The organism is Dyadobacter sp. CY356, from assembly GCF_021440195.1.
In the GTDB taxonomy this organism is placed as follows: Bacteria; Bacteroidota; Bacteroidia; order Cytophagales; family Spirosomataceae; genus Dyadobacter.
Genome location: NZ_JAJTSZ010000004.1, coordinates 115,343 through 346,028 on the forward strand (window position 1 = coordinate 115,343; position 230,686 = coordinate 346,028).

The following is a 230,686-nucleotide window of genomic DNA, read 5'->3' on the forward strand; positions in this document are numbered from 1 at the left end:
TTCACCAAATTCATCAGATTCAGGACCGCCAAAATGCGTAAGTCCGCAGGTTGTCAACAGGCCCCCGCCGAAAGTTTTTAACCAATTGATACCCTGATCAGAAAACGGCTGCGGATAAGTAATTCCCCCATGACTAAGCCAGGCCAGACTATGCTGATTATAAAAAGCATCCGCAATATCCATAGCACGATCTATCACGACTTTGAAGCGCAGACCGGTCCCGGTATTGATCCAGGCAATTCTTGTCCCTCGCCCTGCACCGTTGTCTATCACCGAAGTTTCGATCCCGCCGATCTGCGCATGATTGGATATTTTATCCTTCCAGTCCTGATTTATTTCAACGGTATCCTTCATTTACTTTTATTAATTAAAAATATTATCCTAATTGAAAATAAACATAATAAACCTTTATTATTCCAATTTTTAATGTCTGGTTTAACTTAATTATCTAATAGCCAGTTTCTGACCCTTGGATTGAAATCGGCAGTATTTTCAAAATGGAATGCGTGACCAAGATTTTCATATAGAAAAAGTTCGGCACCCGGAATGCCATTGGCGACTTCCTCAGCCATCCAGACTGGCGTGAAAATATCCTGTCGGCCTCCTATCACCAAAGTCGGTTTATCAATTTTACCCAAATCTGCCAGCGCATTATGGTTGATACAAGCTGCCGCCTGCCCTTCCAGTCCGTGAAGTGGTTGTGGAAATGAATTGACACCGTCCTGCTTCCGTCCGATTTCCAGCTCTTCATGTTTTTCCGGATTATCCCAGGTTGATTTGGAGAAAATAAGCAGCTGGATGTATAAGCTAAATTCTTCCGGCCGGAAACGTGCTTTGGAATTCATAATATGCTGAAACAACGATTTCGCATAATTGTCGCAACGCGCCCAGGGACACATCAATACCAAAGATTGCACTTTGTCCGGATGACGAATGGCGAGTTGCTGCGCAATCGTACTTCCCATTGAACAACCTACCACTTTTACTTTATCAATTTGAATCGCGTCCAGCATACCAGCATAATCATCTGCCATTTGCTCAGAAGAGTATGGACCAGACGGTTTATCGGAAAGGCCTACACCACGATTGTCGCCAATAATACATCTGAAATGATACTGCCAATCCGCCAGATGAACGTTCCAGACGGAACCGGGTGCTGTAATGCCCATGATCAGCAATAAAGGCGTTTCGTCCGGAGAAACTCCTGAACCGCGCTCTTCATAATGAAGCTGTATTCCGTTTGTTTTTATTAAAGGCATTTGTTAGCTTTTCGCGGTTAGCAATTCTAATTCGAACTTTTTAATTGGTCAGATATTTTTTCCAGCGATAGCTAACAGCTATGTAAGTTGAGGAATCAAATCTTCCTGAATCCATTTTCCGTCATGTAATGTTACGAAATCGGGGTCTTCAAGGGCCTCTGAACCTTCGTCTTCACAGATAATCCAGCCCTTATAATTGATATCTTTTAACCATTGTGTTACACTCAGAAGGTCAACTTTTCCTTTACCCATCAATGCAAATTCCGGATTTCCATCCCAGTCTTTGAAATGAACATGATTGATCAGGGATTGATATTCCTTCATTTTTTCCAAAGGATCCATACCTCCGTTGATGATATGACCAACGTCAGGAGTCCATCCTGTTACGGTTGTATCCAAAGATTCCAGTACAATTTTGTAATCTTCTTCGGTGCGAATAATGGAACTATGCGGAGAATTAGGATGATAACTGCAAGGCACACCTTTTTCTGCTGCTCTGGCGGAAACCCGGTTTACAATATTCACCATACTTTTCTGACGTTCAGCCAGGTTATGGCGGCCCGTTGGTATTTGAACTGTATTTAAGATTGCACCCGGAAATTTTTGTAAAACGCTGATAGCATGATCGGCCACTTCTCTTTCACGTTCCGTTTCTTCGGCTTCATTCCAGTCCAGAGCCAATGCAAGCGCAGCCAGCTCTATTCCCTGTTCTTTAAGTTTTTCTTCCAAAAGTGAAGGGTCAATCAAATCGCCCATCCAGGTAAAAATAGGTTGTATTCCGCTAAAACCTGCTTTGGCAATTACCTCGATCATATGTCCCAAACGGCCCTGATGCGTCTGGCCATTGTTACTCATAAACCATGTATAAACCTCAGAACCGAAACGAAATGGAAGTTTTTGTGACATTTATTTTTTAGCTATTAGATTCTAAATAATTCACGAAATCCCGGGGGCGATGTCCCGGGCTAAAATATGTAAGTCCGTTTGACTTTAGATTTTTGGATTATAGATTATGTTTATGGCTCATTTCTTTAATGAAACTATATCCTTTTTCTGCAATGTCCCATGGATCAGAAAATTCTCTCCAGACACCGATGGCGTTGGCAAAATCAGGATCGTTTCTGGAAAAAGCTTCGATGGTAAGCCAGCCCTGGTAATTTATTTTAGCTAATGAGGAGAATGCGTTATCCCATAAAACCTGTCCTTCTCCGGGCGTCCCCCGATCATTTTCGCTGATATGTACATGCGCTAATACCGGAGCAATCGTATCAAGTGCTGATGCGTAACTTTTCTCTTCAATGTTGGAATGATGCGTATCAAACATCGCTCTTACATTGGGATGATCAGCTGCTTTTACCAGTTTTAGTAATTGCTCCATCGTATTACACAAATAACATTCGAAGCGATTCAAGGCTTCAAGTGCAAAAACGATATTAGCCTGAGCCGCATATTCCGCAGCGGCATTCAGTACTTCACCGGCAAGGGCATATTCCTGTTCAAGCGCGGGGCGATTTACAAAAACGGTATGTGCAGAATGAAAAGGACCGCAAATAATCTTTGCATTCAATTCATGCGCCCTGTCAACACCCCATTTCATTTTGTCCAACGCCTTTTGACGAATTTCAACAGAATCACTGATAGGATTATCATCCTTGCCCATCGTCATCACCGTTGTTGTTTCCAGACCAACATCACGGGTATAATCGCCCATTCTTTTGTATGCGGCTGTATCCTGAGAGCCCAGATAAAATTCTACGCCGTCGTAACCGATATTTTTCAACCTGTCAATAATGGGGAACAGATCATCAGACACAGTTGCCGTCCAGGCAAGCACATTAAATCCTATTTTATTCATAATCAAATAGCTATTGGCATTTAGCGGTTAGCAATAAGCTGCTTCGCTATTTTAGATCAAAACCGTTATTGTTTAATACGGATGTCTCTGTATTCAACTTTCATCGGCGGTCCAACATGAACCTGTACACCTAAAAGGCCTTTTGATTTCCCGTTTACTGTGTCTTTATCGGTAACATCGCTCATCAATACACCATTAATATAATGCTGCAAACGATTTCCTTTCACAACCAGATGGAATTCATTCCAATCCTCACTCTTAATTTTGGTTTTTAATTCATCCGTTGTTCCCAGAGAGCCTGTCACGGTTCTGCCCAGCCATGCATTGTTTTTTAGATTTGCTTTAAAAGCCTCTTCCGACTTATCCGTTGGCTCATTAACCGTAACAATTTCACCTCTGTAAGCCAATGTAGTACGTTTTCTTTCTTCGTAATTCTGGCCTGTGTAACGGTTTGCTCCGTCAATATCTGCCTGGTATCCCCTTAAAGCGTTAGGTACATCGGCAACTTTATCGCTGCGGTAGTTTATTCCTGAGTTACCTTTTTCAGTAATTTTAAATGAACCCTTTAACTCGAAATCGCCCGGTTCGCCGTCTTTCCATATAATAAAAGAGTTTGTTTTCAAAAGCGTTTCAGGTGTGATTTCACCAACCAGATTCCCATTTTCTACGCGCCAGTATTTGGTATCACCTTCCCAGCCTTTTAAACTTTTGCCATCAAAAATCTGTACGAATCCTTTTTCCTTTTTTTGGGCCATTACCGGGTTTTGAATTAAAAGGAATTGGGTAACTAAGGTAACCACGAGGGTTAACCCAACGGTGAATCTAAATCTGGATCTCATTTTGAATAGCATTTTGTACGATTTTGACTTTTGAATGATTAAATACCTTTATAATTCTTATCTAACAAGACATAATTTATATCTCTTACTCTTTAAAAAGAGGAAATTAATATCCAAAAATTCCTAAAATAATCGACCGTACTATCCTGTACTAACCTGCTTGGACAGATTTTCAGGTTTAAAGACTGTAATTGTCCTCAATCATCTCATGATTTAAAAATGCCCCGGCGACTGTTCCTGCCGCTACGGCAGACGACACTGATCGTAATCTGGATGTATTATCACCGGCGGCATAGACTCCGGGAATCCCTGTTTTACCAAACTCATCAGCCTGTATATGACCCATTTTATTAATTTCACATCCCAGCTTTTCCGGAATATTGGTGTGCTGGACAAAAGGAACCCGCGCATATAAGGCATCAATCTTCCGGACAGATCCGTCTTTAAAGATAATTTCTTTCAGATAGCCATTTTCATGAACCAGCTCAGCCACCTCCTGTTCCACGATTTGGAATCCCGGAATTAGAATTTTATCAAATGGTTTTTTGTCAAAAATTGCTTTTCCGTTTGTAAATAATGTCAATTCCTGCGTCCAGTTACCAATGAGTTTTACGAAGTCAATTGCATGATCATCGTTTGCCAGAATACCGGTTGTTTGTCCCTTATATTCATAACCGTGGCAGTATGGACAATGTATTACAGAAATTCCCCAGCACTCTGTAAAACCCGGAATTTGCGGTAAAATATCTTTTATACCCGTTGAGAAAAGGATTTTCCTGGTTTTGAAAGTTTTACCCGCCATAGTTTTTACTAAGAAATTATTATCAGTACCTGAAATATCAATAACAAAATCACTTTCAAACTGCACCGTTGGGTATGTAAGAACCTGACTTCTGGCAATCGCTGAAATTTCTGCCGGTGTGCTTCCGTCCTGTGTCAAAAAATTGTGAGAGTGTGGCGTTTGTCTGTTGCAGGGCTCGCCTGCATCTATGACGAGCACACTTCTGATTGCGCGGCCCAATGCCATAGCAGCCGATAATCCGGAAAAACTTCCACCCACAATGATTACATCAAAATTTATATTTTCCATTTTGTTATTAAAAGTTTGTCCTAAATAATTAATTTATGTCTCAAATTTGAGACATAAAAAAGCAAATTTTTTAAACCAAAATTCCCTTGCTTAAAGAAAACCAGGCAAATTTTTTAATATTAACTTTTGCCACATTTCCCGATTTTTCAGAGTTGATCGCTGCTGTAACAATCCCGGTACAAAGCATTTCAACCCATTCAACAGACAATTCCGTTGTAATAAGATTTTTTCTTTGCAGTTCTTCAATCGTCATTCTAAACTTATTAAAGGTCACATCGTATTTTGAGCAATTCTCATCTTTGGCCGTATGGTTATGATGATCGTTATTATGCATTCTGTGCAGGAAAGAGAATTTCACTCCGCAGTCAATTGCTGCGTACAGCATATTTTCAAACCGCTCCAACGGCTCCGGAAAACTTGTGTAAACAACGTCAATCGCTTTCCTGCAACTTTCTTGCATAGCGGCATGACAGGCTAAAACAAGATCCTGACGGTCTGTAAAATAACGGTGTAATGTTCGTCTGGTAACTTCCGCTTTTTCTGCAACAATTTCCAGAGGGGCGGACAGATCCTCATTAAAAATCTCAATTGCTGCATCCGTTATTTTTTGTCGGGTATTTTTCATTTCCATTGTTTTATTTACAATAATATGACTTATTTCTCAAAAGTGTGACATTTTAAATTAAATAAAATGCTATTGTGCTTATATCGCAGAACTGTCGTAACACTTAATACTATTTTTTTGCCAGTCTATCCAGATAATAATTGACTTCATCGGAATCGTGAGAAGCAATATAGAGTGGAGACTTACTTTTATATCAATCAAAAAAAATGAAAACAGATCTTTCAGTCTATAACATCAAAACCTCATATAAAATGGAAACCTCACGCAACGAATTTCTTTGGAGAAAAGCCAGAAAAAGAGCGGCTTTTAAAAGACATTTACAAAATTATCTGATCGTAAATGCCGGGCTCTGGGTAATTTACGCACTGACGCTTTTCCAACCCTGGGGTAATCAACATCAAATATATCCCTGGCCTGTTTGGCCGATGCTTGGCTGGGGAATAGGCTTGGTTTCGCACTATTTATCAGCTTATGGAAATTCCGACGAGCGCAGATCAACAGAAATTGAATACGAAAAATTGATTCGTGACCAAAGATAATGTTTGCTTTAAATGTCTAAAACCTGATATCCAATGTCAGGTTTTCTTTTTGTGTCATGACTAAACAAAAAAATTTAAACTGATTTTAATTTCAGGTATTTAAAACCTGGGTATGTTGCAACCAGGATTTGCTTTAAAGGGAACAATCAGATTTTAAAAATAAATGAAAAGAATAATTTTATTCCTCTTTCTAATCTCTGGAACCAGCAGTTTTGCTCAAATAAAACTTGCGCGACTTTTTTCAGATCATGTGGTATTGCAACGTCAAAAACCGATTCCGGTATGGGGATGGGCGAAACCGAAGGAAAGTGTAACAGTAACACTGGCAGGACAAACCATCAAAGCCAAAGCGGACACTTCCGGGAAATGGATTGTGCGTTTTGCACCACTTGAAGCTAGTGGCCCATACCAGATGACTGCCGTTGCAAAATCGGGAAAAGCTTCGGTTCAGGATATTTTGATTGGTGAGGTATGGCTATGCTCCGGGCAGTCGAATATGGAATTTAAAGTGCAGCAGGCGGATCATTATGACGAGGAAAAAAAGAATGCCGACTTCCCCAAAATCCGTCATTTCGCAGTGGATCGTGAAGTTACCATGCTTCCGCAAAAAGATTTAAAGAGTGGGTCCTGGGAAATTGCATCCTCTGAAACGGTTGGAAATTTCACAGCGGTGGGCTTTTTCTTTGCAAGAGAATTATATCAAAAACTAAATATCCCCATCGGTATTCTGCATTCTTCCTGGGGAGGTTCGCAGGTTGAAGGCTGGATAAGTAAAGAGGGAATGCTTGGCAGCGATGTCCTGAAAGACTATGCACAAAAGATGCCGACAACCTGGGAAGAAGCGGATAAACAAATTGATGCTAAACTAAGAAATCAATTATTTAAGGACCCCAAAATTAATCCAACGGCTGCTGACGAAGCGAAATATACAGAAGTAGGTTACGACTTTTCAAAATGGCATAAAACAGATAGTCCAATTGGCCAATGGGACTGGAAAGGAATCTGGGCTTTTCGGGGTAATGGTTTTATGGCTCGAATTATTTCGATTCCAACTGATATCGTTTCACAAAAAACGATTCTGGCTTTGGCAGAAAATGATAGTCAGAATGCCATTTATATCAATGGAAAACAGGTGAGCAGCGGAATAATAAAAGGTGTCAGAAAAATTGAAATACCTGCCAATACCTGGAAGGCCGGTGATAATAGTCTGGTAATAAAATTCGGGAATTTGATCGCATCGCCCTGGTATGGGCTTGGCCTTCAAGGTTCTCCCGACGACCTGTATGTTGGTACTGAAAAGCAAAAAATCAGTATTGCAAAAGATTGGTTTTTAATGACTTCTTTTGCTGACCAGCATAGTTACATGCATTCGAGCAACAATGTGGGAACAACCATTTATAACGGGATGATAGCGCCGCTGATCCCTTTTGCAACGAGAGGAACCTTGTGGTACCAGGGAGAATCGAACGCCGGAAGAGCTTATCAATACCGCGAAAGTTTCCCCTTACTAATTAATGACTGGCGTCAAAAATGGTCAGTTAACGGAAAGCCGGGCGACGAATCTTTTTATTTTGTACAACTTTCCAGTTTCGGTAATGACCAAAGCAGCAACAAAGGCAGTGGCTGGGCGGAACTCCGTGAAGCGCAGACAATGACTTTAAAATTGCCAAAAACCGGAATGGCCGTGACCATCGATGTTGGAAATGCAAAGGATATACATCCAACCAACAAACAGGATGTTGCCCACCGGCTTGCAAGCAATGCACTGAAACTGGATTATGGCCAGAATATCGAGTATAGTTCCCCCATGTTTGATACGGTAACTTTCAGCGAAGGAAAAGCAACCGTGAGCTTTAAATTTGCCGGCAGCGGATTGATAGTTAAAGATAAATACGGCTATCTGAAAGGATTTGAAATTGCCGGAGAAGACAAGGTTTTCTATTATGCGAAGGCTGAAATATTGGGAAACACCGTCATCATTTATCATCCAAAAGGAGTAAAACCTGTTTCTGTTCGTTACGCCTGGTCAGATGCGCCTGTGGAAGCAAATTTGTACAACTCAGAAGGTTTTCCGGCAAATCCGTTCCGGACAGATTCATGGCCTGGAATAACAGAGGGAAAGAAATTTGAATAGAATTTATTTATCATGTTTTGTCCGGCGACTGTTTTTTTAGGCACCGGACAAAAAATGTTATTCCATTTGTCTTTTGAAAAACTTCCAGGACTCTTCAAAAACATCAATATCGGTCAGCCATTGATGTTTTCCATTGATCACTTTTAGCAAAGTGACCTCCGGCTTTCCCTTTTTTTGGTAAGTATACTTTTCAATTGTGATGTCATTGCTCGTATCGGCATCCTGAACAATGGTTTTTACAGGATCTCCCTTGTAGCCGTCAAGTGCAGCCCAGTACTGAAATGACTGTTCCGTAGCGCGCACGGTTCCCAGCGATACCCCCGGAGTTTTCACCTCTCCGCCATTATATGGATTTGTCTGGTCCGCAGTACCGTTTGTAATCATAACCGCAAGCGGCTTTTTTGATTCTACACAATCCATGTTTTCGGGCGTCGGAAGATTGGCTACAACTGCTGAAATAGCCTTTATTTTGTCAGGCATTGTTATTCCCAACGAATAGGACATATGCCCTCCACCAGAAAAACCTGTTGCAAAAACTTGTTTTTCATTGATTCTAAACCTCTCGTTAAAATATTTGATCATCCCTGAAAAGAATGCAGGTTCATTGATATTCTCAACGTTTGCAGCCGCCGTAGAAGCCTTCCGGCATTCATTCCAATAATGTTTATAACCGGCCGGGTAAGCTATTATAAAATTGTCGGCCACAGCCCTCTTTTCCAGCGTCACCGCTTTTTCAACCATATCCTGAGGTTTCCCTCCGGATCCATGCATGGCAAAAATAAGACTTGCACCAGTTTGTGTGGGTTGCGGTTTGTTGTAATAAAAAACGCGGTAGTGGTTGTCGATTAACAGAGAATCAGCAACGAGTTGGGCTCTTACGAGAGAGCATTGTAATAAGATGATGGTAATGAAGAGGTTTTTGAGCATTGGGAAAGTATGTTTTTAGTTGTTTGACAGAGAAAGCGGTTTCGCTCTAAAAAACTACTTGGTGCCAGACATTCGTCATCTCAATAATTAAGATTCCGCAATCACAGATAAAATATTACCCGCCGGATCCTTAAACCATGCGATTTCCGGGCCGCCTCCACGGAAAACATGATCGGGATCGGTTTTAAAGTCAGGCAAATTATAACTTTCAAATTCAATTCCGAGTGCTTTCAATTTTTCCATAGTACCGGTCACATCCTTAACCGGAAAGTTTAAAATTGTAAAGGTCGCCGGCTCATGATTTGGTTTTTCATACACGACAATATTATGTCCACCTGAAATATGAAGATGTAGAATCGCCATTTCATCAACCTCCGTGATTTCTATCCCTAAAACATCACCGTAAAACTGAATGGCTTTTTCCAGATTATCTACTGAAAAGCCGCTGAATGCCTTTATTTCTTTGAACATGGTAATTATGTTTAATGGATGAAAACTGATCTCAATTCAGTGTAAAATAGAATTTTCGCTTGAACAGAAACCTTTGTAACGCCGGACACAATACAAAGTTATCTATTTAATTATCAGTGAAGAAGGCAATAAAAGACATTTAGAGGGGGCAGCTGTGACATTATACTTCGATAAACGTTAAGCATTAAATTGATATTACCAGAAAAGATCAACGCCTCAGTTCTGCACAATTTTCATAAAAGCGCCAGAATATATTCGATAGTGATCTTTTAGTATAGGAAACGATATTGATCCGCCTGTCTATGGCACTACAATTTTTGAGATAGTCATACAACTGGGCCTTATAGGTTTGATTGGAGATATAGGTTGCATCAACACCCTGAACATTCCCCCCTTTATAAAACTGATAAATAAGCCATTCCATTTGTCCGTCTTTAAATATGTAAAAATGGTCTTTACCCTTGCTATCTTTCAGATAATATAAACTTTTTACTCCCGGCACCAATTCCAGCAGAAATACGGTATCCTCCAAAATAGGATGAAAAGGAAATTCGGGTGATACTTTTATGGCTTTACCTGACTCATCCGCCAGAACACCTGCCTTGACATACTTTTTTTCATGAACGTAAAATGTGGAAATATCCTTTGGCGAATATTTTTTTACCTCACTTTCCATTTTTGATTTAAAGAAAATCTCCTTAGGATTTTCCGGCCATTCCTGATATTCAATATAACCTGATAAAGTGTCCTTCTGCGTATCAACGATGTATCCGGGCTCGAATTTATTCTGCGCCAAAACAGTATAAGTGGTTAGAGAAAAATAAAACAACAGTAAAGCGGATTGATGCCTCATGGAATTAATAGGTTGAACTTTTCAGAATACTTATTATTTAATGCAATCGTAAGATAGATTTTCTGTTCAAAGTGTCAAAACAGTTAACAGATCATAATAGAAATCTTTGTATTTCCTGCTTACCTGAATTTTATATTTCTGACGACAACTATTTCATTTCCAATCAATAATTAATTATCTCTTCTTATGATTTTCCTGTTTACTTTGTAAATTATAAATCAATGTTTTCCGGAAGTTTCTGTATGGAAAGGGCATTTAAAATATTTATCGTATTTGGCTCCCTGGCCTGTATCTTCATGACTGCCTCTTTTCGAAAAAAAAAAGAAACCGGTATACCAAAGGTTTTACAGCAATTCCGGACGGATTCTAAATCATTTGCTGCCAGCATTTCCACGTTGGACTCAGCTTTGCAAGAAATTAATTCGGCAAGACCTCAAACAATTACGAGTGCAAAAAAAGCGCTGATCCGCAGTCGAGTTGCTTATAAACGAGTAGAATATTTTCTGGAATATTTTTTCTACACCTCTTCCCGGATTTACAACCGCGCACCGAAAAATGAAATTGAAGAACCTTATCTGGAATACCAGGAATTGGCCGGACTTCAATATATTGAAACGATGCTTTTTGATAGCTTACCCGAAGGGCACAAGTCTGAATTTACAGAACAAACTAAACTAATAAGCTTGTCTGCGAATGATTTAAACGCCTTGTTGCATGAATTTGGAGGAACCGATACACAGATTCTGGAAGCCGTAAGAACTGAATTTGTACGCGTTGCAACGCTTGGAATAACAGGATTTGATGCGCCGATGCTGAAATCAGGAATAGAAGAATCTCTATCAGCCCTGGAATCTTCGCGAAAGATTTTAATTCCTTATCTTGAAAAATATAACTCCGACGTATCAGACTTAAAGTTATACCTGGATCGATCCATTCTTTACCTGAAACAAAATCCTGATTTCGATACATTTGACCGCCTCGAATTTCTGACAACTTGTTTGTTTCCTTTGCAAAATCGATTTGAAAAATGGATTAAAACCGCAGGATTAGAACCTGATAAAAAGGGTGTTCTAAATTATAAAGCTGAAAATATTTTCAGCAGAAATGCATTGAATGAAGAGGCATTTATGACTGAAAAACACAACACTTCCCGGGCTAAAATTACACTTGGGAAAAAATTATTTTCCGAAACATTACTTTCCGGAAACGCTCAGAAAAGCTGCGCCTCATGTCACAATCCACAGAATTATTTTATGGACGGGCTGTTAAAAAGCATTGGATTAACCTCTGAAAGATTTGCAAAAAGAAATGCTCCTTCCCTGCTCTATTCAAAATATCAGCACAGCCAGTTTTGGGATGGGCGTGTAAAAAGTCTTGAAGATCAGATTGAAAATGTTATTCAGGACACTTTGGAAATGAATGGAAATATTGAGGCAATTTTAACGAAACTAAATGCTGAAAAACAATACAGAAAATCTTTTCAAAAAGCGTTTTTTAAAAAACAGGATGATATAATTACAGACAAGGAACTGTATCGCACGATAGCTTCGTATGTCAGAACTTTGAATCCTTACAATTCGCCATTTGACCAATATATGCGGGGAAACCGAAATGCCCTGACCGAAAATCAGATTTCCGGATTTAATCTTTTTATGGGTAAGGCGCAATGTGCAACCTGTCATTTCGCACCGCTTTTTAATGGATTAATTCCACCGCTATACAAATTAACAGAATTTGAAATATTAGGAACAACAAAAACCGATAATCTGGAAAAACCGGAAAACGATCCGGATGAAGGGCGTTTCAACTTTCGTCCGATTAAATTTTACAAAGGCGCTTTCAAAACACCGACCGTAAGAAACGCGGCAAAAACGGCTCCTTACATGCACAACGGAGCCTTTCAGTCTTTGGAAACGCTGATAGAATTTTACAATCAGGGCGGTGGTGCCGGTATGGGATTATCGGTACCTTCGCAAACTCTTTCTTCGGCTAAATTAAATCTGTCTGAAAAAGAGAAAAATGACATCATTGCATTTTTAAACGCACTAACCGATGATTTAAGCGACATTTGAATCATCCACAAAATAAAACTTACATACTCCTGACATTTAATATTTTATGAGAAAAAATTTACTTTTTATAATCTTCACCTTCCTGATTTACCCGGTTTATGCGCAGGTTATCCGTGGCCCATATTTGCAGGCAATGGCATCAACAAGCGTTGTGATCAGGTGGAGAACAGACGTGGCCACAAATTCACGGGTACAATTTGGCAGTTCATCTTCAACATTAACCCAAAAAGTTGAAGACGAAAAACTGGTAACAGATCATGAAATCAAGATCATGGGCTTGAATCCGGCAAGTAAATATTATTACTCCATCGGTTCCACTTCCACGGTTTATCTGGGCGACGAAAGCACTTTCTTTCAAACTGCACCTGTTCCGGGTACTATAAACAAGTACCGCTTTGGCGTTCTTGGCGACTGTGGGACTAATTCTGCTTTCCAGGGAAATGTACGGGATCAGCTTTCTGCCTATCTGGGAAATAATTATATGAATGCCTTGATTTTGTTGGGTGATAATGCCTATTCTCTGGGAACCGATCCGGAATACCAATCCAATTTTTTCAATCATTATAAAGAAACATCTCTACGAAAATTCCCGGTTTTCCCTACACCTGGAAATCATGATTATAACAACGATAATCCCGACAGACAAAAAGATCATAAAGTACCTTATTTTGATATTTTCTCGCCTCCTGCCAACGGAGAAGCGGGCGGTTTTCCATCAGGAACCAAGGCATTTTATTCTTATGATTACGGAAATGTCCATTTTCTTTCGCTTGACTCCTATGGTCGCGAAGATCAGGAAACGCGCTTGTATGATACCCTGGGCAAACAGGTACAATGGATAAAAGCAGACCTGGCGGCTAATAAAAACAAAGGCTGGGTGGTTGCTTACTGGCATCATCCGCCATTTTCACAAGGTTCCAGAAATTCGGAAACGGAGCTGGATATGATAAAGATCCGCGAGAATTTTATACGGATACTGGAACGAAACGGCGTTGATCTCATACTCTGCGGCCATAGCCATGTCTATGAAAGAACCAGGTTAATCAACGGTTTTTATGATTATTCCGGGAAGTTCAACAATGCTGTCCACAACGTAAGCCAGTCTTCCGGTAAGTATGACCTTTCGGATAATTCATGTCCTTATATTAAAAAGTCATCCGAAAATAAAGGAACCGTTTATGTCGTTTCCGGTTCGGCCGGCCAGCTCGGATCGCCTGCTGCCGGTTTTCCGCATAAAGCCATGTATTATTCCAATGCAGATCACGGCGGATCGATGATTCTGGAGGTAGAAGGAAACCGGCTGGATGCCAAATGGATTGGTATTGACGGCCTGATCAGGGATCAGTTTACGATGGAAAAGGATGTTAACCAGGTAAAAACGATCAATCTTGATGCCGGCAAAAGTGTCAAACTGGAAGCATCTTTTATTGGCAAATATGTCTGGAATAACGGTGAAACTTCCAGATCCATAACCGTTTCTCCAACCGTTGATACAGAGTACAGCGTAAAAGATGCTGAAAATTGTATCGTTGATGTATTTAAAATTAACGTGGCTTCTCCATTGCCGGTAAAGCTGATATCGTTTTCGGCTGCTGCGGATGCAAGTAATGTTGTAATGCTTAAATGGTCAACTGAATTTGAAAACCAATTTGCATTTTTTCAGGTTGAAAGATCTGTCAATGCAAAAGATTTTACAGATATAGGCCATGTAAAAGGGAGTGAAAATTCATCTCAAACCAAATCATACGAATTTTCAGATCCGACAGGAAAAACAGTCTTCACGGCTGATTCCATCTATTACCGCTTAAAAATGGTTGATCTTTCCGGGAAATTCGAATATTCCAGAGTTGCTGCTGTTAAACTTAAAGAAATTATACTGGCAACAGAACCAAACGTCCCGTTCGATATTGAAATAGTCCCAAACCCATCCGTTCAGGAAGATATCCAGGTCCGTTTAACCGGACAAGAAAGAGGTTCTGCACTTATTTCTGTTATTGATATTTCAGGTAAAGTTATCCTGACCAAAACCGTCTTACTATCAAAAAACCTCACCCATATTTTACCAAAAGGAATTTCCAAAGGCGTTTATTTTTTAAAAGCCGTCATAGGCAATAGAACGGTAACCAAAAAATTTATGATTTTGTGAAAAAACAAAAAAAGTGAGCTAAAAAGCTCACTTTTTAAAATCCAAAACCACTTTACATCACTACAAAATATAAAACTTTTCAGGCTCATAGGCCAAAGGAACATGCTTGTCGTGCATCATTTGTTTCAGGTCACGCTCAATATTTCTCGAAATAGATAAAACCGGCGTATCCGTTGGCTTATTTTCAAACGGATCCTGCAAATGAATGGCCATTTTTTCAATTAAAAAGAAACAGGCCGTTAACACGATCAGAACCGGAACCATTAAAAATCCAAACAAATCAACCATACCAAATGGAAGGAGGATGATGAAAAAGTGCAATGCTATGTGGATATACAGGCTATACGTAGCAGGAAAAACGGTATTTTTTATTCTTTCACATTTACCCATAGCATCGCACAAACGAGTGATAGTGCTGTCAATCTGAATTTGCTGATATGGATTTACCCAACCTTGTTTCAATGCATTATTTAGGTCCCGGGCATGTAACTGTATCAATCCAACATGCTTGTTGTCGTATCCACGAAGATCGTCAGCCTCTTCCTCAGAAATAAAATTTCGCACGGCCGGCATAGGATCATCCTTCCGAAGTCCATGGCCCAGTGCATAACACCAGGCGATCTGTCTCTGAATAAAACGATTTTTAAATGCTTCAATATTTTCCGGTTGATACGGATCATCAATCAAAAAAAGCACCTGACGTGCAAGGGTCCGCGAATCATTTACAATAGCACCCCAAATGATCCGCGCCTCCCACCATCTGTCGTAGGCCTGATTGGAACGAAATGCCAGCAAGAGCGAAATAATTGTACCCAAAACCGTTGGGACAGTCATTGGAATACTGATGTTGGTGATATGAAAATTCTGGTATATGACTTCGATCGTAAGACCATAAATTGTTACAAACAGAATTTCATATTTTATTTTCCCAAAAATATATCGGACAGGAATATTCTTTTTAAGTAGCATATGCAGAATTTATAATTTACTTGGTGTCAGTCTGATAGTTTATCTTTCATTGTTAGAATCAATAAATTCAGGTGAAAGGATTTTATCTGTATTGATGAGTGGAATGCCTGCTTTACGGATTACCGGTAAAGCATCGATACTACTTTTTGCTAATTTCGGAATACCATAACTTTCGGAGAATGCAATGAAATCGGCGCGGTTGTAGTCGAGGAAATTCTTGAAAAGCGCAAGTCTGCTTCCGTAAAAAAATTCTACCTCAACACTTTTCAAAATATCAGGAAAATCAGATTTCAACAGCTCACAAGCCTGATAAAATGATTCTGATACAAATTCATATTCTTTTTTACGGTAATTTGAAAACAGCAGATCCTGGATATCGTCTGCGATATGAAAAAGGTGAGTAAAAAGAACCCGAAGTGGCTCTGTCGAATTGCTAACGATTTTTTCGGCCACCTGAAAAGATTCCCTGCTAAAATCACTCACTATTATTACCGTTTTCATAATCCTATCGTTTTGTAAAACAAGGTATTTGATCAATAATTTGATGATACAATGTTACATCCGGCGTATTAGCACCAGTTAAAAACGAGGTTATAATCCGCTAAGTGAGTTATTAAAATCCTGTAAGAATATTAGAATACGGTGAGGAAGTTAAATTTCTGTGGGCAGATAAATGATAAAGCGTGTCCCTACGCCTACTTCACTATCCACCACGATATTTCCCTGGTGCAGTTTGATAATATTATTTGCCAAAGGAAGGCCGATGCCATAACCTTTATATTTCCCGGTATTGGATGCCCTGAAAAACGGCACAAAAATCTGGCTCATTTCTCTGTCCGGAATACCAATTCCCTGATCGGTTATTTCGACAATAACGTATTTTTCATCAGCACTGATTTTGATCAGAACTGGTTTGTTATCAGAATATTTACAACTGTTAAGTACGATATTAGAAAAAGCTGCTTTTAATAACGTTTCATTTCCGCTGATAATCAGTTTTTGTTCATTCTCAGGCAGTTCGTCTAGGTTAATTTCAACGCTGTTCCCCGGCATTATTTTGTCAGAAGTTTCTTTCACCGCAAACATCAGTTCATCGACCCGAATAGCTTCCCACTTTTCCTTTTTTCCATCAAAACCAGTTTGCGCCAAACTTAACATACTGTCAGTCAGGTGCTCCATTTTTTCAGATTCGCGAAAAATCGTTTTAAAAGATTCCCTTACCGGCTCCGAAATACCTGAATCAAAAAGATTAAGCTGTGATTCGCCACTGATTATGGTAAGCGGCGTTTTGAACTCATGAGATGCATTACTGACGAAATTATTCTGGATATCGAAAGTTATTTCCAGTCTGTCGAGCATGTCGTTGAATGTGGCGGCAAGATCCGATATCTCGTCTTTATTGGAATCTACTGCCAAACGCTGATTAAGATTATGCGCGCTGATACCCTTCACATTACGGATGATACGTCTTATGGGACTAAAAATCTGAATGGAAAATAGTTTACCAAAGGTGAAGACAAATAATAGTGAAATCAGAAATCCGGTAGTAAGCAGATTTTTCAGATTTTCCATTTCCTCCAATCCATAAAGATCAACGGCCGAAGATAATACGATGATATTTTCACCTGACTGGGTAATGTTCATTCCTACGTAGGAAGTATCACCCTTAAAGAATCTGGCAGGCTGTTTTCTGATAATTGCATCGTAGAACGTCTGCGGCATGGGTAGCTTTTTCCTTAAACTATCCGCCTTTTTCAGGTCCTCTTTCCAAATTATATGATGTTGTTCAAAGGGAAGATCGCCCAAATGATTTTCCTTGATGTCATAATAAATTGAAGTATGGGATTTATTCTTCTGCAACGCGGCATGACCAACTATTTTTGCGCGGACTTCCAGCCGGTGGTAAAAACTGGCAGCAATGCTTCCTGATGTGAAAATGTATAGGAAAATACTGAGCGACAAGATGATTCCCGCTGTGAGTACTGTGAAGATAAGTACAATTCTATTTTGGATCTTCATAAGTCTGGCGCATCACATATCCCATTCCAAAAACGGTATGAATCAATTTTACCGAACTGTTTTTATCAATTTTTTTGCGAAGATAATTGATATAAACATCAACGACATTTGTCCCGAGATTGAAGTTAATATCCCAGACATTTTCCAGGATTTCCATCCGGTTAAGTACACGATTTTGATTGGATAGCAAAAATTCCAACAGTCGGAATTCTGTCGCGGTGACTGTGATCGGTTGACCGTTGCGGGTTACAGTTTTGGTAATTTTATCCAAAACCAAGTCGCCCATTTTTAAAAAATCAGTACTGGATACTTTTTCAGGCTCCTTAGTGCGTCTTGTCAAGGTTCGTATCCTTGCTTCAAGTTCGGCCAGTTTGAATGGTTTTGTCATGTAATCGTCGGCACCGGCATCTAGTCCCGAAACTATATTTTCAGTGGTACCCAATGCAGTCAACATCAAAACCGGAGTTGAAGAATTTGCGTTTCTGATGTTTCTGCAAACTTCCATTCCATTCATTACTGGCAACATTAAATCCAGAATAATCAGGTCAAACTGGTGTTTCAGTGCCATTTCCAAACCCGATTTCCCATCCATGGCAACCGTGATTTCATGACCCGCCGCGGATAAGCTTCGTTGAATAAGTGATATTACGCTCGGTTCATCTTCTATGAGCAAAAGCTTCATGTATGTTTTGCTTTGTTAGGTGATTCTGGCAAAAATAACCCGTTTTTAGAATAAATAATTTCTTTGACAAGTTATATTTTTTCCAGGCCACTTTTTAAATTCCTGTTTATAGCAAAACACCAGCTTCTTAAAACACCCAGCTCCGTCAGAACTTCCTTTCTTATTCAGGAAGTTCTGACGGAGCTGTGATTAACTAACCCGATCTGTCATTTTGCCTGATTTTTTCAGATAACGGACATAGCCATATACAATACCGAGCGATACGAATATTGATAAAAATATTCCGACCCGGATATCCTGATCAGGAACAAGATGTTCGTATTCAAACAGAATAATCGCTGCGATACCAACCAGCCATATGAAAAGCGTATTGTATTCCTTGATCAGCCATCTCTTATAGTTGAATTTCATTTCGGAAAAGGTTGTCTCAATTCCCTTGAAATTAATAACCCAACGGTTTACACGCTGACAATAATTTGTAAAATCAAACCCGAATTTATTTTGAAGAAAATTTTCTTCTGCCATCACGATCGACTGATAGATGAACAGGAAAACCGGAAACACAATGCCCAAATAAATCCAGGAATTTGAAAGGATACCAACACCCAGCAGCATCAATATATTTCCCACATAAAGCGGATTGCGACAGTGTTTAAAAATTCCCTCGGTAACAAGATTTTCGGCATGGACTTTTTTATCCTTACCACCACGAATGATGTAGGCCAATCCGATTGTGGCACCACGGATGGCTTCTCCCAAAATCGTGACAAGCAAACCGATAACGATGGGCCAGATATGATAATTTTCTCCAAAACGCGCCTTTGTAAAAATATCCGGCGATGGTAAAAAAAGCAGCAGATAGAGAAAAATAAACAAAATGTTTCTAAACCTGAAAAAGAAATTCCCTATTGTGATCATTTTTTATGAGCTATAATTCCGGCAAAATTGTACCATTTAAAAAAGGTTTCGCAGTGGGCAAATCCCACATCTTCAAGCATAAAAATGTTTTCTGAAAGTTTGTAAGGGATCAGGACGTTTTCCAGTGCCTCTCTTTTTTGTGATATTTCCAGATCGCTGTAATTGTTACGACGTTTGTAATCGTAATAATATTTAATAAAATCACGATTGAACATACTATCTTCTGCCAGAATTTTTTCTACCAGGATTAAAGTTCCGCCAGGATTCAGGCCCTTGTAAATGTTTTCCAGACATCTTTTACGATAGATGGGACGAAGAAACTGAAGTGTTAAGCAAAGAATCACTACCGATGCATTTTCAATATTAAGATCGCCATGAAGGTCTGCGGCGCGTAATTCGTATGGACGGGAGAATTCAGATTCACGGAGTTTGGCATCGCATTTCACAAGCATTTCATCCGATTCATCTATGCCTACAAAAGAAATATCCTCAGGAACCAATGTATTTAACCCGATCAGGGTAGTACCGGTAGAACAGCCCAAATCATAAACCAACGTCCCTATTTTTGCATGATCGGCAGCGAGTTCCGCGACCATCCTTTGAATTTCTCCATAATGTGGCACCGAACGGTTCACCATATCATCGAAAACTTTAACCACCTTACTCCCGAACTTAAAGTCGGAAGCTTCGGAAATCTCTTCCCGAAAGACATTATCTCTTTCTAAATTTTCCATAACGATTATTAAATATGCAACCCTAAACGCTAAAAAGCCTTTTTATCCCACACAAATTTGCATGCAATCAGGCATTTCTATTCATATACAATTCACACAAACTTTAAAAATTCTATCTGCTATGACGAATTTAAAAATTTGGATGAAGTTTTATTTTACCAAATAAACAAAGTTTAAAAACGGACTTTATAGAAATTAATTATCTAACATACATCAGTTCCTGGAATTAATTAGATAAAATAATTATACCTAACTTCAAAGAAAATCAAACAATCGAATTCTGACAACTATAAAAGTATACGTTACAATTGATTTGTTTGTGGCATTCATTGAAATTATAGAATTACAATTCTATAAAATTCAACATTACAGGCAGCAGTTTGAAATTTTTTGAAAGGGATAATAAAAGAGAGGGAATTGAGAATATTCCTGAAGCAATTTATTTTGCAGTCCAGCCGCCGTCAACCGTTAAAATGGAACCTACCATATAACTTGCTGCATCACTGGCAAGGAAAATAGCAGCTCCCTGAATTTCATGTAATTCGGCCCAACGGCCTAATGCAGTAGCACCCAACACTGTTTTAATAGCATCTTCGCTATCCTTAATCGGAATATTCATGGCTGTCAGAAACGGACCGGGACAAATGGCGTTGACCATAATATTGAATGGCGCAAGTTCAATCGCAAGTGCTCTGGTCATATTCACCACGGCACCTTTGCTGGCCGTGTATGGCGTGCGGTTTGCCAGGCCGATAAGGCCCAAAGTACTGGCCAGATTTATAATCCGGCCGCTTCCATTTTTTTTCATAAAAGGCGTAACCGCTCGGGCGCTAAGCCAGGTTCCGTTTACGTTCACATTCATCACCTTCGTGAAATCCTCATAGGACAATTCATCGATAGCACCGCGAATATTAATCCCGGCGCTGTTGATCAGAATATCAATTTTACCAAAAGTATTAAATGCAGCTTCCGCCATTAAACCGGCTTCCGATTCGATGGTGATGTCTGCGGAATAGGAAACCACTTTGGTGCCAAAGTCCGCTTCCAGTTGCTGAGCTGCAATTTTACCTTCTTCGGCATTCCTGTTCACGAGCATCAGGTTTGCACCGGCGGAGGCCAGTCCGGCTGCCATAGCATAACCAAGTCCGCGCGAACCACCGGTAATTATTGCACATTTACCTGTCAGATCAAATTGTTTGATCCCCGGAAGAATTTCATGACTCATGGAATAAATAATTCAGAACGGTTGTCTGTTTAATACTGATGAAAACCCTGAGAGACAAATTCCAGCACGGTTGGCAGTGCATCACGCCAGTATGTCCAGTTGTGCGCGCCATCCCGGATACGGAATTCATGAGGTATCTCCTTTTTTCTTAAAGCAATGTGTGCCAGACTATTACCCTCGAACAAAAAATCGTCGTCGCCACAATCGATATACCAGCGTACAGCTTTCTTTTGCGTATCAGGGATTTTGTCAATCAGAGCCAAAGCATTATGACGATTGTAATAATTTTGTATCGTAGAATCCTGTAAGTTAGGATTTGTTTTTAACATATTTTTTCTGGCATCTTCCAGCGTGATCGGACCGGTATATGCGCTTAGCGGACAGGCAGATGAGAAAAGTTCAGGGTGATGCAGGGCATACATAAAACTTCCACCGCCACCCATCGACAGACCTGCCACGGCACGGAAACGCTTTTCAGTTTTTATTCTGAATTTCTTTTCAACCGCGGGCATTAGCTCCTGAAAGAAAAAATCTTCATAAGCCCAATCCCCTTTCACATCATTAAAGTATCCCCTTCTCCCGGTATCAGCATCGGGCATTACGATGATCATTGGCGTTGCCAAACCATCCCTGATGGCCATGTCGGTAATATTTAAAACTTCTCCAAATTGTACCCAACCCGTATGGTTATCACCGGCACCATGAAGCAAGTACAAAACGGGATAACTTCTTTCGGAGGTTGCATAATCCGGAGGAAGATAAATTGCATATTTTCTTTCTGATTTCAGAAGCTTGCTGGGCAGCGATAAATTGTCATAGACTTTTCCGGATTGTGCGAAAGTCAAAGTAGTGATCAATAAAAAAAGAAAGGTAAAATTTACAATTTTCATATTTCAGTCTGATATTTGGATTGTTCGTTTTCTGAAAAGCAGCAGTTCAGGTTTACTTAGGTAAGATCGGAGCGTATGGTTTATACCCGGTAAAACACATCAAATATTTTTTACTGATTAGAGATAATATTTACTTGCAGCTTTGTTGAATACAAGTCACAAAAAAAGTCCGGATTTTCCGGACTTTCTAATACGCAGACTAGTAAACAATATACTAATTAATTCTTTGGTGCCAGTTTGGCTTCGTCATCAGCGATTTTGCTTCTTAAAGATTCAATATCTTTTTTCAGACCTTCTAAATTATCAGATGCTTTACGGGCACGCTTTGCATCTCTTTCGGCTTCATTAGCACTTTGACGTGCTCTTTTTGCCAGTTTTCTATCCTGTGCATCATTGGCAAGATTTGCTGCCTGTTTGCCATTTTCATCAGCAGACTTCTGAGCTTGCTCCGCTGTCTTTGATACTTCATTGGTTGCCTCAGCCAGCTGATTTTCCAATTTTGCCAGTTCTATTTTTCTTTCATTAAGCTTTTTGCTTATTTCAAGCGACTCCTTTTGCTGCTGTAAAGTATTTAGGGAATCCTTTGAAACCACTTGTGCGGACAACGATAGGGATATAAGCATTATACCCAGCGTGTTAACAATCCATTGCATTTTCATATTCTTGTTTTTTTACTTAAAAGAGAATTACAATTGACTATTCGCAATTATCGTGCCAGTAATTTCAACTTACTGTTGTTACTGTTTGTTTTAAACACTTCTTATCTAAACTTCATTAAATTCAGCGGCAGCTTCATCAGAATTTGCCGCTGCCGGCCCGTTTGATAATTCGGATTCACTTTCAAAACCTTTTTTCTCCTGAAGATTATTTCCTTTGGGAAGAAAATGATTGGCAACCTGCATGAGCGAATTAATACTTCCGGGTAAAAGTCCCTGCAAACCTACCGCAACTTTTCCCAATTGTGTCAATATGAGTTCATTTTCACCCTGTTCAAGTGCTTTCACAATTTGTTTGGCCGCACTTTCTGCTTTTTGTGATAACAAGGATGAGGAATCTGCCAGTTTAAACCAGGCATACTCGGATTCATGATCACCTTTTACTGTAACATTCCTTGGACTGCCAGTCTGCATCAGATTAGGAATCACAGTTGTTACATGAATATTATCTTTCTTTAATTCTGCATTTAAGCCTTCCGAAAGGCCCACCAGGGCAAATTTACTTACACTATAAGGCAAGAGATGAGGCACAGCAACCTTTCCGCCAATTGATGCAATATTTACAATCCGGCCTTCACCTTGTTGTAAAAATATGGGCAACGCAGCTTTGATGGAATAAAGCGCAGACCAGAAATTTGTGTCCATTACCTTTTTATAATCCTGAATCTCCATCACATTTTCCGGGCCGACCGTGATAATTCCTGCATTGTTTATCAACACATCGAGCTGTCCATAATGCTCATACACTGCCTTGATCATCCTCTGCACTTCAATTTGATCACTCACATCCATACGGATCGTAATCACTTCTGCTCCCAGTTCTTCCAGTTCTATCCGTGCGGTTTCCAGCTGACTTGCGGTTCGGGCGCAAATGGCGAGTTTGGCTCCTTTCGACGCCAATACTCTGGCCATTGCAAGACCCAAACCTCTTGAACCTCCGGTGATGACCACTACCTTGTTTTTAATATCAAATTTATTGATCTCCTTATAAATTGTTTTTGCCAGGGCAAATATCCCTGCTCCCACCGTAACCATTAAGGCAGTTTTTGCCGAGATTATTGATTCTTTCTGGTTTGTATTTGTCATAACAAAAGGTTCGATAAAATTAGAAATGGCTTATAGGAAGCTGCTTTGACAAAAACCATTCCATTTTCTAAATTTTATAGCTGACGGGTAACAGAATCCTGAATAACGTTCCTTCATCTTTATTACTTTCGATGGAGAGTTTTGCGCCTAATAATTCACACAAACGCTTCACTATGAACAATCCGATCCCTTCACCCGTTGCAGAAGCAGAACTTTGTCCCATGACTTGCCTGACCTCTTCGGATACATCCGTTAGTTTGGATAAAAGTGAACCAGGCATACCTAAACCTGTATCTTCTATATCCATAAACCATTGCTGTTCATCAAAACCATTTACCATTTCCGTATTTTCCGGTTTGCCCCACTTGATGCTGACTCCACCATTTTTTGTATATCTGATTGCATTTAAAACCAGATTTTGAACAATTCTTCTGATTTTCACCAGATCACCATCGATGATCAACTGATCAGTTCCGTCAATTTTTAACCACAAATTTTTGTCCTTTGCCAGCGGGATCATACTTTCACTAAGCTCGTTCAAAACATCTGAAACATCGAAAGTTGAAATTTCAAGTCTCTCCTGGCCTGCTTCCAACCGTGAATAATCCAGTAGCTGATTCATCATGTAGGTAACCTGACGAAGGTTTCGCTGTATCATTTCCAGTGATCGCGCGCGCTGCTCCTCCGTATCCATTAAATTTAAAAGTGCCGTAGCACCGGTGATAATTCCAAAACTACCCCGCAGATCATGAGAAGTTGCCCGTAGAAATTCGCCACGATGACTGATATACTGACGCATTTTTTCAAGAGACTGAATCATTCCGTTCGATTCTTCCAGTTGCTGCATCCATTTCATCTGCTGCTGTTCGGCATCTTTTAAAGAAGTGATATTCATCCCGGCAATGACCACTCCACGGTTGTGCCTGATAATAGACATACCCGACCATTTTTTATCCTCAGGAAAATAGATTTCTTCGTAAAAATATTCTCCCGTGATCAGCACATTTTTCATTTTGGCAATCGCATCAGGAGGGTATAATTCTGTGGCGCGACTATCCACAAGTTCGCTAAGCGGTTTATGAAATTCACTGGCGAATTTCTGATTGCTCACAACCAGAATAAAATCTTCAACCTCCTGATTTTCATTATAAAAGGGTTTTAGATAACTAATCGATCCCGGAGAACAATCAAGCACAGCCTGCAAACTTTCCAGACTCTTGATAAGTTTTTTATCTGCGATTTTCCGTTCAGATATATCAAGAATGGTGACAACCACACCGTCTTTATCAATTTGGCGCGTTATAAAAAAAGCATGAAAACTGTTGTTCCCCGGAAAAATATCGGCAATTTCCTTGTATACCGGCTCACCGGTTTTTAGTACCTGAATATATAAATTAAGAAGCTCCGGCGTTTTTAATTTTGGTTTATTTTCTACAAACGAATTTCTGTGAATATTTTCTTCGGTGTAACCAGTCAGATCCAGCACCTGTTTGTTATATACAGAGATCGAAAAATCAACAGCCTCCCCCGTTTTTTCGTCCCTGATTACTTCCATCAAAGTAATGGCTGCTGGCACGCCGTTTAAAACACTGAGTAACCTGTCGGCCGTTTTGGTAAGTTCTTTATTGGATGTATGTAGCTCAGCATTGGTATCTCTCAATTCCTGTGTTCTCTGCTGCACGTGCAGATTTAGCTGCTCGGAAAGGGTTTTCTGAAGGTGTATCTCCGTACCGTTTCCTATATATCCTGTAAATTTCCCATCAGGAGAAAACATTGGTTTTGCCGTTTCCAGCACCCACCTGTAAGTACCGTCATTTCTTTTCAGACGATACTCAATGCTGAATATTTGTTTGTCCAGGAAATTTTTAGTGCAGGCTGCCAGATATGGCTCGCGGTCGTCTTCATGGATATAACTTGTGAAATCGTAGCCTGAAGTCGTCACATCGTGACCCGTAAATTCCAGTAATGCCTTGTTTAAAAAATTAATCCGGCTGTCCTGGCCGGTTACCCAAACCAGAGCAGGCGCATAATCAATCATATCATGAAACCATGCCTGGCGTTCTTCCAGCATACGCTGCACACGACGGTGTTCGGTAATATCTTCAATGACAAGAAGAATTGCCTCTTTTCGCTCATGCTGAACTACTTTCCTTGCATGCAGCAACATGGTTTTTTCTCCAAGTCCCTGAAAATTCAGACAAACTTCATATGATTTTATGTGTGCATTGTTGGTTATAACCTCTTCCAGCAACTGACGAAGCTGCGCGATATCCCACTGGCGTTTGTCCAGCTCATAAAACATTCGCCCTTCGATATGTTCTTCCTGTACATGGAATATCTTATAAAAAGCTTTGTTTGCACTTTTGACTGTAAGGTCTTTGTCCAAAACGAGCGTTGCCTCTCCAATCGTACTGAATATTGCTTCGGCATATCCATAAGCCTCCGTCAGCTGATCATTACGGGTTATAAGCTCCTGATTGATCGTCAGTAATTCCTCATTGGTTGATTCAATTTCTTCCTTACTGGTTTCTAGCTCTTCGTTGATGCTTTGCAGTTCTTCGTTACTGCTTACAATCTCTTCATTGGCTGACTGCAGTTCTTCATTGCTTTTTTCCTGCTCCTCAATGATCGAATGCATATCTTTCCGCAAAGACGACAGCTCCATTTCAAGTTGTTTGATACGGTCGTCCCTGAAATTGGCAACTTTGTCTTCCAGTAAGACACCCGGCATAACCTCTTCAAATAACACCAGAAAAAGTGACTGGTCGGGAGTATTTCTTATTGGTACAACTTCAATTTCAACATAATGCGTCCGGTCATTAACGATCATTTCCAGACCGGTTTTCCGGGAAATCTCTCCTGATTTCCTGCTTTTATGGATCGTATTTCTTAATTCAAAAACCAGGGACGGACGAGCCATTTTCAGTAAATTGAAGCTGGCCTTTCCGGGAGAATGTTCAAGAAAAAGCCCGGTAGATCCCCGGAATTGCAGAATTTCCAGATCCTGGTCAACGATGACACTGGCCGGAACGTATTTTGTCAACAACAAAGCATCCACCTCCTTATCCAGATCTTTGACAGGTGCCGGAAGTTCAGATATTTTGGACTGAATACTTCCACTTCCGACATGTCCCAGACGGGCGGCCACGCGCCAGCGTAAATTCATATCAAAAGTTGCCTTACTTGCATCCCTGCTTTTGCGAATAAATATCTTCTGCCTTTTGTCAATCTGAGAGAAAAGTGACACCGCACTTCCGACGGCTTCTGAATTTCCTAAAAGAAGAAAACCTTCCGGATTCAAAGCATAATGGAATGTTCCCATTACTTTTTGCTGGTAAACCGTATCAAGATAAATCATCAGATTACGGCAGCTGATCAGGTCAAGTCGTGAAAACGGAGGATCCTTCAAAACGTTATGCGGCGCAAAAACACATAAATCCCTGATTGACTTTTTGACCTGGAACTGGTCATCTTTATTAATAAAAAACCTTGTCAGACGGGTTGCTGAAACGTCGACAATCTCGCTTTTTGAATAAAGTCCGTGCCTGGCCCTCGCAATAGCGGGATCACTCAAATCACTGGCAAATATTTGTATGGATATTCCCGATGTTTCACCCAATAATTCTATCAGCATCATGGCAATAGAATATGCCTCCTGCCCCGTTGAACACGCCGGAATCCAGATACGTATCGTGTCACCAGCGGCTTTTGTTTTGATGATCTGCGGAAATAATTTCTTTTTGAGATAATCCATCGTTTCGGTATCCCGAAAGAAATTGGTCACGTTGATCAGCAGATCATTGTAAAGTGTGCTGGCTTCATTGGGATGTTGTTTTAAATAAACCGCATAGTCGTTCAGCGTGTCCAGTTTATAAAGAAGCATTCTCCTTACAATCCTTCTCCTGATCGTTGACATTTTATAATGGTCAAAATCTACACCAACCGCACGTTTAACGAATTGCAGAATTCTCTTCAAATCCTCATCATTTGATTCTTCTTCCAAATCCTCCTGCGAGGTAGCCGTTAGTTTAAAAACAGCCGTTTGCCCGCTCAGACGTTCCAGTTCTCTGGCTATTTCCACTGGCGAAAGCACAAGATCTACAACGCCTTCGGTAATTGCAGATTTTGGCATACTCTGTTGTCTGGCACTTTCATCCTGGGCAATGGTGATACCGCCGGCCACCTTTATCGCTTTCAGACCCAGCGTTCCATCATTCGCCATGCCTGACAAAATGATTCCCACCGCTCCATCTTTTTGCCGTTCCGCCAAAGAAATGAAAAATCTGTCAATTGGCAGATGGACGAAGGGATGCGGTTTACGCTGAATTAAAGTCAAAGCTCCATCCAGGATTTCCATATCTCTATCCGGAGGAATTATATAGATATGATTAGGCTCAATCTGCATCTGATGGGTAGCCTCGTGCACCTTCATGGCAGTAAGCCTGGCAAGAATATCTGTTAGATGACTTTCGTAAGTCGGAGATAAATGCTGGATATATACGTATGCCATCCCGGTTACGGGCGACAAATTTTCGAGAATTCTTGAAATCGCCTCCAAACCACCCGCTGATGCACCAATCGCTACAATCGGTACATGTTTTTCTTCTTTTTTACTATTTTCTTGGGTTGGTAAGTTTTCTGACATGGGTTTTGTAATATACCTGGCAATATTTAAACCATTAATCTTGAAATATGTTCGGCTGTCCTACACTTTATTAAAACCGCCGAACCTATACAATATTAAAAATATACAGGCAAAAACCTAAACTACGGGATAAATGGTAACTAATTCAACAAAAATCCGTTATGAATATTGATATAAAAATTTGATAACAAGTAAGTTATATCAATATAATCATTTAGAATTATTCGATCATAAAAAAAAGGCTCTGAAAACGATATTACTATCCCCATCAGAAACCTGTTCCTTATTTCAAATTTATCAGTGAAAAGCTCAGAATTTATCTGAATTTTCAAGGTATGATATGATCGACGCGATACCATTTGTAGCCGTAGCCATCCAGTGAAACTGAAAACTTTCCACCATCTGCCTTCTTATCAAGATTCTCTTCGATAAGATCATAAAGAACTTTCATATTTTCCGATTGAATGGAGGCTTGACGGGATTGAGGATTGAAATTATGTAAGATTATCAGCGACTTTCCATCATAATCATAACGAATTGCCAGAATGTCCGGAGAACCGGAATCGATTAAAGAATACGTTCCCAAACCAATTTCGGGACAAGATTTCCTGAGTTTGATAATACGTGAAGTCCAGCTTAAAAGTGAATTCGGATCTCTGAATTGTCTGGCAACATTAATCTGCTGATATCCATAATCTCCTTTGCTGATAACAGGACGAAAAGCGGTATCGGCGGAGGTGAATCCACCATTTTTCTCATCTGTCCATTGCATCGGTGTACGAACAGACAAGCGTTCTTTCAAACTTAGATCATCACCCATTCCAAGTTCTTCTCCGTAACGCAACACAGGTGCTCCCGGCAACGAAAAAAGTAAACTGTAAGCCAGTTCCATGTGTTTCCTATTGTTGCCGAGCATGGGTGCAAGACGGCGGCGGATTCCCCGTTCATAAAGCTGCATCGTTGTATCAGGGCCAAATTTTGCATATACTGCATTGCGCTGTTTATCGGTCAATCTGCCCAGATCAATTTCGTCATGATTTCTTAAAAAATGAGCCCATTGCGATGCTTCCGGAATCTTCTTTGTTTGTTCAATGGCTTGCGCAAAAGGTTTCAGGTCGCCGGTTGCCAAAGCATAAAACAGATATTGATTTGCAAAGAAGTTGAACATCATCTGAATGCCTTCCCCGTTTTTACCAAAATAATTCTGGTTTTCTTCCGGCATCACATTGGCCTCTCCGAGAATGGCGGCGTCAGATTTTCTGGATTGGGCAAATTGTCGCATATCATTTAAAAAATCGAAATCAAGTTTAGGTTTTTCACTACCTGATTTGGGGACTTCAATGATAAACGGTACCGCGTCCAGCCGGAATCCTGCAATTCCCTGATTTAGCCAATAGCCGATTATCCGCTGACTTTCCAGCATAACCTCCGGATTGGAATAATTTAAGTCAGGTTGAAATTTATAGAACCGATGATAAAAATATTCCCCGGTTTTTTCATCCAAACTCCACACTTCTTTCTGCACACCGGGGAATACCATGCCTTTATTCCAATCTTTCGGTTTTTCTTTTGACCAGACATACCAGTCACGATATTTTGAATCTTTGCTTTCACGAGACTTCTGAAACCAGGGATGCTGGTCGGAAGTATGGTTCAATACCAGATCCATAATGACCCGAATTCCTCTCTTCCGGGCCTGAAAAAGAAATTCAGTAAAATCTCCACTCGTGCCAAACTTTTCATCAACCCCATAAAAATCTGCAACATCATATCCGTCGTCCTGGCCAGGTGAAGGCTGAAAAGGCGCCAGCCATATGGCGTCTATACCGATGGCTTTCAGGTAATCCAGTTTTTGGATCAGTCCGTTAAAATCACCCCTCCCGTCACCATTGCTGTCTTTGAAAACTCCAACTTCAAGATTGTAAATCACACTGTTTTTATACCAGAAATTTTCCTTCACTTTCAAGGGCGCCACTTTGGTCTGCGCGTTTGAAAAAAGTGATTGCAGCAGAATGAAAATCAGGATTACAGTGAGGTTGAATTTTTTCATTTATTTGGTAATTAGATGCGTAGTATTCAAATTGAATTCTTTGCCGGTTTGAGATTTTCATAACCCGTCCGACGGCGAAAAAACCGTCGGACGGGTGGCTCGTTAAAATTTTCTTGCTGCGGCTAATCTTTTGACCGGAAACCTGGAAAACCTTGCGGGGCTACGTTAAAACTATGCCATCTGTAAAAACGGTTTTATTTCTTTCGTTGGTTTTGAGTCTCAGAAACCTGTTAATTCTCAGATCGCTATAATTCTCAAATGTTGCTTTCATACTGAAATTCACTGCTGATCTTTGTGCGCTTCATAAATGTCATCATCTCTTACGGATCCAGCGGAAATGTAATCATCATTTTACTTTTAGATTAGCCAGTTATTCACACTTTTTACACAGATGCGACAGGGATACGGGATGTATAGACTGGCGTGGATGAGGTAAATCATCCACATATCAGGATATGATAAAATGAAGAAGCGAGGCAATCATAATTCTATAATTAGATCACAATCAAAACTTAAAATTCTAAATTAAAAACAGATGTAAAAGCAGGGAAGTTGTGGCATGAGATTTGTAGAACTAAGTTTACAATTATAGCAGTAACGAATTTAGTAAAATCATGGAAAATTTATCTTTATCCTCCACCATAGCAAAACTCTGGAACACCCACCGTCAACGCGAAAATTTGTATAAACAAACGATGACTTTGGATAATCTGGGTTCAATAAGAAAGTTTTGCAGCCAGGGATATATGGTTTCTCTCTTGTTCAAAAAAGAGATCAGCTGGATTTATGATCAGATTAAATGCACATTAAGCGAAGGCGATATCAGCGGTGGAATTGAAAATTATAATTTACCAAATCTGGTCATTTCATCCGATAACCAGTTTTCAGTCATAAAAATGTTGATGGAACAAGAAGATAAAACCATCAAAATGTACAAATCATTATTGGCTGATAAGGACATAAGTTACGATGCCAAATTAACATTCACCGAACACATAGACAGGCTGAATGACATTTATCTGTTTCTTAAAAACGAAGTAACAAAAAGTCAGGTTACAGTGCCACTTTTAAGAAAAGCAGTGGCGTAAATAAAATCCCCGGATTAGAAAATATTCCCGGGGATTATTTATTCCGAAATTGATTCTACGGCTTTCACCCAATCAATAAATCCACAGGAATCGCATTCCTCTTCTCCCAGATACTTCTCCTTAATATGTCCGCAGTGATTGCAGGCCAATTCATTGGAATCTTTGCTTATTCTCATTTTAAATTCACAATCCCAGGTCGGAATAATCGATAAACCCGCAACCGGTTTAGTATTTTCAATAAATGTAAATTTGCCGTTAGCTTCCAGATATAGCCGTTTGACTTCGCCCAGGTGATTAACTTCCTTAAAACGAAGCTGCCCGAAAACCCGCTCCCTTGTTATTCTGGTAGCCTCCATAATGGCCAGATTTAAACGCCCGTCTTCTACCAGTGCTCCAATATTATCCTGGGTAATTTCTTCAAATTTCTCACTTTCCATAGACTTTTTGGCTATGAAATGCTGTGTCAAAACAACAACCACCGCTATGATTAATGCCGGCAATAAACCGCGATCCGGAGATTGGAGCGGAATACCGATTGCGGCAGCAAGTGATACCATAGAGATCATCTCATTTCGTCCGAGAGCGGCCTCCATACGTTTCCCCATTAACCGCATGGAAACCATCAGAATCATATAAACGATTAAAGTCCTGAAAATTACCTCAATAAAAAAACTGCCGGGAACGTCTCCCAGAAGTATTCTCTGCCAGTCGCTAAGCTGGATATCTTCTGATTTCATATCTGATCTTCAATTAATTTGCTACTGTAGAAACTCTTGCGTTCTGCCACTTTTCTGCACTGCAAACCGGACAAGGTTTTACCTTAACCTCCACCCGATCCACATTTCCACAGCTCGTACAAACAAGCTGGTGATATTTATCTGTACCTGAAAAAGCTTTGATTTCTTCATCATCGGGCGGGAAAATATCAAGACCGGCTTTTGAATCTTTGGATTTGTATATACTGAAAATCCCAAAAGATTCCAGATATACCCTGTCGACCTGACCAAGATTCTGAATTCCTTCTGTCCGCAAAGCCGCAAACAATTGCTGCCGGGAAAGTTTGATGTGTTTCATTTCATCAAGCATCATGATGCCGTCTTTTACGATCATCACAATTTCCCCATGGTTTAACTTTTCCAGTTTTCTGCTTTTAAATTCAAAAAAGTTAAGTCCGCGCTGAAAAGAAAAAGCCAGGAATAAAATAAACGCACCCTGCAAAAGTCCAACGCCCGGCGACTGCATGGCGGGCGAAACGATGGCTCCCAGAGTCAACATAACTGCTATTTCAGAAATGGTCAGCTGTCCACTCATTCGCTTGCCCATCAACCGGACTGCTACAAGTAATAAGCTATAAATGAAAACTGTCCGGATAAAAACCTCGATCATAAAAACATGAGGAGCTTCTCCAAAAACTATTCTATTAATATCCCAAAGATGTACGTCTTCTTTTTTCATCAGTACCTTAAAAAATTATCTAACTCAATCTCCACCCACAACTTCACTTCACTAACTAATCATCAATACAGAACCACAGAACATATACGCAACGAAGATTTTTTGATCCTTCTCAGGCATCACTACAATTTCAACTGTCCTGATAAATCGCTTCAAATTCATTATTCAAAAAGTACAAATAGAAGAGATTACTTTTCCCTATCCTAATCACTGTTTTTCAACCGCTTGTTAAAATCCCATACCACCAACGGCTCTTCCCGTTTATTATTTTTTTTATATTGATATCCACAGCTCATTGGTTTATTGCAATTATGACGGCCAATTTCATTGCAGAAATATGACGGACATTGGCGTCTGCCTCTTTGAATCTTACATTATTCTTAGGGTTAATAATCGCGGACATTTTATCGGTAGAAACTTTCCCACCGTAACCGAAAATTTAACGATAACCTTAATGCCGGATTTAAAATTTGGAATGGTAGCAGGTGGCAAAGTTTTTGATAAGGAATACGTCAAATTAAATCAACATAACTAAGACAGACATCATGAAAAATTCAAAATCAATTATTACAGCTTTCGCATTTTCGACGCTCCTGTTTTTCACTTCGTGCAATAACGGAACACAAAATTCCAATGATAGCACCGGATCCGGAAGTGCAACGCAGACAACTCCTAACGACAGCAGTGGTGCTGACAGCCGTTCAGCAATTGGAATTGATGGTGATAATCAGAAAAAAGAACCTGGTTATCCAAGTAATCAGTCCAATTTAAATTCTGACTCCACAAGCCAGAAACATGATATGGATACTTTAAAAAACAAACAATAATACGCAGCGCAATTAACCTTCACAGCTCATCTTAAGGACATGAAAAATAAAATTCTGATTTTGATAATCCTTTCCAGTCTTCTGTCCTGTGATTTTATTTGTCCGCCGGAAGAAGACAAATTGAAAAATGACACTTCCGATTCTACGACTGTCAAAGCCGTTCAGATTAAAGATGTACGCAAGTAGGTTACTAAAATCAGAGGCCGGAAAATTGATTTCCGGCCTCTGATTTTATAATTCTGGAATTCTTGACGGGAAAAACGATTTCCTTTTTCCATCGAAAAAAATCCGCTCAGATAATATCGCTGTTCTGGAAAGTGTGTGAACTCGATTCATAAATGATGATTTAAGCAAAATCATTTAACCCCATTTATTGGCATAGAAGTTTTGATATTGAATCTATTATTTGATCTCAAAACCCGAAATTATGGACTCGAATACAGGAATAAACGGTAGAGTGGCCGGCATTTTTTTAACCATGGCTGACGCTGACGGCGCCTATGAAGCATTATTGAATAAAGGATATACCCGGGAAAATATTTCTGTTGTCATGTCTGAGGCAACACATACTGGGCATTCCAATAGCATCAAAGAAGAAAGTATAGAAACGTCACATACGCTGGAAGATGCCGGGCGGGGAGCTTTGCTGGGCGGAACTGCCGGTGCCATCGTGAGTGCTATCGCTGCCATAGGATCAAGTCTGGCCTTACCCGGCTTTGGTTTAATACTGGTTGGGCCGTTGTTAGCAGGACTTACCGGAGCAGCAGCAGGTAGTATTGCAGGTGGAACAATTGGTGCTGTTATGGGTGCCGGGCATCCGGCGGAGCACAAGGAATATTACGAAACCTCCATTCAGGAAGGTGGTGTGATGATTAGTGTCAGCCCTAAAAATGCGCTGGACAAAGTTGAGATTATTGAGGCATTTGAAAAAAATAATGGCCAGCGGATTTTCTCCGGTGACCATAGCGCAGTCTAGTAGATTTAGAACCGGAGGTTACATAAACCTCTGGTTTATTTCAGATTTCTGTGTAACCGTCATCTCCAAGAATATCCTTACCATTGTTTTCTCTAAAATTCATGACAATGGCTTTTTTCTCCTGCGCGTTTTTTGGATCCACACTGATAATAATCCCACCCTCTTTCATACGATCGCCGTAAGAATCCATATGTTCCTCCGGAACACTGGCCCCCAAAATACCCCCAACCGTTTTTTCAGATGTATCTTCCGAAGTCAGGTTATAAATTTTTTTTAACAGTGTATTGGAGATTGCAATGCCCAAACCGGGAATTGAAATCATAGAGGTTATAGAAATTAACGCACTGGCAATAATACCTTTTGGCCTTTCTTTGTGCGCGTTATTGTCCAGTATCTGTTCTTCGGATGTTACAAATTCTTCTGCATCATCCCGATGTGGTCTTTCATATTTATTTAATGTCTCATCTGACATCAGAACTGAAATATCATCGTCCGTATGGCCTAACTTTAAAAGTGCATGATAAGCCATATCAGCATCCTTTTTGGTAAAAAAAACACCGGAAACTGTACCCGGCAAGTTATTTGTGATTCCAGAATTAATCATTGAAATAAAAATAAGTTTTAGGAAATTCTGATTTCCACATTGAAATCCAGTTTTATACAGTTTCCGGTGTCTTAATAATATTACATTTTAGTTGAATCCATACTGGTCGAATCCATCATCATCGTGGAGTCTGCTGGTGCAGAACCCATATTTCCGTCAGGTGTAGTACCCATAGAAGCAGTGTCGCTGCTTGTAGTCTCGCTTTTCTTGCTGTTACAAGCAGTCACGCCCAAAAGCAGACATAAGCCAGCCATAGAAATTGTTTTAAGGATCGTTTTCATTTTTTGTGATTTAAGTTATGTGAATTATTTACACAACTACCCATCAAAAAATCATACCTGAAAACAGCAACTTGCAAATTTACAACGACTTACATTAAATCAATTGTTTCAATGACGGCGAGCGGTTAAAATCCAGCCAATATTGACAAGTAGTTTTAAGCAAGTCACGAAGCTCTTCGACCAATAATGGCTTGGTCAAAAATGAATTAGCACCAGCCTGGTAACACTGGTTGATTTGAAAAGGGGCTTCTTCACTGCTCATCATAACCACTGGCAAACTTTTCCATTGCGTTTTTTCATTATCCGGTGTCTGGCGCAGCAATTTCAGCAACTCATACCCATTAATGAACGGCATTTTCAAGTCCAGTATGATCAATCCAGGCTCTTTACCTTTGTAATCCGGAGCAGACTGCTGTATCAGAAAATGATAGAATTCCTGCGCTCCCTCAAAAAAGCGGACAGGATATTGAGGTAAAAATTTAGAAAAAATATTCTCCAGAAGAAAACGGTGGTCCGCGGAGTCATCAACTATATACAATTCTTTTTTATCGGTCATATTAAATTTTTTAAAATAAAAATGAGTCCAATAAACGAGCGTATTCTAAACGTCTCTCAGAGAATCATCAAACAAAAAATAAATTTATGTTTAAAAATCCACAAGCACTAATTATCATCCAAAGAGATCAGATCCGCTTCGGGAAATTCCCCTTCCACGTCATGACCTTCTTCATCAGCATATTTACAAATAACATTTTCAGAATCGGAACCTTCTGAAACATAACGAACGACCGTCATACCTTTTGTTCCTGTTTTTTCTTTAACCCACGCACCTGCGTCAAATTTTTGATTACTCATAATTTCCCGGTTTTATTTATTTTTATCTTTCTCCTTTTTATTCTTCTCTTTTTTCTTCTCGTCCTTCTTTTTATCCTTGTTGTTTTTGTCTTTGTCGTCCTTTGAAAAGATTTTTTGTAAAAACGTTTTCTTGTCATCCCCCTTCACCTTGACCGAACCTATGCTGATGTCGTTGTCAATTGAGGGCTGAAGGGCATGTATAAACGCATTTTGCAGAACATTAGCCAAAGCATACCAAACGTTTGTCCGCGGACTATCAAGATCTCCCTGAAATGGTATTTTTGTCGCAATCTGATCCTTACGCTGGTTTTTTAAAATTACACCGGCAGTTCCGACTACTCCTTCCCACATTTTCTGCAACAAATTGTCTTTCCTGTCTTCTTTGCCTAAAACATCAAGATCCTTTAAAAAGGGTTTTACATAACCGGCAAACTTTCTATCCTTCGCAGCCACCTCAGAGTATAATCCAAATGACCCTTTATTCACGTCAATTTTGGCATAGGCCTGAAAAAAATCATTGAGTTTTACAAGATTTGTATTTTTCAATTCGGCACTCATATCAAAGGTCGGACTATCGGCCATGGGATTTGCTTTGGCATTAAAGGTCAGTTTACCTTCATAAATTGTTGCGTCAGCATCCACCGAAGCCGGTAAAACCACAGTGGAATCGTAGCTGTTCCGCAGGTTTTCGGCCAAAATATGGACATCAGTCATCTGAAGATCCACGGCCGGTTTCGAACTCGGATCAATATAAATTATTCTGCCTTGTTTAATTTCACATCGGTTGATTTGCAAAGGCATGAAATCATCAAGAAGTTTCTTCAAAGCAGACGAATCGCGGGCTACATCTTTTGGCTCAACCTTGTCTTTTGTAAATCTTACCATTGGATTATCCAAAACGACTTCGCCAACGATTGATCCATGAATCAGAGATTTCCATTCTACCGCAAGATGTATTGCGGACGCAGCAAAAAAGGGAGTTTGTTTTAATGTTACCGTATCTTTTTTGTCGAGATAAATGCTGTCGATCTTGTAAGCTCCACGAATAATGGCAAGATCAATATCCTTAACCTGACCATAGTATCCCTTCATAGTCGCCAGGTTTTTGTTGACCAGATGAAGCACTACATATGGGAGGATCAGCCTTATAACAATAATCAGCAATAAAAATCCTCCAAAATACCATGCTGCTTTTTTCTTTCGGTGGTGCGTACGTTTAACTTCCATATTATGACAGGGTGGTCACTAGTATATTACAGGTTAATACTTTATAGTTTGGCTGCTAATCCCAAAAAAACCGTACCATCTGACTTAGGTTTTCAAGCATAACTTGCTCATTCAGAAAAAGGACATCCTCATCAATAAAATCTGTATCATCACATTTTGAGATACGCCCGATCTGATTGTAGGGGATTCTGATCGTAAAACGATCATCTGCTTTTTCGTTATGGAAAAAGAATTTACAGCTCAAACCATCCTCGGTTAATTGTATTTCTTCAATAGATTCATCGTTAAAATAAACTGGTGCAAAATTGGTGAGCTCGTCATAATGAAACGAATAATTAGCAATCACCAGGTAATGCTGTGTAGGGTCGGAATAGTCAGAAATAATGCGGTTGATCACTGACAACAGATTTAAGTCTACCCTTTCCATTTTCATGATGTCAAAACTGTGAGAAATAATTAGTAAAAGAGCCTATGAAAAAAGGCCGGTGTTGATTCATATTTTTTCAACACCGGCCTCTACAAAAAAACTATTCCTGAATGCTATTTTCTCTTCTTACAGTCATAAATTTTCAACTCCTATTATACAAAGCTGTCCAGTGTTTTAATTTCGTTTCGGCCATACGGCTCAACTGTCCTGGTAAAAGTCGCCATACCCAGTTATTTTCATCAGATCCCGGACTATTCATTTTTGAATTTTCATCCAGATTTAAAACATCCTGAATGGGAAGAATTGCTGTTTTAGCAACGGATCCAAAGGCAAGTCTGATCATCGCCTCGCAGACGTTATTTTCATTTATTGGATATCCAACATAATCGTTAAGCCGGGCTTTGGTTTGCTCATCAATATTTTTTCTGAACCAGCCCAGGGTTGTATTGTTGTCATGCGTTCCGGTATAGACGATAAAATTCCGGGTATAGTTGTGTGGAATAAAATCCGAGCCGGCCATATTATCCTCAAAAGCAAAATGCAAAACCTTCATTCCAGGAAGCTCAAATTCGTCACGCAACCTGAAAACTGCCGGGCTGCTTTTACCCAAATCTTCTGCGACAAAAGGCAAACTTCCCAAGGCAGTTTTGATAGTATTGAAAAAATCAGCATCCGGACCCATTTTCCAGGAACCATTCACAGCCGTTGTTTCACCTCCCGGCACTTCCCAATAATCTGCAAATGCGCGGAAATGATCCAGACGAACCAAGTCATAAAGCTCCGTATTTTTCCGGAGACGTTCGACCCACCATTGATATTTCTGTTCTTTTAAAGTTTCCCAATTGAATACAGGCATGCCCCAAAGTTGTCCATCACTTGAAAAAGAGTCAGGAGGGACACCGGCAATCCCGGTTATTTTTCCATCATCATCCAAAAGAAAAAGATCACGATGTGCCCACACATCTGAGGAATTATAACTTACATAAAAAGGCAAATCGCCCATGAGTTTGATATCCCGCTCGTTACAATACTGACGCAATGCTTTCCATTGTTTGTCAAAAATGTATTGAACCCATTTTACAAATCTGATCTGACCTGCTTCCAATTCCTTCAACTTTTGTAATTTTTCAGGTTCGCGCAGTTTGTAAGACTCATCCCAATCTATCCAGGGTTTTCCATCATGCTGCTTGCGAAGGACCATATACAACGCGAAATCTTCGAGCCATTCCGCATTTTCCTCACAAAATATATCAAAATCTGCTGTTGGAAAAGTATCCTTTTGCGTATCAAAAACGGTGAAAGCTTTTTCCAGAATTTCAAGTTTAAGCTTTTCTGCTTTATCGTAATCTGTTTTTCCATCCTGAGGAAGTTCGTAAGCCGAGAGGTCAATATTTGCCAGTAGTCCCTCTGCCTTCAAAACTTCCGGACTGATCAATGCAGGATTTCCTGCCCGGCTCGACAGCGCACTGTAAGGCGAATTTCCCTGCGCAGCTTCCGTAGGATTTAACGGTAGCAGCTGCCAGAATCGCTGATTAGTACGGCTCAAAAAATCGGCAAAAGCAAAAGCTTCCTTACCCAGATCGCCAATGCCAAAAGGTGAAGCCAGAGAGCTGATATGCATCAAAACTCCTGCGCTACGTTCATTCCTGACTTTCTCACCTTTTAAGATACAAACCGGGAAACTTTTGAACAAATCAGAAACAGGTATCTGGTCCTGATATTCTGTTTTTGTTGTAGTAAACAAATTTTCCCATTCAGAATTAACACCGGATGGAAGTTTGATAACGGTATCTTTCCAATCGAGCTCGAATAATTCCTTCATTTGTTCTTCACAAATAATTGCGGTGTGCAAAGGAACAATCGTGATCAGAACAGTTTGTTTATATATCCTGGCAAAGGCCAGAACATGGTTTTTGTAAGTGCCTTCAACATCGAGATTCACATAGGTTCCTTCTGCAAAAAGTGCCGGATTTTCTTTCCTTAATTGAAATAACTGATTGGTGAGCCAAAGTTTTATCTGGGCATTATGACGGTTTTCCCAAAGTTTTTCCAGCAGCCGGGGCTGGTCATCATAGTTTTCAAGATCGGTTAAAAATTCCTGTCGTTTTTGGAAATCAACCGGCCTTCTGTTATCCGGGTCAACCAGACTAAAATCCCATAATTCGCATCCCTGATAAACGTCCGGAATACCAGGACAAGTAAATTTCAACAAAACCTGAGCGAGTGAATTTACGATACCGGCGTTGGCAGTTTTGTGATGAAATAAAGAAAATTTATCCCAGAACGGACCATCTTTTTTCAACAATTCCTGAGCGAATTTTTTGACGCCCTCTTCGTATGCTTCATTAGGTTCTGCGTATGTGGTATGGGTTTTAGCTTCTCTTAGCGCTTTTTGCAGATATTTTGACAGACGCTCAGGAAAATCATCCTCATCTTCACCCGGCATAGGAAATGCCCCGAGCAGGGTTTGATAAATTAAATATTCATCATTTGAATCCGGTGCGGAAAACTTTTCACGAAGCGGCGCATTCAGTTCCTGCCATTCCTTTACATGTTCAAACCATGGCTTTGGAAGATCTGTCAGAACATTCAGCCGCGCCCTTACATCCTCTCCCCTTTTGGTATCGTGCGTAGACGTAGTATTCATGGAAAGCGGCCAATAGGCTTTCCGTTGCTTCATTTTCTGGTGAAAATCCTCAATCGATATTCCGAAATTTTCTGAGGAATCGCCTACATCATTATGGCCAATAAAACGGTTATAAGTGTACATCAACGTGTCCTCACCACCTTTTGCCATTAACGGACCAGTGAATTGCATACAACGCTGATAGAATTCAAGAGCGCGGATTTTGTATTCCTCATCCGCATCTTTCGGTTTCTCCAAAAGTATTTCTTCCAATAAAGAAACAGCTGAAACTAACTGCGGATGAACGGATCTAACTTCATCTAATACGTTTTGAACGGCCGCAGTTTCATTCTCATCGAGAGGCAAAGCGTTGCCATAATAACGATAAACGGGACAATGAATCAGAAATTCGGCAATCGTATTTTTAATCTTATCCTTACCAATTTCACTTATCCTTTCAGGATCTGTCAGATTTAGTTCTACAAAAAGCTGATAAAGATTTTCAAGCTCACCTGCCATTGAATCATACAAAATGTGTGATTTTTTGACGCGAAGCTGGTTTAATGGCGGTACTTTGTCATTCGTCAGATCCTCATAAAAATCAGTAAAAGCCTTTTCGCTTGATTGATTGGTCAGCAGATTATTTACAAATGACAAAAATTCATAACCCGTTGTACCTTCAACAGGCCAGGATTTTGGCATATTTTCACCATTTTCCAGAATTTTTTCAACCACAATGTAAGTATCATCACCAGCCAGTTCACGAAGTTGGTCCAGATATCCGGAAGGATTGTAAAGGCCGTCAATATGATCAATTCTGATACCCTGAAATACACCTTCGGCGAGCAGTGTTTTTATCAGTTTGTGATATTCGTCAAAAACATTTTCATTCTGGATGTTCAGACAAATCAATCCGTTGACTGTAAAAAACCGTCGGAAATTGATTTGTTCATCCGTTCTTTTCCAATTACATAAAGCATAGGTTTGACGATCCACAATGCCTTTAAGTTTTTCTTTATCGTCATTTATATCCTTTAATGCTCTTTCGATCAGACTTTTAATCTGCTCATTTTCCGACAAAGAAGTTAGCTGCAAGATCAGTTCATTCCATCTTTCAGAAAAAACCCTTGGCTCTTCAATGTCAGTAATATCTTTTATTTGTGATAAAATCTGTTGTAAAGATTGGTTCGGTGCCTCTTCATTACTTCCCAAAATCGCTGCATAGGATGATGGATTAAGCGGATAAACATTATCAGAATATTGCAGTACGAAACGACCGGATACAAATTCGATCGTAACTTTACCATCTTCCAAAACCTGTTCCAAATCAGATTCGAGAAAAGGAACCATCAGTTTTCCATGAAAAAGACGGCTGTTCCAGGCAATGTCAAAAAATGTGGCATAAACAGATTGTGTACCTTTTTCCAAAACGTCCATCAGCCATGAATTTCCTGAATGAAAGGCCATGTGATTGGGAACGATATCCTGCAACCAGCTGATATTGGTTTCTTTTAAGCGCTTACAAAGTTGCTTCAAATGCTCTTCAGTGCCTATTTCGGGATCAATTTCATTCGGATCGATACCATCATATCCATGCGTACTTCCCGGTGTTGATTTGAATATTGGTGATGCGTAAATGGTACTTACGCCCAGTTTCTGAAGATATGGAATGACCTCTTCAAAATCGTTCAGATTAAATTCTTTCTGAAATTGTAAACGATATGTAGCAATCGGATTATTCATACTGATTGGTGTAAATTGTAAAAGATTGAGGTGGTAAAACCAGCGTTATTTCGCCGCTTATTGTTTCTGGTAAATCAGTAGATCCATTCCATAAAACATCCGAAGAAGCAATTAATTTGTGCCACGCAGGCGAAAAAACTGCAACATGAACCTCCTGTGACTTATTTGAAAAATTCATCAAACTGATGACGTCCTGAATTTTATGCTGACGCTGTAAGACGATAACTTCCTTATCTTCAAAACATTCCACCTGAACATCTTTCCTGTTCAGAACGCTCAATGCCGACTGATTTTTACGAATTTCTATCAGTCTTTTGTAGTAAGCATGCATCGTTTTATGCGGATGCTGATCAATCAAATCCCATTGCAGCTTCGAACCTTCGAATGCTTCCACGCTCATGGGATCCGGTGCTTCTCCTTCCATATGAAACGCCTGAAATTCCTTTTTCCTGCCTTTCCTGACAGCTTCTGCCAATTCAGGATCGGTATGACTTACAAAATACTGAAAACGACCGGGTTCGCTGTATTCTTCTCCCATAAACAACATAGGCAGATACGGACTTGCCAAAACCGCCCCTGCCAGCAGCTTTTGCATATCAAAACTAAGAAGTTCGCTCGTCCGCTCGCCAAGCATTCGATTTCCTACTTGATCGTGATTTTGAGAAAAAACAACAAATTGCTCTCCGCCATTTTCCTTAGCCTTAACACCGAACTTTTTCTTTCGGTGATCCGAATACGTGCCATCGTATACGTAAGCATCCTGATAGGCCTTGGCCAAAGACTTGATGCCGTTAAAGTCGGAGTAATAACCAGACTTTTCCTGACCAGAACTGACGCGTAATGCATGATGAAATTCGTCAATCCACTGTGCGTTCATTCCGTATCCACCTTTGTCAACCCGGTTTATAAATCTTGTATCATTCAAATCGAGCTCTACAATGAGGTAATGACAACCGCCCGTTTGATGTTCCAGAAAATCCAACTGCTCCTTAATTTCCTGCAAAATGTGTACAGGACTGAAATCCTTGATCGCATGCACGGCATCCATTCTCAGCGCATCAATATGAAAATCACGGAACCACATCAATGCATTTTCAATAAAAAAAAGTCGGACACCGTCGCACCAGGCGTCATCAAAATTTATGGCGTTCCCCCATGGCGTGTTGTATTTATCTGTAAAATAAGGTGCAAATTCTTCCAGATGGTTTCCTTCCGGGCCAATATGATTATACACAACATCCAGAATAACAGCCAGTCCTTTCTGATGACAAGTATTTACCAGATGCTGCAAGGCTTCCGCTCCGCCATAGGAATTTTGAACGCAAAATGGAAATACGCCATCATAACCCCAGTTTCTTTCACCCGAAAATTGTGAAACAGGCATGATCTCAATGGCCGTAATCCCAAGATCCACCAGATAATCCAGTTTCTCTTCCATGGAAGCAAATGTCCCATCCGGCGTAAAAGTCCCCGTATGTAATTCGTAAGTGATGTATTCCTTTAAAGGTATATTTTTCCAGTTGGTATCAGTCCATGCAAAGGTTTTGAGATTAACTGCCTTCGACGGACCATGAACACCTTCGGGCTGAGACAGCGATGCAGGATCAGGAAGCTGTTTATCTCCGTTGATAATAAACTTATACTGATCTCCCGGCAAAATAATATCGGTTTCCAGAGTCCAGTAACCATATTCTTCGCTGATCAATGGTATTTTTATATTGCTCGAAAAAAGTAAAATCTCGACACGATCTGCTTCCGGAGCCCACAAAACTACATTAGCCAGCCCCTTATTATTAAAATTTATACCCAGCGTTCTGGTTCTAGTATTTACTGCATTCATATCTACAAACCGGAATTTGAGTGATTTTCCAGCTAGATGACTTGCTGATAAATACTGTGCCAGTCAGCGGAGATTATTCCATTATCATTTTTATAACATTTTCCATTTCAATCCGACAATCACGGATGATTTTCAAGCATTTTTTGTAAATATAAAATACTGAAAACTAATGTTGGCATAGATATTTATTCTGCGCAGGGTCATATTACCTACCGCTATTAAATATTACTTGTCATGGATCAACATCTCGAAAATGAACTCATAAAATCACCTGAAAAGTCAGAAATAAGTGTTTGTCCCGGAAGCCCTTATCCTTTGGGAGCAACCTATGATGGTGAAGGTGTTAACTTCTCCATATTCTCAGAAAATGCTATGCACGTAGAACTTTGCCTGTTTGACTCTGCTGATGATGAATTTGAAAATATAAAAATAAAGATTGAAGAAGTAACACATAATGTATGGCATGTTCACGTACCTGGTTTAAAACCCGGCCAACTTTATGGCTACCGTGTATATGGCCCGTATCAGCCCCATAACGGGCACCGGTTTAATCCTGCCAAACTTTTGTCTGACCCCTATGCAAAAGCCATAGCCGGTGACATGAAATGGGACGACGCGCTTTTTGGTTATGAAATTGGAAATGGTGAGCAGGATCTCAGTCTTAGCGAAACCAATAGTGCCCCTTTCATGCCAAAATCGATCGTCATTGACGGAAGTTATGACTGGGAAGGCGATAAACAATTGAAAATTCCCTATCATGATACCATCATATACGAAGCGCATGTTAAGGGTTTTACAAAGTTGCATCCTGAAATTCCAGAAGAGATCAGAGGTACTTATGCTGCACTTGCCCATCCCGTAACGATCAACTATCTAAAAGATCTTGGGATCACAACACTGGAATTAATGCCCGTCCATCATTTTGTATCTGACTGGCATTTGCTTGAACAGGGCTTATCAAATTATTGGGGATATAATACCTTGGGTTTTTTCGCACCGGATTCCCGTTATTCCAGCTCGGGTATCATGGGAGAGCAGGTGAATGAATTCAAAGATATGGTGAAGGAACTGCATAAAGCGGGCATTGAGGTGATACTCGACGTGGTTTATAACCATACGGCGGAAGGAAATCATATGGGCCCGACGTTCTCCTTTAAAGGAATTGATAACCGTTCATATTATCGTTTGACAAAGGAGGATCAACGTTTTTATAAGGATTATACAGGAACCGGAAATACAATGAATGTGCCGCTGCCTTTTGTGCTCGGTTTAATTATGGACAGTCTGCGTTATTGGGTCACGGAAATGCATGTGGACGGATTTAGATTTGATCTTGCGTCCACGCTGGCGCGTACGCTCCATGAAACCGATATTTTGAGTTCTTTCTTTTCCATCATCCATCAGGACCCGATTATATCTCAGGTGAAACTGATCGCTGAACCCTGGGATACCGGCGAAGAAGGTTATCTGGTTGGGAAATTCCCGCCCGGATGGGCTGAATGGAATGATAAATACAGGGATTGTCTGCGTGACTACTGGCGCGGCGCAGAAAGTCAGTTACAGGAATTTGCGTTGCGTTTTACAGGAAGTCCTGACCTATACAAAGGTGATTCACGGCGGCCAACGGCCAGTGTTAACTTCATCACGGCGCATGATGGTTTTACGTTGCACGATCTTGTTTCGTATAATAAAAAACATAATGAAGGTAATGGCGAAAACAATGAGGATGGTGAAAAAGAAAACAATTCCTGGAATTGCGGTGTAGAAGGCCCAACAGATGATCCGAAGATTATAGCATTAAGAAATCAGCAAAAACGTAATTTCCTGACAACTTTATTTCTATCGCAGGGCGTTCCTATGCTCATCGCCGGCGATGAATTTGGGAAAACACAGCATGGAAATAATAATGCTTACTGTCAGGACAACGAGATTTCGTGGCTCAACTGGGAGAATGCTGATCATGAACTTAGAGAATTTACCCGAAAAGTAATTCATATCTGTAAAGACCACCCCACTTTCCGCAGACGCCGGTGGTTTCAGGGTTTGCCAATTAAAGGCTCTGGCATGGATGACGTCATGTGGTATCTACCAAACGGAACGGAAATGCCGGAGGAAAGCTGGAATCATGATTTCGCCAAATCTTTGGGTGTTTATTTCAATGGCAACGGAATCCGCTGCGTTGATTACAGTGGAAACAGAATTAAGGACGATAGTTTTTATATCATTTTCAACGCGCATCATGAATCATTACAATATTCCCTCCCGTCTGAACAGTGCGGCGATGGCTGGAAAAAAATAATAGATACCAGCAATGGTTTTATAGGCGAAGAAGAAGAGCTTTTTGATCCGGGAAGTTCAATTGATGTACAGGCACGATCGGTAATGGTATTGAAATGCCCTGTAAATTAACACATTCTCAGGAGCCAGGTAGTTGCAAAATTTAACGCCGCTACCTGGCTTTTTACTTTTAGGTGCGGTAAAGGTCACTTACTTTATCACTTTGCCAGAATTCCTTAGTCGCTATATCCATAACCGTTAATTTTCCATCTTTTCCCGCACCAGTATCAACATTCCAAAGATTTCCGCCATACATCGGAACATCAACATTATACTTTGTGGTCGGTGTATGTCCTATAAAAATTTCTGTAAAAAGTGCCAGCCTTTTGGGATAGAAGACAGAATCAGGCGATAAATCTTTATCCATGGCCAATGCTGTTTCCAAAAGCGTGCGGTCGTTGTTGAAGTTATATGGAAATATTTCTTCAAGCGGACCTTTTAAAGAAGTAAAACCTGCGTGGACAAACAGTCTATTACTTTCATCGATGTAATAATCTACAAGATTTAAAAAAAAGCCGGCATGATTTAATCTTTTTGTCTGGTCAAAATCCCGATAGCTTAAAATCGTTGACATACCTCTGTTTTCCAGCCAGGATTTGTCCGGATCATTTCCTGCCAGCCATGTGCCACACCAGATATCATGATTTCCTTTTATAAAAATGCACGAATATTTATTGTAAAGTACAATCAAATGTTCAACCACCAAAGCCGATTCAGGCCAGCCATCAACAAAATCACCAAGGAAAATAAGCCTGTCATTCTCCCGGAGCTGCACTTTGTCCAATACTTGAAGCAAAGCTTTATACGCTCCGTGAATATCGCCGATTACCAGTGTTCTTGCAGTCATACGTTACATCATTTTCTTCAAAGAAAATGAATTATCAGTTTTAAATAATGTACAATCTTATCATTTTTTCAATAGTAATAATATACTATAAATATTTGAATTGTATAATAATTGAAAATAATTATATTTCAAAAATTTACACGTGTTTCAATATGTCTCTAATTTTTACAAAAACTTTATCAGACTAATTTAATAGTACAAAGAATAGTCAATTTATTTACAAACAGATATTTATGATAATTAATCTATTTTATATTAGCCAGTCATGCCCCATCTTAAAATATCAAAAAGGAATCACGATGGATTTATAAACAAATTTTATTTCAAAATAATTATTTGAATTTTATAATTTTTTATTTGAAAACAATAGACATTTCTATTGATGTGAAAGGTAATTTTGTATAATTATTAAATGCAGAAATTCTTAAACCATCTTTAATTATGTCAAAGTCAAATATCTTAACCCCGGCAATCTTTTCGTTCCTGTTCCTAACAGCTGTTTCAGGTACACAAGCGCAAACAATAACCGATCCTGGCTTTTCTACACACAATTACAAAATGCCAAACCAAGCCGCCAAAGCAAAAATGGAGGAGACTGGACACTTTTCTGTTGTGATGAATTCTCTTCCCGAAAACCAGGCTGGCAGTTTGTCTAAATATGCTTTACGCCCCGCTTCTATTGTTGTGGCCATGGATGATAAAAAAGTACCCATGAGCATTAACCCGCTCTCCTCTGTATCCAATTATAAAACCCAGCCTGTTTCAAAGATGCAGTCGGCGCATGATGAATACTCTGCATCCCTGAATTAAATTTATTTTAATATACAGTCTGGCAGATTTTCAATTTTCTTCCCACCTATTCACCTTCATAATCTTTCGTAGAAGATACCTGACATTCCGGTCAGTAATTCCACATAAAAATTGAGGCATATATTTTTTGTAGGGACCCTGAAATTTTTCATCAGCAAACAAATCATCAGATATGAACAATTCAGGAAAATATGCATTGATTACAGGAGCCACAAGTGGTATCGGGTATGAACTTGCCAAACTTTTTGCGGCAGATCAATATAACCTGATCATCGTTGCACGTAATGAGAACGATCTGGAATCGACTGCCACAGAGCTCCGACAAAATCATATAGAAGTGGTTACTTTTTCAAAAGATCTGTTCAACCGGGATGAAGCTTTTTCTTTATATGAGGAGGTGAAACAGAGAGGAATTCAGGTTGATGTGCTGGTAAATGATGCAGGACAGGGCGTGTACGGACTTTTTAAGGATACAGATATTGAACAGGAAATTGATATCATTAACCTAAATATTTCGTCGCTGGTTATTCTTACAAAGTGTTTTTTACAGGATATGACAACACGCGGCTCGGGGAAAATCCTTAACCTGGCCTCGATCGCAAGTAAAATTCCCGGTCCATGGCAGGCGGTTTATCACGGCACAAAAGCATTTGTTCTTTCTTTCAGTGAAGCAATCCGGGAGGAATTGAAAGATACAGATATCACGATTACAGCATTGATGCCCGGCCCAACAGATACAGACTTTTTCAACAAAGCTGATATGGAGGATAGCAAGGCTGTTCAGGATAAAAGCTCCTTGGCAGACGCCGCCGATGTGGCCAAAGATGGTTATGAAGCGTTAATGGCCGGCAAGGATAAGGTGGTCTCTGGATTTAAAAATAAAGTGCAGGTTGCCATGGGGACTGTCACGCCGGATAGTATAGTGGCGCATCAGGTATTTGAACAGCAGAAACCAGCTGAAAACAAATAAATTCGTTGCGTTTAAAACAAAAGCATTGTCCGGAGATGAGACAATGCTTTTGTTTTATACAATATTTTCTACCCAATCTCAGGAATATATTTCCATTCCTTTATGTCTTCCATATTGTGGGTAGCAGGCTCCAAAGCGTATATTTCAATGAACAAATGATTTTCACCATCATATTCTCCCTCTCGCCATTCATCTTCATCAATTCTTAGAAACTTAACTGATGCTCCATTTTCAGGTATATCCGACTGTGTCATATCGCAATATTTTAAATCTGATATAAAAAAGCCTGGATTTCTGTTACAAAATCCAGGCACAATTTCAATTTACTAATCATTCTTTTTACCTAAGCTGGAATGCTGCTTCTGGTTATTTGTCAGATTATCACCTTTAACGGTTTCCTCTTCTTTATGTCTGCTATCAAGGTTATCCTTATTTTCCGTATGCGCTTTACCTTGACTCTGGCTTTGGCTCTGATTCCCGCCGTTGGAACTTTGTGATTGTTTCATGATATTTAATTTGTTGATTATGATAACAGATACTAAAAAATTATACCAATATCTTCCTCAATTCATGAACTTCAAATTTTGATACAGCTAAATTGGGTCAATTTATCACGGTGGTGGATAGGCACGATTTTATATATCACCCAGCGCTTTTAGGAATATATCCCTGGATAACATACAGGAGTAAAAGCAGAAAATGATAATACACTTCACATAAATTATATCAGCAATGGAAGAAAAAAATTATTCAGGCACTATACCGGCACAGGAAGACGGAAGTAAAATTAATGTTGAAAGCAGTGTGGATGTCAATAGCGAAGAACAGGCAAAAGCTCTTTTTCAGACTGCCAAAAGCCGGTTGCTTGATGTTAATAACTGGCATGATATCACCGGAAAAATGCTGGCCGAATTTCAGTTAACAGATTCCTCTGGCAATCAGACAACAACATTACAGGAAGGGACTTATTTTAAAATTGACATTCCTGGTCCTGGTTCAAATGCCGGCGATGGATTTGATTGGGTAAAAGTTGAAAAAATTGACGCTTACACTACGCCTGATATCGACAGCATAGGCATCAGGGTCAGGCCTGCGTCAAATCCGTTAAGTACGAATACGGATATTGCTCATTTTTATTCTCAGGATTCTACCAGTACATTCACCATAACCCGGGAAGCTACAAAAGTGACTGCCGGTGTTTATGACAGAAATACCAAGACAAATAAAGACAGTGAACAACTCCCGGATCAATTAAGGAATGCTGTTGTGGGAATTGGCGGCATCATCACCTTTTCCCGCATTCAATGGAAAAGTCTGACAGATGCAATAATAAAACAAGCTGACTAACAGCTTGTTTTATTATTTTGAAGTAAAATTTTGGTGATATTGCTACACACCAATAACGTTTAATATCAAGAGAGAGTAAAGCAAGTACCTAATGGTTTTTTTGAAAAAGTTTTAGTGCATTCTCAATGCGGATCCTTGTCTCGGAATCATTGCATTCGACCCTGAAACGCAAATTTGATTTTGTATCCCCAAAGAAATGTACTGTTACCGGTTTCTGGTAAAAGTTGTAGGTAGAAGCCAGTTTCTCCATCTGCCTGATAGTCTCCTTGATCTCATTGTCCCGCATTCTTACAGCGGAATTACTTTCTTTTTCCTGGGATGTAAATTGGAAAATGTTAACCACTCTTATCTCGTCCATATTGTAAATTTGTTTAGCATTTTAAGTGATTTTGTACGCTTAAAACCCACGCTGGTAAATTTTCATACCAAGGATAAATAAGGTTGTGCAAATCGCATGCCCGGAACGAAAAACTCTGATAATCAATTATTTATTCCCCAATTTTACATTTACTTTTAATAATTATTACAAAAAAAATGAGATACCGAAGTATCTCATTTGCTAAATAGTTATCCCTGGATACTAAGTTGCCAGAGGTGGCCCGGAAGGAATGAAAATCTTTTCACGTTTGGCCTTGAATTTATGTCTTTTGGCTGTGAAAGTGGCAGTCATATATTCGCCCATATAAATAGAGCCCGTCATGGCATCATCTTTGGCTGTACCAGAAAACGAAAAAGTGATATTATCCCCAATCTGACGATCTGAACTTCTCATTTTCACCTCATTTCCTTCAACTGTCCCCTGCAATTCTCGCACAGAAAATTCGCCTTTATGAGAACCTTCAAGCCAGTTTCCATCCTGCTCAATGATCAGCGATTGTTTGCTGATCGAAGAGAAAAATTTAACTTCAAGATCCCAGTGGCCTTTCAGCGCAACCGTCGCAGGTTTCATATCAGTTTTTTGAGGCACTCGCTTTTCAGATATTACAGAAACAAAGCGGTCGGCCACAACTTTATCGTCGCCCGGCTGCATTTGCCCTGTTGTAATTGAAATAAAAGTAGAACCTTCTTTGCTCCCGCCTCCCAGAGCAATCCGCGGTTTTGTTCTGCCAAATAATTCAGCAATTTCTTCCCCGGTTATGTTAAATTTGGCCGGATCCCAGGAAATCCTTAACTGTGGCGTACGGTTAGAAAGCTCGTCTTTTGGTTCAATAACCGTTGTTTTAACGCCATCAATTGCGGTTACTGTTTTAGAAATATTGTCAAGCCACGAAAGCCATCTTTTCCATTCACCTGCATGATCACGTTTTGTCCAGGCTTCCACTGCTGCAATCATACCCATGGTTTCTTCGCGGCCGACCTTATTATCACGGCCCGGACCGTGATGCGGTGCACTTGCCTGCCAGGCAGACATCAGTAAATCTTTTTGTCCTAAAACCAGGCCGGCGCACTGAGGTCCGCAAAGTGCTTTTCCACCACTGTAAATGACAACCGTAGCACCCATTTTCAAATGAACATTGGGAATCGTCAAATCCTCGGCCGCTGCATCAACCATCACCGGAACATTTTTCGGCTTGGCAATTTTTGAAATAGCTTCCAAAGACATCGGGCCTTTCATGGATTCATCACCAGCCATCAGATAAATCAGGGCGGTGCGGGAACTGATCGCATTGGTCAATTCCTCGATAGAATCTACTGTGACCAAAGTTACCCCGACATTTCTCAGGGCGTGATCATACACGTTGCGGGAATATCTTGGAATGATAACTTCCGTTTTATCAAATCCCGCAAGATTCGGCACACGGATCAGTTTTTCAGGATTACCGCCTGTGACACAGGCCACTGTAACGTGTTTCATACCAGCAGCACATCCGGCAGATACCATGCCCCATTCTGCACCGGTTAGTTCGGCAAGGCGTTTTCCTGCGCCGAACGCCAGTTCGTCATATTGTACAAAGACCTGGGCTGCTGCGTCCATTGCGGTTCTTACTTCAGGCCTTTCGATGGAACCGCCAATGATGGTGAATGTTCCGCGGCAGTTGATAATTGGTTCAACACCAATGGCCTGATAGATTTCTTTACTGGCTGCAACCTGGGCCTGACTAACTGCTTTTTCAGAAGCAGAAGTCTTTGGAAGCGCCATACCTGCGGCCAGCGGAATCATGGATAAATCTTTAATTGCGTCTCTGCGATTCATTTGAAATAATTAAGTGTTTTAGGAATTTTGGCGAATTACTAAATTAAATTATAGGTGTTTTGAGCTTAAAAATTCGGGCTTAAATTGATCCGGAAATTGAAAACGAAGTTAAAATATAATATTTCGTATGTTATTTTTTACAGATCATTATTTTGCCTTTATCATAAATGGCGGGACGAGTTTAACACATAATGTATTCTTAACCAAATGAAGTTTCAATATACGGTTACGTTCCCGACTGTCATTATATTCTTTCTTCTATTTATAATATTGTCCGCATCTTATTTGCCTGTTATGATGATCATTTTTGACCAAAACAAAAACAGCCGGCGATCAGGCCGGCTGTTTTGTTGAAATACATTATCAGGCAAATCTAAACTAACATCAATTAAAGCAACGAATCAAAATGGATTGGAAACTGATTGATTCTTTTTCCGGTTGCATGGAAAATAGCGTTGGCAATTGCGGGAGGCATAGCACACAGGCCAATTTCTCCGACGCCTTTACTACCAAGTTCATTGACGATCTCATCTTTTTCATCAACGAAAATCACGTCCAGTTCATGAATATCCGCGTGTACCGGAATATGATATTCACCCAGATTTGTGTTCATATACTTTCCAAAATTATGGTCGGTAATCGTTTCTTCCCGGAGCGCCTTACTTATACCCCAGACCATTCCACCTAAAATCTGGCTTCTGGCTGTTTTTGGATTGATTATTTTTCCCGCAGCAACGGCAGTAACCGCTCTTGTCACATTAACGATTCCCAATTCTTCATCAACCTCCACTTCCACAAAAGCAGCACTGTGTGCAGCACGGGAATATTTTTTGAGTTTTAGGACATTGGGAACTGAGAAATTGATCGTCTTGATTTCCTTTCCTTTATTACCGGCGACAATATCCACGAAAGAAATAAAAACAGATGGATCTTGTTTTGAAACAATATTTCCATTTTCAAAGATAACATCCTCAACTTCAATATTTTTGAAAGGCGAATGAGACATCCCGGCTGCCTTTTTAAGCAATTTCTTCTTTAAAGCTTTACCCGCCGCTTTTATCGCCGAACCGACCGTTGAAACCGTAAATGATCCGCCCTGAATAGGTGCAAAAGGCATTTTACTATCACCATATGAAAACGTTACGTCATCCATGGTCAGCCCAAGTTCATCAGCGGCAATCTGTGTCATGACCGTTAATGTTCCGGTTCCAATATCCGTGACTGCACTACTTACCAACAGTTTTCCTTCTTTTGTAATAATAGCTTCTGCCCGTGCAGGAATCGTCATCGACTCCCAGATTCCGGTTGCCATACCGTAACCAACGAGTTTATTCCCTTTTCGCATACTGCGCGGTTCAGGGTTACGGTTATCCCACCCAAATTTTTCAGCACCCTGCAAATAACATTGTCGTAACTCTTTACTCGAATAAGGACGATCCATGCTTACGTCATCAACACTGTAATTGATCAGGCGCAGTTGAAGCGGATCAATTTTCAGTTTGTAGGCCAAATCGTCCATTGTACTTTCAATAGCATGGATTCCCGTACTTCCGCCGGGCGCGCGCATATCCAAAGGACTGAAAACATCCAATGGAACCATGTCATATTTAAAAAGCGTATTCTGAGCAGGATAAAGCATATTTGCCCAGTTTACCACAACCTCCGTATAATCCTCAAAATGAGAAGTCTGCCCGAATGCTTCATGATTTAATGCAGTCACATGTCCATCCGAATCTGCACCAAAACGTGTCTTCTGAATTGTCGGAGGACGATATCCAAACGAAAACATCTGGCTTCGGTCCAACGTTACCCTTACATTTCTTTTCAATTCCAAAGCTGCCATTACTGACATAAATAATTGATATTGAGGGCGTAAACCTGCACCAAATGCACCACCCACATATGGCGAAATTACTCTTACATCCTTAAAATGCAGACCAAAAACATTTCCTACATACAACTGGCAATTGACAGTTCCCTGCGTTTTATCATAAATTGTCAGCTTGCCATCTCCTTCATATACTGTTGTGGTGGTGAATAATTCCAATGGATTATGATGCTCCGTTCCATGAAAAAATTCACCGGATGCCTGCGCAGCTGAACTATTATAAGCAGCATCAAAATCGCCCTTCGGCTTGGGTGGTGGTGGTTTCAAAGCCATTGCAATCCCAGCCTTCGGTGCTCTTGCCTTATCAAGATTGGTATGAATATCTGTTGAAAAGGTCTCCTCCTCATAAGTCACCGAAACTATCGAAGCTGCATATCTGGCCAATTCAAAAGTCTCTGCCACTACCAGGGCAATCGGCTGACCATAATATTTTATTTCTTTGTCGTACAAAGGACGAAATGGCGAACCCGGCGGCGCATCCATATCGGAATATTGCATATTAAACCAGGCCAGTGAAGGACGGTTTTCATGCGTAAAAATTTCGATGACACCAGGTAATGCTCTGGCCTCTGCCGTATTAATGCTTGTGATTTCACCTCTCACGATGGTACTGTTCACAACATATCCGTGCAGCAAACCGGGCATATTATATTCTCCCGAATATTTTGCCGAACCGGTTACTTTCATCGGGCCTTCCAACCGGCTGATTGGTTGCCCTATCGATGGTCTGTTTGACATAAATTTCCTGGTTAGTTTAGGCTGATGGCTGCGCTCCCGGCAATTGCGTTTCAGGATTAAGCGCCATAATACAATTTCGAACAATTGCTCTTTTGGTCAATTCCACTTTAAAGCTGTTGTATTCATAGGCAACTGCGTCTTTTATGATAATCTCCGCAGCTGTTTCAAAGTTTTCGCGGGAAGCCATGTTATCCCTCAAAAATTCCTCTGCCTGCTTTACACGCCAGGGTTTGTGGGCAACACCGCCCAGGGCAATTCTGGCATCTTTAATTACATCACCATCCAGCTCAAAAGCAGTTGCCACAGAAACCAGTGCAAAAGCATACGAATTTCGGTCCCGCAGTTTGAGATAAGAGTAATTTTTAGAAAATCCTTTTTCAGGAAGATCGATGCTGGTAATTATTTCATCAGGATTCAGATTATTGTCCAAATGGGGTGTATCACCCGGCAATCGATGAAAATCGGCAAAAGGTAAACTGCGCTCGCCTCCCGGGCCGCTTACATTTACAACCGCATCAAGGGCTGCCAGGGCAATACACATGTCTGATGGGAAAACCGCAATGCAGTTTTCACTCGTACCAAAAATGGCCATGATACGGTTATATCCTTTAATCGCTGAACAGCCGCTTCCAGGTTCCCGTTTGTTGCAGGGAACGGTTGAATCATAAAAATAATAACAGCGGGTTCTTTGCAGAAGGTTACCACCGTTGGTTGCCATATTGCGGATTTGCGCGGAAGCACCAGCCAGAATCGCTCTGGACAATAACGGATATCTGTTTTCTATGATGGGATGATATGCCGTTTCCGCATTCTTAGCAAAAGCACCCAAACGGACGCCTCCGTCACTTTTCTCTTCAATCAAATGATATCCTTCAATTGCATTCACATCAACCAATGCACCGAAATGTGTAAGATTGTATTTCCACAAATCAATCAGATTGGTACCGCCTGCAACAAATTTTGTATCCGCATCAGCACTTACTTTCTGAACCGCCTCAATGACATTCTGAGCCCGGGTATAGCTGAAATTATTCATGGTTCCCTCCTTCCTTAACTTCCATGATCGCGTCGATAATATTGGTATTTGCGCCGCAGCGACAAAGGTTGCCACTCATCAGTTCCTTCACATCGGCTCTTGAACTGGCTTTGTTTTCGTTTAGCATACCAATGGCACTGCAAATCTGACCGGGTGTACAATATCCGCACTGAAATGCGTCATGTTCGATAAACGCTTTTTGCAATGGATGTAATTCGCCATCTTTTGCAATCCCTTCTATGGTCGTTATTTCCGATCCTTCCTGCATCACCGCCAGTGTGAGGCAGCTCAGAATCCGGTCACCATTGCACAAGACAGTACATGCGCCGCACTGCCCGTGATCACATCCCTTTTTGGTTCCTGTCAGATCTGCATATTCTCTCAATGCATCCAGCAGACTTACCCATGGCTGCAATTTTAGTTCATACGCTTCACCATTGATCCTAAGATTGACGTCGGTGACGCCCGGCATCCAGGCCGCAGTTTCATGTTTTTGCTCCAATACTGCTATTTCATTTTTCATATTTTTATTTAATATCGAGTTTGTTGATAAAAATGAAAGACATTTTATGAGCAGGTATTATTGCCCGGATTTTTTTTGACTGGAGGGAATTACAATTGACGCACAGGGGATAAAAAACTATTCCCGGACGCCTTTTTATCAGTTGCATAGCATTAGCCACATTTTATGAGAATTTAATACACAAAATTTCCCCTAAAATTTACATAGAATCTCGCTTTGAAATAAGAGAATCAACAAATCAAATTCCGTCCTATCTCCTAAATCACTACTTTTATAGCTGTAAGAAAAAATACAAATATGGATTTGCTTTCGTCATTTATCAGCCCTTTTGAGGTTCAACTTTCTTTTTACCAAATTTTTGAAAATCTGGAAAAAATCGCTGCCGATCCTGAGAATGAAAATGCGGCCAGCGCTTCCAAACTACTTCATGATGCCCTGCCCTTTCCTGAGCTTAGAAATGGGTTAACGGATATTGCCCAGATTGAGAAAAATGAAGGTTTGATCAAACGTCTGCTGGCTGATTATTTCCCGGAAGTGCTTACCTATAATGAGATCAAAGCCGTTACATTTCCATATTCTTCTGTTCTTTTTAATCACTCTGAAAGGTTTAAAAATATAATTAAAGGCGCAGGAACTGAACTGAACCTGAATATCAGAGATTTTAACCAGCAGCAATTTTATATTTTCAGCTGTTGTCTGATACTTAACCAGTTTTATGGAACTGCTCTGGATTTCAGCCAACCGCTTTTTTTTGAAATTCCTACGGCCAGCGGTATCACCAAATATTACCGGATTATGTATAATGCGGATTTTCTGGAAATTGTGACCACGGACAAATCGCCGACTTTAACCCAGGATGAAGTGGATAATCTGGTCAATAATTATGAAGACCTGGATTTGTGGAAACGCAAAATTCCACCGGGAACATTTGTGCTAAAAGGTTTTTCCATCATAACATTATTCGATTCAACCGTAGAAAATGTTGTATCGATTCTTAAAGAAAAATTGCTTAGCTATCATTCTTTCGGTTTCAAAAATAGCATTGAATCTATCTTTCGCTCCATTTACAGAGTTCCTGATATCAGGGTCGGCTTTACGTCTTATGACAAAGAAGAAGACTTGTTGAGTCTTGACAGATTTGGACAGCAGCTACCAAGTTATATTTTACAGGATGGGAAAAGCGAATCAGCCGGTAAATTGTTTTGTGCCAAATCGTATTATAACCTGATTGAACTGAATACAAGTTTTTCTATCAACAATACGATTGAATATCAAACGGACAACCCTGACAGTTACCTGGCTGATAACTTTACCGGAAAGAATATCTGCAGCTTTATTCTAGCTCCGCTGATAAAAAATAAGCATATGTACGGTATTCTGGAACTGGTTTCGCCAAGGCCAAAAGTTCTGAACAGTATCAATGCCAATCTGCTGGAAATTGTCATGCCTTTTCTGATTGATACGATCGAAAGAATTGTAGGTGAATTTGAAAATCAGATCCAGGCTGTGATCCAGAATCAATATACCACCATTCACAAAAGTGTCTACTGGAAATTTTACGCCGAGGCGCAGCGTTTGATTCTGGCGCATCAGATTGGGGAAGAATATTCGTTGAAGGAAATTGTGTTTCCAACGGTCCACCCCTTGTATGGGCAAATTGACATCAAGGGTTCATCGGAGGCGAGGAACGAAAGTGTTCAGAAAGATCTGAAAAAACAGCTTAAATGTCTGTTGCCGATTTTAGAAGAAATTAATAAGGAAACCCAGAACGCGCTGGAAAAAGAGGAAAGTCAGATAAGTCAGTATTTGATTGATATATACCAACCTTTAAAAGCCGGGACAGAGCATTATATAAGCCAGTATCTGGACAATACCGTTCATGAACATCTGAGAAAAATCAAGGATCCGGATCTTCTTAAAGATATTCAGGGATATTTTGTTGAAACCGACAAAAACACCGGGGAATTTCACCGGTATCGTAAAAAATATGAAACGACTATTCAATTAATAAATGAAAAAGTAGCGAGCGTTCTCGATAAAAGCCAGATCAAGGCACAGGCCATTTTCCCGCATTATTATGAAAGGTTCAAAACGGATGGCATTGAACATAATTTATACATCGGTTCGTCCATAGCGCCAAAACTGGAATTTGATTTACTAAAACTGTATCAATTAAGATTATGGCAGCTTCGGACTTTATGTAAAATGGAAGCGGCTCATCATGAGTTAAAACCACAGCTCCCCTATGCGCTGGAAGTCACCACGCTCATTCTGGTGTATCACGCCACGATTGATATCCGTTTTCGTATGGATGAAAAGCGGTTTGATATTGATGGAAGTTATAACGCCCGTTATGAGATCGTAAAAAAAAGGATTGATAAAGCCTACATTCAGGGAACCACGGAACGGATTACCAAAACCGGATTTATCACCATTGTTTATCTCAACGAGACAGAAGAAAAAGAATACCTGGAGTATTTAAGAATTCTTCAGGCCGAATATATTCTTGAAAAAACAATTGAGAAACTTGATGTTGAGGATTTACAGGGAATCGCTGGTTTAAAAGCTTTGAGAGTGGGGATTGTGCATTGAAAATTTGCCGGATTTTCATATCAAACTATCTCTAAATAAATCAAAAACGAATCAACATTACGCAGAAAACTCAAAGTTTTAAAAACCCGTCGGATGGCAAAAAGCCATCCGACGGGCAACCTCCGTCCGACGGCTTTTTCTGCCGTCGGACGGATATTAAAACTATATTCACCCAAAAAACCTGACAGAACAAAAAACCTGATTAATCCAAAGCAGGCATTAAATTAGTCGCGATGCCAATTCTGTTCCAGGCATTTATAGTAATTGCAGCTAAAATGACCTGAGCCACATACTGATCGCCCAGAAGGGTTATAGCATTGTTGTAAGTCTGATCCGAAACGTGATTTTGGATCAATGTAACTTCCTCTGAAATAGCCAGAACGGCACGCTCTTCTTCCGTAAAAAACGGCGTTTCACGCCACGCGTTTAATGCGTAAATACGCTGTTCCGTTTCTCCGGCTGCGCGCGCTTCTTTTGTATGCATGTCAATACAATATGCACAGCCATTGATCTGAGAAGCACGGATTTTGATAAGATTTTTATGAATCCGGGTCAGGCCGGTACTTTCGATATATTTTTCCAGACCCAGTATTGCTTTATAACCGGCAGGTTCTGTAACAGGGATTGTGATTCTCTTTTCCATGATTATTTTTTGATTTATGATGCTACAAATTTCCGGCTTCACAATCTTAAAAAACTTAATCACGGTTAAGAAAATCAGGAGTCCGCAATTTTTGCTCTGATTTTACTTAAAAATTCGGGTGTAAAACCAAGGTAAGAAGCCAGCATATATTGTGGAACGCGCTGAATGAAAGCGGGAAAATTGTCGTTGAAATGGTGAAAACGTTCTTCCGGTGACAGGTTGAACATATACTGCAAGCGCATTAGTGAAGCTGCAAATGATTTTTGAAGGATAAGCCGGAAGTAACGTTCCAGCTGCGGAAGCCGGACGAATAACTCCTCCGCGGTCCTGTCGTCAATACTGATCAATTCACAATCCTCAACGGTCTGAATAAAAAGCTGCGATGGTTTTTTATTTTCAAAACTGAAATAATCCGTGAGCCACCAATTTTCAATTGCAAACTGGACCATCTGCTTGTTTCCGTTTTCTTTAAGCGTATAACTCCTGAGACAACCTTTAACAATAAACCAGTTGGCGTGACATACCTGTCCTTCCTCTAACAGAAATTGCTTCTTCTTAACACTTTCTATTTTCACATATGACTTCAATATAATTTGTTCCTCCGCATTTAGAGCAACAAATTTTTGTATGTGCCGGACGAGATTATCAAACATATTTCCTTGCATTTTTCAATGTACATAAACACAATATTGCACTTTTTGACATGAAAATAAAATGCCTCAGGATATTAAAAAGATAAATCACTAAACACCAAAAACCAGCCTCATCAGGTAAAAAAACATGTCGCAGATTCCCCCTTTAATTGTCATGTATTACCCGTGCACAAATTAAAAGAACCTGGTAATTTAGCTTTTGAAAAGTCGTTAAGTCAGTCCTGATTTTAAATGAGATTATTATGACAACAGAACCAAAAAAAGAATTTCTTGAAGCAGAACCTTATGTTGCGATCAGGCAAAAAGTTAGTATGGCTGAAATTCCAACGGTTTTGCCGCCGCTAATATCCGAGGTGTTCGTCTGGATGGCAAAACAGAAAATAGAACAAAACGGTGCAGCGTTTTTCCGTTATCTGTCGATGGATGAAAATAGTAATCTGGTTGTAGATGTGGGCGTACCTACAAAGGCAAAAGTGGCTGGGGACAATAGAATAATTTCGAGTGTTTTTCCGGAGGGAGAATATGCCGCGCTGACTTTTACCGGAGACTATAAAAACCTGCGCCAGGCGCATATGTTGCTCGAAGAATGGATCAAGCAAAATGGCTACAAAGAGCGCAGCGTGCCGGACGATGGCCGACTTGTGGGATGCCGGGTTGAATTTTACATATCTGACCCTGGAGAAGAGCCTGATCCTGAAAAATGGGTAACCGAAGTTTGTGTATTGGTTGAAAAAGTACAGGTTTGATTTAAATGACAGCAGGAGAATCCGATAAGTAAATGAAAATCATTCTTGTCCTGGGATAGCCAAATGAACCTGATGGAACCCTCAGTGAGATGGCAAAAGCGGACTGAGAGATTGTCAAAACTTGTATAAATCAAGGAATTACAAAATCTTTTTAACAGGAGGTTTTTGTCAGCATTTATATATTGCTGACAAACCTCACGCCTTTTATTTATGACAAAGCAGCAGTTCAGGATTTGCTTGATCGTGGCGTGCGCTTTTAATTGTAGGTTTTTAACGCCGCCGAATCATTGATTTCTTTCAATATTTTTTTCAGACCGTCGATATTCATCGTAAGCCCAACCTCCGCATCCGGCGCGGTTTCTTCATTTATTATGCCAATCGGGCCCCGGTATTTACTATTTTTTACAATCCGTATCATTTCGGTTTCTGCATCTCCCTGCCCAATCGGAACCACTTTCACCGGATTCCCGTTTTTCAATCCCGACAAATTTACCGCCATTAAATACGGGAGCATTTGCGGAAAGAATTTGGGAAACCGATCAATTTGTTCTTCTGCATGGTGAAAATTGTATACAATGCCAACGTTGGGTTTCTTTAAATAATGGATAATTTCTATCTGGTTTTCCGGTTCTCCATACCAGCCTCCGTGATTGTAAAGTCCGATGGAACAACCAATTTCAGCTGCTTTACCGGCAATATAAGCGATTGGTCTGGCGTGCGCTTTTACCTTTTCTTCCTGTGTCATTCCATCCGGTTCCTTGATGCCGGTCATCATCAGCCAGATTTGAGTTTTTACATTATTTCGTTTTAGTGCTTCCAAAATGGTTACCAGATTTTTGTCATTTTCAGGATTTGGCCCTGAATGAAACCAAAAGGCTTGTAACGTAATATCATGCGACTTCAATGCCTCAATTTCGGCATCAAAAGTGGGAATATGCTTTTCCCGCCAATCGTATGCGAGTTTGTTAATTCCTAACTGATTCAGCATATCTGCCCGCTCCAAAGGCCCGCGATTTTTAGAATCATAAGGCACGATACACCAGGCTATGAGATTTTCCCGGCCAAAGATGTTGGTAGTAACTTGTGATTTCTGTGCGTTTGTTTCGAAGTATGTTACGGTGAAAATGATTATCAAAATCAATCTAAAAAGAGCCGGAACAGGTAAATTTTTCATGTTAAGAATATTAAGTTTTTTTAATACCAAATCATTGTCTAGCCAGGTATAGCTTTCCCTGATTGTAGGAGTTACATCCGGCAAAATTAGTTTACGGTCTAATAAAGTGATCAAATCTTTATTAATACTCTAACCTGGTCAAAACAAAAAACCGCCTCATCTCTGAGAGCGGTTTTTCTGTAAATGTCGAAGTGAAATGCTTATTATGCTTACTTACCAAAAGCCTTCTTCAACTCCGAAGCTGCATAATCCTGCGCATCTTTTGCATCCGGAACCAATATTGCGGTTCCAAAAAATTCATGCGTTGTTCCCACATATAATCTGCGCGTTACAGCAACACCAGCATCCGAAAGTTTGGTTTGCAGTATCCCGCCCTCCGATTCCAATGGGTCAATTTCTGCGGAAATAATAGTCGTTGACGGAAGACCTGCAAGATTTGCATGTACAAGATCAATGCGAGGATCCTTTGATTCTTTCGGGACATCATTCAGAAAATGGTCAAGAAACCAGACGATTGAAGGCTTGTCAAGTGGCTTGGCATCAGCGAATTTTATGTATGAAGGCGTTGTCATGTCCGATCCTGCCACCGGATAAATCAGAAGCTGATGTACAGGCATTTGTTTCCCACTGTCTCTGGCCATGATACTCACATTTGCAGCCAAATTTCCACCTGCACTTTCACCTGCCACTGCAATTTTTCCAGGATCCCCGTTAAAAGATGCTGCATTGTCAATAGCCCATAAATAAGAGGTATAAGCATCGTTATGTGCGGTAGGAAATTTGAACTCAGGCCCCTTCCTATACTCGACGGAAATTACAATAGCCCCGGACTTTTCCGCAAGTGCCTGAGCAGAAGCATCATATACATCAATAGTGGCAATAACCCAGCCTCCGCCGTGAAAATAAACAATGACCGGAAATGGCTTTGTACCAGTTTTAGGTGTGTATACTCTGGCATGAATTGTGCCTTCGGAAACTGCAATTTCCTTTCCAACGGTATCGACCATAGGCGAAGGTAATGACACATTATTTTCCTTTAAAAGATCCATCACTGCATCTTTCACTGTGTGATTTCTCCGTGCCTCTTCGGGTGTTTCCAAGGGTAACGGTTTGTCTCCGTAGCTTAGTAATTTTTCTATTACCGCCCACATTTCATCTTTGATCCCGGGAGCCCAGGACGGCTTCTCCGTTTTTGGTTTTAAAGTGATAATGGGCTCGGTATTGTGATCAGCACAGGAATTCATACTAAAAAATATGCCTGCCAAAACAAAATAACAAAGGCTTCTACTGAGACTAATGAGATTGCCGGATTTTCGTTTCATAAATTTAATGTTGATGAAGTATAATTGTTTATTTAGTTTCGCGGCCCTCTGTAATAACCATACCACCTGGTAACAAATTGATTACCAAACACTTTAAAAGAATACTTTAAAACTTTGGTGTGTGAAGCAATAAAATACGCATGAAGTGCTTTATAATATTCAACACTTGCAAATTACTGTTTTGCAATTCGTTGGAATGGTTGTTTAATCGATTCCACCATGCATTTCACTTTTGTACAGTCTCATTCCAACTAATGCGACCGAGACGGAGTCATAATTTTAGTGTTATTGATACCTTTACCGATAGTAAAAATTCTGATCATTTAGTAAAACCTCATATATGCCTACTGCAAATTTACCCTGGATCGAATCACCTTTTTTCGAAGAGATTTTAAAAACCAAAAAGCTGACTGAACAGCAGTTGAGTTATGTACAGGATTATCAGAAAAACGGTTTTGTAGTAATTCCCGGATTATTGCCTCATTCACTAATCGACAAAACGAAGGAGGACGCAGAAAACAAAGGTTTTAATCCGGACTTTCCGATCAAAACCCAGCGTGACGAACGAAGAATCCAGGATTTGTGGCAGGTTTCGGAGGCTTCAAAAGAATTGGCATGTTATCCTGCCCTGCTTGAAATTCTTGAAATATTTTACGGTCGTGAACCTATACCGTTTCAGACGTTGAACTTTAAATTCGGTTCTCAGCAAAGGGCCCATTCGGATACTATTCATTTCAGCTCACTTCCGTCCAAATATATGTGCGGTGTATGGGTAGCGCTGGAAGATATTACGGAAGAAAACGGACCCGTTTTTTACTATCCGGGTTCTCAAAAATTACTGGAATATGACTTTTCATACATCCGCACCGACTCGCAGACGCCATCATATAAAGACTATATCCAGTATGAGGATTTCATCGAAAAAATTGTAGAGGCGCAGAAGTTTGAGAAGAAAAAATTTCTGGCAAAAAAAGGCGATTTACTAATCTGGTCATCCAATATTATTCACGGTGGTTCACCTGTTATCAAGCATGGTTCAACACGCTGGTCGCAGGTAACGCATTATTTCTTTAAGGACTGTTATTATTACACGCCAATGCTTTCCAACATGGTCACTAAGGAGCTGTATCTGAGAGATGAACTGGTAAATATGAGAACGGGAGAAAAAGTACAACAAAGCTATAATGGAGAAAACATCAATGCGCTTAAAGTTGGAAACAATCTGTTTTCCTTGTTAAACAAAAAAATAAAACTCGGTTCACTGGCTATGCGGATTTTAAAAAAGAAAGCATATCTTGGTGAGAGAAACTGATCATAAAAATGACCTCCCGGGAATTGTCCGGGAGGTCATTTTTAAAAGAGTATTATAAATAAATTCTAGTTGTTTCTTCTTCCGGATGACGTTGTGTCCATTTCTCCGGATCCACCTTTTCTTCTGCCTTTTTTCATTCCATTCATTTTTTTGTTGCCCATTTTGGTTGAATCCATATTCGTGCCGGAAGATCTCTGATTTCTGATCAGTGTATCATCCGAAGGACTGCCGGTTTTTGGCATTGGCGTTGGGGATGAATTTAACTTTTTACCCTGATCCATTCTGGACGAATCCTGCATAGGTATTGCTTGCGAGGATGGATTTTGGGCGTAACTCACGGCCGAGCCGAATGACAGTATTGCTGCAATTGCTATTTTTATCGTTTTCATTTTATTGGCTTTAAGTTTGTCTGATTAATTACATTCTTCATTATAAAGAAGTTATACAAAAGACATTCCCGAAGGCCATTTTTTTAAAGGTTATTCTGCTCAAAATTTAATGATCAATCACGTCGTCATCACGAAACTGGTTTTCCGGCTGCTCTGAATGCCATTTTCACTAGATCAATATCAAATTCTTCGGATACAACAGAAGATAAATATTTTACAAAGAAAATAAAAATGCTGGCTTACAATAAGTTATCTCATTTTGACCTAAAAAATCTACAAATAATCCGCTTTTAACCCCATAATAATTAGATAGAAATTTTACGACAATTTTAGATTTCTTTACAGCAAAAATGAACGGATAATATTCCACTTTACCCCATCGTGTTTAAACAGGTGGAAACTGTAAACATCAAATGTTTCGGAGAATTTCTTTTCCTGAAACTCCGGCCATGCTTTTTGAAATGAATCCAGTGTCAGATCCCGATAGGCAACAGTGAGATGTGGATGGAAATCAATTTCGAGGTTCATTATAGACACTTCGGGAAAGGCACTTTTAAAATTAAATAACACCTCCTTTTGTAGTTTCATCAGGGAAATATTGGGTTCGGGTTTTATAAAGATTACAGGTTTGTTCTTGTTATGAAATGCGCCAAAATCTTTCAGTTCTAAACTAAACCGGGCCACACTGATCGTCAAATTTTCAAACCAATTCAATACAAATTGATGTGCGGTGACAGGAAGTTGGAAAGGCGCTTTTAGCGTAATATGCGGAATGACTTTAAGGGATTTGCGGCTATCAAAACGGGATGCTATATCATATTGAATTTCAATAATTCTTTTACCAACCTCCGCTGGCGTTGTAATGGCCAGGAAATATAAGTTTTCCATAATTGACAATTTCTGATTAGTATCGGAAATTAGAAGAGATGTCTAATCTTGAACTAGGTACTTACTTTAATACAATCAAATATTATTTACGTCTAAAATTATTGCAATTATCGACGAATTTTTGTTAATTATATAAAATTTCCTTTCCGAAAATTAGCAATGAAGAACTGTTTACCAGCAATATTTTTCCTGCTTTGCACTGCAAATATTTTTGCTCAGGATACGCCAAAAATATACAGGACAAAAAACGGAACTGATATCTCCAAAAGCATACCTTACCAGGAACAGTTTCTTTTTGAGCAATTTTTGCCGGGAAAAGTATATTTCCGAAATGGCCGTGTTGTCAATGCCCGGCTTAATTACAATCTGTTTTATGGAGAATTAACGTTTATTGATCCAAAAAGAGATACGCTTTTGTTGACTGACAAAGATTTTATGGACAGTATTGCTGTTGGCTCAACAATTTTCTATTCTATGCCTAAACAGGGGCATGTCAGGGAAATTAAAAATTATGACAAACTGAGGCTTGTCGAGAGAACAGTGCTGGCGGTGCTGGACAATGAAAAAGAATCCGCTTTTAATCACTATTCCGCTACTTCTGCCATTTCCAATTATAAAAATTTCAGTAATCAAAATGGATATCAATGGATGAAACCTACTGATAAAATCGTCTTCAAAAGGAAATCGGAAAACTTTTTTCTTGATAAAAATCAGCGTTTTTATATCCCATCCAAGGCAAGTCTGCTTAAATTATTTCGAGATAATAATAAAGAAATTAACGATTTTATTAAAGCAGAAAACATCGATTTTTCGAAGCAACCGGATTTGATCAGACTGTTGGAATTTTGCAGTTCTTTATAAAATTATCCCTAACAAATTTCCATGAATTCTTTTAACATACTACTTAAAGCTGGTCTATTGATAGCTTTATTCCTTTTTCCGGATTCTTTAATTTATGGTCAGCCGCATAAAATTTTACGCGTAAAAAACGGACAGGATGCTACGAAACATGTTTCGTCGAAAGACAGGTTTAAATATCAGGATTTCCAGTCAGGCCGCTTACATTACAACAACGGAAAATTTGCTTTAAGCAGGTTAAATTACTGCTATCTTTTGGGAGAAGTCATTTTTATAAATACACAGGGAGATACGCTGGCATTAGCCGATAATAACCAGCTTCGCTATGCGGAAATCGGTAATCAACGTTTTTATCCCTTCCCTGAAAATGGTTTTGTTGAAATAGTTGAGGATTACGGTGTGATAAAACTGACAAAAAAAGTCAGGTATCAGAAAGATGGGATTGAAAAAAAAGGTGCTTACGAAAATAATAATGAAATAGGCTCCATATATAATGCATCCACTTTTACCGACATCACCGGCAGAACAACAATACTGCCCCCCGACAATACTATATTATTAAAACTGAACACTTCCTATTTTTTTATGGATGTCAACAATCGGTTTAGCAAGGCCACTAAAACCAACCTTGTTAAAATATTCTGGAAGAACAAAAATGCTGTCGAAAAATATCTTGACGATCAAAATATTGATTTTAGCAAAGAAGAGGATTTGAAAAAAGTGTTGCGCTATTGCAGTGATCTATAATCAGGCTTTTGGAATCACTATCAGTAAGTTTCGAAAAGTAATATCAACAAAAAAGCCTGCTTTTAAGGCAGGCCTTTTTGTTGATATTATCGACTTATTTGTCGTCTTTGATTTTCTTTTCAGCTTTTTTCACACCTTTTTTGGTAGCGTCGTAACCTTTTTCAGCTGTTTCGCCAACAGCATCGGCGCCTTTTTTAACACCTTTTTTTGTCGCATCGTAGCCTTTTTCAGCTGTTTCACCTACGGCATCAGCACCTTTTTTAACACCTTTACCAACGGCTTTGGCATCTTTTTTAACTTCTGTTTTAGTTTTATCAGCAGCTCTTCCAAGTTTGGTTTTGGTCGAATCCTGAGCATATGCCATAGTTGAAGCGGCAACTAAGGCCATAACAATCATTATCTTTTTCATAATAGGTTTGTAGGTAAAATGATTTTTTAATAAAATCCGTGTTACCGATATTTGATAAATAATCGTACCAGAATTTTAAATCCCGACTCTTAATACATTCAGCGGTCGTTTCTCATGCAAAAAATCATTACAAAGCTAACGTAGACTGCAAATGGGCCGCCCATTTTTCGAGCATCTGCATTAAGTCATCCAGATTTACAGGTTTGCTGATGTAGTCATCCATACCTGCCCGAAGACACATCTCTTTATCTTCCGGCAAAGCATTTGCAGTCATTGCGATAATAAAAGGTTGAGCCGGATATCGTTTTTTAATCAGCTGAGTTGCTTCCAGACCATCCATAAGCGGCATTTGTATATCCATCAGGATGACATCATATTTTTTTAGTGTCGTCATTTTCAAGGCTTCAAATCCATCCGCTGCCAGATCAGGCTTGTAACCCAGCTTGTTAAGAATATTCAGTATCACAATCTGATTGATCCGGTTATCCTCGGCGACAAGAATATTCAGTGGATATTTAACTGAAAAATCAGATTTTAACTTTTTCTTTGGAACATCCGGTTCATCAATTTGATTATTACCAGACCTTTTTGACCTGTTCAATTCAGTAAAAATATTTCGGGATAGTACGTGTTGCTTTACCGGTTTCGTCAAAATTGAACAAAAAAGACCCGGATTATGCTTTTGTATTTCATTCCCTTTTGAGCTTAAAAGCATAACAGGCAAAAGCGGATATCTTTCACGGATCAGCGAAGCGAGCTGTATTCCATCCATCAAAGGCATTTCCATATCTGTTATTACCAGACTGAAATTTATATTTTGTGCCAATATATTCAATGCCTGACTGCCCGAACTTGCCACATAAGGAATCAGTTTCCAGTCTTCCAATTGCCCCTTCAAAATTCCCCAATTTGTTTCATTATCATCCACAATCAGGATCTTACTATTTTCGAGCTCGTCCATGTTGTAAGTGATATAATTTTGCATTGACATTGTACTTCTTTTCGTTTTGATCGAAAAATGAAAAGTACTTCCCTTGCCAATCACACTTTTAACAGAAATGGTACCGCCCATCAAAGCAACCAGTTTTTCACAGATCACAAGCCCAAGTCCGGTGCCTCCATAACGACGGGTGGTGGAGGAATCAACTTGTGAAAAAGATTTGAAAAGCCGGTCCATTTTATCCTCTGCAATACCGATTCCTGTGTCTTTGACATCAAATCCCAGTTCCATAGAATCATCGTCAAAGACATTCATCAGTTTTACCCTTAGAAATATTTCGCCTTCCTTCGTAAATTTTATCGCGTTGTTTACCAGATTTATCAATATCTGACGAAGCCTCAGACTATCACCGATTATTTGGGAAGGAACGTCGGGGTCAATCTGGTAAATCAGATCAAGATGTGTTTCAGCAGCTTTAGGTGCAAATAAATCCATAACCTCTTCAATGCAGGTACGGAGACTGAAATCGCCTTCTTCCAACTCCATATTACCCGACTCAATCTTAGAAAAATCGAGAATATCGTTAATCACCGTAAGCAGATTTTCTCCGCAGTCTTGTATCGATTTTGTGAAATTTTGCTGCTCTTCGTTTAAAGGAGTTTCGGCTAATAAGGAAGCCAGGCCTATTACGCCATTCATCGGCGTTCTGATTTCATGGCTCATAGTAGCCAAAAAAGAACTTTTGGCCCGGTTGGCAAGCTCAGCCTTTTGCACCGCTTTTTTCTCTTCTAAAATAGAATGTTCAAGCTGGATCGTACGCTCTTTGATCTGGCGTTCAAGGGTCTTCTGCCTTTGTAATATCCGGTAAGTCCTGATTTTGTAAAAAGCGATTGCCAGACCTATGAAAAGTAAAATACTTATAGCCTTAAACCACCAGGTAAGCCAGAATGGTGGTTCTACGATAATTTTCAAAGCGGTTCCAATATTGTTCCAGATGCCATCATTATTTGACGCTCTAACCCTGAAAACATAAGTTCCCGGGTCTAGATTGGTATACGTGGCCGTCCGTTTTGTACCTACATTATTCCAATCCGCATCAAACCCTTCCAGTTTGTAGGCATATTGATTTTTTCGGGCAAGTGTATAATTTAGCGCGGCAAATTCGAGCGTAAAAACAGATTGTTTGTGCGAGAGTGTAATCTCCCTGGTTTCACTGATATGCCTCGGAAGTATTTTATTGCCGTCACCAGGAATTACCTCTTTATTGAAAATCAGCAAATCTGTAATGTAAACAGGAGGAACAAACCTATTGTCCCTTAGTTGTTCCGGATAAAAACTACTGAAACCATTTACACCACCAAAAAACATTTGTCCGTCAGAAGTCTGGAAACGGGAATTAAACCGGAACTCATTTCCCTGAAGGCCATCTGAAATGTCATAATTTCGGAATTTTTTATTTTGCAGACTTAAACATGAGATTCCCTTATTGGTACTCAGCCACAGATTATCTTTCCGGTCTTTCAAAATAGCGAATACCACATTACTTGCCAGTCCGTCCTTCTCGGTATAGGACTTGAATGTTTGTTTTTTCCTATCGAAATAATTTAAACCACCTCCTCTGGTTCCGATCCACAGATCACCGTTTGCGACTTCAAAAATTGTCTGGACTTTATTGTTTGATAAGCTGGTGGAATCGTCTGTTTTGTTCTGATATCTTTTAAAATGTTTCCGGTCTGCATCCAGATAATTCAGCCCCATGTGTGTACCAACCCAGATCCCACCTTTTCTATCCTGGAAAACAGTTGTGACAATGTCTCCGCTCAATGATGTTTTATCATCAGGATCATTCTGGTAATGAGTGAATTTCTTACTTGCAACCTCGTAAAAATCAAGTCCGCCTTTCCACATCCCAATCCAGAGATTTCCATCCGCGTCCCGCAATAAATTATTTACGTCCAGACTTGAAAGACTGTTGGGATTGCCGGGAATCGGGATATGATGAGTAAAAATGCCTGTTTTAGTATTAAACAAATCAAAGCCACCATTGTGATGACCTAACCCAAGAACGTCTTTTGAAACCTGAATAACAGATTTTACATAATCTGTACTTATAGAATTTTTACTATTGGTATGCTTAAAATGTGTGAAGGTGTTGGTATTCCGATCCAGTAAATCCAGGCCACCACCATCCGTCCCGAGCCAGATTTTATTCCCGCTGCTGTCTACACATATGGATAGTACGTTGTTATTGCTCAGACTATTATTATTTGTTACGATCTGTCTGTAACTAAAAAATTTATCTTCATATTTTGATATAAAATTGACGCCGCCGGCATAAGTACCGATCCAGATATTTTCGGTATTATCACGATAGATGCAATAGACCGAATTATTACCAAGCGTTGTATAATCAGCCGGATCGTTTTCATAGGTGACGAATTTATTCTTGAAAACATCATACACACTTATTCCGCCATTTTCAGTACCAATCCACATTTTCCCGTCATTCGCCTCCATAAGCGAAAGAATATCATTGTGAGCAATACTGTTTTTTGATTTGTCGTGCAGAAATGTCCTGAAACTGTCGCTATGCTCATCGTATAGCGACAAACCGCCGGCATGTGTACCTACCCAGATGGCTCCTTTTGAATCTTTGCAAAGCGCCCTGATCCAGTCAGAAACCAGACCCGTTTTGGGTACTGAATCCTTAAAATAGCCTTTGGAAGTGCCGTTTTCAGGATTGAAACGAAAAAGGCCGTGTTCTGTTCCTAACCATAAACTTCCATCATGATCTTCAATAACCTGCGTTACAAAAACACCCCTGCGGCTTCTTAATTTTTGATCGCCCAGATGCCAGGTTTTAAAAGTGCCGGTTGTAGCATTAAATAAGAACAATCCCTGACTCGTTCCAAGCCAGATTCTGCCTTTGCTATCCTGAAAAATATCATTGATATCGTAGTTAGCTTCTCCGTTTTTGTAGTGAATAAAAATATTTTTCTCCCGGTCATAACGGTCAAGACCGGCAGATGTGGCAACCCATAAATTCCCGGCTTTGTCTTCCAGCAAATCCTGTATATAGCTATCCGTTATGCTGTTTTTATTGTTGGAATCATGTTTGTAATGGGTGAATTTAAATCCGTCAAATTTGTTAAGCCCGTCTTCACTTCCAAACCACATAAATCCTCTTTTATCTTTCAGGATTGTGCTGATATGGCTTTGCGAAAGTCCTTGATTTGTCGTTAAGCGTCGGAATTTCAGTATCGGAGATTGAGAAAAACCAGGTATGCCAGATAGACAAAACCCAATTATTGTCAGAAAGAAAAGTCGTTTCATTTAATAATCAAATAGGCAATTTTATATCGTTGATTCTTAATATTTAAAATTGAAAATCCGATTATTTTCAATTTGTTAAATTTTATCTGCATCCAGACTATTCTACAAGAATACTTTGAAAGCAAATACAGCTGTTAAGCAGCCTCTGGACCAATTTTCCTATCTGATGTCAGGTAGCAATATTTCACTTTTCTAATGAAATACCTAATAGTAACTAGAATTAATTTGACAAATTTTTTGATTTGTTTATACGCTTTGTTGGACGACCATAACTTCCCTGAGAAGGATGTACCGGATCATAACGCTCTGCTATTTTGACCCGCTGATTATCAGGTTGAAAGGACAAATGGATGAGATAGTTAATATTTTAAATTATTTCCACTCAAAAGCGTTAGGTGATTTAAAATAAAAACATCAAATTATGGTTAAATCAACCTTATTCTGATCCTCAACATGAAAAAAGCACTCCTACTATTTGGTATCGGCATTTTAGTTTTCATTGCCTTCATTCTTTTCAACACCTTTACTTTCAAAAGCAAACAGATTTTGTCGCCTGAAAAACCGGCTTTTGCTGCTTCGGATTCTTCCGTTTCCAGATTGCAACAGGCTATCACATACCAGACCATTTCTTTCGAAGATTCAAGCAAACTGGACAGCAGTGCATTTCTTGGTTTTCATGCGTTTTTGAAGAAATCTTTTCCAACAATTTTTAAAACAGTTACGGTAGAGAAAGTATTGAAATACAGTCTCTTGTTACACTGGAAAGGAAAGTCGTCTGCCGGAAGTCCGTTGGTCATGATGGCACATCAGGATGTTGTGCCGATTGAAGAGGCGACGATAAAAAAGTGGGATGCAGGGCCATTTGCCGGAACGCTGAAAAACGGATTTGTTTATGGAAGAGGTACTATTGATGATAAAGGAAGTTTGATGGCACTTCTTGAAGGTGTGGAAGCCCTGATGCGTGAAGGATTTGTGCCGGAAAACGATATTTATATTGCGATGGGCCATGACGAAGAAGTTGGAGGAAAAGGTGCCAAAGCCATTGCCGATCTTTTTAAAGCGAGAAATATTAAACCCGGCGTTGTGGTTGATGAAGGTGGAATTATAACAAAAAGCAAAATTCCCGGACTTACCAAACCAGTTGCCATAATTGGTATTGCCGAAAAAGGTTATGTCACGCTTGATTTGCAGATCAATATTCCCGGCGGGCATTCTTCCATGCCTGAAAAAGAAACTGCAATTGATGAACTGGCGAAAGCGGTTGTAAAATTGAAAGAAAATCCTTTTCCCGAAGAAATGGGCTACGTTCTTAATTCCTTTATTGATTATGTTGGTCCGGAAATGTCTTTCATAAATAAAATGGCTATGGCAAACAGATCAATTTTCAAGTCACTGATATTCAACGCCTATAAAGGTTCTGCCGCAGGAAATGCGATGATCAGGACAACAACGGCAACAACGATTTTTCAGGCAGGGATAAAGGATAACGTTGTTCCGGGACAAGCCAACGCAAGTGTCAACTTCCGGACACAACCTGGCACAACCCGTGAAGATGTTGTTGCGCATGTAAAGAAAGTTATTGGAAATGACAAAGTTGAGATCAAAGCCAGGCCGGTTGGTACAAATCCAAAACAGGTTGCAGACGTTAATCATGCCAGTTTTACGCATATACAGAATACAATAAATGGCTGGGACGGCAAACTTATTGTGACGCCCTATCTGGTTCTGGGTGCTACGGACAGCAAGTCATTCAGTGAATTAACACAGCAAATTTTCAGGTTTATCCCATTCACGGATCCGGAGGGTTTTCATGGTGTAAATGAGCGAATTAATGCTGAGGATTATAAAAAAGGGATCGGATTTTATTATCAGTATTTAAAATATTACAAGTTCTAAACACTGGTAACACTCAGGTTTCCGGGACAAAAAATCATCTATCAGGAATATAAAATGCGGATAATTAAAGCCGGTGCCAACTGAATGTTGGCACCCAGGTCTTTATTGTATCCAAAATGTCGCTTATGTTTAATTTAAGATTCTATTCAGTTTAGCTGTATTAAAATCGTACAGCCGACCATCTATTTTTGATAAATCTCTGGGAAATTAAGCTGATATCGGAATTCAAGTTCAGCTGTTTTGTTATATCCTTACTCAAATTTACGACAATCTACATCAGGATCAGTCAGTATCTATACGTTTTCTTCTACATCAGGATCAGTCAGTATCTATACGTTTTCTGATAGCCTCTCCATAAATGAATCTGTGACCCGTTTGTTCACAAAGTACACTGATTAACAGCTCATCCCGGTCAATTTTATTCCTGGCGGATAAAGAAACTTGTTAGAAGAATAAATTCTTTTTACAAAAAATAACGCAGCGCATATTGTATTTAAAAACTATACATACTACCTTCGTCAGTGTACTACTTATCTATAACACTAAAATACTAAGCCATGATTCAACTTGATCACGTTTCATTTGGATACAGTAAGGATAAAAAGTTATTTACCGATTTATCGCTGAAACTACATCCCGGGCATATTTATGGATTGTTAGGAAAAAATGGCGCCGGTAAATCAAGTTTGTTGCGCAATATGGCCGGACTTCTGTTTCCGTTGGAAGGAACTATTCAAGTTTCAGGACGTGAGCCGGGAAAACGTGAGCCTGCATTTTTGCAGGATATCTTTTTTCTCCCGGAAGAGATCTATTTGCCGTCCGTCACGATCGATAAATACCTTGAAATGTTATCTCCGTTTTATCCAAATTTCAACAATGAACAGTTTCTTGGTTATATCGCTGAATTTGATATTCCGGAGAAAAACAAACTCACAGGCATGTCATACGGGCAGAAGAAAAAAGTGCTGATTGCTTTTGCGCTTGCTACAAATACCAGAGTGCTGATTATGGATGAGCCTACAAACGGACTGGATATTCCTTCGAAGAGTCAGTTCAGAAAAGTAGTTTCAAATGTTCTGGATCCTGAACGGCTGATCCTTATATCGACTCATCAGGTAAGGGATCTAGACAATCTTATTGACTCAATCATCATCATTGAGGATAGTAAAATTTTGATACAACACAGTCTGGACGTAGTGGCCGAGCGATTATGTTTTGGCACACTTTCCAATGTTGAATATGATCAAAGAGTTATTTATTCGGAGCCATCATTAAGAGGTTATAATGCAGTTTTTGAAAATTCAGAACAAATAGACAGCCGTGTTGACCTGGAACAGTTGTTCAATGCTGTTATGGAAAACCCTGCTCGCATCCGGACTATTTTTAATTAAAGGTTATGAAAATTGTTTTCTTCATTCTTCTCTCTTTTCTGCTTTTTCTGGTCAGACACACATTTCCGGCGATTCTTCCAGTTCACCTACTATCAAACATTACCCTATGAATCAGACATTTGACTTACATCGCTTTGGATTAATGCTTAAACTGGACCTTGCCGAGAAAGGTAAAAATAATCTTGGCACGGCTGCTTTGCTTGTGGGAGTACTTTTGTTTCTCATGCTTCCGGTCACATTTTCCAACACTTACAAGGGTGTTTTTGAAGGGCTTCATTACATTGCACTTTTCCTGATCCTGTTTCTTGGAAGCAGTCTTTACACCAGCAGCGTTTTCACATCCTACGCATCTCCCTCAACAGGAATAGCTGCGCTGATGATACCGGCTTCAACAATAGAAAAATTTCTAAGCGCGTTGCTTCTGAATTTACTTTTTATCATTCCTCTCTTACTATTATTTCTGGAATTACACTATTCAACCTTAAATTACGCCAATAGTAAATTACCGTCCGGCAGTTATCAATATCATCCCTTGTCCAATGATCTGATTCAATACATTTGTTATTCCTATATGCTGATTCAGGGTTCTATTTTTCTTGGTTCTATTTATTTCACAAAAGCGTCTTACATCAAATCCGCTGCCTGTGTTATAGGTACTTATGTCGTAGTCGCCATTTTACAAATTACGTTAGCAAACATTATGACGGGCAACTTTGACAAACTGGTTACTTTTCCTTTTACAGGATGGCAACTATGGAATTTTGGCAAAGACTTCAAATATTTCCAGATAAGTTATCCTGACACTTTCCAGCCTTACCTATACATTTTTCCGGCATTTGTACTTCTAAGCCTTTGGTTTATAAGTTATCTGCGCCTGAAAGAGAAAGAAATTTAACAATTTGACACATGGAATTCAAAGATAAACAATCCATTTACCTTCAGATCGCCGACTACATCTGTGAACAGATTTTGTTAGGAAAATGGGCGGCCGGACAGCGCATTGCCTCGGTAAGAGACCTGGCAGGTTTGATGGAAGTAAATCCGAATACGGTTATGCGGGCCTACGAATTTTTGCAAAATAAGGAAATCATATTTACAAAAAGAGGCATTGGTTATTCGGCAGAAGAGAAGGCAAACGAACGGATACTTGCATATCGCAAAGAAAGATTTCTGGAAAGCGAGTTACCTGAATTTTTCCGGACACTTTATATGCTTAACATTAATATGGATGAGGTATCGGAGCGATATACCAAATTTATTGCGGACACCTATCCTGTCACAAATTAACTTGTAAGATCATGAAACAAAGTAATATTTTAATTATCGGTTTAGTGGCAGTAATCCTTCTTTTTGTAGTGGGTTTAAATCTTGTTTTGAAAGCGGAATACGAAAAAATTGATCAGAATGATCCGTTTTACGGCTATAAGAAAGAGGTGCTCAAACCATTTACTTTTGTAAAAATTAATGGAAAACAGGTTGGTGTCACACAAATTCAGCCAGGCACTGATTTTCAAATCCACTACATTACAGACAAAAAAATGCTTGATTGGAAAATAAAAGGAGATACTCTGGAACTGACACAAAAGGCATTATCTGATGATATCGCGAATCGCTCCTATGACTTTGATGTAAAACCGTCATTTTATATCACTGCACCGGAATTATCAGGAGTTGATGCATTAAACACAACTTCGATTATAAAAGGCTGGAAAACGACGAACTTTTCGCTACATCAAAATGGCAAATCAACGCTTCTGATTGAGAATACCTTTGGTAATTTGTCAGCCAGAATCAGCTCAGGAGGATATCTTTTAATCCAAGGAAATAACAAGATCGGGAAGTCAAATATATCGGTCAGGGATAGCAGTGAGTTGAGTTCAGAAAAGGATGTTTTTGGTTTATTTCAGGTCAGCGTGGATAGCCTGGCGAAGATTAAGTTGCCTGGGAATTTGTATAAGAAAAATCAATAGTTGTAAATTAAAATCCAGGCAAAAGTTATTTTGTCTGGATGCTTATTAATTCATAATATTTGGAATCCGACATTCAATTTCAGAAAAAATACAAATAAATATCCCCGGCAGGCGTCAGGGATATTTAGGACACTACTATCCACAAAATATAATTTGAATACTCAAAAATTATTCAAATTCCAGTTTTACTTTTTCATTTAATTGCATTATCCGCGTTGCCAGTGCAACACATTCCTGAGGTGACATCTGATCAATCGTATTCGTCACTGCATTCACAAGAACTCTGCCTTCTGAATCAACTTTCGGACCTTTTTCTTTGATCTGTTCGGTAATATTTATCCATTCCTGACCCAGATCCTCAGAAAAATACTTGGGTGGAATAATATTGAAATAACCAGCCTGCGACTTTAAAGATTGTTTCAATTGACCAGCACTTGTTGTCAGACCAGCCACGAGCTTCGAAAGCTCAATATGCACGAAGATATTTGACTTATTCATTATTTATAACGTGAGGGTAATTGAATATGTAAAGCTACTTGAAAATGATCAAATACCTAAATCTGGGTAAAAATAAGGTAAAATCCGGTACGTTATTCAACTTAATGTAAAATTAATACTGGCAACAATTGTTACGTCATCATCTGCCCGGATAACAGTCTCAAACGATGAAATGGACGTTTTTTATCTAATTATAATTCTTAATACATTTTATATAATTTATAAAGTGAAGGAATCAAAAAAACTGAATTCACCGTCAATTCTGATGTGATGGCGGTATATTGCTAGTCCTGATTCACTCTTATCTTTTGATCTTGAAAAGTTTCATTTTACTCATCGGAAAAACCGGCTATCAATTTTATAGCCGGATTAAATTAAAATTTGCGTCCTTTCTGGCTATAACAGGATGCTTCTTTATTCCTGTTTCCTCCTATTGCCAGGCGGCTGATCCCCCTAAAAAATATGTCTGTTTCCAAACCCGTCAGGAGATTATCATTGACGGAAAAATGAATGAGAAATCATGGAAAGATGCCGAATGGACCACTTCCTTTGAAGATATTGAAGGACAGAAGAAACCATTACCACTCCAAAATACACAGGTAAAAATGCTTTGGGATGAAAAATATTTGTACATCGCAGCCGTGATGGATGAAGAGCATATCTGGGCTTATCAGAATAAAAAGGATCAGATCGTTTACCTGGAAAATGACTTTGAAGTATTTATCGATCCGGATAATGATACCGACAATTATTACGAATTGGAAATAAATGCGCTGAATAATTCTTTCGATCTGTTTCTCCCCAAACCATATAAAAAAGGAGGCAAACCTCAGCTCACCTGGGACATCAAAAATCTTCGATCCGCAGTGTCTGTTGAAGGTACCATAAACGATGGAACGGATAAGGATAAACGCTGGACATTGGAAATTGCAATTCCGTTCGAATCGTTAAGCACTGAAAATGTCCCATTTATAAATCCTGAACCAGACAAAATCTGGCGAATCAATTTTTCACGTGTTAACTGGCAATTTCAAATTGATGAGAAGGGAAAATATTCCCGTAAGAAAAACACTGAAACAGGAAAAATCCTACCGGAATATAACTGGGTCTGGTCACCACAAGGTGTTATTAATATGCACGTCCCGGAACATTGGGGATTTCTTGAATTCAACAGGCAAAAAGTCGGAAAAGGAAAGCGTTAAAAGTTTTGTTAAAATATTATAAAAGCATTTCATCAATTTTAACAAATTGATAGCCCTGACTTTTTAGATCCGTAATTAGTTTTGGCAAATAGTGATAGAATTTGTCTTTGCGTCCAGGATCCGTACCTATGTGCATGAGCAGTAAAAATCCGTTTAAACCCGATTCAGATTGTTTTTCAAAATCAAAAATAGATTTATAAATCGTTTCACTATCGACATATCGCTTTCCCATTTCAGGAAAAGTATAATCCGCATTACTCCTTGTTCCGGGTGAAAAATTTATAAGTGTCAAACCAGATTCCCGGGTCCAGGCTGCTATTGAATCATTATACCATTCGTATGGTGGCAAAAAATATCCGGCTTCTGATCTGCTGATATTAAATGTTTTTAGTGCTTTAAATGAATTTGTCAGATCTGTGACAAACTCGTCTTTCGTCACTAAAAGACTGTCCCGCCTTTGCCAGTCGCAGTATAGCAAATGTTTATCCGAATGAGATCCCAGATAATTACCATTTTTTTTAAGTTTTGCTATTATTGGTTGAAATTCTATTTTACGATAAAAACTACCTGTCAGGAAAAAGCTACCCTTCACATTTTGCTTCTTTAAGCTTTCACAGATAAAATCACCGCCATCAGCATATTCATCTCCCGTAAAAACCAAAGCTATTCTCTTTTTCGTCTGATCGCCACGGATTATTGCGCCATGCGATTTTTGCGGTTGTTTTTTTGAAACTCCTGATTTCGATTCGTGCTGTTTAGCTGCAAGCAGATAAATCAGCGAAGCCGTTCCGTCCATCGTAGGTTCGTTAGTACTGTAATCTCCAAAATCATCATGATAAACAACATAATCCGATTGAAAATCAGCATACGGGTCTTCCCTTTCCAATTTCAATCCTTTCAGATTTCTAAAAATACTACCATAAACGGGGCCATCTACCAAACCACCGTCTAACGGATACTGATTTAACAATGTCAGTGAAGAATGTGGAAATTTTGGAGTATCCCCATTTCCAGGCAGACCGTAAACCATACTTTTCCCCCATGGATTACAGCCAAATAGCCAGTCAATACAAGCTTGTTCGAGTTCTTCATATATTTTATCCCCGCTTATTTCACGATACAAATAACACTGAATGGCAAAAGAAGTTGTCAGATTATTGGAACACCAGATAAAAGGTATTCCGCGGAAAAATCCATTTTCGGATGCTTTTATCCAGACTTTTTCGATACCATCTTTGTAGTACGTAAATAATTCCGATTTGCTTTTTCCAACCGTTTTTTTGGCCAGCTCGTAATGACCAAAATTATGGAATGGATACCACTGGTAATGCCTCGCAGTATCAGCGCCCATCCATGGAGTGATTTTTTCCTCCACGCTATATGACAGCGACTGATCCTGATATTTTTTGTCGCCGGTAAGCTGGTACAATGCAGCTGAACCCAATTCCATGTCGTCCGTCCAATTATCCTCCTCATAAAAATAGGGACTTCGGTTCGGCGCCGTCTGAGCCACGCCCGGCTTGTCGAGGCCGAGCTGATAGGCAGACAGTGATTTGCTCAATAATGTCTGGGCCAGAGATGAATCCGATTTTTGATAGATAAAAGAACCCAAAGCAAAGGCACTGGCAAATTTTCCGGCAATCGAAGCTACACCGGTTGACTTATTTTTATACTTTCCCAAACCCTGAGGCTGTCCGCTTGCAAAATAGACAGGTCGCCCCTTTCCCGGACCAACGCCATAATCAGCAGAATCCTTTGTTGGTAATCTGAAACCTACATGATCCCTGTCGTCGGCGAGTTGGTTAAAAAGCCAGTCTTTTTGAGGATGCATTTTCAAGAGCCATTCCAGACCCCAGCGTGCCTCATCCAGCACATCTGAAGTTCCGTTTTTTCCTGCCAACCCGTTTGCCAGATGCTGATCTGAAAAAGCTTCAGGAAAGTCACGATAGGCAGCGAGTAAGTGATAAGTTGCATTGGCAGAAGTAGTTGCATATTGCAAATAATCTGTTGCATCGTGCCAGCCTCCCGAAACATCAATTCTTGTTGTGTCGGGCATCGGGCCATACATGGTGTAGCCGTCGGTGGTGTGACAGGAATCTTTCAGGTATGGATTGAATCCGCTTCTTTGCTGACGCATATAACGCAGGCCAAAATCCGCGGCACCGGCATAAACATCATTCCCGATTTTAAAAACCGGAGAAATAGCTCCTCCGCATTTCAAATAATAATTTCCGGGCGCTTTAATGCTGCTGAAATTAAGACGCAAGAGCTGCCTGAAAGGCCCGTACTTTCCATAAGTTTTTCCAACCTTACCCGTAAATTCTACTTTTGAAGTCTGGGAATTTATCAATTGAAATGTTGATGGTAGTACTTCATTTTTAGTAGCCCAAACGGCAACCTTACTCCCGGCAGGTAAATATCCAAGCTGATTGATGCGAATCCAGGAAGTTACCGGATCTTTTAATTTGAATGAGCTTGTTATCAGTATTAGGCCTGATAACACAAAAAGTTTCCAGCTAAGTCTTGCCACTTTATATCTTTATTTAATGCTTAACAAAATATTTCCGGAAGCCTTGCTGACAAGACTTCCGGAAATTATTATAAAATCCAAGATACAAAAATTCGGGCTATTCCGTTTTCACTTCCCTTCTGAAACAATCCTTAACAACTATATCAGATAAAACCCTTTGAACTTTTCACCATATACGTTAAAAATTTATTTTCCGGTGATTTGTCTTTTCAACTTTTAAACCAGCACAATGTTACTTGGAATAGCTTCTTCACCGCCGTGATCATTAGAATATTCCAATGCGAGTTTTTTTCCGGACTCGTCTGCTTCTTCCAAAAGTTCAAAAACCTTACGTTCTCCAACCATTAGCAGTGCCTGAAAAAGCACACTGGCATATTTACAGTCTTCACTTCCCACGCCGTTTGCTTTGGCCAGGTCATTATACTTACCGAATAGATCTTTACCTTTTCCCATAACATTAAAAAATTCGCCGTATCTCGTTTTTTTTACAATTTAATGAAATTATATAATTTATCAATTGGTAAATACATTTCTTTATTTTTTGAAAGCTTTACTATTTAGACTTTACATTGATGCCAAAGTATTTTTTGAAAAATTAAATCTCATCGCAAAAATGGATGTATCTCCAATATATATTTTCGTAAACAAAAAACCGGAACAGTCGACATGGCTGCTCCGGTTTATAAAATTATTTCTATGGATTTCAGGAAAAAGTGACGGTAGAATCTCCATCTCCCATAATGACCACACTGGCCAGATTTATGAATAAACCATGTTCAACAACACCCGTAATCGCATGAAGTTTATCTGAAAGTATTGCAGGATCGGTGATCAATCCAAAATCAGTATCGATGATATAATTGTTCTCTTCTGTAATCAGCGGTTTTCCGTCCACAATCCGGATCTTGCCATTTCCATTCAGCTTTTTCAATTCGTTAATAACGTATCCGGAAGCATATTTAATGACTTCAACCGGTACCGTGAATTTCCCAAGCAATTCCACTTTTTTCGAAGAATCTGCAATGATGATTTCTTGTCTGGATAATGAAGCAACCACTTTTTCTTTTAACAGGAAACTGCCTCCGCCTTTTATTAGATTTAGATCGGTGGTAAATTCATCGGCTCCGTCAATGGTGATATCAATGAAATCAACGTCACCGATTTCCAGCAAAGGAATATTGAGTGATATTGCCAGTTCTTTTGACTTATCAGAAGTTGGGACACCCTGTATTTTCAAACCGTTTTTGACTCTTTCACCAATTTCAATGATGGCAAAAGTAGCGGATGAGCCTGATCCCAAACCAACAATCTGATCATCGGAAAGTAGTTTTACTGCTTCTTTGGCTGCCAGTTTTTTTTCATTTACAAAATCTCTCATGGTCGTGCTTAAAATCTGTATCCGGAATAACGGTTAAAAACAGTTCTTTTTTATAGACTACAAATAAAGACTTTTTTACCAAATTTCTTCATGATTTATCCATCTGCATACTATCAAGTTGCTGTATCGGCAAAATAATGTGAAACGCGGCCCCAGCATTTTCCTTTGCCTCCACGAAAATTTTACCGTGATGATTTTCAATTATTTTTTTAGTCAGTGCGAGGCCTATACCCGTTCCCTGATATTTGGCAGGTTGGTTGAGCCGCTGGAAAATTGTGAAAATCTGTTCGCCATATTTCTGGTCAAAACCAATACCGTTATCTTTAAAAATAATTTCACAATACTTGACTTTACTATTGAGCGCCGGATGTTTTGCGGTTTCTTTTTCAGTCAGGGAATGAATGGAGATATGAATAATCGGCGACACGTCCTCTTTTGAAAATTTAAGCGCATTTCCTATCAAATTATAAAATAACTGATTCATCTGCAAAGGTATAGCTTCAATAATAGGCAGCATATCACTCGTAATCTTTGCATTTTTCTGGTCAATCATCAGCTCAAAATCATTCAGGACGTCTTTTAAGATTTCATCCAGATCCGTAGGTGCAAAAAGAATATCATGGTTGATCAGATAGGAATAATTTAACAAATCCTGAATAAGGCTGCTCATACGCGTGGATGCACCTTCAATTTTGCCAAGATAAGAACTCACTTCTTCGGAAAACTCATCCTTATGTTTGGCCTGCAAGCGATTCGAAAACGTGACTATCTTACGAAGCGGCTCCTGCAAATCGTGGCTTGCTGCGTGAGCAAACTGTTCCAGCTGCATATTGGTTTGCTGAAGATCGGCAGTTCGTTCCTTTACTTTTGTTTCAAGTTCTTCTGAAAAGTTTTTTAGATTAAGCTCAGTAGTTTTTCTTTCCGTAATGTCTTCAATTGCCAGTAAAATCAGATTTTCCGTTGTTATTTCGTTTACAATCTGCCTCGCATTCAGCAGCATTGTTCTTTCACCAATTGAAGGAAAGTTCAGGATTATTTCAAAATCTTCGAGCTGGGATTTCTGGGGAAGTATTTTTTCAAGCAAAGATCGCAGCACACGATCGTCCCATTGATTATCCTGTAATTCATAGAAAAACCTGTTTTCTATATCCTTTTCCGTGAAATTAAATTTCTTGTAGAACGATGTATTTGCTGTTTTGATACGCAGATTTTTATCCAGAATAATTAATGGCTCACGGATGGTAGTTACAATGGCCTCAGCATACAAACGCGCCGTATTTAACTGTTCCTGCTTATCCAGCAATTCCTGATTCAAAATCAATAGCTCTTCATTGCTCGACTGCAATTCTTCTCTGGATGTTTCCAGCTCTTCATTGAGGCTTTGCATTTCTTCACTGCTGCTTTGCAGTTCTTCACTTGCCGTTTGAAGTTCTTCATTAGCAGCTTCCTGCTCTTCCGTAATGTTGCGCATATCCTCACGCGTCTGGGCCAGCTCATTTTCCAGATGTTCAATCCTTAGCTGATAAGCAGTATTTTCAGAACCGGATCCATTTCTTTCAATTAATGACTCCGGCTCGGGTGTTTTTTCAAAAACAATTAAGAAATGTGGCTCAACAGTATTTATTAGCGGCATAATGTCAATCGTGACCAATTGCTGCTTTCCATTGATTTTAGTTGGAATTCCTTCCTTGGTCACCTGCACACTGTTGGATTTGGCTTTGTATAATGCATTTCTCAATTCAAAACCCAATCCTTCACGTGCCATTTTAAAGATATTGTAAGTAGGTTTTCCCGGCGACGGTTCGAGAAATGGAGTGATTATTCCGTGGATATGAACAATGTCCATCTGTTCATTGACGATCACACTTGCCGGAGTAAATTTAGAGAGTAAAATCGCCTCGGCAGTTTTCCTGAATGCCGTGAGCGGTATATCTGCTTTTGCCACCTTTATATCTTTTTTTGCTATCTGTTCATCTTTTCGTTCCGTGGCAATATGCATGAATCGTCCCGGTACCGACTTGCGCGTGTAGATTTTCAGACTTCTGATAAATACACTGAAAGACTCAGAGACAACACTTGGCGTCTCTGATTTGCCAAGCATTAAAAATCCGTTTTGTTGAAGTGCGTAATGAAAAGTACTCAGCGCCTTTTTCTGCAAAAAAGGATTCATATAGATCAGCACATTCCGGCAGCTTATCAGATCAATTTTGGCAAATGGCGGATCTTTCAAAAAATTCTGGATCGCAAATATGCACATATCCCGTACGCTTTTCTTAACGAGATAGCTTCCGTTGTTTTCATTAAAATACTTCCTCAATCTTTCTTCCGAAAGCATCTGCACTTCGGCTTTGCTGTATTTTCCCTCCCTGGCTCTGCGTATTGCAATTTCAGAAATATCAGAAGCAAAAATTTGAATAGGATAATCTTTGATTTTATCCCCTAAAAACTCACAAATGCACATGGCCATAGTAAATGCCTCCTGCCCGGTAGAGCAGCCGGCAATCCAGATCCGGACGGGCTCTCCTTCCAGTTTGCTTTTGAATAATGCGGGTAATACTTTTTCTGATAAGGCATCAAAAGTGAGCGGATCACGGAAAAAGGAAGTGACAGGAATTAATAAATCCTGAAATAATGCTTGTTGCTCGGCTTTATTTCCACGTAACACATTCAGATATTCTGCAATATCAACGGTTTTGGCACTGGCCATTCTTCTGGCAATGCGCCTCCGGATGGTTGTCTGTTTGTAATAAGTAAAATCCACATTGGTCTGCTGCTGAAGCAAAGCCAACAGTTGTCGATAAACGGCTTCATCCAACCCGGTCTCGTCGTCAATGGCTGTCTCTTCATTTCTTTCGATAGCAATCTGTAAAAGCTTGCCTGGCATTTCACCCGGAGGCATAACAAAATCCACAACACCCGCATGAACAGCGCTTTCCGGCATTTCATTATGTGCGGCAGATTTCGAATCCTGTGCAAAGGTCATCCCGCCGTGTTCTTTCACAGCTTCCAGCCCCAGACTTCCGTCCGATCCCGTGCCCGACAAAACAATGCCCACAGCCAGTTCCTTATGCACGATGGCCAGGGAAGTAAAAAAAACGTCTATTGCTTTATTTTTTATCTTTTCACGCGGTTCAAGTTTGAGAACGCCGTCGTAAGAAGTAACAATTTTATTCGCGGGAATCACGTAAATATGATCCGGCGCAAGATGAATATCATCGGTAATTTCATTCACGGGTATGTTCGTCACTTTTCCCAGAATTTCCGGAAGAATACTTTCGTGAGACGGATCCAGATGTTGAATCAAAACATAGGCCATTCCGGAATTTTCAGGAATCGCTTTCAGAAATTGTTTGAAAGCATCCAGTCCTCCTGCCGACGCACCAATGCCAACTATGGGAAAATTTTGTATAGTAGCTTTTGGCTGGATTTTGTTTTTTTGGGGAGATGCCATGGATGTGTGAAACATAAAGATAAGGAATGTTAATTAAATAAAGTCCTTTTGTTTCCGGCAGTCTCTTATATCAGCAGGCTTATTTTTTGATATTGTTAAGGTTTCAAACAAATCAATATTATTTCCAATAGTTGATGATAAGTTGCTTACCTTGTTCTAAACCTGATCAAAAATGACTGATATACCAACATTTATGATTGTGGATGATGATGCAGATGACCGTGAATTTTTCTGTGAAGCAATCAACGAAATCAATCCATTATTTAAGTGCCTGACTGCCTGTAACGGCGAAGATGCTTTGATAAAACTGCGTGGAAATACAAAACTTTTACCTGATTTTATATTTCTGGATTTGAATATGGAGCGCATGGATGGCCGGAAATGCCTGGCCGAATTAAAAAAAGACCGCCACCTGAAAAATATTCCTGTTATTATTCTTACTACCTCTACCGCACAATCAGATATTGAAGAAACTAAACTGCTCGGTGCTTCATATTATTTGACCAAACCATCCGAATATCAAAAACTGAGCAGGGAAATTGCTTTGGTTATTACCCGAAATTTGTAGTGAACAGGGAAAAAAAACTGATTTATTGGTTTCTTGTACTTTCCATATATCAGCATATTAACGGTTACAAAATTTTTACTACAAAAAAATCGAAGTATTGCTAACATACATTAAATGTTTCTACACTACATTTGAGCCATCATATAGGGTACCTGTTTCCGAAGCTTTATGCTCTATGCACATATCTAATATCCTCCAATAAATATATGTAGCCGGTGACGCTATATTTCGACAAAGACTTTCAACACACAGCAAACGATACGATTGCGCTACATCATTTAAAGATTTATTAGCGTATGGGATGGTTGTTAAAGAAACCTGTTTACCCTTTTTCTTTCAGACTTTACCCTCCTGTTTTCGGGAGGGTATTTTTAATTACGGATTTATAATTTTAAAAACCGCTCAAATACAGTACTTTGTGATTTTTCAACCTGTCTGAAACTCTTTTCTAAGCTGATAATAAAAAAATCTGCTGGGTCAAAAAACTGAGAACAAAGCAGAAAATAATACCCGGCATTAAGTATGTAATAGTGTATGTGTGAAAATAAAGAGGCGGTTTACAAATGAAAAGTAAACATAGTGTGTGTACAGTCTTTTGGAAAAATCAATATCCATATCTGATACGTTACTGATTTTTCTTATGTCAAAAATAATATGGGGCGAGGGAATGGTTTGTAGTATTGATAATGATATTTTGTAGAAATGGTTCTATGTGAATTTTATTCAAATTTTGATTATACTTCGCTTTGCTTCCATACCCAGGTTTTATAATATTCGTCTTTTATAAATGGTCATAAAATCACTCTTTTGGATGAAACAGACGGTTGGATTAGTCACGTTGTTACTTTTATTCCAATTTATTAAGGTAAACGGCCAGTCGCTCAAATCTTATCCGGATTCAAAAATTGAGCATGATTTCCTTTCGTTACTAGCGAGGCCTGTTACGAAACCACGACCCTACACTGTCACGCTGGATAGTGATTCTGTATTAACTGAACGAGGTTATTTTTATTCCGAAGAGAAGGAAAAAGTGCCCTTTTTGATTAATAAACCGGTTGTTTCACAACCGAAAAAGCTGCCGGTTGTTATTGTACTGCATGGCACGGGAGGAAGTAAGGATAATCAGGATATTAAGGACTTATTATACCATTTTTCAAAACTGGGTTTTATGGCTGTTGCCATTGACGCCAGGTTTCATGGCGAAAGAGCCGGATTAAATAATAAAAACAATCAGTACTATACCGATGCAATTATCGCAGCCTGGGATAACAATGATCCTGAAAAGCAGACATATCCATTTTTTTATGACACTGTTTATGATCTTTGGAAACTGACTGATTATCTGATTTCCAGAAATGATGTTGATCCCACTCGCATTGGAATGACCGGAATTTCCATGGGCGGCATTGAAACCTGGATGGCAGCTTCTGTTGATAAAAGGATTAAAGTGGCTATACCTATCATCGCTGCGCAAAGCTTCAAATGGTCGCTGGAAAATAACCGCTGGCAGGGACGCGCAGGAACAATACGGGCTGTGCATGAAAAAGTAGCCAATGATATGGGTGACTCAACCGTGTCAGCTGCCAGTGTAAAAGCACTTTGGAACAAAATACTTCCGGGAATTCTTGACGAATTTGATTGCCCATCTATGATCCGGCTTTTTGCACCGCGGCCACTGCTTTTGCTTAGCAACGGCGAAGATCAGAATTGTCCACTTCCGGGTGCTGAGATTGCTTTTGAATCTGCAAAAAAAGCCTACAAATCTAAAAATGCTTCCGAAAAATTAAAGATTGATATTACTCCAAACGAGCCACACCGCTTCCTCCCAAAACATCTGAAACTGGCTTCGGAGTGGTTTGTTAAGTGGTTATAAGTTAGGCTCTTTCATTCCGGACTTTCGGTTGCTCCTTGTCATATTTCATGATTTAAAACCCGTTTCATGTTTTAAAACCCGTTACATATTTTAAAACCGTTTCATGTTTTAAAACCGTTTCATGTTTTAAAACCCGTTACATATTTTAAAACCGTTTCATGTTTTAAAACCGTTTCATGTTTTAAAACCCGTCCGACGGCGAAAAAAGCCGTCGGACGGGTGGCTTAAAATATATTTTCGAGCTGATTTATCTTGTTGCTACAATGATTTTTATCAGGCATGAAAATTTTGTTATGCTTGAAAACTAAACTTCATCAGGAATATGGCACGAACTTCAAAAAAGGGCAGGAATACGAAAAAGAATAAACTTGGAGTAAAAAACTCGCTTGTCAATAATATTAATGCGCGTAAAAAAAAGGGGATTTCAAAGCCTAAAAAGAAAAAAACGGTTAGTAAAAAAGCATACTCCAAAATGAAAAATAATTGGGGTAAAAAGAAAAAGAAGAAATAATAGCGATAGAAAGTATAACGACTTTTAATGATACCTAAACACATAAGAGCCCGACGTTCATCCAAACATCGGGCTCTTGTTTTTATAAATTATTTTGAAATTAAGGTTTTGGCTGATCCTTTTTAATCTGCTCGTTTTTATAATTTCCTGTTTTCCCTGTGTTATTTTTAGTATTACGCTCAGAAGAACCACTTCCTTTTTTCACTTCCAAATCCGAAGGATTTTGTGATTGATTGTTTTTCACAACCGGGAGTGCTCCGCCGGTTCCTGTTAATTTCTGTTCTTTACCAGTAGAAGTTGCCGTACCGGAAGCGGTCGTATTTGCGGAACCATTGGTGCCAGACTTTTGACCTGCAGCCTGCCCGTTTTTCCCGGAATTCCCACTTGCACCAGCCTGTCCTGATGAAGCTTTGTTCCCTCCTGCCGAAACTGCGGCAGCGGATGGAGAGGATGTTGCATTGGGTTTAGCTGTTGTGGACACCCCTGACGGAGCTTTTTTATTGGCATTATTGGTGCCATCTGTCGTCTTTTTTGCACCTTGTCTGCTGCTCTTTCCGCTGCTGTCAGATGCTGATTCCATCTTAGGATTTGTTGAACTGGTAGTTCTCTGGCCGTAAGCGGCACCGGATAAAATCAATAGAAATAGTCCGGCACCTGTGATTAAATTTTTCATATGCTTGTTGATAAAATACGTTTTTGTAATGTTGATATTTTTAATTCGCTATCATTACAAAAAACGTATTCCAGGCAAAGCAGATTTAATAACATAAACACAAAGTTGCTTATAAAGCCTGTCAACGAGTTATTTGAAAATATTTCAGTGATAATCCGTACTCCATAATACACGTATTTATTAAATTTATTGGGGAAGCGATTGCCTGCTTAGGGGAACTTTTGGTAACCCTGATTTAATGAAGGCTACTTATCCGTTCTTCTTAAATCAAGATCCTGAAAGTCAAAGCTAAAATCAGTAAGCGGCGAAATCGCCTCCATTTTTATAGCAGAAGGCTTTCCATCCTTGTCTGTCTGGAAATATAAAAAAGCATCAGCATCAAAGCTCCGCCTATCCCATTTGACAATGAAAGTATTATTTTTGTAAAACAAAACTTCACCACTCAGCTTGGGTGCACGTTTGGCATCCAACCTGAATTTTCCGTTTTTCTCACTTAATACAACATCTCCAAACCAGCTGTCGTGGTAAGTTCCGGCAAAGGATCTGAAGTTTACCTTCGAAGTATTTTTCTTTTGCTCGGCAGCAATAGCCGTCCAGATACTGTTGGTTATAGAATCTGCTTCCATGAAGCCCGCTTTTACTCTTTTTGAATAAATCCCAACACGATCGGTAGCCGGAATATCCAGATAGCCATCTTTGATCGAATTGGTAATGGCAGTAAAAGCAGCACCCACCTGCTGGTTCGTAAACACGATAATTCCCAGTTGAAGCTCAGGCAACAAAGTCACTTGTGTAACCATTCCGGCCAGTCCTCCCGTATGCGTGACCTGCTTATATCCTTTCACGTCACTTAAAAACCAGCCCAAACCATAAGCACTGAAATGTGTGTTATAAGGCGGCGCGGCGTTGGCTGGAATAATGGTTTGCGGAGACCACATTTCCTGATGTACTTTTTTGCTGAATATCTGTTTCCCAGGATCTTCTCCATATTTCCCACCGTTCATTTGCATGATAATCCATTTACTCATATCCGCTACACTGGAGTTAATGCCACCTGCTGAATTGCCAAACCTGAAAACATCTCTGGGAATCACCTGCACTTTTCCATTCACCAAAGCATGAGCGTCAATAGCATTCGATTTGTCTTTTACGCGACTCCATGTACCCGCACTATTGTTCATTTGCAAAGGTTTCATGATCCGCTCTTCCACAAATTCTTCATAACTTTTCCCACTCACACGTTCAATTACCTCACCGGCAACCATATATAAGAGATTGTCATAATCATATTTTGTCCTGAAACCGGAAACGGGTTTGAGATAACGGAGGTTATAAATGATATCCTTCATCGTAAAATCCGAAGAATCCGGCCAGAACATCAGGTCACCGGCACCAAGCCCGAGCCCGCTTCTGTGGGTAAGCAAATCCCGGATTGTAAATTCCTCGGTCACGTAGGCGTTATACATCCGGAATTCCGGAATGTAATCAATCACCTTATCATCCCAGGCCAATTTACCTTCATCCATTAAAATGCCCAGGGAAGCGGCGGTGAAAGCTTTGCTATTTGAAGCAATACCGAACAAAGTATTTTGATCAACTTTCTCCCTGGTTTTCAAAGAGCGGACGCCATAACCTTTCGAATGAATTACTTTTCCATCCTTCACAACGGCTACGGCAATACCCGGAACATCAAAAGCTGTCAACGTTTTTTCAACCAGCTCATCAATTTGTTTCGGGGCAAGGGGCTGTGCTGTGCTTTTGAGATAACTAAAAAAAATCAGACTGATTAACAGGAGTGTAGAATAAACTTTCATGAGATGAGGTTAAGTTTTGGAGCTTTCTTTTTGAAACGAAATATATATAATACTGATGTCAAACGGATCAATATATTATCATTCAACATTTGTCTGTATCTGACACAATATATACTTTGAAACATCATGATTCCCCTTAAATACATAGAATTAATTTGAGTACGTATAGTCATTAATAACTTTTGTAACCCTATATTTGTTACAAGCGAAAACCCTTTAAAAATACCTCAAACATAAGCTTGTTATGTACAATCTTTTGATTTTAGAAAGTGATTCCATTTTTAAGATTGGAATAGCCAACCGTTTAGAAAAAGAGAATAAACACATTACGATTGAGACAGCTGCAAGCATTGGAAAAGTCCTACAAAAGTCGCTTTTCATGGCAAATGAAAAAAAAGACGGGTATGATTTATTTATCGTTTCTGTAAACAAACAAGAGGATCATGTAATCTCATTTATCCAATATGTGATCCGTAATAAACCTGAACTGCCTATTCTCATTTTTTCCTATGAAACCAATGACTGGCTGTTAAAACAGGGTATTAATTGCAAACAAAATCTGGGGCGGTATATCAAAAAAGTTTCGTGCTGGCAGGATATTCAGCAGGAAGTTAAAAAGCTCCTTGCCGATCCTGTAATCCTTTCTTCGTCTTCTACCAGAGAAATCAATACCGATTTCAGCCTGCCGAGCCGCAGAGTTGGCGAGATTTAATGCAATTAGAGCTCTTCCAGGACTACACAATAGAATTGAACAATAATCTGCCGGGGAGGTAATCTTTGCGGGCAGATTTTTGGTACCACAATTCCGTCTTATTTTCCAAATTCCCGGAAATCCCAACCGCCTTTAAACGAAAATGAGAAGAAGAGAGGATTAATAATAGGATATAAAAGTATATTCAGCCTAACCTTTGTCTTTATGTTACGAGTAAGCCGCCAGGTTCAAAATTCAGATTCCGGGACATATTAAATCAAACTAATTTTTATTCAAAATGTTAAAAAAATCACTGGTACTCCTGCTTGTCATTGCAAGTGCAGTTTCCGCCCAGGCTCAGCAGTTCAAAGTATTACTATTTACAAAAACAGCAGGATTCCACCACGAGTCTATTCATGAAGGCGTTGATGGCGTAAGAAAGATTGCGGCTAGACACAATTTCTCTGTGGATTGGCAGGAAAATGCTTCTGTTTTTAATGAAAAACAACTAAAAGATTACGCTGCGGTTATTTTCCTTAATACCACCGGCGACATTTTGAATGAAGAGCAGCAGGCTGCTTTCGAAAAATTCATTCAGTCAGGTAAGGGTTGGGTAGGAATCCATGCTGCTGCCGATACGGAATATGAATGGCCATGGTATACCAAAATGGTGGGTATGATGTTCAAAATCCACCCTTCGCAGCAGACTGCCTATCTGGATGTTGTGGACAGCAACTTCCCGGGACTTGAACGTTTTCCAAAAAGAATGCTCTGGACTGATGAATGGTATGAATATCAAAAACCATACAAATCCAACGACCTGAAATTCCTTATCGGGCTTGACGAAAAAACCTACGATCCAAAAACGAAATGGGGAGATAATGAAGGAAAAGGAATGGGAGATTTTCACCCAATGTCATGGTATCACAAATATGACGGCGGCCGTGCTTTCTATACAGGACTTGGCCATATCGGACTTGTTTATTCTGACCAGTCATTCCTTGACCATCTTTATGGCGGGATCTATTGGGCTGCTACCGGAAAAGGAATTAAGTAACATTGCTATTATCAATTTAGATTTTTAAAAAACTGCCCTGTTCTGATGAATGGGGCAGTTTTTGTTATCAAGTAAATCTGATGGCTTTATTTATATATTTTATTTCTTCATCAGACTAACATTACCCACACATTCTCCCTAATTTCAAAAAAACACCTGACCAAATTGCCAACACAGCATTCGATGAAGCTTTTAACTACCATTTTGCTGTTCGCAGTTTTAACAACTCGGACCTTTGCTCAGAAAAATAAGTCGATAGAAAAAGAGGAAAGTAAACCCTTTGTAATCGGTGTAATTGACGGAATACAGTCCACGATTTTGTCAGAAAAAAGAGTCCTGAATATTTATCTTCCTGAGGGTTATAGTAAAACAGATACCACAAAATATCCCGTTGTTTATCTGCTCGACGGCTCCGCAGATGAAGATTTTATACATGTCAGCGGGCTTTTTCAGTTCAATAATTTTTCCTGGATCAACCGTGTTCCCAAATCGATTATCGTGGGAATCGCCAATGTCGACCGAAGAAGAGATTTCACCTACCCTACCACCATTGAGTCAGATAAGAAAAAAAATCCCACGGCTGGCCATTCGGAAAAATTCATCCGCTTTTTGGAAAAAGAATTACAACCCTTTATTGAAAAAAAGTATAAAACGAATAGCTCTAAAATGCTGATAGGACAATCTCTCGGTGGACTTTTGGCGACCGAAATTTTACTAAAAAAACCTAGACTATTCTCAAAATACATTATTATCAGCCCGAGCCTATGGTGGGATAACGGTTCATTGCTAAATCACTCTTCTGAAATTTTAGAAGAAAACTTCTCTAACAAAACGGATGTGTATATTGGCGTAGGAAAAGAGGGACTTACGCCTGGCACTATTCCTCGCGTGATGGAGGTGGATGCGAATTTACTAGCTGGAAAATTACAAAAATTTAAGAATAAAAACCTGACTGTCTATTTTGATTATTTACCCCAGGAGAATCACGCCACAATCACACATCAGGCAATTTTCAATGCATTAAGATTACTTTATCCGGTTAATAAACTGGCAGACTAGAATTAAATAATGGTACCGGGCAAATTCATAAAACACTGTTTCAAATTACTAATCAATTGTGCGAACGCATCTTAACTCCACCATGTCTATGTGATTGTGAATGTGGATTATACGTTATAAATTTTAACTATTGAATCATAGAATTAATCGATTTTGATTATTAAGTTTGATATTATATCTTTATTGTTCTGCACAAATACAAGGTGCTTATTGGTGTTGACATAATACATGAACTAATCAAAATGGAAAAAGAAACAGACGACATCGGAAAATGCCCATTCCTAAATGGCACATTAGACAAAAAGGATGATGTGATAAAAGCTGGCGGTGCCGGAACAAAAAATCGTGATTGGTGGCCAAACCAGTTAAAGCTAAATATTCTGCGTCAGCATTCTTCCTTATCGAACCCGATGCAGGAAGATTTCAACTATGCAGAAGCTTTCAAAACTCTTGATCTGGAAGCAGTTAAACAAGATCTTCACGCCCTCATGACTGATTCACAGGACTGGTGGCCGGCAGATTTCGGGCATTACGGACCTTTGTTCATTCGTATGGCTTGGCATAGTGCCGGTACATACCGCGTGGGTGACGGTCGCGGTGGCGCGGGTTCAGGACAACAACGTTTTGCTCCGCTAAACAGCTGGCCGGATAACGTGAGTCTTGATAAAGCACGCAGACTTCTGTGGCCAATCAAACAAAAATATGGTCAAAAAATATCCTGGGCTGATTTATTGATCCTTACCGGTAACATCGCTTTGGAATCTATGGGTTTCAAAACTTTCGGTTTTGCAGGTGGTCGCGCTGACGTATGGGAGCCGGATGAGGATGTATACTGGGGCTCGGAAACAACATGGTTGGGCAACGACCATCGTTATGGACAGGGTTCACCAGGTGTGGAAGGACAAGGTGTAGTTTCATCAGATGAGGATCCGGGACGTCAAATCCATACCCGCGATTTGGAAAAACCGCTTGGTGCCGCTCATATGGGACTTATTTACGTGAATCCGGAAGGGCCTGACGGAAATCCGGATCCGATTGCTTCGGCAAGGGATATCCGTGAAACATTTGGCCGGATGGCTATGAACGATGAAGAAACAGTTGCGCTTATTGCAGGCGGACACAGTTTTGGAAAAACCCATGGCGCCGCCTCTTCTGACCATGTTGGAGCAGAACCGGAAGCAGCCGGTTTGGAATCACAAGGATTTGGCTGGGGAAACAGTTATGGAACAGGTGCCGGTGCAGACACAATTACCAGTGGACTTGAAGTGATCTGGACAAAAACACCAACGCAGTGGAGTAACAACTTTTTCGAAAATCTGTTTGCATTTGACTGGGAATTAACCAAAAGCCCTGCCGGTGCTCACCAATGGGTTGCCAAAAACGCGGAAGCGATCATTCCTGATGCTTACGACAGCAACAAGAAACATTTGCCAACCATGCTGACGAGTGATCTTGCTTTGAAACTTGATCCTGCATATGAAAAAATATCAAGACGTTTCTTACAAAATCCGGATGAGTTTGCAGACGCTTTTGCTCGCGCCTGGTTTAAGCTGACACACCGCGATATGGGTCCGCGCGAAAGATACCTGGGTGCGGATGTGCCTCAGGAAGTACTGATCTGGCAGGATCCAATTCCGGCAGTTGATCATGAATTGATCGATGCAAGTGATATTTCAGCTCTGAAAGCAAATATTTTGGCTTCCGGACTTACAGTTTCTGAACTGGTTTCTACTGCCTGGGCATCGGCAAGTACATACCGTGGATCCGATAAACGTGGCGGATCGAATGGCGCCCGAGTTCGTTTGGCTCCTCAAAAAGACTGGAAAGTAAACAATCCGGCTCAGCTGAAAAAAGTATTGGGCACACTGGAAAGTATTCAACAGGAATTTAATAGCACACAATCCGGTGGCAAAAAAGTTTCTATTGCGGATTTGATCATTTTGGCTGGAAATGCCGGTATCGAAAAAGCAGCCGGAAATACAATCACGGTTCCTTTCACACCCGGCCGTATGGATGCTTCACAGGACCAAACTGATATTGAATCAGTTGGGTATCTTGAACCGATTGCAGACGGTTTCCGTAATTATCAAAAAGCAAAATTCTCAGTTTCAACAGAAGAATTGCTGATTGACAAAGCACAATTACTAACCCTTACCGGACCTGAACTAACAGTACTTTTAGGTGGTTTACGTGTTTTGGATATCAATTTTGATGGTTCGAAAAACGGAGTTTTCACAACACGTCCAGGGCAGCTTACCAACGATTTCTTTATTAACCTGCTTGATATGCGTACTGCCTGGAAAGCAATTTCGGATGATAAGAATGAATATTTGGGAACAGACCGCACCACCGGTCAGCCCAAATGGACAGCTTCCCGCGCCGATCTTGTATTTGGTTCGAATGCAGAATTGAGAGCGATTGCCGAAGTATACGGAAGCTTTGATGCTCAGGACAAATTTGTTAAAGACTTTGTTGCGGTATGGAGCAAAGTAACAAATCTGGGTAGATTTGATCTGTAAATATTGACAAAATAATAAGAAAGTGGCCGTTCCTGAATGTTGGGGACGGCCATTTTTTGTAATTATCCCAGCACTTCATTATTTTCTAAAAGTCAATCGAGGTTTGTAGCCCTGATATCCTGCAATGATTACTTCTTTACTTCATATTTAATTCAAGTCACCTTAACCTGCTGTTAAGACTTTTGAGACACAATTTCGTCAGCTTCGGATTCTTTTAATTTCTTAGGAAACACATTTAATACTAAATTAGATACCGTTAATGGATTTCATCAAACCTGATGAAAAATGGCGAAGAAGCAAGAATAGTATTGAATTAGATTTGACAAAAAACAACTATAACAAATGAAAATCATCATTGTCGGTGCCACAGGCACCATTGGAAAACATGTAGTAAAGGCGCTGGAAGCAACGCATGAAATTGTTAAAGTAGGATCAAAAAGCGGCGACTATCAGGTCGATATTGCGAGCCTTGAATCAATCGAATCCTTATTCAAACAAGTAGGGCCTTTTGACGCATTGATCTCCACGGCAGGAGATGCACATTTTGGTCCGCTTCCGCAAATGACGGATGCCGATTTCAGAAAAGGGGTGGACAGCAAACTGATGGGACAGGTGAATCTGGTACTAATCGGCCAGAAATACATCAATCCAAAAGGTTCTTTCACCCTGACCTCCGGAAGCCTGGCAGAAGATCCAATCGTTTATGGCGCAGCCGTAAGCGCAATTAATGGCGCGTTAAATGGCTTTGTAAAAGGAGCGGCCATTGAACTGGAAAATGGCGTGCGTGTTAACGCGGTTGCCCCTGGCGTTGTTGAAGAATCGCCGGCATACTTCCCTTATTTCCCGGGTGATATTCCCGTAAAAATGGACCGCGTTGCACAAGCATATTATAAGAGTGCAGTAGGCGGACAAACGGGTCAGATTTATTTTGTTGGTGGGTGAGGTTTGGTTTATTCTTTTGATTTTCAGGAGCCCTGGACATTTGTCCCGGGCTTTTTTGTTTTGGTATTGGCAATTATTTTGTTCATCATAACAAATATTTGACTTAATTTATGATATTAAGTTTTCAAGTCTGAAGCTGCGATTAATGCGTGAAGGATGCGCTGCCTCTGATCTGTTTACAAGATATTTTCGCTAAATCCTTAATTAAAGTGAATAGAAAGCCATATTTGATTGAAGTACAGGTCGCGCGAGAAAAGATTGATGATTTTAATGAATATCCATTTGATATCCCTGCCATCAAAAATCTTTCTTCGATACGCTTTCACGAAGATGTGACTTTCTTTGTAGGGGAAAACGGTGCCGGCAAGTCGACTTTGATAGAGGCGATTGCTTTACGTCTGGGGTTCGGACCTGAGGGCGGCACCCGTAATGTGCAATTTTCGACACACAACAATACATCGAAACTTGTTGACTATCTTAAATTAATCAGGGGCTACAAATCACCGGATGACTATTACTTTTTGCGTACAGAGAGTTTCTACAATGTAGCAACATACATGGAGCAGGTAAAATATTTAGAAGGATATGGAGGCTCTCCACATACCAGGTCTCATGGAGAATCTATCCTGGCCGTGTTAACAAAAAAGTTGCAGGGCAACGGGCTTTACTTATTTGACGAACCGGAAGCTGCCTTATCACCAGCACGGCAATTAACTACTTTGGCTGCTATTAATCAATTGGTTCAAAAAAATTCTCAGCTGATAATCGCAACCCACTCGCCAATATTGTTGGCATATCCCAACGCTCTTATTTATCAATTGGACGAAAGTGGTATCAGGGAGATTTCTTATCAAGACACAACTCAGTATCAAATTACGAAGGGTTTTTTGAATGATTATAAGCGAATGGTTGATATTTTACTGGAAGGCTGAAAATGATTTCTCCTTCATACCCGGTGGCTTAACAGGACAATCGCATAAGTTTCCCATGCTACGTCATGGTAAAAACCTCACCCCTAAAAAATAACAAAGCTGGCCTTTATTGAATATCCTTGTCTGTAAATGCTTTCTCGCTTTATATTCTCTCCATCAATAAGTTGATTTCTGTAAAAGGCTCTTCCGATATTTCCATGATATTCTCCCATCAGCCCTACTCTTTTCCATTGCAAACCCAGGCTGGCTGTATAACCGGGAACAAAGCGATTGAACGTCCGCGCATTCCGGTAGAAATGCTTTTTATTGTCACGCTTTTCCATGTAACCCAGAAAATAATCTCCTTCTAATCCTGCTTGTCCAAAAACCTTCACTGCACTTTTCGAAATAATGTAAGCACGAAAATCAAGTCCTGCGGAGGTTTGGTGATGGCGTTCTTCCTGAAGCCATACATTAGCGGTGTAGCTGCATTGACAAAGTGTATTGACAGGAACCTGCTGAGTCGAATATCCTATTTTGGTAACGAGGGAAAATTTGTCAGATATGTGTTTTTCACCAAATACACCAACTCCCCAGGATTCTAACGATTTGAAATTATAAACTGCTCCCGAACCCACCGGAGGGCCGTAATATCTGTTATGATAAGATTCCTTAGCCGAAGACACGGATACGCCAAACTCCCACTTACGATTTTGACCGTAACTAATTTGTAAAACAGATAAGATCACAAAGCAAACGGGTATAAGCCGCGTTATAATTCTTCCCATAAAATAAATTTATAACGTTGGTTTTTGGGGCTTACAATTTTTACGATTATTAATTTAGAAATGCACGTTAAAGGTAACATTTGTTGTTTCCGGGATTTTTGGGATTGTTACAAAAAAGGGTGTTTCAGCATGTGCAGTTGCGCCTTCGGTATTTACGCTGATTTTTACATCATAAAGCAGGCTGCCGGATGCACATGAACTTGTCACACGCTGGCTCAGCACACGGCCTGGCATGGCAGTGAGAAGACGACCAGCCAGAAGCGTTTGTTTTGAAAAATCAATACGTGCAACCGGGTCAGTGATATAGTTTCTATATTCCGTTTCTGTCCGGATCACCATTGTTGCCAAAGAATCTTTCGGATTGATCGTTTTTTGAAAGTTTTTGAGATTTGTAACTTCCTGAATTTCTATGGTACCATCCTTACATATATAAACATAGGGTTCATCGGATTTACATCCGGCGATCAGGCATGTAAATGCTAAATATAGAAGAAAACTCTCTGATCCTTTGTAATGGGAAAGAGAAGGAAAATTCATGGCTGTATGATTTAATTTGTTGAGAACTTTTTTAATGTCTGACGATTTGATTTCAAACTACCTCAATCTGATACAAACCGGCTTTCGCCGAAGTAAACCTGGACATTGAATAAATTCTTACAAACCTTTAATTTCCATAAAACTTTTCAATAAATAAAATATTAGCTGGATCAAAAGCCTCGGCGCATGTTCATAATCATGGCCTGAATTCTGAAACAGGCCATGATTTGAAAAAAGAATGTGTTTTTGCGTTAAAGGAGTATGTTGATTTAAAATCGGCACTCAACATTAAGCAACTATTTCCTGGCAACCCGTATGTTATTTTGCGAAGTACCGGCAGTATAATAAAGTTCGGCAACTGATTTTTGATAGCTCGAAACCAGTTCAGCCAATTTGAGTCTCATGTCAATCAGCTTGGTTTCCCGGCTGTTGATCAGAAAAAGCGTACTTTCTCCTAACTCAAATTTGGCTAGTTCTCCCCGGAGCAAAACCTGCTGATTATCAATGCTGCCGGACTGAATAGCCAGCTGTACTTCATATGCTTTGAGCTTGTTGTAGGCATTCAGAATACTGGTATTGATTTCTCTTCCTGTTTGCTGCATATCATAATCCAGTGCCATTTGTTTCACCTTGATCTCGCGAAGTTTTCCGCGCTGTTCCCTCAAAAACAATGGAAAAGAAAAGTCTACCCCAACTTTATAATTACTCCACTGCAACTGATAATTGTCTGACACTTGCGGCCCGAAAGCTGTGCGGCTCGTTAGCAGTGATCCGCTTACGCTGAGTTTTGGTTTAAGCATTTCCCGGCGGTAATTTCTTTCCAGTTGCAGCTGTAAACCTTTACTTTTCAACATCAACAATTCCGGATGATCACTGGCTGCATTACTAAGCAGCGTATCGATCTGTTCCCTGTCAGCCGTGTTCTGGTCGGGGTTTTGCGGAATACTATATTCCGGCAGTTCCATCGGCTCCGACTTTTCACTCCACAAATGATTTGACAGTACCAGTCTCGTATTCAGAAGTTCCACTTTGATCTTTTCAAGCTGCAAACTGCGTTCCTGAAAAGTAATGGCGGCTTCCACTGAATCGATAGGCGGCTTATCTCCCAACAACGTTTGATTTTTAACCGCCTGAAATCTCGTAAACGCCAGATCCGCCCCTTCGCGGATCAATGCATACTGACGGTGCGCATAAAACCAATCCCAATAATCCTTCACAGCATCAAACCAAACCTTATTAATTTGCTTGATCTGCTCAGCTTCTGCATAGTTAACCATCGCTTTTGATTGGCGAAGCGTATTTCTCCGGGCATCAATTAGAAAACCCTGTCCAATCGGAATCGCTAACCCAATACCAGTCAAACCTGGCACGCCGGTCTGCGTTTCAGGATTTGTATACTTTCCAACAAAGCGGTCGTAGCCAATTTTCAAATCGGCTCCGGCGAGCCACAGCGGCACTTTTAATTCATTTGACCAATTGTTATAATACTCAGTATTGCCAAAAGTTTTTCTGTCAAAATGACTTTTTAAAGCCGGGTCAAAGCTACCCCAGGCCTGCATCACTTTTGCCCTGGCTTCTTCGCTCAACAGGCCTGCCTGTTTTACAATGGGGTGATTAAAAAAAACAATCTCTTCCAGATCCTTTAATGTAAACACTCTGGCTGAATCACTGCCCGTTTTTTGCTGTGCGAAGCTTTTGTTTGAAGCTGTTGCAAGAAAAAAAAGCAAACACCAGATGAGTGTTTTTATATTCAAATGCTTCATTATAAGCAATTTTAAATTCTCTATAATTTATTTGGTACTAACCTGCACATCCGGTTCCGCTTCCAGACTTGGCGGAAAACCATTAAGCTGACGCCATATTTCATACCACAGGGGAACAGACCGAAGGATCACACGCCCATAAACGCCCGATCCCTGACGTAACTGAAGTGGCCATGGCTGATCATTTACCGGCACAGGACTGGTTGGCTTAACCAGTAGCCGGTATTTTCCACCCTTACTACTCACCAGATCGATCACAGACACCTTGCCGGAAAATGTCCCGACCGCAACCGACGGCCAACCGGAAAACTGAACGGAAGGCCAGCCTTCAAACTGGATTCTCACCTCACTGTTGAGTAAGATTAACGGAACATCCATAGCATCAACATAAATCTCGGCAGCTACCATGGGCGTTTCAGGTTGAAGTATGGCGATAGATTCACCTTCCTTAATATTCTCACCAATCCCGGCCTTCAGCGTTTTTACTACAAATCCGGTTTGCGGTGCACGAACAACATACAAACCTCTGCGTATATTTGTGTTAGATATCTCATTACGCAGTTTAGAAATTTCGCCCTGAGCACTAACTTTGCTTGACAACGCAGAACTCATATCCGACTGTGCTTTGGCTAATGACTGCTGATATTCAGCTTCAATATTGTCAAGTTCAATACGCGCATTCAGCAATGATTGAATGGAATTATTCAATTTATTCTGCTGACTGATCACCTTAGCGTTATCTTCCTGCAACTTTAATCTGCGGGATTCTATGTCTGTCAGCGAGAATAATCCGTTCAGATAACCGGCTTCATAACGTGCGAGCCTGGACTTGCTAATTTCATAAAATTTCTGAACCGCTACCAGATCAGCACTATCGATAGATACATAATTTTCGGCCTGATGTACTTTGTTCCGCGCTGAATTTAGTTTGATATACAAACCTTTTGTCATAGCCTGGATCTGAGCGGAGGTCGCCTGCATCTTTTGCGTAGCAGCATCTTCGCTGCCTTCCTTGGCTGCAAGCTGCTCCCGCAAGCGAACCGGTAATTCCGGGTCAAAATAAGACTGGCTTGTTTCAGAAATAATCAGGATGGTATCCCCCATCTTTACTTTTTGACCTTCCCTTACCGCCCAATGTTCAATCCTGCCACCAATCTGATTCTGAACTGTTTGCGGCCGATCTTCCGGCCGCAGGGCAGTCACACTTCCACGACCAGGAATGGTTTGCCGCCATGGCAAAAACAACACAATTAAAAAGATCAGCAACAAAAGCAGCATAACCCTCCCCAGTAGCCGTGGCCCTCTGGTTTCGAGGATTTCGCGACTGGAAATCGCGCCCAGCTCTTCCCATTTGCCCTCCTCGAAATAATTTTTCGTTTCACTCGTCATAAACTTTTTATCTTCACTAGTCATGGCTCACCTCACTTTCTTCCAGTTCAAGGTCCGTTACAGCGGCCAGTTTCTCACTTCCGGTTACCATATCAAAAATTGTATTCAGACTTGTCATAAATTTCTCCACTGCATAACTGATTTGAACGATAATAACCTCGGCAGCAACAAATTGGCCTAAAGTCATCTGACGTTCAACTACATAAAAAGACCCCAACAACAAAAGACCTCCCATCAAAATGGTTCGCAACGCAACAGAGCTCGCGAAAAACTTTTTCAGGATTTTAAAATGATCGTTTCTGGCTTTCAAATATTTAGCCGTAATCTGATCTGTACGATAAATCACTTCGTTGAGCTTTCTAGGCTGATTCCGGTAATAATCAAGATCCGCAGCCACTTCTTCAAGATAGGCCACCACTTCATACTTATGCTCAGACTCCTGGATACTGGTTTTAACGCCAATGTTATAAAACATAAAAAGCATCAGGAGGATAACCAGCACCGTAAAAATGCCGAAGATCATAAAAACAGGATGATAAAAAGAAAGCAGGATCGCTGCAAAAAAGATCTGTACCGCAGCCGCAACAACATCAACCAGTAATTTGGTAAGTCCTTTCTGGATCGTGATTACATCGAAAAAACGGTTCACAAGTTCTGCCGGATTCTCACCTTCAAACTCCTTTTCCTTTATTCTCGGAAAACGATATGCAAACTCAACTGTCGCCTTGGCAAAAATTTTCTGTTCGATCATTTCAACCAGTGTGAGCTGCGCAATGAGCAAAAATCCTCCTACCGCAACGCCCAGCAAAACAATACCTATGAGTATATAGGTTGAACTGTACAGTGCGCCATTGGATAAAAAGTTGAAAACTGCCGTGGTACCAAGCGGAAGCGTAAGTCCGATCAGACCGATAAGTACTGCATAAACAAATATATAATTGATGGTCTTCCGCTCCACGTAGAGCATTCCCAGAAGCCGTTCCCAGGGAGTTGGGGTATCAGCTTTATGTTTCTTTTTCATTCAGAATGATGGGTTAAATCTGGTATCATGATACTTCTTAATCTTTTTTAATAAATGTATTAATGAAATGTCTCATCAATGCATCCGGTACAAAATTGAACCAGAGTTATGAGAATGAGATAAAAATGAGATTAGAATCTTGTTAGCAACGCGCGTACTCGTTTTTAGTATTGCAAAATGGAGTCATTTTACAGCGTACAAAGGCTTGTACTTTCCCGGATAATTGGTGGCTTTCCGAAGTGCATTTTCATGTAAAATTTCCATTGTAACCGCGACTTAATTAGATGAGTAGATGACTTTTAAGATGATTCCTAAAAATATGTGCCACTAAATATAGCTTTAATTTTAAGTTAACAAGTCACCAAATATTCAAATTTAAATACAATTAATTACAACAGGTAATAAGTAATTTCATAGGAATCGAAAAAGACCGCCGTTTGGTCCAGTGGATTAATAATTTAGAATCTGACAGGAATGTTATTTATTCAGGATTATCCTTGTTTATTTTTTCCTCAGCAAGCGCCAGTTCCTCCTGATCGGCCACGGGCTCGTCCTGCTCCACAGAAGCATTTTTTTCATACTGCAAGGAAATCAGTATAGGAAAATGATCAGATGAAAAATTATCCAACCTGGAAAGCCTGACCAGTTTAAAATCTGTTGAGCAAAAAGCGTGGTCGAGCGGGAAACGCAAAAATGGTATTTTTGCGTGAAAGGTATTAAAAAATCCTCTTCCGATCCGCGGATCCAGAAGTCCGCTGATTTTTGTAAAAAGATCTGTTGTGTATGACCAGGCAACGTCGTTCAAATCTCCTATTACAATGGTTGGTTTATTGTTTTTCTGTACTTGTTTGGCTACCAATAAAAGTTCTTTATCTCTTTCAGTAGAATAATTGTTCTCCCCCGGCACTGGCGGTGTAGGATGAACGCAATAAAGGTCGAAAGTTTTTCCCGATGGCAGTTTCACCCCGGATTTAATAGAAGGGATCTCATCATCGACCAAAAAATTCAGTTTTGGATCGACCAATTCCAGTTTTGAATATAACAGCATCCCGTAAGTGTTTTCCAGCGGCGCCAGGACGTGATACGGATATTTTTCCTGAAGCACTTTCGTCTGTTCATACCAAAACCGGTCTGTTTCCAACAGTAATACAATATCCGGATCATTTTCGCTGAGCATTTTCAGGCAGCCTGCTGTGTTTTTATTATCCTGAAAAACATTGGAAGAAATAATGGAAACCTGATTTGAAGAATCCGTATTCCCTGCTTTATGTATTACTTTTTTAGCAAAAACGGTAAACGGATAAACCTGATAAGCGAGATAAAGTGCATTCGCAATAAGTAATGACAAAAATATGATGTCAAAAGTTGAAGCGATCTTATACAAGGAGCAATAAATGATGATGACGACCAGATTCAGAAAAATCTTTTGTAACCGGGGATATTCAAAAACGCGAAATGCCCAGTAATCGTTTTTTACAAGCGGGATCAGGGAAAATAATATTATAACTGCACCGCTAATTTGCAGGGCAATTTGTAATGAATGCATAATAAAACTAATAGCGTTAAGAAATAGACCAAACAGCATTTTTTTTGCTTACGTATACATATACGCAGTACTGACGTTTTTGGATCGTTCAAGTTTTTCAGCATTAGAATACTGATTGATCCGGGCCGAATTTCGCTACTAAATATATTAAAACCAAAAGCTCAAAAAATGATTTCTCAACAATCTCTTATAATATCCTTTTATCATACTATAATTGTCATCTACACAGACATCCCATCCTTTTTGTTTCACGCAATTTTAACTGTAAAAAAGGTTTGGCACCTGACCTATGAAGCAGTCAGGTGCCAAACCTTTTTCCTTTTACCAATTACTAATTTGTTCTTTCTACCTTACTAAAATTAAAATATCGATACTGATCCAGAATAGACATATCAGCAGAAAGTTTGTAAGTACCCCAAGGATATTTCACCTCTGTTTCAATTTTTTCCGTCTTAAACTTACCCGCAGGCTTTACCGTTTTGGTCAAAAATTCCGTCATAATTCTCCCATCCATTTTCGATGGAACAGGAAGATTATAAATTCCAAGCACAGTTGGCGTAATATCAATATTGGAAGTTGGCAGTGCGCCCGTGTAACCCTTTTTGAAATCAGGACCGGAAACCATTAAAGTTATATTGATCTCATAAGGACTTGATCCGCCATGACCTGCGACACCCATCGAAAAATCAGTCCCTGCATAACCTTTATCGTTACGTTCATCATTCCAGTTGGTTGCCACCAGAATGTCGCCGGATCGTTTTGGATGGTTATAATGAATGGCTTCAAATGACAGCGTTCCTTCCACCCAGCCTTGCATACTATCTTTTTTCTTAGGTTTGGTAAACACAGCACCGATCCACTCCTCTTTGTGCAGTGCAGAGACAATTTGTTTGATTTTATCTTCATTATGGTCTTTCACATAAATTGCGCCCTCCGCTAAAACCACATCATCAGAGTTTTTGTCTTTTTTCAAACCTTCTTTCATCAGAAATTCCCCCAGGCTTTGTTTGCCTTTGTGGGTTACAAATCCGTGATCGGTTGAAATAATGATATTGAAACTGCCAGTCAGTTTTCTGGTTTTTAATGAATCAAGAACCCGTCCAAACTGCTGGTCTACAAATGCCAGTGCTGAAATGGCCTGTGGAGAACCAATTCCATATTTATGAGCAGAACCATCCGGATCAGAAAGCCAGGCAGCACTCACCAGCGGACCGTCACTTTTTAAACCAAAACTGATCAGGGCATCAGTGACCCACTTATGTTTGGCAAAACCACCGTTTTCCGATTTTTGAGGAAGCTCACCAATGGCTGCCATAACTTCCGGTTTAAATGACTCCGGCAAAATTAAATCAGGATTGATTATCGCACCTTTACCGACTTTATGATTTTGCAAAAAAGCCTGACCCGTGGTGCCCGAGCTGAAAACCATCATTTTTTCACCAGCTGATTCAAGCACTTCACCTAATGAAACTGCGGTCAGCAACTGATTGGATTCTGTGGCCTGCACTTTCATCAGATCTTCATAGGTTGTACCGATAGCCTTTGCGCTGACAGCCGGAAAGTATATTCCATTGCCTAGCAGACCATGCGTTCCGGGATAAGAACCTGTTGCGTATGAGGCTGAGTTTACCCGCGTAACGGTTGGAAAAACACTATGATGATGCGCGCCAACGGAAGATTTTTGTTTAAACGCATACAAATTCGGCATAAGCTCGGCCGTGATATAATCTGGTCTTAAACCATCAAAAAAGAAAATAAGCGTTTTGTTTTTGGCAGGTTTATTTGTCTGTCCGTAGGCAGTGGAAAACACCAGGTTTGCCGCAACAAATATGAAGCAAAAATTTACCGATATCTTTAAAAAATATTTCTTCATTTCGGATCAGGTTCTTTTAAATGTAATCATTTAATTATTAATTCTTGTATACCGGTTTCAGGGTTTCAATACCCAGTTTTTCAGTTTCCGGTAGCAAAGCACCCACATTATTTACCAAAACAAAATCTACGCCCTGCTTGTACAAATCAGGAAGCTCCTGAGCATTTTCAGCATAGAAAAAGTTGATTTTGATATGGTTATCTTTTAAGGATTTCATCAAAGCACTCCTGTCTTCCCCAGCCTCAGGGCGTAGCAGCTGAATAAATTCCGCTTTCATTTTGATCGTCGCATCAACATATTTTGCAGTATTCTTGCGATAGCTGTTTTCACCATTACAGATCATCACTTCCGGAACCTGCATTTTTGCAGCTCTGCCTGCTTTTTCAGAGCAGGTCAGAAATGCCTGATGCAGCCTTCCTGATTTTTTAAGCATCGCAGCTGCCGCCTTCCCAACTGCTTCATCCCCTTTTAAATGACAGTTGAGCCAAACGTTCTGTGGTAGCACTGCCAAGGCCTCTTCAAAGGTCGGAATTAATGTCCCTTTAAATTTCTCAGACTTTTTAACACCGGCATCAATTGAACGTAAGTAACTATACGTTAAATCCAATACATTACCCTTTCCAGTGGTGGTCCGGTCAACATTATCGTCGTGCATAAGAACCATCACGCTGTCTTTGGTGAGCTGAATATCAAATTCAATCATTTGCGCACCAAGTCTTGCGGCTTCCTGTAATGATGGTAATGTATTTTCAGGATGCGTATCCATGCAACCACGGTGCGCGCAAAGCCCGCGTTCCGGCATTTTTATTTTTGACTGCTGCGCCTGAACATTTGTTAATAATATAGCATTCAAAGCTATTAAACCTGCAATCCAGGACGTTGTTATATTTCGTTTCATTTGATCAAATTTTTAAAATTACTGGTCCCACCAAACTTTAATATCACTGTTATCGCCACCCATAGAAGTCACTGCGGTTTTCAAAGCTTCCGGATTCAGCGATTGCAGATAAGTTGGATAAGGCACACGTGAAGGAAATTTATTTTCTGCCGGAATTCCTGCACCGCGGGGCAAAACGGGATATCCGGTTCTTCTTTTTTCAAACCACGACTGGTAATCAACAAAGAAATATGCATAGTATTTTTGCAGCATAATTTGTTCAAGCTGATTGTCTGCCGAAGCATTCGCGTCATACAGTACGCCCGGCTGTTTTGTAAAGCCTGAAGGCATACTGGCTCCCCACTGGATCATAGACGCCGAGATACCTGATTCATAATGTTTCTCAGGCGTTGATCCCGTCGTAAATCCTTTCAAAGCAAGCTCTGCTTTAATAAATTCAACCTCTGCCAAAGTCATCATCACACCCAGCTGAGGTAATGTCTTCAAACCATCCGAATAACTTGAATTACTGCCCACCGGATATTCCAACGTGGTTGGGTAGCCGCTTTCAATTCCCTGGTAAACATTTTCAGTTCCGGATTTCACCTGCGTGGCCCACACTGCTCTTCTCGGATCATTGATCTGATTCATTTTGCCGATGAAGAATTTGGTAAAATAATTACCATCACGCCAGTCGACCTGACGGGCATTGTAGAATGGATTGAAAAAAGGAAAAGTGCCGGGATATCTGAAAATCGCCTCATCGCTGTTTGCCGTAAAAACAGGATTAGCAGCCGGATCAGCCAGAATTGACGTGATCTGTTCTTTTGCGTTCACCTCGCCATCTCTTTTTAGAACCCGCATTAATAACCGTAAGCGCAGGGAATTGCAAAACTTTTTCCACTTTAAAATACCCGGATTTTTCCCGCCCGAAAGCGCATTTGCACTGTATAACATATCACCTCCGTAGGTCAGTGCTTTGGTATCATCGAGCAGGCTGTTGGCCGTTTGGAGATCTTTCAGGATTTGAATATAAATATCCTTCTGCTTGTCAAACGTAGGTTTAAAATTCCCTTCAAGCGCCTTGGTTGCTTGTGAATAAGGCACATCCCCATACAGATCCGTCAGAATGGAATAACTCCAGCTTTTGTAGATCAGGGAAATTGCTTTGTAGTTGTTCTCATTCAGTTTATCTGCAATGACGTAGATATCCTGAATGTCACTTAAATAGGTGTAAAAATTTGTCCATACACCAGCTCCCGGGTTTACCAGATAACGGTGCAACCCACCTCCGCCGGCACTTGCGCGGGGTGCATCTACCTGCATCAATTCATGCGTAAAATTACGGCTGGCGTTTACCGTGCTGTTAATGATTTTATATTGAAGCTGCCCCAGCATAACCCCCGGAGTAATTTCTTTCGGACGGTTTGGATCTGTATTGAGCTCTTCAAAACCATCGTTACATGACATTAGCAGACCTGCTAACAGCAAAATTGGAATATATATTTTTTTAAACATTTCTCTGATTGTTAAAATTTAAGGGTAAGGTTCATACCCATTGTTCTTGTGGATGGAAATTGGGCTAGTTCAACACCTGGCGTCAATGTCCCGTTGTTCAGGTTGCCGCCTTCCGGGTCAAAACCGGGAAATTTGGTGAAGTTGAAAAGGTCTCTTCCAAAAAGTGCAAGACTGGTCTGGCGTACGCCAATCCTGTTCAGCAATGCCGCAGGCAAATTAAATTCAACCCGCGCTTCTCTAATTTTCAGGAATGAGGCGTCAAAAATATTGGTTTCTGCATTGGCAATCTGGTAGTAATTATCGTAGTATGAGCTGGCTGCAACTTTCATCGTGTTAGGCGTGAAACTTCCATCAGGCTGTTTTACGACACCCTGGCCAACAATTCCGTCTTCGCGGCCCGGCAGGGTAACCTTAGTTTTCCCAAGTGTGTTGTTTTTATGGTTGGTCTGAGAAAACATACTGCCACCTTTCTGACCGTCAAGCAGGATACTTACACGTACATTTTTGATCGTAAACTCATTGGAAATACTCGCCTTCCAATCTGCAAAGGCATTTCCCCATTTTTTTGTTGTCGGGTCCAGTGCAGCCGGCAATCCTACCGAAGAATAAATGATCTGTCCATCAGGAGCGCGCTGAAAGCCTCTTCCATACATATCGCCCATCAAACCACCCACTCTGGCTTCAACCGAAACGTTGGAATCGTGTGCATATATTACCTGATTGGTGATTCCCGAAGCAAGTTCGCGGACAAAACTTCTGTTTCTTGACCAAAGCAGCGTAGTGTTCCAGCTGAAATTCTTTTTGGTGACAGGTTTCCCGGTCAGTTTTACTTCAACACCACGGCTATTTATAAGTCCGGCATTGATCAGCGCATTGGCATATCCCGAAACCGGGTCAAGCGGAATGGCCAGAATCTGGTTACGGCTGTTGTTGTTATAATAAGCTACGTCCAGTCCTACCAGGTTTTTCAACAAACGCAAATCAAGACCGAATTCATAACTTGCTGTGATTTCAGGCTTTAAGTCTGCATTGAACAGTGTCGAAGAATTTGTGAAACTATTGCCATATACCCTGTCATAATAACGGGCAGTCTGATAAGGCCGTGTATCATTTCCAACCTGTGCCCAGGAAGCCCTCACTTTGGCAAAAGAAACCGCGCTTGGAAGCTTGAAGATTTCATTCAATAAAAAACTGGAACTTACCGATGGGTAAAAGAAGGAGTTATTCCCGTAAGGCAGCGTACTCGACCAGTCATTTCGGCCAGTTACATCCAGAAATATCTTTTCATCATAAGAAAACTGCGTGGCGGCGTACATACTGTTGATGGCTTTCTTTGTTTTCAAAGGATCTGCCACAGCCTGATCCAAACTGTTGGATATCTGGTAGATACCTGGCTGCGCAAGCTGATCCGCATAAAGTCCAGCAAAGTCATAAGACTGGCGCATGGCATTGGCTCCCACGGAAGCAGTGACGTCGACCAGACCGGCAATTTTATCTTTATAATTTAAAAGAAAGTCGGTGTTGGATTCATAATTGAATACATTTTGTTCTCGGTACATCCCTCTTGGGTAACGTGTCATGCTGAAAGGACGCTGCTGAGAGCGGAACTCATATGCCATATCCAGACCGGTACGTACAAGAAAATCCCATTTGCTTGAAATTTCATAAGCGGCAGAAATATTTCCAATCACGCCATGTTTGTTCATTTTGTTGAGCATCTCATACATGCCCAGATAAGGGTTGTCAGGCGTTGGATTGAAGGGATTTCTTTGCTGAATATTTTCCTTCCCCGGTACCCAGTAAGGCTTGAACCATTCAGGTTTTATATTCGGCGTTGTTCCCAAAATCAAAAAGTACATCAGCGACTGGTTGTTATAACCAGCCATCGGAAGGTTATCGCTTTTCTTATTGGTATAATTAACTTTCCCATTGATTTTCAAGTGATTTGAAATTTTCTGACTCAGGGAAAGTGCTACATTCAAACGTTCAAAACCCGTGTTAGGAATGATCCATTTGTTTTTCATATGGGTTAAAGACAGCCTTGCCGAGCCTTTTTCCGTACCACCTTCCAGAGAAACGCTGTTTGAAAATGTAGTTCCGGTCTGGAAAAAACCAGAGATATAATCTTTGTTGGCAACCCATGGTGTACGAACCGTAGGTTTTCCATCCGGCGCATCAGGGTTGTATTGAAAATAGGACTGACCGTCAAATTTCGGTCCCCAGGCTCTTCCTGCTGCAACGGTTGTAGCGGTGTTGGGGCCGTCTTCACTATCCAGATAAGAAAAGTATTTGTTTGTCCGGCCTTCGCCATATTCAAACTGGTAATCAGGGTAACGGTTTATTTGTTCAACACTAAAATTTGAGTTAACCGTTACACCGATTCCCTTGTCTTTACGGACACCTGATTTTGTTGTAATTATAATGGCACCGCCGGCAGCGCGGCTACCATAAAGTGCGGTTGCACCTGGTCCTTTAAGCACAGTAACCTTCTCAATATCATCCGGATTGATATCAGACAAGCTTGACCCATAATCCACCGGACTGTCCGCCGAAAGGTGGGAATTAAATCCTGTTCCTGTAATTTTGCTGCTCACCGGCACACCGTCAACCACGATCAAAGCCTGGTTATTGTCCAGGTTAAGAGAAGATTCGCCGCGCAAAGTGATACGCGCAGATCCCATCGGACCAGCGCCTGCGCCCTGGATGTTTAGTCCCGCTACCTTTCCGGAAAGCGTGTTGACCCAGTTGTTGGATTTTGCATCTTTTACCGCATTTTCATTGATTGTCTGCGCGGCAAAACCCAGTGATTTTTCCTCTCTTTTGATACCAAGCGCAGTCACAACAACCTCATTTAAAATCTTGGTATCTTCCAGCAAAACGATATTGATAACGCTTTGTTTTCCAATCAATTTCTCTTGGGAAAGAAATCCGATAGCGGAGAAAATCACAGCTGATCCCGATTCGGAGGCATTCAGAACATACGCGCCCTGAGCGTCCGTAGTAGTTCCGGAACTGGTTCCCTTGATCAATACATTTACACCGGGAATAGGGTCTCCGGACTGAGCGGTTACGCTACCGGAAATACGGATAAGCTGACCGTTTGAAACGAAGGGCACACAGAGGCCCAACAGCAAGGCAAAAAATGCCGGCAGTAGTCGTTTTTTCATTTTTTTATTAGTGGTTTTTCCAACAAACCTAATCAGGCCTGTTATGCAACGAGTTGTTTGTAAGGCAACAAAGGTAGTCGCTCAGCAAAAAGGCGGTATTACCTGTGGGTTAAGGAATTATTATATTGGTGTGAGGTGGTGGTTGGGGGTTTTTGGGTATGATTTGGGTTTTAGAGAATGCTTGAAGTTAGGAGGTAGTTTGGGAGTTATTTTGGTTTTAGGGATCTTTACTGGACGGAAATGTAAAAAAAATGTCTGTAAATTAATGATTTACAGACATTTTTAAGATTTGTGTTTTGTGGAGACGGAGGAACTCGAACCGCCACCCTATAATATTGATAATCAATTAATTACAAGACCTAAATCAACAGGGTAACCTTCTCTCCCCCAGCCAAGATTATTACCTTTTTGAATTACAAATTTAATAATAAAGAGGCATAAAGCGAAATATATAGATTAAGGCTTTTGCTATTTTTTAATTATGCTTAATTGCTAACAGTCCACTCTTTAAATCTATAATAATCTTGCAAAGTGGCTCTTCAACCTTAGTTTGATAAGATGAGAAAACTTTTGATAGGTTAGAATAAAGATGATCTAGTTAAAAACGAAAACCTTACTTATTATGTAAAGGTAGCTGCAACTTTACCTCATACTGAATCAGATCTTCCTTAATTATAAGCTTGTGCCCAGGATAAAGAATTGCAAGTCTTTTCTTTACATTCGACAGCCCCAAACCACCCAAACCATCAAGAGGCTTGGCGGGCTTACTATTGGAAATATGCAAACTTAAATAGTAATCGTCAATAATAATTTTTATTGTAATCCAGGACTTTTGCGCGGTACTCTGCACGCCATGCTTAAAGGAATTTTCAATAAAAGTAATCAGTATAAAGGGGGCTATCTGCAAGGTCTCGTCCACTTCTACGGGATATTCCGTTTTAAGCTGCAGTCTTTTGGCACTTCTGAGCAATTCTAAATCAACATAATCTCGAATAAATAAAAGTTCCTTGTTTAATGGTACTAGAGCATCAGCAGTTTCGTAGAGCGAATATCGCATCATTGTCGACAGTCTTTCAACTATCTGCGCGGCACGTGGACTCTCCTCCTCTGTAAGTGCGTAAATACTATTTAGGACGTTGAACAAAAAATGAGGATTAAGCTGGCTCTTCAAAAAGTCAAGTTCCAGACTGGTATACTGCTGCTGCAAACGGACATTTCGTACTTGCCGTCTGTATATCTCAACCAACAGCTTGACTGCGAGAGGATAAAATGCCCTTTCAATGATAAATAACAAATGATAAAAGGTACCTATATGAAACAATGCCTTCAGGTAAGACATTTTTTCAAAATGGTTAATCGAACCCGTATAATCATCAGATAAACCAAAATAGTACTTCACTACATGGGAGGCATAATAATAAAATGAAAATAGGATTACATAGTATGCACAAAGACCTAAGATCAGAATAAAAGGCTTTTTCCAGTAATTGGAAAATAAATAAACAAGTAAGTAATACTGTAGTATAATGCTTAATGAATCCCTTAAAACTGGTCCCGCATAGGTTATAAAAGGGTAGTTAAGAGCCGGATTTGGATAAAGAAACCAAGGTATATAAGTAGAAATAACCAGCAGAAAAATCCCCAGAATTAATAGCAGATGAACACCAACCCTTTTCCATCCTTTGTAATGCACAGGGTCGGCTAGCAGCTCTAAATTTAACATAGGCAATTAGAAATTCGGTACCAGTGCAAAGAACGCAGTTATTTAATAAATCGGATATATTTTCGATGTAAACCTGTTTTCATCGGACTAGCATCTTATTCCGTATTTAGTCGATTATAAATGCCACTTCAACGAATAAATTTATGCTTACAGGCGTCTAATTCTAATTTTGGGTATAACAAAAAACGAACCGAGCGTGTGTAATCTCATTGAGAAAAACAGGATAATAAAAAAAGCAGCAGCTTTAATTCATCTGTCGTTTGCGGAGCGAATCTTTGACCTGGTCACGGTAATTAGGTCCTATTATCAGCGTGTGACCTGTGGTGGTATGAATGGTATTACCTTCCAGCGTTTTAACATGACTTAACTGTACGATACAGGAGCGGTGAATCCTCAGAAAACGATCTGATGGAAGTGTTTCCGCTAACTTTTTCATAGTCAGAAGCGTGACTATATAACGATCAGCGATGAAAACCTTTACATAGTCTCCGAGTGATTCTGTAAAGACAATATCGTCCAAACGGATCTGCTCAAGCTTTTTGTCAGTCTTAAAGTAGAAGAAGTCATTGCCTGGATCCGCTAATACGGCTGTCGATGAAAACAATAATGTATCAGTGCCCAAAGGGGTCTGGTTATTTATCTTTTCCCTGACGCGCCCTACAGCTTTAAGGAAGCGTTCAAAAGTAATGGGTTTAAGCAGATAATCGGTGACACCCAGTTCAAAACCTTCAATGGCATGGGCCGCATTGGCCGTTGTCATAATTACTGCCGGCTGAGGAGACGGATAGGCGCGGAGAAATTCCATGCCCGTCATTTCGGGCATGTTTATATCCAGGAAGATAACATCCGGATGCATAGCAGGAAGCTGGTCAAAGGCAATGATAGCATCATCAAAAGTTGCTATTAATTCAAGTGAAGAAATGCGGCGAACATACTTTTCAAGCAGTTGTTGGGCTAGCGGCTCATCCTCTATAATGAAGCAACGAATCATATTCAGTTAGTTATTACAAATAATATGCATTTGTACCCATGGCAGGATGCTATCAAAAGTATAAAATATTTTAGAATAAATTAAAGCAAGCTCAGATTAGTAATTAAGCATTCGGAATTTATAATCTACCCAAGCTGTGAAAAACTTAACTTTTTTTACCCGGATCCAACACCAAAAATTCAGATTCTGTTTTTTAATGCTTATCATCTCTTTGCCTGCATGCGCCCAGTACCAGCTGAAAGGTAAGGTTATGGAAGCTTCCAACCAACCGGCTGCCTATGCGACGCTGGCCTTGATGTCACCTAAGGATTCATCTATTGTTAAGGGTGGTCTGAGTGATGAAACTGGAAATTTTATTTTTGAAGGGTTGACTTCGGGCGACTACATGCTAACGGTCCAGTACGTAGGATATAAGACAAGATGGCTCCCTGTTGTTTCACTTGGTGACGCAAGCCCTTCCCTGGAACTGGGTGAAATTCTACTTGAAAGTAAAATAGAGAACCTGCAGGAGGTTACTATAACCGGGCAGAAGAGCCTGGTTGAAAATTTGGGCGACAAGATGGTACTGAATGTCGCTAATAGTGTGATCGCCAAAGGAAATAAGGTAGATGATCTGTTAAAATATGCTCCCATGGTGTCAATGTCACCTGCAGGGATCAAGGTCGGAAGCAAGGATAATGTATTAATACTAATTGATGGTAGGCAAACAAGCAAAGGCTCACTGGATAATTTCCTGCAGAGCTTCTCTGCCGAACAAATTTTAAAAATTGAGGTCATTTCAAATCCTTCCGCCAAGTACGATGCCAGCTTTGGTGCTGTGGTTAATATTATTACTAAAAAAAGTCTGGAAAGAGGAATTAACGGAAGGGCAGGAATTATTTTTTCTCAGGGTAAATATGCACGGTCAAATCCTGATTTGTCGCTAAACTTTCGATCGGCGCGGTGGAGCGTTTTTACGACCGTGAACGGAAGGCTGAACAACGTGGGTTCCGATGAGGCCACCCTTAGAAAGTATCAGCAGGGAAATATGGAGGGAAAGTCTTTTTCTTTCTTTAAAACTTACGATCTGTCTACCTTCAGCGGAATAGACTATTTTGCAGGAGCTAACCACACCCTGGGGTTGCGCTTCAATAGCGGATGGCAAAAAACAGACACAAAGACCGATGGAACCACCTACTTTAAGAGTTCACTGGCTCGCACCGATTCAGTCCTTCTTTTGAAAAGGCTGGAAAACGATCGCACAGAAAATTATGACGCAAACTTCTATTATACAGGCAAGCTAGATAGGAAGGGCAAAGAAATTTCCGTAAACCTGACTAGGAGCTATTTTGACCGGTCAAATACACAAAATCTGAATTACAGGTATATGAACAGCGAATTGGCTGCTATTAGATTGCCGCAAAACCTCAGGATCAGAAATCCAAAAGATGAACAAAACCTAATTGCCAAAGCGGATCTTTCTTTACCAACAAAAAGCGGAGGATGGCAATATGGATTTCAGCTTACGACACTTTCCAATAATAACAGCTTAACCCAGCAGAACCAGTTGCCCACAGGAGAATATACAGTAGACACTTCCTTTACTAATCAGGGAAAGTATAAAGAAAGATCTTATGCCGGCTACATGGGATTTAACACCAAGCTGAAGTCAGGATGGGCCTTGCAGACAGCATTACGCTATGAATGGACTCACCAGGAGCTTTTAACTTCGAATTTAAAAAGGACATACTCCGGACTTTTCCCCAGCCTGAGTCTGAACAAGTCCTTTAAAAGCAACAGAAGTTTTAGAGTATCCTACACGCGGAAAATACAAAGACCTACACTCTCAACACTAGTTCCTTATCGGTATCAGTTGGATCCGTATTTGATCTCGGAAGGAAATCCTCTGGTAAAGCCATCCTTCGCACATACGCTCGATGCTAATTTTACAACTGGCGGCCTAACACTTTTTGCAAACTTTACAAACACCCATAATGCAATTCTCAATACTGTTTTTTTCGATCCTGCGAGTAAAATATATACCGTTTCTTTTACCAACCTAAAAAGGATGCAAAGTCAATACCTGGGTTTAAGCTGGGGTAGAGAACTCCGGAAGTGGTGGTCTTTAAACTGGAACGCGGGTGTCAGGGCTTCACAGACCAACTCTCCCGTTGGTGAATTTGCCGGGGGAAATTTGACTGGCGCCGGATTTCAGACTAACGTTAACAACATCTTGACCTTACCAAATGGTTATAAAGCAGAGCTTCTGCTTGTATACGAGTCCGCCAGTCGAAATACGATCAACAAAAGCAAGCAGATATTTTTCTCTTTCATAAGCTTTAATAAAGCTTTGGGTCAAAGTGCGAATGTAAAGGTAATTTTCAGGGATGTCTTCCATACCCAGCTTTACCGCTATGTGGTTTCTTATGGAAATGTTTCATCAAGTAACCAATACTATAATGACAACCAGCGCATTCAGGTAGCTCTTACTTACAGCTTCGGGAAAAAGACTGTTAAACAGGCGAGGGACAAAGGCTTAGGCAACGATGCTGAAAAAGGCCGGATGGGGGGTGGAGTTAAATAATCTAATATTTAGTAATCAGTATTTTAGCCTATGCATTTTAATAGAAATGAGGTAACTGTATTTCTTAATATTTGGAAAATAGATAGTAATTGAAAAAATCCAGCCTCTAATAATTTAAAGCTTTATGGCCTTCGGAGAAACTCAAATACTTATAAATAGTTGATTTGCAAGAATAGGTCTAATTTTTTAGACCTTCATAAAAGTACGGAGACGGGTCTCGAACTTTGCTTACAACTAGCTCATTATAAGCCAATTGCAACCTCCTTTTTATACCTACTACACGAATGTCGCCGAACTTTTAAATGTATTACCTAGACTATCAATTTGTTACGAAATTAACTTTGATAGATTTTGGTGATTTATATCGTTTAAATTACATTTGATGTTCGATAATTTATGTATGATAGAGTTTTTAAATCTCAAAAATGCCTGTTTTTATACTTGCGAAAGCGGCTCTTTTGCCAAGTAAAAGTAGGAAATTTTGTTGAAATTCTTATGCCTTTAAAACACCAAATAAGGTATTTTAGAGTATGACATTTCTTCAATGACCGGATACAGGATTTTTTTCTTCGATCAGTAGATCAATTTACTGCCTGACCCCAGTCTCCCATTTGGGTAATCAAGCAATACGGAAACTTCTCTATGAACGCCCTTAATACCTCAATCAATCCAATGCAAATACAATGTTTTTTTGCAGTTGAATTGACTGATAATCAGAATATTAAACCCGAACCTTCATTTAAATTGATATCTACTGCAATTAAGAATAAAATAAAGTGATTATATTAACTGCAATTACGAATAATAGAAGATCATGAAGAAGACGAAACTGGGGGAGTTTGAAGAACTCGTATTGCTTACAGTAGCAGCCTTACAGCACGAAGCGTACGGCGTGGAGATAAAGCGGGAGTTGGAAACACGGTTGAAAGAAAGACTAAGTGTAGGATCCATTCAGTCGGCACTAAAACGGATGGAAGAAAAAGGATTTCTCACCTCAGCGTTTGGCGAAGCCACTTTGAAAAGAGGAGGTAAACGAAAACGCATTTACTATACTACGTCTCACGCGCTCAAAGTTTTGGAAGAAATCAGAGCAATACGCGCAGATCTGTGGAGATCAATTCCTTTGACAGCCTCTGAATTGAAAATGATATGAGTGCGCCTGAGCATATTCAACCACCCAAATGGCCATTGCGCTTGATGCGGTTTTTTTTACGGAATGAATATCTGGAAGAAATTGAAGGCGACATGGAGGAGATTTTTCAGGATAATCTTCATCAGTATTCTGTAAGGAAGGCCAAACGAATTTATACATGGGAAATGTTTAAGCTGCTTCGCCCGGTGTTATTAAGAAATTTTAAATCATCCTTCACTTTTACGCCTTATGCCATGTATAAAAATTATTTTCTGATTGCCTGGAGAAATCTGATTAAAAAGAAAGCGTATTCAGCCATTAACATTTTTGGATTGGGGGTAGGAATTGCCTGTTGCTTTCTGATTTTTACGTTTGTGCAAAGTGAGCTTTCCTACGATACGTATCATAGCAAGCGCGATAGGATCTACCGCATCACGCATGGAACCAGAGCATCCGAGGATCCCAGAAACCTGTCAAAAGAAGGCCCTTCCTGGGTTTGGGGCAATGCCCCTGTCGGACCGGCACTTAAAAATGACTTCCCTGAAATAGAAAAAGTAGTTCAGTTTTCCGGCAGGGCCGACATTCTACTAACCAACGATGATAAAAAGTATCAGGAGAACGGCGTATTGTTCATGGATTCAACCGTGTTTGATGTATTTAGTTGGGATTTGTTGCAGGGTGACCCTAAAACTGCATTGGTAAATCCGTATAGCATCGTACTGACACAGAGCACGGCCCGGAAATATTTCGGCAATGAAAATGCATTAGGTAAAACGCTGAAAGGGAGCGATTCGCCAGGGAGAGCGAATGCCGGTCAATACATCGTGACTGGTATCATGGCCGATCTTCCCAGTAATTCTCACTTTAAGTTTAATGCCCTGCTTTCGCTTAGTACGTTTAAAAAATCGTTACCAGAAATCTTTGAGACCTGGGACTATGTTGATTTCTATACCTACTTTCTGGTAAACGAAAAATTCGATGAAGCCGCTTTTAAACAAAAGCTGCCTGAATTTGTAAAGCGGCAACGCAAAGACCCGAAAACAAAATATGTCATAGAACTGGAATCGCTGAATGATGTTTACTTAAAATCCGATGCGGACCGTCAGCCGGGAGAAACAGGAAGTCTGTCAAACATGTATATCTTCTCTATCATTGGGTTGTTCATCCTGGTGATTGCCATGATCAACTTTATGAACTTATCCACTGCGCGTTCTATGGAACGAAGCAAAGAGGTCGGCATACGGAAAAGTATTGGTGCTGCCAGAAGCAGTTTAATCTCTCAGTTTTTAGGTGAATCGTTTGTTATCGTTTCTTTGTCGATGATTACTGCTGTAATTCTGGTGGTGATCTCTTTACCTTTTATGACAGATTTAACCGGCAAAGAATTTGAACCAGGCATTTTAATCCATTGGAGAACTATTCCCATCATTGTGGGGGCCATGGTGTTGATCGCTTTTGTGGCGGGTTCTTATCCGGCATTGGTTCTTTCGGGATTTAGTCCGGTGGATGTGTTGAAAGGCATGACCAAGTCAAGAGGCGGTGTAAATCTGAGAAGAGGATTGGTGGTTTTTCAATTCAGTCTATCCATACTGCTCATCGCGGTAACGATTATTGTCTATACACAAATGAATCATTTATTGAACAAAAATTTAGGGTTCGATAAAGAAAGTATGCTGGTAATCGACTACAACTACGATCAGGCAGTAAATGCTAAATCACAGCTTTTAAAAACAAGGCTGGAAGAAAACCCATCGATTGTTTCAGCCGCTTTTTCACGAAGTGTTCCCGGAAGCTTTTTCCCATATGCCGGCACAGAGATAGAAACAAAAAATGGAGAAATGAAAATGATGGGGCAACCCATTTTTGAGGTTGGGATAGATTTTATACCCCATTTTGGTTTAGAGCTTGTTGCAGGAAGATCCTACTCCAGAGATTTCCCTGCCGACTCCAGCAGTTCGTTGGTCATTAATGAAGCAGCGGCAAAACAATATGGGTATAAAAACGCGGAGGAAATCCTGGGTAAAAAATTCAGTCAGTGGGGAAGAAACGGTGTTGTGATCGGGGTCGTGAAAGATTTTAACTTCACCTCTTTGCATCAAAAAATTGAACCCCTCACCCTGCCCTTCCAGGCCTATTCAAGCCGTTATCTTTCGATTAAGGTTAAGACAGAAGATCTGACAAAAACGATTCAGCAGGTTGGTGCCGTTTGGAGTGAAATAGAACCGCACCGGCCTTTCCTTTATAGTTTTCTGGATGAAGATTTTAATCGCCAGTATCAGGATGATTTTATTTTCAGAAAGTTGTTTACCACATTTTCCTGCCTGGCCATAGCCATTGCATGTCTGGGACTGCTCGGCTTGGCAACGTACATGGCAGAGCAGCGCACAAAGGAAATCGGTATCCGGAAAGTTTTGGGAGCAGATTTCCGCACCATCGTCTTATTGCTTTCCAGCGACTTTATTAAACTGGTTGTGATAGCCATTCTGATTGCGACTCCGGTTGCATGGTACGTAATGAACCGGTGGCTAGAAGGTTTTGCTTACCGGGTGCAGATCAGTTTCTGGATTTTTGTTTTAGCTGGGTTCATTGCCTTTTTTATTGTTGCGCTAACCATCAGCTACCAATCTATAAAATCAGCGTTGATGAATCCGGTAACGTCACTGAGGAGCGAATGAGATGATGCATCAGGCGCAAGTCGTTCAGTGCTGGATTTCCACAACCCAGCGACTTGCGCCTGATACGCTGAGTTTTGATAATCATCTCTCCTAGCCCTTTTAGTCGGCAAATACAACTGTGTTTACAAATGAATTTATAATTTATGTGCCGGAATGGCCAGCGATTGCAGCGTATCAGGCCAATTTAACATTTCAAAACATTCCGGATTTAGGGGTCAACATGCTCCGGAATATCTAAGTTGGAAGCATACGCTTTCAATCCTTTATTTTCGAAAATCGGCTGCCTGAAATGTGTTGCTTTCAGAGTTATCTAATACGGAACTGATTTAAAATATGATCTAAAATCTGATCAATAGTTAATTTCAAAAAACTTTGATCATCTGGGTCTTTGCCGGGAACATAATAAATTGTTTCAAACCCTAAGGTCTGCTCCTGTGGCTTCACCCAATATTTTTGAATGTGTCTAACACCAATTATATTTACAGGAGCAGATGAAGTAAGGGACCATATTACCTCATTAAAATTTGCCCTCTCCTGAATAACGTAAAGATCAATTGAAATTATCGTCCCATCGTATTCAGCGTAAATGTACCAACACGGATTATTCCGGATGCAAACACCAAGGGAAGTCACAATATCATCAGAATGGGATTTTCTCAGCTTGTTATAGGTACTTGGCCATCTTTGGATAATTTCTGTTTCAAGTTCAGCTAGATAGTTGCTCATACGTCATTGGAGGTTTCAATAATCTATAAAAACTTCATGCCGATACATGCTTGAAAAACATGAGCTCATAAATACCGCATTTCCCGCTTTTATGGAAATGGTTAAAAAGACGGACTCGCTAAGGTATTTTGTTACTGATCGAGAACGATAACCTTCAAAGTCCGAAGATGTTGCATCAGTGAATCATGTACTCGTTCTGAGCCTTTATAATGCCGGATCGCCTCAGCCTGTTTCTCGATAAATATATGAACATCACCCACAACAGTCATATATCCGTTCAGCTTAAAGGGTATTTCCGGGAAAGTTGCAGTTTCAAAGAATTTCAACAGTTCTTCAAGTTCGATTCCAAATTTATTCAGTTTCTTGATCTTTTACTTTATCATACACATACCCATCATCATCAAAAGGCATTGATTCGTCCATAACCTTTTTAGCTGTAGCAATGGCATCCTCTTCATTCTCTCCAAAAAAAGTCCCTTCAGCAAATCCAATACCTTTTTCATTTGCAAAATAATGGGTTGGATCTTCATAAATATTTGACTCTCTTATCCCCTCAACATTTCCTTCCTTATCGATCCGCATCCAATACATGCCTCCTGGCTTAATTGCCTCCTGCTCGAATTTATCAACTTCATAAATATCAAGATAAGAGCCCGGAATTTTATCCACCATTGCTTCTGCGGAGGATATTTTTGAGAATATGCCAAGTATCTGTTCCTTCGACTCTTCTCCCGCATAAACTACAAATGCATGCTTTTCGTCAGTCCTAAATTCAGATTGATAGGCCGAAATAGCACCTTTAACATCAATACCACTAAAAATTTCTAATGAGAAGAACTCTATAAGTTCTTGTTCGCTTGGTATCATATCGAGTTTTGTTTAGTATTTCTCAGTGAAGTAGTATAAGCAGTAAATCATCGTGCCTAATCCAAGTCAATCGACGAAACTGTCCGGTATAATTTAGTAAATCCAAAATTACCGCTATCCATTAAGTGCAGGCTGTCAATCTCAAACTCCAACGGTTGAGGAAAAGTATAATTTACAAACTGCTCAACTTGTTTTATTTCCAAACTTTTAACATTACGATTCAAAGTTATATGCGGTGTAAATATCGGGTACTGATCAGCAGCCGCATTTCCAAAAACTGATTTAAGCTCTTGATGCATGTGCTGTAATTGATCATTATCCGGATCAATCCTTAAATAAAGTATTTTCAATTTGCCTTTTTTGTAAAACCCACCCAGGCCTGTAACCGAAACAAAAAATGGTTTAAAAGATAATTGTTCAAACCTTTCAGTCAATTTATCAAGCTGCGGGACATGCCCTAAAAATAAAAGAGTTATGTGATAATTTTCAGGTACGACCTCTTGCAATAGCTTGTGAGGCGGAAGCGCGCTTTGCAGCCATTCCACAATTTGCTCTTTCAATTTTACGCCAATAAATATTCTATTCTCTGACATGTGTACGTAGGATCTAAAACATGAATTTACGACACCTATTTGTGATTTAAAAGAGATAAGTATTGGATTTATTCCATAAAAAAGGATTTATTCCAAATTTATGTTGACAATGAGGCTTTCTTTAGTGGACATTTGCATAAACGATCTCACAATGGAAACAATCATCAACTCTAAAATTATTGATTTCTGTCTTGCTTCGGAAGGCATTGAACTCGTACTCCCGTTAATTCCTGGTATAAGTGCCGGGTTCCCTTCACCTGCTGCGGACTTCATAGACGTGGATATCGATCTTCGAAAGGAATTGATCAGGAACCCGCCATCGACATTTCTGGGGCGAGTAAAGGGCGATTCAATGAAAGATGCCGGGATTGATGATGGCGACATTATGATTGTAGATAAAAGCCTACCCTACAAAGACAATTGTATTGCAGTCTGCTTTATCGATCAGGAATTCACAGTGAAGCGGATCCTAATTGAGAAAGACATACTTTGGCTTATTGCTGAAAATGATAAGTACCCTCCTATCAAGGTCACAAATGATAGCGAATTCATTATGTGGGGAATAGTTACGTACATCATAAAAACAGCATCAAATGTTCGCACTAGTCGATTGCAATAACTTTTACGCCAGCTGTGAACGTGTTTTTCGTCCGGAGTTAAACGGCGTCCCGATTGTCGTGCTATCAAATAATGATGGCTGCGTAATCGCCAGATCCAATGAAGCCAAAGCACTCGGTATCAAAATGGGTGCACCGGCATTCGAGTATGAAAAGGAATTTGAAAATAAAGGTGTGAAGGTGTTTTCCAGTAATTACGCACTTTACGGAGATATGAGCAGCCGCGTCATGGCCATACTTTCAACTTTCACGCCCGACGTGGAGGTATATAGTATTGATGAAGCATTCTTACAATTTGATGGATTTGGTCATTTTGATCTTCAAACTATTGGCAACGAAATGCGCCGTATGGTAACCAAAGGAACCGGAATACCAATATGCATTGGATTTGCACCTACAAAAGCGTTGGCAAAAGTTGCCAATAAGATTGCAAAGAAATTTCAGCATACAACAAATGGTGTATATGTGATTGAAAACGAAACGCAGATCCAACGGGCGATCCAATGGACAAAGATCGAAGATGTCTGGGGTATAGGCCGGCAACATGCCAAAAGGCTCAACGCTCTGGGAGTTTACACTGCACTGGACTTCACCAAAATGAATCAGGGATGGGTGCAGAAGAATATGTCGATTGTGGGACTACGCCTACAACACGAGCTTGCCGGAATACGCAGATTAGAACTGGAAGAGGAAAAGAAAAAACAGAACATCGCTACAACCAGATCATTTGATAAAAATTATACTGAATTCTCTGACATCAATGAGCGCGTGATCACCTTTGCCGTGACTTGCGCTGAAAAGCTTCGCAGGCAGGACTCTTGCTGTAATGCGCTGATGATATTCGTACATACGAATGCATTCAGGGCAGATCAGCCCCAGTATGCCAAGAATATTGTTATGCAATTGCCTTATTCAACCAATTCCAGTATTGAACTTGCCACGTTCGCATCGGAAGGATTAAAAAAAATATTTAAATTAGGCTTTGCTTATAAAAAAGCTGGTGTAATCGCTCTTGAAATTACACCAGCCAATTATGGGCAGCGAAGTATTTTCCAAAATTCAGATCCGAGACATGGCCCACTTTTTGCTGTTGTAGATCGTCTTAACAAGGCGATAGGTGGTAAAAAGATTAAATTGGCGGCTCAGGATTTGGACCGGACCTGGAAAATGAAGCAAGAAAGGTTATCACCACGCTATACAACAAGACTGGATGAAATCATTACAATTCATTTAAAGTAATATGTGCTATCATACCAAACTTACAGCCGATGCAATGTCTGTAGCAAAAGCTTTGAAAGCAGAGTTTTTGGAAAAGGATATATACACGCCAAACATAGAAATTAACGGGTTTCAATCTCCGTTATATCCGATTGTAGTTTGCGATGAACCTAAAATTATTCAATATTATGAGTGGGGATTGTTGGCGGATTACCTTCGGGCCAAAGGTTTGACCAAGGAAAGTGTTGATGCTAAAAAAGCACGTAATAATTGCTTAAATGCAAAGTTGGAGGAGCTCGAAGACAAGATTTCATTTAAAACAAAAATCAATAACCGTTGCCTTATTCCAATGGATGGAATGTATGAATGGCAATGGGCGGAGCCGGGTAACCCGAAAAGTAAAAAAACCAAATTTCTCGTTACAAAACCTGACAATGGTGTATTCTGCTGTGCAGGACTTTACAATGAATGGGTAGATCCATTAACTGGATTTACGACATATTGCTACACCATATGCACAACAGAGGGAAATAAGCTCATGAAGGAGATTAAAAACGAGGGTGAGCGTATGCTTGTCGTTCTTAATCCGGATGAGCAAGATGCCTGGTTAAATCGAAATATACCATATCTGGCATTCTGGGACCGTTCACATATTCAGCTCAAAGCGGAATTGGCAAAGGTTGAACCGAAAGAGGAAAAACCGAAGGCATTAAAATCAAAAAAAACTCAAAATCCGGATAACTCTCAAATATCCCTCTTCTGAATTATGGCAAATACTAACCCGGTTGAAATAAATTTTTATGGAAAGCTGATCGAGATTCGAATTGATGGCCGTGATGAACACTTTCCAAATAGCGAAATGATAGCACATCAACTTACAATCATCAATGATGTGCCAATTCTGGCCTTTGAGTTCTCAAATCCAAAGGATAATTTTTTCTTTCATATAAATATTGCTGATACAAATGCAAAACGCAACTATCCAAGTGGAGATGGATGCTTCAAAGGAACTCTAATTTTCCAGATCGAAAATAACAAGACACGAACCGAGAATTTTGAATTGTCCGCGCAGAATACTTTTGACTTGACCAGAAGTTTAATATATCAGCAAAGCGCTTCAAGGGAATTAGTCGAGGCATCAATTGATTTTATTTACGATAAAAAGATAGGTGATTATGAGTGGCTTCGTTAACCTGGATACAGAAATTTTAAATCAGTCGATTGGCAGTGAAATAGAGTACTATGAGTTGTGGGATCCACTTATTGGAGAATTCAGAAGAGGAAAAAGCTTCATACACGGTATTTACAAGGATGATAGCGGAGCAACAAAAATATATGCCGATTTAATATGGGGTAACGATCTGGATTCAATTGTGGAAGACGATGGTGGCTTTTGTTTCGAAAACGGATCCTATATCTACCTGGCACCCGAACCTTTTCAACTTTATAAAATAACCTGGCTTAATAATTTAGCATTACAAGAGCAAAAGGTAATTCCCGCAGATACACTTTTAGATGTTGATTTTACGGCCAGGCTTTTTACAAGCAATGAATATAATGCTGTCAGAATAAACTTAGATGGTACAAATTATAACCCCCTCACCCAATAATGCCTGAGATACCAGAACTAATTGTTATTGCCAAAACCCTTCAAAAACATTTTAAGGATGAGAAGGTGAAGAAGATAGAATTTCAATGGACAAAGCGGCTCAATGCTAATGAAGATGAATTTACTGAGGCACTGAAAGGCGCAGAATTAAAATCTGTTGACAGGGATGGAAAGGAGATTCATTTACATTTCGATAATGGAAATGTGCTGGGGATACACCTGATGCTAACCGGCAAAATGTATCTACTGCCGACAGAAGAAAATATCAATAAGCCAATTTTTAATATTGTTTTCAGTAATGGTGGCGGGATTGCCGTTTCCGATATTATTGGGCAGGCAAAACCAATTCTAAATCCGCCTTTAGGGAAAGTGCCAGATATATTGTCAAAGGATTTTACGCTTGACTATTTAAAATCGATACTTTCAAAATCTTCTTCACCAATTAAAACTATTATGACAGACCAGAAGAAAATCAAGGGGATAGGTAATGCCTATGTAGATGAAATACTTTGGGATGTCAAAATTTCGCCTTTTACGCCATCAAAGAAAATTCCGGAGGATAAGATCAAAGAGCTATACGAAGCCGTTCCGAAGATTACAAAAGCCGCGTATAATGCTATTGAAAAACGTAATGACCCGAAAGACGTATTCGCGATGAATAATAAGGACCATCGTTTCGTACACAACTCTAAGCTAACTAAAACTCCTGATGGTGAAGAAATTATTGTAGGTAAAGTTGGGTCCGCCAAGACTTATTATACCAAAAGTCAAATATTGTATTAATCTAAAATCTAAAACTAATGGTTGATCACATTTACCTGCTCCCAGAACCAAACGAAAGAGATCCTGATGCAGATTTTCATTTTGCAGCTGGCCCGGGAAAGATGCCAGCTGAAAACGATTTACTAAACACATTCTCAAATAATATTTCGGAAACAATCGATGAATACTTCGAAGATTCGGATATATTTGATCCCTTTGCTCCTGAAAAACAGATTGATGACGTCTATTTATATTTTATTTTTAACTATCTGAGAGTACTTCAAGACTATATTCATGAACAGGTAACTAAAAACTCGGAAGCAAGATTTATAATTTTGCACTTTGATTACTTCTACGGTCATTTCGCCAGAACAGTCAAAGGAGAAACAAGAAAAATCCAGAGAACACTCAATCTAATTGATGAATTATTTAATTGTTTTGACAAAAACAAATCAGTAGAAAACCTGGAATCATTTGAAAATGAAGAATCGTTAATTGAATATTATCAAGCTGTAAAAAGTTTATATCATGGTAATCCTGAGCTTTATCTGGAAGTGATTGGGAAATACTTATAGAAAGTGCTGACAAGTAAAGTGTTGTCAGAAAGTTGTAGGTCTTTACTTTTAACCATCTTACCATGGACGCAAAATCAGTTCATCTTCAAGCTCAAATAGAAAGGTCCGTGAATCACCGCTCGGATTTAATGGAACGCCTCAGCCCAGCAGCTACCGGTTATGCCTGGCTGGTGAATACATTCCTGAATCAGGATGGTACAACATACTTCCATCAGGTAGACGCAGAATTATCTGCCACTATTAATCTTGACGAACTATCTGATCTTAGTCGTGCAATCCTGATAAGAGATTTCTTGAGAAAAGAATATAGTTCGGAAAGATTTCCTGGAATATTACGTGTTCAAAACTTAGCCTTCACTCATTTTGAATTGGCGGACCTAGCCTCCGAATATTTCCAAGGTTCAGACTTGCCAGCGCAAATGCACTTATCAGAAATAACAGTTCCTGTAGATCGATTTAAAGACGAAATACTGGACGGAAAGCGTCCCTTCATAGTAATGGTTGATCGTGGTAGCATATTTGAAGTATGGGGGCATCAATCGCCAGACTATATGGAAGTTTATTCCTATAATGAAATCTCCTATCAGCCAAAGGCTAAACAGTAGACAGCCACCATTTGGGCTGTTGATCAAATAGTGGCAAGTTCGGAAGGTATTAAGTTGTGGAATAAACTAAAAAGAGAAGAATCCAGGTAAATAATATTTCCCTATCGTTATAATTCAGTTTTCATATAGATATCGGCAGACCGAACTGAAATACCAACCGAATAAAGATCAACCGTATCTTGCACATCAAATAATTGCCAAAGGCTTTCATCCATTTTACGCCATATTTGGATTTCCATTTTGTTTGAGTTTACCAACATGTATTCCTTCAATGTAGGCGACGACTGGTAAACTTTTAGTTTGATTTCCCGATCCCAGAACGCTGATTGTTCAGTATATACTTCACAAATAAGTGTTGGGTTAGTAATTGTGTTTTCGTCAAGATGATCATATTCATTTTTTCCTCCAACCACCAAAATATCTGGATATCCATAGAATTTCATATCGGTAATACTTATCCGCTGAGTTGTAGAATAGGAATGAGATCTTGTCCCTTTTATTGCTAAACCTATCTCAGCCGAGCAATTTGATTTGATAAGATTATGAGCTGGATTAGTAATAGGTAAATTATAGATTATACCATCATAAAACTCAGTTCTTTGGCCTGCTATTTGATCCAAGGTTAAATACTCTTCAACTGCAACTTTATTTGGCATGGTAGTTTACAATTTTGTGCAAAAATAAATTTTATTAAGCGATGTATGAAAGTTACCATAACAGACAGTGACGGGATCCCAGTAGCATATATAAGTCAAAACATCACCGTTATAGGTTGGACTCATGAACAGGCAGTGGAGAGTTCACCCTACTTACATGTGATATTAAATGACCTAATTAAAAACAACAAAATAGAGATTGTACTCGAAGTACCTAAATTCGGAATTTATATTTATAAAATACCAGGTGCCGATATGGAGAAGGCGTCGACCTTTTCTTTTTTAGTTGATATTGATTTGCAGATGGATATTTACAGCATCGCTGGATCATGCAATTTTGATTAAACCTGCTTATTCCTGAATTAAATAAGCATAATGCTCTGTCCTGTACTTATCATTCAGCTCGCTTTTTGCCGTATTTTTTCAAAGTGGGTAAAAATCTTAGAAACACAAGTATAGCTGCCACTTTGTTAGAGCCTGCCGTGGCAATCATACGATAAATGCAGCTAAAATAGATCATAAGAAATTTATCAAAATAAAGCGAGCATTTCAACCTCCCGTTTTGTTAAGCATTTGCATAAGGCGGTTACATAGAGAAATAGTACAGAGCAGAAATCTGGATGTTTTCAGGATTATTTCCTACGCAGAAGTTCTTGAGTACTGCCGGATTGTTGATTTTATAAGTTTTGCATGAAAAATACCATGTTAGTAATTATTTCCAAAAACAATTTATTCCTTTCAGTTACACTATCCTCCCAAGCAAGTAGTCGATTATGATGAATATTTAAACTTCCACCACGTAGTAGCTGCAAAGCCACCAGCGGAAATTCATTAATATATTAAAACATAATTAGAAGTTCAAAAATAGAGTCTGACAACGATTTTGCCGTCAGACTCTGTAATTTTTCCTATATATCCAGGAAAATATGACCTTCGTATTCGGTGTAATCTCCCAAGAACATATCTCTTCCAAAGGCTTCATAATCGAAATACCTTTCCAACATTTGTGGCACTCCTTCCAGAAGGCCAATGTCTTCAATATACTGGTAAGCAAATTCGGTTTTCGGATCTTTCATAGCTCCTCCGTAATATCCCTGATAGGCTTCATTGAAACCTTCCAGCGTTTCATCCAGTTCATTTCCATTGGCTGGCCAGGATATGATATTCGAGCAGTATAATTCAAAAGCCTCTGCTCCTTGATTATCCATTTCAGAAACAGTTTGAAAGTACCTGAATGTGTCTTCATGAAGACTGCATTCTGATATCAAAAAGCTTGGAATATATTCCCAATCCTGAAACATTAATTCCGGTAAGAATTCATTTCTATGGTATTCATAGCAGTCTTTATAGAATTCTTCTGCATCAGCATAATCTGAGAGATCAAACCATTTTCCGAAAAGCGATCCTGAGTTGTACATCCCGTAAGTTCCTACATAAATTTTTGGAGTGTTTCTTAGATTTTTCATGAGTGAAAACATTTGAAATAGCTTAAGCCCGGCTTTGCGCCAAAGGGCAATCGCTTGTCCCACTCGAATGAAAAATGACGGGGTTTATCCCCTTGGTTTCAGGCCCAGACGGCGGTTTAAGGAGCGGCCGCTAGCCGCGGTAAATAGCCGGATGACGAAGTGAAGGCTTGAAACCGTCATTTTTCACTTCGTAACTTTCGTTTGCACTAACTGGTAAACGTGCGGCTGTGTTATCTTACGGAAATCTGTTTAATTATTTGCCAGTTGAAAATTTGACGAACTACTTATTGGTTTTGTCCTATTTATAGCCAAATCAGAAAAGTATAAATTAACTATTCATTTTTTTGCGGCTATTCGTTATGACCTAGATTTATCAATTCAATTACGACGCATTCGGCCGTCCGCTTCCCGCCCTCTTGAAAGTATCCCTGCATCCCCAAAGTAAGGTATAGTTTATGATATTGTATTAATCAGGATTAGCTATCCACATTCTAGCCTTACCTGAGAGGGTAATAGGCTTTGATTAGCTTAAGATCACATTACCGGAAATTTCCTCAAATTATGGCCAGTACATATAAAATGAATCTTTCAGATTTCCATCTTTTTTATACCAAAAATCATTTCAAATTCGTTTGTAAACGGCACTCCACCGCCCTCCTTCCTCATAAGAAGTACCGGTAGCTCACTCAAAATCCGAATTCCTTTCAAATTTCTCTGTGTAAGGCATATGCAGCCTATTCTATAATAAAACTCGTAACTAGTCAAATTAAAATTTATTCGTTTTATAGTCATCGTAATATTTTTTCTCCTGCGAAAACTCCATAAAAATCTGGTTTTGCGTTAATATTTATCGGACATTTGATACAGTACTTAGATTGGGAAAGTTGCATCAATAACTTGTTTTCTGACCTATTGTTTACAAGTGACAGGTGCCATTAACAGAGCGAATTATCTCACCATACGCTTCCAGACTTCTATTTGCCCCAATTCTTAAAGCTCCTAAACAATTTTACTCCAACTAGCAGAGCTACTACTCAGCCAAAAAAAGAAAACCGAATAAAGCTCTCTGTTCATTCATCTTATGTAATCCCATTGAAATGGATATCACCGCTCCAAGAAAGAAAACAAAAGACCAAAGGAGTAAATGTATCTAAGCATTTGAATATTACGGTTCACGGTAAGCAAGTATTGCAAAGTTAAAATTATGTAGAGTTGACTAGCATTCCCTCATTTAAGGCGTGGAAATTCTGTAAAACCTTCGTTCATAAGACATTCATAACATGGTATTATTAGTCTCATTAAACCATATATGTAACCTTTTGTTGTCTTTGCGGTACTGGTTTTTTAGATTATGCGGAAAGGATTTTCATTTCCTGAACACATGAAGATTCATGTAAAAAGTAATTCCTGCTCACCTCGCAACCTTACAAAAGTTAAAGTTAATGAAGTCAATTTACAAGACGTTAATACCCCTGATTCTAATAATCTTACTCATTGCCTGTAAAAAAAGTCAGTCCGAAATCAATCCATCATTCGATTATTTGTCTTCAAGCTGTTAAATTTCCTCCTTTACGTACAGTGAAGATGAAAAGAACGGGCGCCGTTTGTACCAAACTAATATGCCACTGGACGTTTGAACCAATATAAGCGCAAGGCATATCCGCTTTCTCCCAGAGTGATTTATGCCTTTACATACGAAAGTAATTAGTTAAAAAAATTATACAACACATTGATGAAGAAGCAATAAGGCGCTAAATAGATTTTGTATGTGATCCATCTTTAAGGACTAGCATTTTATGAACGCTGCAAGCCACTACACTATCAGGTGCCGATTCAAGTCTGACAACAACCTCCGTTTTCGTGCGCTCATAATCTCCAATAATTGGGAGACGCCCCCCGAAAATAATTCCGTATTTCGTCGACGCCCGTTATTCTTGGCCGCGATGCTCCCAAATGACTGGGCGGTACATCCATTCTAGCCTAACAAATTTGTAATTAATAGGTCGGATATGTTAATATGGGATCTCCAATTCAGTTTCCAGCATTATGGAAGAAGATTTGAGAATTTACCGTTATAATTAGAACCGTTCCTTTTTAAAAGAATGTCCCGCAGCCGGTCTTACAGGTTATTGCCACTTTTGATTTTTAACAAATTAACAATATTAGCTGGTTGAGTCATCCTTTAACAAATAATATCTCCAATAAATTAATTTCTCACCAGATTATAGGATGTTAAATTTCCATTATTATGATGAATCAGAAGAACATACTTTCCATTGACTACATCATTTAAGTAAAGTCCATCATCGCTGGAATAAGTGGCGGTTTTAACGATGCGGCCGCTAATATCTATTATTTCTATTTTTTCTACATTTTTGCTATTAAGATTCCTGATGAAGATTTTGTCGGACGAAGGGTTTGGATAAACATAAATCAGATCATCAATTCCCGAAAATACAAAGCTCAAATTGACAATAGCGCTGTAACCAAAACTCTGATCATTATCAATCATTTTTATGCGGTAATAGTTTTGGCCCAAAACTGGGCTTGGGTCATTAAAAGTGTACACCGATTTTTCTGAACTCTCTTTTCGGGCAGCTACATTTCCAATAACATTCCATGATTTTGCATTTTGTGAACGTTGTACTTCAAAATAGTTACTGTTCGTTTCAAAAGATGTTATCCAATGCAGCCTGTTAACACCATTTTTATTTTCCGCATTAAAAGACATTAATGTTACCGGTAGCGGTTTACTGCACACTGCCAGAATTACTGCTGTGTTTTCACATCCGGTCGCATTATCGACGATATAAGCTTTTGATGCGGAAACTGATAGATATTGACACACTGCCGCAATAGCACAAGTGGTTAGGTTATTATTGCGTGCAATTACCAGTACTGATGAAATACTTAGCTCTGTGCTAAAATTTCCAATATCTACAAGATTTGGATTTCCATTAAAATTCAGTGATTCAACTGATCTTAATCCTTTCAGTCCACTATTACTTTTAAGTGCCGTATTTTCCTGTACATATAAGTCCCCATGAATCACAGACAAATTTTCTATTCCGGTCAGATTTTCAAGAGCTTCGTTAGAATTAATGAATAGTGAAGAGGTTTCAGTAAGTTTATCGAGACCTGTCAAATTTGTTAAAGTAGTATTCCACGATATCAGAGATAATCCTGAGATTTTAATCAATTCATTCAAACCTTCCAGGTTTTTAAGGGTATAATTACTAGTCAGAAAAAAATTTCCTAAAATTTTAACGGATTTAAGGAACTGCAAATCTTCCAGCATATAATTATTTTCAATCCTAGTGTCGGCACTGGACTGGAGTGAACCTAAACCTGTTATTTTTTGCAGGGCAAGATTACCGGAAATAAATAGCTCAAATGAGACAGATACCAAATTCTTCAATCCACCAAAAACCGTTAGTTTCCGATTTCCGTTGATGTTAAGCCTCTGTAACGAGGTCACCTTATCCATTCCGGTAATCCGTTCCAAATTATCATTACTGGTGATGCCAATACTTTCTGCAGATGTAAGATTTAAAAGACCATCAACATTTAAAAGTGCTGCATTATTTGAAATATCTAGCGTCAGGCATGTTTTTAAATTCCTAAGTGCGTCTACATCGATAATATTTGTGTATCTGATACTTAATCCATCTACCGATTCCAGATTTCGAAGTCCATTGATATTTTCAAGAGAAATGTTGTTGTAGAGTGCCAATCCACCTGACATCTTTGAAATAGATGAGAATCCATCCAGGTTAGTCAGTTTGGGATTATAGCTAATTTCAATAGACGTACCGATACTGGTGATATTTTGCAATCCATCAATGCTGACAAGCGAGCCGTTATTCTGAATATTCAGAGATGATCCCAGCGTGATGATTCCTCGCAGTCCATCCAAATTGACAAGACTTTTGTTTTCACGAATTTCGAGATAACCACCAATGGATTTAATCGACCTTAAGCCTTCAATATCAAGAAGCGAACCATTATTATTGATCTCTGTATAAGTTAGAATCTGTGTTATGTTATTGAGCCCGTCAACATTTTTGAGCAGCGGATTATCTTTAATTCCTAAAATAGCAACCGGCCCTGTCAAGGATCTGAGACCATCTACATTTTCAAGCGCTTGATTGTTAGAAATTGTTAATGACCCAAAACTAAATACGGATTTTACCTGATTGAGTCCATCCAGATTTTTAAGGACAGTCGTATTGTAAATTCCCAGATATCCTCCAATTTCTGTCAGGTTTGATAAAGGATGAAGATCTGTAATATCTGATCCTGTAATAAATACGGACCCATAGGTTGAAGTGAAACAAGGTGAAAATGCATCAACCTCAGCCTGTGTCCTGAAAGTTAATTCGCCATAATAAACCGCGTTTGGGTAAATAGAGGCGTTGTTATCGTCACAATCACCGTCCAATAAGCTGTAAGTATCCCTGTCCTGGTCGCAGAGAGCGTTTATTTGAGCTATGCTGTTGCAGCCAGGGGCATTACTGTCAATTCTTATTGATCCCGAAACTGTTCTTCCATTTTTTTTATTAACAAGCATCATGATACCACAACCACTTGAAAGATTAGGATTAGAGTAAATTTTCAATTCTCCACCGACGGTCTTAATTCCAGCTAACCCATTAAGATTTCCAAGTTTAGAGTTTGCAATTACGTACAAATGCGCAGTCACAGAAGTTAGATTACCGAGGGCATCAATATTTTCTAATAAGGTATTGTCATAAATTGAGAGCTCACCAACTATGTTGAGCTTATTGAGACCGTCCAAATCTTTTAGCAACGCATTATTGCCAATTCCCAATCGTCCTCGAACAACTCCCAAAGTGCCTAAACCCTTAATATTTCCCAGTTTTGGATTATCTGCAAATGCCACGCTGCCCCATACTTCGGTACAGCCTATGAGCGCGTTGACTTCTTCTAATTTAATATTCTGATTGATTAGCAGATCTCCCTTTATTATATTAAGAGTATGCAAACCTTCCAGGTTTACCATGTTCGAATTGCCAGATATTTCTAAAACGCCTACCTCAATAAGACTGCCAAGGCCACTAAGATTTGTCAGCAATGCATTATTTTGGACCTGTAAGTTATATACCCGCCTCAAATTTTTAAGACCATCCAAATTTGCCAATATTGAGTTTCCACTAATTCGAACATTGTTGGCCGCTGTAAGCGAACGAAGAGAAGTAATCGAAGTCAATAATGGATTGGAATAAATATTCACATCATTGACGGCTAATAAATTATTTAGACCATCAAGATTCCCTAAAATTGCATTGTTATTAAAACTTATATCTCCCGTATTTTTCAAACCTGACAAACCACCTAAATTTTGAATATTACCACAGTTGCTTATTTCCACTGATCTGCAATTTGTCAAATTCGAAAGTCCGTTCAAATTTGATAAATTGTTATTACCAGTTATAATAACTAATTCGTCTACTAGAGTTAATTGCGCAAATGCATCAAGATTTGGAAGAAGCGGATTTTCTCTAATTTCCAGGGTTCCTTTTACCCTCGAAAAATTCTTAAAACCTTCGATGTTTGTCAGCGAAATATTTTTGCTGAGTGTAAATTCTCTCCCCAGTACCGTTATTTTTTTGAATCCTTTTATATTTTCAAGCGCAGGATTTTCATTTATATATAGATAACTATTAAGCGCGGATATGTTGCTAAACCCATCAAGATCTTTAAGTTCTGTATTAAAAGCGATTGACAATGGTCCTTCTATTGTAGAAAGATTTACAAAACCATTTACGTTTGTAAGTTTTGCGTTTGAATATATGCCAACCGAACCCTGGACCAATTCAAGATTTGATAAAGCATCAATATTCTCTAAAACTTCGTTGCCGGAAATCAATAAGCTAGAATGTACTGATTTAACGTTTGATAGACCATCTATATTTTTAAGTACCGGGTTGTCAACGATCCACAAATAGTCAAATCTGACAAGTTTTTGAAGTGAAGACAGATTAGCAATATCTATTCCTGAAATGATTACCGTACCATTTATTTCCGTGTAATCACCTGACCACGCATCTACATCGGCTTGGGAAGAAAAGTTAATATTGCCATTGTAAATCTGGGCACTGACGAATTTTGAAAGCAATAAAAAGAGAATAGTGAAAAGGTAAATTTTTCTCAACATAAAATTACTTTAAATAGGAAAACTGAAAAGAGAGGTTTAATTGTCAAAAGTAAGAGAATTGAAAGTAAAGTCAATGATCGGCTACTTCTCTTCTGGCCGTAGTTTATAAAAGCAAATTTACTTACAGCCTGTTTCTATCTTAAAATGCAAGCGAAAGAGTATTATTTATTGTAAATTGTTCACTTTTAGGAGTATATCTTAAACTATGTCTGGTTACCTAACCTGATTCAAATAATATTCCTGATAATCACCTTTTTCTAGGATTAATTACTAAAAAAATTACTCAGGTTTTTTATAAGAGTATTATACTAGCTCAGAACAAATAAAATCAAACTTCCTCTACGCAATGAACTGTTATATTTAATTAAATTATATAGTTGTAAGGATAGAACGCCATATTCTGATGATGACAAAATTTGTCTTTACCACTTTACTAACTTTAATGATCTCTTCAGGCAGCGTTTGCTTGGCTCAACCGAGGACATTAAAAGGTACTTGGATTAGTACTGAACAGGATCTTATCGAAATCTTAACCACTCGCCGCGATTCAATTAATTTCATTTCAAATAAGTTGTTGCAGGAAGACCGATTTCATCTTTTTATTTTCAGCGATACGTTAAGCTTTCAAGACATCTATACCAGTTCTTCTACACAGTTTAAAACTGAAAATACTGACCGTTATGATTTGAAAATTATTAGTTGCAATGATTCCATCCTTGTAGTTAGCCCAATTTCGGATTTGTCAAAAAAATATTTTCAAAAACGACCTATTATTAGCCTAAAAAATAAAAAATATATTCATGATAATACAATAGTTTTTGAAAAGCTAGTTTACCATTCCATCTTTGGCGGACCGACAATAGCTTTGCAAATTGACAGCAGCAAAAATTTATTCATGAATTATATAAATACGTCCTCGAATAAGAAATACGGTTTGCCGACTGGTAATTATTCGGCAGTGCTAGATGATGAAACATATAATGAACTGATTTATCATTTACAAAATTGTAATATAAGAACACTAAAATTTAGAGATAGCAAAGGAGCTGATTCGCCTGTCATTAGCCTAATTATTTATTTTAATGGCAAGCGCAAATATCTAAAATCCATAGCTCCACCCAGAATATCAGCTGATCTTGTGAGCTTTATTATCTGGCGACTATGCAGTTATGAAAATTTGAAACCTACGAACGATAAAAAGGAGATAGAGAGATAAAAAATGCTAAATTTTCATTGATCCAAAATATTATTTTTAAAGCTCCAAAATTATTGATTTTTTGTTTTAATACTTTTCCACTGAATGTCTCAGAATAACCACTGTTTAAATCGTCATTTAAAAACGCATTCATCTGATAAGGTCATGGTAAACCGAAATGCGCGTCAGGAAATGGCGGTTGTAAAAATGATTGCAATAGCGAAGCGATAGCTCGATTTGCGGAACGAGGACCCGTAAAGGACAATCGGCGGTGCGAAAATTGTAGACCAATTCATTAAAGCCAACGGCATTCGGGACTTGTAAAGTGTTTTTAACGAACGAACCCAAAAATCAAGCTGGGAGCTACAATTCGAAATTCGACGATTCCAAAAGTAGCAACGGAGGGACTGGATAATTTTATCTTACTTATTGCGGTAGATTCCCATACCAATGACCCTCAAAATTCATAGTCTGCCTTCTTAATTAAAGCTTGGTGAAATTCTACGGGGGAAAAGTTTGTCTTTGATTTAAATAGCTTACTAAAAGACTGTAGATGCTCAAAACCGAGCTGGTAGGCGATTTCTCCTATCGTTAGATCACTGAATGTCAACACTTCCTTTGCTTTTTCTTCTGGATAACCGTTGCCATTTCAGGATTTCCTCTTTCATTGCTAGTTGGAGAAATTCCACGGCAAAACAATACTAGCCAAATTTGAAATTCTAATTTGACTGCAAAGATTTTTCAGGTAAAAAATCCTTCGGTGATAAATTGAAGTGACTTGCCAACTTATCAATATGCCGAAGATTATACTTCGCTCTATGGTTATTACTCTCAGCATTACTTATAAATGCTTTTGTAGTTCCAAGAATACTAGCAATATCCTCCTGTAAAAGACTCCTCTCTGAACGAAGTCTCCGAATAAAATCAATTACATATTGATCAATGCCAGCGATATTTTCTTGGTCTTTCATTGCAGGCACTAAGTAAGGCAACCTTAAAAAAATTCTGGTACACACATGTGTGTCTTTTAATTTCTTTCCTTATATTTGTCTTGGCAATCAAACAACTACAATAATTATCGTTAGCAATGGATCCGCATCGAATATCTTATAATAGTGAGAAAGCAAATGAATACCTCCTTCTGTTCAACCGCGGGGATCAAAGGGCTATGAATTTTGTTTACAGAAAATCGTTTAATACGCTCATGTACTTTGGCCAAAGCCTTATTAAGGATGAATTTTTGGTCAGCTGTATTCTTCATGAATGTTATATGAAAGCATGGGCCAATAGAGAAAAAATGCAAAGCCTTCCCCACATCTATAGATTCGTTCGTATGAATGTCCGCTGGCAGATTCTCCGTTACATCGAAAAATCCCGTCACAGCATATACGGACAAACATCATCTTTAGACCAGATTGAAAAAGCAATTGTCGATTTTGAAGATCTGGTAGAAGAGAGAGAAGCTTTTGAAGAAGAGATTAGGAATCTAAAAACGGTGACTGAAACCATAAAATACCTTTCTAATGAGTCGCAGCAGATATTATCACTTTACTTTCAAAAGGGGCTTACACACAAACAGATCGCAGAACGTTTGGGAAAGACCACCTTCCAGATTTCAGACCAACTAAGCAAAAGTGTCAAGCAAATCAAAAGCATAATCCATGTTTCGAAAGAAAAGATTATAAATAATTCGGCGAATGGCATCAAATTCGGAAAAGAAATTTCAGATTGTCAACAGTCAAAAGTCTATGAACTAAGAAAAAACTATAAGTTATCCTTTGATGAAATTGCAACTAAACTGGGGCTTTCGCAGAATGAGGTTCACCAGCATTATATTAAGGCGCATCAATTACTGCAAAGTCAATCCGTTCAAAAGTCAAATAACCGGTTTTAGCATGATAACCACTTATAGATATGGAAAAGGTATTCATCACCCGCAAAATCCAGCTGAAAATCGACAGCGAAGATGCTGAATATAGGCCACAAATCTTCAAAACTCTGTATGATTGGCGCTACATCTGTTTTAAAGCATCGAACCTGATTTTCACTCATCACTTTGTGCAGCAGCAAATCAAGGAAATTATTTACCTAACGGATGAAGCAAAAGTCAAACTTGCCAATGTTAAATTAGATGAGAGTGGTATACTTGCAACTTCCCGAATGAACACCACTTATCAAATACTAGCCAGAAACTTCAAGGGCAGTATCCCTATGCACATTATGAGCTCATTGAATAGTACTTTGGTAAGTACTTTTAATACGAATTTGGTTTCCTACATAACAGGCGAAAAAACACTGCCGAACTTTAAAAAGGATTTACCTATTCCGTTTAAGGGAACTGACGTAAAATCGTTGATAGCCTGCTCTGAAAGCAATATCTTTCATTTCAAACTCTTCGATATCCCATTTAAAACCTACCTGGGAAAAGATTTGTCTGATAAGAGCAAGTTACTGCACCGTGTTGTGAAAAAGGAAATCAAGCTTTGCACCAGCTCGCTAATACTTGAAAAAGGCAAGATCTTTATGATGGCCGTTTTTGAGTCAGCAAATCAGGTTCACCTGCTTAATGAAAACATCATCGCGGAAGCGTCGCTTTCACTGGATTTTCCGATCATGCTCACAATCGGAAAAACACGGTACACCATCGGAAATAAGGACGAATTCCTTTACAAAAGACTTTCCATTCAAGCCGCTATCCAAAGAAAGCAGAATGCAATGTCCTTTATGAATAAAAGGGCCAGAAAGAGATTTAAAGAAAACACGATCGAAAATTTACGTAACGCGGAGAAAAGATACGTGCATCAAAAGCAGCACGTATATAGCAAGCGTTTGATTGACCTTTGTCTGAAAAACCAAGCAGCTACGCTGCTGCTGGTAGATCAGCAGGAAAAAGAAGAGCAGGCATTAGCCGATCCTTTCCTTCTACGCAACTGGGGTTATGGAGGCTTAAAACAGAAGATAGAACGGAAAGCAGCTGGTGCGGGTATTACGGTGATCGTGGAATAGTGACATTTTGAGGCTGCTTGTAAAGCCGTAGGGTGAAACTTAGATAGTTTCATCAAATGTCCCGTAGGACATATACAACTGGGTTCGGCTTATTTTTTTAAGCAAAAGAAACTTTCAGGCTTCCTGTAAAGCCGCAGAATTAGAACCATGATGGCTAAAACTAAATGAAAGTTTTTGCATATACCGCTGAGATCAGCTTCGCCACCGGGCAAATAAGCGCCATTTTTTTCACTGCCTTACCATTTTACTGGTAAGACAGTGAAAAATTATTGGTTACTAAAATTTCAAATATGGCATCAAATACTCAATCCTCTCTTTCGCTGCCTAGTCAAACTTAGTTCTGCCGACTTACTTTTTTCCAGCACGTGAATTTCGCCAAGCCGCTTTTCCAGATTTGCAAGCGAATATTCCCGACCAATATCAGAACCCTTCACTTTCATTCCATTTTTGGTATTAATGAAAGTGACACCGCGTTTGATAAAAGTTTTCACGCCTTGCTTTTGCAGTTCGGTGCTCAACTGCTGCATGGTGGAAACATTTGGCAGAATGCCGTCGATTGCCCGCTTCAATTTCAGGAGCGCCTGATCAGTTGTCTGACGGGGATTCTGTTTGTCCTCAGCCGTCAGATGCATCTCCGGTGTTATTTGAAATCCAAGCTCCTGCTCCATCTTCCGGCAGAACTTGCCAACCCTTGCATAATTATTGAAGTGATCAGCCGTATTCTTTCCGTTGTAATTGATCCGGTTTGCAGCAATGTGAAAATGCCGGTTTGCTTTATCTGTATGCAGAAACACAGCCATCTGGTTGTCTTCAAACCCGAAGTCTTTTGCAAACTCTATAGCAATCTGGGTGATCTTATCATTCCCCGGATTCTCTCCCGGCGGAAAACTAAACGACTGATGCCAGATGAATTTGGCCAGTCTTCTATTTTTACTACTATTATCTAAAAACTGCTTTGACAGATTGTTGATGTCAAACCTTCCATCCGGCAGCTTTTGAAGTGCCAGGTTCTGGATATAAACAAGCTCCCCTCTTACATCCTGTGGCCCGAGCTCACTGATCTGTTTTGCAGTCAGCTGCTTGTCATAGTAGCAGTAATTCAAAAGCCCTTTGGCATATCTGCCCAGTCCTACCTTCCCAATCATGATTTCCGTTGTTTTAATAACTGCTCCATTGTTTCTTTGATCACACCATGCACCGGACTTCTCGGGTCCGGTTTCTGCTCCTGCCAAACGGCCAGATCGTTTGGCACCTCCTGTTTGAGATAATGCGCTTCATACCTTTCAAGAAGCTCCTTGCTTTTATGATAAAGTCTGGATGCAGTTTCAAGCGTAGCGGTTTTGCTTTCCCCATCTGGTAGCATCTTTTGCTGATAAATATACAGCTGCCTAGTCCAATCTATGATTTCCGTTAGCGTCTGCCGGAATGATCTGATCTCAAAATCCTCATAAACCCACTGCATCAGTAGCTTTGAGATCAGTGAAATATTCTGGCTGCTCTCTTGCCACTGTCTGGAAAGCATATCGGCCTGACTTGCCCGTAGCACCGCTACGGCAAACTGGCCGCTCAGCATCCTGAGCACTTTGTAGAGTTCCGCCGTTTTATCAGGCAGCGTTTTGATCTGCGGTCTTTTCAGCGGTACATCCAACACCTGGGTCAGAAAGAACTGGCTGGCGGAAAGCCCGCTTCTTTCAATCTTTTGATTGATCAGTTCTTTCTCTTCTTTACTGACCCATACCGAAAAATGTTCCCTTTTAGCACTCCTCTCCCCTTTCGGCGGTCTGCCTTTTTGTTTCTTTTCCATAAAGTCTTCATCAATTAAGCTATGAGCCGATAGGCGAATAGCTGGGGTCAAGGGGTTTTCCCCTTGCCAGTTCTCGCCGGTTGTCGCTTTTTTGCGACGTACCGGCGATAGCTGGCTATGGAGAAAACCATCACAAGGACCCGAACGGTTTAAAAATGATTAAACAGTGACTTAAATTGATCATAAATGATTCTTCTGACTTTTAATTTCCTTTTTCTGATCCAAAATGACTTTAATTGCCTTGATTGGATCTAAAAGGATCATTTTAACCTTCGAAGCGGAACGCGGACCTCTTTTCTTTTCGCATCAAACTCGTAGATCTGACCAAAGGTGTTATCTTCTGTCTTTGCTTGTTTCAGGATTAAAAACTCGACCCCGTTTTCGGTTCTGATATTTCCTTCACGCACAAGGCCCTGGTAAGATTCGATGTTTTTCATATCCTCAACGTATCTGCTTATCCCCTGATACAGCTTGAATGTGCTCAGGTAATAGTAACACAAAAGACCAAGGATCAGGGTGCAGACTGCATACGGAATACTAACGCCCAGTCCGTGAACAAACGACTGTTTGTCAGAAGTGAAGTTTATCGAGCTGATAGAGCCCTTAAACGTCTGCTGCAATTTTTTGCTTTCAAGAAGGTTGGCATTCAGCTCTTTTCTCATGGCAGCAAAATGCTCCCTGATTTCAGCAAAATTAATGACAGTCCATTCGTCCATTTCCATTCCATACTTTAAAAAATACTCCGCCTTGATGTAATTGAGCATATGCGATATCCGCTCTCTTTTATCATTCATCTTTGATGTCTGTTTGAAGTTGTCCTTTTAATTTAAGCCGGGTACCACGGCTGTAATTCTCCAGTCCCCAGCCAAGTCGTGCCCCGTCCAGGATCTCTCCTCCCTGGGCCGTGCGTGGTTCAAAATCTCCAAATTGTCTCAGCCGAAGCCCGGCCTTTACGCAGCGCTCTTCCAGATCCAGCACAAGTGAAGCGAAGCCGCGAAATGACGTAATGCTCTTCCAAACAATGATTTTAAAATCATTTCCAACCGCTGCTCTGATCTGCTCCAGATAGTTAACTGAAGATTGGTAAGCTGTTCCGCCACCAATGACAACATGGAAAATCATTTCGAAACCCGACTCGTCAGCAAATTCCTTCATCGGTAGATCGTACCTGATTAGCGACGGAAGCTGCGCGCTTTCCGGTGAGCCAAGGTCAAAATAGACCTGCTCATACCGGCTCTCAGAAGCCTCTTCAAGGTAACCCACTAACAGATCCCGTACCAAGACATCTCTATCATCGTTCAGACTGACGACATCAAAATTGTCACGGTCAATGAAGGATAGCTGCTTCTTGCTGGATTCGGTAGAAGAATCCAGGTCAACAAAAAGGATGTCTTTTTTATCTCCGTACTTCAGTGCGAACAAATACATCAAAAGAGATTTACCCACGCCACCTTTGGACTGGGCAATGAAATGAAACTTTTTCATGATTTGCCAAATTTTGAGCTTTTAAATGATTGTCTTTTCAATGCATCCTCTTCCACCCATACCGTTTGTGGTTCAGCTGGTTTTGGGATGGTTACAGAAGCCATTTTTCCGGACTTTCCCGGATCATTCCATTTCGCTGCGTGCGAGCGGATGTACTTCACATCGTACAGCACGGTAAGTTCACTACCGAGCTCTTTATTGATGATCTCGACCGTGAGCAGAGCTGAAAGGTTCTGGGCGAAGAGCTCCTGAAAAAACTCGTAGAGTTTTCTTCTTCGCTTCGGATCTTTCTTCTCATACATAGCTATCAACAGTTCTTTATCCATTGTCTTGTTGGTTTAAGCTCTTTTGATCCTGACCGCTGAGCACTATACGGCTGGCTCGCAGCGGATGAAAAGAAGGGTGATAATCAATGTGACCATACTGGGCAAGGTCCCGTATGCAGCTATGGTACGTAGCAATGGATTTGATCCTTGCATAGCGCATCAGTCTTCGGCGGCTGATCTGTATCTGGTTTTGGCTGGCCTTCATGCAGTGAAAGGCGATGGCCGCATACAGACAGATGTGCACAGACCGGAGTCTGGGATCGTCCCATACTCCTTCTACCAATCCGGCTCCCGCCGGATTGGTAAAGTTTGTCTCTGACGTTTTCAGCACTTTACCTCTTTTTAGAGGACCCGTTTGCCAGCATGAGCTCAATGTCCTCGTACTGGTAATAGAAACTGCCGCCCACTTTCGTGTAACGAAGGTGCCCATTGACCCGCAGGTTTAAAAGTGTTCCCGGTGAGATCTTTAAGAGCTCTCTGACCTGGGCACTTTTAAGCCACTTGCTATGTGGTGAAGGTTTAGCCTTTGAGACAATGGTTTTAAATTCTTCAAGAAGTTCAGTTTTAAACTGCCGCAAGTCTTCCCTGGTTATCAACTCTACATTCATGACTGCAATTGTTTAAGGATGGAACATAAACGTGACCGATGGCGGGGTACCACCGCCATAAATCATCAAACGCAAACATAATATGGTAAGTGGCAAAAATAATGACCAAAACGGTGCTCTGGTCATTAACCGAATTATTTATTTACACCCATTTAGTTGATTTTGAACAACTTATGATCATTCTTAACTTTTGTCCCTTTGACGGTAATTTCATTATCTTTTCCCGAAAAATAGTTCCGGGCAGTCTCTATCGGGATAGGTTTTCCGCCGTGAAGGAAATACCGGGATATCATTTTGTACCAGGCACTTTTGGCTTGTACGTTGAGCAGCTTCCTATCTTCCGACGGCAATTTCAGCAGCTGTATTTGCTGGATAAGATCAATAAGAGTACCAAGATGGTTTTCGACGATATTGATCTTTTCGGTAGTCTCATACTCATTCATCACTTTAACCTGCTCTTTTAACACCGCGTTTTCAGCGGTCAGCTGATCTATCAATCGGTTCTTCTCCGCAATGACCGATTCTAGTGGTTCGAAAAGATGCCACCTATCGATTGAGCGGAGAAACGATTGAAAGGATTCAAGTTTGATAAGGTTCGATTGAAACGTTTTTTGTTTAGAAGAATACGGGTCTTGCATTTTATAATAAGCGATACGCTGTGAGGTGATCCTTGAAAGATGTTCAAAAAAGGACTGCTGCTGATTTGGATTTTCTATAAGAAAGTGTTGAATATGGTAATCGTAAAATGCTGCGTAATCCGAAGCAGCGAGGCTATAAATTTTTTTAAAGAGGTGATTTTGGTTGAAATACCAGGTTTGGACCAGCGGGTTACCGATCTCAAAACGGTGGGGTGAAAAATCGAATTTGCCTCTGATTTTAAAGTAAGATCTTTTCATAGCTAGTCGGTTTTTTAGTTAAGTTACTAACAGATACTAAAAATACAAAACCAGTTAAAAATCAATCAGCTTAAATCCGATTCATTAATATCAACTATGCAAGATATATTAATCCGGAGGTTGTATTTCTGAATCTTTAAAAATTTATTTAGTAGTCTGAATAAGATCATTGCCAGATAATATATACAGCTATGTTCAGATAATCTTAATTCGGACCGGCCCTTTGATATCCTTAACATCAACAGGTATTCCCTTTTGTGTTATTAATACTCTACCTTTGTTATGCAAATCAATTGCTACCTCAAGTACATCTTTCATATGATTACGCCAAATATCAGGAAATAGCCTGCGTGCGATTTCAGAAGGACAGGTACTTTTCTCTGTGCCACGATGAATGGCAGTAGAAAGGATGGTTGTTGCTATTTTCTCGTAATGCTGCATACCAATGCTAATAAAGTTTTTGGAAATATTGTATCGAAGATACAGATCTGCCGCTAAACTAAATGCGAGATCTTATTTCCCTACAACTTTTCTCCCATCTAAATTCAGGGTTATCTTCAAACCAAAGGTATTTAACATATTCTATAGTTATACAACAAAATATTATTTGGTGAAACTTAAATTTGCTTGACTATAATCAAAGCCTAAGATTAACGGCAAAAGATCATCTAAAGCTAATTTTCTGAAATATTATCGCTTCTTCATGACATCAATCCAATTTTTTATTTCTTGATTCTCAGCAAATTGTAAAGGATACTTTCGAATGGCAACAACTTTTTTTCCTCCCTCTGCTATTCTAGAAGTTGTGGCGATCAGACCGGTTTTTGCACCTTCAAATTCTACATCAGTATAAAATGACTTAACAGTTTCGATTTTGACTTGGTTTGTTTCCCTGTGCCGTTTACATTGAACAATTATATAAGGAGTTGAATTGTCATCCTTTTTGTAAATCCGTAAATCGACACCGCCGTCATTTGAACCTGGTCCCAATTTTACTTCGTAATCCATTCTTTTAAAAAACTCTCCTGTAAGCCTTTCAAAATTTCTCCAATGCATATATTCGATTCTTTGTGGATTTGCCTGAAGATAGTTTATGAACTTTTGATCAACAAAATCTTCTTCCCTTTTCGGAATGCACTCTTTCTCGAAAAACTCCTCTAATTTAGTTCCTCCATCCCACAGCACTTCCTCAACTGGGAAGATAGTATTTGTAAGCTTCTGATTATTAACTAGTGAACTGAATATATCAATTATCACTTCCAGTGGCGCTATGTCTTCCGAAATAATTTTTGCTATAATTGGCTCTGGATCAATGAAGGTTGGATTTTCCGCATCGTAGCTTTCACGCATTAGCTGGGTAATTCTTTCCATCACATTCATCGGGTCGTGTCCTGATTCAATCCATTTCATCGTTTTTTCTATATCTCCAAACAAAAATGGTCTACTATGTTCATCAAGCTCTCCCAATCTTTTACGTAGATGCCAGCAATATTCATCAAACTCCTCCGACCTTATCCGTACAATCTTTGCCCTATCAGTATTGTAGTCCTTAAATTTAAAATCATTTGGGAATTCTTCGGATAAAATTTCTACCAGATCACGTTCGCTTAGGGAAAACCCTGTTTTAATAGTTACAATGTCAAGAATTGTATTCACGAAATTTTCTAAGCTCCATACAATAGCTCCCATACTTGGTCTACAAAACATAAATTAGGAAAAGTACTTATAGTCCTGCGCTAGTAGTCGAAATATTTCTTCTTTGACTTGTCGCGCCAGCAATGCCACATTATCAAATTGGCCAATTAGGTCAGAATGATCATTTAATTCGGCATACTTACGAATCTGGATAAGCCCAGAGTACGGAGTTAAAAAATCATCATAATCAAAGAATTTAAAATATGCCTCACCTTTTAAACCGATATTATACAGCCATTCCCCTTTACAATAATTTCTATTCCAGTATAAATAAAGATGATTGACGGATTCCACGAGCGATTTAGCTAACTCAGTTCCATGATTCTGAACATACGGATTGATTACTTGCGCCCAAAAGCTTGATACATTTATAGGACATAAAGGATTGTCCACAAATAACTCAGGAGCCCCTATTACCGGATTATTTCCTTCAAACTTTACCGTGATACAGCGATTTTCCGCCAAAACAAAAGACATACAAAGTGCATACCACTCGTCACTTTTTTGATCCGTCAAATTGGGTGGCCAAATATCAAACTGATTAGCCCAAAGAGGATAACGTCCGTTTAGTGCTTTGGTAATAGCGAACCAGCTCATAGTAGCTTTTGAGGATGGTAAATCATAAGCGCAATACGCATATTTGTCCTGAGGTCCGCTTTGGACTTTGGTTAAGTTTATATCAATAAATCCTGGTCGCAGTTGAAGCCAAATGCGATCTGGGAGATTGGACAACCTTGTGCAAGTATCCTGATTTAATCGCACAGGGGTATTATCATCCATGAATCCAACAAACTGACCTGCCATGTCACCACATTTTCTCCTCAATTTGAAATGTCTATCCACATCTTTTGCTGGAAAACCACTTACAATCATTCCATATTCTGTTGACCTCTTTGCCGTACTAAAATCGTAACGAGGCTGTCTTATACTTCTGCCACTTTTTAAGATTTCTGGAAGCTCAGCTTTAATACTACCTTTTGAGTTATCTAGTGTGGCAGTTTTATAGATTCCAAGGATAGTATTAAGTGTTTCATTCAACTCCTCCTCAGGAGCATTCCAATTTAAATTTAGCGCTCCCTTTTTCAGTTCAGTTAAGTCAAGTACGGAAATAGAATTATTATGTGGTTCGTCAGCACGCTCATACTGCCAAATGGTAAAAGCTAATGGCCAACGTCCATCAAGGTGGAAAAATTCATTCGATGTTACAATAAATCCACTTTGATATCGAAAATGGCTATCCCAAACCTGTCTAAAAGCGGTATAAGTTGGTCTTGGAAGCAGCCATGATGTTGGGGTAAAAATCATTACTACAGGACGATTAGAGTCAGACGGTAGCAAATGATTAGTTTGGTAGCTTGCCATGTTTAGTATCTGCCCCAAGAAGGCAAGATACCGTTCATTTCCAGCATCAGCTCCCGTGAGGGCTAATATCGACGGATCAATAATATAATGCGAATCTGTCAACTCCCGAATTCCTTGATGCTCATCAGTATTCTTATACGGAGGGTTAAGAAGAAATGCTAATGGCTTATCAAGGGGAGGCTTATTTCGGAAAGCTAATTCACGCTGGAGATCCGCTAAATATTCACTTGCTGGCCGGTCCAGAAAATTTAGCCCCCTATTTTCCGCTGTCCGGGGAATAATTGTGAATCCCGTATCAACATGAAATATATCTGCTTGCATCCGTCTCTCAATAGTCCTAAGCAAATCAGGTTGCAACTCCGACACGATTTTGTGACGGAGCCTACCCCGCCAGCTTGATACTAGATTACCCGATCCACCGGCAGGATCGAAAACAATATAATCTTCATTTATGTCACCGGGGAAGTGTTGATTAGCATACCATAAAGCAAACTTACTTAGATTGATGTCTGTAAAGAAAATTCCATGTTGTCGAACGTACTCTGGATCGATTCGAGACATAACTTCGTCAAAACGACTAAAATAGTAGTCTACTGTCAGCCCGGAACCTTCATTAGTGAATATATATTGAGACTCAACAAACCGCTTGAAATCCGCGTGAAATCTGGTGGCTAAATAAATCGGATCACTAACGTAACTGCCTTGAACTCCAATAATTCTACTGGTCCCAGCATTTGCATCAAGGGCCAAAGTGCAGGTAATATCCCAGTAGGCAACCATTGTATAAAACGCATGAACGGCATCGATCGGATGCTCAAAATACACTTTCATGCGTTCGATCGTGTTTATGAAATTATGCGTATTGATCTGCTGCCTGTCTGATTCAAGATTTTTTAGAATTTTTAAAATTTCGAAAGATTCAGTAGTGAGGTTCTTTGCGCCGGCAAAAATATCGCCTTGTAAGTCCTGCGGGGTCAGCCAATAAATTGCAGCATCTCGTATTTGATTTTTTAATATTGTACTTGATTTACGTGCATTAGACCGCCCAACAGCATTAGGAGCTGCATGGGAATCTGCCATATGAACATATATAACTGCTTGCTCTGGAAGTTTATCTACTTTCCAAATCCCGACAAATCGATGGGCAATCACCATAATAGTGTGATAACCAAGTCCGAATCTCTTTCGGTAGTGCAAAGCCTGGTAAAACCCATCAAGCCATTGATTATGACCTGTTTTTGCCTCTACTAGCAAGGCGCCTTCTATATAAACATCCGCCCCACATGCATCTGATTCAATTTTAAATTTCTCCTTAAAAAGCTTTTTAAATAGAGGGTAGAGTTCAGGACGGCGTGCATCTTCATTACTATCAGATCTTATATACCTTTTGAATGATTCAAGCTCGTCTCTAAAAATAAGTTGATGTGCCATTATATGAGAGAAGGATTACGGACTTAGTAAGTACATTTATCATTAGGTACGCTCAACTAGTTGATCGTTAACCTTAAACGTTTAAAAACCCAGTTATGAAATATGTTTAATGATCACTCTGAATTGCTCGCCAACGACATCATTACTAAACTCAATTGATGGGTGTAAAGAAATTGCTCTGGTTATACCTGTCCCTAACCCTTTGTATGGCAAAATAAATTGAGCAACTGACAAAAGAATTGGATTTCTGGCAATAGATATTCCGTTTCTAATATTGTCAAGGGTCAGGGAATTAGGCAGTTTTCCGGGGCTATGAATCTCTATCCTATCAGAATAAATAAAAATCTTAATTGTAGACTGAATAAAGTAGTCCCTATGAATCAAAGCGTTAACCAGTATTTCCTCAAAAACTTCGTATGGTATTTCCCATTTAGAAGGACTATTAAAGGAAGATCCGATCTGCATTTTTCTCATATTGCGATCAATAAATCCAATAGCCTTTTCATAAATTTGGCTGATCGTTCCATCAATTGGTGCTTCACTATCTTCGAAAGAATTACCAGTGATAATGTTATCATTAACTGCAACGCACTGAATTGTAAATTGTGGCCTGTATTGCTGCCGGTGCCCGCAGAAAAGTAACAAACCTGCAAGTGTCAGAATCCCACCCTGCATTAGATTTAAATTTTCTAGGGCTTTCTGCAGATCTATACCTAAGTCCTCAAATGGCTTTCCATATTTGTTTAAAATGAACGTCTTAAATATGTCTAAATCTATATCTGCAAGCGAAGTTCCGTGAACTTGCGTTTCATCTGCATACATTAGCTTTCCGCTTTGAAGCAATCTAGCTATCTCATCATTTGAGGTTACTTTTCGCTTGTCAGAGCCATTTTTCTTAAAAATGGACCCATTCCTATCTTTATACGGCTTACTAACCCCTTCCTTTACATCTACTACAATCAATTGTTGTCCATTGACACTAACTGTTTCAGTTTTAATAAATATTGGCGGAAAAACAAGCTGTGATGCTACATTAACTAACTGCAAGTTTGTTGCTTGTATCTCTTGGAAGGATAAGCCATTTAAATCAGCGGTTTTATCGTTCACTCCAATTATAATTCTACCACCCTCAGTATTGGAAAAAGCAACCATTTCTTGGGCAAGGGAATCTTGGTGCGGCAATCGTTCTTTAAATTGAGTTATTGAACTTTCTCCAAGTTGAATGAGATCTAGTAATTCTAATGCTTCCATAATTCGTAAATCATCTTTCTCTGATTGAACGCCTTTTCTCCACCCTCCATAATGTCAACAATTTTCTTTTGGATTTCAGTATCATCGATACTCCCTTCGATTGTTGAGATGACCCCGTTATCGTAAGAACAGGCTAAGTTTTGCTCACAATCACCGAGTACCGGAATGTTTGGATTATGAGTAGCAAAAATGAACTGTGTTTTATCTTTCAATTTTCGTAATTCTGATATTACATCTGTATAAATTGTTTGATTATCAAGATCGTCCTCTGGCTGATCGATAATTATAATATCATTTTCTTTTAAAGTAAGTATAAAAAGAATTAACGCTGATGCTCGTTGACCAAGCGAATGTTCCTGTAAAGGTCTGCCATTATAATAAATAGTAAATTTGTCTGGTATTCGATAGGTTAGAAATGCTCTTAGATTTTCAAGAAACTTGGTGGTAAAATTGGCAAGATTGTTTCCTCCGGATAATACGATATTTAATTTACTACCTTCCTTTTTTAGGTCATGATATACTTCAATCAAATCTGCGTAATGATCTGCAATTTCTGACAAAGCATTGTCCCTAAGACCGCTTCCTTTTACACTTCCACGTAAGAATTCTTTAAACCTATCCTTATTTCCTTTGAAATCAATTTCAATTTTTAGTTTCGACTGATCACTGTTTAACTGAGTTACCTGTTCAGATACCAATAAATATTCGGCATGCCATAGCGATTTAAGATCTACAAGAGATTGATTTAATTTTTGTCTTAAATTTTCTCGGCGAAGGCTAAGCTTTTCTATTTCGATTAGCTTAGCTTTTTGAAGATCAAGGTCTTTTGACAACTTCACATACGCATCTGCCTCAATATTTGGCAAATTAATCTCTCTCTTTATCTTTGAAAATTCCTCTCTCAATTGCTCGTAATGTCTTTCAAAGCCATCTTTAAGGGTCTGCAACGTTGTGGTTTCCATTCCCAATTCTCCAACAATCGATTCCAGCTTTAAGAAAATTTGTTCGTATCTATCAAAAGAGTCGTAGACATTTTTGAAAAGTTCTACATTTTCTTTTGATTGATACGTTTTTTGTCCCTCAAAAAGCTCCCTATACTCGCTCAAAGAACTAGCAAGCGATTTCGTTATAGTCTTTTCAAAGGCAAGCAATGTATCAAGTCTATTATTATCCTTATCAAATTCAATTTGTCGGTTTAGTTTTTGATCTATCTGTAGATCTTGAAAGATTTTCATATTTAGCTCAATAGAAGCCTTTCTTTCTTCAATGTCTTTTTTCTGCGACAATGATTTATTTACTTTCTGAAGTTCTTCAAGGAATTCTCCAATCTCTACAACCTTATCCTCAATACGCTGACGGGTTAACGACAATTTATCACCCATCAGCTTCGATATTAAATCTTCGGTTGAAGTCTCGCCACCAATATCCGAAAGGTCCTTTTGCCCGTAATACAATGGCTTATTTATAATGGCCCCGATTTTCAAATTATGCTGAAGCTCACCATTCAAATACAAAACTGAAGATTCCCCGAAAATTTTTTCTGAAATAAAAACCTGCCCATGCTTGTTTATAAACTCAGCCCTCAACTTGCCTCCACTTCCAAGAAAGTTTTGTACTAAACGTTCTTTGTAGGAAGGCTCGTGAGAATTTTTTCCTAGTGGAATATCAAGTGCATACCGAATTGTTTCCAAAATAGAAGACTTTCCGCTTCCCCGAATTCCTATAAGATTATTCATACTGGCACTAAAGCTTATCTTTTTATCCTGCCACTTGCTAGTTGTGAAAGATAATGATCTTAACCATGCCTTTTCTATGAGTGGCAGTGAAGTAGAAATTCTATTCTTGTGATCTAGCAGGGAATACTTTAACGCATCAAAGTTGAATGAACCAATTTTTATATAGGTTTTCTTATCTTGATCCCCTTGTCGGTGTGGTTTTCCGACATCATCTATGCACTTGCAATCACTGCCCTCCACGAACGCAGGTAACCTATTTTGAAACCATGTGCTAAGTGCCTGCAACTTGTCGTAGGTTCTAAACTTTTGAAATCCTAAAACGAATTCCCTAAAAAGTTCATCCCTAGCAAATTGTTGAATCCTCCCACCGTCTAATTCGTGAAGAAAACCGCTGTCTTGTTCAACATGTGCCATCACGATAAAAGAATCTCGGCCCTGAGATTTATGCTCATTTAACTTCCTAAGTACTGAATTTAGATCATAGTTGCATCTTGTATTCTCATTTTCACGGTTGGCTACCCCCTCAAAAGCAGCAGAAACAAATTGGTTGATAAAGTCTTCTGAATTAACTAGCCAGGATCCTGCATCAAAAACAATCAAACAATGGATTCCGTTTGCTCCGTCGTTTACAGAAAGCTCTACTCCTGGAAGTATCCACACATCCTCCTTTATTGCTTTTCGTCTGAAATTGCCATACTCATCTTTGTCGAACTTATTGTGATTGGTAATGACTGCTATATTAATTTGTTCCTCTTTGAGACGCAAAAGACACTGATTGAAAAAGTCATTGGGGTTATCGAGACGCTTAAATTCTTTATCCTTATGCGTATGTAAGTGAAAATCAGCACGTAACCACGTTGCTCCATTTTCAAAGATCGAGGTTGTATACTGTTCCTGACTCATCTGAATGTTTGTTTTCTTTGAAGAAAGTCTACCTTTTCCAATGCAGCTTCAAGTGCTTCCCTAGCTACGTCTTCATTAACGAGTTCGTTTGCAACTTTATCACTTAGAAAGATGATCAACAACTGCTTTTCGTTGATTTCTAAAAACTTCGCGAGAAGTGAAATCTGATTTCTAGTCGGCTTACGTTCTCCTTTTTCGAATTTACTAATCATAGCCGTATCAGCACCAATTGCCGCAGCTACTTCCCTAAGTAATAGACTCTTGTTGTCTCTGGCGCTTTTGAGTATTTCCGCTAGTGTCTCCAATTAGTCAAAAGTTTTCTTGTCATATAATGTCAAAAATACCAAATAATTCATTAGAATGAAATTTTTGAATATATTTAAGATTTACGTTTGAAGAAACGACATCCTAAAATAAAGAATTAACACTCGAATTCTATCGTATCAATTATGCCTGTCATCGAAAACACTCCTCTAACACAATATAAAGTGCCAATATGCTACTTATGTGGCCTTGAAATGATTGACAAGAATCAGTATGAGCGAGTATCTGAAAAAAATACAGATAGTACTAAGTTCAAACACGATGAACACATCATCCAAAATGCACTGTACGGCCGTCTTAAAAGCGATGGTATCTTATGTGAGACTTGCGGTTCTAAACTATCACAAGCGGTAGACTCAGAATTCGTCAAAATATTTGATGTTTTTACCGATCCTATAAATCATTTACTTGCGGCGAAGGCTCACGGTGGAAAGACCAAAAAGAGTTTGCGCGGACACATTATCAAACATGACGGATCCAAGATGGAGATCCAGCTACGAGACGGGAAAATATTACCATTAAAACCTTCTTATGATTACGATAAGGAGAAAAAGGTCGTATCAATTTTTGCTGATCTGAAAACACAAAAAAACTATTTAGTTCTGGTTAAGAGACAATTAATCGGCTTGGGAGCTGATTTGTCTAAAGTAAAATTCGAATTTATTGATAATATCAAAGACTACTATGAAATTGGAATCAACTTCTCCGAAGGATTAACGAACTTTAATGAAACCTTTAAGCTGGGATTAAACAAAATAGCTACTGGCTTTGCAATGGCGGCTGGAATTAATCGAGAGGATGTTCCCTGCACTCTAGATATCACAGAGCAAGCCATAATCTTTACAAAAAATATTGTTCCATTTTTTCCTCTTGGCACATTAGACTATGTAATAGAGCCTTTTAGAATTGCTCTGGAGGATGAATTTCCAACTCATACATTACTTTTATATACGGATGACTCCTTTGAAGATCGAAAATTAGTATGCTATGTAGATCTCTTCAGCACCTTTCAATATTATGTTATCTTAAACCATGAATATAAAGGCGCACCTATTAATAAAGTATACTACCAAACAATTATGAAACAGGATAAATCTGAAACTAATGTACGTAATATAAGATGGAAATATTTACCAATATTAGCAGCGGACTTAGGAGTCGATTGGGGGGACATTCAACACCTACCGATTTCAGAAATGTATGATTTATTAGAAAAAAAAGAGAAACAGACAAACCCAAGTTATATTCTCGATTTTTCAGCTTATATGAAGTATATTTCGAGCCGGGTTGCATTGAACCTGGTACTTAGAAAAAAGGATAAAGCTTCCGGCGTAATGCAATTATCAGAAATAGAGAGCGATATCTTAGCTAGTATGTCTGATTTTGAAACTGAAGAGCTTTTAGAAATGCACTTAGAAATGAAAAGAATCGACAGCGAGGATCCGGTAAGTTTTTATCGACAAAATTATTTTGAGTCCCACGAAGGAAAAGTTACTCTTAATTCCTCTCTTGAAGAACTGATAAGATGTATGCACGATCAAAAATTTGGCGGATTTAAAAAATATGGCCATGCAAAGTTCAATTTACTCTCCCACTTCATCCAAATAAATAAATCTTGACCGCGCTTCGACCTTTAGATTCTCAATGTAGCCATAATGAGGTGATTGACATTAGGAACACCAAATTTTCTGTCAACTCCTCGGATTGTGCGAGAAGGATGTCAGAAAAATGCTCAATAAATTTAAGAATTGAAAGCAATGATAAAACAAGAATATAACTTTTGGTAGAAATCAAAGATTGATGTAAGTGTAACAAATGCTATGAACCATCAAAATCCATGACTTACTAAATGTCTACCCTTATGATAATCTTTCCCGGAAATGGCTTGCCCTTTGGATGAAATTATATTTTCAATTTATCGTATAGTCTAAAATGAGCCTACGTCGTTACATTTTTTTAGAATATTCTAAGCCTTTATATTTTGGCTTCTACGTAACCCAAGAAAGGCGATGAAATATACTGAGTACATATTTTACGTGGCATGCAAAAGATTTCTATAAACTGTCTTTCCATGGCTACCAATTGTCCTAACATTATTCTTACTTTCCATTGCAAATTGTAATGTCTCAATAAGACCTTCGACTGTCACCTCTTTAACGTTTAAATAATTAACTTTATCAATAAGAGAGTTTTTATAAGACAAGTTATTTACAATGTCATTGGACAACACTAGACAGCGACCTTGAGATAGAATCTCAAGTGGTATTTGAGGTCTGTGAATTTTAATTGGGAAGTTGTTTTCTAAAAAACACATTATGTCACAACTTTTAATAAATCCCGGTATTCTCCAGTTAGGAATGAATGGCAGAATCCATGTCTGTTTCGACAATGCCTGTTCTTGAATTATTGACTCGTATAAATTAATCGCTCGGTTTAGCCTTCCGCAAGAAATAATAATGAAATTGAATTCGTAGTTATTCTCAGCAAGGTAACTTAAAGCCTTAATTAATTCTAATTGGCCTTTATTAGAACTTATTTTTCCGTATATGCCGATCGTAATTAAGCTTTTGTTTAGTAGTTTGCTATTAATTCTAGTTAGTTCATTACATAAAATCTTATGCTGGTTAAGAAATTTCTGAAAAAAAGATTGTGACAATTCTACATACTTGTAAAAATCAAATAAGGGTTGTTTTTTAAAGTAGATAGGTAAATCCCAACCCCTATCCGTCTTAATTATTTCCTGTTTAACGCTAAAAGTTTGGGTTAACAAATTCTGTGAGCTAGGCTTGGTGTAAAGAACGTGAATATTTTCTGTCATCCATTGATAAGCATTGTGCAGATTTGGATGAGAAGATAATCTCCCTAAGTCACTTCCGGCATGGAATACAGAAGTATTAATTTCAAATATTTTAGCTAAAATACTTGCTAATAAGCCATATGGTTCAAAATACCATCCGTAAATATGTTCAATATTATTTTTTTTAATTACATCACAACAGATACCAAACAATTTAGAAAAATATGCTTGTGAATAAGGAATGTGACTAAACCCATCAATAGATTCACTATTGTGGACAATCACATTGGCACCTAGCAATTCTGATAAATATTGTTCATCGTCGGTTAAAAATAATGTCCTAAAACTTAATTCTACTTCGTTGGCGTTTGTTACTACATGAACGACATGACCTTCTTTTGCGAGTTTTAAAATATATTTAAGAGAGTTTATACTTTCGCCACCTTCGACGGGTGGTATCTTTCCAATAAATAGTAGTTCCATAATATTAGTGACAACTTGTACATCCACGACAGCCATGGCCACAAGAGGAGCAGCCGTGTCCACAGCGACTACAACTAGTTCCGCATGCTGACCCGGAGATATTGGAATTTTTTATGTCCGGCCAGATGTGCTTCGGTGAAGCCTGACCAAAAACATTCTCATAGTCTTTAAGCATCTCCACGTATGGTGACAGATTGCTTTTTTCGTCAGAAGGCTCTGGGGTATGGTGAATATAACTTCCGTTTATAGACGAACAAAACTCAAAATACGATTTCGTATGAAAGATAAAGGTATGCCAAAGTTCGTCTGTAACTCCTGCCATACCATATGACTTATGAGGATTAATTGAACAGAGAGCGAGAAACCGTTTTAATTCAATCTCATGCTCTTTCGCAACATCTAACGAAATGTCATTGTCTCTGGCATACCTCTCGGTAACATGATCCATTGGGAACGACAATGCTTTTTCAATTATTTCTTTTGCAGTCATAATTTGCGGTTTTTATTGTCATAAAGATACTATTAACTAGAGATAGTACATTATTCCATGTGAATGAATGAACATCAACTGTTTTAATTTTAGATCTAATCGGATTTCACTCGACTCCACCCTTCAATCTCTTCCTTCATGCCTTAAATAATTATAAAGTGTTGCTTTACTACCAATTTTCAGTTGTTCACATATCTGCATGGTAGTGTACTTTTTACTTTGATACAAAGTAGCCGCCAAACCAGCCAGTTCTTTGGATTTTTTAGTCAACCCTTTTGGACGCCCCCCTACCCTTCCACGAGCACGGGCTGCTTCCATGCCAGCAAGTGTACGCTCCATCAATATCTCTCTTTCGTTTTCAGCAAAAACCGAGCTGAGCATATACCATAGCCGACCCATTTTGGTAGAAGTATCAATCCCCTCAGAAATACTCCGGAAGTCCACTCCCATTTCCTTCCATTCGACCATGAGCTTAATCAGTTCATAAGTTGTTCGGCCAAGGCGGTCAATTCTCCAAACAACAATGACATCTCCTTTACGAAGCTCCGAAAGCATCCTTATTTATTCCGGCCTCTGGATGGAAGCACCTGAAATCTTTTCATGATAAATTTTCTCGCAACCTGCTTTCTTGAGAGAATCAAATTGCAGATCCTGGTTCTGCTCGGTCTTCGAAACCCTTATGTATCCAAATCACCATCTCAAATAGTACAGTTTAACGTGCCAGCTGGCAATATACAGTAATTTGTTTTGGTGTACCACTAATCTGTAATTTGAAAGTGCAGAAATTGGCTCTTTTCAGAACCAAATGGGACGAAAATCCCATGGCGCTGAGAGTACATAAATACCACCGGATATTTAGTCACTTTATAGCAGTTACATATCGACAATCGATAACGCGCTGGACAGTGTCACGATTCAGACCGAAATAGATGTTGTTTGTAATTTTGTGATAATTACATTCTAACTACAAGTGCAGATTATATAAATCACGTTGTATTAATGAAAATTCTATAACTGGACAGATGTTCCACTTTTTTTTCTGAATGCACCGGGAGACATTTTTACAACCTTACTGAATAAACGGCTGAAATATTGAGCATCTTCGAAACCCAGAGAGTCAGCTATTTCTTTTACAGAAAGGTCTGAATAAAATAGCAACCTTTGCGCTTCCCTCATTAATTCCTGCTGTATATAATAAGTTACCGGAAATCCTGTAACAGCTCTGACCGTATCATTCAAGTGGCTTGAGGTGATACTCATTTTAGCGGCAAACTCTGATGGCCTTTTCATCGTTTTGAAATTGCGGCGAAGTATTTGCTTGAAAGTTTTAGTGATCTCAATACTTCGCACGGAGTGCCTGAACAGGTCGGATCGCTCTATTGAAAGGTAGGCTGATGCTATTTGATATACAAATGCCGTCACCATGGAATGGATAATTTTTTGACTAAACATCTGAGCAGGGTCACTGTAAACGGTATATAGATGACTGATGAAAGAAAAATGATTCATCGATTGCGTAGACGACAGGGGAACAAGTATTATTTCTGACAAGCACTGATCCAGAATATCTTTAAGCTGTTTATCAACCATAGACGGGTCAAAAGCCAGAAACCAGCCCCGCTCCATTTGGGCCGAAATGATCCTGTGAATCTGACCAGGATAAGAAAGAAAAAGAGACTGTTCAGTTAACCGGATCTTTTCGAAGTCAACTTCAAGCTCCATTGAGCCCTTGTCCAGCAGCACACAGTAATAGAAATCATGCCTGTGTGGCTCTGAAATTTCGTAGGCCGGAACAGAGAATTTTTCGGTTCCAAAAGGTTTTATGTAGACACCTGAAAACCAATCATCCATACTGTGAACCCGTATTTTTTCTTTTCTGCTCATCAATGTGTTTTTATGCGACAAGCTAAGGTGCTTTAAACAAAGAACGGTAAAAAATATCCTTTTAGGTAAATAGAATCAAAAGTTGGACAAATCCCGTCTTACCTACCCTTATGGCATAACTCAAGACATTGCCAACCCCTGATTACTATTTCAATTCATTCCCCGCTGGTACTCACTGTGCAGATGTGCAGCAGTTTCAGAGTCAAATAAATTATCAAGACGGGCACGTGCAATCATCTGACGAAACGTACCGCGTTGCGTGGGATCACCGGCATCATGCATCATGTCTGTAATCCAAACCGCAAAGTCCTGGTAGTTCCATATGTGAGTCAATACCGTGTCAGAATAGCTTTCCAATCCCATAGTATCATCTTCTTGTACAGCACGCAAGATAGCCTGTGATAAAATATCTACGTCGTAAAGAGCAAGATTCATCCCTTTGGCACTTGTAGGCGGAACCAAGTGTGCAGCATCGCCGACAAGAAAAAGATTGCGATACTGAATCGGCGCATATACAACGGATCGCAGCGGAACAAAGAATTTGTCATGAACCAGGGCATTCTGTATGGTTTTGTCATTAAGTCTAAGGCGAATTTCATCCCAAATCCGTTGATCTGACCAATCTTCGGGACCATCACTTAATGCGCATTGCAGATAATACCGGCTTCTGTGCGGACCGCGCGGAAGCTGTGCAACACAACCATAATCACTGACACCCATGATGGCATGGCTGGTGACGGGAGCTTCGACGAGCGCAGCCAGCCATGCATATCCAAACTCATGGCTATATTTGGTCAAAACACCGTCTGGGATAGATGCACGGCTAACACCACGGTCTGAGTCACATCCGGCAATATAATCACATGCAAGCGCGTGTGACCCGTTGGCATCTGAATAGGTAATTTTTGGATGTTGCCCTTCCTCATTGTGGATGGTGACATCAGCGATATCAAAACGTACGTCACCGGCCATGTTATCAATAAATTCCTTCATCAGGTTTCCCACAAGCATCTGCTGTGTGCAGAATCTGCTTGGACTACCGTCTTCTCCCACTATTTCAAAAATACGGCCAGCACCGTTAAGACGGTAATCGATTGTCTGCGCGACTAGTCCAAAAAGCAATTTGTCTGCCAGATCCCATTGTTCGAACATACGCACTCCACGCGCATCAACCACCCCGGCACGCTGTCGCATTTCAATATATGCCCTGTCCCTTCTTTCCAACACAACGCAAGCCACGCCGGATTTTTGCAGGAAGGTTGCCAGCGTCAGACCTGATACTCCCGCCCCAATAATAACAACTGTAGTCTGTTCAGTTATATTTTCTTGATTACTTCCCATAATAGATTACTTTAAATTTCTACGTATTGATTGTTTTGAACTTTGTTTTTATCCTACCACAAAGGTCAGCAAACGCAATGCGCAATACGTATAACAAGTCACGGGATAAGATGGACGATTCACTTATTTAAAGAAATTTCTATTATTAAAGCATACTCCACAGATAAGATCAAATAGAACTGAAAAAGGGAATGTTATAATTAGTTCTAACACACCTGCTCGGTGGATCCTCGAACATTACTGTAAACCTGATGAAAGATGATCTTGTATTTAAGCACTGGGAAATATAAATTGATTGGAACAAAGGTTAACTCAGTTTTCAATAGGACTTCTTAAATTGATACGAATTGTAAGACATAACAAAGTACATTTAAACCGGAATGTTTCTCCGTTTAATAGACCAAAATTATTGATAGAGCAGTTCCTAATAAATTTTACAATGAAATACGGGTTTACATAGATTTTCAGTTTAACCACCGATTAATTAGGACGTATTGACCTCACTCCAATTGTTCAGCGAGATCTATAAGGTTTCATTGGGCAAAGGCGGGCAGGAACTAAATAATCAAGGTCCGCTTTTTATTGCCAGCCCCGGAATCTGCGTATTGGTGACGATCCTGGCAAGCACTATCCTGTTTTATAATCTGGATATCACTACCTACGGCGAAGCTATTGAGTTTGCAATGATTATTGGGATTGGATTTTTAGTTTCTAATACAACGAACATTGCGATTAATCCAAATATTCCGCGGCCGCTGCTTTACAGCGTCATTACTAGCAGCTACCACTTAGTAGGCATTAACATGACGAGTTTAATCTTATTTGCAATGCGATAGTTGTGAGTATTTAGCTCTCTTCTATGTAAAAAGAATCATGTGCCTGTTTTGCAAGCTTGGATAAATGTCCTAGTAGCGAAACAGGTTCTAAGACTTTAACAGAACCAGCAAAAGGTAATAACCAAGTTGACAAGTAAGTGAGTGAGCCTACAAAAAACAACATTTCCAAGCTTCCGTCGGATAGTATTTTTTGATGCGCCCAACCGTATTTGTGCTTGGTATCGTGAAGATGTAGGACCTGGGGAGGCGGCAGCTTCGAAGGATCGAAATGGATCACCACTTTTTCCTGATCCGTTCGTTTAGCTTGGTCTGTCCAATACTGCTGCAATGCTTCGGGACGTGCAATGAAAGATTTATCAGATATGGCCAGGCTGCTGATACGGTCAAGCCGAAAGTTTCGAAATGCTTGCCGAAGGCGACAATATCCTACTACATGCCAATGATCGCTAAGATAAAGGCCGATCGGCTCAATCTCGCGCATAGTGGCTTCTCTTGATTCCGCTGCATTATAACCCATGTACACAACCCGGTAAGATGTAACGGCGGTGACCAGCTGCTGGTAAGTATTAGGCCGTTCAGACGCGCTGGGTGGCTCCATCACCTGAATATAAGGGGCTACTGTTTCCAGGTGGTCGCGGTCTGAATGCCGAAGCGCAGCGCGAAGCTTGTCCATTGCTGCGCCGCTGAGTTTGGCAGTGGCAGTATCGGTAAGCCTGGAAGCGAGCTTTTCAGCTGTCAGAAAGGCGATGGCTTCGTCCCGCGAAAACATGACAGGCGGCAGACGGTATCCTTCAACCATCGCATATCCTTTTCCTTCCTGAGTTACAATCGGTATTCCTGCGCTTTCAAGGGTTCTGATATCCCTGTAAATCGTGCGGGTGCTAACCGAAAATCGGTCTGCCAGCTCTGCCGCAGTAATTGTCCGTTTTGTTTGAAGCAGCGTAAGCAATGCAACCAGGCGCGAGAGGCGGGTAAGCTCAGGTTCTTCTTTCATGGCTCAGGTTTTTTTGTCCATTTAAGGACACTTGGTTTCAATTTTTGACTGGCAAATTCAATAATTTCGTAGATTCGTTTTTGACGGGTTTCATTCTTTTTTGCTAAAATAAGCCATTGTAACAAATTTCGTTTATCTGTTCTGCTTAGCGTTTGAAAGAAGTCATATGCAATAGGGTTGCCTGCGATTGCCTGCTGAAGGTCCGCAGGAATTACAATTTTTTCGACTTCGTCTAAAAGAAACCAAGATCCGTTTTGCTTTGCAGCTTCAATGACTGCAAATCCTGCCTCTGTCATCAATCCGGCTTCAATAAGTTTTTCTACCTTATCCTTATTGATTTTTGACCAACCACTTTTTGGTTTTCTTTTACTAAAAAATTGCATAAACCGTTCACTATCTAACGGCTTGGAAATGCTGTCTATCCAACCAAAGCATAGGGCTTCATCAACGGCTTCACTCCAAGTTAAAGTAGGCACCTGCGCACTTTTTTTATGGTAGATCAACCAGACAGATTGTTTAAAGGAATGGTTTTGCTCTAACCACTCCCGCCACTGCAGCCGGTTCAATGGGCTGCATGTGGTATCTCATTACCTGGCATATTCATTTAGAAAAGAGTAAGTACAATTAAGAAAAAGCAGGAACCCGAACCCGGGCCCCTGCTTTAATTATCAATAATCATTTACTTAACAACAGTTGCTTCAAGTTCAAGGGTAAGCCCACCATACAAACCTTTTACTTCAAGCAAGGTAGTAGCTTGCTTAATGCCATGTTTTGCAATCCAGGTTTGATAGGTCTGTACACAGTTTGTGAAAAAATCCTGAGTCGAAGTCGTAAAGATATTCAGCCTCACAATGCCGCTGGGCTCGTATCCGGCCTCACCAATGAGTTGCTCCAGATTCCGGATTATCAGCTCAAATTGGGTATTCATGTCCGAGGTAACAGGCTGTCCGCTGGCATCAATTGCAACTTGTCCGGAGCAATAAAGTGTTCCCGACGGCTGTTTGATTTCGACTGCCTGTACTGAATTTGAGTACTTGCCCCACTCCCAAGGATCAGTTATGTTCTTTTCCATTTTTTTGTTTGGTAATGTTTATTTGTTTTTGATTCTACAAAGATCACTGGGCGTAGTGACAGCCTTATGTCATACCTTTTTCGTCGGAGAAATTTTTATTGTGAACTCACCCATCGTCGTCTGTAACAATATTTGTAAGATGAAACAGGTATCAATGCTCTACCTTATACAGATACATCTCACTTTCAAACGCTTAGCATGAAACTAGCTTAATAATATAATCTAAACAGAATGTATTTTCAGCTCTGCATCGCATAAATCTACAAGCCCCTGATAAAAATAAAATTCAGCCTCAATCTCACTACTGCTGGATTTAGTTAATATTATATCGATTGAAACAGGTAGTCTCAGGCTAAATAGAATATCAGTTAGATGCATTTCTATAAAATGATGTGTTTCAGCATTCCAAAATTGCGCTGCAAAAACTGACATCATAGCATGCAAGACATCATGCAGCGGTAAGATTGAGGCTTCCTGAATGCTTTCTACTTCCATAGATAACTCAAAATCGTCAATGCGTTTCAGTCGGCACGAAAAAGGGATGCTGCTTGATAAGCGTTGAAATAGGACCTGATCAAAGACCATTTTATCATCCAGATATTCGAGTAAATACTTAGTCATTTCTAAATTGGTATTGGAAGCAGAATTTGGAAAGAAATGCAATCAGTTCTGTAAATCAGTATTGGAGTAACTTGCACTATCATTTTGCTTGCGGATAAAAAAGCAGGCTATGCCGACAACAAAAATTGTTACGAAATAGCCTGCAAGATTAGCAGCGTACATTTGATTAGAATGGGCTCACTAAATTTCCTGTTTTCAAAAGTTGCTCCCGTGCTGCGCTACCTGCCATCATCCAGGCAGGATATTCTGGTGAAAGTCTACTGGCTTCATCCAGCTTCTGAATATGTTCGTCAGAAAGTGTAATATCTGTTGCTGCCAGATTTTCTTTTAACTGCTCCAATCCTTTTACACCTAATATTACACTAGAAACTATACGTTTTGATAATAGCCAAGCAAGGGATATTGCAGATAATGATGTCTGCAATTCATCTGCTATACCTGCCAAAGCATATAGGATCGGCTCACCTTTAATAGGATCAACTGGTGGAAATTGAATAGTGGTACGTCTTCCCTCATTTACTGTGTTCCAGTATTTACCAGTAAGGTAACCACCAGCAAGTGGGCTAAATATCATCAGCCCCAATTGTTCACTTTCAATCATAGGTAAAATTTCCCGTTCAAGATCACGCCCAACTAATGAATAATAGGCCTGGACAGACTCAAAGCGTACCGCATTCATTTGCTCAGCGCTACCGACTGCTTTCTGTATCTGCCATGCTGCCCAGTTAGAAACCCCGACATAGCGAACAAATCCTTGTTGCACCAGATCATTTAGTGCTCGGATGGTTTCTTCAACAGGAGTGACCGGGTCCCATCCGTGTAATTGATAAAGGTCAATATGATCTGTACCAAGACGTCTGAGGCTTTCTTTGACCTGGTTCATAATATGGTAACGTGAGTTACCTCCTTGATTGGGCCCAACACCTGTTGCATGCCCCATCTTAGTGGAAAGCACCAATTCATTGCGCGCCAAGCCAAGGTTTTTGATCGCCCGGCCAATAATTTCCTCCGACTGCCCGCCAGCGTAAACATCTGCCGTATCGATGAAGTTTATACCGGCATCGATAGCTGATCGTATTATAGAATCTGCATCATCCTGCATCACTCCGGAAGCAGCTGCATACTTTCCCCCCGATTGGCCAAAGGTCATTGTTCCAAGACACATTTGTGAAACAAACAGACCTGTCCTTCCTAACATGTTATATTTCATCGCTTTTATTATTTATTGATTGCTGTTATATGGTGACTTGCTATTGATAAATCATTGGTAATTAAAAACCTGTTAGTTCTAAACAAAAAGAACCAAATGAGTAAAATACATGTATTGGATTGTTCAACCGGTAATAGGATTGTCTTTAAGTTTTTTGATTTTACATTCGACCGAGTTCCAGGATCGTAATTTCAGAGGTTGTTCCGATCCTAAGCGGTGGTCCCCAAAACCCTGTTCCGGCATTTGTGTAAACCCACATGGGGCCACATTTTTTCAGGCCGGCCGAATACGGCTGAAGCAGTTTAATAATCATGTTCCAGGGGAAAAACTGGCCTGCATGCGTGTGGCCTGAGAGCTGCAAATCAAAATGCTTTGAGGCTTCACTAGCAATCTTAGGCTGATGAGCGAGCAGGATTTTTATATCTGAAACAGGGCTTGCTAATAGGGCCTGCTCAATGTCGGGGCCATCTTCGGGTCTTATCTCTTTGACAGCCGGATCTGTTATACCTGCAAACAGGATGGAGCTATTTCCTTTTGAAATTAAAGTGTGCTGATTCAGAAGAATCTGAAAGCCCATTTGCCTAAAATGTTCAATCCACTTTTCGCTGTCCCGCAAGTATTCGTGGTTTCCAGTGATGTATAATACTGGGGCATGTCCTGTAAGCCGGGACAGCGGCTGAACGTGGTTTTTATACTTTTTGTGCTCACCATCTGCTATATCGCCGGTGAGCACAATTACATCAGGTACGAAGCTAATTACCTGACCGACAACATTTTCTACGTACGCCCGATTGATTCCGGCCCCGGCATGCAGGTCACTGATCTGCAAAATAGTAAATTTTTCCAGAGCCAATGGAAGGTTTGCAATCGGAACACGGATCTTCACGATTTCTGGACCTTGGCTTGCTTTCCAGTATCCAAAGAGTAACACGCCAAACCCCGCCGCTGCTATCATAAGGGTTACCGGCATTGAAAAGGCCATGATTGCCCAGTCGGGTTTAAATAATTTGACAGGCAAAAAGATTAAGTCTCTTATAAGAATAAAGGTGATTACAATGCCTAGTAAGCCCATGTCAAAATGAACAACCGCTCTGAGGACCTTATCGGGCATCTCAGACAGAACACTGTACCATACCAGCGGATAAAGTAAAAGAATGCTAATACTCACTGCTGCAACCCACCATGAGTAATGCCCTATCCCAGTTAGCCTGAAACCAAGAAATAAAAACAAAAGAGAAAAAATAAAGATTGCAACGACTAAAAACCAATTCATATCGCGACTTTGTGCTTACAAGAGCATTTATTTACAGACAAATATACTACTTAGTTCTGGAATAAAAGAACCAATCAGCAAAAAAAAATTTATTTTATGTGCTTTTGCTCCCATCTGGTAAGAGCTGATTCCATCTCCCCGAACATATAATCTGTGAACTCTTTCGCTTCCAGAAGCACCTGGTTTGTTTCAGGATATTTATCCGATCGGAAAGCAATCGCTTCCGGGATGACCTGTATCGTAAAAGGCCGCTGGGTACGCACAATCGTCTTCATGAACTCATACCAGGCGGTTTTCTGAATTCTGAAATACCGCTTTCTGCTTCCATTTATGGTGAAATATTCGATCAGGCATCTTAACTGTAATAAGGTTAGTGCGTTACTGACTGCACTCTTACTTAGGTTAAGTGTTTTTTGTAAGTCTTCAAAAGTTTGATAAGGTGGATCGCCAATAAGCAGCAAGGATAGAATCCGCGCTGCTGCCGGAGGATAACCATCCTTCTCGGCCTGAACGCCCATTTTTTCAACCATTTCCAACATTTTCTGTTTTTCTTCCATGATGCAAATCTAGCAAATAATAGTTACGAAGATGAACAGAATTAAAAGTTGAGATATATGTACTATCACAACGGCAATTGCATTACATGCATATAATCCTCCTACACATGAAAGAATAGCAAAGTTACTTTCAGATGGAATATGATAACCTGAAAGCTTGTACTCCTTGTTTAAACACACAAATAAAAAAAGTAGCACATATTGTATCAACCGATACAATATGTGCTACTTTTGTATCGTCTTAAAAATAAAAGTTCAAAAAAATGGCTGGAAGACAAAAAATATATGATGAAGATGCAGCTTTAAACGCTGCTATTGAGGTTTTTTGGAGTCACGGCTACGAAAAAGCATCTTCCCGGGATCTGCAAAAAGCAATGGGTATCGGTTTCAGTAGTTTTTACCTGGCTTACAAGGGAGGCAAACAGGAATTGTTTGCCAAATCCTTGCAGCGTTTTTTCACTTTGTATCCCCAGCCATTTTTAGACTTGCTCAAAAGCGTTAATAATCCGGTTGAAGCAATCAGACAATATTACTATGTCATGACTGAGCCCAACGGTAAGTTCAGCGAGTTTGGCTGCTATTTCAGTAATACTATTTTTCAAGCTGATGACAGCGAATTTAAAGAAGCCGCAGCCAAAAACCTGACCACAATTGCGGATGCTTTTGATGATGCTTTGCTACGTGCCAAAAATGCCGGTATAATACACCCAACGATTCCAGCGGAGCTTTGGAAAACATACCTTTTAAATTTATGGACAGGACTAAATACAACGAAATCCATTGTAAAGGATCAATCTGTACTTAGGGCGACGATTGATTTCAGTTTAAAGGTTTTCGAGTAAGCCCTTTTTTTGAACTAAATTGTATCGATTGATACATAATGATAAACTCTAAATAACAAACAAAATGGGAAAGACGATTTTAATCACTGGGGCATCATCCGGCTTTGGTTTATTACTGGCTAAAGACCTTCATGATAAAGGTCACATGGTGATCGGCACGAGCCGTACGCCGGAAAAGTATGAAGGGAAATTCCCCTTCAAGTTATTGCGACTAGATATTTCTGATGATCAGTCTATTCAGGAGTTCACTGAGAATGTTACCAAACTGGTTGCTAAGCTTGATATACTGGTCAACAACGCCGGTTATATGGTAACTGGCATCGCCGAAGAAACACCTGTTAAGATAGGCAGACAGCAATTTGAGACTAATTTTTGGGGCACGATTAAAGTAACCAATGCTTTATTGCCAATTTTCAGAAAGCAAAAAGCCGGACAGATTATTACGGTAAGCTCTATTGTCGGGCTGATAGGACCACCCAATCTCTCCTATTATTCTGCATCCAAACACGCAGTCGAAGGTTATTTTAAATCATTGCGCTTTGAGCTAAACCAGTTTAACATCAAAGTGAGTGTGGTAGAGCCGGTCTGGTTCAAGACCAATCTAAGCCATAATGCAGTATCGGCGACTGGTACTATCTCAGATTATAACCAGTACCGGCCCAAACTTAACGCATTTACCCAAAAGGGAATCGACACCGCCGAAGAGCCCACTGCGGTCATCCAGACTATTTCCAAGTTAATTGATGCGAAGGAGCCGAAATTCAGTAATCCGGTTGGGAAAATGACGGGAATGATCCTGTTTCTGCAAAGCTATGCCCACAAGATGTTTGAAGGCTCTGTTTTGAAGGATGTACAAAAGGCTATTTAGTAAATAAAATAATCTCAAAATGAAAATCATAAACAAAACAATCCTGATCACCGGTGGCGGCTCAGGAATCGGATACGAAGCGGCAAAATTGCTTACCGCCGATGGTAACAAAGTCATCCTCGTAGGAAGAACAGAAAGCAAAATACAGGCAGCAGCGCAAAGCCTGGCCAATGCTGTCGCAATTCAATGTGACATCAATGATGAAGACGATGTCAATAAGCTATTTGCAATGATCTCAGAAGATTATCCGGAGTTAAGTGTTTTGATCAACAATGCAGGAGCCGCGTTTTTATATGAACATGGAGAAAACGCAGGCGCTTTTCAGAAGGCCACAGCTGAATTTGCCACAAACTACTTTTCAGTGATCCGCCTGACAGAAGGCCTGATTCCCGTTTTAAAAGCTCAGCCGGAAGCTGCGATTGTTAATGTGACTTCCATTGCAGCCTTCGCCCCGGGTGCTTACCTGCCATCCTACGCGGATAGCAAAGCGGCCCTGCGTTCTTACACATTATCATTACGACATACCCTTGCGAAAGACACCGGAATAAAAGTCTTTGAGTTGATACCACCCTTGGTAAACACTGAATTTTCTAAAGAAATAGGTGGGCAGCAAAATGGTATGCCTGCCATTGAAGTTGCAGAAGCGTTGATCAGAGGCTTTCAAAATGAAGAATACGAGATTCAGGTCGGCCAAACAGCGGAATTCAGAAAATACTATCTCTCAGATCCAGAGGGCGCATTTGTCATGATGAATCAAGGATGATCAGCGGTATGCGGGATGTTAGTTTCTCCGCATACCTATTACTAAAATTAGAATATTGAAAAATGGGAACTAAGAAGGTTATCACAAATGTGACGATGGTTATCAATGCAGCGTTTATCGAGCAGGTTCTGCTGCAAGCAAAATCGACCAGAGAACAAATCTTGCAGGAAGAGGGCTGCGAAACATTTATTTTAAACAGAAAGATACAGGAGCCAAACACATTGGTCCTTCTGGCGATTTACCAATCTGAACAGGCATATAACTGGCATAACCAACAAACGTATGTTAAAGATTTTTTTGCTTTTTTAAAAGATAGGTTAAAGGGTACGCCTGTTGTAGAATTTTTGCAGGAAATTTGACTAAATGAACTGACTAAAAAATGCAGATATACTGCGGAGTGAAGTTTCTCAATTTTGATTAGAATTAGAAAAATTAAAATAAATGAAAACAGAAAAAGATAAGATGCTGGCTGGAGCGCTGTATCTGGCATTCGACAATGACCTTTTTGAAGAGAGGCAACTCGCAATGGATTTACTCTATCAATTCAATGCGCTTCATCCCCGCAAGGCCGAAGAGAGAAAGGAAAAATTAAAAGAGCTTTTAGGGTCTGTTGGTAACAATACTTGGGTGGAGCAGCGCTTCCATTGCGACTATGGCTACAACATCCATGTAGGAGATAATTTCTACGCCAATGTCGGGTGCACAATTCTCGACTGCGCACCGGTAACCATTGGAAATAATGTGTTATTTGCTCCTGGTGTAAGTCTGTACACTGCCGGTCATCCAATAAATACCCAACAAAGAATTGACGGACTCGAATATGCGTATCCGATTAATATTGGGAACAATGTCTGGCTTGGAGGAAATGTCATCGTGCTGCCGGGTGTGAGAATCGGAGACAATACCATAATCGGCGCGGGAAGTGTGGTAACCAAGGATATACCAGCTGATGTAATTGCTGTTGGCAATCCATGCCGTGTTATTAAAGATAACAAACAATCTTGATTGGCAAGCCTCTCATAAGCTAGCTTGCAGAATTAATAATTGCAGAATAGTCTTCCAAATCTGGCGCGATTTGGAAGACTATTACAGGGTTAAAAGCACTTCCTGATTTGGCCCATTTGTAATAGAAAGTTTAACTTTTTGTATCGTCCTGATTTTACTTTACATTTTGTCCCGTACTGGAATTTCTTTACAGATTTTGAAGGCGAATAAATTGATTTGCTTTACTACTATTTTGGGTTGTCAAATTTAAAGAAAGGGTACTTATTTTTCAAATTTATACGTAATGAAGTTGACACCCCCTTTTTATCAAGAATTTGTGTATCTTAACTAATAAAGCTCCACTGGCTGTAAACCGCAACTAGCTTCGGTCCGAAGGCAGAAGTTAGTTGCGGTTTATAGCCAGGAACCTCAAACATTTCTTAGCTTTTTCTTTTTCCAGTGCTTTTGTAAAGGCTGATCAAGCATATGTGCAGCTTGTGGCGTAAGGTAATCGCAACTCATATGCGGACGCAAGGTGTTGTAATTGTGAACTGCCATTTCTGTCGCAACTACCGCTTCTGCCTGAGATTTGAATACCCGATTCAAACGAAAATCTGCTTTTAGGATACCATTAACCCTTTCAGCAATGGCATTTTCATAAGGATCACCATTTTCAGTCATACTAATACGTACGCTTGCCTCAATTAATATGCTCACGTACTGAAAACTACAATATTGTGAGCCCCTATCGGAATGGTGGATCAAACAGGAATTCTGATCTAGCTTTTTTCTTGTAGACAATGCCATCTTCAGTGCTTGAACACACCCTTCCGCAGTAAGAAATGGATGCAGGCAATACCCTACAATAAGTCTGGAGTGAGCGTCTGTAATCAGAGAAAGGTAATTAAATCCGCTACCGACGCACAAGTAAGTTAAATCACACACCCAAACGCTTTCTGTTGTATTAATTTCAAAGTCCTTAATCAGGTTTGGATATTTTTTCATCCAGTGATTGGAATTAGTCGTCTTAGGTATTGTCCTGGCTGATCGTACCAGCAATTTGTTAGCTTGCAATAAGGAATGAAGTTTATCTCTACCCAGCTTAATTCCGCTCAAGCGTAAACTCGGTTCCAATAATCGGTACAATTTGTGTGAACCCAGTCCAGGAATATCACGACGAATTGCCGCCACCAGGTCCAGGACCAGTAGCTGATCATGATTTTGCTGCGAAAGATATTGTTGTTTTGAATAAAATGATTGCCGGCTATAACCAAACAGTCTGAAAAGGCATTCGACTCCTGCATCTGCATTACGATTTTCACGTAAACTTATGACCGTTTGGTACCACGCTTTTTTCGGATACTAATTTTCAGATCAGCTTCAGCGATGTCTATCATATTGTTCAATGCAAGAATCATCAGATTCGCATCCTTAACTGCCCGTTCTAATTCCTTGTTTCGTTGTTGAATTGCATGAAGGCTATGCTTTTGTTTTTCATCCATTGGAGGCAATGTAATTAATCCGTTTTCTATTTTCTTTCGATAAATATTCACGAAATTATTAACGACATAAATGCTGGAAATATTTAGACATTCCATGACGTTGGCAGGATCCTCTCCTCCGAAAAGAATTCGAATGGCCACCTCTTCCTTTAATTCTTCACTGTACTCTCTGCTTTGGAGTAACGACTGTATGTGACTGTTCATCTTAACTGTTTTTTAGTCAAAACTGTCAAGCTATATCAGTATAAGACAAAAATAAAAAGTCAACCTACACTTTACAAAATTTTAAAATACGCTGGGGTTGATGTAAAAGGTTTTTTAAAGAAGAGACAATAATATCATGGTACTTTGTGTACAATCTTTTAATTTAACCCAAGCAAAACAAAACAAATGTCAATATTGACCTGAGGGGCTTTACTTCTGCTCTTCCAGAGGTATTGAAAAACGATTTGTTTTGAAACGTTGGTAAAACCGTGGTGGCCTCGAGCATCGATTATGGCAAAATGCAGGTCTTCACTCAGAACGGCAGCGTTATTATTATAAATCTAATCCTAATGGGCTGGTGAGTTAAAGCTTGTAAAAAACATTCTAATATAACCGTTAAATAAGTTGTATAAATATTTAATACAGCTTAATATATATTCTACAACAATTAAATTACATTTGAATGTAACCATTATAAACTACCTCCCAAATCTTATGAAAACAACATTTCATCTAAAACATCTATTTATTATCACCTTTTTATTAATCCTAAACGGGTGTAAAAATTCGCAAGATGAATCTCAGATTCAGCAAGATAGTAATCTTCAATCCAATTATGTTAGCCTTGAACAGGCACTAAAAATTGCATCAATTCAAGCACCTCTTAATAATCAAAGCGGAAATAAGAATGGTAAAATTAATAAAAGAGAAGTACAAAGTTCATTTAAGGTAAACCCAGATGGCAATAACCCCTCTATGTACATTATCAACTATGAGGGAGGTGGATTTACGATTATTTCAGCTGATAAAAGGGCCATTCCTGTCTTAGCCTATTCTGATGATAATCGTTTTGATACGGAGACAAAAACATTACCAGGTGGTCTATTAGGCTGGTTAGCAGAAGCCGATGGTCTTATTCAGGAAATTCGCAAAGAAAACAAAGAACAAAGTCCGGAATTTAGGACATTATGGGACAAGTTTAATCAAAAGGAAATGATGGGGCTCAGAACTTCAGCATTACGAACTTCTGGATACGCATATGCTGACGGGGATTGTAATACGTCATCTAATTATACAATTTTTACCGGTGCAAACCAAATACTTTCATCTACCTGGAGCCAAGGTACAGGATGGAACGACGCATGTGATTATGCTGGATGCTCTCAAACATATAATGGGAGATATTGGACTGGATGCGTTGCCACTGCATTGGGGCAGATAATGAGATATCATCAGTATCCTACAACTTTTAACTGGTCGAGCATGCCACTGGGCTATTCTACCAGTACAACGGCATCGTTTTTAAAAGAATTAGGAAATAGTAATAAATTAAATATGTCGTACGGATGCGATGGCTCATCTTCAAATACAGGTAACATACCAGCGGTGTTAACAAGTTACGGTTATGCTTCCGGTGGTTCATACCAAGATTTCAATAGATCTACGGTGGAAAGTGAATTGTATGCAGGATATCCTGTTATACTTGCAGGTGGAAGAAACGCCGGGTGGTGGATTTTTGGAAACTACGCCGATGGCCACGCATGGGTTGGAGACGGTTATTCAAATTCTTTGTACTATTGGTGTCAACCGGATCCGAATACTCCAGGCGAACAAATTGATGTATTTAGTGGAATTGCCACAAATGCTATCCATATGAATTGGGGTGGGGGCGGAAATAATGACGGTTGGTATGCTGAAAACAATTGGAAACCAGGCTCCAGCGATTACACATATAAAAGGAAAATGGTAACTGGTATACGAAGACCATAAACTATGAAAACAATAAAGCATTTTGCATGGATTCCATTGATTGTTTTTTTTGCTTGTAAAAAGCCTTTTAACAGTCCCAATGTGATAGACACAGGAATTTATTTGGCTATGACAAATAGCAAAGGTGTAGATTTGTTAAATCCAGTCAATCCAGAATCTTATAAGCCTGATTCAATACGAATTTACTATCTCAAAAATGGTAAAAAAGAAGAAATATATATACCGAACCTAGACTATCCAAGAAAATTCGTAATAAAAAAAAATAACGGTAATAACCGATATTTTTTGCAATTATTTCTGGATGAAGGTACTTATGATCGAGAAATAACAACTACTTACATACAATGGAATTCTCAAAAAGAAGACACAATTAGATGTGAAATGAATAGATACCTAAGCCAGAATACGGTGTACTGTGAAAAAGTTTGGTTTAACGGAATTTTAAAGTTTGACGATGCCACGCAAAGTACAGGAACAAATTGGGGTGATGGGATTTTTCATAGACTCATAGAAATTAGTCACGGAGAATAGGTTAAGAGAGGCTGTCTTCTATGTTGAAAAACAAGTCCAGGATTAAATTTAGGCCTTCTTTATTGAATTTGGACAATAGGTTATTAAACTCCCGTTGAAATGTGTTAACCTGAAAGGTTATCTCATTTTAACGGGACCTCTTAAATTCTATAAACCACACTTCTACCATATAACTTCTTATGCAGCGAGATCTTTTGTCAACTTCCAAACTAAATGAGAAAACTCCAAAGTAATTAGGAAAACAGCTTAGTAAGAATCAAAAAATATCAACCAATATATTCACTACCAGCCAATTGACAGAGTCTCTTTGATTTTTTTTCAAAAAAGGTTCTCATTTAGTACGGAGATTGTTGAAAACATTCTCAATAAGTAAGGCTATTTTCTTACGACTTTGGAGAAAAAATAGACTTATCTGGCGATTATTTCTCATTATGTATGGAGATTGACATTTGCTACGCGAAACCCGTGGCGCTTTTTGTACTAACTTTTAATTTAACCCCTACATGCGCATTCGTTAATCTATTAATAACCGGCTGCTTGCCACAATAGTTCTTTCCTAGCCAATTAATCCATGAAGTATAGCGAGTCTTAACCGGTTCATTAATAATTGGCTTAGGCCATCAGGGCTGGTGTTGTATAACAAGCGCTGAAAATGCTAATATGTACCAAACAGGCCTCTAACAATTTACAATTGAACACAATAACACCTTGGTCAAAGTTTACTTTAACCAAGGTATTTCCATACCGACAATATATCATCAGAAAGTAAATAAGATTATCAACCTTCTACTTTGGCTCCGAGAATATTATCATGCCTATCACGTCAGAGATAACACTACTGATTCCTGTTCAGCACACTAACAATCAACTTTTTAACCGTTTCCATTTCCTCAGGTTTGCTGGCGGCGGCGATAAGTGTTAGACTTGCAAGAGCTTCATTACTCATAAGTGATACCCCGGTTCCCGATTTTAAAAAATCATTATTTTCTAAGAATAACAGAAACAAGCTGCAGCGATTCGCTTATTCCCATCAACAAATGAATGGTTCTTAATGATCAGATAGAGTAATGTTGCTGCTTTTTCTTCAATTGAAGGATAGAAGTCGATATCTCCAAACCCTTTACTGATTTGTGCCACGGAGCTCTGAAAGCTATCATCCTTTTCCTTACCAAAAATATCAGAGTCGAAATCCCTTCTCATACTCTCTATGAAATTTCGGTAATCCGATAACTCCGGATACTTGGCATGGCGGGTTGTGACACCTTTCGAATCCAATTTTTCGTGATCATAGTCATCCAGTAATTCAAGACCTTTGGCGAATTGATCAAGCAAGGTCAGGTCTCCTTCATCCATCTTTGTTTCAATTGCCCGGCTTAGTATCCGGATTCCATCCCTCAAGGTCTGTACCTCTTGCTGCTTTTGATTCAACCGTTTCTCGTTAATCGCATAACCTTGGATCAGATAATCTTTTAAAGGCTGTGTTGCCCATTGCCGAAACTGAGTAGCTTTTGTTGAATTCACCCTATAACCAACAGATATTATTACATCCAGGTTATACAAATTCATCATTCTTTTCTTTCCGTCTGCTGCAACCTGTTCCAAAATGGAACAGGTTGCAGCAGGATCTAACTCACCAGATTTGTATATGTTATTAATATGTTTTACGACAGCTGGACGCTGAACCGAGAATATCTCAGCCAACGAATGAGCGTCAAGCCATACGGTTTCTTCTCCAAATTTTACTTCTATTTGAGTTTGTCCGTCCTGGCTTTGATATATTTCTATTTTATTTTTCATTTTCTGGATTTAGAATTCAAGTTTACAATAAATTTATAATTCTTCTGGAGCCAGTTTAAGCTGGGGCTCATTGGTCAACACGCCGCGCTCAGAAGTCTTATATTTCAGAGAAAGTCTTCAATTCTCTGCCGCCTCCCACAGATAAAAAACAGTTCATGAAAAGCATTCATGTATGAACAAGATATTTATAATTATAACACCACCTAAGTATCGCATATTAGCATCGCCTGCGATACTAATTAGTCTTAGGCGTTTCTCAACTTCTCCTATAATGCTCTCATATCCTCACTAATCTTCACATCCAAAATCTTTGCATAAATCATCGTCTGCTTCAAAGAACGATGTCCAAGCATTTTCGAGACTTTTTCAATAGGCACCTTATTACTGAGCGTCACCATCGTCGCAAACGTGTGACGGGCGATATGAAACGTGAGCGTTTTTGAAATCCCACACAAACTCGCAATCTCTTTCAGATAAGCATTCATCTTCTGGTTGCTTAATACCGGAAGTACAACGCCACGATTACAGCATAAAGGATCTTCCTCGTACTTTTGCATTATCTCCAGCGCCGTTGGAAGTAGCGGAATTCTGGTGGCCACATCGGTTTTCTGTCTGGTCGTATCGATCCATAGATCTCCATCCATTCCGGTAACAATATCGCTGCGCTTCAACTGTTTTACATCCACGTATGCAAGGCCGGTATAACAGCAGAAAAGAAAGATGTCACGGACATTGCTTAGACGGTCCATTTCAAATTCTTTTTCTGTAAGACGTTTGAGCTCTGCACGAGATAACGGATTTTTGACAACTTCCTTTTTAGTCAGTTTGAATCCCTGAAACGGGTCATTTTTCAGCCATTTATTATTAACGCAGATGAGCACAATCTTTTTTAAGTTAGACATGTATTTGATGGCTGAATTGTGATTACAACCACGTGCGCTGCGAAGCCAGAACGAAAATTCAGAGATGAATTCAAAATCAAGGTCGCGGATCTGCCTGTCATCCATTTTATACTTCCACTGAATAAACGAACGCGTATGCTCGAGAGCAGTTTTGTATCTGCTTAGTGTAAGTGGGGCAAACTCTTTTCCTACGAGTGCTGCCATCTGTTCGTTATGGTACTGGAAAACTTCCAGGATCGTTCTCGTTTCACTACTTTTTCCAAGCAAAATATTTTTCAAAGCCTCGGCAGATAATTCTCTGTCATCTTCGATAAGCATTTTTTTGCCTGAAACACTTTAGAGCTTAGTGTATCCAAATACGCGTTGAGGGTTCTTGAATCCTCCTTGTTGCCGATTGCACGTCCGGCGTCAATACTCCAGTTGGAAGGGCTCCAAAGCTGCTTTGTAGATAATTCTGCCGATTTTCCATCGACTGTGATTCGAAGGTAAACATAACGTAAACCTTCTTTTTGATTTTTGGCGTGTTTTAAATAAAACAACATACCGAAACTGTTTTCCAACATGACGCTAGCGTTTAAGTGATAAATATCGAGCCGCCGCGCTTACAAATCAAGATGTGCAATAAATGAACATCTTGCTAATCAATAAGTTAACACTTTCCAGCGTCTTTTTCTCGTTTTTTATCGAACTCCACGAATGACGCTGGAAATGATGGGAATTTTTGCATATTTTGGGATATCCCGGAAAGCAAAAATGCCAGTAAATCATTGACTTACAGGCATTTATTGATATTAAAAACTTCTAAATGGGAGGGAGACGGAGTTCAAACCCTCGACCTCCAGAACGACAGTTTTAAATGAATTATGATTGTTTACTTCCGAGCAACTCTTTCAATTTATTCATATCATGACTTATTTTCTTGTCAACAACTTTGGCATAAAGCTGTGTAGTTTTCAAATCCCGGTGACCAAGCATTTTTGATACACTTTCAATGGGGACACCATTAGAAAGTGTTATTGTTGTTGCGAAAGTGTGTCTTGCCAAGTGGAAAGTAATGTTTTTTACAATTCCGCATTGATCTGCAATTTCTTTCAAATAAGAGTTCATTTTTTGGTTGGACAGCACTGGCAATAGCTGACCTTTGTTTACGCACTGTGGATGATCTTCATATCGTTTTAGCAAGTTCATAGCGGTGGGAAGAATTGGAATACTAGAGCGAGACTCTGTTTTTTGCCTTTTAATCAGGAGCCATTTTCCACCGTCAATACCATCGACAATTTCTGACCGTTTTAATTTGTGAACATCTGCATAAGCAAGTCCAGTGTAGCAGCAAAAAATAAATATGTCTCTTACCTGGTTTAATCGATCCGCTGCAAATTTTTTATTAACAATATCAGATAATTCTTTCTCAGTTAGAGCCGTTCTATCAACCTCATGCTTATGCATTTTATAGGCAAAAAAGGGGTCTTTTTCCAACCAGTCGTTTTTTACGCAGATCAAAACAATTTTCTTAAAATTAGCGAGGTATTTCATCGTCGAATTGTGACCACATTTCCGAACACTTTTCAAATAAAACTCATAGTCCGTTATGAATTTAAAGTTGAGCTTCTTTAGGTCAATATCATTCTCTTTGAATTTCCACATCAGAAAATCACGCGTATGCTGTAAAGATGTCTGATATCTCTGAAACGTGCCATAAGCATAATCCTGACCTACAAGCTTTTCCATTTTGTAATTATGCTCCTGAAAAACCTCCATTAGCATTATCGGCTTTTCTGCAATGCCAAACCATCTATCTTTGAAAAGTTCGATCGAAAGTGTCTTACCTTCTTGTATTATGTCTCTATGAATGGCATGAGCCTTTCCTTGTAAGGTATCCAAAAAAGAATTAATGGCCTTAGCCTCAGTGGATGTCCCTTTTACCTTTCCTGTAGGCACTGACCACTTTTCCTCAGAAATCAGTTGTTTGGTTGTAAGCTCGCACCGCTGTCCACTGATGGTAACCCGTAAATAAATTGGAACCAAATTTCCCTTAGTAGCCTTTGATTTACGCGCATGAAAAATCATACTCATTCTTTTTTCCATAATCTCCACCTTTTAAATTTTAAAACTAAACCTCTTTTAGTGACCTGTCAAGATGTTCACATCGCATACATCCTGCTGATTTTCAAAACTTTAAAGCAAATTCGGATACCTCAATTTGGTGTTATCTCCAGGTATCCGAATTTCCCCCATAGGGATTGATAAAAATTGAATATTTTGGCGGTTGGGAAGAAAAGAAAAAGCCCGTAAATTGTTGATTTACGGGCTTTTAAGTAATTTTGATCTTTCAATCAGTGGAGACGGAGGGATTCGAACCCTCGTCCAGAACAGGGAAACCCTGCGCCTTCTACATGCTTATCCGCGATTGAATTTTCGAGCCAGACAAGGTTCACGGCGGACCCGCGTCTTGGCCTTAGGTCCTTGGGTCTCGTTGGCTTTCCGTACCACTATGCCAACCAGCACTGATTTGCGACACCCCGGAGCCCAACCATCAGTGCGTAGGTTGGAGGGATGATGGCATTTGCTAAATCCTCCGGATTAGGCAGCCATGGCGTAAGTATTTTCGCCAGTTTTTGTTTGAAAGGTATTATTTACGGGAGGTACCCCCAGCTCCCGACATGCTTACACACAGAATCCCGACCCGCTGTCAATTCCAGTCGCCCCCAAAAAGCGGCGCAGAAATATCCGGTGATTAATCACACGGTTGGCTGCTGGTATTAGACAAAAATCCATTACCAATGGTTCCGGATCATTTACAGAAAATCGTATCAAATATTAATTTCAACATACATTTTAACATAAAACCCTTGATATCAACATACTTAATCGTTTAAATTATTTCTCCTTTTTCATGAAATTTTAAAAGCCAATATAAATTCAAAAACTACTTCCAACATTTTATCAGCCGGAATTTTTGATACTTGTATTATTTTCTGGTATATATTAGCTTACTGATTAATTCCAACTTATGAGCTCCTATAAATCCTTTCTTTTCTTCTTATTTCTTTGTCCTTTTACTTCAAAAGGCCAAAATCAAAAAATGTCATCCGATTCTGTTGAGGTCAGGAAAATATTCGGCATAGCAGAAGCCGTTAGAAAAGAATATGCGCCTGATAAAAGGACTGCAATTTTTACGATCATGGCGGATAGTGTCGGTGACAATTATATTGAAACCACAGAGCTCAAAGCAGCGCAAAAGTTTTCTGACTCACTTGTAAAGGCGGGAGTCAAAATTAACATTCCTGTTCATACACTCCCCGCCAAAAAATTGGGCGAAAAAATTTATGCGCTTGTAAATCTTTCTGTTGTCAACATCAGGTCAAATCCAAAAAATGCGGCTGAACTTGCTACCCAATCTTTACTTGGAACGCCTCTTGATATTTTGAAAAAGGATGGATATTACTATCTCGTCCGCACACCGGATCGTTACATTTCCTGGCTGGATGCAGGAGCCATTTCATTAAAAACATCGGCTGAAATGGACAGCTGGAAGCAAAAGGACAAACTCGTTTTTGTTGATGATTATGGTCACGCATTTGTTAATCCGGACCGGAAATCCCAGAGAGTTTCTGACCTTGTGATGGGTGATATTTTGGTCAATGAAGGCAGGCAGAAAGGATTCTACAAAGTTGTTTATCCCGATGGCAGAACCGGCTTCATCCCCCAGGAACAAATGACTGACTACAAAAAATGGATCAAAAAGCCTTCACCAAATCCTGAACAGATTATTGATATTGCCAAAACGATGATCGGTGTTCCTTATTTATGGGGCGGCACTTCTGTGAAGGGTGTGGATTGCAGCGGATTCACAAAAACTGCGTTTTTCATGAACGGAATTATTATTCCGCGTGACGCTTCTCAGCAAGTGATGGCTGGTGAGCAGGTTTCTGTATTAAAAAGTGACAAATTTAATCTTGACGAAGCGCTGAAAAACCTGAAATCCGGTGATCTGATATTTTTTGCAAGTGGGAAAAATAAATTGCCCGACGCGCGTGTCACACATGTCGCCCTGTATCTTGGAAATGGTGAATTTATTCATGCATCCGGGAATGTCAGGATTAGCAGTATGAAACCGGATGCTCCGAATTATGATGATTTTGAAACCCGCACTGTGGTTGTCGCCCGGCGGTATCTTGGGAATGTTGGAACTTCAGGAATTCAATCTGTTGCCCAACACGAGGCCTATATTAAAAAATGATCGCCTGTTACAATTTTATCATGATCCGCACTGCCAATTTGAAAAACCGATAACCCCGCTTTCAAATTTATTGTAATTTCGCCACGCACAATTTCAGATTTACAATGACAGTTGAAGATATAGAAGGCTTTTTCAAACAATTACAGGATAACATTTGCGCGGCCGTAGAAAATGAAGACGGCGCGGGTAAATTTAAAGAAGATCTTTGGGAGCATCATTCCGGTGGTGGCGGACGTACGAGATTGATCCAGCATGGAAATGTTATTGAAAAAGGCGGCGTGAATTTTTCCAGCGTAAAAGGTGAAGTGCACCCGCGTCTGCGTCATCAAATGCAGCTAAATGATACCGATGATTTTCACTTTACTGCCACCGGCGTATCCATTGTCATGCACCCAAAAAATCCGCATGTGCCTATTATTCACATGAACGTACGGTATTTTGAACTTAGTAACGGGACTTGCTGGTTTGGTGGCGGCATCGATCTCACGCCGCATTATGTTGTAGAAGAAGATGCAAAAAGTTTTCATAATCATTTAAAAACTGCCTGCGACAAACATCATCCCGACTTTTATCCAAAATTTAAAACCTGGGCGGATGATTATTTTTTTATTCAGCACAGAAACGAAACGCGTGGAATCGGTGGTGTCTTTTTTGATTATCTCAAACCGGATGAAGCGGGTTACGGGAGCAATTTGTCAAAAGAAGAGCTGTTTGCTTTTGTAAAAGAGATCGGAGAAAGTTTTGCGCCTGTTTATACTTCCTTCATGAAAAAACATCGGGATGAACAGTTTACGGAACAGCAAAAACAATGGCAATACCTACGTCGCGGTCGTTATGTTGAGTTTAATCTGGTATGGGATCGCGGGACAAAATTCGGATTGGAAACAAACGGACGGACAGAATCTATTTTGATGAGTTTGCCGCCACAGGCAAATTGGGAATATAATTTTATCCCGGAAGCAGGTTCGAAAGAAGATGTTACTTTGAAATGGCTGAGAAAAGGTGTTGACTGGATAAATTAATATTTCATTCATTTACAACCTTTTGTCATTAAAAATGGTCCTAAAAGGTAATTCCCAAAAGTTGGCCATGAAAAAACGATCGTTGTATCTCATCACATTTGTTGTAGCAGCTTTATTTTCATCGTGTGGCAGGAATTGCGGCTGCGGCCCTATTCCACAGTCCGTTTATGGAGATCTCCCTGGAAGGTGGGAATGGATCAAAACTACGACACCAAGTAAAACAATTTGGGCAAAAGATGCCGGTTACAGCAGAAGAATGGATTTTGTAAATGACAAGATCATTCACGCAAACAAAATTAGCTTTTACAAAAATGACTCGCTCGAAAGAGACTTTCTGATCAGTAAAGTGTTAGAAGAAAACTGGGAGGAAAAAAGTATTTTACTTAAATATAACAGCGATGCGCAATTGAAAATCTTCAGACATAATGAGCTGATAAATGAACATTACGACATCGAAATGAGCGAGATAATGCCTGAATATTCCATTGAAGCGGATACCGTCAGACATTTTTATCATTTTGTCCGATATCTGGATTAAACAGAAAACACATTAACACCAGGCACTTTCATCCAGATTAATCTCCCACGATTTCGATTTATCATAATACAAATATCCATTATCGGTTTTAAGCGGAGAATCAATATTGTTATGATAAAGCTGGCCGGTTCCAAGTCCTTGTGGAAGCTGATTATCGAAGGAAGCGGTGAATTGAGCAATGGCGTTTAAGCCAATGTTTGATTCAAGTGCCGAAGTCATCCACCAGCCGATTGAAAGCCTGTTAGCAATTTCTATCCAGTCTTTACAATGTTGAAAACCGCCTAAAAGTGTAGGTTTTAAGATGATATATGGCGGTTGCGTTTGTTTTAAAAGCGCAAACTTCTTTCGGTAATCAAATATTCCGATCAGTTCTTCATCCAAAGCAACCGGAATCGGAGAATTGGCGCATACTTCGGTTAACAAATCAATTTGCCCGGCTTTGATCGGCTGCTCAATAGAATGCAGATTATATTCCGAAAGTCGCTGCAATTTTGCATAAACGTCTTCCGGTTTGAAAGCACCGTTCGCATCAACCCGCAGTGTGATCTGATCCGCCGAAAACCGTGAACGGACAGATTCAAGCACACGACATTCCTGTTCAAAATCAATGGCGCCCACTTTCATTTTCAGCGTGGTATAACCAAGCGTGAGTTTTTCTTCAATCTGTTCTGCCATGTGATCATACGATCCCATCCAGATCAGCCCGTTCATCGGAATTCCTTTTTCACCTTTGGAAAAAGCATTTTTATATTGAATCCGCTGTCCCCCATTCATAAAATCCAGCAACGCCATTTCTATCCCGCATCTTATAGACGGCAAATGGTCAGGAATAACTTGTTGCAGAATGATGGAAAGATTGAAGGGAAATACTTCCAGATCAAGCTGATTGAAGAGTTCACAAACATCTGTCAACTGCTCTTTGTAATCCGGAATATCGTCAAAACTCAATCCTGGAAGCGGGCCGCATTCGCCATAGCCCTCTATACCAGGCTGTTCTATGTCTGTCACTTTCAATAGCCAGGAAGTTTTTTGTTTCAGCACCCCACGCGACGTACCTGCCTCCATTCGAAAATGAAGTGTATAGGGTTGAAACACAATTCTTAAAGGCATATTTTATGGTGTCAGTTTTTTTTCGGGGAACAATATTAACCAAAAAATATGTAATTATGCAGATAAGATGGCAGAACATAATTGGATAAAAATAATATTAACACCTTTTTCATGGGTATATGGTTTGATAACCATACTACGGAATTTCCTTTACGATACCAATATTTTCTCATCCCAACAAGCTTCACAATTTACAATTTCAGTTGGCAACATTACCGTAGGAGGCACAGGTAAAACGCCTATGGTTGAATATCTTACAAATTTTCTTGACAAAAAATTTAAGATTGCCATTTTGAGCAGAGGATATGGGAGAAATACCAAAGGATTGTTGTTTGCAGATGAAAATTCCTCGGCGCAGGATCTGGGAGATGAACCATTACAATATTTTTCAAAATTTGAAAAAAACATTGTGGTTGCCGTTTGTGAAAGTCGGGTAAACGGAGCCTTTGCCATACATGACAAGTTTCCTGAACGTGATCTGCTCCTGCTTGACGACGCCTTTCAGCACCGGGCCATTCAGCGAAATATCAATATTTTATTAAGCGATTTCAACCGTCCGTTTTATAAAGATTTACCCTTCCCGGCTGGCAGATTGCGCGAAACAAGAAGCGGCGCAAGAAGAGCCGATCTGATCGTTGTCACGAAAAGCCCTGTGGATATACTGGAAAATCAGAAAGAGGAAATCAGACAATCCGTTCAAAAATATAGTCGCCCGGGAGTGCCGGTATTTTTTGCATCAATCCGTTATTCAGAGCCGGTTTCATATAATCAGCAACCTGTTTTGTTAAATAATGTTATAATCGCGGCCGGTATTGCCAATCCGCTGCCCTTTACTATATATCTTCGGAGCAAGTATAACGTTGTAGAGGAAATTATTTTTCCTGATCATCACAATTACACGCCAACCGACCTGGAACATCTTATTAAGTACATAAAAAACGATACTTTTGTAGTAACAACTGAAAAGGATATGGTGAAGCTTAAACCGCTTGCCGCCGGATCAGGCGTTTTGGATCGTTTTGCTTATTTGCCAATGGAGATAAATTTCGGAGCCGATACCGAACCATTTGAACGCTGGATTACGAATCATACTTTGTAACCCTATCCTTAAAATCGGTGGAATTATAGAATCGTTTATGAGAATTTTATTATCTGTTGTCTTTCTTGTTTTATCCGGCTTTTTGCTATTTCCAAACGCAGCAACCGCGCAGGTCAAACTCCCCGGTGGCATCAATATGCCAAGTGGCGGGGGTGGCGGGGGCGCAAAGGGAGGAAAAGGCGGAGTACTTCTGGATGACAGTACCAAAACAATTTACGGCCCAAAAACCACACTGCACTTTTTCGAAAATGATATCATAAACAACCGTGATTCGGTTCGTTACCGGGTTGATACGCTGTTGCCTGACTTTAACCGCTGGACGCCCGTTGATCGTTCTTATGGACAACTGGTGGATTTGGGAAATACCGGAACTGCTACAAGAAATTTGTTTTTTCAGCCCCGTCAGGATATTGGTGCCCAGCTTGGTATGCGCGCCTACGATCCCTATGCAATACAGGAGGATGAAATTCAATACATTGATACGCACTCACAATATACGGATCTGACCTACCGGTCTGGTGGACGGAAAACGACGCTTGGTAAATTTGGTTACTCCCAGAATGTTAATCCGCGCTTTAATTTTGGTATGCAGGGACAGCGTCTTACCTCAAATAAACAATACGGAATTTATGGCGTCAATTCTGCGGCTTTGCTTGGGCAAAACTGGACGTTTTTATTACAGGGACATTATTTTTCCAAAGATAAAAAGTATCTGATCCTTGCCCATTACAGTCATTTGAACCAGAAAGTACGGGAACAAGGTGGTGTTATCCCTGACAATTCGGCAACCGGAGACGGACTTTATACCTATGACGGACTGGCCAGAATAAGTGATGATGCCAATTCATGGGAAAGGCGTCATGTTTTTCATATCTATCAGCAATATAAACTAGCCAACGGGTTTCAGGTTTTTACGCAAACAGATTATAAAAGTACGATCAACCGCTATACCGATAAAGCAGCCCAACGCGGCGTTACCTATGGTGTTTATCCGGCTTCCCGATATGATTCAGTTAACATTCGCCAGGATATTTTCTACAAATTATTCGATAACAAAATTGGTATCAAAGGTACTTTTTCAGGTTTTAATTACCGGGCTTACGTCAGGCAGCGTTTGTATGGAATGAACGTCACCGGACAGAATCCAAATACCGAAGGGAATTTGACCATTGCCTATCGGACCGGATTAAAATTTGATAACATCGTTGGTCTTTGGCTGAGTTATTATTTGAAAGATTCAACCCAACATGTGACTGCCGAGGCGGAACATTTAATTGGAAGAGATTTTAAACTGAAAGGTGAACTGGATACCAAATGGATCAAAGCAGGCTATCAGAGCATTTTCACCTCTCCCGATCTGATCGCTCAAAACTATATCAGCAACAATTTTGACTGGCAGAATAACTTTAAGCTGACGGGGACAAATACAATTTACGGATCCATTCCGCTTAAAACCAAAAATATTCAACTGACTCCTGAAGTACTATATAATCTGATCAATAATTATGTTTATTATGATACGGCATCCATTCCGCGTCAGTTGGGCAGTGCATTTAGTTTGCTTAAAATAGGCACAACGACAAACATTCATATGAACCGCTGGAATCTTTCCGGTATGGCATATTATACAATTAATTCGAACGAGGATATCATCCGGATACCAAAATATTTCGCAAGCGGTCAGCTGACTTTTGACTTCACCTATGCTAAAGTGTTATTTATACAATTGGGGCTATCGGCCATGTACCGGTCATCTTATTTTGCCGATGCCTATATGCCAATCACCCAGCAGTTTCATTTGCAGGATTCTTTTGAAGTCCGCCAGTATGTAGTAGCTGATTTATTTGCAAACATCCGGATAAAGCGAATCCGTCTGTCCTTTAAAATGGCACATGTGAATCAGGGAATCGGCGGACCAAAAGGATATTACCAGACACCCGGATATCTGGGAATGCGCAGGGCATTCTCTTTCGGGATAAACTGGCCGTTGTTTGATTAAAAAGCTGTCGGCTTTCGGCAATCGGCTTTCACACTGCGAATTTCTTTAACATTTAAACAGGATATATTTTTTCTGTTATGACTGAACGCTTACCTGATTATAAGTCGTTATTAAAAAATCAACTCAAAATTTTCTGTATCCAAGCCGACTGCTGAAAGCCGACCGCAAAACTATGCCTTCATTTCTTAACAAAGTTGCCAGCCATATTTTAGAAGAAAACGGTACTTTACTGGACCGGATCATCATTGTTGTCCCAACCAGACGTGCCGCTTTTTTTGTTATGCAGGAGCTGGCAAATGAGACAACGAAGGCGGTGATGAGTCCGAAAGTTGAGGCTGTTGACGACTTTGTTGAAAGCATATGCACACTGGAAATTGAGGATCCTGTTCACCTTTTTTTCGAATTATACGAAACTTTTAAAGCCATTGATCCCGATGTCCAGTTTGACCGGTTTATGGGTTGGGCATCCGTCCTGCTGAGTGATCTTGATAAAATTGACCAATATCTGGTCAATACGAATTATCTGTTTGACTACTTATCGGAGGCCAAAGCGCTTACCCGCTGGCAGGAAAATTTGCCTGAGGGAAAGACTTTAAAAAACAGCAACGGAAGCAAACAGTATTTTTCTCTTTTTGAAAATATAAAAACGGTATACAGCACTTTCCGGACGCGACTTTTGAAAAACAGCAAAGCTTATCGTGGCATGGCATACCGGCAGCTGGCCGAGGATGTGGACAATCTTTTGCTACAACGTACGGATTATGACAAGATTTATTTTGCCGGATTTAACGCCTTTACCGAATCGGAGAAAACCGTTGTAAAAGCGCTTGTGAAAGTGGGCAGAGCAGAAGTTTTATGGGACACGGACGAATACTACATGTCGGAAAATACAGGCGTGGAGGCAGGAAAAAGTCTGCGTGAATACCAGAAACAGAAAATTTTCGGAGCCTGGAACTGGACGGAAAATAATTTGATGTCATCCAAAAAAGACATTACCGTTTATGGTGTTCCCAATGCGACACTTCAGACAAAAGTAGCCGGTCAGCTTTATGCGGCTATGAAAAAAGGTGACAATCCGTCCGAGCCGGTGTCTACCGCTATTGTGCTGGCTGACGAAAACCTTTTGCTTCCCATGTTATATTCCCTGGATGAAGGCGTTACGGATCTCAATATCACCATGGGTTTGTCGCTGCGAAATTCCATGCTTTACACGCTGATCGACAGCGTTTTTGAATTACAGCAAAACGTGGTGGAATTCAGGAATAAAAGTGGGCGAAATATTCGTATACCTAAATTCAACCATAAATCTATCAATAAAGTACTTAATCATCCCTTTATCCGGCATTACGAACATGCGGTTTTACGGCCCTTGCTGACGGATAAAACAAATACGATCATTCAGGAAACGCTCTGGCAGATTACCGACGGAAACAGGGTTTACCTGAGTTCGGATGAATTGATGGAATTGGGACAGGGAAACGCTTTGTTCAAAATACTATTTACACACTGGCCAAAAAACAATTCAAAGTTAGTGATCCAGACTTTTTATGGTCTGATTGATATTTTGCGCGAAGTTTATAAGGAATACAAAAACGCACTGGAAACAGAATATTTGTATCTTTTTTATACCTTATTAAAACAATTTGAACAAACCCTGGAAGACCGGCCGGAGGTGATTACACTGAAAACGCTTCGTTCTTTTATGTTTGAACTGATCCGGCAGACACGAATTCCGTTTAGCGGTGAGCCGATCAGCTCACTGCAAATTCTGGGGATGCTGGAAACCCGGGCTCTGGATTTTGAGAGGATTATTATCCTTTCGGTCAACGAAGGGATACTACCGCAAGCCAAACGCCAGAATTCGCTTATTCCGTTTGACGCTGCCCACGCCGTTGGTTTACCCACACACCAGCATCAGGAAGCTGTGATGTCTTATCATTTTTACAGATTATTACAGCGCGCTTCGGAAATTCACATGCTTTATACAAGCACCAACGATGCGCCGGGTGGTGGAGAAAAAAGTCGTTTTATTCAGCAGGTAGAATTTGAATTGGCTCAGTATAATCCTGATATCAGAATTGAAAACAAGACGGTATCGTTTCAAACCGTTGCCAGTGAAAACCTTAATGAAGATGTTCCCAAAGATGCAGCAATGTTACAGGCCATACGGAATTATCTTTCCGGCAAAGGCCTCTATCCTACGCATTTAAATGAACTGGTTCGCTGTTCCATGCAGTTTTATCTCAAACACATAGTTGGCGTTCAGGAGGCTGATGATGTGGAAGAAGAATTGGGTATGGACAAAATCGGAACTTGGCTGCATGCCAGTCTGGAAAATCTGGATCAGGCGTTTTTCCTGCAAGGTAAAGACCCGTCAAATGATCAGATAAAATCAGTGTTGAGAGAAGAATTTGACAGGTTGTTCAAGGGTTATATCACAGATCTTGGATTGAACAAAATTTACTACGAAGTGGGTGAACAGCAGATTCTTACTTTTCTTAATCATCAGATAAAACAAACGCCAAGAAAGAAAATACTGGCAGCGGAACAGCCCTTGCGCACAGAACTTCACCTTGTTTTACAAAATGAAAATACACTGGTTCGTATCGGCGGAAAAATTGACAGGATTGAACTGGATGAAACTGAGCGCACGCTTTATGTAATGGATTACAAAACCGGCAGTGTCGAACTTACCGGAAAACAAAAAGTAGCCGACCCGTCGCGAAAAGAAGAAATAATTCTCACTGATCCTGATCGGAAAGCCGGTTATGTCCGCCAGCTTTGGATGTATGAGTACCTGATGTATCGCAAAATGCAGGATGAAAATGGACTTAATATTGGTGGAAAAACCTATGAATTTGGTCAATACCTAATTAAATCCGGGTTCTATTCATTTCGTGATCCGACAAACCTGATCGCTAATCCGCTGGAATTAACAGAAGGTTTGGATGCTGCACATTTTATTCAGAAATCAGAAAGAATATTAACTGAAATCCTGAATAATCTGCTTGATCCGGCGATTCCTTTCCGGAAAACGGAGGATTTGAATGTTTGTACTTATTGTGATTTTGTTGGAATCTGCGGGAGGTAGAAAACCTCAGGATTTTGACTGTTCGGGCTCGTTCACAAGAAGATAACGCCGGCGAATATCGTTGATAAGAAATTTTTTCTGCGCGGTAAAACTATCAGGATGCATAGTCAGGAAAATGCTTTCCCATTCCATAAACCTTGACTGATCCGCTTTTTTAAACGCAGCACTATCAATTTTTTTCACTTTCAGATATTCTTCAAAATCCATTTTCTATTTTCTCAATAATCAGTTGACTCGTAATTTCCGGCATTTAAAGGTACAGCAAATTGATCCAAACCGGTCGTGGTTTTTTAATTTTATTCAACTGATTTATGTCAATTTTTACCAACTTCGCTTCTTCTCATCGGCATCGCGTCAATTTTTCCAAACAGATCCTGATGCGGAACAAAACTTTGCGTGCGGTATTTCTCACCCCCATCCCGTCCTATCAATATAAAAGTAAAGGAATCTACTTCCTTGATTTTCCACTTTTTAAACTGATCTGCATTTTCGGATGACTGCCTAAAAGACATAACCTTAATATCACGCTCCTTCATACCATCCTCATTTTTCTCAAATTCCATTAACTGTTTTTTAAGAAGTACTTCGCCATCATTTTTATAGAAAAGCAATACTTGTCTCTGCTGATCAGCGGTCATGAACAGGAATATTAGTTGGAAAAGAAATAGCATGATTTGGATTGGTTTCTGTATAAAAAATTTGGAAAAGAATCATTCCTGAATTTTCCATTTACAAGCGTTTCCCTGAAATCAATCACAAAAAAGCCCGGCAGTAAATATGCCAGGCTCCAAAATTATATTTTAACCTATTACTATTTCTTCTTAAACTCTAAATAAGCTTCCGATTTTTCACCGTTCGAAGCTGTCGTATAATCAATTGTAATATTGAGCTGAGCGTTTCCAGCTGCATTTGTTACTTTCGTGGCAACTCCCTGAAGACGTTGTCTCAAAGTAGTTGAAGTTGTTTGCTGCACATCAACTACCTCATCAATGGTAAAGCTGTCCGCGGCGGTCGCTTTTACATCAACCAAAGGGAAAATCTGAACGAACGTAACGCTGGTTCCCGACGCAGTAACTTTTACGTTTTTTGTATAATTAATTGCCAGAACATTCTTCTCGGTTGACGTAATATCCCAATCCTGAACTGTTGTTACGTTGCCATCAATTGTTGTCGTGGTGTAACTTCCGACAAATCCCTGTGCAAAATCCGGGTCAACAGTAGCGTCCTTGTCTTTATCCTTACAGGAAACCAGAAATACGACCAGACATAAAACAAGTAATTTTCTCATGCTCAATTTTAAAGTATAGTTTATGATGCAAATGTAGATATGCTGTTATACATTCAACATATAACGGTAATATTAACAAATATGCATAATCCTGAAAACAATTTTGTTATTCCGGATTTAAAAAATATAATTAAAACGGCAGCTTCGCTAAATCCACATTTCCTCCTGAAATGATGATTCCCACCTTTTTACCTTTAAAAACCGCTCCATTTTTCAGTACCGCCGCCAACACAACCGCTCCCGAAGGTTCCACAACAATCTTCATGCGCTCCCACATTAATTGCATGGCTGCAACAATTTCCTCATCCGAAACTGTAAAAATGTCTTTTACATATTTACGGATAATTTCCAGCGTTTTATCACCCAAAGGAGTCATCAAACCGTCGGCGATCGTTTTTACAAAGGGCGCTTTTTCAATTTTCCCGCTTTTGAAAGAGAGAATAGCATCGGCTGCTCCTTCGGGTTCTCCCGCAAAAACCTCGGTTTCAGGAGAAAAGTATTGAGCTGACAATGAGGTTCCGCTTAACAAGCCACCACCGCCAACAGGAGCGATAATGGCATCCAGTTTAAAATCCAGATCCTCAATCAGCTCTTTGGCAGAAGTTGCCTGTCCGGCTATCACTTCATAATTGTTGAATGGATGAATGAAAGTTGCGCCTGTCTTTTCAACAATCTGATCCACAGCTGCCTGACGTTCTTCTGGTGTATTTTTACAAAAAGTCACTTCGGCCCCATAACCTTTCACCGCATTTATTTTGACCGAAGGCGAGTTTTCAGGCATCACGATATAGGCCTTCGCTCCTACTTTCGCCGCTGCAAAAGCGATCGACTGCGCATGATTTCCTGATGAGTGCGTAGTAACGCCATTTTTTAAATGCTCCTCAGAAAGTGACAAAATAGCATTAAGTCCACCCCGCGCCTTGAAAGCTCCGATCTTCTGAAAGTTCTCACATTTAAAATAGAGTTCAGCTCCTGACAGATCATTCAAAAACTGTGACGTCAAAACAGGCGTTCTATGTATATATGGCGTAATCAGTGCGTGGGCCTTTTCAATTACTTCTTTTCTAGGAATACTTTCACTCATGATGTGGATTTTGTTACGTTTTTTCTTTTATTTTTACAATTAGCAATATTACGCAAAGCAGGATTTGTACTATATCAATTCTGCTTTGTATCTGATAATAATGCCTGATCAACATTTACATACACAGACCTTAAAAGTACCAAAATTATGATTGAAACCCGATTAATACCGCGTACTTCCTCTGCATACGATTCGCCTTTGCTGATAAAAACATTACTTGAACAGACCTTAAAATATAATCCGCAGAGGGAAATCATATACCGGAACATTTTCCGGATGGATTATTTTGAATTTAACCGAAGGGTCAGGCGGCTTGCGGGTTTACTTTCCGGCTTGGGTATTAAGCCTGGTGATATGGTTGGTGTGATGGACTGGGATTCTCACCGGTATCTTGAATGTTTTTTTGGAATTCCGGCCTACGGCGCAATTCTTCATACGATCAATGTAAGACTTTCCCCTGCCCAGATTTTATACACGATCAATCATGCCGAAGATAAGCTGATTCTTGTACACGAAGATTTTGTACCGATACTCGAAGCGATCAGAGACAAGATCGTTACCAACACTAAATTTATAATCCTGAGCGACAAAGTTTATCAGGATAAAAATGCTGTGATTACACCAACCGGTTTTCCCAACGAAGGCGAATATGAAAAACTGATTGCCGGTCAGAATGAATTATATAATTTTCCTGATTTTGACGAAAATACATGGGCTACCACATTTTATACCACAGGCACAACAGGTGAACCGAAAGGTGTATACTTTTCACACCGGCAATTGTTCATGCATACCATGGGATTGATATCTTATTTCTGTGGTTACCGGGCACTGCCATTTTCTGATCAGGATGTGTATATGCCGCTAACGCCGCTGTTTCATGTACATGCCTGGGGGTTTCCATTTGTGGCTACAATGCTCAATAATAAACAGGTTTATCCGGGTAAGTATGAACCGGACATGCTGGCAACTTTACTGGCAGAGCATCAGGTAACACTTTCGCATTGCGTGCCTACCATCCTGAATATGGTCATCAACTGTGAAGTTGCCAAGGCGACGGATCTTTCAAAATGGAAGGTTTTAATCGGCGGCTCTGCGCTTACAACTGGTTTGGCAAAAGCGGCGCGAGCAATGGGTATTACGGTTTCTGCCGGATATGGCATGTCTGAAACTGCACCTGTACTTTCTGTGGCGCACCTGAATGACAAGCAGCAAAATCTTTCCGAAGAGGAGGAAATGAGTTATCGGATTAAAGCAGGAAGAATAACGCCATTTGTTGAGTTAAGGATTATGGGTGACGCAGGCAATTTCCTGCCGCATGATGGCAAATCCGTTGGCGAAATTGTTGGCCGTGGCCCCTGGATGACACAAGGATATTTTAAAGATCCTGAAAATTCAGAGAAACTTTGGCGTAACGGTTGGTTACATACGGGAGATGTCGGCTCCATAGATGCTGAATATTATCTGACGATTTCAGACCGGGTGAAAGATGTCATCAAGACAGGCGGCGAGTGGGTTTCTTCACTTGATATTGAAAACCTGTTGTCGCAGATTGAAGGTGTCGGAGAAGTTGCGGTAGTTGGTTTGCCAGATGCCAGATGGGGAGAACGCCCTCATGCACTGATCATTCCCAAAGCAGGTTTTCAAAATATGCTGACGCCTGAAATGATCAAAAATAAAATGCAAAAAGATGTAGAATCCGGAAAGATCAAAAAATGGTACGTCCCCGACCAGATCATTTTTGTTACCGAAATCCCAAAAACCAGTGTCGGTAAAATTGATAAGAAAAAGATCAGAAAGGAATTGACCGAATAAAATAAACCTAAAAGTGATCAGGATTTTGTCAATTATATTTAAGACAAAATCCCGATCAAAATCCTTAAAATAGCGCCAAAAACAATTCTTTGATAACAATTGGCCACACCTGACAATCAATGACAACACCTGACGACAAATGACAATCACTGACAACACTTGACAACATGCCCCCGTCCCGAAATACCCTATTCCACCACCGCCTGATAAACCAACACCTTAAACTTATCCTGCATTTCGCCCCAAACCGTACTTGGATATTTTTGCGTCATGAGTAATGCTACAATTTTATCTTTTGGATCCGCCCAGTAAGTAGTCCCGAAAATGCCACCCCAATCAAAAGTACCTGCTGGAACCGGGATACGGGCAGCCTCCTTTTCAGTTGCAATAGAAAATCCAAGACCGAATTTATTTTTACCAACATTTAAATCACCTATCTGGTTTTGAGTCATTAGATGCACCGTGGCCGGACTTAAAATCCTTTTGCCATTATACTGACCGCCGTTTAAAAAACTTTGCAGAAAAATAGCGTAATCCAGAGCGGTAGAAGTTAAACCTGCTCCGCCTGCATAAAAAGTCCCGTTTTCATTCGGATAATCATTATTGAAACCAGGCCTGTTTTCTGCTTTGATCGTTTTTCCTTCTTTGTCCTGCGTATACAATCTTGCCAAACGGTTTTTCTTATTTTCAGGAATATAAAAATATGTATCTTTCATGCCCAATGGCTCAAAAATCCTTTCTTTAAAAAAGTCATTTAAAGATTTCCCCGACCATATTTCTACCAGATAACCAAGCACATCCGAATTCAGTCCATAGGTCCAGCGCTCGCCTGGTTCATGCACTAGCGGCAACTTTCCAAGTCTTGGAATAACATCGGCAAGCTTATAATTTGGCGTTCCAATGCCGCTTGGAATATTATTTTTGGCATACATTGCAATTGCTTCCTCCGATCCAATGCCTGGATAACTGATTCCTGAGGTATGCGTTAATAACTGGCGCACAGTAATTTCACCTTTTGCCGGTTTGGTGGTATAGGTAGAATCTTTTTCATTGAATTTATCAAGTATCTGAGGATTTTTAAAAGAAGGAATATATTTTGAGATCGGATCGTCCAGCAAAAATTTTCCTTCTTCAAACAAGATCATTGCCGCTGTGCTGGTAATCGCTTTTGTCTGCGAAGCAATACGGAAAATGGCATCCTTTTTTAATGGCGTTTTCGTATCCCAGTCATCTGAACCAAAACCTTTGTAGTAAACAATTTTACCATTCTTAACAATGATTGCAACAGAACCCGCGACCTGTTGTTTATCAACATATTCCTGCAATACTTTATCAATTCTTTTGAGTCGCTCACTACTTATGCCAACACTTTCGGCAGAAGCTTCGACAAGCTGCTGGGCCAATACCAGCCGGGCAGAAATGAGAAGAAGAAAAATTGTAGCTTTCCATTGGGTCAAAGAAAAAATCCGGAACATATGAGTAAGAATCTTTGGTTAAATTGAATAGCAAAATAGCACAAAAAATTCATAGTCAGGACAAAAAAATAAGCCCGTCAAAACTGACGGGCTTAAAGTCTTTCGAAAAAATTTCTTCTTATTTACCCGCGTTTGGCGTATAAAGATTAAAGAATTGATCCAATTTAGGTGTAATGATAATCTCAGTACGTCGGTTCAGACTACGATTAGCAGGTGAATCGTTTGCAACCTTAGGAAGATATTCTCCACGGCCACCAGCGATCAAACGAACCGGCTCAACACCATATTTCTTTTGAAGCGTACGGGCAACAGATGTAGCACGCAAAACACTCAAATCCCAGTTATCAGAGAATTTGTCAGTAGCGATAGGCACATTATCCGTATGACCTTCGATAAGGATTTCAATTTCCTTATAATCATTCAGGATTTTAGCAACTTTGGCAAGGACATTTTCAGCCTGCGCGTTGATTTGAGAGCTTCCTGATTTGAAAAGCATTTTATCAGAAAGTGATACATAAACCACTCCTTTTTTCACTTCGATCTGAACATCTTCATCGCTAACATCCTGTAATGACCGTTTCAGATTCAAAACAAGTGCCATGTTCAGAGAATCTTTACGTTGAATGCTCGAATTCAAATCACGGATCTGACTTCCCTGAACATTCATCATTTCCAAAGATTTTTTGATACTTTCAGAACCTTCTTTGCTGATTACAGAAAGATCAGACATACGGTCAAGGAGACTGTTGTTGTTCTTTTTAAGGAAATCAACCTGATCCTGTAATTCTTTTAATTTACTATTTTTAGCAGTAAGATCGTCGTTTTTCAGTTTCAAATCATTATTCAAACTTGCAGTTCTGCTATCACAATCGTTAAGATCAGCTCTTGCTTTATCTAATTGAATCTGAATTTCGTTTGCCTTGTTTTGAACGGCCATCATTTTTTTCTTACTGGCGCAGGAGCCCAGTACAAACAGCATAGCAACAGCTAAAAGCGTTTTTTTCATAATTATCAAGGGTTACACTAAAATTTAAATTGTTTCAAGTTCAACATAGTTCAAAGAAGCGAGTATAGAAAACCATGCCACGGTCCGTTCGATTCTTTCCGGCACATAGATTACTTAGGATTTCAAAAAAAGGCCATCTGCAACACAAAAAAGCATTATCCCGTTTTTAAGAAGAGATAATGCCGGGTATTTCAGTCCTTTACCTGTCCTTTCAGACCGCAAAGGTAAAAACAAAAAATTAATCTGTGCTTAATAATTATTTTTTCTTGTGATCATTAAAAATCATTAACAAAATTGTTAAAACGGCAACGACCAGTATGGATTTCGATGCGCTTTCACACTATCTTTCATGTGTGTTGCCACAAGCGTATTATACTGCGCTTCGGTCACTTTTTTCCCTTTTAGTTTTTTAGGAACATTTACGTCTTCTGTTATCGCTTTCATCTCAATTTTTTTGGCGGTAATAACAAGGTCACCGTCATTAATATCCAGTTCCAGGATAATGCCCGGTAAACCACCATACAATTCAGGACCGATGGATACCGGAAGATTGTCCGCAAACCAGGCCGTTATATGCTGATCCTTGATGGTGTCTTCGGTTACCGCCATCATGCACATATAACCATTAATTTCCTTTATCTTGTTCATAACCTTCCACTTAGGCGCTCTTGTGGAATCTTCGACAATGAAAACTTTCCCGAGCATTTCAATAATATCCGTACGTTTTTCATTTTCCAGATCACGGTATACTTTGAATTCCCGCTCATTCCATGAATACCCGCCTTCGTTTTCCTGCTTTTTAAAATAGGTATAATAACTTTTCTGTTCATTAAAAAACAGCTTCATTTCCTGCTTTTGCTCGTCATCGTTCCCCCAGGTCATTTTCATTCTATCCTTTTCCTCGGTACTCAGATAGCTTGCCCGGGAATAAATTTTCGTCCAGTGATACACCCTTTCGTAAGTAATTTCTCCTTCCATTTTCTGCGCTTTGGAAGTATAAGAAATTGTAGTGATTAACAGGATTAATACAGTGATCAGTCTCATATGAATAAGTTTATTTTGGCTATGGCTGGATAAAATGCCACGTCATCCGCCAAACCGGCAGATGACGCACAAATACTTTTTTAAAATCCATTACTACGTTTAACGGATGCTGACATTCCCCGCATGTTGTAGGTAAAACTCAGCATGTAATATCGGGATAATGTCCGAACTCTCGACTCCGAATAATAGTTTGATGTAGCATTTTGTGTTATTCCAAGATTTCTCTTAAACACATCATTTGCCGTAAAGCGGATTTCCCCTCTTTTGTTTTTCAGTATAATTCTCGCAACCGAAAGATTTAAGATCGGCTGTTTCTGACTAAAACCAAACTGATTGTTAGCATAGGTATTGAAGTTCAGCTTGGCGTTGAAATAAATTTCCTTCGGCAACTTGATATTCATATCGCCGCTGTAATTCGCACTCAATACTTTTTGATCCTGATTTGAATTGATAGAATAACTTGTATTGGCTATGTTCCAGTAGGCGTTGGTATAAAACGTAAAAATATCGCTGGGCGTAAAATCAAGACGGCCACCAAAATTGTAGGATTTTGTTTTTGTCTTGTTGATGACATTATTGATGTAAATCGGGTTTTCGCTAAAATTAAAACCCGTATTCAATCCCAAGGTCAGTTTTGTTTTGATTAACGGATAGGAAACCCCGACACTGGAACCATAATTTATACCGCCGGTTACGTTCATCGGTTTGGTTGTGGTCACCAGATTGGCGTCAATTGTTTTATTATAAACTATCTGATCAACATAGTAATTGTACTGCGCATTGACAAACAAATAAGTAAAATTAGCCGGATTAAAAAACTGATATCCTGCATAAATGTTATGTCTCAACTCAGGCGTAAGATTTGGATTCCCAACCACAATATTCAAAGGATTACTATTGTCAACTACTGGCTGCAAATCGCTGATTGCCGGCTCCTGAATACTCTGCTGATATTCCATATACAAATACCGGTTTCTTTTCAGGTCATAATTCAGAGAAACACTTGGCACCACTTTAAAATAAGTCCGGTTCACTTTTGTAAAATCAACGGAAGTTTGATCCTGGGCAAATTTCCCTGTAAGATCAAATTGCTGAGCGGCTCCACCAATAGATACATTTAAACCATTATTGGAATATCTTACACTGGTTCCTACACGGTTATAGCTGATTTCGTTGGTGTAATATCTTGTGAGCGATGGATTTACTTCCAGGCCACTGTCTTTTACATCAAACACATTTCTATCAACCTTATCCTTTCTTAGACTGAAATTGTAGAATGTTTCCCAGGAAAATTTCTTGGCGAATGGCTCTACATAGGATAAACTACCTTTCAGCTGATTCCGGTCGCTCTTCGTTTTATTTTGCTGGCGAATGGTACTGTTTTGTGTTGGGTCAAGGAAAAACTCGTTTACAGAATTCAGACTTGCACTACCATCAGAATTGTTGATATTATAACCAACACTGGCAGCAAAATTCCTCCCTTTCTTCTTGAATTTATGACGGTACAAAAGCAGGTTTGACATCGCAAACGAGTTATAGTCGCTGCTGTTGTTTATGGTAGAGCGGTTTGACAAAGTATCGCCACTACGATAATATTGCTGAAAACTGTCATAATCACTATCACCATTATTGATCCTGGAATTACTGATCAGCGTTATCGTATTTAACGAATCCAGTACTTTCTCAATCCTTAAACTTGGCCGGTGATTTCCACTGAAAGCCTTTGTTTTATTGTCATCTGTTGATCTGTAAGTGGCATTGTTTAAAAAGTTTTCCCGGCTTGACATTATATCTGTCAACGCGTCCGTCGAATTATAGAAATAACTCGCACTTACTTTTGTCTTTTTTGTATCGTAATTATAGTTTCCGCCGCCTGCCCAGTTTTTGGTATAACCCTGAGAATTGCCGCCGCCCCAGTTAGGCTGAATTGTGATGGACTCACCGTCCGAACTAAAACGGTTTCCGCCACCAAACCCAAAATCGCCATCATCACCCCAGTTAAAAGACTGGCTGCCTTTAAAATCCTGGTAATCATTTCTGGCGATACCTGATTGATTTGTATTATTTCCAAAACCCAAAACAGAAAACTGCTGTTTGTCATCAAAACGGTTATAGCTGACTTTCCCTTCCAGCCTTGAATCCGAACCGACTCCCGCGATGGCTTTTCCAAAACCACCTTTTTTATGACTGTCTTTTAATTCCAGATTGACGGTTTTCTCCCGTTTCCCGTCGTCCACACCTGTGGCTTTTGCCTGCTCTGTTTTACCATTAAAGACCTGCACTTTATTAATTGCTTCCGCAGGCAGGTTTTTTGTCGCCATTTTTGGATCATCCCCAAAAAACCGCTTACCATCTACCGTTACACGTTTGACCGTTTCGCCCTGCGCCTTGATGTTTCCATCGCCATCCACCTGCATCCCGGGCAGCTTCCGGAGAAGGTCTTCAACTGTGGCTCCTGGTGGTACCTTAAACGCTCTCGGATCATATTCAACGGTGTCACCCCGAATACTCAGCGGAGCCCTGGCCGTTTTGATAACGACTTCATAAAGATCCTGATTCAGAAACTTCATGCCCAGCTTTCCCAGATTTGTAATTTCGCCATCATTGGGAATAACATGTTGCTGATAAGGAAGATAACCCACATAAGAAACCTTTAACAGGTAAGAAATTCTTTTCAGATTTTTAAATTCAAAGGAGCCGTCTTTGGCAGCTCTTCCAAAATTTACAAGTGAAGAATCTTTTGGCAACAGCAACATTACGGTGGCTTCCGGCAAGCCGTTGCCAGACGTATCCGTGACAATACCTTTCATTGAGAAGCGTCCTGTACTTTGCGCAAACGAGGCGTAAGTAATAAGGCTGCAACACAGCAGTAGTAAGATTTTTTTCAAGGCTAAGTAAATTTATGTATGTGAGTATATAAAGGAAAGCTGTATAAGATTTGGGTCTTACAATATTATAAAATCAAGATAAATTATACAACTAAATTTTTAGTTTTTAACAAAATTTGTGTCCGATATACTACTATTTAACCTTTATTAAGAAAATCAGTATATTTTAAGTACACAATAATTAACATAAGGTTACATAAAAATTATTAAAATAATAATTCCTTAATTTGCAGACTTTTTCTGCCAGGTTTGAAGATTATAGTCAAACGGAATTTTCATCATTCCAGGTTAGAAAAGTAGTTAATGTCAATAACTATAATTAAACAAAAGACGCATTCGGTTTACAATTAATATTAAATGAAAAGTATAGGTTTGCTTTCTGACACTCATGGATACCTGGATCCGCGCATAATGGACTATTTTGCCAATTGTGATGAAATATGGCATGCGGGAGATATCGGATCAGTGGAAATTATCGATCAGCTGGAAGCTTTTAAACCAGTCAGGATCGTTTATGGCAATATTGATAATAAAGCCATTCAGGTGCGTTGTCAGGAAAATTTACATTTTGAACTGGAAGGATTCCGTATCTGGATGACACATATAGGCGGAGCCCCGCCAAGGTATAATCCGATGGTCCTCCCTGAATTAAAGGGAGAAACACCGGATATTTTCATCTGCGGACATTCGCATATTTTGCGGGTTATCCGTGATAAGGAATTAAAAAACATGCTTTACATCAACCCCGGCGCGGCAGGACGTGAAGGTTTTCACAAGATCAGAACATTGCTTCGTTTTAATCTACATGAAGGATTAATAAGTCAGATGGAGGTAATTGAATTAGGAAAACGAGGGGCAATTGAAAATTGATTTTTCGCATACAAAAGAAGTCAACAGCACCAATCTGTTGACTTCCAATATATCCTGAAAAATCCAAGCATCCCTAAATCATGATCCTAGAAGATGACCTTAACCACCTTCCTCTCCGTCCCACGTAAAAATTCTGCTTCAACCTGCTGACCTTTTTCGTGCGCACCGAGAACTTCCATATAATCATAAATGGTATTAATCGTTTTTCCGCCAAGTTTGGTTATTACATCGCCAGCCTGAATTCCTGCGATTTCTGCCGGACGCGCTTTGGAAACAGCGTCAATTTTTAATCCTTTTCCTGAAAAGCTGTAATCCGGCATGACGCCCAGGGTAACCTTGAAATTTGAAGTTGTTGCGCCTGCGTGAGGATTTCCGGCCGTTAAAAATCCGGGATCCTCTTTTTTATTATCCAGTTTTTCCAAAACGCCCGCGATCAGTTTCAATATATCAGCTTCACCCTCTGCATTGATTTTATCAGAATCATCACTCGTCTTGTGATAATCACTGTGGGTTCCGGTGAAAAATTGCAGTACCGGAATATCTTTTAAATAAAACGAAGTATGATCCGAAGCACCCACGCCAGAAGAATCAATCGTGTATTTCATATTTTGCTTTCTGGCGAGATCCGGAATAATTTTTCCCCAGGCAGCACTTGTTCCCCAACCGGAAATAATCAAACCTTTGTCCGTATTATATCGACCGATCATATCCATATTAATCATCGCAGAAATGGATTTAAGCGGGATTGTCGGCGACTCGGTGTAATACTTGGAACCCAGCAGACCCAACTCTTCACCCGAAAAACCGATAAAAAGCAAGTTGTGTTTTTCTTTGACGGCGTTTCCTGCAAAATATTTCGCCAGCTCAATCACACCAGTCGTTCCTGATGCGTTATCATCCGCCCCATTATGGATCAAATTTTTACTATCCGGAGAAAGTGATCCTGTCTGATAACCCTTTCCCAAATGATCATAATGTCCACCAATCACGATCGTTTTTTCAGCACCGTTATCCAGAAAACCTATGACATTCCGGGCCGTCATCTGATGTGCAAAACCGTCAATGCCCATAATAACCTGAAAAGGCTGAAAGTAAGTACCATTCGTTCCTGCCGGTTTTAATCCAAGATTTTTGAATTGATCCGCTAAATAATTGGCCGTTTTTATTTCACCCAAAGTAGCAGTCCCTCTTCCTTCAAAAGCATCTGATGCTAAAAGATCGACGTGTTTTTTAATATCAGAAGGATTGAAAGTCTGTGCCGCTGTCCATTGATTTGAAATAAAAAGAAGCGTAAATACGAAAAATATTTTTTTCATTTTTTACTTGAAAATCATCATTTGTTTATGTGAAAATTATTTGTCAAATTATACCTGATTTTTAAATATTCCGATATGATTTTATTTACCCATGTCTTCTTAGCTTTTCTAATTCTGGGCTTATCCCTTTATTATAAAACAAATAAACCAAAGGTCATTAACAGTTTGTATGGATACAGAACAAAGACTTCAATGAAAAACATAGATACCTGGATTGAAGCGAATAATTTCAGCAGCGATTTACAAGTGAAACTCGCATTACTTTTTATTATTTTTCAGGCAATTTCATATTTTCTTATTGGAGGATTAAATTCAGTTCTTTTCTCCTGTGTGTTTTTAACCGCCACTTCAATTGCAGTAATTCCAATAACAGAATATCATTTGAAGAAAAAATTTTTAGATAACAAGTGATCGCACACAAGATTATTTAATTGATTATTTAATCATCGTGCACTACCTCAAGGTTATACCAAAAGATATTTCATAGATTATCCCTCAGTTCCGCCAAAAATTGCCTTACCCGGCTAAGTTTGTAAATCATTAGTTGGGCATCTTCTTTTCTGCGCAATTGCTCTCTTGCACCTTTTATTGTCCTCCCCTGCTTTCCGGTCTGATGCATTATTTTCCGGATGATTTCAATATCACTTTCAGTATATCTTCTTCTGTTGCGGGCATCACGTTTGGGATTTAGCTGAGGAAATTTAGTTTCCCAAAAACGTAACGCAGAAGCCTCACAGCCCACCATTTCCGCTACTTCATTGGTGTCATAGTAAAGTTTAGTGTTTGGTTTTGTGTCCATAATCAGAGTCTGAGGTTGTGGCTGGCTAGGTTACTGTGTTAACACAGTCCTGAACAATTTGTTCAGGCAATACATTTTTTATTTGAGTTAAATCTGACGTGATTAAGTTAACATAACCTGATCACAAATTTTGATTTAATCAACAAAAAAACAACCACAAGCTATCCAATTATTTCTTCTTTTGGAAAATAAATTGTGAATCTTGCACCATGTCCTAACTCAGAATCAGCGGTGATGAAACCTGAATGATTCTCCATGATTTTCTTACAAATAGAAAGTCCGATACCAGTTCCCGGGTATTTATGATTTGGGTGAAGCCGCTGAAAAACATCGAAAATCCGGTTTTTATATTCCTTTTCAAAACCGATACCATTATCCTGGAACGATATAGCATAACACTCCTTCGTATCAAGATGTCCGGGAAACCGCTCAGGTACTGTAACGCTCACTTCAATGTTAATTACGGGAGCAATATGCTCACGGGAAAATTTGAGTGCATTGCCAAGCAAATTGACAAATAACTGATGAATCTGAAATGGAATAATTTCTAAAACCGGTAAATTATCAAAGGTAATTGTACCTTTTTTTTCTTCTATATTTTCAGCCAGTTCTTCCAATACCTTTTTAAGAATTGTATTCAAATCCACCTTTTCAAATACTTTCTCCATATTTCCGGTCCTGGAATAGGATAGAATATCTTCGATCAGAACCTGCATTTTTTCAGCTGCGAAACGCATTCTTTCGACCGAATCCTTAACCTGGGCCGATAAATCCGGATTATCGCGATCCAGTACCTTAGAGGCAAAAATCTGTATTTTCCGTATAGGTTCTTTTAAATCATGTGTGCTGATCCAGTTCAGATTGGCAAGTTCTTTATTTGCAGCTTTGAGCTCATCGTTTAATAACCGGTTTTTGTTTTCCTGGTTTTTAATATAGCGCAAATTGATATGTTTTTGCAATGCATAAGCAAAACTGGAAGAAGTATTAATTTCCGAAATTCTCCATTTCGAACTTTTATTCTTTACTTCTTCAAGCCAAAGCTCAAACGATTTCCGCGGTGAGAGTCTGGCAATTCCATCATCAGTATGCACCACTGCCTTGTGCGGGTTTCCCGCCCAATTAATCGTTTCACGCCGCTCAGCACGCAGCCAGATCACGCCATCGGGTGTTCCCCCTCCTATGGAATGGTAGATAATGCCGGCAGCATACCTGGATAGTTTTTCATCTTCCGGAAATATCGTCATCAACTGTTCGGTATGCATTCCGGCGTTTGGATATTTCTCAGCTAGTTTTTTCAGCAAAGGAATCAGTTCCTCATCTTCCGGGACGTTACCGTTTTTATAAATTTCTCCCTGGTAATAAATTGCAAATCCTGTGGCATTCGCCAGCTTCAATAATGAAGGAGACTTGTGAAATTCTTCTATAAACTCCTCATTTTCATGAAGAATGATCAGTGACTCCATCAGTGCACTATCCGCCGCCTGGCTTATTTCAAATTCTTCCGCCACTTCTCTCACAGCAATTTGGGAAGTGAGAAAATGCCCTTGCAACAAGGCGGATAACCTGGTGTAATGCGGCAACAATTTTGGTGAATAGTGATGGCAGGCGATCAGCCCCCATAACTTGTTATTTTTCAAAAGTGAAACCGTCAGCGTTGCGCCCACGCCCATGTTTTTTAAATATTCAACATGGATCGGCGAAACACTTCTTAACAAAGAAAGACTCAAATCGAGCGATTTATTGCTCTTTTCGTCCGAGTCGTTCAAGGTAAGCAAAGGCACTGGGGTGTAACCAATATCAGTTATAACCCGCAAAGGATTTCGTATATAAAGCTCGCGGGCCTGCGCCGGGATATCGGTATGCGGATATTTTTGTCCGGAAAAAGAATTAAGCTCTTCAATTTTGCTTTCTGCAATTACCTCACCATTATAATCCGCATCAAAACGATAGATCATCACACGATCATAACCGGTAATAGCCCTGATTTCATCGGAAATATCCTGACAAAGCTCTGGCAAATAGCTATGTTTTTCCATCAAAGAAACGAAGCTTCTGGTCTGATTATATAAGTCAGGCAGGCTCAAAGTTCCATCCGGAAACGGTTCAAATTCCAGTATTATGGTTTCGCCGCTGAGATGTACGGACGTGTTAAATTGCTTATCATCAGACAAAAATACAAAAGGCGTAGACTGATTGTTTTTGTTAGTATGCCAGTAAAGCACAAACTGATCCGACTGCTCTTTCCCGAAAATATCCTGCAAAGTCTTACCCAATACCTGTTCAGGAGTCCGGTTCAGGTAATCTGTACAATTGGCGCTGCAAAATTCAATGATCTGATCCTCATTCCTGATTCCAAGTAAAAATCCATGCGGTTGAATGCTGCCCGGTATATGAATCGGCTCACTTTCACAATTTGTCAGATTTACAACCTCCCGGTTAACGATATCCTTAATATTCATTCTAACAGTCTATTTCCGTTTCATTAAGCCAGTGACCAATTACCTTAAATGTAGCAACCGCACTGAAAATAATTTCCTGTTCACAATTTTCATCCACTGCATAATTTGCGAGCGTGATGATAAAATGCTTCCACAACAAGCCAGTCTGCTGGCCATAACCATTAAAATAAGAAACTCCGGTTTGTTCATCAAGTTCTAAAACCCGATTGATATGTTTATATAGAACCTTGCCGCCCAAAGTAGAACCTTCCAGCACATACATTACACCAAACGCTTCGGCAATGCTTGATACGTTAAATCTGAAAACCGGCAGGGAATTTATTTGATTATGCGAAAAACCGGTTTTTAATAAGTCTTCCAAAATCATCTGAGACTTAAACCGTTTATCAATGTCAGTCAAAACGGAAGAAATGACCGGAAAAATGTCGTTTTCACACGCTTTGATCACCCCGTACATTTTTGCAATATATCTTTGATAGTCATTCAGCGTAACCGCTGGATCTAAAATCGCTTTTGAATGTCGATTTCCTTCCAGATTAACATGACTTTCACTGGTTTGTCCGCGAAGATTTTTTAAAAATAATTCTTGCTTCTCCCTGGAAATCACTGATTCATTCATGCCTGCCTGTTAATATTTGTATTAATTATTTGTCTGTAAAAAATTGTTCCATGTATGCGAACAGTCACAAACAAAAGCTGATATAAAATTAATTCTATCCTTTTAAGTGAAGTTACGCAAAAAATATTCAGCATTGGCAATTGAACGATTTCGTGCATCTGCCTTTTAATATAAATTTTCATAGAAAATATTTTCACCAAACAGTTTTCTTTCAGAATAAATACTGTTTGTCATACGATAGTTGTCTTCCAATTTTCACGGATGCATATTCGCATACTAAACTGGCGTATTCCCATTGGCTCTACTTAATTTTGAGCAGGGAAATCTACCTGTACCTCTATCTAAAATGCTACCGAATGAAGAATATACGAAATCTGATTTTCTATGGACTCACCATCAGTGTGTTTTCCGCCCTGATGTATTTTTGCTTACAAAAAGGCCAGGGGCTTGAAATAAATAAGGTAACGATTCCGAAAGCTCCTTCGTCCACTTCCTCCTGGTTCCAGTTTATTGATACATACAAACAAAATATAACCAGTCCCCTTGCCATACTGCTTTTGCAGATTATCACCATTATTCTGGTCGCCAGAGCATTTGGATACGTTTGTAAAAAAATCAAACAGCCCACAGTAATCGGTGAAATTGCAGCCGGGATTTTTCTTGGGCCATCTTTCATCGGCATGTATTTCCCGGACTTTTCAGGTTTTCTTTTTCCTGTAAAATCCTTACCAAACCTGCAATTTTTAAGTCAGATCGGATTAATCCTTTTCATGTTTGTGATTGGTATGGAACTGGATCTTAAAGTACTGAAAAACAAAGCGCAGGAAGCTATTGTAGTAAGTCATGCCAGTATTATTTTCCCTTTTGCGCTGGGTATCGGGCTTGCATTTTTTGTTTATGAAAGGTTTGCACCAGCCGAAGTCAGCTTTTTATCTTTTTCGCTGTTTACAGGTATTGCATTAAGTATAACCGCCTTTCCTGTTCTGGCGCGCATTGTCCAGGAAAGAGGATTGTCCAAAACCAGGCTTGGAGCAATGGCAATAACCTGCGCCGCAACGGACGACATTACGGCCTGGTGTATTCTGGCCGCGGTGATTGCCATTGTGAAAGCAGGCTCATTTGTCAGTTCTGTTTATACAATGCTGCTGGCGGCGACGTATGTACTTGTCATGCTAAAACTGGTACGGCCATTCCTTAAAAAAATGGGTGATATATATTCAACAAAAGAAGGATTGACAAAACCGGTTGTTGCCGTCTTTTTTATCATTCTGCTGATATCTTCTTATGCTACTGAAATTATTGGAATACATGCACTTTTCGGTGCGTTTATGGCTGGCGTGATTATGCCTGCAAATCTAAATTTCAGGAATATTTTTATTGAAAAAGTTGAGGACGTTGCACTTGTTCTGTTACTGCCATTGTTTTTTGTTTTTACAGGATTAAGAACACAAATTGGTCTGCTGAACGATCCGTATCTGTGGCAAATTACCGGGCTGATCATCCTTGTGGCTGTTGTGGGGAAATTTGCCGGGAGTTCGCTGGCTGCAAAGTTTGTTGGACAAAACTGGCGCGACAGCCTTATCATCGGTGCATTAATGAATACACGCGGACTGATGGAACTGGTTGTATTAAATATCGGCTATGACCTGGGCATACTGACACCCGAAATATTTGCCATGATGGTGATCATGGCTCTGGTAACAACCTGTATGACGGGTCCGGCACTTGACATTATCAACCAATTTTTTCCGGAGAAAAATGAGGAATTGCCCGAATCTGTCCTGGAAACCGGAAAATATACGATTCTTGTTTCATTCAGAAGTCCGGAACGCGGAAAAACCATGTTGCGGCTTGCATATAGTTTTGTAAAAAAGGCACCGGCCCATTCTGTTATAACTGCGCTGCATTTATCTCCCAGCAATGATTTGAACCAGTTTAATTCGGAAGAATATGAACAGGAAAGTTTCGCTCCGATACATGAGGAATCAAAAAAACTGAACCTTCCGGTTGTAACGCTTTTCAAACCCTCTCAGAATATAGACCGCGATATTATTGAAACGGCGAATCTGGGAAATTTCGATTTGCTGTTAATTGGTATAGGCCGCTCGGTATTTGAAGGAACGATACTGGGAAAAGTCCTTGGTTTTACGACCAAGATTATCAGCCCGGAAAGACTATATGATACCATTACAGGAAAAGAGAAATTTTTCGATTACAATATTTTTGATGACCGTATCAAACAAATTATCAAAGCTGTAAAAGTTCCGGTTGGGGTTTTGGTTGAAAAGAATCTGACGAAAATTGAAAATGTTTTTATCCCTATATTCTCACTGAGCGACAGCTTCCTGCTCGTTTTTGCTCAGAAACTGATTCATCACAGTGATGTGCGGATTATAATCCTGGATGCAAGCGGCGTGATACGCCAGAACCCTGAATTGAAAGAAACGATTTCAGCAATTGAACAAATTGCTCCAAATCACATCACACTCTACCAGGACAAAAAAATAGAGAAGGAATTTCTTGAACAACAGGACTTAATGCTTATCAGTATGGATAGTTGGAAAAAGGCGGTTGAAACGCATAGTTTGTGGCTTTCATACTCGCCCAGTGTTCTGATGATCCGTTCATAAAAAGATTTTTTAATGATTATAAAGTAGAAACCGGGATATTTCATTTTAATGATTATACGATACCGCAACTATGTTTTTTGCCAAATTCACTTTCAATAAAATCCCGAAAAATCTATGGATCAGCGCATTATTAATCTTTTTGACGAATACACGCATAAACCGCTAACCCGGGATAACTTTTTGAAAAGATTAGCTAAATTGGCTGGCGGCACATCCGCAGCCCTTGCATTACTGCCGCTTTTGGAAGTTAACTATGCTAATGCGATGACGGTCTCCGAAAACGACGATGATATTATTACCGAAGATATTCAATACGATGGCGATGGATCCACCATGGGTGGCTATCTGGCAAGACCAAAAAAGGCCGGCAAGTATGGATCCGTTTTAGTAATTCATGAAAATCGCGGACTTAATCCGCATACAAAAGATATTGCGCGCCGTATAGCCAAAGCCGGATACATCGCATTGGCTGGTGACGCGCTTGCGCCTTTCGGCGGAACACCCGCAAATGAAGATGACGCAAGAGCGGCTTTTGCCAAAATTGATGTACAAAAGAACCTTAACAACTTCCTGAAAGGACTGGATTATCTTAAAGGCAGACCGGATAGTAACGGCAAAACCGGTTGTGTAGGTTTTTGCTGGGGTGGTGCATTGTCCAATCAGCTGGCGGTGCATTCTCCTGCGCTGAATGTTGCAGTTGCATATTATGGTCGCCAGCCCGAAGCAGCAGATGTTCCAAAAATCAAGTCTTTTGTACAGCTGCATTACGGAGGTTTGGATGAAAGAGTGAATGCCGGAATTCCTGCCTATGAAGAAGCTTTGAAAGCCGCTGGTGTGAAATATGAACTGTATATTTATGAAGGCGCTCAACACGCTTTCCTCAACGACACGGCTCCAACCCGCTACAATCCGGAAGCTGCCAAACTTGCCTGGGAAAGAACGATGAAAATATTTAAAGAGAAAATTGCCTGATAAAATATGCGGCAATAAAAAAGTCCTGATTGAAAATATTTTCAATCAGGACTTTTTTATTGATAATTTTTCTGAATCCCGATTTTTTCAACTGGTAATGTCTGCCATCCGTCGGGCACCGCGAGCTGTGTGTCGTCTGGTATAAAATGGCGGCTGTCCATCATCTTCCAGTTGTAGGGATATACATCACTTATCTTGTTAGTCTCCGACCAGAGAAACCAGCTGTCCTCTCCCGTTTTTGTTGTTTTGATCCTTACAAAAATATTCTTGTCAAAAACCAGTCTTTTAGGAATTGCAGGATTATCTTTCCAATAATTTACCAGTTCCGGATACTTCACCGAATATGGAGGCTGATTAAACCTGACCTCCTTTAAGCGTTTGTCTATAACACCATCTTTGTCAAGAGAATTTTTTGACCAGTTCTGGAACCGATTGTCAACATGAATACCTAACGGACTGTCTATGAACAAATTATTTTTGTAAGAAATATCCTGACCTCCACCGATTAAAACTGGAATTGTGCCGGCTTTAAAAAATATATTTCCAAAAACCTCCATTCCGCAGGCCCCATCGTCATGATAAATGGCCGTTGTTCTGTTAGCATTTCCCAAGTGATGGAAATAATTGAATCTTACCTTATGCCCTCTTTCGGAGGCGTCGCGACCATAGTAAAAAGCACCCTGATCATCAACTTCCCGACAAACATCATAGATCGTTGAATATTCTAAAATATGATCATTTCCGTGTAATAAAATTGCCATACTGGGTGCATTGTAAATTTCGCAATTGGCAATTCTATTTCCGACTCCATCAATATTAATGGCAGGACGATATGATTTTTCGATGCGGTTAAAATCATGGATCCGGCAATTTTCGACGCTGTTTCCGGCTGGTGTCAAAGTCAGCCTGTCGCCGCCTCCCAGACTTATTCCACCTGCTCCGGTGTTGTAAATATGACAACTAACGATCCTGTTGTTTTTACCTCCCTGACGGTTAAAAGTAGTATTTTCATAAAGATGCTGATCCAGACTACCCAGAACCCGTGATGATTCTTCTCCACTACCTTCATGTTTTTGCGTTTTAAAAGGCATAATTCCTTTTCCAATACTTACCGCCAAAGATCCCAGATTCCTGAAAACGCAATCTGAAATTATGCAGGATTCTGAACGTTCCATATAAACAGCCATACCCCGGGATACTTCGAAGGAAATATTTTTAATCGTTATATTCTGAGATCCTTCAAGTGCTATTAATGGATCTTGCAGCATGGATAAATCCAGCCTGGTCATGATTGTAGGCAGATAAAAAAACAACAATCCTCTTTCGCGATCAAGGTAATATTCACCGTCTTTGTCAATCTCTTCGGGGATATTGTAGGCATACCAGCGGTTCCAGTTTTTGCCGGAATTAAATCCATAGATGTGTGGCTGGACCGTGGTAAAAGTTTTGGCGATGGTATCCATGGTTGCCAGTTGAACCGCGTCTTCGGCATATCCATGATGAAAATAACCTGAGATCCAGATATCTTTTGATTTTTTCCAACCAGAAGGGCGATCCGCACCATAAACAAATTTCCCTCCGCGATTACTGTTATCACCATCTCTTGGCACAGATCCTTTGTCAATAACCCGGCCCATCTCAACGGTCGAATCATTTGGCCATCTTGCCAGTTGGCCCGGTTTATCATTGATAAATAACTCCATCCACGACGGTTGGTAAGGCCTCGAAAATCCTACACTGTGCAATTGTCCATAATCAGAAATATTCAATTCGCGAAGATTCAGGACACCGATTTTCTTTCTCATATTTTCAGCAAACTCACTGGCATATGCGGTCTGATCGAGCCGTTTTACTTTGCCCGGATTAACAGATATGCCTCCCGAAAATATTACCGGCTCGTTTTGCCATGGCATCAACAGAAGATTTTTATCAGCAACTCCAAATTCGAGTGTGTTTCTGAATATATATGTCCCACCTCTGAGATATATGATCGTTGTTTCCGTTTTTCCTGATACCTTTCTGGCAGCGTCTCTTGCCTTTAATATTGTACCAAACGGCTTTTCCTTCGTTCCTGGATTATTATCATTTCCTTCAATTGAGACGAAGAAAGTATCAGCACTTTTACATACTGAGATAGTCATAACCAGTAAAAAAATAAATGCGATCTTATATAAAAACTTGCTGAAACTTCTTTGCATAAAATGATTTTTACTCCCAAAACTGTGTGAGGAAAGTCGGATTCCCTGACGTAAAATTCAACTTCCTGAATGGTTTCTGCAACTTTAAGTTCTTTATTCTTGTAATTGGCCTAAAATTTATGATTCAGAAATCATATCAGTATTAACGGACTATAACAATTAATCTTTTGTAAAATATATGTCAAAGCTTTTTTCTCCTCTTGAAATTAAGAGCGTAAAGTTCAAAAACAGAATTGTTGTTTCTCCCATGTGCCAGTATTCGTCCGAGGACGGGTTTGCCAGTGACTGGCATCTGGTCCATCTTGGAAGTCGTGCCGTTGGTGGTGCTTCCTTAATTATTTCAGAGGCGACGGCTGTGTCACCGGAGGGCCGGATTTCTCCCGGAGATCTTGGGATCTGGAAGGATGAGCATATTGAAAAACTCAAACAAATTACGTCTTTTATTAAGGCGCAACATTGCGTGGCGGGAATACAGTTAAGTCATGCCGGCAGAAAAGCCAGCACTTCTGTGCCGTGGCAAGGAAAAGATAAAGTGGATATTGCAAATGGCGGCTGGACAACCGTTTCAGCATCTCCAATTGCATTTGCCGATAATTATCCAATGCCTGAACAGCTTGATAAGCCGGGAATCGATAAAGTGATTTCTGATTTCGTTCAAGCTGCCAAACGTGCGCTGGCTGCTGGGTTTGAAGTGATTGAAATTCATGCAGCGCACGGTTATCTCATACATCAATTCCTCTCTCCGCTATGCAACAAGCGTACGGATGAATTTGGAGGAAGTTTTGAAAACCGTATTCGGTTACTTTTATTAATTATTGAGGGAATAAAATCCGAATGGCCGGATCATCTGCCGCTCTTCACAAGAATTTCGGCAACAGATTGGGCAGACGGCGGATGGAACCTGGATGAGTCGGTGAAACTTGCAGCCATATTAAAAGAGAAAGGAATTGACCTTATCGACGTTTCGACAGGCGGAGCAGTGGCACCCGTTAAAATTCCCGTCGGACCAGCATATCAACTTCCATTTGCATCGGCAATAAAAAAACAAACCGGAATCTTAACGGGTTCTGTTGGATTAATCACCAATGCTATGCAGGCCGAAACTATTCTGGTCAATGGCGATGCAGATATGATTTTTATGGCCAGAGAGATTCTCCGCAATCCATACTTCCCGTTATCGGCGGCAAAAGACATTCATGATCAAACCGTTTGGCCGGTACAATACGAAAGGGCTAAACCTTAAAAAATTAAATCCTGTCCGCTAAAACGGACAGGATTTATTAATTATTGACATTCTTCTTAATTGTTGAATCACCTTTTGAACTCTGGTCATTCTGATAATAAAGATACCCCTCCGTTTTGTTTTCTGTCGTTTTCACCTTTTTACCTTTCGCCTCCATCTGTCGACTGCACGAAGTGAGCAAAGTTACGGCGACCAGTGCATTCATCATAAATACTGCGATTATCTTTCTCATGGTAAGATCCTTTTTAATTGATGCATTTCTACTTCGATTGTAGATTAATTAACCAATCACAAAAAAGATACCAGCCTCACAAGCCACTGAGAGCTAGGTTGATGGGGAATACTGTGCCCGAATCGAACAGGTATAGTTTTTTTCTTTATTGGGAAAATAGAATAATTATACTTCATCAACATAAAATATGGCAGAGTTAATCACATTTTTGCACGTGCTCGGAAATCTCTTTCTTGCCGCTGTTATCTTGTCAGCTCTGATTTTCACGACCTTTTATTATGTCCTGAGCTACATGCTAAAAGAAATAAAGCTGACACCTTTGTTGAGAAAAAGTGTCAGCTTCCGTAGAAAATCCTATTAAATAATCCTGATCATGTAGATGGCATATACCAGTTACATGATCAGGATATTAATTTTTGCCTCAATAAAAATTCAAGCTGATTATTTGCATCGATCAGTTTCTCCAGTAACTCTCTGTTTTTTTCTCTCAGACTAAAAATTTCGTAAGCATTTTTTATAATGATGCGCAGCTGTTGTTCATCCCAGGGCTTATTCAGGTAATAGTAAATATGGCCTTTATTTACAGCGTCAATGACAGCGTTGATATCTGAATATCCGGTTAATAGTATACGGATCGGATCAGTATATTCTTTCAAAACTTCAATTAAGAAATCGACACCGGTCATTTCCGGCATTCTTTGATCGGTGATAATAACATGAACCCTATTGGATTTTAATACTTCCAGACCTTCCTTCCCGGAAGTAACAGTCAGTACATTAAAATCTCTTCTGAAGGCTGCTTTAAAAGAATTTAAATTATTTAATTCATCATCCACATAAAGGATACTTATTTTCTCGGGGCTTTCCATTTTATTGATTGTAAACTCTGAACTAATCTCATAAATTCATGTTTCTAAAAATACATGATTTATTTCAAAAAAGGTAATAATATTTAGACTGCAATTTTATTGTGTCCTTGCAAATATATATGTTTGAACATAATTTAAACATATTTTGAAAACGATATGTCAGTTTACATTGAAATTGGCAATCTTAAAAGAATATGTATTTCAATTTCTTGATTTTGTCAGCCTAACCTCCTCTTATCCGTTACTCCGAATATATCAATTTTGATATGTAACCGGTTTTATTATTGTTCTAGTAAAATTATGTTTAGATTGTCACACGCACAAAACTTCTCATCGAATTACAGGAAAATAACTGCTCAACGCCATCTAAAAAATGTACGACGATTTAAATTTAAGTGAAACCTTTTTGCCCGTTATCTTTGAATTAAGTAAAGACACTGACAAAGAAAAATTCGATGAACTAATTTCTATAAAGCCGGATAAAATTCTTCTTGACTTATTTCCCTCCCAAAAACAAGAACTTTTCAAGATCAGAAGTCCTAAACAGAGATTAAGTCCCGCCGAAACCGAAATCCTTTATAGTAAATGGATCGCTGACCGAAACAGCAATGAAGAAGGCGTTTGGGTTTATTATCCCTGGCTCAATCGTATCATTCATATTCTGAACAGGGAAGAATTTATTGAATTACGCACCAGCCGGAATCAATTCAAAATTACACCATCAGAACAGACCGGTCTGTTTGGTAAAAAAATTGGTATTATTGGATTATCCGTTGGCCATGCCGTAGCACTCAGTATTGCCACCGAGCGCATATGCAGTAAGCTCAAACTCGCTGATTTTGATACCATAGAACTTAGTAATCTTAATCGTATCAAAACAGGTATCCAAAATATCGGTCTTAATAAATGTGTTGTCACAGCACGTGAAATTGCCGAAATAGATCCGTTTCTTGAAATAGAATGTTATCAGGAAGGAATTACAGAAGGAAATCTTGAATCGTTTTTAATGGATGACGGGAAGCTGGATATCCTGATTGACGAATGCGATGGGCTGGAAATAAAAATTGCCTGCCGGCAAATGGCAAAGAAATACCAGATTCCAGTGGTAATGGAAACGAGCGATAAGGGCATGCTAGATGTAGAGCGCTTTGACCTTGAAAATGACCGCCCGATTTTACACGGATATCTGGAAGGTATTCCCGAGGAAAGATTAAAAAACATAAGCCCCGAAGACCGGCTCCCACTGGTTCTGAAGATCATAGACGCCCGCAACAGTTCTCTACGTGGCCAGTTGTCGCTGATTGAAATCGGTCAGACCATCAGCACCTGGCCTCAGCTGGCAAGTGCCGTAACTTTGGGTGGCGGTGTAGTAACGGATGTCTGCCGCAGAATCCTCCTGAACCAGTACAATGAATCCGGAAGGTATTATGTTGATCTGGAAAGTATTATAGGAAACAAAATACCGGAAGCGAAAACATTAGCCAGTACAAATCCATACGAACCTTTTTCATTTTCAGAGGCTGTAATAATCGCTGATACTATCCCTGCTGAGCAGAATTCAGCTGCTCCTGATAATGAAATTATTACAGATATCATAAAAGCCGCAGGCCTGGCACCCTCTAATGCAAATGACCAGCCCTGGAAATGGCTGTACAGAAACAGCAGACTATATCTTTTTCACGATCAGTGCCGGTCACATTCCTTTGCAGGCTTTGGTGATCTTTTGCCGCACATTGCTTTGGGTGCTGCTTATGAAAATGTTTTACTTAAAGCGAATCAACACGGTTTCAAAATAAAGAGTCAGTTATTCCCGCTGGAATCAAAACAAAATCTTGTTGCCGTTATTGATTTTCATAAAACGGATGAAAAAACTGACATTTTTGAAGTCGTTTACGCACCCGAATCTGTGGAGTATATTGCTGTACGGTCAACGAATCGGAATCCTTCTCAACCATTTGAAATTTCCGATCAGGATCTAAAAATACTGAAAGACGCCACTGAAAGTATACCAGATGCCGAACTGCATTTTATCAGTGACAAACAGAAAATCCTGGATCTGGGTGAAATCATTGGATCCTGCGAACGAATCAATCTTTTAAACGATGCGGGACATAAGGATTTTTATCAGCGTGATATCCGTTGGACACCGGAAGAATCAGCAAAATCCGGTGACGGTATTGACGTACAAAATCTTGGAATGGTTCCTGCACAGCTGGCTGCCTATTCTATAATCAAAGACCCCAAAATTGCGCAAACGCTTAAAAACATTGACGGCGGCAATGCCCTGGTAGACGGTATGATCCGAAATGCCGGCACGGCATCAGGAATAGGGATCATAACGATATCCGGAACGCAGCCGGCTAATTATTTTTTGGGAGGAATTGCGATGCAACGTTTATGGTTAAAAGCCGAAGCACTGGGTTATGCAATTTATCCATTCAGCGCACCGCTACATTTATTTCCGCGTTTAAGGGCAGCTTCCGATTCAGGACTGGATACCGGCGAGATTCAAAAGCTTGTCATACTCAGAGAAAAATTTCAGGATATCATTCCTTCGGGAACAGATCAGGCAGAAATTTTCGTGTTTAAAATTGCAAAGGCAGAGAAACCTTCTGCCAAATCTGCCCGCCTGCCTTTATCGGAGATATTGCTTATTAAAAACAACGAAATGTAATGGTAGCCAAAATCAGAGCATTCAAGTCGCCAGACGATGTTGAAACCAGTTTGAGATACGTAGAAGGCCATAGAAAAGTATTAGAATCTTACGGCGTTAAAAAGGTTACTTCTGCCAGTATAGACTGGCTGCATGATCCGCAAACCTATGTCGTGCTCGTTGAATCCGAAGATGGCGAGAAGATTTATGGAGGAGGCAGAATTCAGATCCGCTCCAACGAAATGAAAATGCCGATGGAAGATGCCATTGCAAAAATTGACCAGGGAATTTATCAGTACGTTGATAACATTGGCAATGAAAGCATTGCAGAATTTTGCGGACTGTTTAATTCAAAAGAAGTGGCAGGTTATGGAATTGGCAGTATCTTTCTTGGTCGAATCGGTGTTGCCATAGCTACTCAGGTAGGCGTAAAATATCTCATGGCGCTTTGTTCACCGGCTACACTCCGGAATTGTGCCCGGGTGGGATTTGAAATTATAAGGGATCTGGGAAACAACGGCACTTTTTATTATCCCAAAGAAGGACTGGTGGCTACTGCACTGATTATCAAGGATATTGAAAATCTGCCGGGCGCAAATGGAGAGGAAAGAGAAAGAATTTTTGATTTACGCCAGAATCCTGTTCAGGAAGCTATTGAAAAGGGTCCGAAAGGAGAAATGGATATATACTATAATACCAAATTGTAACACCAACATGATGAAATTCTCCGGATTTTTGTTTCTTTTTTTAATTATCCTTTCTCCTCTTCGGTTAAAAGCCGGGGAAGTTGATTTTCGCGGACAGGACATACTGATCGGGAAATTTCTTGAAATCGCTGAGGATACAAAAAATGAGTATAAATTCCCGAATTTCCCGGCTTCGGCAAATTTCGTAAAAAGCACCAGCGAAACGCCAAATCTCGGGCTTAGCAAATCTACCTACTGGATCAGGTTTACGGTAAAAAATGACAGCGAGGAGCGTAAGATGTTTCTGGAACTGGCCTATCCCATGCTTCATTCCTGTGAGCTTTTTGCCCTTGATTCCGGACGAATCGAAGAAAAATCGGTTCTTGAAAATTCTTCATTCAGTCAGAGAGAAGTAAATCATCAGAGTATTGTTTTCAAAATAAACGTAAAACAGGGAACATCTAAAACTTTTTATCTCAAAATTAAAGGAGGCAGACAGGTCGTGCTTCCTCTGATACTTCGTACAGAAAACGGCTTTTTCCAATCCGCGCTTTTAAGTGAAATCATTACAGGAATATTCATTGGAATTATACTGGTCATGATTCTGTACAACCTGTTTATTTTCTTTTCTACCCGTGATAAAAGTTATTTATATTACGTGTTGTATATCCTGTTCATAGGATTAGCCCAAACAACGCTGAATGGTTATACATTCAAATATTTATGGCCATCCGTTCAGTCACTTAATAACTCGGCGATTGTGTGGTTTTCGGCACTTGCCGGCACTTTCGCGATCCTTTTCATACGTGAATTCCTGCACATGGCCGGAAGGATGCCCATTTGGAATAATCTTCTTTATGGCATTATTGCCCTCTACACCCTGGCAGTATTTTTCTCCATAACCGGCGACGGTATGTTAAGCTACCGTTTTGTTGACCTGGGTGGATTAATCGGAGCCATTCTGACATTTGTTGTTGCATTGAAATTATCATTGCAAGGTTATCGTCCTGCTAAATTTTTCCTGCTTGCCTGGTCCATTTTTCTTCTTGGATTGGTATTGTTTGTGATGCGTAACCTAAACTTACTGCCGTATAATCTTTTTACAAATTATACCATGCAATTTGGCACTGCAATAGAGGTAATATTGCTTTCTTTTGCACTGGCAGATAAAATTAATATATTGAAAAAGGAAAGGGAACTATCGCAGGAACAGGCACTCAGAATTTCGCTCGAAAATGAAAAAATCATCCGCGAACAAAATGTTTCTCTAGAAAAGAAAGTTTCTGAAAGAACGATTGAATTAACACAAACCAATAGTGACCTGGAAGACACGCTTAATAAATTGAAAGATGCTCAATCCCAATTGATTGAATCTGAAAAAATGGCGTCACTTGGTCAACTCACCGCTGGTATTGCGCACGAAATTAATAATCCGATTAACTTCGTAAGCTCCAACATTATGCCATTAAGAAGGGATATAGATGATGTGATGGAGATTCTGACGGAATACAATGATGTGCAACAAATTGATTCCCTGGAGGGTATACATACCAAACTGAATCAAATTGAAAAGCTGAAAGAAGAGCTGGATCTGGATTATGTCAAGACAGAGATCGGGTTACTGCTTTCCGGAATGGAAGACGGCGCCAGACGCACAGTTGAAATAGTGAAGGGGCTGAAAGTATTTTCAAGACTTGATGAATCGGACCTTAATTTTGTAAATTTAAATGAAGGAATTGAATCAACGCTGGTAATCCTGAATTATCAGATGGGAACCAATCTTGAACTTCACAAAAATCTGGGAAGCATACCAAATGTGGAGTGTTATGGCGGGAAAATGAATCAGGTTTTTATGAATATACTGACCAATTCAATTTATGCCGTTCAAAAAAGCAATTTAACCGACAGGAAGCCTACCATATGGGTTAAAACTTTCCTGAAAGACAATGAGCATGTTACTATTTCCATAAAAGATAATGGCTCCGGAATGAGCCCAGAGGTGAAAGCCAAAATTTATGATCCTTTTTTCACAACCAAAGATGTCGGTGAGGGTACCGGTTTAGGATTATCTATCGTTTTTAAGATTATTGAAGTACATTACGGAACAATTGAAGTAATATCAGAAGTCAACCAGGGAACGGAGTTTATAATTACGCTCCCGATAACCAAGAAAAATAGCCTTACCTAAATCAATGACTGAAAAACAGATACGCATACTATACATTGACGATGAGGAGCATAATCTGCAATCGTTCAAGGCATCTTTTCGTAAACAATACAACATTACCACAACCACATCCGTAGTTGAGGCAGAGACTTTTATGGAACAAAAAGATTTCCATATTATCCTCGCAGATCAGAAAATGCCGGGAATGACCGGAACCCAGTTTTTTGAAAAAATCAGAGTAAGATTTCCTGAACCGATCAGAATTCTAATCACTGGACATACGGATATCAGTGCGGCAATTGACGCTATCAACAAAGGAGAAGTTTTCAGGTTTATTGATAAACCCTGGGATTATACCTATGTAGAAAATGCCATAACCCACGCCTTTGAGATTTTCAGTACCAGAGCCGAATTAAAGCAAAGGAATCTTGATCTGGAAAAAGCTTACGAAGAACTTGATAAATTTGTTTATAGTGCCTCCCACGACCTGAGAGCGCCATTGATGTCGGTTTTAGGTATTGTCAACCTGGCATTGATGGAGGAAAATGTTGAGTCTCAAAATGAGTATCTGGACCTGATCAAGCAATCTGTAAAAAAACTGGATACATTCATTATCAATATCATTGATTATTACAAAAATGCCCGTGGTGTAGCCACCATCACTCCGATTAATTTTGAAGAGCTCGTCAATGATGTCACCGAAGCAATTAAGTACCTGCCGGAATTCGAAAATATTGAAATGACGACAGACATCAAACAAACCGGTGTTTTTGAATCGGATATGATGAAGCTTAGAATTATCTTTAATAATCTGATCACTAATGCTGTAAAATTCCAGGATACAAAAAAGGAAAAGTCATTTATTAAATTAACGATTCTTGCCACACCGGCCCATACTTCAATTACTTTTGAAGACAATGGACTCGGGATAAAAAAAGATGATCTGGAAAAAATATTTAAAATGTTTTACCGCGCTGGTGCTACAAATAGCGGCTCAGGTATAGGGCTTTATATTGTACATGAAGCCATTAATAAGCTGGAAGGAGAAATTAAGGTTACATCAACGTTGGGTGAGGGCAGTATTTTTGAAATAAATATTCCTTCAGTAAATAAATAGAAATTATGACTGCTCAGTTTGATTTTATCTTAATTGACGATAGCGCCTTTGATTTATTTATTTACGAAAAGTTAATTATTAAAAGCGGTATAGGCAATTCCGTTCGGCCCTTTAATTCTGCTCAGGACGCCCTTGAATATCTGGCAAGCGAGGGTGAAAACCTTCCCGAGATCGTAATATTACTTGATCTGCAAATGCCGGGCATGAATGGATTCGAATTTATCGAACAGTTTGATCTGCTTCCTGAACATATTAAGGAGAAGATCCGGATTTACATGTTGTCTTCAACCATTGATACCCGGGATATTGACAAAGCCAAAGCCAGCGCTTCAATCATCGATCTATTGTCAAAACCTCTGGAAATAGGGGTTCTTAAAACGATTCTGATTAACTGACCATTTATTAAATTTTGTTCTCCTGCACTGTCCGGCTCCTCATCGGATTAAAATTCTGCTGCACATATTACCAGAGTGTAATAAATATCTACAACTGCGGCACAAAAGGTAATTAATCAATAACTTTGAAAATTATTTTTATAAAACAATTTGTAGTTTATATATAATTGTTTTAACAAAATTGTAATCGGTTACATGCTGGGTATGTTTTTATTAATGTTTAGTATTCATTAACTCAGCACCATGTATTATAACCCGAAAATGAAAACTGATATTAAAACATTACTTGAAATAAAAAGACTACACGAACAATACGTAAAAGAAGTGGAACATAGTGGGATTAAACCTTTGTCCATAGAAATTTACAAATCTCATTCAAAGAATTTTGTAAGATGGATTGACGGTGATTTTGTACCGGGTGGAAAACTAAGAAGAATCCTCGAAGACAACATGCTAAAAGAACAAAAAGAATCCGTGATCTAAAAACATCTTTCTCTACAAAGTTCTCAAAACGCGATACTGCTTGCAGTAGAATTTTCGAATTTGTTTATTTAGCTTTGAGTGGTAATCTTTTATTCAGGATTTACCGTATATAAAAATATTCAAACACAGGATTATGATTATTGCATTGCTTAACTTTTTTAAAGGCCGGTTTGACAAAGACTCCATTCAGGCAGCTAAATCAAGCGAAAAACGCATGACACGCCAGGAAGCATTTCAGCAAATGAGAGAACTTGCTAAAAAAACAGGGACAAAATAATATTTTAATGATTAATTGTTAATTGTTAATGATGGCGTAATTGGGCATTGTTGCTTTGTTCCTAGCTTCATAACTAGTTAATACCTAGAAAACCCCATTTGTTGCTTAAAATCGACAAATTGCATATTAAGCCTGGAACGACTAATCATTCTAATTCCAATAACTCAATCAAATCAACAAAATCTCACTTTCCACCATTAACCCTTAACAATTAATAATTAACCATTACCCTGTCCATAATAAGCGTTTTTTCCGTGTTTTCTGAAAAAGTGTTTATCAATGAGGCTTTGTTTTATTGAGGCAACATCTGGATTAATTTGCATGGTCAGATACGCCATTTTTGCTATTTCTTCCAGAACGACTGCATTGTAAACTGCCTTGCCAGGGTCTTTCCCCCAGGTAAACGGCCCATGACAGGCCACCAAAACCATTTCCACTTCTTCCGGACTAAGAGATAAACGGTTGAAAAGATTTAATATCTGGTTCCCTGTTTCATGCTCATAATCTCCCTGGATCATTTCGTCTGTCATTACTTCTGTAATAGGAACAGGTGCCACCAAGTGATCGGCGTGGGTTGTACCGAGATTAGGAATCGACATCCCTGCCTGCGACCAGGCCACTGCATAGGTGGAGTGCGTATGACAAACGCCGCCGATTGTTGGAAAATTTCTGTAAAGCAGCGTATGCGTTTTTGTATCAGACGATGGACGCATATTGCCTTCAACCAAAACATTATCAAGATCAACAATAACGATATCTTCAACCTTCAGCTTTCGATATGGCACACCGCTTGGTTTTATGGCCACAACACCGGCTGTGCGGTCAACTCCGCTGACATTTCCAAAGGTAACAATAGCCAGTTCTTCCTTCGGAATTTCCATATTGGCTTCGTAAACCTGTTCTTTTAGATATTTATATAACATTTTATTAAGCTAATAAACCGGGCTGAACCGACTATTATATTGACTAATTTTGAGATAGCATTTAATTTGACTGCATCACTTGTAATATGCTTCGCTCCACCGCAGCTCATTTTTCAGTTGACGTAAGGTTGTGTTTTTATCAATAACAACGAGCTCAATACCTACCATTTCTGCAAACATCTCAATCTGTTCCGTACCCAGATTCTGACTGAAAACCGTATGATGTGCACCACCGGCATAAATCCAGGCCGCACAACCCGTCTTCATATCAGGCGCAGGTTTCCAAAGCGCACGGGCCACAGGAAGTTTCGGCAATTCTTCATCCACAGCAACGGCTTCAACCTCATTCACCAGCAAACGAAACCGGTTGCCCATATCAATGAGAGAAACGTTTATGGCGGGACCGGCCGGTGCATTAAAAACCAGGCGTACAGGATCTTCTTTTCCTCCTATTCCCAATGGATGAATTTCACAGGAGGGTTTTCCATCAGCAATCGTTGGGCAGATTTCGAGCATATGCGATCCTAAAACCAAATTTCTATCCGGATTGAAATGATACGTATAATCCTCCATAAAAGAATTCCCACCCGGCAGGCCGCTTCCCATCACTTTTAGTGCGCGAACCATTGCAGCGGTTTTCCAGTCGCCCTCTCCCGCATAACCATAACCGGCAGCCATCATACGTTGCGAGCCGATTCCCGGCAACTGCTTCATTCCGTATAAATCTTCGAACGTATTGGTGTATCCCTTGAAATTACCGTCTTCCAGAAAATACTTTAAACCAAGTTCAATCCGCGCTGCATCCTGTAACGCGCTATATTTTTCATTTCCTTTCCGAAGAGATGAAACCAGTTGGTACTGATCTTCATATTCCGTAATTAATTTATCAACAGCTTCATCAGAAACCTGGTTGATAACTTTTACCAGATCTCCGACGGCATAGGTATTTACAGAAAATCCAAATGTCATTTCTGCCGCAACTTTATCTCCGTCAGTTACAGCAACTTGCCGCATATTATCCCCAAAGCGAGCAAATCGCGCCCCGTTCAGGTCTTGTCTGGCGGTCGCTACTCTCGACCATGAAGCAATTCCTTCAATGACATCATTTTGCTGCCAGTGACCAACGATAACCTTACGATTAATCCTCATCCGCGTCATGATGTAACCAAACTCCCTGTCGCCATGCGCAGACTGGTTCAGGTTCATGAAATCCATGTCAATATCCTTCCATGGAATATCACGGTTGAATTGGGTATGTAAATGCAGCAGCGGCTTTTGGAGTATTTGTAAACCGCGAATCCACATCTTGGCCGGTGAAAAAGTATGCATCCACGCTACAATTCCAACACAACTTGCAGCCATATTGGCATCCTGACAAATACGGTATATTTCCTCAGGAGATTTGACAACCGGTTTAAAAACAACACGAACCGGTATTTCAGAATTTTTGTCAAAAAAATCACTTATTATCTGGGAATGTTCCGCTACCTGACGGAGCGTATCCTCTCCGTATAAATCCTGGCTACCGGTTACAAACCATATTTCAAATTTCGTTAAGTCCAACATGGAGGCTGATCGGGTATAAATTAGTTTGGATAATTACTGTTATTAAACTGCTTTCAAATCTTCAAATGAATTTTCTTTTGTACCAAATTCAACAAACTTTCCTGCTTTCAGATAGCGCTGGTAAAGCTTTTCATATATTAAAGCGGTTTCAGGCCTTGGATAATATGTTGTATCAAAACCGGAGTTCATGGCTTGCTGGGCTTCGGAAAGTGTCTTATGAATGCCACTGGCAACCGCAGCAAACATGGCTGCTCCAAGTGCACAGGCCTGATCTGATGATACCACTTTAATTGGCATGTTCATCACATCAGCCAAAGTCTGCATCACAAAACCGGATTTTTTTGCGACCCCACCAATGGCAATAACTTCACGAATAGGCACCCCCTCCCGTACGAAACGATCAGCAATACTTTTTGAACCGTAAGCAGTTGCTTCAACGAGTGCTTTGAAAACAGCCGCTGCATCACTCGCAAGATTTAGCCCCAGAATTGCCCCTTTCAAGGTATGATTGGCATCAGGCGTACGCCGGCCGTTGAGCCAGTCTATGGCCACAATGTCATTTTCAGTTACGGGCAGCTGGGCTGCCTGTGATGACAAATGTGGAAGCAGTTTTTCAGAAAGTTCTTTGGCCGCGCTTTCTCCCAAAATCCCGGCAACAGGCGTAGTAATGAGTTTGGCAAACCAGGCATATATGTCTCCAAAACCCGATTGTCCGGCCTCCATACCCAACATGCCTGGCACGATCGAGCCATCAACCTGACCACAAATTCCCTGTATCAGCAAATGACCGATTTCTTCATTTGGAGCCACCAGCATATCGCAGGTTGAAGTTCCGATTACTTTGCAAAGTGCATAAGGTTCGATTAAGGCTCCCACCGCACCCATGTGACAATCAAATGCGCCGACACCAATAGTTACATCCAACGGAATACCCAATTTTTCCGCCCACTGAGCAGAAATGGTTCCCATCGGTTTATCAGATGTTTCTGTTTTTGAAAAAAGCCGGTCACGA

Annotated in this window: 201 protein-coding genes, 1 other RNA gene and 2 pseudogenes (2 of these 204 cut by a window edge); 77 read left to right on the forward strand and 127 right to left on the reverse strand. The window is 39.7% G+C overall.

All coding sequences use genetic code 11. The features are described 5' to 3' along the window. From LXL81_RS14735 to LXL81_RS14765, 7 genes are all read right to left on the reverse strand, one after another. On the reverse strand, window positions 1-354 hold the 5' portion of the coding sequence (locus LXL81_RS14735) for an aldose 1-epimerase family protein (RefSeq protein ID WP_234647561.1). Its footprint begins 696 nt before the window's first position; 354 of the gene's 1,050 nt are visible here — the first part of the coding sequence; the start codon lies at window positions 352-354; the stop codon falls past the left edge of the window. A gap of 86 nt (window positions 355-440) precedes the next feature. Further along, entirely contained in the window at window positions 441-1,259 is an 819-nt protein-coding gene (locus LXL81_RS14740; RefSeq protein ID WP_234647562.1) for an alpha/beta fold hydrolase, read from the reverse strand. A gap of 78 nt (window positions 1,260-1,337) precedes the next feature. Beyond that, window positions 1,338-2,165 (reverse strand): sugar phosphate isomerase/epimerase, encoded by an 828-nt coding sequence (locus LXL81_RS14745; RefSeq protein ID WP_234647563.1) that lies wholly within the window; start codon window positions 2,163-2,165, stop codon window positions 1,338-1,340. A gap of 97 nt (window positions 2,166-2,262) precedes the next feature. Continuing rightward, complete coding sequence (locus LXL81_RS14750; protein ID WP_234647564.1) at window positions 2,263-3,114, reverse strand: sugar phosphate isomerase/epimerase; 852 nt, start codon at window positions 3,112-3,114, stop codon at window positions 2,263-2,265. Window positions 3,115-3,179: 65 nt separating this feature from the next. Further along, on the reverse strand, window positions 3,180-3,953 hold the full coding sequence (locus LXL81_RS14755; RefSeq protein WP_234647565.1) for a DUF1080 domain-containing protein: 774 nt from the start codon (window positions 3,951-3,953) through the stop codon (window positions 3,180-3,182). 178 nt (window positions 3,954-4,131) lie between these two features. Continuing rightward, on the reverse strand, window positions 4,132-5,043 hold the full coding sequence (locus LXL81_RS14760; protein WP_234647566.1) for an NAD(P)/FAD-dependent oxidoreductase: 912 nt from the start codon (window positions 5,041-5,043) through the stop codon (window positions 4,132-4,134). A gap of 70 nt (window positions 5,044-5,113) precedes the next feature. Beyond that, complete coding sequence (locus LXL81_RS14765) at window positions 5,114-5,668, reverse strand: TetR/AcrR family transcriptional regulator (RefSeq protein WP_234647567.1); 555 nt, start codon at window positions 5,666-5,668, stop codon at window positions 5,114-5,116. 251 nt (window positions 5,669-5,919) lie between these two features. On the opposite strand from LXL81_RS14765, the gene LXL81_RS14770 reads away from it, so the two are divergent. Further along, a complete protein-coding gene (locus LXL81_RS14770) occupies window positions 5,920-6,207 on the forward strand; it encodes a 2TM domain-containing protein (RefSeq protein ID WP_234647568.1) in 288 nt (95 codons plus the stop codon). Between the two features lie 163 nt (window positions 6,208-6,370). Beyond that, window positions 6,371-8,341, forward strand: coding sequence for a sialate O-acetylesterase (locus LXL81_RS14775; protein ID WP_234647569.1), 1,971 nt, complete (start codon window positions 6,371-6,373; stop codon window positions 8,339-8,341). Between the two features lie 57 nt (window positions 8,342-8,398). Here LXL81_RS14775 and LXL81_RS14780 read toward each other — a convergent pair whose 3' ends face one another. From LXL81_RS14780 to LXL81_RS14790, 3 genes are all read right to left on the reverse strand, one after another. Next, window positions 8,399-9,268, reverse strand: coding sequence for a PHB depolymerase family esterase (locus LXL81_RS14780; RefSeq protein WP_234647570.1), 870 nt, complete (start codon window positions 9,266-9,268; stop codon window positions 8,399-8,401). An 87-nt stretch (window positions 9,269-9,355) separates the two neighbouring features. Next, window positions 9,356-9,739 carry a VOC family protein gene (locus tag LXL81_RS14785; protein ID WP_234647571.1) on the reverse strand — a complete coding sequence of 128 codons (384 nt, stop codon included), beginning with the start codon at window positions 9,737-9,739 and terminating at the stop codon, window positions 9,356-9,358. Window positions 9,740-9,947: 208 nt separating this feature from the next. Beyond that, window positions 9,948-10,592: a hypothetical protein gene (locus LXL81_RS14790; protein WP_234647572.1), complete on the reverse strand. Its 645-nt coding sequence runs from the start codon at window positions 10,590-10,592 to the stop codon at window positions 9,948-9,950. Between the two features lie 242 nt (window positions 10,593-10,834). On the opposite strand from LXL81_RS14790, the gene LXL81_RS14795 reads away from it, so the two are divergent. Further along, entirely contained in the window at window positions 10,835-12,664 is a 1,830-nt protein-coding gene (locus tag LXL81_RS14795) for a cytochrome-c peroxidase (protein ID WP_234647573.1), read from the forward strand. A gap of 46 nt (window positions 12,665-12,710) precedes the next feature. Beyond that, window positions 12,711-14,810: a metallophosphoesterase gene (locus LXL81_RS14800; protein WP_234647574.1), complete on the forward strand. Its 2,100-nt coding sequence runs from the start codon at window positions 12,711-12,713 to the stop codon at window positions 14,808-14,810. 60 nt (window positions 14,811-14,870) lie between these two features. Here the strand turns inward: LXL81_RS14800 and LXL81_RS14805 are convergent, their stop codons facing one another. The 12 genes from LXL81_RS14805 to LXL81_RS14860 form a co-directional block, all read right to left on the reverse strand. Continuing rightward, a complete protein-coding gene (locus LXL81_RS14805; RefSeq protein ID WP_234647575.1) occupies window positions 14,871-15,779 on the reverse strand; it encodes a bestrophin family protein in 909 nt (302 codons plus the stop codon). A gap of 39 nt (window positions 15,780-15,818) precedes the next feature. Next, window positions 15,819-16,280, reverse strand: coding sequence for a hypothetical protein (locus LXL81_RS14810; protein WP_234647576.1), 462 nt, complete (start codon window positions 16,278-16,280; stop codon window positions 15,819-15,821). A gap of 150 nt (window positions 16,281-16,430) precedes the next feature. Next, the gene (locus LXL81_RS14815) at window positions 16,431-17,798 is read right to left on the reverse strand and encodes a sensor histidine kinase (protein WP_234647577.1); all 1,368 of its coding nucleotides are present in this window, start codon (window positions 17,796-17,798) and stop codon (window positions 16,431-16,433) included. After that, window positions 17,782-18,480, reverse strand: a complete 699-nt coding sequence (locus LXL81_RS14820; RefSeq protein ID WP_234647578.1) for a response regulator transcription factor — start codon at window positions 18,478-18,480, stop codon at window positions 17,782-17,784. The genes LXL81_RS14815 and LXL81_RS14820 overlap by 17 nt, the downstream gene beginning before the upstream one ends. 189 nt (window positions 18,481-18,669) lie before the next feature. Then, entirely contained in the window at window positions 18,670-19,398 is a 729-nt protein-coding gene (locus LXL81_RS14825; protein WP_234647579.1) for an isoprenylcysteine carboxylmethyltransferase family protein, read from the reverse strand. Beyond that, window positions 19,395-20,132: a carboxy-S-adenosyl-L-methionine synthase CmoA gene (gene cmoA, locus LXL81_RS14830; RefSeq protein WP_234647580.1), complete on the reverse strand. Its 738-nt coding sequence runs from the start codon at window positions 20,130-20,132 to the stop codon at window positions 19,395-19,397. Before cmoA ends, LXL81_RS14825 begins: the two co-directional genes overlap by 4 nt. A 439-nt stretch (window positions 20,133-20,571) precedes the next feature. After that, on the reverse strand, window positions 20,572-21,357 hold the full coding sequence (locus LXL81_RS14835; RefSeq protein ID WP_234647581.1) for an SDR family NAD(P)-dependent oxidoreductase: 786 nt from the start codon (window positions 21,355-21,357) through the stop codon (window positions 20,572-20,574). Between the two features lie 29 nt (window positions 21,358-21,386). Next, the gene (locus tag LXL81_RS14840) at window positions 21,387-22,247 is read right to left on the reverse strand and encodes an esterase family protein (protein ID WP_234647582.1); all 861 of its coding nucleotides are present in this window, start codon (window positions 22,245-22,247) and stop codon (window positions 21,387-21,389) included. Between the two features lie 218 nt (window positions 22,248-22,465). Continuing rightward, window positions 22,466-22,870 (reverse strand): hypothetical protein, encoded by a 405-nt coding sequence (locus LXL81_RS14845; protein ID WP_234647583.1) that lies wholly within the window; start codon window positions 22,868-22,870, stop codon window positions 22,466-22,468. Window positions 22,871-23,011: 141 nt separating this feature from the next. Next, complete coding sequence (locus LXL81_RS14850) at window positions 23,012-24,049, reverse strand: SDR family oxidoreductase (RefSeq protein ID WP_234647584.1); 1,038 nt, start codon at window positions 24,047-24,049, stop codon at window positions 23,012-23,014. Window positions 24,050-24,116: 67 nt separating this feature from the next. Next, on the reverse strand, window positions 24,117-28,694 hold the full coding sequence (locus LXL81_RS14855) for a chemotaxis protein CheB (protein WP_234647585.1): 4,578 nt from the start codon (window positions 28,692-28,694) through the stop codon (window positions 24,117-24,119). Window positions 28,695-29,022: 328 nt separating this feature from the next. Further along, window positions 29,023-30,744, reverse strand: coding sequence for an alpha-amylase family protein (locus LXL81_RS14860; protein WP_234647586.1), 1,722 nt, complete (start codon window positions 30,742-30,744; stop codon window positions 29,023-29,025). A gap of 614 nt (window positions 30,745-31,358) precedes the next feature. Here LXL81_RS14860 and LXL81_RS14865 point away from each other — a divergent pair. Further along, window positions 31,359-31,832 (forward strand): hypothetical protein, encoded by a 474-nt coding sequence (locus LXL81_RS14865; protein ID WP_234647587.1) that lies wholly within the window; start codon window positions 31,359-31,361, stop codon window positions 31,830-31,832. 38 nt (window positions 31,833-31,870) lie between these two features. Here the strand turns inward: LXL81_RS14865 and LXL81_RS14870 are convergent, their stop codons facing one another. Together LXL81_RS14870 and LXL81_RS14875 are read right to left on the reverse strand one after the other, a co-directional pair. Continuing rightward, window positions 31,871-32,569, reverse strand: a complete 699-nt coding sequence (locus LXL81_RS14870) for a DUF421 domain-containing protein (RefSeq protein ID WP_234647588.1) — start codon at window positions 32,567-32,569, stop codon at window positions 31,871-31,873. Between the two features lie 13 nt (window positions 32,570-32,582). Continuing rightward, window positions 32,583-33,287, reverse strand: a complete 705-nt coding sequence (locus LXL81_RS14875; protein ID WP_234647589.1) for a DUF421 domain-containing protein — start codon at window positions 33,285-33,287, stop codon at window positions 32,583-32,585. A gap of 545 nt (window positions 33,288-33,832) precedes the next feature. Between LXL81_RS14875 and LXL81_RS14880 the strand changes: the two genes are divergently transcribed. The 3 genes from LXL81_RS14880 to LXL81_RS14890 all read left to right on the forward strand — a co-directional run bounded on the left by LXL81_RS14880 (window position 33,833) and on the right by LXL81_RS14890 (window position 35,090). Further along, a complete protein-coding gene (locus LXL81_RS14880; RefSeq protein ID WP_234647590.1) occupies window positions 33,833-34,114 on the forward strand; it encodes a hypothetical protein in 282 nt (93 codons plus the stop codon). Between the two features lie 39 nt (window positions 34,115-34,153). Further along, a complete protein-coding gene (locus LXL81_RS14885; protein WP_234647591.1) occupies window positions 34,154-34,300 on the forward strand; it encodes a hypothetical protein in 147 nt (48 codons plus the stop codon). Window positions 34,301-34,541: 241 nt separating this feature from the next. Continuing rightward, window positions 34,542-35,090, forward strand: coding sequence for a hypothetical protein (locus LXL81_RS14890; protein WP_234647592.1), 549 nt, complete (start codon window positions 34,542-34,544; stop codon window positions 35,088-35,090). 40 nt (window positions 35,091-35,130) lie between these two features. On the opposite strand, the gene LXL81_RS14895 is transcribed toward LXL81_RS14890, so the two are convergent. The 8 genes from LXL81_RS14895 to treZ all read right to left on the reverse strand — a co-directional run bounded on the left by LXL81_RS14895 (window position 35,131) and on the right by treZ (window position 44,693). After that, window positions 35,131-35,694 (reverse strand): hypothetical protein, encoded by a 564-nt coding sequence (locus LXL81_RS14895; protein ID WP_234647593.1) that lies wholly within the window; start codon window positions 35,692-35,694, stop codon window positions 35,131-35,133. A gap of 80 nt (window positions 35,695-35,774) precedes the next feature. Further along, entirely contained in the window at window positions 35,775-35,975 is a 201-nt protein-coding gene (locus LXL81_RS14900; protein ID WP_234647594.1) for a hypothetical protein, read from the reverse strand. Between the two features lie 94 nt (window positions 35,976-36,069). Continuing rightward, window positions 36,070-36,531: a response regulator gene (locus LXL81_RS14905; RefSeq protein ID WP_234647595.1), complete on the reverse strand. Its 462-nt coding sequence runs from the start codon at window positions 36,529-36,531 to the stop codon at window positions 36,070-36,072. Between the two features lie 107 nt (window positions 36,532-36,638). After that, window positions 36,639-36,830 (reverse strand): hypothetical protein, encoded by a 192-nt coding sequence (locus LXL81_RS14910; protein WP_234647596.1) that lies wholly within the window; start codon window positions 36,828-36,830, stop codon window positions 36,639-36,641. A 12-nt stretch (window positions 36,831-36,842) separates the two neighbouring features. After that, complete coding sequence (locus tag LXL81_RS14915) at window positions 36,843-38,057, reverse strand: DUF748 domain-containing protein (RefSeq protein WP_234647597.1); 1,215 nt, start codon at window positions 38,055-38,057, stop codon at window positions 36,843-36,845. A gap of 55 nt (window positions 38,058-38,112) precedes the next feature. Then, window positions 38,113-38,484, reverse strand: coding sequence for a hypothetical protein (locus LXL81_RS14920; RefSeq protein ID WP_234647598.1), 372 nt, complete (start codon window positions 38,482-38,484; stop codon window positions 38,113-38,115). Between the two features lie 142 nt (window positions 38,485-38,626). After that, the gene (treY, locus tag LXL81_RS14925) at window positions 38,627-42,853 is read right to left on the reverse strand and encodes a malto-oligosyltrehalose synthase (RefSeq protein ID WP_234647599.1); all 4,227 of its coding nucleotides are present in this window, start codon (window positions 42,851-42,853) and stop codon (window positions 38,627-38,629) included. After that, window positions 42,846-44,693: a malto-oligosyltrehalose trehalohydrolase gene (gene treZ, locus LXL81_RS14930; protein WP_234647600.1), complete on the reverse strand. Its 1,848-nt coding sequence runs from the start codon at window positions 44,691-44,693 to the stop codon at window positions 42,846-42,848. Before treZ ends, treY begins: the two co-directional genes overlap by 8 nt. A gap of 234 nt (window positions 44,694-44,927) precedes the next feature. Between treZ and glgX the strand changes: the two genes are divergently transcribed. Then, complete coding sequence (glgX, locus tag LXL81_RS14935) at window positions 44,928-47,102, forward strand: glycogen debranching protein GlgX (protein ID WP_234647601.1); 2,175 nt, start codon at window positions 44,928-44,930, stop codon at window positions 47,100-47,102. A gap of 58 nt (window positions 47,103-47,160) precedes the next feature. On the opposite strand, the gene LXL81_RS14940 is transcribed toward glgX, so the two are convergent. Next, window positions 47,161-47,877, reverse strand: coding sequence for a metallophosphoesterase family protein (locus LXL81_RS14940; protein ID WP_234647602.1), 717 nt, complete (start codon window positions 47,875-47,877; stop codon window positions 47,161-47,163). Window positions 47,878-48,318: 441 nt separating this feature from the next. Between LXL81_RS14940 and LXL81_RS14945 the strand changes: the two genes are divergently transcribed. After that, the gene (locus LXL81_RS14945) at window positions 48,319-48,687 is read left to right on the forward strand and encodes a hypothetical protein (protein ID WP_234647603.1); all 369 of its coding nucleotides are present in this window, start codon (window positions 48,319-48,321) and stop codon (window positions 48,685-48,687) included. Between the two features lie 172 nt (window positions 48,688-48,859). Further along, window positions 48,860-49,657 carry an SDR family oxidoreductase gene (locus LXL81_RS14950; RefSeq protein ID WP_234647604.1) on the forward strand — a complete coding sequence of 266 codons (798 nt, stop codon included), beginning with the start codon at window positions 48,860-48,862 and terminating at the stop codon, window positions 49,655-49,657. 68 nt (window positions 49,658-49,725) lie between these two features. Here LXL81_RS14950 and LXL81_RS14955 read toward each other — a convergent pair whose 3' ends face one another. Together LXL81_RS14955 and LXL81_RS14960 are read right to left on the reverse strand one after the other, a co-directional pair. Beyond that, window positions 49,726-49,911, reverse strand: a complete 186-nt coding sequence (locus tag LXL81_RS14955; RefSeq protein WP_234647605.1) for a hypothetical protein — start codon at window positions 49,909-49,911, stop codon at window positions 49,726-49,728. Between the two features lie 72 nt (window positions 49,912-49,983). Further along, the gene (locus tag LXL81_RS14960) at window positions 49,984-50,163 is read right to left on the reverse strand and encodes a hypothetical protein (RefSeq protein WP_234647606.1); all 180 of its coding nucleotides are present in this window, start codon (window positions 50,161-50,163) and stop codon (window positions 49,984-49,986) included. 226 nt (window positions 50,164-50,389) lie between these two features. On the opposite strand from LXL81_RS14960, the gene LXL81_RS14965 reads away from it, so the two are divergent. Next, window positions 50,390-51,004: a hypothetical protein gene (locus tag LXL81_RS14965; protein ID WP_234647607.1), complete on the forward strand. Its 615-nt coding sequence runs from the start codon at window positions 50,390-50,392 to the stop codon at window positions 51,002-51,004. Window positions 51,005-51,092: 88 nt separating this feature from the next. Here LXL81_RS14965 and LXL81_RS14970 read toward each other — a convergent pair whose 3' ends face one another. The 5 genes from LXL81_RS14970 to LXL81_RS14990 all read right to left on the reverse strand — a co-directional run bounded on the left by LXL81_RS14970 (window position 51,093) and on the right by LXL81_RS14990 (window position 57,332). Next, window positions 51,093-51,362, reverse strand: a complete 270-nt coding sequence (locus LXL81_RS14970) for a hypothetical protein (protein ID WP_234647608.1) — start codon at window positions 51,360-51,362, stop codon at window positions 51,093-51,095. Between the two features lie 222 nt (window positions 51,363-51,584). Further along, window positions 51,585-53,198, reverse strand: a complete 1,614-nt coding sequence (locus LXL81_RS14975; RefSeq protein ID WP_234647609.1) for an aminotransferase class V-fold PLP-dependent enzyme — start codon at window positions 53,196-53,198, stop codon at window positions 51,585-51,587. 388 nt (window positions 53,199-53,586) lie between these two features. After that, window positions 53,587-55,824 (reverse strand): xanthine dehydrogenase family protein molybdopterin-binding subunit, encoded by a 2,238-nt coding sequence (locus LXL81_RS14980; protein ID WP_234647610.1) that lies wholly within the window; start codon window positions 55,822-55,824, stop codon window positions 53,587-53,589. Between the two features lie 16 nt (window positions 55,825-55,840). Then, window positions 55,841-56,860, reverse strand: coding sequence for a xanthine dehydrogenase family protein subunit M (locus LXL81_RS14985; RefSeq protein WP_234647611.1), 1,020 nt, complete (start codon window positions 56,858-56,860; stop codon window positions 55,841-55,843). Continuing rightward, window positions 56,853-57,332: a (2Fe-2S)-binding protein gene (locus LXL81_RS14990; protein ID WP_409013913.1), complete on the reverse strand. Its 480-nt coding sequence runs from the start codon at window positions 57,330-57,332 to the stop codon at window positions 56,853-56,855. The genes LXL81_RS14985 and LXL81_RS14990 overlap by 8 nt, the downstream gene beginning before the upstream one ends. 348 nt (window positions 57,333-57,680) lie before the next feature. On the opposite strand from LXL81_RS14990, the gene LXL81_RS14995 reads away from it, so the two are divergent. Beyond that, window positions 57,681-59,975, forward strand: a complete 2,295-nt coding sequence (locus LXL81_RS14995; RefSeq protein WP_234647613.1) for a hypothetical protein — start codon at window positions 57,681-57,683, stop codon at window positions 59,973-59,975. Window positions 59,976-60,177: 202 nt separating this feature from the next. On the opposite strand, the gene LXL81_RS15000 is transcribed toward LXL81_RS14995, so the two are convergent. Next, on the reverse strand, window positions 60,178-60,618 hold the full coding sequence (locus LXL81_RS15000; protein WP_234647614.1) for a carboxymuconolactone decarboxylase family protein: 441 nt from the start codon (window positions 60,616-60,618) through the stop codon (window positions 60,178-60,180). Window positions 60,619-60,692: 74 nt separating this feature from the next. After that, the gene (locus tag LXL81_RS15005; RefSeq protein WP_234647615.1) at window positions 60,693-61,271 is read right to left on the reverse strand and encodes a Crp/Fnr family transcriptional regulator; all 579 of its coding nucleotides are present in this window, start codon (window positions 61,269-61,271) and stop codon (window positions 60,693-60,695) included. A gap of 242 nt (window positions 61,272-61,513) precedes the next feature. On the opposite strand from LXL81_RS15005, the gene LXL81_RS15010 reads away from it, so the two are divergent. Beyond that, complete coding sequence (locus LXL81_RS15010; protein ID WP_234647616.1) at window positions 61,514-62,017, forward strand: GyrI-like domain-containing protein; 504 nt, start codon at window positions 61,514-61,516, stop codon at window positions 62,015-62,017. 256 nt (window positions 62,018-62,273) lie between these two features. On the opposite strand, the gene LXL81_RS15015 is transcribed toward LXL81_RS15010, so the two are convergent. Next, complete coding sequence (locus LXL81_RS15015; RefSeq protein WP_234647617.1) at window positions 62,274-63,191, reverse strand: sugar phosphate isomerase/epimerase; 918 nt, start codon at window positions 63,189-63,191, stop codon at window positions 62,274-62,276. Between the two features lie 209 nt (window positions 63,192-63,400). Further along, the gene (locus LXL81_RS15020) at window positions 63,401-64,513 is read right to left on the reverse strand and encodes an alpha/beta hydrolase (protein WP_234647618.1); all 1,113 of its coding nucleotides are present in this window, start codon (window positions 64,511-64,513) and stop codon (window positions 63,401-63,403) included. Between the two features lie 340 nt (window positions 64,514-64,853). Between LXL81_RS15020 and LXL81_RS15025 the strand changes: the two genes are divergently transcribed. After that, window positions 64,854-65,825 (forward strand): phytanoyl-CoA dioxygenase family protein, encoded by a 972-nt coding sequence (locus LXL81_RS15025; RefSeq protein WP_234647619.1) that lies wholly within the window; start codon window positions 64,854-64,856, stop codon window positions 65,823-65,825. Between the two features lie 65 nt (window positions 65,826-65,890). Here LXL81_RS15025 and LXL81_RS15030 read toward each other — a convergent pair whose 3' ends face one another. Both LXL81_RS15030 and LXL81_RS15035 read right to left on the reverse strand, forming a co-directional pair. Next, complete coding sequence (locus LXL81_RS15030; RefSeq protein WP_234647620.1) at window positions 65,891-66,214, reverse strand: hypothetical protein; 324 nt, start codon at window positions 66,212-66,214, stop codon at window positions 65,891-65,893. A gap of 339 nt (window positions 66,215-66,553) precedes the next feature. After that, the gene (locus LXL81_RS15035; protein ID WP_234647621.1) at window positions 66,554-67,102 is read right to left on the reverse strand and encodes a 2'-5' RNA ligase family protein; all 549 of its coding nucleotides are present in this window, start codon (window positions 67,100-67,102) and stop codon (window positions 66,554-66,556) included. Between the two features lie 159 nt (window positions 67,103-67,261). Here LXL81_RS15035 and LXL81_RS15040 point away from each other — a divergent pair, with 159 nt between their 5' ends. Together LXL81_RS15040 and LXL81_RS15045 are read left to right on the forward strand one after the other, a co-directional pair. Next, a complete protein-coding gene (locus LXL81_RS15040; protein WP_234647622.1) occupies window positions 67,262-67,963 on the forward strand; it encodes a hypothetical protein in 702 nt (233 codons plus the stop codon). Between the two features lie 21 nt (window positions 67,964-67,984). Continuing rightward, on the forward strand, window positions 67,985-68,707 hold the full coding sequence (locus tag LXL81_RS15045; protein WP_234647623.1) for a hypothetical protein: 723 nt from the start codon (window positions 67,985-67,987) through the stop codon (window positions 68,705-68,707). Between the two features lie 94 nt (window positions 68,708-68,801). On the opposite strand, the gene LXL81_RS15050 is transcribed toward LXL81_RS15045, so the two are convergent. Continuing rightward, complete coding sequence (locus LXL81_RS15050; RefSeq protein WP_234647624.1) at window positions 68,802-69,116, reverse strand: hypothetical protein; 315 nt, start codon at window positions 69,114-69,116, stop codon at window positions 68,802-68,804. Between the two features lie 127 nt (window positions 69,117-69,243). Next, on the reverse strand, window positions 69,244-73,389 hold the full coding sequence (locus tag LXL81_RS15055; RefSeq protein WP_234647625.1) for a hybrid sensor histidine kinase/response regulator: 4,146 nt from the start codon (window positions 73,387-73,389) through the stop codon (window positions 69,244-69,246). Window positions 73,390-73,842: 453 nt separating this feature from the next. Here LXL81_RS15055 and LXL81_RS15060 point away from each other — a divergent pair, with 453 nt between their 5' ends. The 5 genes from LXL81_RS15060 to LXL81_RS15080 all read left to right on the forward strand — a co-directional run bounded on the left by LXL81_RS15060 (window position 73,843) and on the right by LXL81_RS15080 (window position 78,646). Beyond that, on the forward strand, window positions 73,843-75,285 hold the full coding sequence (locus tag LXL81_RS15060) for a M20 family peptidase (protein WP_234647626.1): 1,443 nt from the start codon (window positions 73,843-73,845) through the stop codon (window positions 75,283-75,285). 557 nt (window positions 75,286-75,842) lie between these two features. Next, window positions 75,843-76,676, forward strand: coding sequence for an ATP-binding cassette domain-containing protein (locus LXL81_RS15065; protein WP_234647627.1), 834 nt, complete (start codon window positions 75,843-75,845; stop codon window positions 76,674-76,676). A 106-nt stretch (window positions 76,677-76,782) separates the two neighbouring features. Beyond that, on the forward strand, window positions 76,783-77,571 hold the full coding sequence (locus LXL81_RS15070) for a hypothetical protein (protein WP_234647628.1): 789 nt from the start codon (window positions 76,783-76,785) through the stop codon (window positions 77,569-77,571). Window positions 77,572-77,582: 11 nt separating this feature from the next. After that, entirely contained in the window at window positions 77,583-77,963 is a 381-nt protein-coding gene (locus LXL81_RS15075) for a GntR family transcriptional regulator (protein WP_234647629.1), read from the forward strand. Between the two features lie 11 nt (window positions 77,964-77,974). Further along, entirely contained in the window at window positions 77,975-78,646 is a 672-nt protein-coding gene (locus LXL81_RS15080; protein ID WP_234647630.1) for a GIN domain-containing protein, read from the forward strand. 168 nt (window positions 78,647-78,814) lie between these two features. On the opposite strand, the gene LXL81_RS15085 is transcribed toward LXL81_RS15080, so the two are convergent. After that, window positions 78,815-79,144, reverse strand: coding sequence for a hypothetical protein (locus LXL81_RS15085; protein ID WP_234647631.1), 330 nt, complete (start codon window positions 79,142-79,144; stop codon window positions 78,815-78,817). A 314-nt stretch (window positions 79,145-79,458) separates the two neighbouring features. Here LXL81_RS15085 and LXL81_RS15090 point away from each other — a divergent pair, with 314 nt between their 5' ends. After that, on the forward strand, window positions 79,459-80,346 hold the full coding sequence (locus tag LXL81_RS15090) for a carbohydrate-binding family 9-like protein (RefSeq protein ID WP_234647632.1): 888 nt from the start codon (window positions 79,459-79,461) through the stop codon (window positions 80,344-80,346). A 16-nt stretch (window positions 80,347-80,362) separates the two neighbouring features. Here the strand turns inward: LXL81_RS15090 and LXL81_RS15095 are convergent, their stop codons facing one another. From LXL81_RS15095 to LXL81_RS15110, 4 genes are all read right to left on the reverse strand, one after another. Next, on the reverse strand, window positions 80,363-82,876 hold the full coding sequence (locus tag LXL81_RS15095; RefSeq protein WP_234647633.1) for a glycoside hydrolase family 9 protein: 2,514 nt from the start codon (window positions 82,874-82,876) through the stop codon (window positions 80,363-80,365). Window positions 82,877-83,092: 216 nt separating this feature from the next. Further along, a complete protein-coding gene (locus LXL81_RS15100) occupies window positions 83,093-83,329 on the reverse strand; it encodes a hypothetical protein (RefSeq protein ID WP_234647634.1) in 237 nt (78 codons plus the stop codon). A 250-nt stretch (window positions 83,330-83,579) separates the two neighbouring features. Further along, the gene (rpiA, locus tag LXL81_RS15105; protein WP_234647635.1) at window positions 83,580-84,254 is read right to left on the reverse strand and encodes a ribose-5-phosphate isomerase RpiA; all 675 of its coding nucleotides are present in this window, start codon (window positions 84,252-84,254) and stop codon (window positions 83,580-83,582) included. Window positions 84,255-84,342: 88 nt separating this feature from the next. Further along, window positions 84,343-87,720: a chemotaxis protein CheB gene (locus LXL81_RS15110; protein ID WP_234647636.1), complete on the reverse strand. Its 3,378-nt coding sequence runs from the start codon at window positions 87,718-87,720 to the stop codon at window positions 84,343-84,345. Window positions 87,721-87,877: 157 nt separating this feature from the next. Between LXL81_RS15110 and LXL81_RS15115 the strand changes: the two genes are divergently transcribed. From LXL81_RS15115 to LXL81_RS15125, 3 genes are all read left to right on the forward strand, one after another. After that, window positions 87,878-88,273 (forward strand): response regulator, encoded by a 396-nt coding sequence (locus LXL81_RS15115; protein WP_234647637.1) that lies wholly within the window; start codon window positions 87,878-87,880, stop codon window positions 88,271-88,273. A gap of 811 nt (window positions 88,274-89,084) precedes the next feature. Then, window positions 89,085-90,146, forward strand: a complete 1,062-nt coding sequence (locus LXL81_RS15120; RefSeq protein WP_234647638.1) for a S9 family peptidase — start codon at window positions 89,085-89,087, stop codon at window positions 90,144-90,146. Window positions 90,147-90,468: 322 nt separating this feature from the next. Next, on the forward strand, window positions 90,469-90,657 hold the full coding sequence (locus LXL81_RS15125) for a hypothetical protein (protein ID WP_234647639.1): 189 nt from the start codon (window positions 90,469-90,471) through the stop codon (window positions 90,655-90,657). 100 nt (window positions 90,658-90,757) lie between these two features. Here LXL81_RS15125 and LXL81_RS15130 read toward each other — a convergent pair whose 3' ends face one another. Further along, complete coding sequence (locus LXL81_RS15130; protein WP_234647640.1) at window positions 90,758-91,330, reverse strand: hypothetical protein; 573 nt, start codon at window positions 91,328-91,330, stop codon at window positions 90,758-90,760. A gap of 245 nt (window positions 91,331-91,575) precedes the next feature. Then, on the reverse strand, window positions 91,576-93,144 hold the full coding sequence (locus LXL81_RS15135; protein ID WP_234647641.1) for a serine hydrolase: 1,569 nt from the start codon (window positions 93,142-93,144) through the stop codon (window positions 91,576-91,578). Between the two features lie 244 nt (window positions 93,145-93,388). On the opposite strand from LXL81_RS15135, the gene LXL81_RS15140 reads away from it, so the two are divergent. From LXL81_RS15140 to LXL81_RS15165, 6 genes are all read left to right on the forward strand, one after another. After that, window positions 93,389-93,856 (forward strand): hypothetical protein, encoded by a 468-nt coding sequence (locus LXL81_RS15140; RefSeq protein WP_234647642.1) that lies wholly within the window; start codon window positions 93,389-93,391, stop codon window positions 93,854-93,856. Between the two features lie 277 nt (window positions 93,857-94,133). Continuing rightward, window positions 94,134-94,892, forward strand: a complete 759-nt coding sequence (locus LXL81_RS15145) for a ThuA domain-containing protein (protein ID WP_234647643.1) — start codon at window positions 94,134-94,136, stop codon at window positions 94,890-94,892. Window positions 94,893-95,075: 183 nt separating this feature from the next. Beyond that, complete coding sequence (locus LXL81_RS15150; protein ID WP_234647644.1) at window positions 95,076-95,951, forward strand: alpha/beta hydrolase; 876 nt, start codon at window positions 95,076-95,078, stop codon at window positions 95,949-95,951. Window positions 95,952-96,193: 242 nt separating this feature from the next. Next, window positions 96,194-98,470, forward strand: a complete 2,277-nt coding sequence (katG, locus tag LXL81_RS15155; RefSeq protein ID WP_234647645.1) for a catalase/peroxidase HPI — start codon at window positions 96,194-96,196, stop codon at window positions 98,468-98,470. A 342-nt stretch (window positions 98,471-98,812) separates the two neighbouring features. Further along, window positions 98,813-99,412 (forward strand): short chain dehydrogenase, encoded by a 600-nt coding sequence (locus LXL81_RS15160; RefSeq protein ID WP_234647646.1) that lies wholly within the window; start codon window positions 98,813-98,815, stop codon window positions 99,410-99,412. Between the two features lie 209 nt (window positions 99,413-99,621). Beyond that, window positions 99,622-100,344 (forward strand): AAA family ATPase, encoded by a 723-nt coding sequence (locus LXL81_RS15165; RefSeq protein WP_234647647.1) that lies wholly within the window; start codon window positions 99,622-99,624, stop codon window positions 100,342-100,344. 83 nt (window positions 100,345-100,427) lie between these two features. On the opposite strand, the gene LXL81_RS15170 is transcribed toward LXL81_RS15165, so the two are convergent. The 12 genes from LXL81_RS15170 to LXL81_RS15225 all read right to left on the reverse strand — a co-directional run bounded on the left by LXL81_RS15170 (window position 100,428) and on the right by LXL81_RS15225 (window position 117,516). Further along, window positions 100,428-101,111 carry a hypothetical protein gene (locus LXL81_RS15170; RefSeq protein WP_234647648.1) on the reverse strand — a complete coding sequence of 228 codons (684 nt, stop codon included), beginning with the start codon at window positions 101,109-101,111 and terminating at the stop codon, window positions 100,428-100,430. 54 nt (window positions 101,112-101,165) lie between these two features. Beyond that, a complete protein-coding gene (locus tag LXL81_RS15175; RefSeq protein ID WP_234647649.1) occupies window positions 101,166-101,648 on the reverse strand; it encodes a hypothetical protein in 483 nt (160 codons plus the stop codon). Window positions 101,649-101,944: 296 nt separating this feature from the next. Continuing rightward, window positions 101,945-103,411, reverse strand: coding sequence for a TolC family protein (locus LXL81_RS15180; protein ID WP_234647650.1), 1,467 nt, complete (start codon window positions 103,409-103,411; stop codon window positions 101,945-101,947). Window positions 103,412-103,438: 27 nt separating this feature from the next. Then, a complete protein-coding gene (locus LXL81_RS15185; RefSeq protein ID WP_234647651.1) occupies window positions 103,439-104,824 on the reverse strand; it encodes an HlyD family secretion protein in 1,386 nt (461 codons plus the stop codon). Next, window positions 104,817-105,821: an ABC transporter transmembrane domain-containing protein gene (locus tag LXL81_RS15190; RefSeq protein WP_234647652.1), complete on the reverse strand. Its 1,005-nt coding sequence runs from the start codon at window positions 105,819-105,821 to the stop codon at window positions 104,817-104,819. The genes LXL81_RS15185 and LXL81_RS15190 overlap by 8 nt, the downstream gene beginning before the upstream one ends. Before the next feature lie 481 nt (window positions 105,822-106,302). Continuing rightward, window positions 106,303-107,367 carry an endonuclease/exonuclease/phosphatase family protein gene (locus tag LXL81_RS15195; protein WP_234647653.1) on the reverse strand — a complete coding sequence of 355 codons (1,065 nt, stop codon included), beginning with the start codon at window positions 107,365-107,367 and terminating at the stop codon, window positions 106,303-106,305. 331 nt (window positions 107,368-107,698) lie between these two features. Continuing rightward, entirely contained in the window at window positions 107,699-109,240 is a 1,542-nt protein-coding gene (locus tag LXL81_RS15200; RefSeq protein WP_234647654.1) for an alkaline phosphatase family protein, read from the reverse strand. Between the two features lie 37 nt (window positions 109,241-109,277). Then, a complete protein-coding gene (locus LXL81_RS15205; RefSeq protein WP_234647655.1) occupies window positions 109,278-110,138 on the reverse strand; it encodes a glycerophosphodiester phosphodiesterase family protein in 861 nt (286 codons plus the stop codon). An 18-nt stretch (window positions 110,139-110,156) separates the two neighbouring features. Further along, complete coding sequence (locus LXL81_RS15210) at window positions 110,157-111,635, reverse strand: SusD/RagB family nutrient-binding outer membrane lipoprotein (RefSeq protein ID WP_234647656.1); 1,479 nt, start codon at window positions 111,633-111,635, stop codon at window positions 110,157-110,159. Window positions 111,636-111,646: 11 nt separating this feature from the next. Then, a complete protein-coding gene (locus LXL81_RS15215; RefSeq protein ID WP_234647657.1) occupies window positions 111,647-114,802 on the reverse strand; it encodes a SusC/RagA family TonB-linked outer membrane protein in 3,156 nt (1,051 codons plus the stop codon). A gap of 613 nt (window positions 114,803-115,415) precedes the next feature. Then, window positions 115,416-116,525: a sensor histidine kinase gene (locus tag LXL81_RS15220; RefSeq protein ID WP_234647658.1), complete on the reverse strand. Its 1,110-nt coding sequence runs from the start codon at window positions 116,523-116,525 to the stop codon at window positions 115,416-115,418. Window positions 116,526-116,769: 244 nt separating this feature from the next. Further along, window positions 116,770-117,516, reverse strand: a complete 747-nt coding sequence (locus LXL81_RS15225) for a LytTR family DNA-binding domain-containing protein (RefSeq protein ID WP_234647659.1) — start codon at window positions 117,514-117,516, stop codon at window positions 116,770-116,772. Between the two features lie 196 nt (window positions 117,517-117,712). Here LXL81_RS15225 and LXL81_RS15230 point away from each other — a divergent pair, with 196 nt between their 5' ends. From LXL81_RS15230 to LXL81_RS15240, 3 genes are all read left to right on the forward strand, one after another. After that, the gene (locus tag LXL81_RS15230) at window positions 117,713-120,079 is read left to right on the forward strand and encodes an outer membrane beta-barrel family protein (RefSeq protein ID WP_234647660.1); all 2,367 of its coding nucleotides are present in this window, start codon (window positions 117,713-117,715) and stop codon (window positions 120,077-120,079) included. An 814-nt stretch (window positions 120,080-120,893) separates the two neighbouring features. Then, the gene (locus tag LXL81_RS15235; protein ID WP_234647661.1) at window positions 120,894-121,232 is read left to right on the forward strand and encodes a PadR family transcriptional regulator; all 339 of its coding nucleotides are present in this window, start codon (window positions 120,894-120,896) and stop codon (window positions 121,230-121,232) included. After that, complete coding sequence (locus tag LXL81_RS15240; RefSeq protein ID WP_234647662.1) at window positions 121,229-123,886, forward strand: ABC transporter permease; 2,658 nt, start codon at window positions 121,229-121,231, stop codon at window positions 123,884-123,886. The genes LXL81_RS15235 and LXL81_RS15240 overlap by 4 nt, the downstream gene beginning before the upstream one ends. A gap of 306 nt (window positions 123,887-124,192) precedes the next feature. Here the strand turns inward: LXL81_RS15240 and LXL81_RS15245 are convergent, their stop codons facing one another. From LXL81_RS15245 to thpR, 4 genes are all read right to left on the reverse strand, one after another. Continuing rightward, complete coding sequence (locus tag LXL81_RS15245) at window positions 124,193-124,612, reverse strand: hypothetical protein (protein ID WP_234647663.1); 420 nt, start codon at window positions 124,610-124,612, stop codon at window positions 124,193-124,195. Window positions 124,613-124,743: 131 nt separating this feature from the next. After that, window positions 124,744-124,980 (reverse strand): DUF6965 family protein, encoded by a 237-nt coding sequence (locus LXL81_RS15250; protein WP_409013914.1) that lies wholly within the window; start codon window positions 124,978-124,980, stop codon window positions 124,744-124,746. Then, complete coding sequence (locus LXL81_RS15255; protein ID WP_234647665.1) at window positions 124,964-125,479, reverse strand: hypothetical protein; 516 nt, start codon at window positions 125,477-125,479, stop codon at window positions 124,964-124,966. Before LXL81_RS15255 ends, LXL81_RS15250 begins: the two co-directional genes overlap by 17 nt. Window positions 125,480-125,535: 56 nt before the next feature. Continuing rightward, complete coding sequence (thpR, locus tag LXL81_RS15260) at window positions 125,536-126,072, reverse strand: RNA 2',3'-cyclic phosphodiesterase (RefSeq protein ID WP_234647666.1); 537 nt, start codon at window positions 126,070-126,072, stop codon at window positions 125,536-125,538. Between the two features lie 151 nt (window positions 126,073-126,223). Between thpR and LXL81_RS15265 the strand changes: the two genes are divergently transcribed. The 8 genes from LXL81_RS15265 to LXL81_RS15300 all read left to right on the forward strand — a co-directional run bounded on the left by LXL81_RS15265 (window position 126,224) and on the right by LXL81_RS15300 (window position 131,458). After that, window positions 126,224-126,691 carry a LexA family transcriptional regulator gene (locus LXL81_RS15265; RefSeq protein ID WP_234647667.1) on the forward strand — a complete coding sequence of 156 codons (468 nt, stop codon included), beginning with the start codon at window positions 126,224-126,226 and terminating at the stop codon, window positions 126,689-126,691. Beyond that, window positions 126,666-127,928 carry a Y-family DNA polymerase gene (locus LXL81_RS15270; RefSeq protein WP_234647668.1) on the forward strand — a complete coding sequence of 421 codons (1,263 nt, stop codon included), beginning with the start codon at window positions 126,666-126,668 and terminating at the stop codon, window positions 127,926-127,928. Before LXL81_RS15265 ends, LXL81_RS15270 begins: the two co-directional genes overlap by 26 nt. Window position 127,929: 1 nt before the next feature. Continuing rightward, on the forward strand, window positions 127,930-128,670 hold the full coding sequence (locus LXL81_RS15275; protein WP_255713724.1) for an SOS response-associated peptidase: 741 nt from the start codon (window positions 127,930-127,932) through the stop codon (window positions 128,668-128,670). Between the two features lie 3 nt (window positions 128,671-128,673). Further along, window positions 128,674-129,099 carry a hypothetical protein gene (locus LXL81_RS15280; RefSeq protein ID WP_234647670.1) on the forward strand — a complete coding sequence of 142 codons (426 nt, stop codon included), beginning with the start codon at window positions 128,674-128,676 and terminating at the stop codon, window positions 129,097-129,099. Further along, the gene (locus tag LXL81_RS15285) at window positions 129,083-129,517 is read left to right on the forward strand and encodes a hypothetical protein (protein ID WP_234647671.1); all 435 of its coding nucleotides are present in this window, start codon (window positions 129,083-129,085) and stop codon (window positions 129,515-129,517) included. Before LXL81_RS15280 ends, LXL81_RS15285 begins: the two co-directional genes overlap by 17 nt. Continuing rightward, entirely contained in the window at window positions 129,517-130,299 is a 783-nt protein-coding gene (locus LXL81_RS15290) for a DNA-formamidopyrimidine glycosylase family protein (RefSeq protein WP_234647672.1), read from the forward strand. The genes LXL81_RS15285 and LXL81_RS15290 overlap by 1 nt, the downstream gene beginning before the upstream one ends. 17 nt (window positions 130,300-130,316) lie before the next feature. Then, window positions 130,317-130,853, forward strand: coding sequence for a hypothetical protein (locus LXL81_RS15295; RefSeq protein WP_234647673.1), 537 nt, complete (start codon window positions 130,317-130,319; stop codon window positions 130,851-130,853). Window positions 130,854-130,915: 62 nt separating this feature from the next. Beyond that, a complete protein-coding gene (locus tag LXL81_RS15300; RefSeq protein ID WP_234647674.1) occupies window positions 130,916-131,458 on the forward strand; it encodes a hypothetical protein in 543 nt (180 codons plus the stop codon). A 107-nt stretch (window positions 131,459-131,565) separates the two neighbouring features. On the opposite strand, the gene LXL81_RS15305 is transcribed toward LXL81_RS15300, so the two are convergent. Next, a complete protein-coding gene (locus tag LXL81_RS15305) occupies window positions 131,566-132,114 on the reverse strand; it encodes a Uma2 family endonuclease (protein WP_234647675.1) in 549 nt (182 codons plus the stop codon). Window positions 132,115-132,159: 45 nt separating this feature from the next. On the opposite strand from LXL81_RS15305, the gene LXL81_RS15310 reads away from it, so the two are divergent. After that, a complete protein-coding gene (locus tag LXL81_RS15310; RefSeq protein WP_234647676.1) occupies window positions 132,160-132,459 on the forward strand; it encodes a hypothetical protein in 300 nt (99 codons plus the stop codon). Window positions 132,460-133,022: 563 nt separating this feature from the next. On the opposite strand, the gene LXL81_RS15315 is transcribed toward LXL81_RS15310, so the two are convergent. Continuing rightward, window positions 133,023-133,580 carry an antirestriction protein ArdA gene (locus LXL81_RS15315; protein WP_234647677.1) on the reverse strand — a complete coding sequence of 186 codons (558 nt, stop codon included), beginning with the start codon at window positions 133,578-133,580 and terminating at the stop codon, window positions 133,023-133,025. Between the two features lie 2,206 nt (window positions 133,581-135,786). After that, on the reverse strand, window positions 135,787-139,758 hold the full coding sequence (locus LXL81_RS15320) for a T9SS type A sorting domain-containing protein (protein ID WP_234647678.1): 3,972 nt from the start codon (window positions 139,756-139,758) through the stop codon (window positions 135,787-135,789). 403 nt (window positions 139,759-140,161) lie between these two features. On the opposite strand from LXL81_RS15320, the gene LXL81_RS15325 reads away from it, so the two are divergent. Beyond that, window positions 140,162-140,974 carry a hypothetical protein gene (locus LXL81_RS15325; protein ID WP_234647679.1) on the forward strand — a complete coding sequence of 271 codons (813 nt, stop codon included), beginning with the start codon at window positions 140,162-140,164 and terminating at the stop codon, window positions 140,972-140,974. 436 nt (window positions 140,975-141,410) lie between these two features. Here LXL81_RS15325 and LXL81_RS15330 read toward each other — a convergent pair. Both LXL81_RS15330 and LXL81_RS15335 read right to left on the reverse strand, forming a co-directional pair. Beyond that, window positions 141,411-141,581: pseudogene (locus LXL81_RS15330) on the reverse strand (helix-turn-helix domain-containing protein); the annotation flags it as partial. Between the two features lie 91 nt (window positions 141,582-141,672). After that, complete coding sequence (locus LXL81_RS15335; protein WP_234647680.1) at window positions 141,673-141,924, reverse strand: helix-turn-helix domain-containing protein; 252 nt, start codon at window positions 141,922-141,924, stop codon at window positions 141,673-141,675. Window positions 141,925-142,157: 233 nt separating this feature from the next. Between LXL81_RS15335 and LXL81_RS15340 the strand changes: the two genes are divergently transcribed. Together LXL81_RS15340 and LXL81_RS15345 are read left to right on the forward strand one after the other, a co-directional pair. After that, window positions 142,158-142,847 (forward strand): RNA polymerase sigma factor, encoded by a 690-nt coding sequence (locus tag LXL81_RS15340; protein ID WP_255713734.1) that lies wholly within the window; start codon window positions 142,158-142,160, stop codon window positions 142,845-142,847. Between the two features lie 20 nt (window positions 142,848-142,867). Further along, the gene (locus tag LXL81_RS15345) at window positions 142,868-143,959 is read left to right on the forward strand and encodes a hypothetical protein (protein ID WP_234647682.1); all 1,092 of its coding nucleotides are present in this window, start codon (window positions 142,868-142,870) and stop codon (window positions 143,957-143,959) included. Between the two features lie 296 nt (window positions 143,960-144,255). On the opposite strand, the gene LXL81_RS15350 is transcribed toward LXL81_RS15345, so the two are convergent. The 5 genes from LXL81_RS15350 to LXL81_RS15370 form a co-directional block, all read right to left on the reverse strand. Further along, window positions 144,256-145,104, reverse strand: a complete 849-nt coding sequence (locus LXL81_RS15350) for a relaxase/mobilization nuclease domain-containing protein (RefSeq protein ID WP_234647683.1) — start codon at window positions 145,102-145,104, stop codon at window positions 144,256-144,258. Beyond that, a complete protein-coding gene (locus LXL81_RS15355; protein ID WP_234647684.1) occupies window positions 145,101-145,763 on the reverse strand; it encodes a plasmid mobilization protein in 663 nt (220 codons plus the stop codon). The genes LXL81_RS15350 and LXL81_RS15355 overlap by 4 nt, the downstream gene beginning before the upstream one ends. 260 nt (window positions 145,764-146,023) lie before the next feature. Continuing rightward, window positions 146,024-146,557: a hypothetical protein gene (locus LXL81_RS15360; protein ID WP_234647685.1), complete on the reverse strand. Its 534-nt coding sequence runs from the start codon at window positions 146,555-146,557 to the stop codon at window positions 146,024-146,026. Continuing rightward, window positions 146,550-147,248, reverse strand: a complete 699-nt coding sequence (locus LXL81_RS15365) for a hypothetical protein (RefSeq protein ID WP_234647686.1) — start codon at window positions 147,246-147,248, stop codon at window positions 146,550-146,552. The genes LXL81_RS15360 and LXL81_RS15365 overlap by 8 nt, the downstream gene beginning before the upstream one ends. Next, the gene (locus LXL81_RS15370) at window positions 147,245-147,574 is read right to left on the reverse strand and encodes a hypothetical protein (protein ID WP_234647687.1); all 330 of its coding nucleotides are present in this window, start codon (window positions 147,572-147,574) and stop codon (window positions 147,245-147,247) included. Before LXL81_RS15370 ends, LXL81_RS15365 begins: the two co-directional genes overlap by 4 nt. Before the next feature lie 64 nt (window positions 147,575-147,638). On the opposite strand from LXL81_RS15370, the gene LXL81_RS15375 reads away from it, so the two are divergent. Next, window positions 147,639-147,893 carry a hypothetical protein gene (locus tag LXL81_RS15375; RefSeq protein ID WP_234647688.1) on the forward strand — a complete coding sequence of 85 codons (255 nt, stop codon included), beginning with the start codon at window positions 147,639-147,641 and terminating at the stop codon, window positions 147,891-147,893. Between the two features lie 13 nt (window positions 147,894-147,906). Here the strand turns inward: LXL81_RS15375 and LXL81_RS15380 are convergent, their stop codons facing one another. From LXL81_RS15380 to LXL81_RS15415, 8 genes are all read right to left on the reverse strand, one after another. After that, window positions 147,907-148,182 carry a helix-turn-helix domain-containing protein gene (locus LXL81_RS15380; RefSeq protein WP_234647689.1) on the reverse strand — a complete coding sequence of 92 codons (276 nt, stop codon included), beginning with the start codon at window positions 148,180-148,182 and terminating at the stop codon, window positions 147,907-147,909. A gap of 152 nt (window positions 148,183-148,334) precedes the next feature. Continuing rightward, window positions 148,335-149,078, reverse strand: a complete 744-nt coding sequence (locus LXL81_RS15385) for a hypothetical protein (protein WP_234647690.1) — start codon at window positions 149,076-149,078, stop codon at window positions 148,335-148,337. A 195-nt stretch (window positions 149,079-149,273) separates the two neighbouring features. Continuing rightward, window positions 149,274-149,519 (reverse strand): DUF3253 domain-containing protein, encoded by a 246-nt coding sequence (locus tag LXL81_RS15390; protein WP_234647691.1) that lies wholly within the window; start codon window positions 149,517-149,519, stop codon window positions 149,274-149,276. 249 nt (window positions 149,520-149,768) lie between these two features. After that, window positions 149,769-150,767 carry a restriction endonuclease gene (locus LXL81_RS15395; RefSeq protein WP_234647692.1) on the reverse strand — a complete coding sequence of 333 codons (999 nt, stop codon included), beginning with the start codon at window positions 150,765-150,767 and terminating at the stop codon, window positions 149,769-149,771. Window positions 150,768-150,788: 21 nt separating this feature from the next. After that, the gene (locus LXL81_RS15400; RefSeq protein ID WP_234647693.1) at window positions 150,789-153,566 is read right to left on the reverse strand and encodes a hypothetical protein; all 2,778 of its coding nucleotides are present in this window, start codon (window positions 153,564-153,566) and stop codon (window positions 150,789-150,791) included. 93 nt (window positions 153,567-153,659) lie between these two features. Next, window positions 153,660-154,817 (reverse strand): RNA-binding domain-containing protein, encoded by a 1,158-nt coding sequence (locus LXL81_RS15405; protein WP_234647694.1) that lies wholly within the window; start codon window positions 154,815-154,817, stop codon window positions 153,660-153,662. Continuing rightward, on the reverse strand, window positions 154,805-157,456 hold the full coding sequence (locus tag LXL81_RS15410) for a TrlF family AAA-like ATPase (protein ID WP_234647695.1): 2,652 nt from the start codon (window positions 157,454-157,456) through the stop codon (window positions 154,805-154,807). The genes LXL81_RS15405 and LXL81_RS15410 overlap by 13 nt, the downstream gene beginning before the upstream one ends. Then, on the reverse strand, window positions 157,453-157,761 hold the full coding sequence (locus tag LXL81_RS15415) for a helix-turn-helix domain-containing protein (RefSeq protein ID WP_234647696.1): 309 nt from the start codon (window positions 157,759-157,761) through the stop codon (window positions 157,453-157,455). The genes LXL81_RS15410 and LXL81_RS15415 overlap by 4 nt, the downstream gene beginning before the upstream one ends. A gap of 144 nt (window positions 157,762-157,905) precedes the next feature. Between LXL81_RS15415 and LXL81_RS15420 the strand changes: the two genes are divergently transcribed. Continuing rightward, the gene (locus LXL81_RS15420; RefSeq protein ID WP_234647697.1) at window positions 157,906-159,399 is read left to right on the forward strand and encodes an HNH endonuclease; all 1,494 of its coding nucleotides are present in this window, start codon (window positions 157,906-157,908) and stop codon (window positions 159,397-159,399) included. Between the two features lie 413 nt (window positions 159,400-159,812). Here LXL81_RS15420 and LXL81_RS15425 read toward each other — a convergent pair whose 3' ends face one another. From LXL81_RS15425 to LXL81_RS15445, 5 genes and pseudogenes are all read right to left on the reverse strand, one after another. Further along, on the reverse strand, window positions 159,813-161,060 hold the full coding sequence (locus tag LXL81_RS15425; RefSeq protein WP_234647698.1) for a glycosyltransferase: 1,248 nt from the start codon (window positions 161,058-161,060) through the stop codon (window positions 159,813-159,815). A gap of 4 nt (window positions 161,061-161,064) precedes the next feature. Then, the gene (locus LXL81_RS15430) at window positions 161,065-161,550 is read right to left on the reverse strand and encodes a hypothetical protein (protein ID WP_234647699.1); all 486 of its coding nucleotides are present in this window, start codon (window positions 161,548-161,550) and stop codon (window positions 161,065-161,067) included. 123 nt (window positions 161,551-161,673) lie between these two features. After that, window positions 161,674-162,231, reverse strand: a pseudogene (locus LXL81_RS15435) (recombinase family protein). A 327-nt stretch (window positions 162,232-162,558) separates the two neighbouring features. After that, window positions 162,559-163,434 carry an AraC family transcriptional regulator gene (locus LXL81_RS15440; protein WP_234647700.1) on the reverse strand — a complete coding sequence of 292 codons (876 nt, stop codon included), beginning with the start codon at window positions 163,432-163,434 and terminating at the stop codon, window positions 162,559-162,561. 150 nt (window positions 163,435-163,584) lie between these two features. Further along, window positions 163,585-164,775, reverse strand: a complete 1,191-nt coding sequence (locus tag LXL81_RS15445; RefSeq protein ID WP_234647701.1) for a 4-hydroxybenzoate 3-monooxygenase — start codon at window positions 164,773-164,775, stop codon at window positions 163,585-163,587. A gap of 509 nt (window positions 164,776-165,284) precedes the next feature. Between LXL81_RS15445 and LXL81_RS15450 the strand changes: the two genes are divergently transcribed. Then, the gene (locus LXL81_RS15450; protein ID WP_234647702.1) at window positions 165,285-165,611 is read left to right on the forward strand and encodes a DUF1761 domain-containing protein; all 327 of its coding nucleotides are present in this window, start codon (window positions 165,285-165,287) and stop codon (window positions 165,609-165,611) included. Between the two features lie 10 nt (window positions 165,612-165,621). Here LXL81_RS15450 and LXL81_RS15455 read toward each other — a convergent pair whose 3' ends face one another. The 7 genes from LXL81_RS15455 to LXL81_RS15485 form a co-directional block, all read right to left on the reverse strand. Then, window positions 165,622-166,605 (reverse strand): YafY family protein, encoded by a 984-nt coding sequence (locus tag LXL81_RS15455; RefSeq protein WP_234647703.1) that lies wholly within the window; start codon window positions 166,603-166,605, stop codon window positions 165,622-165,624. After that, the gene (locus LXL81_RS15460) at window positions 166,602-167,108 is read right to left on the reverse strand and encodes a YdeI/OmpD-associated family protein (RefSeq protein ID WP_310589581.1); all 507 of its coding nucleotides are present in this window, start codon (window positions 167,106-167,108) and stop codon (window positions 166,602-166,604) included. Before LXL81_RS15460 ends, LXL81_RS15455 begins: the two co-directional genes overlap by 4 nt. Window positions 167,109-167,284: 176 nt before the next feature. After that, window positions 167,285-167,677: a RidA family protein gene (locus LXL81_RS15465; protein WP_234647705.1), complete on the reverse strand. Its 393-nt coding sequence runs from the start codon at window positions 167,675-167,677 to the stop codon at window positions 167,285-167,287. A gap of 222 nt (window positions 167,678-167,899) precedes the next feature. Then, on the reverse strand, window positions 167,900-168,298 hold the full coding sequence (locus tag LXL81_RS15470) for a hypothetical protein (RefSeq protein WP_234647706.1): 399 nt from the start codon (window positions 168,296-168,298) through the stop codon (window positions 167,900-167,902). A gap of 166 nt (window positions 168,299-168,464) precedes the next feature. Next, complete coding sequence (locus LXL81_RS15475) at window positions 168,465-169,508, reverse strand: aldo/keto reductase (protein WP_234647707.1); 1,044 nt, start codon at window positions 169,506-169,508, stop codon at window positions 168,465-168,467. Between the two features lie 160 nt (window positions 169,509-169,668). Further along, a complete protein-coding gene (locus LXL81_RS15480; RefSeq protein WP_234647708.1) occupies window positions 169,669-170,781 on the reverse strand; it encodes a metallophosphoesterase in 1,113 nt (370 codons plus the stop codon). Between the two features lie 89 nt (window positions 170,782-170,870). Further along, on the reverse strand, window positions 170,871-171,338 hold the full coding sequence (locus tag LXL81_RS15485; protein WP_234647709.1) for a GbsR/MarR family transcriptional regulator: 468 nt from the start codon (window positions 171,336-171,338) through the stop codon (window positions 170,871-170,873). A 263-nt stretch (window positions 171,339-171,601) separates the two neighbouring features. Here LXL81_RS15485 and LXL81_RS15490 point away from each other — a divergent pair, with 263 nt between their 5' ends. The 5 genes from LXL81_RS15490 (at window position 171,602) to LXL81_RS15510 (ending at window position 174,816) form a co-directional block, all read left to right on the forward strand. After that, entirely contained in the window at window positions 171,602-172,180 is a 579-nt protein-coding gene (locus LXL81_RS15490) for a TetR/AcrR family transcriptional regulator (RefSeq protein WP_234647710.1), read from the forward strand. Between the two features lie 64 nt (window positions 172,181-172,244). After that, window positions 172,245-173,048 carry an SDR family oxidoreductase gene (locus tag LXL81_RS15495; RefSeq protein WP_234647711.1) on the forward strand — a complete coding sequence of 268 codons (804 nt, stop codon included), beginning with the start codon at window positions 172,245-172,247 and terminating at the stop codon, window positions 173,046-173,048. A gap of 19 nt (window positions 173,049-173,067) precedes the next feature. Continuing rightward, a complete protein-coding gene (locus LXL81_RS15500; RefSeq protein WP_234647712.1) occupies window positions 173,068-173,811 on the forward strand; it encodes an SDR family oxidoreductase in 744 nt (247 codons plus the stop codon). Between the two features lie 62 nt (window positions 173,812-173,873). Continuing rightward, window positions 173,874-174,170 carry a putative quinol monooxygenase gene (locus tag LXL81_RS15505; protein ID WP_234647713.1) on the forward strand — a complete coding sequence of 99 codons (297 nt, stop codon included), beginning with the start codon at window positions 173,874-173,876 and terminating at the stop codon, window positions 174,168-174,170. A gap of 103 nt (window positions 174,171-174,273) precedes the next feature. Continuing rightward, window positions 174,274-174,816, forward strand: coding sequence for a sugar O-acetyltransferase (locus LXL81_RS15510; RefSeq protein WP_234647714.1), 543 nt, complete (start codon window positions 174,274-174,276; stop codon window positions 174,814-174,816). 408 nt (window positions 174,817-175,224) lie between these two features. Here LXL81_RS15510 and LXL81_RS15515 read toward each other — a convergent pair whose 3' ends face one another. Beyond that, window positions 175,225-176,127, reverse strand: a complete 903-nt coding sequence (locus LXL81_RS15515; RefSeq protein ID WP_310589594.1) for an IS3 family transposase — start codon at window positions 176,125-176,127, stop codon at window positions 175,225-175,227. Further along, the gene (locus LXL81_RS15520) at window positions 176,124-176,501 is read right to left on the reverse strand and encodes a hypothetical protein (RefSeq protein ID WP_234647715.1); all 378 of its coding nucleotides are present in this window, start codon (window positions 176,499-176,501) and stop codon (window positions 176,124-176,126) included. The genes LXL81_RS15515 and LXL81_RS15520 overlap by 4 nt, the downstream gene beginning before the upstream one ends. A 495-nt stretch (window positions 176,502-176,996) precedes the next feature. Between LXL81_RS15520 and LXL81_RS15525 the strand changes: the two genes are divergently transcribed. Then, window positions 176,997-178,271: a C10 family peptidase gene (locus LXL81_RS15525; RefSeq protein ID WP_234647716.1), complete on the forward strand. Its 1,275-nt coding sequence runs from the start codon at window positions 176,997-176,999 to the stop codon at window positions 178,269-178,271. A 3-nt stretch (window positions 178,272-178,274) separates the two neighbouring features. Beyond that, the gene (locus LXL81_RS15530; RefSeq protein WP_234647717.1) at window positions 178,275-178,802 is read left to right on the forward strand and encodes a hypothetical protein; all 528 of its coding nucleotides are present in this window, start codon (window positions 178,275-178,277) and stop codon (window positions 178,800-178,802) included. A 987-nt stretch (window positions 178,803-179,789) separates the two neighbouring features. On the opposite strand, the gene rhuM is transcribed toward LXL81_RS15530, so the two are convergent. The 5 genes from rhuM to ssrA all read right to left on the reverse strand — a co-directional run bounded on the left by rhuM (window position 179,790) and on the right by ssrA (window position 184,208). Then, window positions 179,790-180,599 (reverse strand): virulence protein RhuM/Fic/DOC family protein, encoded by an 810-nt coding sequence (rhuM, locus tag LXL81_RS15535; RefSeq protein ID WP_234647718.1) that lies wholly within the window; start codon window positions 180,597-180,599, stop codon window positions 179,790-179,792. Between the two features lie 266 nt (window positions 180,600-180,865). Then, window positions 180,866-181,819, reverse strand: coding sequence for a site-specific integrase (locus LXL81_RS15540; protein ID WP_310589582.1), 954 nt, complete (start codon window positions 181,817-181,819; stop codon window positions 180,866-180,868). Beyond that, the gene (locus LXL81_RS29165; RefSeq protein WP_310589583.1) at window positions 181,777-182,064 is read right to left on the reverse strand and encodes an Arm DNA-binding domain-containing protein; all 288 of its coding nucleotides are present in this window, start codon (window positions 182,062-182,064) and stop codon (window positions 181,777-181,779) included. The genes LXL81_RS15540 and LXL81_RS29165 overlap by 43 nt, the downstream gene beginning before the upstream one ends. 298 nt (window positions 182,065-182,362) lie before the next feature. After that, window positions 182,363-183,586 carry a site-specific integrase gene (locus LXL81_RS15545; protein WP_234647719.1) on the reverse strand — a complete coding sequence of 408 codons (1,224 nt, stop codon included), beginning with the start codon at window positions 183,584-183,586 and terminating at the stop codon, window positions 182,363-182,365. Window positions 183,587-183,835: 249 nt separating this feature from the next. Continuing rightward, window positions 183,836-184,208: a transfer-messenger RNA gene (gene ssrA, locus LXL81_RS15550) on the reverse strand. A gap of 375 nt (window positions 184,209-184,583) precedes the next feature. Between ssrA and LXL81_RS15555 the strand changes: the two genes are divergently transcribed. From LXL81_RS15555 to LXL81_RS15565, 3 genes are all read left to right on the forward strand, one after another. Next, window positions 184,584-185,741 (forward strand): C40 family peptidase, encoded by a 1,158-nt coding sequence (locus LXL81_RS15555; protein WP_234647720.1) that lies wholly within the window; start codon window positions 184,584-184,586, stop codon window positions 185,739-185,741. A 104-nt stretch (window positions 185,742-185,845) separates the two neighbouring features. Further along, complete coding sequence (hemF, locus tag LXL81_RS15560) at window positions 185,846-186,763, forward strand: oxygen-dependent coproporphyrinogen oxidase (protein ID WP_234647721.1); 918 nt, start codon at window positions 185,846-185,848, stop codon at window positions 186,761-186,763. Between the two features lie 67 nt (window positions 186,764-186,830). Continuing rightward, window positions 186,831-187,301 carry a hypothetical protein gene (locus tag LXL81_RS15565; RefSeq protein ID WP_234647722.1) on the forward strand — a complete coding sequence of 157 codons (471 nt, stop codon included), beginning with the start codon at window positions 186,831-186,833 and terminating at the stop codon, window positions 187,299-187,301. Window positions 187,302-187,313: 12 nt separating this feature from the next. Here the strand turns inward: LXL81_RS15565 and LXL81_RS15570 are convergent, their stop codons facing one another. Then, window positions 187,314-188,411, reverse strand: coding sequence for an o-succinylbenzoate synthase (locus tag LXL81_RS15570; protein WP_234647723.1), 1,098 nt, complete (start codon window positions 188,409-188,411; stop codon window positions 187,314-187,316). Between the two features lie 67 nt (window positions 188,412-188,478). Between LXL81_RS15570 and lpxK the strand changes: the two genes are divergently transcribed. The 3 genes from lpxK to LXL81_RS15585 all read left to right on the forward strand — a co-directional run bounded on the left by lpxK (window position 188,479) and on the right by LXL81_RS15585 (window position 194,600). Further along, entirely contained in the window at window positions 188,479-189,510 is a 1,032-nt protein-coding gene (lpxK, locus tag LXL81_RS15575) for a tetraacyldisaccharide 4'-kinase (RefSeq protein WP_234647724.1), read from the forward strand. 37 nt (window positions 189,511-189,547) lie between these two features. Further along, the gene (locus tag LXL81_RS15580; protein WP_234647725.1) at window positions 189,548-191,509 is read left to right on the forward strand and encodes a putative porin; all 1,962 of its coding nucleotides are present in this window, start codon (window positions 189,548-189,550) and stop codon (window positions 191,507-191,509) included. 172 nt (window positions 191,510-191,681) lie between these two features. After that, window positions 191,682-194,600, forward strand: coding sequence for a PD-(D/E)XK nuclease family protein (locus tag LXL81_RS15585; protein ID WP_234647726.1), 2,919 nt, complete (start codon window positions 191,682-191,684; stop codon window positions 194,598-194,600). 6 nt (window positions 194,601-194,606) lie between these two features. Here LXL81_RS15585 and LXL81_RS15590 read toward each other — a convergent pair whose 3' ends face one another. The 4 genes from LXL81_RS15590 to LXL81_RS15605 form a co-directional block, all read right to left on the reverse strand. After that, window positions 194,607-194,807, reverse strand: coding sequence for a hypothetical protein (locus tag LXL81_RS15590; protein WP_234647727.1), 201 nt, complete (start codon window positions 194,805-194,807; stop codon window positions 194,607-194,609). A 107-nt stretch (window positions 194,808-194,914) separates the two neighbouring features. Beyond that, complete coding sequence (locus LXL81_RS15595) at window positions 194,915-195,238, reverse strand: DUF4174 domain-containing protein (RefSeq protein ID WP_234647728.1); 324 nt, start codon at window positions 195,236-195,238, stop codon at window positions 194,915-194,917. Between the two features lie 173 nt (window positions 195,239-195,411). After that, on the reverse strand, window positions 195,412-195,888 hold the full coding sequence (locus tag LXL81_RS15600; protein WP_234647729.1) for a hypothetical protein: 477 nt from the start codon (window positions 195,886-195,888) through the stop codon (window positions 195,412-195,414). Window positions 195,889-196,018: 130 nt separating this feature from the next. Continuing rightward, the gene (locus LXL81_RS15605; protein ID WP_234647730.1) at window positions 196,019-196,972 is read right to left on the reverse strand and encodes a threonine/serine dehydratase; all 954 of its coding nucleotides are present in this window, start codon (window positions 196,970-196,972) and stop codon (window positions 196,019-196,021) included. Between the two features lie 147 nt (window positions 196,973-197,119). Here LXL81_RS15605 and LXL81_RS15610 point away from each other — a divergent pair, with 147 nt between their 5' ends. Continuing rightward, window positions 197,120-198,787, forward strand: coding sequence for a long-chain fatty acid--CoA ligase (locus LXL81_RS15610; RefSeq protein WP_234647731.1), 1,668 nt, complete (start codon window positions 197,120-197,122; stop codon window positions 198,785-198,787). A gap of 188 nt (window positions 198,788-198,975) precedes the next feature. Here the strand turns inward: LXL81_RS15610 and LXL81_RS15615 are convergent, their stop codons facing one another. The 4 genes from LXL81_RS15615 to LXL81_RS15630 form a co-directional block, all read right to left on the reverse strand. After that, complete coding sequence (locus LXL81_RS15615; protein ID WP_234647732.1) at window positions 198,976-200,262, reverse strand: serine hydrolase; 1,287 nt, start codon at window positions 200,260-200,262, stop codon at window positions 198,976-198,978. A 118-nt stretch (window positions 200,263-200,380) separates the two neighbouring features. After that, window positions 200,381-201,268, reverse strand: coding sequence for an OmpA family protein (locus LXL81_RS15620; protein WP_234647733.1), 888 nt, complete (start codon window positions 201,266-201,268; stop codon window positions 200,381-200,383). 297 nt (window positions 201,269-201,565) lie between these two features. Next, window positions 201,566-202,312: a GLPGLI family protein gene (locus tag LXL81_RS15625; RefSeq protein WP_234647734.1), complete on the reverse strand. Its 747-nt coding sequence runs from the start codon at window positions 202,310-202,312 to the stop codon at window positions 201,566-201,568. An 80-nt stretch (window positions 202,313-202,392) separates the two neighbouring features. Continuing rightward, complete coding sequence (locus LXL81_RS15630) at window positions 202,393-205,200, reverse strand: outer membrane beta-barrel family protein (RefSeq protein ID WP_310589585.1); 2,808 nt, start codon at window positions 205,198-205,200, stop codon at window positions 202,393-202,395. Window positions 205,201-205,557: 357 nt separating this feature from the next. Here LXL81_RS15630 and LXL81_RS15635 point away from each other — a divergent pair, with 357 nt between their 5' ends. Further along, window positions 205,558-206,070, forward strand: a complete 513-nt coding sequence (locus LXL81_RS15635; protein WP_234647735.1) for a metallophosphoesterase — start codon at window positions 205,558-205,560, stop codon at window positions 206,068-206,070. 86 nt (window positions 206,071-206,156) lie between these two features. Here the strand turns inward: LXL81_RS15635 and LXL81_RS15640 are convergent, their stop codons facing one another. Next, window positions 206,157-207,386 (reverse strand): M20/M25/M40 family metallo-hydrolase, encoded by a 1,230-nt coding sequence (locus tag LXL81_RS15640; protein WP_234647736.1) that lies wholly within the window; start codon window positions 207,384-207,386, stop codon window positions 206,157-206,159. Between the two features lie 75 nt (window positions 207,387-207,461). On the opposite strand from LXL81_RS15640, the gene LXL81_RS15645 reads away from it, so the two are divergent. After that, entirely contained in the window at window positions 207,462-207,797 is a 336-nt protein-coding gene (locus LXL81_RS15645; protein WP_234647737.1) for an SdpI family protein, read from the forward strand. Between the two features lie 70 nt (window positions 207,798-207,867). Here the strand turns inward: LXL81_RS15645 and LXL81_RS15650 are convergent, their stop codons facing one another. The 3 genes from LXL81_RS15650 to LXL81_RS15660 all read right to left on the reverse strand — a co-directional run bounded on the left by LXL81_RS15650 (window position 207,868) and on the right by LXL81_RS15660 (window position 211,263). Next, window positions 207,868-208,185: a MerR family transcriptional regulator gene (locus tag LXL81_RS15650; protein ID WP_234647738.1), complete on the reverse strand. Its 318-nt coding sequence runs from the start codon at window positions 208,183-208,185 to the stop codon at window positions 207,868-207,870. A 161-nt stretch (window positions 208,186-208,346) separates the two neighbouring features. Beyond that, window positions 208,347-210,644 carry an ATP-binding protein gene (locus LXL81_RS15655; protein ID WP_234647739.1) on the reverse strand — a complete coding sequence of 766 codons (2,298 nt, stop codon included), beginning with the start codon at window positions 210,642-210,644 and terminating at the stop codon, window positions 208,347-208,349. 1 nt (window position 210,645) lies between these two features. Beyond that, a complete protein-coding gene (locus tag LXL81_RS15660) occupies window positions 210,646-211,263 on the reverse strand; it encodes a biliverdin-producing heme oxygenase (protein ID WP_234647740.1) in 618 nt (205 codons plus the stop codon). 356 nt (window positions 211,264-211,619) lie between these two features. Here LXL81_RS15660 and LXL81_RS15665 point away from each other — a divergent pair, with 356 nt between their 5' ends. Together LXL81_RS15665 and LXL81_RS15670 are read left to right on the forward strand one after the other, a co-directional pair. After that, entirely contained in the window at window positions 211,620-213,893 is a 2,274-nt protein-coding gene (locus tag LXL81_RS15665; RefSeq protein WP_234647741.1) for a cation:proton antiporter, read from the forward strand. A 114-nt stretch (window positions 213,894-214,007) separates the two neighbouring features. Next, window positions 214,008-214,865 (forward strand): dienelactone hydrolase family protein, encoded by an 858-nt coding sequence (locus LXL81_RS15670; protein ID WP_234647742.1) that lies wholly within the window; start codon window positions 214,008-214,010, stop codon window positions 214,863-214,865. Between the two features lie 56 nt (window positions 214,866-214,921). Here LXL81_RS15670 and LXL81_RS15675 read toward each other — a convergent pair whose 3' ends face one another. Next, window positions 214,922-217,006, reverse strand: coding sequence for a right-handed parallel beta-helix repeat-containing protein (locus tag LXL81_RS15675; protein ID WP_234647743.1), 2,085 nt, complete (start codon window positions 217,004-217,006; stop codon window positions 214,922-214,924). Window positions 217,007-217,241: 235 nt separating this feature from the next. Here LXL81_RS15675 and LXL81_RS15680 point away from each other — a divergent pair, with 235 nt between their 5' ends. Continuing rightward, entirely contained in the window at window positions 217,242-218,306 is a 1,065-nt protein-coding gene (locus LXL81_RS15680) for an NADH:flavin oxidoreductase/NADH oxidase (protein WP_234647744.1), read from the forward strand. A 37-nt stretch (window positions 218,307-218,343) separates the two neighbouring features. Here the strand turns inward: LXL81_RS15680 and LXL81_RS15685 are convergent, their stop codons facing one another. Then, a complete protein-coding gene (locus LXL81_RS15685) occupies window positions 218,344-218,538 on the reverse strand; it encodes a hypothetical protein (protein WP_234647745.1) in 195 nt (64 codons plus the stop codon). A gap of 187 nt (window positions 218,539-218,725) precedes the next feature. Between LXL81_RS15685 and LXL81_RS15690 the strand changes: the two genes are divergently transcribed. Beyond that, entirely contained in the window at window positions 218,726-218,899 is a 174-nt protein-coding gene (locus LXL81_RS15690; RefSeq protein WP_234647746.1) for a hypothetical protein, read from the forward strand. 40 nt (window positions 218,900-218,939) lie between these two features. Here LXL81_RS15690 and LXL81_RS15695 read toward each other — a convergent pair whose 3' ends face one another. Beyond that, a complete protein-coding gene (locus LXL81_RS15695; protein WP_159473614.1) occupies window positions 218,940-219,407 on the reverse strand; it encodes a response regulator in 468 nt (155 codons plus the stop codon). Between the two features lie 373 nt (window positions 219,408-219,780). Here LXL81_RS15695 and LXL81_RS15700 point away from each other — a divergent pair, with 373 nt between their 5' ends. From LXL81_RS15700 to LXL81_RS15730, 7 genes are all read left to right on the forward strand, one after another. After that, window positions 219,781-222,081, forward strand: coding sequence for an Rv1355c family protein (locus LXL81_RS15700; protein WP_234647747.1), 2,301 nt, complete (start codon window positions 219,781-219,783; stop codon window positions 222,079-222,081). After that, window positions 222,081-222,767 carry a hypothetical protein gene (locus tag LXL81_RS15705; protein WP_234647748.1) on the forward strand — a complete coding sequence of 229 codons (687 nt, stop codon included), beginning with the start codon at window positions 222,081-222,083 and terminating at the stop codon, window positions 222,765-222,767. The genes LXL81_RS15700 and LXL81_RS15705 overlap by 1 nt, the downstream gene beginning before the upstream one ends. A gap of 7 nt (window positions 222,768-222,774) precedes the next feature. Further along, window positions 222,775-224,934, forward strand: a complete 2,160-nt coding sequence (locus LXL81_RS15710) for a 7TM diverse intracellular signaling domain-containing protein (RefSeq protein WP_234647749.1) — start codon at window positions 222,775-222,777, stop codon at window positions 224,932-224,934. Window positions 224,935-224,938: 4 nt separating this feature from the next. Further along, entirely contained in the window at window positions 224,939-226,030 is a 1,092-nt protein-coding gene (locus LXL81_RS15715) for a hybrid sensor histidine kinase/response regulator (protein WP_234647750.1), read from the forward strand. A 5-nt stretch (window positions 226,031-226,035) separates the two neighbouring features. After that, window positions 226,036-226,425 carry a two-component system response regulator gene (locus LXL81_RS15720; protein ID WP_234647751.1) on the forward strand — a complete coding sequence of 130 codons (390 nt, stop codon included), beginning with the start codon at window positions 226,036-226,038 and terminating at the stop codon, window positions 226,423-226,425. Between the two features lie 261 nt (window positions 226,426-226,686). After that, entirely contained in the window at window positions 226,687-226,908 is a 222-nt protein-coding gene (locus tag LXL81_RS15725; RefSeq protein WP_234647752.1) for a hypothetical protein, read from the forward strand. Between the two features lie 133 nt (window positions 226,909-227,041). Next, complete coding sequence (locus LXL81_RS15730; protein WP_234647753.1) at window positions 227,042-227,185, forward strand: hypothetical protein; 144 nt, start codon at window positions 227,042-227,044, stop codon at window positions 227,183-227,185. 218 nt (window positions 227,186-227,403) lie between these two features. Here LXL81_RS15730 and LXL81_RS15735 read toward each other — a convergent pair whose 3' ends face one another. The 3 genes from LXL81_RS15735 to LXL81_RS15745 all read right to left on the reverse strand — a co-directional run. Further along, a complete protein-coding gene (locus tag LXL81_RS15735) occupies window positions 227,404-228,108 on the reverse strand; it encodes an L-ribulose-5-phosphate 4-epimerase (RefSeq protein ID WP_234647754.1) in 705 nt (234 codons plus the stop codon). A 75-nt stretch (window positions 228,109-228,183) separates the two neighbouring features. Next, window positions 228,184-229,674 (reverse strand): L-arabinose isomerase, encoded by a 1,491-nt coding sequence (gene araA, locus LXL81_RS15740; protein WP_234647755.1) that lies wholly within the window; start codon window positions 229,672-229,674, stop codon window positions 228,184-228,186. Window positions 229,675-229,716: 42 nt separating this feature from the next. After that, a protein-coding gene (locus LXL81_RS15745) for a ribulokinase (RefSeq protein ID WP_234647756.1) crosses the window boundary here: on the reverse strand, window positions 229,717-230,686 show its 3' portion. 701 nt of this gene lie beyond the right edge of the window; the window shows 970 of its 1,671 coding nt (coding positions 702-1,671); its start codon lies beyond the right edge, outside the window; it ends in the stop codon at window positions 229,717-229,719.

What these genes read in the sequence shown, in the direction of transcription:
- LXL81_RS15230 (WP_234647660.1), top strand. Translation starts at nt 117,713, where the DNA reads ATGCTTATCATCTCTTTGCCTGCATGCGCCCAGTACCAGCTGAAAGGT.
- LXL81_RS15135 (WP_234647641.1), bottom strand. Translation starts at nt 93,144, where the DNA reads ATGAAAGTTTATTCTACACTCCTGTTAATCAGTCTGATTTTTTTTAGT.
- LXL81_RS15710 (WP_234647749.1), top strand. Translation starts at nt 222,775, where the DNA reads ATGATGAAATTCTCCGGATTTTTGTTTCTTTTTTTAATTATCCTTTCT.
- LXL81_RS15440 (WP_234647700.1), bottom strand. Translation starts at nt 163,434, where the DNA reads ATGAGCAGAAAAGAAAAAATACGGGTTCACAGTATGGATGATTGGTTT.
- LXL81_RS15160 (WP_234647646.1), top strand. Translation starts at nt 98,813, where the DNA reads ATGAAAATCATCATTGTCGGTGCCACAGGCACCATTGGAAAACATGTA.
- LXL81_RS15320 (WP_234647678.1), bottom strand. Translation starts at nt 139,758, where the DNA reads ATGTTGAGAAAAATTTACCTTTTCACTATTCTCTTTTTATTGCTTTCA.
- LXL81_RS14890 (WP_234647592.1), top strand. Translation starts at nt 34,542, where the DNA reads ATGGACTCGAATACAGGAATAAACGGTAGAGTGGCCGGCATTTTTTTA.
- LXL81_RS15675 (WP_234647743.1), bottom strand. Translation starts at nt 217,006, where the DNA reads ATGACTATCTCAGTATGTAAAAGTGCTGATACTTTCTTCGTCTCAATT.
- LXL81_RS14945 (WP_234647603.1), top strand. Translation starts at nt 48,319, where the DNA reads ATGTCAAAGTCAAATATCTTAACCCCGGCAATCTTTTCGTTCCTGTTC.
- LXL81_RS15110 (WP_234647636.1), bottom strand. Translation starts at nt 87,720, where the DNA reads ATGTTTCACACATCCATGGCATCTCCCCAAAAAAACAAAATCCAGCCA.
- LXL81_RS14785 (WP_234647571.1), bottom strand. Translation starts at nt 9,739, where the DNA reads ATGTTCAAAGAAATAAAGGCATTCAGCGGCTTTTCAGTAGATAATCTG.
- LXL81_RS14960 (WP_234647606.1), bottom strand. Translation starts at nt 50,163, where the DNA reads ATGAAACAATCACAAAGTTCCAACGGCGGGAATCAGAGCCAAAGCCAG.
- LXL81_RS14870 (WP_234647588.1), bottom strand. Translation starts at nt 32,569, where the DNA reads ATGAAATCAGAAGATATCCAGCTTAGCGACTGGCAGAGAATACTTCTG.
- LXL81_RS15200 (WP_234647654.1), bottom strand. Translation starts at nt 109,240, where the DNA reads ATGAAGAAATATTTTTTAAAGATATCGGTAAATTTTTGCTTCATATTT.
- LXL81_RS15005 (WP_234647615.1), bottom strand. Translation starts at nt 61,271, where the DNA reads ATGTTTGATAATCTCGTCCGGCACATACAAAAATTTGTTGCTCTAAAT.
- LXL81_RS14920 (WP_234647598.1), bottom strand. Translation starts at nt 38,484, where the DNA reads ATGGAAAGGGTAGACTTAAATCTGTTGTCAGTGATCAACCGCATTATT.
- LXL81_RS15620 (WP_234647733.1), bottom strand. Translation starts at nt 201,268, where the DNA reads ATGAAAAAAACGCTTTTAGCTGTTGCTATGCTGTTTGTACTGGGCTCC.
- LXL81_RS15445 (WP_234647701.1), bottom strand. Translation starts at nt 164,775, where the DNA reads ATGGGAAGTAATCAAGAAAATATAACTGAACAGACTACAGTTGTTATT.
- glgX (WP_234647601.1), top strand. Translation starts at nt 44,928, where the DNA reads ATGGATCAACATCTCGAAAATGAACTCATAAAATCACCTGAAAAGTCA.
- LXL81_RS15400 (WP_234647693.1), bottom strand. Translation starts at nt 153,566, where the DNA reads ATGGCACATCAACTTATTTTTAGAGACGAGCTTGAATCATTCAAAAGG.
- LXL81_RS15395 (WP_234647692.1), bottom strand. Translation starts at nt 150,767, where the DNA reads ATGGGAGCTATTGTATGGAGCTTAGAAAATTTCGTGAATACAATTCTT.
- LXL81_RS15525 (WP_234647716.1), top strand. Translation starts at nt 176,997, where the DNA reads ATGAAAACAACATTTCATCTAAAACATCTATTTATTATCACCTTTTTA.
- LXL81_RS15240 (WP_234647662.1), top strand. Translation starts at nt 121,229, where the DNA reads ATGAGTGCGCCTGAGCATATTCAACCACCCAAATGGCCATTGCGCTTG.
- LXL81_RS15625 (WP_234647734.1), bottom strand. Translation starts at nt 202,312, where the DNA reads ATGAGACTGATCACTGTATTAATCCTGTTAATCACTACAATTTCTTAT.
- LXL81_RS15285 (WP_234647671.1), top strand. Translation starts at nt 129,083, where the DNA reads ATGAGTGGCTTCGTTAACCTGGATACAGAAATTTTAAATCAGTCGATT.
- treY (WP_234647599.1), bottom strand. Translation starts at nt 42,853, where the DNA reads ATGAATAATCCGATTGCTACATATCGTTTACAATTTCAGAAAGAATTT.
- LXL81_RS15170 (WP_234647648.1), bottom strand. Translation starts at nt 101,111, where the DNA reads ATGGGAAGAATTATAACGCGGCTTATACCCGTTTGCTTTGTGATCTTA.
- LXL81_RS15610 (WP_234647731.1), top strand. Translation starts at nt 197,120, where the DNA reads ATGATTGAAACCCGATTAATACCGCGTACTTCCTCTGCATACGATTCG.
- LXL81_RS15355 (WP_234647684.1), bottom strand. Translation starts at nt 145,763, where the DNA reads ATGGAAAAGAAACAAAAAGGCAGACCGCCGAAAGGGGAGAGGAGTGCT.
- LXL81_RS15310 (WP_234647676.1), top strand. Translation starts at nt 132,160, where the DNA reads ATGAAAGTTACCATAACAGACAGTGACGGGATCCCAGTAGCATATATA.
- thpR (WP_234647666.1), bottom strand. Translation starts at nt 126,072, where the DNA reads ATGTCAGAGAATAGAATATTTATTGGCGTAAAATTGAAAGAGCAAATT.
- LXL81_RS14900 (WP_234647594.1), bottom strand. Translation starts at nt 35,975, where the DNA reads ATGAAAACGATCCTTAAAACAATTTCTATGGCTGGCTTATGTCTGCTT.
- LXL81_RS15120 (WP_234647638.1), top strand. Translation starts at nt 89,085, where the DNA reads ATGAAACAGACGGTTGGATTAGTCACGTTGTTACTTTTATTCCAATTT.
- rhuM (WP_234647718.1), bottom strand. Translation starts at nt 180,599, where the DNA reads ATGAAAAATAAAATAGAAATATATCAAAGCCAGGACGGACAAACTCAA.
- LXL81_RS15580 (WP_234647725.1), top strand. Translation starts at nt 189,548, where the DNA reads ATGAGAATTTTATTATCTGTTGTCTTTCTTGTTTTATCCGGCTTTTTG.
- LXL81_RS15680 (WP_234647744.1), top strand. Translation starts at nt 217,242, where the DNA reads ATGTCAAAGCTTTTTTCTCCTCTTGAAATTAAGAGCGTAAAGTTCAAA.
- LXL81_RS14985 (WP_234647611.1), bottom strand. Translation starts at nt 56,860, where the DNA reads ATGAATAATTTCAGCTATACCCGGGCTCAGAATGTCATTGAGGCGGTT.
- LXL81_RS14820 (WP_234647578.1), bottom strand. Translation starts at nt 18,480, where the DNA reads ATGAAGCTTTTGCTCATAGAAGATGAACCGAGCGTAATATCACTTATT.
- LXL81_RS15555 (WP_234647720.1), top strand. Translation starts at nt 184,584, where the DNA reads ATGTCATCCGATTCTGTTGAGGTCAGGAAAATATTCGGCATAGCAGAA.
- LXL81_RS15465 (WP_234647705.1), bottom strand. Translation starts at nt 167,677, where the DNA reads ATGGAAAAGAACATAACTGATCCTTGGGAGTGGGGCAAGTACTCAAAT.
- LXL81_RS15660 (WP_234647740.1), bottom strand. Translation starts at nt 211,263, where the DNA reads ATGAATGAATCAGTGATTTCCAGGGAGAAGCAAGAATTATTTTTAAAA.
- LXL81_RS14795 (WP_234647573.1), top strand. Translation starts at nt 10,835, where the DNA reads ATGGAAAGGGCATTTAAAATATTTATCGTATTTGGCTCCCTGGCCTGT.
- LXL81_RS15595 (WP_234647728.1), bottom strand. Translation starts at nt 195,238, where the DNA reads ATGACCGCTGATCAGCAGAGACAAGTATTGCTTTTCTATAAAAATGAT.
- LXL81_RS15235 (WP_234647661.1), top strand. Translation starts at nt 120,894, where the DNA reads ATGAAGAAGACGAAACTGGGGGAGTTTGAAGAACTCGTATTGCTTACA.
- LXL81_RS15425 (WP_234647698.1), bottom strand. Translation starts at nt 161,060, where the DNA reads ATGGAACTACTATTTATTGGAAAGATACCACCCGTCGAAGGTGGCGAA.
- LXL81_RS15570 (WP_234647723.1), bottom strand. Translation starts at nt 188,411, where the DNA reads ATGCCTTTAAGAATTGTGTTTCAACCCTATACACTTCATTTTCGAATG.
- LXL81_RS15050 (WP_234647624.1), bottom strand. Translation starts at nt 69,116, where the DNA reads ATGAAAAAGATAATGATTGTTATGGCCTTAGTTGCCGCTTCAACTATG.
- LXL81_RS14895 (WP_234647593.1), bottom strand. Translation starts at nt 35,694, where the DNA reads ATGATTAATTCTGGAATCACAAATAACTTGCCGGGTACAGTTTCCGGT.
- LXL81_RS15670 (WP_234647742.1), top strand. Translation starts at nt 214,008, where the DNA reads ATGGATCAGCGCATTATTAATCTTTTTGACGAATACACGCATAAACCG.
- LXL81_RS15735 (WP_234647754.1), bottom strand. Translation starts at nt 228,108, where the DNA reads ATGTTATATAAATATCTAAAAGAACAGGTTTACGAAGCCAATATGGAA.
- LXL81_RS15455 (WP_234647703.1), bottom strand. Translation starts at nt 166,605, where the DNA reads ATGAAAGAAGAACCTGAGCTTACCCGCCTCTCGCGCCTGGTTGCATTG.
- LXL81_RS15290 (WP_234647672.1), top strand. Translation starts at nt 129,517, where the DNA reads ATGCCTGAGATACCAGAACTAATTGTTATTGCCAAAACCCTTCAAAAA.
- LXL81_RS15370 (WP_234647687.1), bottom strand. Translation starts at nt 147,574, where the DNA reads ATGGATAAAGAACTGTTGATAGCTATGTATGAGAAGAAAGATCCGAAG.
- LXL81_RS15645 (WP_234647737.1), top strand. Translation starts at nt 207,462, where the DNA reads ATGATTTTATTTACCCATGTCTTCTTAGCTTTTCTAATTCTGGGCTTA.
- LXL81_RS14905 (WP_234647595.1), bottom strand. Translation starts at nt 36,531, where the DNA reads ATGACCGATAAAAAAGAATTGTATATAGTTGATGACTCCGCGGACCAC.
- LXL81_RS14860 (WP_234647586.1), bottom strand. Translation starts at nt 30,744, where the DNA reads ATGAAAAAATTCAACCTCACTGTAATCCTGATTTTCATTCTGCTGCAA.
- LXL81_RS14845 (WP_234647583.1), bottom strand. Translation starts at nt 22,870, where the DNA reads ATGCTTATATCCCTATCGTTGTCCGCACAAGTGGTTTCAAAGGATTCC.
- LXL81_RS15075 (WP_234647629.1), top strand. Translation starts at nt 77,583, where the DNA reads ATGGAATTCAAAGATAAACAATCCATTTACCTTCAGATCGCCGACTAC.
- LXL81_RS15720 (WP_234647751.1), top strand. Translation starts at nt 226,036, where the DNA reads ATGACTGCTCAGTTTGATTTTATCTTAATTGACGATAGCGCCTTTGAT.
- LXL81_RS15210 (WP_234647656.1), bottom strand. Translation starts at nt 111,635, where the DNA reads ATGTTTAAAAAAATATATATTCCAATTTTGCTGTTAGCAGGTCTGCTA.
- LXL81_RS14800 (WP_234647574.1), top strand. Translation starts at nt 12,711, where the DNA reads ATGAGAAAAAATTTACTTTTTATAATCTTCACCTTCCTGATTTACCCG.
- LXL81_RS14955 (WP_234647605.1), bottom strand. Translation starts at nt 49,911, where the DNA reads ATGACACAGTCGGATATACCTGAAAATGGAGCATCAGTTAAGTTTCTA.
- LXL81_RS15635 (WP_234647735.1), top strand. Translation starts at nt 205,558, where the DNA reads ATGAAAAGTATAGGTTTGCTTTCTGACACTCATGGATACCTGGATCCG.
- LXL81_RS15185 (WP_234647651.1), bottom strand. Translation starts at nt 104,824, where the DNA reads ATGACTAGTGAAGATAAAAAGTTTATGACGAGTGAAACGAAAAATTAT.
- LXL81_RS14740 (WP_234647562.1), bottom strand. Translation starts at nt 1,259, where the DNA reads ATGCCTTTAATAAAAACAAACGGAATACAGCTTCATTATGAAGAGCGC.
- LXL81_RS15115 (WP_234647637.1), top strand. Translation starts at nt 87,878, where the DNA reads ATGACTGATATACCAACATTTATGATTGTGGATGATGATGCAGATGAC.
- LXL81_RS14880 (WP_234647590.1), top strand. Translation starts at nt 33,833, where the DNA reads ATGAAAAATTCAAAATCAATTATTACAGCTTTCGCATTTTCGACGCTC.
- LXL81_RS15220 (WP_234647658.1), bottom strand. Translation starts at nt 116,525, where the DNA reads ATGTTAAATTTAGAGCTGCTAGCCGACCCTGTGCATTACAAAGGATGG.
- LXL81_RS15035 (WP_234647621.1), bottom strand. Translation starts at nt 67,102, where the DNA reads ATGGAAAACTTATATTTCCTGGCCATTACAACGCCAGCGGAGGTTGGT.
- LXL81_RS14840 (WP_234647582.1), bottom strand. Translation starts at nt 22,247, where the DNA reads ATGAAAATTGTAAATTTTACCTTTCTTTTTTTATTGATCACTACTTTG.
- LXL81_RS15055 (WP_234647625.1), bottom strand. Translation starts at nt 73,389, where the DNA reads ATGAAACGACTTTTCTTTCTGACAATAATTGGGTTTTGTCTATCTGGC.
- LXL81_RS15695 (WP_159473614.1), bottom strand. Translation starts at nt 219,407, where the DNA reads ATGGAAAGCCCCGAGAAAATAAGTATCCTTTATGTGGATGATGAATTA.
- LXL81_RS15245 (WP_234647663.1), bottom strand. Translation starts at nt 124,612, where the DNA reads ATGAGCAACTATCTAGCTGAACTTGAAACAGAAATTATCCAAAGATGG.
- LXL81_RS15255 (WP_234647665.1), bottom strand. Translation starts at nt 125,479, where the DNA reads ATGATACCAAGCGAACAAGAACTTATAGAGTTCTTCTCATTAGAAATT.
- LXL81_RS15265 (WP_234647667.1), top strand. Translation starts at nt 126,224, where the DNA reads ATGGAAACAATCATCAACTCTAAAATTATTGATTTCTGTCTTGCTTCG.
- LXL81_RS15380 (WP_234647689.1), bottom strand. Translation starts at nt 148,182, where the DNA reads ATGAATGTAGAGTTGATAACCAGGGAAGACTTGCGGCAGTTTAAAACT.
- LXL81_RS15640 (WP_234647736.1), bottom strand. Translation starts at nt 207,386, where the DNA reads ATGAAAAAAATATTTTTCGTATTTACGCTTCTTTTTATTTCAAATCAA.
- LXL81_RS15510 (WP_234647714.1), top strand. Translation starts at nt 174,274, where the DNA reads ATGCTGGCTGGAGCGCTGTATCTGGCATTCGACAATGACCTTTTTGAA.
- LXL81_RS15365 (WP_234647686.1), bottom strand. Translation starts at nt 147,248, where the DNA reads ATGAAAAAGTTTCATTTCATTGCCCAGTCCAAAGGTGGCGTGGGTAAA.
- LXL81_RS15125 (WP_234647639.1), top strand. Translation starts at nt 90,469, where the DNA reads ATGGCACGAACTTCAAAAAAGGGCAGGAATACGAAAAAGAATAAACTT.
- LXL81_RS15340 (WP_255713734.1), top strand. Translation starts at nt 142,158, where the DNA reads ATGTACTTTGGCCAAAGCCTTATTAAGGATGAATTTTTGGTCAGCTGT.
- LXL81_RS15410 (WP_234647695.1), bottom strand. Translation starts at nt 157,456, where the DNA reads ATGAGTCAGGAACAGTATACAACCTCGATCTTTGAAAATGGAGCAACG.
- LXL81_RS15390 (WP_234647691.1), bottom strand. Translation starts at nt 149,519, where the DNA reads ATGCAGCATTACGAGAAAATAGCAACAACCATCCTTTCTACTGCCATT.
- LXL81_RS14940 (WP_234647602.1), bottom strand. Translation starts at nt 47,877, where the DNA reads ATGACTGCAAGAACACTGGTAATCGGCGATATTCACGGAGCGTATAAA.
- LXL81_RS15030 (WP_234647620.1), bottom strand. Translation starts at nt 66,214, where the DNA reads ATGAAAACGATAAAAATAGCAATTGCAGCAATACTGTCATTCGGCTCG.
- LXL81_RS15600 (WP_234647729.1), bottom strand. Translation starts at nt 195,888, where the DNA reads ATGAGAAAATTACTTGTTTTATGTCTGGTCGTATTTCTGGTTTCCTGT.
- LXL81_RS14815 (WP_234647577.1), bottom strand. Translation starts at nt 17,798, where the DNA reads ATGAAGATCCAAAATAGAATTGTACTTATCTTCACAGTACTCACAGCG.
- LXL81_RS15060 (WP_234647626.1), top strand. Translation starts at nt 73,843, where the DNA reads ATGAAAAAAGCACTCCTACTATTTGGTATCGGCATTTTAGTTTTCATT.
- LXL81_RS15665 (WP_234647741.1), top strand. Translation starts at nt 211,620, where the DNA reads ATGAAGAATATACGAAATCTGATTTTCTATGGACTCACCATCAGTGTG.
- LXL81_RS15335 (WP_234647680.1), bottom strand. Translation starts at nt 141,924, where the DNA reads ATGAAAGACCAAGAAAATATCGCTGGCATTGATCAATATGTAATTGAT.
- cmoA (WP_234647580.1), bottom strand. Translation starts at nt 20,132, where the DNA reads ATGGAAAATTTAGAAAGAGATAATGTCTTTCGGGAAGAGATTTCCGAA.
- LXL81_RS15280 (WP_234647670.1), top strand. Translation starts at nt 128,674, where the DNA reads ATGGCAAATACTAACCCGGTTGAAATAAATTTTTATGGAAAGCTGATC.
- LXL81_RS15085 (WP_234647631.1), bottom strand. Translation starts at nt 79,144, where the DNA reads ATGAATAAGTCAAATATCTTCGTGCATATTGAGCTTTCGAAGCTCGTG.
- LXL81_RS15145 (WP_234647643.1), top strand. Translation starts at nt 94,134, where the DNA reads ATGTTAAAAAAATCACTGGTACTCCTGCTTGTCATTGCAAGTGCAGTT.
- LXL81_RS14910 (WP_234647596.1), bottom strand. Translation starts at nt 36,830, where the DNA reads ATGAGTAATCAAAAATTTGACGCAGGTGCGTGGGTTAAAGAAAAAACA.
- LXL81_RS15725 (WP_234647752.1), top strand. Translation starts at nt 226,687, where the DNA reads ATGAAAACTGATATTAAAACATTACTTGAAATAAAAAGACTACACGAA.
- LXL81_RS14835 (WP_234647581.1), bottom strand. Translation starts at nt 21,357, where the DNA reads ATGAGTCATGAAATTCTTCCGGGGATCAAACAATTTGATCTGACAGGT.
- rpiA (WP_234647635.1), bottom strand. Translation starts at nt 84,254, where the DNA reads ATGAGAGATTTTGTAAATGAAAAAAAACTGGCAGCCAAAGAAGCAGTA.
- LXL81_RS15480 (WP_234647708.1), bottom strand. Translation starts at nt 170,781, where the DNA reads ATGAATTGGTTTTTAGTCGTTGCAATCTTTATTTTTTCTCTTTTGTTT.
- LXL81_RS14995 (WP_234647613.1), top strand. Translation starts at nt 57,681, where the DNA reads ATGGATTTGCTTTCGTCATTTATCAGCCCTTTTGAGGTTCAACTTTCT.
- LXL81_RS15345 (WP_234647682.1), top strand. Translation starts at nt 142,868, where the DNA reads ATGGAAAAGGTATTCATCACCCGCAAAATCCAGCTGAAAATCGACAGC.
- LXL81_RS15655 (WP_234647739.1), bottom strand. Translation starts at nt 210,644, where the DNA reads ATGAATATTAAGGATATCGTTAACCGGGAGGTTGTAAATCTGACAAAT.
- LXL81_RS14975 (WP_234647609.1), bottom strand. Translation starts at nt 53,198, where the DNA reads ATGAATCGCAGAGACGCAATTAAAGATTTATCCATGATTCCGCTGGCC.
- LXL81_RS15405 (WP_234647694.1), bottom strand. Translation starts at nt 154,817, where the DNA reads ATGGAAGCATTAGAATTACTAGATCTCATTCAACTTGGAGAAAGTTCA.
- LXL81_RS14990 (WP_409013913.1), bottom strand. Translation starts at nt 57,332, where the DNA reads ATGCCGGGCGTCACCGACGTCAATCTTAGGATCAATGGTGAAGCGTAT.
- LXL81_RS29165 (WP_310589583.1), bottom strand. Translation starts at nt 182,064, where the DNA reads ATGTTGGAAAACAGTTTCGGTATGTTGTTTTATTTAAAACACGCCAAA.
- LXL81_RS15585 (WP_234647726.1), top strand. Translation starts at nt 191,682, where the DNA reads ATGCCTTCATTTCTTAACAAAGTTGCCAGCCATATTTTAGAAGAAAAC.
- LXL81_RS15565 (WP_234647722.1), top strand. Translation starts at nt 186,831, where the DNA reads ATGAAAAAACGATCGTTGTATCTCATCACATTTGTTGTAGCAGCTTTA.
- LXL81_RS15325 (WP_234647679.1), top strand. Translation starts at nt 140,162, where the DNA reads ATGATGACAAAATTTGTCTTTACCACTTTACTAACTTTAATGATCTCT.
- LXL81_RS14980 (WP_234647610.1), bottom strand. Translation starts at nt 55,824, where the DNA reads ATGTCAAACAGACCATCGATAGGGCAACCAATCAGCCGGTTGGAAGGC.
- LXL81_RS14780 (WP_234647570.1), bottom strand. Translation starts at nt 9,268, where the DNA reads ATGCTCAAAAACCTCTTCATTACCATCATCTTATTACAATGCTCTCTC.
- LXL81_RS15505 (WP_234647713.1), top strand. Translation starts at nt 173,874, where the DNA reads ATGGGAACTAAGAAGGTTATCACAAATGTGACGATGGTTATCAATGCA.
- treZ (WP_234647600.1), bottom strand. Translation starts at nt 44,693, where the DNA reads ATGAATGCAGTAAATACTAGAACCAGAACGCTGGGTATAAATTTTAAT.
- LXL81_RS15295 (WP_234647673.1), top strand. Translation starts at nt 130,317, where the DNA reads ATGGTTGATCACATTTACCTGCTCCCAGAACCAAACGAAAGAGATCCT.
- LXL81_RS15385 (WP_234647690.1), bottom strand. Translation starts at nt 149,078, where the DNA reads ATGAAAAGATCTTACTTTAAAATCAGAGGCAAATTCGATTTTTCACCC.
- LXL81_RS15100 (WP_234647634.1), bottom strand. Translation starts at nt 83,329, where the DNA reads ATGGGAAAAGGTAAAGATCTATTCGGTAAGTATAATGACCTGGCCAAA.
- LXL81_RS15025 (WP_234647619.1), top strand. Translation starts at nt 64,854, where the DNA reads ATGCCTACTGCAAATTTACCCTGGATCGAATCACCTTTTTTCGAAGAG.
- LXL81_RS14750 (WP_234647564.1), bottom strand. Translation starts at nt 3,114, where the DNA reads ATGAATAAAATAGGATTTAATGTGCTTGCCTGGACGGCAACTGTGTCT.
- LXL81_RS15300 (WP_234647674.1), top strand. Translation starts at nt 130,916, where the DNA reads ATGGACGCAAAATCAGTTCATCTTCAAGCTCAAATAGAAAGGTCCGTG.
- LXL81_RS14765 (WP_234647567.1), bottom strand. Translation starts at nt 5,668, where the DNA reads ATGAAAAATACCCGACAAAAAATAACGGATGCAGCAATTGAGATTTTT.
- araA (WP_234647755.1), bottom strand. Translation starts at nt 229,674, where the DNA reads ATGTTGGACTTAACGAAATTTGAAATATGGTTTGTAACCGGTAGCCAG.
- katG (WP_234647645.1), top strand. Translation starts at nt 96,194, where the DNA reads ATGGAAAAAGAAACAGACGACATCGGAAAATGCCCATTCCTAAATGGC.
- LXL81_RS14770 (WP_234647568.1), top strand. Translation starts at nt 5,920, where the DNA reads ATGGAAACCTCACGCAACGAATTTCTTTGGAGAAAAGCCAGAAAAAGA.
- LXL81_RS14855 (WP_234647585.1), bottom strand. Translation starts at nt 28,694, where the DNA reads ATGTCAGAAAACTTACCAACCCAAGAAAATAGTAAAAAAGAAGAAAAA.
- hemF (WP_234647721.1), top strand. Translation starts at nt 185,846, where the DNA reads ATGACAGTTGAAGATATAGAAGGCTTTTTCAAACAATTACAGGATAAC.
- LXL81_RS14810 (WP_234647576.1), bottom strand. Translation starts at nt 16,280, where the DNA reads ATGAAAACGGTAATAATAGTGAGTGATTTTAGCAGGGAATCTTTTCAG.
- LXL81_RS14970 (WP_234647608.1), bottom strand. Translation starts at nt 51,362, where the DNA reads ATGGACGAGATAAGAGTGGTTAACATTTTCCAATTTACATCCCAGGAA.
- LXL81_RS15420 (WP_234647697.1), top strand. Translation starts at nt 157,906, where the DNA reads ATGCCTGTCATCGAAAACACTCCTCTAACACAATATAAAGTGCCAATA.
- LXL81_RS15275 (WP_255713724.1), top strand. Translation starts at nt 127,930, where the DNA reads ATGTGCTATCATACCAAACTTACAGCCGATGCAATGTCTGTAGCAAAA.
- LXL81_RS15225 (WP_234647659.1), bottom strand. Translation starts at nt 117,516, where the DNA reads ATGATTCGTTGCTTCATTATAGAGGATGAGCCGCTAGCCCAACAACTG.
- LXL81_RS15375 (WP_234647688.1), top strand. Translation starts at nt 147,639, where the DNA reads ATGAAAAGAAGGGTGATAATCAATGTGACCATACTGGGCAAGGTCCCG.
- LXL81_RS14885 (WP_234647591.1), top strand. Translation starts at nt 34,154, where the DNA reads ATGAAAAATAAAATTCTGATTTTGATAATCCTTTCCAGTCTTCTGTCC.
- LXL81_RS15715 (WP_234647750.1), top strand. Translation starts at nt 224,939, where the DNA reads ATGACTGAAAAACAGATACGCATACTATACATTGACGATGAGGAGCAT.
- LXL81_RS15605 (WP_234647730.1), bottom strand. Translation starts at nt 196,972, where the DNA reads ATGAGTGAAAGTATTCCTAGAAAAGAAGTAATTGAAAAGGCCCACGCA.
- LXL81_RS15190 (WP_234647652.1), bottom strand. Translation starts at nt 105,821, where the DNA reads ATGAAAAAGAAACATAAAGCTGATACCCCAACTCCCTGGGAACGGCTT.
- LXL81_RS15010 (WP_234647616.1), top strand. Translation starts at nt 61,514, where the DNA reads ATGACAACAGAACCAAAAAAAGAATTTCTTGAAGCAGAACCTTATGTT.
- LXL81_RS15590 (WP_234647727.1), bottom strand. Translation starts at nt 194,807, where the DNA reads ATGGATTTTGAAGAATATCTGAAAGTGAAAAAAATTGATAGTGCTGCG.
- LXL81_RS15215 (WP_234647657.1), bottom strand. Translation starts at nt 114,802, where the DNA reads ATGAAAAAACGACTACTGCCGGCATTTTTTGCCTTGCTGTTGGGCCTC.
- LXL81_RS15150 (WP_234647644.1), top strand. Translation starts at nt 95,076, where the DNA reads ATGAAGCTTTTAACTACCATTTTGCTGTTCGCAGTTTTAACAACTCGG.
- LXL81_RS15045 (WP_234647623.1), top strand. Translation starts at nt 67,985, where the DNA reads ATGAATTCTTTTAACATACTACTTAAAGCTGGTCTATTGATAGCTTTA.
- LXL81_RS15685 (WP_234647745.1), bottom strand. Translation starts at nt 218,538, where the DNA reads ATGAGAAAGATAATCGCAGTATTTATGATGAATGCACTGGTCGCCGTA.
- LXL81_RS15040 (WP_234647622.1), top strand. Translation starts at nt 67,262, where the DNA reads ATGAAGAACTGTTTACCAGCAATATTTTTCCTGCTTTGCACTGCAAAT.
- LXL81_RS15130 (WP_234647640.1), bottom strand. Translation starts at nt 91,330, where the DNA reads ATGAAAAATTTAATCACAGGTGCCGGACTATTTCTATTGATTTTATCC.
- LXL81_RS15545 (WP_234647719.1), bottom strand. Translation starts at nt 183,586, where the DNA reads ATGGAAAAAAGAATGAGTATGATTTTTCATGCGCGTAAATCAAAGGCT.
- LXL81_RS15485 (WP_234647709.1), bottom strand. Translation starts at nt 171,338, where the DNA reads ATGGAAGAAAAACAGAAAATGTTGGAAATGGTTGAAAAAATGGGCGTT.
- LXL81_RS15205 (WP_234647655.1), bottom strand. Translation starts at nt 110,138, where the DNA reads ATGAAACGAAATATAACAACGTCCTGGATTGCAGGTTTAATAGCTTTG.
- LXL81_RS14825 (WP_234647579.1), bottom strand. Translation starts at nt 19,398, where the DNA reads ATGATCACAATAGGGAATTTCTTTTTCAGGTTTAGAAACATTTTGTTT.
- LXL81_RS14790 (WP_234647572.1), bottom strand. Translation starts at nt 10,592, where the DNA reads ATGAGGCATCAATCCGCTTTACTGTTGTTTTATTTTTCTCTAACCACT.
- LXL81_RS15180 (WP_234647650.1), bottom strand. Translation starts at nt 103,411, where the DNA reads ATGAAGCATTTGAATATAAAAACACTCATCTGGTGTTTGCTTTTTTTT.
- LXL81_RS14875 (WP_234647589.1), bottom strand. Translation starts at nt 33,287, where the DNA reads ATGAAAAAAGAAGACGTACATCTTTGGGATATTAATAGAATAGTTTTT.
- LXL81_RS15430 (WP_234647699.1), bottom strand. Translation starts at nt 161,550, where the DNA reads ATGACTGCAAAAGAAATAATTGAAAAAGCATTGTCGTTCCCAATGGAT.
- lpxK (WP_234647724.1), top strand. Translation starts at nt 188,479, where the DNA reads ATGGCAGAACATAATTGGATAAAAATAATATTAACACCTTTTTCATGG.
- LXL81_RS15070 (WP_234647628.1), top strand. Translation starts at nt 76,783, where the DNA reads ATGAATCAGACATTTGACTTACATCGCTTTGGATTAATGCTTAAACTG.
- LXL81_RS14760 (WP_234647566.1), bottom strand. Translation starts at nt 5,043, where the DNA reads ATGGAAAATATAAATTTTGATGTAATCATTGTGGGTGGAAGTTTTTCC.
- LXL81_RS14755 (WP_234647565.1), bottom strand. Translation starts at nt 3,953, where the DNA reads ATGAGATCCAGATTTAGATTCACCGTTGGGTTAACCCTCGTGGTTACC.
- LXL81_RS14965 (WP_234647607.1), top strand. Translation starts at nt 50,390, where the DNA reads ATGGAAGAAAAAAATTATTCAGGCACTATACCGGCACAGGAAGACGGA.
- LXL81_RS15065 (WP_234647627.1), top strand. Translation starts at nt 75,843, where the DNA reads ATGATTCAACTTGATCACGTTTCATTTGGATACAGTAAGGATAAAAAG.
- LXL81_RS14850 (WP_234647584.1), bottom strand. Translation starts at nt 24,049, where the DNA reads ATGACAAATACAAACCAGAAAGAATCAATAATCTCGGCAAAAACTGCC.
- LXL81_RS14745 (WP_234647563.1), bottom strand. Translation starts at nt 2,165, where the DNA reads ATGTCACAAAAACTTCCATTTCGTTTCGGTTCTGAGGTTTATACATGG.
- LXL81_RS15500 (WP_234647712.1), top strand. Translation starts at nt 173,068, where the DNA reads ATGAAAATCATAAACAAAACAATCCTGATCACCGGTGGCGGCTCAGGA.
- LXL81_RS15495 (WP_234647711.1), top strand. Translation starts at nt 172,245, where the DNA reads ATGGGAAAGACGATTTTAATCACTGGGGCATCATCCGGCTTTGGTTTA.
- LXL81_RS15305 (WP_234647675.1), bottom strand. Translation starts at nt 132,114, where the DNA reads ATGCCAAATAAAGTTGCAGTTGAAGAGTATTTAACCTTGGATCAAATA.
- LXL81_RS15730 (WP_234647753.1), top strand. Translation starts at nt 227,042, where the DNA reads ATGATTATTGCATTGCTTAACTTTTTTAAAGGCCGGTTTGACAAAGAC.
- LXL81_RS15175 (WP_234647649.1), bottom strand. Translation starts at nt 101,648, where the DNA reads ATGAATTTTCCTTCTCTTTCCCATTACAAAGGATCAGAGAGTTTTCTT.
- LXL81_RS15360 (WP_234647685.1), bottom strand. Translation starts at nt 146,557, where the DNA reads ATGAATGATAAAAGAGAGCGGATATCGCATATGCTCAATTACATCAAG.
- LXL81_RS15470 (WP_234647706.1), bottom strand. Translation starts at nt 168,298, where the DNA reads ATGACTAAGTATTTACTCGAATATCTGGATGATAAAATGGTCTTTGAT.
- LXL81_RS14865 (WP_234647587.1), top strand. Translation starts at nt 31,359, where the DNA reads ATGGAAAATTTATCTTTATCCTCCACCATAGCAAAACTCTGGAACACC.
- LXL81_RS15000 (WP_234647614.1), bottom strand. Translation starts at nt 60,618, where the DNA reads ATGGAAAAGAGAATCACAATCCCTGTTACAGAACCTGCCGGTTATAAA.
- LXL81_RS15475 (WP_234647707.1), bottom strand. Translation starts at nt 169,508, where the DNA reads ATGAAATATAACATGTTAGGAAGGACAGGTCTGTTTGTTTCACAAATG.
- LXL81_RS15015 (WP_234647617.1), bottom strand. Translation starts at nt 63,191, where the DNA reads ATGAAAAATTTACCTGTTCCGGCTCTTTTTAGATTGATTTTGATAATC.
- LXL81_RS15700 (WP_234647747.1), top strand. Translation starts at nt 219,781, where the DNA reads ATGTACGACGATTTAAATTTAAGTGAAACCTTTTTGCCCGTTATCTTT.
- LXL81_RS15520 (WP_234647715.1), bottom strand. Translation starts at nt 176,501, where the DNA reads ATGAACAGTCACATACAGTCGTTACTCCAAAGCAGAGAGTACAGTGAA.
- LXL81_RS15020 (WP_234647618.1), bottom strand. Translation starts at nt 64,513, where the DNA reads ATGAAACGAAAATCCGGCAATCTCATTAGTCTCAGTAGAAGCCTTTGT.
- LXL81_RS15080 (WP_234647630.1), top strand. Translation starts at nt 77,975, where the DNA reads ATGAAACAAAGTAATATTTTAATTATCGGTTTAGTGGCAGTAATCCTT.
- LXL81_RS15705 (WP_234647748.1), top strand. Translation starts at nt 222,081, where the DNA reads ATGGTAGCCAAAATCAGAGCATTCAAGTCGCCAGACGATGTTGAAACC.
- LXL81_RS15350 (WP_234647683.1), bottom strand. Translation starts at nt 145,104, where the DNA reads ATGATTGGGAAGGTAGGACTGGGCAGATATGCCAAAGGGCTTTTGAAT.
- LXL81_RS15315 (WP_234647677.1), bottom strand. Translation starts at nt 133,580, where the DNA reads ATGAAAAATCTAAGAAACACTCCAAAAATTTATGTAGGAACTTACGGG.
- LXL81_RS15540 (WP_310589582.1), bottom strand. Translation starts at nt 181,819, where the DNA reads ATGCTTATCGAAGATGACAGAGAATTATCTGCCGAGGCTTTGAAAAAT.
- LXL81_RS14775 (WP_234647569.1), top strand. Translation starts at nt 6,371, where the DNA reads ATGAAAAGAATAATTTTATTCCTCTTTCTAATCTCTGGAACCAGCAGT.
- LXL81_RS15270 (WP_234647668.1), top strand. Translation starts at nt 126,666, where the DNA reads ATGTTCGCACTAGTCGATTGCAATAACTTTTACGCCAGCTGTGAACGT.
- LXL81_RS14915 (WP_234647597.1), bottom strand. Translation starts at nt 38,057, where the DNA reads ATGGAAGTTAAACGTACGCACCACCGAAAGAAAAAAGCAGCATGGTAT.
- LXL81_RS15490 (WP_234647710.1), top strand. Translation starts at nt 171,602, where the DNA reads ATGGCTGGAAGACAAAAAATATATGATGAAGATGCAGCTTTAAACGCT.
- LXL81_RS15615 (WP_234647732.1), bottom strand. Translation starts at nt 200,262, where the DNA reads ATGTTCCGGATTTTTTCTTTGACCCAATGGAAAGCTACAATTTTTCTT.
- LXL81_RS14805 (WP_234647575.1), bottom strand. Translation starts at nt 15,779, where the DNA reads ATGCTACTTAAAAAGAATATTCCTGTCCGATATATTTTTGGGAAAATA.
- LXL81_RS15530 (WP_234647717.1), top strand. Translation starts at nt 178,275, where the DNA reads ATGAAAACAATAAAGCATTTTGCATGGATTCCATTGATTGTTTTTTTT.
- LXL81_RS14950 (WP_234647604.1), top strand. Translation starts at nt 48,860, where the DNA reads ATGAACAATTCAGGAAAATATGCATTGATTACAGGAGCCACAAGTGGT.
- LXL81_RS15140 (WP_234647642.1), top strand. Translation starts at nt 93,389, where the DNA reads ATGTACAATCTTTTGATTTTAGAAAGTGATTCCATTTTTAAGATTGGA.
- LXL81_RS15195 (WP_234647653.1), bottom strand. Translation starts at nt 107,367, where the DNA reads ATGCATTCATTACAAATTGCCCTGCAAATTAGCGGTGCAGTTATAATA.
- LXL81_RS15690 (WP_234647746.1), top strand. Translation starts at nt 218,726, where the DNA reads ATGGCAGAGTTAATCACATTTTTGCACGTGCTCGGAAATCTCTTTCTT.
- LXL81_RS15650 (WP_234647738.1), bottom strand. Translation starts at nt 208,185, where the DNA reads ATGGACACAAAACCAAACACTAAACTTTACTATGACACCAATGAAGTA.